This is a genomic window from Burkholderia sp. AU17457, from assembly GCF_002223255.1.
GTDB lineage: Bacteria > Pseudomonadota > Gammaproteobacteria > Burkholderiales > Burkholderiaceae > Burkholderia > Burkholderia sola.
The window spans coordinates 689,480-919,354 of sequence record NZ_NKFB01000005.1 but is presented as its reverse complement, the minus strand read 5'-3'; the positions used below and the strand labels follow the sequence as shown (position 1 = coordinate 919,354).

Below are 229,875 nucleotides of genomic sequence, written 5' to 3'. Positions count from 1 at the left end.
CGCTTGATTGCGTCGTCGAGCGTGTGGGTGCCCGCCACCACGTCGGACAGCCCTGGCGCGCGGCTATAGCGGAAACGGTCGTGCAGCGAGCCCTTGCGCAAGTCGGCATCGATCAGCAGGACGCGCCGTTTCGCGGCGCCAACGAGCGACGCGATGTTGGCCGCGACGAACGACTTGCCGACGCCCGTCGTCGGGCCGGAAATCAGCACGACGGGATTCGATGCGGCCGGCATCGACAGTTGCAGCGACGCCCGGAAATTGCGCAGGCTTTCGAGCGCCGCGTCCTGAGCCTCGGCCTGCGTCGCCAGCGTGCGCTGGCCGCGCCGGCGCACCTTCGACCGCAGTTCCGCTTGTGCCGCGACGGCGCTGTGCGGGACCGTCGCGAACACCGGCAAACCCGTCGCCCATTCGATTTCCTCCGCGTCGCCGATCGTGCCGACGACACGCTGCCGGGCGACCACGATCGCCGCGCCCGCCAGCAGGCCGATCATCAGCAAGCCGACCACCGCGACGCCGCGATGCGGTCCGATCGGTTGCTCGGCGACCTTCGCCGTATCGACGATCCGCACGGTGCCCGTCTTGCTGGCGCGCGCGAGGACCATCTGCTGGCGCGTATTGAGCAGGTTCGTGTACAGCGCGGTATCGACGGCCACGTCGCGCTGCAGTTGCAGCACGCCCTGCTCGACGGTCGGCAGTTGCTGGATCTGCTTGCGGGTCGTGTCGAGCGAGTGCTGCGCATCGGCGAGCTGCGCATCGACGGCCACGATGGCTGGATGCTTCGGCATGAAGCGCGTCAGCAGTTCCTCGCGCCGCTGCTGCAGCGTCTGGACACGCGTCTCGATGTCGACCGACTGTTGACGCAATGCCAGTGCCTCATCGCTCGTATTGACCGTCCCGTGCGAGGCACGGAATGCGTTGAAGCGGCTCTCCGCCGCTTCCAGCTGCGCCTTCAGTTGCGGCAGCTGGCCGTCCATGTATCGGATCAGCTTGTCGGCCGCCTCGGACTTGCGCTGCGTGTTCTGCGCCAGATACGCCTCCCCGATCGCGTTCAGCACACGGCTGTCGTGCACGGGATCAATGCCGTCGAGCGTCACGCCGATCATGTTCGACTGCTTGCCGCGCTCCGAGATCAGCGCGTTCTTCTGCAGCCACGTCGTCGCCTCTTCGTCGCTGTAGCGCGTCAGGTCGAAGCGTGCGCCGGGCTGGCCGGCCACGTCGCGCACGAACACGTCGATCGGCCCCTGCGGCGTCTCGATGTGCAGCGGCTGGCCGATGCGGCCCTGCCATACCGGTCCTTTCCGGCCGAAAAAGCCCGTGCGCTGCAGCGTGTACGCGCCGTCGTCACCGAGGGTCAGCGCGAAACGCTTGCCGAGCAGGCGCTTGGGCACGTCGAAGGTCGGCACGTCGATGCGCTCGGTGCCATACACATATCCCCCCGGCAGCGGCGACGACAGCCCGTCGGCCGCGTTCACGAAGCGCCAGCCGATCAGCGGCAGGTAATGCGGCCGTGCGTCGAGGGCGAGGTTCGTGCTCTGGATCGCGCGGTCGAGCACCGCACGGGATTTGAGCACCTCGATCTCGGTCGATGCATCGGTCTTCAGATCGAACACCGACGACGGATCGCCGGGCGGCGACGTCTGCTTCGAATCGGTCTGGCTTTGCTCGACCTGGAACAGGATGTCGGAGCGGTAAACGGGGGCCGCGAACAGCGCATACAGACCGCCCGCGAGCGCACCCGCGAGCGCCGTGCAAACGATCAGTCGCCGGCCGCCATACAGCATGCTCCAGTAGCGGCGCACCGGATAGGACGGCCGCAGAATGCGCCCGCTGTGCGGGTCAGGCAGGGTCGAAGTGTTCATGCAGCATCAGTCCCGTATGGCGCGACGTACGGTCGCGGTCACGAAATTCGCCTCGGGCATCACGGCGAAATGGCTTTCGCCGTCAGCGCACCTTGCGCGGACGACGGAATCAGCAGGTTCACGACGCGGCTCCAGCGCACCAGCGATGACGCATCGACGAACACGACGTCGCGCCGCTCGAGCGGAAACTGGTCGGCGAGCGCGAACGACGCGGGCGAGCTGCCGTCGAGGTGGTACACCCGCGGGCGGTTGTCGGGGCCGCGGCGCACGACGAACACCTGGCGCGCGTCCGACGTGTACTGACTCACGCCACCCGTGTCGCCGAGCGCTTCGCCGAGGCTCATCCGCCCGTCGGTCAACGTCAGCGTCGCGGGCCGCGATACCTCGCCGAGCACGAATACCTTCGCGTCGCTCGCCGCGCGCACGCGCACGAGATCGCCGTCGCGCAACAGGATGTTCGACGGGTTCACGCCCGCGGCGATCAGTGCCGGCAGGCTCACGTTCACGGTCGTGTCGCCGCGCGTCACCGAAACCTGCGAGCGATCCGCCGTCGGCGTAAAACCGCCCGCGCGGTCGATCGCCTCGGGCAGCGTCATCGGCATGTCGTTGACGATCTGCAGACCCGGCGTGCGCACTTCGCCGTCGAGATAGACCCGCTTGCTGCGGTAGCTCTGCACGCGCAGCGCGAGCTGCGGCTTGCGCACGTATTCTCCGAGCCGCTTCGTCAGCAGCGCGCGCGCCTGTGCCTCGGTCAATCCCGCCACGTGCACGAGGCCGGCGTACGCAAACTGGACGTTGCCGGTCGCATCGACCGTATAGCCCGTCGCGACCGAGCTCGCGCCGACCCCGTCGCCGCCGCCGACCGTCTGCGTCGTCGGCAGGTTCAATTCGGGGTGGTCCCATACGATGATGCTCAGCACGTCGCCGGGGCCGATCGTGTACGGCGTCGGCTTGCCGAACAGTTGGCGGATCTCCGCGTCGACGTTGGCCGGCCGTCCCGCATGGTGCTGCGCGACGAATGCCGGCGTGATCTCGATCAGATCCTCGCTCGACACGTTCTGCACGCCGTCGAGGCCGCCCGAACCCGATGCGTCGGCGCTCACGCGCGCATTCGCGTCGCGCTCCGCCGGCGCGCGGTAAGTCATGCCGGGCGACAGCGCACATGCGCTCAGCGCGCATGCGGCCGCCACGATCGCCATGCGCGACAGCCACGGCGCGCGACGGGCGCCAGGCCGCGGCGTGCCGCGCGTCGATTCCGGTTGCGTGGTGATTGACATGGTGCTCTTCCAAAACTGTGCGGTAACCCGCCGAACGCGGCGAATTCCGGCATTACGCTTGCCCAGCGCGGCTTGCATTGCAGCTTGCATGCCGCACCGGCCTCTTCACCGCACGTCACTCCGTACGATCCGTCATGAACTTTTCTTCATCGCTTGCGCCCTTCGTCTGCATCGTGTCGACCGGCTTCGTCTGTGCCGCCGGCGCCCAAACGCTGCCCGGCAGTCCTGCCGACACACCGCCCTTCGCGTCGTCGACGCTCGTTGCGCCGGTGCCGCCACAACGCTCGGCGCAAGCCGTCGGCCCGAGTGCGGCCGCCGAACCCGTTGCGACAGCGTCCGCGGCTGCATCCGGGGCGACAGCACCCGCGATCGCCGGTTCAGCCGCGAGCGCCGCCGTCCAGCCCGACACGCGGGCCCGCGTCACGTTGCGCCGGCCGCTCGTGCCGGCGCGGCCACATCGCGCGCAGGTCGCCAATGCACCCGCCGACGACGTATGGCGCAGCGACACGTTGTACGCATCGCCCTACGCGAAATCACCCTATGCGGAGCCGGGCGATCGGGACTGACCCATCCCGGCCGGTCATGCCGCGGCATGACCGTGCATGCATCGATAAGCGATTGGACACTACGGCGAACGGCGCGTCTGTGAGCGACCCCACCGAACGTCGATCTTCATACGAAGCGGGGATCGCGCCCCAAAGCGCCGACGCATGCGGCACGGCGCGCATCACGGCCTGCCGACCGACACGTTTGCGTACGATCCCGCAGCCGCTTCGTGCGCGACAGGATCGGCAACGTGCACGGCCGGCCTCGTCAAGTCGCGACCGAGCGCCTGCAAGCACCGCTCGATCACGATGTCCGTGCCGACCGCGCCGTACACCGCGTGATCGACCTGCGGCTCGAGGTGCAGCCGTACGTGTCGCGAGCACCTGAACGCATGCTCGATCGCGCCGAAGTGGCGCCGGACATCGTCGATGCCGGGATCGAGCGCGCCATATACGAGCGTCGTGCGGACATTGCGTTGCGCAAGCACGTGCATCACGCCGCGTGGGGTGCCGGCGCGCGGCTTCCAGCCGACGCGCGCGGCCGCCTCCTTCACCGGCACGCTGACTCGCGCGATCGCATTGGCGGCGACGGCGCGCACGATCGGCCGCAAATCGCGCCGTTCGCGCACGAGGCGTTTCCACTTCTGCCAGTCGCGCACCGACAGCCAGTAGCCGCGCACCGAGTTGTTCCGCTGCTTCTGCACCGCATCGAGCGAGAGCCCGGCCGGCCACACGAAGCGCGCCAGGTTTATCGCGATCACGCCGCCGAGCGACGGCGTCTTCACGGCCGCATGCAATGCCGCATAGGCGCCGGAACAGATGCCGGCCGCGACCACGTCAGGATGCCCAAGCGCACGCAGCCAGTCGGCGGCGGCCGCCACGTCGTCGCTCGACTGCGCCGAATACACGACGCGCGACTGGTCGTCGAGCGCGGCCGCCCCGCTGTCGCCGACGCCGTTCACGTCGATCCGCAGCGTCGTGACGCCGGCGCGTGCAAGCGTCCGCGCGAGGCGCACGCTGAAGCGCCCTTCGCCGCTTCGCGGATTCGTCGACGTGTTCGCGATCACGAGCGCCGGAGCGGCGGGATTCGCCGGCCCCGTCTCGGCGGGACGGCACAGTACGCCGACCAAACGGTCCGGCCCGACCGCGACGACCTGCTCGGTCATGTCGGTCATGTCGAGCGCGGCGGCCGATTCGCCGTTCCATGGTGGATCATGCCGCCACATCGGGTCGACGCCCGCGGCCGTGCGCGGCACACGTTCGCCGATCCAGCGCGCGAGCGTGTCGATGGCTGCGAGCGGCAGGCGCGAGCGCGTACCGTCCAGCATCGTCGTCGGCCATTCGCGAAACGGATCGGCCGCCACGTTCACGCCCCGCGCCAGCAGCGCATCGCGCAACGCAGGTCCGTCCTGATCGGGTTGAATCAGCAGCATCGCATCAGGCAGCCTCGGGGCATCGCGCACGACGTCGCACAGATCGACCGCCTTCAGCGCAGCGACGAAATCGTCCGGAAAGCGGTGCCCGAGCACGTTCATGCAGGGCTCGTCACGATGCGCGATGCGAATCGCGGGCGACGTGACGTCGAGCCACTGGCGATGCACGAACGACAGCTCGCGAAGGTAAGCGCGTCCGCGCACGACCGGCGCGAGCGCCACCAATGCGTCGACGCGCGGCGACGGGTGCCGGCCGTCCCCCGCGGCGGCCAGCATCGCGAACAGCGCGCCCGCACGAATTCCGACGAGCGTCAGCGACCCGACACCGACCTGGTCGCGCAGCAGATCGATCGCATCGTGAATGCTGCCGATGGTCGCGGCGTGCCGATCGGCGTCACGGTCATCGCCCGCGGAATCGCCGGTGCACGGATAGTTGAATCGCAACACCGTGACGCCGTCGCGGGCAAGGCGCTCGGCGATCGCCCGCATGAGCTTGTGCGTCCACGATGCCTCGTGCCCCAACGATTCGCACAGGATCACACCTTGTGTCGTCTGTCCTTCGTGCAGCCACCCCACGCAGCTGCCGAACGTAATCGGCTTCAATCGGTACTCCTCGGATCGGTATTTTTATCGGACGCGGACACGCGTTCGGGCCGCGCAACCGGAACGAGCGATCCACGCTCGTGCGGCTCGTCGATGAACGCGCGGCAGCGGCCCCGCCGCGCCCCTGCGCGGCCCGCCCGGTTCCATGCGTTGCCCTGCTCCCCACGCCCACGGGAGGTGATGTTGCGTGCCCGAGGCATCGTCAGGCGGTTTGCACCGTGAACCAAAACAGTGCGATCGATTAAAGCACTCGGTTCGGGCGCCCTTCGGTGCGGCAGCTTACAAATAGATTCATCGCCGTCGCGAGACGACAACGCACCACGACGCGCGCCGTGCCGCGATTCACGCCGCGCGCACGAACGGAATCCGCGAACGGTAGGCTCGCGAACATAGTCGTCCCGCGCGGCCCGTATCATGGCCGCCATACGATGTGATGTGGCCGTGCCCGGCGACGCCGGACGCGCCACCAACCCATGCAACCCGGGTCAGCGCCGACCGGATGCACGCGCACCGCGGCCCCATGCCGCCGCACTGCGACACTCACGGCGCCGACCGAGCGAATGTCAAACCTCAAGAAGAATTTCCTGCTGCTGCTGACGTTGCAGATTTCGATGTACGCAGTGCCGCTCCTGATCGCACCGCTGCTGACGCACGCCCTCGGGCCCGAAGGCTACGGGCAGCTCGCGTTCTCGCTCGCCGTCATTGCGTATCTCACCAACTGCACGAGCTACAGTTTCGACCTGACCGCCACGCCACGCATCGCGCTCGCGCGCGACAACCGCGCCGAACGCTCGCGCATCTTCTGGGCGACGCTATACGCGCAGATCGGCATCGCGGTGATCTGCTTCATCGTGCTCGTTGCGCTGACCTTTGCGGTCGAGCGCTTCGGTGAAGACCGCGACCTGCTGCTGATCGGGTTCGGGATGGTCGCCGGCGTGGCGTTCACACCGGGCTGGTATTTCCAGGGAATGGAAAAGCTGCGCGCGCTCAGCATGATCCTGTTCATCGGGCGCATCCTGAGCCTGCCGGCCATGTTCGCGCTCGTGCACAGCCCGGCGGACATCGACCGCGCGATGATCGTCAACGCAGCGGTACCGACGCTGTCCGCGATCGCACTGGCTGCCTATCTGTACTTCAACCGTGAAATCGACTTCGTGCGCGTCGGCGCGACCGACATCGCCGAATCGCTGAAAGGCGGCTGGCAGGTGTTTCTCGCGTCCACGTCGATCGCGTTCTATGCGTCGACCAACACCGTGCTGCTCGGCTTCGTATCGGGCAACGTCGCGGCGGGCTACTTCGCCGCCGGCGACAAGCTGATCCGCGCGGCGCTCAGCATGCTGCAACCGCTGAAGGCGGCCACCTATCCGCGCATCAGCTACCTGATGCGGCACGCGCGCAACGATGCGTTCTCGTTCCTGCGCAAGCTGTTCGTCATCCAGGTCGCGATGGTGCTCGGCATCTCGCTCGTGATCTTCTTCGGCGCGCCGCTGGCCGTGCGCATCCTGTATGGCCCTTCGTACGAACCTACGGTCCAGGTGCTGCGCTGGATGGCCTTCATTCCGTTCATGGCCGGCATGACCGACCTGTTCGGTGTGCAGACGATGCTGCCGCTCGGGATGAAGTCGGCATTCACGCGAATCCTGATGTCATCGGGCATTCTGAACATCGTGCTGGTACCCGTGCTCGCCAAGTATTTCGCCGAGCAAGGCGCCGCGGTCGCCGTGCTGACGGCCGAGGCCGTGGTCGCCGCGGCACTCGCAACCGTCGTCTACCGCGCCGGGATTCCGATGCCCGGTAGTCCCGTCGCTCGACGCAGCTAGCGCACCGTCGGTGCCGCCCGAGTTTCCCCACGGGGCGACTTGCATCCGGCGATGTCCCGTTCGATGCGGACGCAACAAACCGTGCCGCACGCTCGCGCACCCAGGTACTTCTTACTCCGCCGCGCATGCCCGATCGGCAACGATGACTGCCTTTCCGCCTCGCCGCGCGCCCCTACGAAATAAAGATCACACGGATCGGTAGAAACACCGATGCTGTAGTCAAACTACATTCATACCATTGGTCGCAGCAGAGAATCGCTACACCCGATTCGACAGTGCCGGGCGGTCCGCGTCGCCGCCCGCATTGACGATCGAGCCCAACCGGCCGTAACGATTCCCCGCCTGGCTGGCATGCCGACGCGCAACCACCCTGCATCGTCAGCCGAATGCGTCCGGTGCGAATCCACCGGATGTACGCAGCTCCAGACATCATTCGAACAACCGGCAATACGATCATGGAGAGCAACATGCGGGACACACTCTGGCCGGCCGTCGTGCTGGCAGCGACCCTCTGCACCACCGCCTACGCCGGCGACGCCGATTTCAACGCGCAGGCCGACGCCACCGACACGTTCGCGTCGGCCGCCGCGCAACGGCGCGCCGACCTGCTCGTGCGCAAGATGACGCTCGACGAAAAACTTCAATTCATTCATTCGCAATACGAAATGTCGAAGGTGCCGGGCGGCGGCGCCGGCTACATCCAGGGCGTGCCGCGACTCGGCATTCCCGATCTCAACATGGTCGATTCGGCAACCGGCTCCGGCAGCACGTCGCAAGCCAGCACGACGTTTCCGGCCACGATCGCGGTCGCCGCGAGCTGGGATCGGCGGCTGTCGTACGACTTCGGCAAGCAAGTCGCGATCCAGTTGCGCGCGCAAGGATTCGGCATGGGCCTCGCCGGCGGCACCAACCTCGCGCGCGAGCCGCGCGGCGGCCGCCTGTTCGAGTATCTCGGCGAGGATCCGCTGCTCGCCGGCGACCTGCTCGCCGAACGCACGCTCGCCACGCAGCGGCAGAAAGTCATCGCCACGATCAAGCACTACGCGGGCAACGAGCAGGAACACGGCCGGATGGGCGGCAATACGCAGATCGACGAGCGTACGCTGCGCGAGCTGTACCTGTTGCCATTCGAGATAGCCGCGAAGCGAGGGCGGCCCGGCAGCGTGATGTGCAGCTACAACCGCCTGAACGGCACCTATGCGTGCGAGAACCCTCACCTGCTGAACGACGTGCTGAAGAACGAGTGGGGCTTCCAGGGCCAGGTGCAGTCCGACTGGGGCGCCACGCACAGCACCGCCGCCGCGATCAACGCCGGGCTCGACGAGGAAGAAGACGTCGGGCCGAGCGTGTACCTGACGCCGGCGGCCGTCAAGCAGGCGATCGCGAACGGCTCGGTGTCGACCGCGCGCCTCGACGACATGGTGCGCCGCAAGCTCGCGGTGATGATCCGTGTCGGCGTGATGGACGATCCGGCCCAGGGCGGCGGCACGATCGATTTCGCGGCCGGCAACCGGTTCGCGCAGGCGGCCGCCGAGCAGTCGATCGTGTTGCTGAAGAACGACGGCAACCAGTTGCCGCTGGTCGCGTCGGCGCTGTCGCGTATTGCCGTGATCGGCGGCCATGCGGATGCGGCCGTGCTGTCCGGCGGCGGCTCGGGCAACACGCGCGATCCCGTATCGGGTTCGTTCGCCGGCTGCGGCGGCCTGACGTTCGGATCGTCGACCGGGTGCAGCTGGTGGCGCAATCCGTGGCTCAAGGTCGACGTGCCGATCGTCGCGGCGATCCGCGCGCTGGCGCCGGCCGCACAGGTCACGTATGCAGGCAACAGCGACCAGCAGTCGCCGTTCCGCGCGTACACGCAGCAGGAAATCGATCAGGCCGCGGCGCTCGCGGGCCGCTCGGATGTCGCGATCGTCGTGGTCGCGCAGCCGGCCGGCGAGGATTTCGGCGATCTGCAGAGCCTGAGCCTCGCGAACCCGTCGAACCAGGATGCGCTCGTCGAAGCCGTCGCGCGCGCGAATCCGCATACGATCGTCGTCGTCCAGAGCGGCAACCCGGTGCTGATGCCGTGGAAGGACAACGTGTCGGCCATCGTCGAGGCGTGGTATCCGGGCGAAGCCGGCGGCAAGGCGATCGCGAACGTGCTGTTCGGTGCGGTCAATCCGTCGGGCAAGCTGCCCGTGACTTTCCCGGCGCGCGATCAGGACTCGCCGACGTGGGGGCAAAACGGCACGTTCGACACCGACCCGGTGTATGCGGAAAAGCTGAACATGGGTTACCGCTGGTATGACGCACGCAACATCAAGCCGATGTTCGAGTTCGGCTACGGCCTGTCGTATACGCACTTCGCGTATTCGGGTCTGTCGGTGTCGAAGCAATGGGACGGCTCGCTGAGCGTCGCGTTTACCGTGCGCAACGACGGGCGCGTGGCCGGCGCGGAAACACCTCAGGTCTATCTCGGCGTGCCGTACAAGGACGAGCCGCCGAAGCGGCTGGTCGGCTGGGAAAAGATCCGGCTGATTCCTGGCGAGGCACGGCGCGTGCGCGTGACCGTGTCGCCGCGGATGCAGAGCGTGTGGGATACGGCGCGCAACGGCTGGCGCGTCGTCCCGGGCGGGACCGTGTATGTCGGCGCGTCGTCGCGCGATATCCGCTTGCAGGGCCACTGAGCAAGCGACGATGAAGCGACCGGGGGCGCCGCGCATCGCATGCGCGGCGCCCCTTCTGAACCACCACTGCGCCGAAGCGCCTTATCTGAACAGCAGCGCCAGCATCGTCGCAAGCGCCGCAATCGCGGCGATGCCGGCCACCACACCCGCCAGATGCGCGGCCACCACCACGCCGGCCGGCAATCGCGACACGATGCCGGCCATCACGCACCGCCCGCTTCCAGCGTGTCGAGCAGCGGCCTCGCCAGATGCAGGACCTGGTACACCGTACCTGCGCCGCCGTCGTCCGGCTCATGTTCCGTCACGAGCGCACGCGTCAGCCGCCAGCGCAGCGGATCGAGGCTGACGGTTGCCGCGACCACACCCTGCCGTGTCGCCGCTTCGCGATTGCGTTCGATCTCCCGCGCCAGGGCCGCATCGAGATCGGCATCCTCCGGAATCTCGATCGTTTCCAGACGCGCGAAGCGTCCCGTCGACGCACTGCCCTTGCGCGCGTCGAGCGCAACCCGGGTGTCGATCGGCGCACGGCCGAAACTGTCCGTCACGACCCGATAGCGGCCGTCCGTCACGAACCGCGCGAACGCCTGTTCGTTGCGCCACAGGTAAAACGACGCGTAGCCGTTTTCCGTCGCGCCGTGGCGGCCTGCCTCGCGCAGCAGGAATCCCTTGAACAGCAGGTCCGGCGTGTCGTCCCATAGGCGGCCGCGCTCGCGCACGCGCCGGCGGATGATGCCGAGGTCGTAGTCCGCCGGCAGGCGGTGCACGTAGTACGCGGTCAGCATGATCGGCTCCTGGCGAAAGAAACGGACGGCATGAACGCAGCGTAGAAGACCTTGAGCCATTTGAAAATACGATGTCAGAATATTTCAATGATTCGATTTTTAAATGAATGAGGATGCGATGAAAACGCTCGACATCGAGGCCGTGCAGGCCTTCGTGCTGACCGCCGACCTCAAGAGCTTCACGCGGGCCGCGGAAGCGCTGGACACCACGCAGTCCGCGGTGAGCCTGAAGATCAAGCGGCTGGAAGACGGGCTCGGCCGCCGCCTGCTGGAACGCACGCCGCGGCAGGTTCGCCTGTCGGCCGACGGCACCGCGTTCCTGGAGCCGGCGCGCGAACTGGTGGCCGCTCACCATGGCGCAATCAGCGCGTTCGGCACGAGCCAGCGACGGCTGGTGATCGGCGTCAGCCACCACGTCGTCGGCGCCGATCTCCCGATGCTGCTGCGGCGGATGAGCGAAGCCGAGCCGGCGCTGGTGCTGGAAATCCGCGTCGCCGCGTCGCGCGACGTGCTCGATGCGTTCGATCGCGGCCAGCTCGATGCAGCCGTCGCGCTGCAGCACGACAGCCGGCGGCTCGACGGCGAAACCATTCTGTCGGAGTCGTTCGGCTGGATGGCGGCGGCCGATTTCGAATACCATCCGCCGCAACCGCTGCGGCTCGCGACGCAGGCCGAGCCGTGCAGCGTGCGCCGCATGGCGGTCGATGCGCTGGACGAAGCCGGTGTCGCGTGGACGGAGGTTTTTGTCGGCGGCGGCGTGGCGACGATCGGCGCGGCGGTATCCGCGGGCCTGGCCGTCGCGGCGCTCGGGCATCGCGTCGCGCCCGCCGGCACCGTCGACGTGGGGATGCGCTACGGGCTGCCGCCGCTGCCGACGCGCGACGTGGTGCTTTACTCGAGCCTGACCGATGCGCGCGCCCGGCAGGCGCTGCGTACGCTGGGCGCCGCGCTACGGTCGTCGGTCGGTGTGCGTTGATGTCGCGCGCGGCATCGCAATGCTTCGATGCGCGCCACGGTAAAATTCCGTCTTCGACCCGCGCTTATGCAGACGATATCCAATCGTCCACGGGCCCACGTCAAACGCATCGACCAGCCATCATCGTCTTGATTTCCCTACACTTTCCGCGTCGCGACGCATGAGTTACTCGCTCGCCACCTCTTACATCCGCGAACTCGAAATCCGCAAGAGCCGTTTCATCGCGTACGCGGTTCCGGTCGAGGACCGCGATGCCGCGATGCAGGTCCTGCAACGCCTGCGCGACGAGCATCCGGCGGCCACCCACGTGTGCTGGGCATTGCTGGCGGGCGGCCAGTCGGGTATGTCGGATGACGGCGAGCCGTCGGGAACCGCGGGCCGGCCGATCCTCGAAGTGCTGCGCCATCACGATCTCGACGGCGTGCTCGGCGCGGTCGTGCGTTACTACGGCGGCGTGAAGCTCGGTGCGGGCGGGTTGGTGCGTGCGTACACGGATGCGATCGCATCGGCGCTGCTCGATGCCGAGCGCGTCGAGCGCATTCGGCACACGCGGCTCGCGGTCGAGATCGGCTATCCGGAAGAGGCGCGCGTGCGCCGCTGGATTGAACAGGCCGGCTATGAACTGGTGGACAGCGCGTACGGGATGACGGTGAAGCTCGTGATCAAGCTGCCCGAAACCGCCGAAGCCGCGGCAAGAGCCGAACTGTTCGATCTGACGCAGGGGCGCTCCGGCTTCCCCGCATTGTAGGACGGACAGATTCCCGTGAAAAATCGCGACCGCGACCGCGCCGCGTGCCTGATCCACGAGTAACGCGCGCCGCGTTGCGCAGCGCGCCCCGCGGCCGGTCCGGCCGACCCGAACCGCTCAATAAACGTCCGGCACGATCATGTTGTCCGGCACCGGCCGGCGAATGTAATCCTCGTGATGCTCGCGCTGCGGCAGGTCGATCGTCGGGCGCGGCACCTCGTGATACGGCACCTGGCCCAGCAGATGGTGAATGCAGTTCAGCCGCGCGCGCTTCTTGTCGACGGCCTGCACGACCCACCACGGCGCCTCGGGAATATGCGTGCGCTGCAGCATCTCTTCCTTCGCGGCCGTATAAGCCTCCCAGCGGCGGCGGCTTTCGAGGTCCATCGGGCTCAGCTTCCACTGCTTCAGCGGATCCGCGATCCGGCTCTGGAAGCGCAGCTCCTGCTCGTGGTCGGTGATCGAGAACCAGTACTTGACGATCTGGATTCCGCTTCGCACGAGCATCTTCTCGAACTCGGGCACCGATCGGAAAAATTCCTCGTACTCGTCGTCGGTACAGAAATTCATCACGCGCTCGACGCCCGCGCGGTTGTACCAGCTGCGGTCGAACAGCACGATCTCGCCGCCGGCCGGCAGATGCGCGACATAGCGCTGGAAGTACCATTGCGTGCGCTCGCGGTTGTTCGGCGCCGGCAGCGCGGCAACCCGGCACACGCGCGGGTTCAGGCGCTGCGTGATGCGCTTGATCGCACCGCCCTTGCCGGCCGCGTCGCGCCCCTCGAAAATGACGACGAGCCGGTGTCCGGTATGTACGACCCAGTCCTGCAACTTCACGAGCTCGCCCTGCAGCCGGAACAGCTCGCGGAAATATTCCTTGCGCGCCTCACGGCGCTCGGGCGAGAACAGCAGGTCCTCGCCATCGTGGAAGCGACGGTCGTCGAGCTCCATCTCGAGCTCTTCGTCGTAGGCGTCGACGAGATCCTCCTCGAAACGGCGCTGGCGCGCTTCCATCGAGCTCGTATCGGTGCGGTTGTCGGTCTCGGTGCGGGTATCGTTGTCGCCCATGGGGCCTCCTTCCATCATTGACGCAACCAAACTCGTCCATTATCCCAGCGTCGCGCGTCAAATTCATGAAAACGGGCGGCCAAGCCGGTCAGCAGCGAAACGCGCGGGCCCGCGTCGGGCATGGCGGCTTCGGGGATATCCCCGAAGCCATTGCCGCGTGGATAGCGGACTGCACCCGAACGACCGGCTGAAAAAAATCGGCAGCCGGGTCGCAACACCGGCTGCCGAACGGCGCGCGCGGCCGCTGTCGCCGACGCGCGCATCGCTTCACGGTCAACGTCAACGAATAATCCGCGTCACGCCCCGCCCGCGCGGATCGGCCATCGCTTCCGGCGTCTTCCCGTCGATCTTGATGACCTGGATGTCGCCGCTGAAATCCTGCCCCTTCAGCGTATAGCCGCGCGCCTCGATCTGCTTCGCGAGTTCGCCTTCGATCGGGTGGTACGGCTCCCAGAAGATCGTGTTCGGCGGCAGCAACTGGTGATGGAAACGCATCGCGCCGACCGCTTCCTTCAGCGGCATCTTGAAGTCGTAGATGTTGTTGATCACCTGGAAGATCGACGTGAAGATGCGCGAGCCGCCCGGCGTGCCGATCACCAGCGACACCTTGCCGTCCTTCGTCATGATCGTCGGCGACATCGACGACAGCGGGCGCTTCTTCGGTTCGATCGCGTTCGCGTCGCTGCCGACCACGCCGAACATGTTCGCGACGCCCGGCTTCGCGGAGAAGTCGTCCATCTCGTCGTTCAGCACGATGCCCGTGCCGTCGGCGATCACGCCCGAGCCGAAATAGCCGTTGATCGTGTACGTGTTCGACACCGCGTTGCCCCACTTGTCGACCACCGAGAAGTGCGTCGTTTCGGCCTTCTCCGGCATCGTCGTGCCGAGACCCGGCTGCACGCTCTTCGTGTCCGACGGCTCCTTCGGGTTGACCTCGGCCGCGCGCTTCGCGATGTACGCGTCGTCGGTCAGCTGCGCGATCGGCACCTTGTAGAAGTCGGGATCGCCGAGATACTGCGCCCGATCGGCGAACACGCGCTTCTCGATTTCCGCGACGAGGTGGATGTACTGCGGCGAGTTGAGCTTCACGCCCTCGAAGTCCTGCTTGAGGTCGGCCTTCATCTTCAGCAACTGCACGAGGCCGATGCCGCCGGAGCTCGGCGGCGGCGCGGTGATCACGTCATAGCCGTTCCACTTCGCCTGCACCGGCTGGCGCCACACCGCGCGGTACTGCGCGAGATCTTCGGTCGTGATCAGCCCGTTGCCGTCGCCGGTCTTCATCGACGCGGCGATCAGCTCGGCCGTCTTGCCCTTGTAGAAGCCTTCCGCGCCGTCGTTCGCGATGCGCGTCAGCACGTCGGCGAGATCGGGCTGCTTGAAGTTCGCGCCAGCCTTCAGCCCGGAAAAATACTTGTCGAAGTTGGTCTTGCCGCCGAACTCCTTCGATGCGTCGACGCCGCGCTGCGCGAGCTGTTCGTCGACGACGAAGCCGTCGCGCGCGTAGTGGATCGCCGGCGCGAGCACCTGCTTCCATTTCAGCTTGCCGAAGCGCTTCTGCGCTTCCCACATGCCCGCGACCGTGCCCGGCACGCCGACCGCGCGCGGGCCGTACAGGCTCATGCCCTTGACGACGTTGCCGTCCTTGTCGAGGTACATGTCCTTCGTCGCGGCGAGCGGCGCACGCTCGCGGTAATCGATGAAGTACGGCTTGCCGTCCTTGTAGATCGTCATGAAGCCGCCGCCGCCGATGTTGCCGGCTTCCGGGTACGTGACGGCCAGCGTGAACGCGATCGCGACGGCCGCGTCGATCGCGTTGCCGCCTTCCTTGAAGATCCGCTCCGCGGCATCCGCGCTGTACTTGTCGGCGACCGCCACCGCCGAGCTCGTCAGGACCGCGGGCTGCGGCCCTTTCGCGTAGGCGGGCGCGTTCGGCAGGAAACCGATGCCGGCCACCGTCGCCAGCACGGCGGCGGTTGATTTGAAGCGATTCAGCGTAGTCATTGCATGTCCCCCATGTGGATCTCCTTCAGGCACGACAAGCGCCTGATCCGTGGATGGCCGCTGGCGCGCCGACGGCCATATGCCGGCTTCGTAGTATAGGGGGACAAAAAGGGTCGAACACGCGGCCCGCGACGAAAGCGTGCCGCTTGTGAGCGGCGCGTCACGTTGCGGCGCCGCGACGCGCACGTGGAGCGTTCGACGCCACCTGCGGCGCGCGCCGTCGCGCAGTGCACAAAACCGAAAGTTGCGAACCGCACAGCATGCTACGCACGGCTCGCAAAAAAATCTGCCAACGTCCCGCGCGCGGCACAGGCCGATCTGCGAAGATAGCGCCCCGCTTGCGCGTCGCATCGTCGTTTCGTGCACGCGCCGCTTCACGTTTCTTCGTCTCGCTCCCTATGGCATCACACAATGCGCATCACGCGTCCGGCTTCGCGGCCGGCGTCGCCGCCGCCGTCCTCGTCGCGCAAACCGGCGCAACCGGCCCGTGGCACTCGGGCATGCTCGCCGCGTTCGCGGCGGGCGTCGCGGGCGGCACCGCGCCCGACTGGCTCGAAGTCGCCTGGTGGAGCCGCAAGCGCCGCCTGTGGATCACGCATCGCACGCTTACGCACTGGGGTATCGGCTGGGTCGCGCTGCTCGCGCTCGGCTGGCACGGGCTCATTCATCATCCGCATCCGCTGTGGGCTGCGCCGCTGTTCGGTTTCGCCTGCGGCGGCGTGATGCACCTGCTCGCCGACTGGCCCAATCCGCTCGGCGTACCGTGGATCTGGCGGCGCCATTCGCTCAACCTGTGGAACAGCGGGCATTGCGACCTGATCGTGGTGGCCGCCGCCTGGGGCGGCACGCTGTGGCTCGCGCAGTCGCTGTGGTCGCGTGCGGCGCTGGTCGAACACTGGCTCGGCTGGCTGCATCGCGTCTAGCGGCTCGCCCCCAGTTGCAATTCGACACAATTCAGCGCGCGCTCGGCGTGCCGGCGGGCACGCAACTTTCCGTCCATTGAAAGCGCGGTGCGGGCCCCCATCTGCATGGAAATCGCCGGCACGCATGCCCGGCACGCGCATGCGACGTCTGGCACACTGACGATTCGATTCGCGTGCGACGCGTCCGCACGCTCGCACCCCGCTCGCACCCTATTTCAACGTTCCGATGGACGTCACAGCTACCCGCCCTGCCGCCCGTGCGCTCGACGTGTTCCACCCGGCCGTCGCCGCGTGGTTCCGGCGCACGTTCGCCGCGCCGACCGGCGCGCAGGCGCTCGCGTGGCCGCACATCAAGGCCGGCCGCTCGACGCTCGTCGCCGCGCCGACCGGCTCCGGCAAGACGCTCACCGCGTTCCTGTGCGCGCTCGACGATCTCGTGCGCGATGCGCTCGCGCACGACGGCACGCTGCCCGACGCGACGCTGGTCGTCTACGTGTCGCCGCTGAAGGCGCTGTCGAACGACATCCACGTGAACCTCGACGCGCCGCTCGCCGGCATCGCGGAATCGCTCGCGCAACTCGGCCTGCCGGTGCCCGCGATCCGCACCGCGGTACGCACCGGCGACACGACGCAGGCCGAACGCGCTGCGCTGCGCAAACGCGCGCCGCACATCCTCGTCACCACACCCGAATCGCTGTACGTGCTGCTGTCGTCCACGTCGGGGCGGCAGATGCTGTCGAACGTGCGCTCGGTCATCGTCGACGAAATCCATGCGCTTGCATCGTCCAAGCGCGGCAGCCATCTCGCGCTGTCGCTCGAACGCCTCGACGCGCTGGTCGGCCGTGCGCTGCCGCGCATCGGGCTGTCGGCCACGCAAAAGCCGATCGACGCGGTCGCGCGCTTCCTCGTCGGCGGGCCGGCCGACGCGCCGCGCGACTGCGCGATCGTCGATACCGGCCACACGCGCGAGCGCGATCTCGCGCTGGAACTGCCGAACGTGCCGCTCGAACCGGTGATGGCGACCGACGTGTGGGAACAGGTGTACGACCGCATCGCCGGGCTCGCGGCCGCGCATCGCACGACGCTGGTGTTCGTCAACACGCGCCGCACCGCCGAGCGCATGGCGCGTCATCTCGCCGACCGGCTCGGCAAGGATGCAATCGCCGCGCATCACGGCAGTCTCGCGAAGGAGCACCGCTTCGACGCCGAGCAGCGCCTGAAGCGCGGTGAACTGAAGCTGCTCGTCGCGACCGCGTCGCTCGAACTCGGCATCGACATCGGCGACGTCGATCTCGTCTGCCAGGTCGGTTCACCGCGCGGCATCGCGCCGTTCCTGCAACGCGTCGGCCGCTCGGGGCATCATGTCGGCGGCGTGCCGAAGGGGCGGCTCTTTCCGCTGTCGCGCGACGAACTGGTCGAATGCGCGGCGCTGCTCGACTGCGTGCAGCGCGGCGAACTCGACGCGCTGCGGATTCCCGAAGCGCCGCTCGACGTGCTCGCGCAGCAGATCGTCGCCGAAGTCGCGTGCACGGAATGGCAGGAAGACGCGCTGTATGCGAGCTTCACGCGCGCCGCGCCGTACGCGCGGCTGACGCGTGAACGCTTCGACGAAGTGATGAAAATGCTCGCCGAAGGGTTCACGAGCCGTCGCGGCGTGCGCGGCGCGTACCTGCACCGCGACGTGGTCGGCGGCACCGTGCGCGGCCGCCGCAACGCGATGATGACCGCGACCACTTCCGGCGGCACGATCCCCGACATGGCCGACTATGCGGTGCTGCTCGAACCGCAGGGCATCCAGGTCGGCACCATCAACGAGGATTTCGCGATCGAGAGCCTCGCCGGCGACGTGTTCCAGCTCGGCAACCAGTCGTACCGGATCATTCGCGTGGAAACGGGCCGCGTGCGCGTCGAGGATGCGCAGGGGCAATCGCCGAGCATTCCGTTCTGGCTCGGCGAGGGGCTCGGGCGCAGCGACGAACTGTCGGCGGCGGTCGGCCGGCTGCGTGCGCGGCTCGACGCGCTGTTTGCGGAAGGCGGCCGGCAGGCCGGCACCGCCGGACGCAAGCGCGCCGGCGGCAACGCCGCGAGCAATGCGCAAGCGCAAGCCTCAACCGCAATCGCGCTCGCCCCCACCGAAAGCCGCCTCGCGCCCGCGTTGCGCTGGCTCGTCGACGATCTGCACCTGTCGCCCGATGCCGCGCGCCAGATCGCCGACTACCTCGCGCGCACCCGCGCCGCGCTCGGCGCGTTGCCGACGCAGGACACGCTCGTGATGGAGCGTTTCTTCGACGAATCGGGCGGCACGCAGCTCGTGATCCATTCGCCGTTCGGCAGCCGGATCAACCGCGCATGGGGGCTCGCGCTGCGCAAACGCTTCTGCCGCAACTTCAACTTCGAATTGCAGGCCGCCGCGACGGACGACGCGATCATCCTGTCGCTGTCGCTCGCGCACAGCTTCGCGCTCGACGAAGTGTGGCGCTACCTGCGTTCGGCCAGCGCCGAGCACGTGCTGATCCAGGCGCTGCTCGATGCGCCGATGTTCGGCGTGCGCTGGCGCTGGAACGCGACCACCGCGCTCGCGCTGCCGCGCTTCACCGGCGGCAGGCGCACCGCGCCGCAATTGCAGCGGATGAAGAGCGACGATCTGCTCGCGACGGTGTTCCCCGATCAGGCCGCGTGCCTCGAGAACATCGTCGGCGAACGCGAGATTCCGCATCATCCGCTCGTCGACCAGACGCTCGACGACTGCCTGCACGACGCGATGGACACCGACGGCTGGCTCGCGCTGCTGCGCCGGATCGAAAGCGGCGCGATCGAGCTCGTCGCGCGCGACTTGCCCGCGCCGTCGCCGCTCGCGGCCGAGATCCTGAACGCGAAGCCCTACGCGTTCCTCGACGACGCGCCGCTGGAAGAGCGCCGCACGCAGGCCGTGCAGTCGCGCCGATGGAGCGATCCCGAATCGGCCGACGATCTCGGTGCGCTCGACGCCGACGCGATCGACGCGGTGCGCGACGAAGCGTGGCCGCTCGTGCGCGACGCCGACGAAATGCACGATGCACTGCTCACGCTCGCGTGCGTCGCCGACAGCGAGGCGCATACCCACGCGGGCTGGCCCGAACGACTCGCGGAACTCGCGGAACGCCGCCGCGCGACGAAGCTCGCGACGCCGGGTGGCGCCGCGCTGTGGGTGCCGGTCGAACGGCTCGTCTGCCTCCGCGCGCTGCACCCCGATGCCCGCGCGACACCGGCGCTCAAGGTGCCGGCCGCGTGCGCGCAGCCGTGGGAAGCCGACGCGGCGCTCGTCGACGTGATCCGCGCGCGGCTCACCGGCTTCGGGCCGCTGACGCTCGATGCGATCGCCACGCCGCTCGGCCTGCCGCCCGCGCCGGTGGCGACGGCGCTCGCGGCGCTGGAGCGCGAAGGCTACGTGATGCGCGGCCGCTTCACGCCGGGCGCGACGACCGACGAATGGTGCGAACGCCATCTGCTCGCGCGCATTCATCGCTATACGGTGAAGCGGCTGCGCCGCGAGATCGAGCCGGTCGAGCGCGCCGATTTCATGCGCTTCCTGTTCCACTGGCAGCACCTGACACCCGACATGCGCGGCACCGGCCGCGACGCGCTGGCAGCCGTGGTCGAACAGCTCGAAGGCTACGAGGCCGCGGCAAGCGCGTGGGAAGACGCGCTGCTACCCGCGCGGCTCACCGACTATACGGCGGGCGGCCTCGACGAGCTGTGCCGCTCGGGCAAGCTGGTGTGGACCCGCATCGGCGCGCCGGCGCGCGCGGCCGGCACGCCCGTGAAGACGACGCCGATCGTGCTGCTGCCCCGCCGCCATCTTTCCGCGTGGCAGGCGCTGCGCGATCCCGACGCGCAACCGGCGCTGTCCGCACGCGCCACGCAAGTGCGCGACGCGCTCGCCGCGCACGGCGCGATGTTCTTCGATGCGCTGCTCGACGATCTGCACATGCTGCCCGTCGAACTCGAACAGGCCCTCGGCGAACTCGTGTCGGCCGGCCTCGTGAATGCGGACAGCTACGCGGGCCTGCGCGCGCTGCTGAAGCCGGCCGTCAAGCGCAGCGCGACCTATGCGCCGCGCACGCGCCGCGGCGGCGCGCTGATCGGCGGGATGGACGACGCGGGCCGCTGGGCGCTCGTGCAGCGTCAGGCACGGCCGGGCGACGACGCGCCCGCGCCGAAACGCAGCCTCGCCACGACCGATCCCGACGCGCTCGAACATATCGTGTGGACGCTGCTGCGCCGCTATGGCGTCGTGTTCTGGCGGTTGCTCGAACGCGAAGCCGACTGGCTGCCCAGTTGGCGCGAACTCGTGCGCGTGCTGCAGCGCCTCGAAGCACGCGGCGAGATTCGCGGCGGTCGCTTCGTCGCCGGGCTCGCGGGCGAGCAGTTCGCGCTGCCCGAGGCCATCCCGATCCTGCGCGAACTGCGACGGCAGCCGGGCGACGGACAATACATATGCGTGACGGGCGCCGATCCGCTGAATCTCGCCGGCACGCTATTGCCGGGCGACAAGGTGCCGGCGCTGGCGGGCAATCGCGTGCTGTTCCGCGACGGCGTGCCCGTCGCGTCGCTGGTATCGGGTACGTTCCACTACGCGCCCGACCTGTCGCCCGCCGCGCGCGAGGACGCGCGCCTGCGGCTCGCACGATCCTGCTGACATCGGCTGACACGCATGCGGCACGAGACTACTGATCGCCGGGCCGCGGGGATGCCATCGTTCGGGTAGCATCGAACGATCGACCGCGCGGGCTTTCGCGCGTCATCCACACAAAACAAGACTCCCGGAGACTGCCGCTCATGCCTTCGCATGCCGATTCGCCCGCTGCTCATCATGCGGGTTCGCTGACCATTTTCCAGGGCGCCGCGCTCTATATCGGCGCGGTGCTCGGCACCGGCGTGATCGCGCTGCCCGCACTCGCCGCCGAAGTCGCGGGGCCGGCCTCGCTGCTCGCATGGGCAGCGCTCGTCGTGCTGTCCGGGCCGCTCGCGGCCACCTTCGCCGCACTCGGCGCCCGCTATCCCGATGCGGGCGGCGTATCGACCTACGCGCGGCGCGCATTCGGCCCGAAGGCCGCGGCCATCGTCGGCTGGTGCTTCTATTTCGCGGTGCCGGCCGGCGCACCGGCGGCCGCGATGTTCGGCGGCGCATACGTCGCGGCCGTCACGGGCGGCGGGCACACGACGGTCATCATCACGGCCGCCGCACTGATCGCGACCGTGTCGGCCGCGAACGCGTTCGGCGTCACCGTGTCGGGCCGCGTGCAACTGGTGTTGTCGGCGCTGCTCGTCGCGCTGCTGCTTGTCGCGGTGCTTGCGTCCGCGCCGCATGCGCGCACCGTGAACCTGCATCCGTTCGCCCCGCATGGCTGGCTCGCGGTCGGCCAGGCCGCCGCGCTGCTCGTATGGAGCTTCGCCGGCTGGGAAGCGATCACCCATCTCGCCGCCGAATTCCGCCGGCCCGCGCATGACATGCCGCGCTCGGCCGGGATCGCCGTCGTGGTCGTCGGGTTCCTGTATCTGTCGGTCGCCGCCGCGAGCGTGACGGTGCTCGGGCCTTCCGCGGGCGCATCGGGCGCGCCGCTCGCCGAACTGATCGCGGGCGGCATCGGCGGCCATGCGCAGGTGCTGGCCGCCGCCGCCGCGCTGCTGCTCACACTCGGCACGATGAACGCGTATTTCGCGGGCGCGGCCAAGCTCGGCGCGGCGCTCGGACGCGACGGCGCGCTGCCTGCGTGGCTCGCGCAAGGCAGCCAGGTCGGCGGCGTGCCGCGCCGCAGCCTCGGCGTGATCGCCGTGCTCGCGGCCGTCGCACTGGCCGCCACGGCGCTGTCGGACGTCGGACCGAAGCCGCTCGTGCTCGTGACGTCCGGATGTTTCGTGATGGTGTACGGGCTCGGCGCGGCGGCCGCGCTGAAACTGCTGCCGCGTGGCGGCATCGCGTATCGCTGCGCGTGGATTTCGCTGATTGCGGTCGCCGGACTGTTCATGACGACCGGCTGGTATTTCCTGTTCCCGCTGCTGCTTGCGGGCGGCGCGCTGCTTTATCTGCAGATCACCGGCCCGCGCAAATGACCCAACATGCGCCCGCGGGCCGACGCCGGCCCGCTCGCCGCGCCCGGCGCGCGAACCATCACGTCGAGCCGGCCGTGCGCCGTTCGTTCGCGCCGCTCAGGCCGGCACCAGCTCGAAGCTGAGCCGTTTGCCGAGCGCGGCGGCCGCGCTCGCGAGCGTCGCCAGCGTGAGGCTCGTGTCGGTTTCGTCGAGCAGACGGTTGAGCGCGGCGCGGCTGGTTTTCATCCGCGCGGCCATCGCCGTTTTCGTGATGTGCTGCGCCTTCATTTCCTGCCCGATCTGCCACGCGATCACGCGCTTGATCGCGGTGGCGGTGGCTGCTTCGAGATTGCCGTCCGCTTCGAGGAAGGCGTCGAAATCGCTGCCGATATGCGGATTGTTCGTGGTCGTCATGTCGTACTCCAGGTGCATGGCGTTGCCGGCTGCCCGACCGTCGGAGACGGTGCGTTCCGGCGCAACCGGGGAATTCAGATGGCGTGCGTCAGCGCTTTCAGGCGCGCGACGGTGACGTCGAGATCGTCCGACGGCGTGGCCCGCGACTGCTTGAAGAAGCCGTGCAGCAGCACCATCGTGTCGCCGACGACCGTGAACATCACGCGAGCGCTTCGCCCCGGCACCGCCACGCGGATCTCCCACAGATCCTTCGCCATCTTGCGGACCAGCGGCATGCCGAGCGGCCAGCCGAGTTGAACGGTCTTGATCTCTTCGCCGATCGCCCTTCGCTCCACTCGCCCGAGCGCGTTGAGCCATTCGCGCACCGGCTCGTTACCGCGGGCCGTCCGGAAGAACCGCACGCCGAGCGTGACCTGAATCTGCTGTCTCGCCATCGTCTTGTCGTCCATCGTATCAAAAACGGTACGATATGCCAAGCACCCCGATGACGGCTACTGGCCGGATGGCCAATCCTGCAGCAAGAAAGGGAAAGGAGATGAGGTCCGGCGCACCGCCAGGCCCGGTGGATCAACGCTTGCCGCGAGCAGGCTTGCGCGCCGCGCGTGGCGCCCGGTGCGGGCGCGCATCGCCGAACCGCGACCGTGCGATGTCGCGCACCGCGTCGATCAGCGTCCGAGCGACCGGCGACGGTTGCGCATCGGTACGCAGCACGAGCCCGACCGGCTCGTCGGTGCCCGCCGACGGCAGCGGCAGGCGCGCCAGCGCGCCGGCCGACAGATCGTATTCGGCCGCATAGAGCGGCACGAACCAGACCGCGTCGTTCTCGAGCGCAAGCGCGCGCGCGACCGATACCGACAGCACCTCGATGAACGAATCCAGCGGCGGTGCGCCGCATGCGCCGAGCAGTTGCTCGGCGGACTGGCGGATCAGCGTGCCGAACGGCGGCAGCACGACCGGATAGCGCGCCAGCTCGGCGGCCGGCGCCACGCTCGCGAGGAGCGGATGCCCGGCGCGCACGACCGCGACGAGCGGCTCGTTGTACAACTGCTCGAACGCGAGCCCGATCATCCGCTCCGGCTCCGACAGCCGCCCGATCGCGCATTCGATCGCGCCGGATTTCAGACGCTCGAGCAACTCGGCGTTCGCGGCCGTCGCGATCCGCACGACGATGCGCGGCCAGCGTGCGGTCAGCGCCTTCATCAAGGCCGGCGCGAGCGAGGCCGCGACGGTCGGCAGCATGCCGATTTCCAGCGTCGCGGCGGCGGCCCCGCCCTCGCGCGCCAGCAGCCCGACGCCCTGCCGCAGCGCCAGCACGCACGCATTCGCGTGAGGCATGAACAGCTGCGCTTCGCGGGTCGGCTGCGCGCCGTGCCGGCCGCGCTCGAACAGCTTCACGCCGAGAATCGCCTCCAGCTCGGCGATCGTCTTCGACACGGCCGGTTGGGTGATCGACAGGCTTTCCGCCGCCTTCTGCACGCCGCCCAGCTGCGCGACCGCGAGAAAGCACTGCAGGTGCCGGAATTTGACGCGGCCGTCGGCGATACGGTTATTCATAACGAGAGGTTATGCGCAGGACGATGAATCGCCATTTTGCATAACTTTCCGGAAAGGCCCAAGCGTTCGGGACGACGTCATGCATGGCGCCGCAGCGCGTGGAATCCGGTCGGCTCCCAGATCCGCTTCGCGATCAGCAGGGCCGTGCCGTGCTTCTGCCCCAGCGGCGCGGACGACGACTCCGCGTGCAGCGCCGCCGCCTTGCTGCTGAGCCGCCGCAGTTCCTGTTCGAGCTCCGCGGCGGCCGCGTCCGTCAGCATTCCTTGCAGGAAGGTCATCGTCTCGCCCGGGCCGTCGAAGCGGCTGCCGAGAAAATCGTCGAGCACGTGCGCATGGAAGTAACGGCGAATCGGCCCGCCCGGCAGCCAGTCGAAATCGCGCGCGACGCGCACGCGAATCCGGTCGCCGGGCAGCAGCGCGATCACGTTCATCCGGTCGAGCATCAGCAGATATTTCACGCACTCGGCCTGCGTGAGCCGATAGGCCGACACGATGTCCTGCACGGTCCAGTAGTTGACCGCGCAGACAGCGACCAGCAGCAGCTTCTCGTCCGACACCAGCAACGCCTCCTGCTGCTCGGTCAGCACGCGCAAGCGCGGTGCGGATGCCGACGCTTCCTGCACGAGTTCGGCGAGCGTATAGCCGAGCAACTGCGCGATCTCCGCGACGCGCTCCAGCGTGAAGCGGCCGCTCGCGAACAGCCGCTTCACGCTCGTCTCGGACACGTCGAGCGCACGCGCGACGTCCCGGTAAGTCATTCCCTGCGCCTTCAGCTGGCGCTTCAGCGTTTCGATCAGTTGGGCGGTCTCGGTCATATTGGTATCAAAAAATGATGCTCGAAGTCGGATATTAGGCTACTTGCGCATCCACATCAGCACTTTTGGTTACTTGTCTGCATAATCCGCTCCGTCCTGTCACGCAACGACGGAGCCGAAATGACCACCCGAATCGACACTGCCTTCCGCGAACCGCACCACGCCGCCCCGCGCGATGCACGCGACACCGCTCGCACGATGCCGCTCACGACCGTGCGCACGCTGGCCGCCGGCGCACATGTCGGCGATCTGGTGTTCATCCGCGTACCGGCCGGGACACCGGATGCCGCGGCTGACGCGTCCGACACCTGGGCCAATCGCTTCGGCATCGTCGTCGATACGTCAGGCGACGAACCGCTGATCGCCGAGTCCACCGCGTTCGCGTGGACAAAACTCACGCCGCTGTCGCGCTTCATCGCCCGCGCCGACGGCGGACGCATCGCACTGGCGCGCCGCCTCGCCGCAGCGTCGGCCGACGCGCAGCGTCACGTCCATGCGCTGGCCGAACAGCGAATCGATACGCTGCTCGGCAGTCGCTTGAACCCGCGGGCGCGGCGCGGCTTCTGCGCGCAGTACGTGACCGACGTGCTCGGTGCCGGCCTCGCGTCGACACCGTCGGCCCTGCTGCGCAGCGGCACGTTGGCGCTCGAATTCGACGGGATCGTGTTCGATTCTCGTCATCCATGACGACGGGCACGCTCGGGGAGACCGGATAACAACGAGAACGAAAGACAAAAACAGCGACGGGCTGGCTGGAGGGCCGTGCACGGGGTCGTCACCGACGACGCGAAGCCCGATCGCTTTTTCCGCCGGACAGGTTTCCTGTCCGGCGGAATTTTCATGGTGGGCACCACCATAACGAACGGTTATGCGATTCGCGAAAAAAGGTCATTTTGCATAACTTTCCGGATTAGCTAAAGTCGTGCCGTCCACTTCGCGAAAAACTGACAGGAGACGCCCGATGGATTCCCCCACGATCCTCACGCCGCGCGACTGGCCGTCGCATCCGGCCTATGTTCACCCCGAGTACCGTTCGTCCGTGAAGCGCGGCCCGACCCGCCCGCTGATCCCGCTGAAGGAGAAACTGCGCGACCATTACGCGCCCGTCTATGGCGCGGAGGATCTCGGCGCGCTCGACCACGACCTGACGAAGAACGCCGTGAAGAACGGCGAGCCGCTCGGCGAGCGGATGATCGTCACCGGCCGCGTGCTCGACGAAGGCGGCAAGCCCGTGCGCAACACGCTCGTCGAGGTGTGGCAGGCCAACGCGGCCGGCCGCTACGTGCACAAGGTCGACCAGCACGACGCGCCGCTCGACCCGAACTTCCTCGGCGCGGGCCGGTGCCTGACCGACGACGAAGGCCGCTACCGCTTCCTGACGATCAAGCCCGGTGCGTATCCGTGGGGCAACCATCCGAACGCGTGGCGCCCGAATCACATCCACTTCTCGCTGTTCGGCGATTATTTCGGCTCGCGTCTCGTCACGCAGATGTACTTCCCCGGCGATCCACTGCTCGCGTACGACCCGATCTTCCAGGGCACGCCCGAGGCCGCGCGCGATCGCCTGATCTCGCGCTTCTCGATGGACATCACCGAAGAAGGCTATGCGCTCGGCTACGAATTCGACATCGTGCTGCGCGGCCGCGACGCCACCCCGATGGAGCGCTGAACCATGACGACGCTGAAGCAAACCCCTTCGCAGACGGTCGGCCCGTACTTCGCGTATGGCCTGTGCCCGCAGCAATACGACTACGACCTGAAAAGCCTGTTCACGCCGACGATCGCCGCCGCGCACGCCGAAGGCGAGCACGTGCTGCTGGTCGGGCAGGTGTTCGACGGCGACGGCAACGTCGTGGGCGACGCAGTGCTCGAATTCACGCAGGTGGACGGCGCGGGCCGCTATCCCGCGTCGCGCGACGACATCGCGACATCCGGCTTCACCGGTTTCGCGCGGGTCGGCACGGGCACCGATCCGCAGCAGCGCTTCGTCGTCGAGACGGTGAAGCCGGGCCGCGTCGCCGCCGACGAGGCGCCGCACATCAACGTGACCGTGATGATGCGCGGGATCCTCACCCATGCGTTCACGCGTGTGTACTTCGACGATGAAGCCGCCGCGAACGCGGCCGACCCCGTGCTGAACGCGGTGCCGGCCGAGCGCCGCGCGACGCTCGTCGCGAAACGCGACGCGCAGCCGGGGCGGCCGGTCGTCTACCGCTTCGACATCCGCATGCAGGGGCCGGAAGAAACCGTGTTCTTCGACGTTTGACGCGTACGCCGGCGCTCGCCGGCTTCGCCTGCAACAGCACCCCACGTGGCGCGATACCGACGGGCATCGCGCCACGCGGCGTTTTGGGGCGCTGCGTCGTCCGCATTCGATGGTGCGCCGCATCGTGACCGGCGGCGCTACGGATGCACGTCCTTATCGGCTTCCCGCCCCGATATCGAATGCGCAATCGCAACGCATGCTGCGACAGCACATGAATCGTGGGGTCAACACGATATCGTTTGCGCGTCATGCAGCGTATTCTTTGCTATCCGCAACGAGCCGGCAGGATTGAATCGGACGAAGCAACAATGATATGAACGATGCGCGACGCTGCCCGACAGGCCGGTCGCGCATTTTTTCAGACAGAGTGCCTTTGAACGCGTCTGGCCGAAGTTGGCGGACGCGTATTTTTTGGCACGGCGACCCACGCCTGGGCGCGACCTGCGCCGGATCCCGGCGCCTAGCGACGAATCTCCAGATAGCGGCTCGGCGTGTCGCCCAGAATGCGGCGAAACGCCGACGTGAACGCACTCGCGCTCGCGTAGCCGAGATCGAGCGCGACGCGCGTCACCGGCTGCCCATCGGTCAGACGGGCAATCGCCGCCAACATGCACACCTGCTGGCGCCAGGCGGCAAAACTCACGCCCGTCTGCGCGCGAAACTGCCGCGTGAACGTGCGCCGGCTCACGCCCGCGTCGGCCGCGACTCGATCGAGATCGGCCGCGATCGACGGCGCCGCGAACAGGTGGCGGCACACCTTCGCCAGCCGAGCGTCGGCCGGCAGCGGCGCATGCAGCGACAGGCGCGGCATCGTCGCGATTTCGGCCACCAGCAGATCCATCAGCTTGCCCGCGCGGCCGTCGACGTCGTACATCGCCGGCAGGTCGATCGCATCGTCGATCAACTGCCGCAGCAGCGGCGACACGCCATGCACGCCGCATTGGGTCGGCAGGCCGGCCGTCTGCGAGGCGTCGGCGGACACGAACACGTTGAGCATCGTGACCGGCCCGGTCATCGTCATTTCGTGCCGCACGCCGGCCGGTACCCAGCACGCGCGCTGCGGCGGCACCAGCCAGCGGCCGTGCGGCGTCGACACGCTGATCGTGCCGCGCGACGCGAACGCGAATTGCCCGCGCACGTGTGCGTGATCCGGAAACGTCGTGCCCGCCGCAAAGTCGTTGGCGGTCACGACCACGCTCCGGGGAATGTGTTCGTAGGGATCTAGCTGCGTATTTCTCACGGCCCGAATTCCATCATCAATGACCCGATATCGAAGGCGGGTCGCCTTCGAACGATCTACGATCCGCTCCACCGTTGCGCGACCTCGCGGCCGCAACACCCGCCGGCCCGACCGGCCGGATGGCAACCTCATCGGAGCGAACATGCCGAATACGTTTCATCGCGTGGGGGACGGCCCCCACCCTGTTCTCGTGCTGCACGGCTGGTTCGGCGACGCCCGCGCGTTCGAACCGCTCGAAGCGTGGCTGTCGCGCGAGCGCTTCAGCTATGTATTCATGGACTACCGGGGTTACGGCCGTATGCGCGACGCCCGCGGCCACTATACGATCGACGAGATCGCCGCCGACACGCTCGCACTCGCCGACGCGCTCGGCTTCCCGACCTTCAGTCTCGTCGGCCATTCGATGGGCGGCATGGCGATCGAGAAAATCGCCGCCATCGCCCCCGACCGCGTTCGCGCGCTGGTGCCGATCGCGCCGGTACCGTGCGGCGGCCTGCCGTTCGACGCCGCGCGACGCGCGCTATTCGAGCGGGCCGCCGACCACCTCGCCGATCGCAGGACCATCATCGACCGCAGCACCGGCAACCGGCTGCCCGCCGCCTGGATCGAGTGGAAAGCCGCGTATTCGGCCGCCTGTTCGTCGGCGCGGGCATTCGGTGCGTACTTCCGCGCGTGGGCCGATACGGATTTCAGCGAAGAGATCGCGGGCATCCATCCGGTAAAGGTACTGATCGGCGAGCACGACCCGACGTTCGACGCGGCGCTGATGGCTCGCACCTACCTGCGGCGCTATCCGCTCGCCAGCGTCGACGTGCTGCGCAATGCCGGCCATTATCCGATGAACGAAACGCCGCTCGCGCTGGTCGCGGCGATGGAAGCATTCCTGTTCGCCGCGACGGCCCGCCCCGTCGCGATCGGCTGACCGGCCGCGCGCCGGCGGCATGGTCGCGGCACCCATTACCGCAGCATGAACGACATTGCCGACAGGCTGTTCAGCGTGCGCACCACATGCTCGACCGACGGCCCGTCGAAGCGCAGCGTCACCGCATCGACGCGCTCGAGCGACGGCAGCACGCAGAACAGGTCGGCGAGCGCGACCGTCTGCACGCGCAGCGTGCAAGCGGCCGGCGCGGGCCGATGCGTGCCGGCGCGCACGCCGGACGACAGCGCACGCGCGACCGTTTCCCGCGCGGCGGCCGCGATCCGCGCGCACGACGCCGACGGCGTGAGCGTCTCGCCGCTCGATGCGCCGCCGGCCGTCTTGACCGTCTCGAAACGCGCGTCCGGAAACAGCGGCTGCGTTTCCTCGGCGAATACGTCGTCGCCGGTCGCGAGCGCGACATGCGCGCCGTATTCCCGCGCCAGCGCGCCGTACAGTCCGGCTTCGCCGAGCTCGACGCCGTTCAGCCACACCTGCGTGAACGCAAAGCTGTTGATCGTGTGCGCGAGCACGCCGCGCGCCTGCGATTTCGCGTGATAGCCGATCATGAACACGAGATCGGGCTGCTGTTCGACGCCCGTCATCATCCCGAGCGTGCGCGGCTTGCCGAGCACGACGCGCGCCCGCGCATCGAGCCCGTCGGGCAGCAGGTTGCGAAAGCCGCCGTGCGAATCGTTGACCCAGACGGCTTGCGCGCCGCCCGCGAACGCGCCTTCGATCGCCGCGTTCGCCTCGGCGGTCATCCAGCGTCGCGCGCGCTCGTATTCCGGATTGCCGGCGCGCGTCTGCTCGATCGCGAATACGCCGGCGACACCCTCGATGTCGGTCGAGATCAGGATCTTCATGACAGGGTCGAACGTCCTTCGTTGTACTCGTTGAACCACCGGTCGAGATCGGGCACCGCGTCGCGCAGCGATTGCCGCACGTGGCCGTCGCGCCCGGCGACCGTTACCGCTTGCAGCAACGCGTCGGCGATCGCGTGCTCGACGCTTTCGGCCACGGCCATGAACAGCGGATCGAGCGCCGCATCGGCCACGAGGGCCGGCAGCGCGATCGTCGATGCGTCGTGCGCGATCGTGTAGGCGGTCGAGAACGCGAGCGCGATGTCGCCGCTGCCATGCCCGTACACGGAGCCCGTGCGGGCCAGTCCGGCCCCCGCGCGGCGCGCGAGCCGCGACAGCTGCCGCGCGTCGAGCGGCGCGTCGGTCGCCAGCAACAGGATGATCGAGCCCTGCTCGGGCGGCGCAGCGTGCGCGGCTTCGGCCGCGCGCCGTTGCGCGACGACGCGGCCGAGCGGCACACCGCCGAGCGTCAGCATCGGCAGCCGGCCGAAATTCGCGAGCACGAGCGCGCCGACCGTATAGGGCCGGCCGGCCGCGACGGCCACGCGCGACGCGGAACCGATCCCGCCTTTCAGGTCGAAGCACGACATCCCGCGCCCGGCGCCCACCGCGCCGCGTGCGACGTCGCGCGACGCCGCGCGGCACGCGTCGTCGTAATGCGCGGCGGTAACCGCGAACGCCTGAATGTCGTTCAGGTAACCATCGTTGCACTCGAACACGAGCGGATTGACGGTCGACCAGTCGCGGCCGATCCGCGGATTCGCGGCGATCGCGGCGCGGATCTGCGCGTGGGCGACCGCACCGACGCCGAACGTGTTGGTCAGCGCGACCGGCGTCTCGAGCGTGCCGAGTTCGTCGACCTGCACGAGCCCGACACTCTTGCCGAAACCGTTGATCACGGCCGCCCCCGCCGGCACCTTGCTGCGGTACACGTCGCCCGGATGCGGCTTCACGACGGTCACGCCCGTCTGCACGTTGCCGGCATCGAGCGTGCAATGGCCGACCGTCACGCCCGGCACGTCGGCGATCGTGCCGCGCGGCCCGGCCGGCAGCGTCGCGCTCCACATCGGCACCGCCCGCATCAACGGCGCTCCAGCTTCGGGTCGAGCGCGTCGCGCAGCCCGTCGCCGAGCAGGTTGAACGCGAGCACGGTCAGGAAGATCGCGAGGCTCGGGAACACCGCGATGTGCGGCGCCGTCACCATGTCCGCGCGCGCCTCGTTGAGCATCGCGCCCCACTCCGGCGTCGGCGGCTGCGCGCCGAGCCCGAGGAACGACAGGCTCGCGGCGGTAATGATCGACGTGCCGATCCGCATCGTGAAGTAGACGACGACCGACGACACGGTGCCCGGCAGGATGTGCCGCATGATGATCGTCCAGTCGGACGCGCCGATGCTGCGCGCGGCCTCCACATAGGTCATGTGCTTGAGCATCAGCGTGTTGCCGCGCACGAGCCGCGCGAACGCCGGGATGCTGAAGATCGCGACCGCGCAGATCACGTTGACCATCCCGTTGCCGAGGATCGCGACCACGCCGATCGCGAGCAGGATGCCCGGGAACGCGAACAGCACGTCGGCGACGCGCATCGTGATGCGGTCCCACCAGCCTTCGTAATAGCCGGCGAGCAGCCCGAACAACGTGCCGATCACCGCGCCGAGCGCCACCGAGAAGAAGCCGGCCGCGAGCGAGATGCGCGTGCCCGCGACGATCCGGCTGAAGATGTCGCGGCCGAGCGAATCGACGCCGAACCAGTGCACGGCCGACGGCCCTGCATTCAGCGCGTCGTAGTCGAAATAGTTTTCCGGATCGAACGGCACGATGTGCGGGCCGACGAACGCGAGCACGACGAGCGCCAGCACGAAGCCGCCCGCGACGAGCGCGATGGTCTGCTTGCGGAACTTGCGCCAGAATTCGCGCCACGGCGTGCGGATCGCGGTCGTTGCGGCCGGTGCCGCGGGCTGGACAGTCGCGTTCATGCTGGCCTCACTTGAACCGGATGGTCGGGTTGATGACCGCGTACAGCACGTCGACGGTCAGGTTGATCAGGATGAATTCGAGCGAGAACAGCAGGACGATCGCCTGGATCACCGGGTAGTCGCGCATCGTCACCGCGTCGACCAGCAGGCGCCCGAGCCCCGGCCAGTTGAACACGGCCTCGACGACGATCGAGCCGCCGAGCAGGAAGCCGAACTGCAGCCCCATCATCGTGACGACCGGGATCATCGCGTTGCGCAGGCAGTGCTTGAGCACGACCATCGGTTCGTGCACGCCCTTGGCGCGCGCGGTGCGCACGAAGTCCTCGTTCAGCACCTCGACGAACGACGCGCGCGTGAAGCGCGCCATCACCGCCGCGACCGCGGCGCCGAGCGTCAGCGACGGCAGCACGTAGCTCTTCCACGTGCCGTCCGGCACGACCGGCAGCCAGCCGAGCTTCACCGAGAAGATTTCCATCAGCAGCATGCCGAGCGCGAAGGCCGGAAACGAGATGCCCGACACCGCGAGCGTCATGCCGAGCCGGTCGGGCCAGCGATTGCGCCAGACCGCCGACGCAATGCCGATCGCCATGCCGAACAGCGTCGACCACCCCATGCTGACGAGCGTCAACAGCAGTGTCGGCATGAAGCGCTCGCCGATCTCGGTCGACACCGGCCGCTTGCTGCGCGTCGACACGCCGAAATCGCCGTGTGCGATCTTCGCGAAGAAGCGTGCGAACTGCGCGGGCAGCGGCCGGTCGAGCCCGAGATCGGCGCGCACGAGCGCGACGGTCGCCTCGTCGGCTTCGGGGCCGGCCGCGAGCCGCGCCGGGTCGCCCGGCAACAGGTGCACGAACAGGAACACCAGCACCGCGACGATCGCGAGCGTGGGCAGCAGGCCGAACAGGCGTTTGACGAGGAAATTCAGCATGGGACACCGATCGAATCAGCGCACCGGCGGCTCGTGCCGCCGGCGCTGCGTGGCGGGCAAACCACCGTCATTTCAGCGAGATCTCGTCGAAGTTGAACGAGCCGTCCGGCATCACGTACGCGCCCTGCAGCCGCTTGCTGCGCGCATACACGATCTTCTCCTGCACGAGGAAGATCCACGGCGCGTCGGCCCAGATCTGCTTCTGCGCATCGGCGTACAGCTCGGCCTTCTGCGTGCGGTCGACCGTCTCCAGCGCCTTCGTCAGGTCGCCGTCCACCGTGTCGTTCTTGTAGTACGCGGTGTTGACCAGCTTCGGCGGCGCCGACGCGCCGGCCAGCAGCGGCGTGATCGCCCAGTTCGCTTCGCCGGTCGACGACGACCAGCCGATGTAGTACATCCGCACCGGCGCCTTCGCCGGATCCGGCGCGCTCTCGACCTTCGCGACGCGTTCGCCGGCCTCCAGCGCCTGCACCTGCACCTTCACGCCGACCTGCGCGAGCTGCTGCTGCACGAACTGGATCGCCTTCTGCGACGTCGAGTTGTTATACGCGGACCACAGCGTCGTCTCGAAACCGTTCGGATAGCCGGCTTCCTTCAGCAGCGAGCGTGCCTTCGCCGGGTCGTACGGCCAGGGCCCGAGCTTCGTCGCGTAATCGACGCCCTGCGGCACCACGCCGGTCGACGGCGTCGCGAAACCGGAGAACGCGACCTTCGCGAGCGCTTCCTTGTTCACCGCGTAGTTCAGCGCCTGGCGCACCTTCGGGTTGTCGAACGGCTTTTGCAGCATGTTCAGCGACACGTAGCGCTGCACGATCGACGGCCGTTCGACCACGTCGACCTTCGGGTTGCTCTTCAGGTCGGCCGCCTGTTCGAACGGAATGCGGAACGCAAAATCGGCTTCGCCCGTCTTCATCAGCGCCGCGCGCGTGTTGTTGTCGACCACCGGCTTCCAGTCGATCGCGTCGATCTTCGGATAGCCCTTCTTCCAGTAGCCGGCGAACTTCTTCACCTTCAGGTCGTCGGTCTGCTTCCACTCGACGAACTCGAACGGCCCGGTGCCGACCGGATGCAGCGCGATGTCGCGGCCCCACTTCTTCAGCGCGGCCGGCGAGATCATCACGGCCGACGGGTGCGCGAGCGTGTTGATGAACGCCGAGAACGGCTCGCGCAGCGTGACCTTCACCGTGGTCGGATCGACGGCCTCGGTCTTCTCGATCACGCGGAACATGTTGTAGCGCTTCAGGTGGTTCGCGGGATCGGTCACGCGGTCGAAGTTCGCCTTCACGGCCGCCGCGTTGAAATCGGTGCCGTCGTGGAACTTCACGCCCGAGCGCAGCTTGATCGTGTACGTCTTCGCATCGGGGCTGGCTTCATAGCCGGTCGCGAGCACGTTGACGAGCTTCATGTCCTTGTCGAAGCCGAACAGCCCCTGGTAGAACGACTTGACGACGGCCTGCGACACCGTGTCGTTCGCGTCGTACGGGTCCATCGTCGTGAAGGTCGAATCCACCGCCATCACCGCGGTCTGCTGCGCGAACGCGGGCAGCGCGGCCGACAGCGCGAACGCGCCGGCGAGCGCGACGAAGCATGCGCGCGGACGAAACATCGGAAACGGATGCTGCTTGTTCATTTTGCTGGGCTCCTATCGGTGAATCGGTGACGCCTCACGGGCGTTTCGGTTTCGACTGCCTGCTGGTTCGTGCGGCGTCATCGCGACGCACGACTCCACGACTCAATACGCGCCGCCGACGCGATGCGTCGCGACATAATGATCGGGGCCGACCGCGACGAGCGGCGCGACGACCGGCTCGTCGCCGACCGAGCGGATCGGGCTCGGAATCTCGTCCGCCGCGAGCTGGCGCGGCGCATGCCGGCGCGCGGGGTCGGCCACCGGCACCGCGCTCATCAGCTTCTTCGTGTACGGATGCTGCGGCGCCTCGAACACCGCGCGGCGCGGGCCGATCTCGACGATCTGGCCGAGATACATCACCGCGACGCGATGGCTGACGCGCTCGACCACCGCCATGTCGTGCGAGATGAACAGATACGCGACGCCGAGCTCGCGCTGCAGGTCGAGCATCAGGTTGACGATCTGCGCCTGCACCGACACGTCGAGCGCCGACACCGACTCGTCGGCGATCACGACCTTCGGATTCAGCGCGAGCGCACGCGCGATCGCGATCCGCTGGCGCTGGCCGCCCGAGAATTCGTGCGGATAGCGGCGCGCGGCCTCCGGCGGCAGGCCAACCTTGTCGAGCAGCCAGTCGACGCGCGCCTGCGCGTCGCTGCCGCTCGCGACGCCATGCACGAGCAGCGGCTCCATGATCGAAAAGCCGACGGTCAGGCGCGGGTTCAGCGACGCGAACGGGTCCTGGAAGATGAACTGGATGTTACGGCGCAGCGCCTGCAGGTCCGGGCCCTTCAGCGCGCTGATGTCGCGGCCGTCGAATTCGATCGAGCCGCTTTGCGATTCGACGAGGCGCAGCAGCGAACGGCCGGTGGTCGACTTGCCGCAGCCCGATTCGCCGACGAGCGCGAGCGTCTCGCCCGCGCGCAGCTCGAAGCTCACGCGCTCGACCGCATGCACGTATTGCGACACGCGGCCGAACACGCCGCTCTTCACCGGAAAGCGCGTGACGAGATCGCGCACGCGCAGGATCGGCGGCGCGGCGTGATCGACAGGCGGCTGCGCGTCGTTCGCGGCGGACGCCGTCGTCGCGGCCGTGGCCGCCGCGTTCGTGCCGTCCACCTTCAACAGCGGGAATTTCTCCGGTGCGTCGGTGCCCTGCATCGAGCCGAGCCGCGGCACGGCCGCGAGCAGCGCCCGCGTATAGCGATGCGCGGGCGTCGCGAAGATGCGGTCCGACTCGCCCTCCTCGACCTTCTCGCCGCGATACATCACGAGCACGCGGTCGGCCACTTCGGCCACCACGCCCATGTCGTGCGTGATGAAGATCACGCCCATGTTCATTTCGTCCTGCAGCCCGCGCACCAGTTGCAGGATCTGCGCCTGGATCGTCACGTCGAGCGCGGTCGTCGGCTCGTCGGCGATCAGCAGCGCGGGCCGGCACGACAATGCCATCGCGATCATCACGCGTTGCCGCATCCCCCCGGAGAGCTGGTGCGGATAGCGCGCGAACACGCGGCGCGCTTCCGGGATGCGCACGAGATCGAGCAGCCGCAGCGCTTCCGCGCGTGCTTCGGCCGCGCTCTTCGACTGGTGAAGCGCGATCGCCTCGCTGATCTGGTCGCCGACCGTAAACACCGGGTTCAGCGACGTCATCGGCTCCTGGAAGATCATCGCGATGTCCGCGCCGCGGATGCCGCGCATCGTCGCGGCGCTCGCCTGCGCGAGATCGACCAGCGCGCCGCCACGTCGCCGGAACGCAATGCGGCCGCTCGTGATCTCGCCGCCGCCGTGCTCGACGAGCCGCATCAGCGCGAGCGACGTGACCGACTTGCCCGAGCCCGATTCGCCGACGATCGCGAGCGTCTCGCCGCGATCGACGTGAAACGACACGTTGCGCACCGCGTCGAACGTCGCGCTTTCGCGGCGGAACGTGACCGACAGGTCGTCGACGGCCACCACGCGCTGCTCGGGCAACGTCAAGGGCGACGGGTTACGGCTCGAAGTCATGACATATCTCCTCGTGCGATCCGCAATCAGGCCGCATCGTCGCGGTAGATGCCGACGACCGGCGCTTCACCGACGCGCGCGTAGCCGCGGTACATCCCTTCTGTGTTGAACGGCATCGCGACGTTGCCCTGTGCGTCGACCGCGATGATCCCGCCGCGGCCCGCGAGGCGCGGCAGCTTGTTCATCACGACATCGTGCGCGGCGTCCGCGAGCGACGCGCCGCGATACGCGATCTGCGCCGCCACGTCATGCGCGGTCGCGAGCCGGATGAACATCTCGCCGGTGCCCGTCGCGGAGACGGCGCAGGTCGCGTCGTCCGCATAGCAGCCGGCGCCGATGATCGGCGAATCGCCGACGCGCCCCGGCTGCTTGTTCGTGATGCCGCCCGTCGACGTCGCCGCCGCGATGTGGCCGTTCAGGTCGCGCGCGACCGCACCGACCGTGCCGTGCTTGCGATCCGGATCGAGCGGCTCGGCGGATTGGGCGGCGCCGCCGAACGCGAAGCTGGCCGCATCGTGGTCGAGCATCATGCCGGCCGCCGCGCGCGCCTTGACCCACTGCGCATGCCGCGTTTCGGTGTCGAAGTAGCCGGGTTCGGCGAGTTCGAGCCCTTGGGCGGCGGCGAACGCATCGGCGCCCGCGCCGGCGAACAGCACGTGCTCGCTCGCCTCCATCACGCGCCGCGCGGCGAGCACCGGATTGCGCACGCGCGTCGCGCAGCAGATCGCGCCGGCGCCGAGCGTCGCGCCGTCCATGACCGCCGCGTCGAGTTCGTGCTTGCCTTCGGCCGTATAGACGGCGCCGCGCCCGGCGTTGAACAGCGGACAGTCCTCGAGCATGCGCACCGCGACGGTCACCGCGTCGAGCGCGCTGCCGCCGTCGGCCAGCACCTGTTGCGCGGCCTGCAGGATCGCGGTGAGCTCGGCGCGGTACCGACGTTCGGTGTCGGTATCCATCGCTTCGCGCAGGATCGTGCCTGCGCCGCCGTGAATCGCGACGATCGCGGATGGAGTCATGATTTTTTCGGACGAGGGGAAGAAGGGTTGACGGCCGGCAGCGCCGCTTGCGGCTGCACGAGCCACGGCAGCAGGAATTCGGTCATCTCGGCGGCGGATTTCGCGGACCGGTGCGTGCGCAGCGCGACTGCATCGATCAGCGCCTCGATCATCGTGAGCACGGCCGCTTCCGACGTGGCCGCGAAACGCCGCTCCGCCTTCACGTACAGGTTCAGCGACGCGACCGGTGCAAGCGGCGATTGCGGACCGTCGGAAATGCCGAGCACGCGTGCGCCGCGCGCCGCCGCACGACGCGCCAGCTCGATCGTGTCCTTCACGTAGCGCGGAAACGCGAGCGCGATCACGAGATCGCGCGAATCGGCCGTGTACAGGCGTCGCGCCGCATGCGAAGGCCCGCCGAGCAGCGCGAGCGACTGCACGCTGTCGTGGCAGACGGACAGGCCATGCTCGATCAGCCCGGCAAGGAATGCGCTCGACCCGGCACCGAGAATCAGCACGCGTCGCGCGCCGACGATCGCCTCGACCGCCGCCTCGACATCGGCCGCGTCCAGTTGCGCGCGCGTGTTCTCGATGTTGGCGACAGCCTGGTCGAATACCGCATCGATCCAGACCGCGCCGCGTACGCCGGATTCCTGCTCCTGTGCGGAACGCAGCCGCTCGACCGGCCCGAGCGTGGCCTCGAAGCCGCGCACGAGCGCCGCGCGCATCGCCGGATAGCCGTCGAAACCGAGCGCCTTCGCGAAGCGGTTCGCGGTCGCGATCGACGCATTCACGGCCTGTGCGAGTTCGTCGATCCGCATCGTCGCCGCGCGAAACGGGTTCGCGAGCACGAATTCGCCCATGCGCCGGTGAATTGGCGTCATCAACGGCATCGCCGACGCGATCCGCTCGGCGATCGCGAGTTCGTCGTGACTGACATCAGGCGGAACGAGAGGCGTCATGCGAAGGGTTGTTGCAAGGTTCGATGAAAATGAATTTACACAATCTACCGCCAGAAAAGAAATAAATTTTCATCCGCGTTGTCCCGCCCCATCCGGCGCCTGTCGACCGGGCGGACGGGCATTCGGCCCCACCACACGGGCCTGCGACGGGCGACCGCCCTGCGCCACCGCGCGCGGCCGTCATCCGCTCATCGGGAAAACCCCGAGTACGTTCGTTCGAATGCAGATTCACGTTGACCGGATTCGCATTCGAACATAGGATGTTCGAAAATGATCAGTCGTCAGATAACATTGCAGCTCAACGACGACGAAATGTTCGCTCGAACACCGTGATTTCGCGATAAACCGACAAATCCGGCGCGCAGCAAGATCGGACATCGTACGAACGAAAACGAATCAAGCCGTCCCGACGGATGGCCTCATGGACCGGGCAGGCGCCGCGCGCCGCCCTCCCTGACAGGAGACAGCAGTGAAGACAGTCAAGGCGTTGCGCTGGTGGATCATCGTGCTGGTGTGTCTCGGCACGATCCTCAACTACCTCGCACGGAATTCCCTCGCGGTGCTCGCGCCCGAACTCAAGCAGGTGTTCGCGATCTCGACGCAGCAGTACTCGTACATCGTCGGCGCGTTCCAGATCGGCTACACGATCATGCAGCCGGTGTGCGGATTCATCGTCGACCTGATCGGGCTGCGGCTCGGCTTCGCGTTGTTCGCGATGCTGTGGTCGGTGGTCGGCGTCGCGCACGGCTTCGCGTCGGGGTGGCTCTCGCTCGGCATCCTGCGCGGCTTTCTGGGCCTGTTCGAGGCCGCCGCGATTCCGTCCGGAATGAAGGCCGTCGCCGAATGGTTTCCCGATCGCGAGAAATCCGTCGCGGTCGGCTACTTCAACGCGGGCACGTCGCTCGGCGCCGCGATCGCGCCGCCGCTCGTCGTGTTCATCTCGATGCGGTTCGGTTGGCAGGCCGCGTTCATGGTCACCGGCGCGCTCGGCTTCCTGTGGGCGGCGCTCTGGTACACGCAGTACCGGTCCCCGGCCGACCATCCGCGCCTCACGTCGCAGGAGCGCACGCTGATCCGCGACGGCCAGGCGACGATGCCGCCCGTGTCGAAGCGCCGCATCCGCGACGTCGTCACCGCGCGGCGCTTCTGGGCGATCGCGCTGCCGCGCTTTTTCGCGGAACCCGCGTGGCAGACCTTCAGCTTCTGGATTCCGCTGTACCTCGCGACCGAGCGCCACATGCCGCTCACGCAGATCGCGGTATTCGCGTGGATGCCGTTTCTCGCGGCCGACCTTGGCGGCATCGCGGGCGGCTACCTGTCGCCGTACCTCGCGAATCGCTTCAAGCTGCCGCTCGTGTGGTCGCGCGTCGCCGGCGTCGCGCTCGGCGCGGTGCTGATGCTCGGGCCGGCGATGATCGGGCTCGTGTCGTCGCCGTACATGGCGATTGCGCTGTTCTGCGTCGGCGGCTTCGCGCACCAGATGATTTCCGCGCTCGTCAACACGCTGTCGGCCGACGTGTTCGATCCCGAGGAAGTCGGCACCGCGAGCGGCTTCGCCGGGATGGCCGCGTGGATCGGCGGCCTCGGCTTCTCGCTGCTGGTCGGTGCGCTCGCCGACAAGATCGGCTATGCGCCGCTGTTCGCGTGCCTCGGCCTGTTCGACATCATCGGCGTGACGCTGCTCGCGCTGCTGATCCGCGGGCAGTCGAAGCAGGAACGCCTGCTCGCGCAGCACGCCTGACCTCCGTTTTCACCAGGAATCGCATTCATGACTTCGCTCCTTCATCCGCCCGTGTTCCGCGTCGCCAGCCACCACGCGAACCGCGTGCTGCTCGCGTCCGATACGGGCGCCACCGTCGAAATCTTCGTGCTCGAGGACGACATCGTGCGAGTGCGCGTGCTGCCCGACGCGACGGCGCGCACCCCGCGCACGTGGACGATCGCACCCGGTCTCGACGACGTGCCGCTCGACGGGCGCGACCGCCTCGACCTGAGTGGCTTCGCACTGCCGCACTACGACTTCGTCGAAGACGACGACGGCGTGCGGATCGAAACCGCGCAGATCCGGCTCACGGTGCGCCGACGAGGCGGCCATTGCACGTGGTCGATGCGCGACGCGAACGGCGCATGGCGCGTCGCGCTCGCCGACCGCGCGACGCAGGCATACAACTTCGGCTGGTGGGACGATCGCGCATATCACTACGTCGCTCGCGAACGCGGCGACAAGGTGTTCGGCCTCGGCGAACGCGCGGGCGAACTCGACCGCACGGGCGCACGCTTCGAGATGCGCAACATCGACGCGATGGGTTACAGCGCGAAAAGCACGGACCCGCTGTACAAGCACATTCCGTTCTACATCACGTGGTCGCCCGATACGTGCCGGGGCTTCGGGCTGTTCTACGACACACTGTCCGACTGCTCGTTCGACATGGGCCGCGAGCTCGACAACTACCACGGGCCCTATCGCTATTTCGTCGCCGAGCACGGCGATCTCGACTACTACTTCATCGCGTCGCCCGCTACGCCGCTCGCGGCCGCGCGACGCTTCACGTGGTTGACCGGGCGCCCCGCACGCACGCCGAAATGGGGGCTCGGCTATTCGGGCTCGACGATGAGCTACACCGATGCGCCGGACGCGCAGCAGCAGATGAACCAGTTCCTCGAGCAGTGCGACGCGCACGACATCCTGTGCGATTCGTTCCACCTGTCGTCGGGCTATACGTCGATCGGCGCAAAGCGCTACGTGTTCAACTGGAACCGCGACAAGTTTCCCGACGCGAAGGGTTTCGTGCAGCACTATCGCGACCACGGCATCCGCCTGTGCGCGAACATCAAGCCCTGCCTGCTGCGCGACCATCCGGCCTTCGACGACGCCGCGCAGCGCGGGCTGCTGATCCGTTCCGCGTCGGGCGAGCCCGCATGGGTGCAGTTCTGGGACGAAGTGGGCGCGTACGTCGACTTCACGCAGCCGGACGCCTATCGCTGGTGGCAGGAGCAGGTCACGTCGGCGCTGCTGGAATACGGAATCGAATCGACCTGGAACGACAACAACGAATACGAGATCTGGTCGCCCGACGCGATCGCGCACGGCTTCGGCCAGCCGTTTCCGGCGCGCGAAGCGAAGGTGCTGCAGACGATGCTGATGATGCGCGCGTCGCGCGACGCGCAGCGCGCGCATGCGCCCGCGCGGCGGCCGTTCCTCGTGTCGCGCTCCGGCGGCGCCGGGATGCAGCGCTACGTGCAGACGTGGTCGGGCGACAACTACACGTCGTGGGAGACGCTGCGCTACAACCTGAAAATGGGCCTCGGGCTCGCGCTGTCGGGCGTGTCGAACATCGGCCACGACATCGGCGGCTTCTCCGGCCCCGCGCCGTCGCCGGAATTGCTGCTGCGCTGGGTGCAGTTCGGCATCTTCATGCCGCGCTTCAGCATTCATTCGTGGAACGACGACGGCACCGTCAACGAACCGTGGATGTACCCGGAGATCACCGCGCAGATCGCGGCGCTGATCAAGCAGCGCTACCGGCTGCTGCCCTACCTCTATCACCTGCTGTGGCTGTCGACGACGCGCTACGAGCCCGTGCTGCGGCCGACCCTCGCCGATTTCCCCGGCGATGCGCGCTGCTACGACACCTGCGACGACATGATGCTCGGCGACGCGCTGCTGGTCGCACCGGTCGTCGATCCCGGCCGGACCGAACGCACGGTGTACCTGCCGTCCGGCGCACGCTGGACGTGCTGCGCGAGCGCGCAGTCGTTCGACGGCGGTGCAAGCGTGACGCTGCCCGCGCCGCTCGACACGCCGGTGATGCTGCTGCGCGAAGGTCGCGTGCTGCCGTTGAACGTCGCCGAACAGCATTTCGGCATGCGCACCGACACGCGCGGCTTCCTCGTCGCACCGCGCATCGAGGACGGCGTCGCGTACGGCGAATGCGTCGAGGACGACGGCGAGACGGAAGCGTGGCGCGACGGCGAGTACGGACTGTGGCGCATCGAGACCGGCCGCGAGGCGTCGGGCGAGCTCGGCGTGTCGGTCCGCTGGGACGGCCGCCCGGCGCGCCCGGCCGACCGCGTCGAGATCCTGCTGCCCGTGTCGCTGCAAGGCCCGGTTGCCGTGCGCGGCGCGCGCGTCGAGCAGGATGCGCGGGACGGCGCGTGGCGCCGCCTCGTCGTCGCGTTCGACCACTGAACCAACCTGATCAGGCGGGCCGTTCGCGCGGCCCGCCGCCTGCCACAGAGGAGGCATTCGACCTCCCGCCCCGTTGAAGAGAAGAGATGAAGAGACCCGGAGATCGACAATGAAAGCACCCGTCAACCGTTATGCAATCCTGATTTTATCGGCCGCATCGCTCGGCGCGACCGCCGCCCATGCGCAGAGCAGCGTCACGCTGTACGGCGTCGTCGACGATTCGCTCGCGTACGTGAACAACCAGCAAGGGCACTCGAACATCTACCTGCGCGACGGCAACCTGTATGCGTCGAAGTTCGGGCTGCGCGGCGACGAGGATCTCGGCGGCGGCACGCACGCGATCTTCGATCTGCAGGCCGGCTTCAACCTGAATACGGGTGCGCAGGCCGCCGCCGGCACGATGTTCAATCGCCAAGCCTTCGTCGGTCTGCGCAACGCGAGCTACGGCACGGTGACGGCCGGCCGCCAGTACACGCCCTACTTCCTGTTCGTCGGCCCGTACGCGTCGAGCAGCTGGCTGACGGGCGCCACCGGCGCACATCCGGGCGACATCGACGGCCTCGACACGACGATTCGCGTGAACAATTCGGTTACCTATACGTCGCCGACCTTCGCCGGCCTGACCGCGAGCGCAATGTACGCATTCGGCGGCATCGCGGGCGCGACCGGCAAGGGCAACACGTTCAGCGCCGCGCTGCGCTACGCGAACGGGCCGATCGGGATCGCGGCCGGCTATCTGCGGATCAACAGCTCGGGCTCTTCCGCGGGCTTCCTGAATCCGGCCACCGCGTCGTCGGGCAGCTTCGCGGTGTCCGTGCTGAACCAGGGCTACCTGACCGCGAAGGCCGTCGAGCAGGTCGCGGCGGCCGGCAACTACACGCTCGGCGACCTGACGATGGGGCTCAACTATTCGAACGTGAAGTATCTGCCCGGCAACGGCTCGGCCTTCACCGACACGGCCGTGTTCAACACCTACGGCGCGCTCGCCGCGTACCGCTTCACGCCGACGTTCTCGGTGGCCGGCGCATTCGCGTACACGCTCGCATCGAAGGCGAACGGCGTCGCGAACGCGGCCCGCTATCAGCAGTACTCGCTGAAGGAGTCGTACAGCCTGTCGAAACGCACGACGCTCTACGCGCTGCAGGCCTACACGCATTCGAGCGGGCGGACGCTCGGCGCGCAAGGCGCCGGCCACATCGTCGACGCGGCGCCGATCGTCGGCGATTCGCAGCAGCTCACGCCGTCGACGACGCACGGCCAGTTCGTCGGCATGGCCGGGATCGCCGTCACGTTCTGAACCCTCTGGCGGCGCCTTTCGTGCGCCGTCTTCTACCCGGACGATGCGCATGCCGTACGCGCCGTCCGGGTGTCCGATATGCGTTCGCCGCCGCGTTTCCCCGCCTCGCCCGCTCGCCGCACGCACCGCGCGGGTTTTCTCGCTCGCCGCGATACCTTACAATCCGTCAGGTTTACCCTTCTGCATGCCCTCTTCTTGCAGTCCTGACACCGCGGTACACTCGACGCACGCCGTATCAGGGTCCGACGCGTACCATGCGCCGGGCGGCGTCGCGCTTCGTTGCGCCCACAACTGGATGCCCGCCATGCCGGATTCCCGTCCCTCGCCTCGCACGACATTCAAGCCGCAGGTCGTTCTGCCCGCGCTCGTCGTCATCGGCGCGCTGCTCGTCGTGTGCGCACTGCGCCCGAGCGAAGCCGGCGCGCTGTTCTCCGCCGGCCAGCAATGGGTCATCGCACGTTTCGACTGGTTCTACGTGCTCGCCGTCACCGGCTTCCTCGTGTTTCTCGTGCTGATCACCGCCAGCGACTTCGGCAATATCCGGCTCGGCCCCGACGATGCCGAACCCGAATTCAGCTTCGTGTCGTGGACGGCCATGCTGTTCGCGGCCGGCATGGGCATCGGCCTGATGTACTTCGGCGTCGGCGAGCCGATGCAGCATTTCCTGAAGCCGCCGACCGTCGACCCCGGCACGCCCGCCGCCGCGCGCGAAGCGATGTTGATGACGTTCTTCCACTGGGGCTTCCATGCGTGGGCGATCTACGGGCTGATGGGGCTCGTGCTCGCGTACTTCGGCTTTCGCTACAACCTGCCGCTCACGCTGCGCTCCGGGCTCTATCCGGTGCTGCGCGAGCGCATCAACGGCTGGATCGGCCATACCGTCGATGCGTTCGCGCTGGTCGGCACGGTCGCCGGGATCGCGACGACGCTCGGCTACGGCGTGATGCAGCTGAGCGCGGGCCTGCAGACGGTCGCCGGCTGGGACACGGGCAGCAACCTGTTCCGCATCGGGCTCGTCGCGGTAGTCGTGATCCTCGCGGGCGTGTCGGCCGCGACCGGCCTCGACAAAGGCGTGCGCCGGCTGTCCGAGCTGAACCTGCTGCTCGCGTTCCTGCTGCTTGCGTTCGTGGTGGTCGCGGGCCCGACGGCGTTCCTGCTGCGCGCGCTCGGCGACAACATCGGCCAATACCTGTCGAGCCTCGTCGACCTGTCGTTCCGCACGTACGCGTACGCGCCGCCGCGCGAGGAAGGCTGGTTCGGCGGCTGGACGATCCTCTACTGGGCGTGGTGGGTGTCGTGGTCGCCGTTCGTCGGCATGTTCATCGCGCGCATCTCGCGCGGCCGCACGATCCGACAGTTCGTGATCGGCGTGCTGCTCGTGCCGACCGCGTTCAACCTCGTCTGGATGACCGTGTTCGGCAACAGCGCGATCTGGCTCGACACGCACGGCGCGGCCGGCGCGCTCGCGCAAACGGCGACCAACGTCGATGCGCTGCTGTTCCGCTTCTTCGATTTCCTGCCGTTGCCGCAACTGCTGTCGATCGTCGCGATCGTGCTGATCGCGGTGTTCTTCGTCACGTCCGCCGATTCGGGCGCGTTCGTGATCGACCAGATCGCGACGCGCGGCAACGCGCATTCGCCGGTCTGGCAGCGGCTGTTCTGGGCCGCGCTGCTCGGCGTGACGGCCGCGGTGCTGCTCGTCGCGGGCGGGCTCGGCGCGCTGCAGGCGATGACGCTGATCGCCGCGCTGCCGGTCGCCATCATCATGCTCGCGCTCTGTTACGGGCTGTGGCGCGGGCTCGCGGCCGACCGCGCACACTATTCGCAGGACGTTGCGCCTGCAACGAGCTTCTGGACCGGCCAGCACTGGCGCCATCGCCTGACGCACATCCTGCGGCAGACGACCGAGGCCGAGGCGCGCCAGTTCGTCGCGGAAACGGTCGAACCGGCGCTGCGCAAGGTCGCCGACGAATTGCGTGCGAGCGGCGTCGATGCGCACGTGCAGCGCGACAGCGACGATGCGGTGCGGCTCACCGTGCCGACCGCCGAACATCGCGATTTCGTATACGGCGTGCGCGTCACCGCGAAATCCGCGGCCGCGTTCCTCGTGCGCGAGGCAGCCGAACCGGATGCATCGCGTGCGCACGTCCATGGCATCGTCACGTTCTTCGAGGACGGCCGGCTCGGCTACGACGTCGAATACCTGCGCGGCGACGAGGTGATCGCCGACGTGCTGCGCCAGTACGAACGCTACGTGTCGCTCGCGGCAGACAAGCGCACGCACCTGCTGAGCCGTGCACCCGGACACGCGACGGAGGCCGAATGAGCGGGCTGCCGCACAGCCGCGCGGCCGACGTCATCGCGCTCGGCACGCTCGCGGTGCTCTACCTCGGCGGCGCCGGCATCGCGCTGTGGCGAATCCGCGCCGCGGCGCCGCTCGGCAAGGCCTACTGGATCGTCTGCGCGGCGCTGCTCGCCGGCGGCGCCGTCGCGATGGGCGGCAACCTGTCGCCGGTGCCGAACAGCGGCGCCATGCCGCCCGGTTTCGCGCTCGGCGCCGAGGCCGTCCTGCTCGGGCTTGCGCTGGTCGCCGGTGGCTGCGCGTGGCTGATGCTGCGCGCGCGCAAACGCTGACGCACGCGGGTCGCGCGGCCCCACTTCGCCACGCGGGCACGGCCGCCTGCCGGGCGAACGGGCGGCCACGCCGTTCCTCATCCGCTGCTTGCACGCTACATGTCATGCGGACGGCGCGCGCGCCGTCACGAGCCAGCACGCCGCCTCGAAGCGTACCTCGGCGCCATGCACGTACCGCTCGAACGCCGCGCGCATCGTGTCCACCACACGCCGCCGCGTCGCCTCGTCCGTCTCCAGCAACGCAAGGCCGACCGGGCCCAGCCGGGCAACGTAGTCGCCCAGCGCGGACGCCGGCAGCACGCACGTCCGATCGACCGGCTCGATCGCAACGTCGGCCCAGCCGCTGTCCGACAGCACCGACGCGACCCGCTGCCGGTCGCCGAACGCGAACTGCCCGGGCGCGCCCGGCTGCCGCGCACACAAGTTCGGCAGCAACGGCGCGGCCGCCCGCTCGGCCGTCGTCATGAACGGGTTGTCGGCCGCGCCGCGCCACACGACGAACCGCATCCGTGCGCCCGGCCGCGCCGCCTGCCGCAGGTTCGCGAACGCGCGCACCGGATCGTCGAAGAACATCACGCCGAGGCGCGACACGATCAGGTCGACGCTCGCCGGCTCGAATGCGTGCGTCTGCCCGTCCGCGCACACGAACCGGGCGCGCAGGCCGCTGCGTTCGGCACGCGCCCGAGCGGCGTCGATCATCCGCGCCGAAATGTCGATGCCCGTGCACTGCGCGTTCGCGTCGAGCCGCCGCGCGATCGCGAGCGTGACCGCGCCCGTGCCGCAGCCCACATCGAGCACGCTGCTGGCGGACGACGCTGCCGCGGCGTCCGCCAGCAGCGTTTCGAACGGCTCGAACATCCGGTCCATCGTCACCTGCGCATCGACCCATGCGCGCCCCGACGGACCGTTCCATAACGCGGATTGCGCTTCGTTGGGCCGGTTGGCTTCCATCGTCGATCCCCTTTCGTTTCATTGATCACGAACCGGACTGTGCTGCTTCAAGCCGGCTTGAAGTCAAGGGCGGCCGGCATGCGCGCCGTCACGCCCCGTTTTCACATTTCTTACATTCGCGCTGCGTATCGTTGACGACTTTCCTACGGTGCCTGCCCCTCCCATGCGACGATTCCTCACGCGCGGCCTGCTCGTGCGCTGCGCCCCCCTTGCTGCCCTCGCCGCGCTGTCCGCGTGCTCGAATCACATCGATACGCCGGACGATCCGGCCAGCGCGTCGGCCAACGTCCAGGCCGCATGGGTCGAGATCGGCGATGCGAACCAGGCGATCGCGCGCGTGATCACGAACTATGCGCCCGCGTCGGCCGGCGATCCGCTGTGCCCGCAACTGAACGTTGACGGCAAGGTATCGCGCATGGCACTGCGCGCAGCCGCCGCGACCGTCGCCCAACGGCCGACCGCCAGCGACCCGGCCGATTCGAAACCGTCGAGCTTCCCGGTGTCCGTCTGCGAAACCACGCTGCCGGCCGGCGCGCAGGCGGCGAGCGTCGCGGGCCGCACGCTGCCGCTGCCGAAAGCGCAGCCGCAGCGCATCGCGATCATCGCCGACACGGGCTGCCGGATGAAGAAGGCCGACAATGCATGGCAGGCGTGCAACGATGCCGCGATCTGGCCGCTCGGCACGATCGCGGCCAGCGTCGCGAAGCTGTCGCCCGATCTCGTGCTGCACGTCGGCGACTACCACTATCGCGAGAACGCGTGCCCGCCCGATATCGCCGGCTGCAAGGACAGCCCGTGGGGCTACGGCTGGGATACGTGGCAGGCCGACCTGTTCCGCCCGGCCGCGGCGTTGCTCGCGAAGGCGCCGTGGGTCGTCGTGCGCGGCAATCACGAGGAATGCGCGCGTGCGGGCCAGGGCTGGTTCCGCTTTCTCGACCCGCGCCCGTATTCGGCCGCACGCTCGTGCGACGATCCGGCCAACGACAACACCGCGAACTATTCGGAACCCTATGCGGTGTCGCTCGGCGCCGGCTCGCAGGTGATCGTGTTCGACACGGCGAAGGTCGGCCGCACGCCGCTGAAGACGACCGACGCGCAGTTCGGCATCTACCAGAAGCAGTTCCAGACGGTCGCGGCGCTCGCGTCGAAGGCCGGCATGACGACGACGATCTTCACGAACCATCATCCGATCCTTGCGTTCGCGCCGATCGCCGGCAGCACGCCCGCGCCGGGCAACCTCGCGCTGCAGTCGGTGATGTCGAGCCTCAACGCGCAGGCGTACTACCCGCCGGGCGTGCACGTCGCGCTGCACGGCCACGTGCACGATTTCCAGGCGATCAACTTCTCGTCCGGGCACCCGGCGACGATCGTGTCCGGCAACGGCGGCGACAACCTCGACGTCGCGCTGCCCGACCCGTTCCCGGCCGGCCTGACGCCCGCGCCGGGCGCGGTGATCGAACGGCTGTCGCACAACAACAGCTTTGGTTTCCTGATCATGGACCGCAACGCCGCGCCGGCGACGGGCTGGATGTTCCATGCGTATTCGGCGGCCGGCAAGCTGCTGGCGTCGTGCAATCAGTCGGGCAGGACACTCGCCTGCGACAAGACCGGGTTCATCGCGCCGTGACGGAAGAAGTTCGATGTGACGGCCGCGGCGAGCGTGGCCGGAGGACGCTGCAGCGCGTAGTCGCGGTCGTACTCGCCGGCCTGGCATTCGCGGCTCACGCCGCGCCGGCCGAAACGGTCCTGCTTCCCGGTGCGCCGCCGTCGCGGGTCGTCGACACGATCGGCAACGGCACGCCGCAGGTAACGGGCAAGATCGACGCGGCCGCCGCGCGCTTCGCGCCGGACCCGACGCTCGTCGCGCTCGGCCGCCGGATCTTCTTCGACCCGCGGCTGTCCGAGCCGCGCGGCATGTCGTGCGCGGGCTGCCACGATCCGGGCCGCGCGTTCGCACCGACGCTGTCGGCCGCATCGCTCGCGGGGCCCGGCGTGCCGGAGGGCAGCCGGCCCGGACGCTTCAGCCAGCGCAACGCGCCGTCGCTGCTGTATGTGCGCTACGTGCCGCGCCGCCACTTCTACCAGGACGACGATGCGCCCGCGCCGTCGCCGTTCGGCGGCCTGTTCAGCGACGGCCGCGCGGATACGCTCGCCGAGCAGATTCGCGGGCCGCTGTTCGATCCGAACGAGATGAACAACCGGTCGCCGGCCGCGTTGCTGCGCAAGGTCGATGCGACCGAGCTCGCGCCCGATCTCGCCGCGCGCTTCGGTGCGCCGGTGCGGCGCGATCCCGAGCAACTGGTGCGCGCGCTGGGCACGGCCGTCGAAGCCTATCTGCAGAGCGACGAGATGGCGCCGTTCACGTCGCGCTTCGACGCGTTCCTGCGCACGCGCAAGCCGCTCGCGCCGGCCGAGATGCGCGGCCTCGCGCTGTTCCGGAATCCGGACAAGGGCAATTGCATGACCTGCCATACGCTGTCGGACACGTCGAGCCGCCCGGAGCGCTCGCTGTTCACCGATTTCGGCTACGACGCGATCGCGGTGCCGCGCAACCGCGCGCTGCCGGCGAACCGCGATCCGCGCCATTTCGACAACGGGCTGTGCGACACCGCGCGCCGGCTGCGCTGGCCCGAGCCGACGCAATGGTGCGGCTACCTGCGCACGCCGGGGCTGCGCAACGTCGCGGTCAAGCAGACGTTCATGCACAACGGCGTGTTCACGACGCTGCGCGACGCGGTCGCGTTCTACAACACGCGCTCGACCGATCCCGGCTTCTGGTATCACGGCGCCAAGACCTTCGACGACGTGCCGGCCGCCTATCGCGGCAACATCAACGTCAATTCGACGCCGATGAACCGCCGGCCCGGCACGCCGCCGGCGCTGACCGACGCGGAAATCGACGACATCGTCGCGTTCCTCGGCACGCTGACCGATGCCCGCTATACCGGCCGGGCCGCGCCGGCCGCCCCTGCGGCCCCGGCGGCCCGCGTCGCGCGCACTGCCGCGCCGGTGCGCTGACCCTGGCCGAACGGCCAGCCGACGCGCCCCTGCTTGCGGTTCGCGCAAACACTGGTTATATTTACAGTACTGTATTTATGAACAGTGAGGTGCGCGATGGAACATCTGGTCCGTATCGTCAACGACACCGATCGCCAAGTACTGGCGTGGCTTCGCGCCCAGGTCGGCGATGCCCGCGTCGAGCGCGCGGCGCGTCAGCTCGGGCATACGCGCAAGCCCTTTCCGTCCGCCGTGTGCCGGTATCTGGGCATGAGCGTGCCGGCCACGCTGCGCCCGGCCGCCGCCCAGCCGCGCGCGGCACGCGATTTCTCGGTCGGCGATCGTTACCTGTCGCTGATTCGCCAGCACCTCGCCACGCATTCGGTCGGCCGATGAAATGGCGGCGGCTTGCCGCTTCGGTACCGCGTCCGGCCGGAGCACCCGTCGCGCTTACGCGGCCGCCATGGCTTCCCGTACGAGGCGGCCGAGTGTGTCGAACGCCGCCTCGTGCGCCGCATCGAATACGCGCGTGCAGACGAGCCGGATATAGCCGTCGAAACGGTCCGAATTCGAGAAGATCGAACCGGGTGCGATCTTGACTCCGTGCGCCAGCGCGGCGTCGAACAGCGCATCGGAGCGCACGCCTTTCGGCAACGCGATCCACAGCAGCATCCCGCCCAGCGGCTGGTTCATCCGCGTGCCGGCCGGGAAATGACGCGCAATCGCGTCGATCGTCACGTCGCGCTGCACACGCAACTGTTCGCGGAACCGGTGCAGGTGCCGATCGAACGCGCCCGAGCCCACGAATTCAGCCGCAACGGCCTGCAACAGTGCGGCGTTGTGCCGGCTGTGCGCGAATTTCAGCATCCTCACGCGCGCATGCCAGCGGCCCGCACTCATCCAGCCGAGTCGCATCCCGGGAGCCAGTACCTTGTTGAACGACGGGCAGTAGATCACCGTGCCGTCGCGATCCCATGCCTTGACCGGCCTGACGGCCTGCGGCGCCTCGACGAGCTCGCGATAAGGCTCGTCCTCGATCACGGCCACACCGTGGTGCGAACACAGCGCGACGAGCTCGGCCTTGCGCTCGTCGGGCATCACGCAGCCGAGCGGGTTTTGCAGGTTCGGCACGACGACCACGGCCCGGATGTCCGGATAGGCAACCAGCGCCACTTCGAGCGCCTCGATCGACAGGCCGGTCGTCGGGCTTGCCGGGATTTCGAGCGCCTTCAGGCCGAGGCTTTCGAGCAACTGGATCAGGCCGAAGAAGGCCGGCGATTCGATCGCGATCGTGTCGCCGGGCCGCGCGACCGCACGCAACGCGAGATTCACCGCATCGACGCCGCCGCTCGTCGACATCACGTCGTCCGGCGTCAGCGTCACGCCGTAGGACAACGCGCGTTTGGCCATCGTCTGCCGGAATTCGGGCGAACCGCCGACGGGCCCGGCGTCGGTCAGCAATGTGGGCTTGCGCCGCAGCAGCCGGATCGCCAGCGCCTGCAGGCGCTCGGTCGGATACAGCGCGGCGTGCGCGGATGCGCCGCCGAGATTCAACGCATCGGTCGCCGCGTTCGCACGGTCGATCGCGCGCGATACGCGTTCGTGCAGCCCCGCGAACGGCGGCTCGACGCTCAGCGGCGGCACGTCGCTTTCCGGCAGCGTGTCGAGCACGGCCGCCGTGCGGCGGCGCACGAAGTAACCCGAACGCGGCTTCGCGTCGCACCAGCCCGCATCCTCGAGCCGCCGAAACGCCTGGATCGCGGTCGACAGGCTGACGCCGTGCTGCGCCATGCACGCGCGAACGGACGGCATCCGGTCGCCGGGTGACAGCGTGCCGGCCGCGATGATGCGGCGGTAATGTTCGGCGAGCCGTTCGTAAAGCGGCTCGCCGTCCATCGGCAAAGGCGTGCGGGATGCGTCGGCGAAAATCGTCATGCGAACCATCGTGCCCGCGGCCGCCACCGCACGCCAGATACAGATCCGGGAAAAACCCACCGATACAGCAGCCCGAAATCGTCGCCTGCACCGCAACAGATTCCCGTCCCCTGAATCTGTCGTGCGCACGTCCGTTTCCCTAACCTGATTGCACGCTGTCGCCTCGTCGTTACGAGGCCGCGCAACCGGAGCAACCGGGAAAAGGGAATCGCCATGCGGACGCAACACCTCCGGCTCGACGCCGGGCAAAGCCACTTTGCGTGGTTCGACAAGGGCAGCCAGTTGATCGTGCTGGACGGCGCGCTGGCGGTCACGCTGCGCCACGCCGGGCTCGACTGGCTGCCCGATGTACCGCAATACATTCGCCGCGAACTCGACGAAGGCGAATGCCTGACGCTCGAAACCGCCGGTCACGTCGCGCTGTCGGCTCGCGGCAGCCGCGTGGTCAGCACGACGATCGTGGAACCGTCAGGTCGACGCGGCATGCTCTCGGTGTGGCGCGGCATCCTGCGCCGGCTGTCCGGGCGAGTGCACGGCGGCCGCCACATGAGCGAGCATGTCTGACATCGCGACTTGCCCGCCGCGGGAAACACAGGGAGGTCACCGCATCATCGCGGTGATCGATGAACGTGTGATGTTCCGAGCGGCCGCGTCCAGCGAGCTTGCCGCCGCCTCACCGCCCGTTCCGCCGACGCTCGATCCACTCGAACAGCGCCATCCCGGCCAGCATCGCGACGACGAACCCGATTCCCTTGGCTGACCCGAAGCCGATCGACACGATCGCGGGGCCCGGACAGAACCCGGCAATCCCCCAGCCGATGCCGAACGCTGCGCTTCCGGCGACGAGGCGAACGGTAATCGTCCGGGCGGCCGGCAACTGCATCGGCAGGCCGAGCCACGATCGTGTCCGGCGCTTCGCCCACGCGAACGCGAACACCGCGACACCGATCGCACCCGCCATCACGAACGCGAGCGACGGATCCCAGCGGCCTGCGAGATCGAGGAAACCGAGCACCTTCTGCGGATTGGCCATGCCCGACACGATGAGGCCGACGCCGAACAGCAGCCCCGCCAGAAACGCGAATCCTGCCTGCATGTCAGCCTCCCGGCACGTGCAGCCGCACGAAGACGGTCGCGAAGCCGGCAACCATGAAGGTCGCCGTCGCGACCACCGAACGCAGCGCCCCGCGCGATATCCCGCACACACCGTGACCGCTCGTGCAGCCGCCCGCGTACCGCGTGCCGATCCCGACCAGCAGCCCGGCCGCCAGCAATTCAGGCCAACTGGCGGCGACCTGCGGCGTCAGCCCGCTCCCGACGAAACGCATCGCGACGGGCGCGGCGATCAGCCCGGCGACGAACGCGGCGCGCCAGCCGCGCTCTGCGCCGCCCGCCGTCATCAGGCCGCCGACGATCCCGCTGATACCGGCAATCCGGCCGTTGAACACGACGAGCCACGCCGCCGCGAGCCCGATCAGCACGCCGCCGGCCAGCGACGGCCACGGCGTGAAATGAAGTGCATCAACCTGCATCGCGCGCCTCCTTCGCGGTCGCCCCGCAAAACTGCTCGTACAGCACGCCCATCATCGCGACCACGGCCGGACTGTCGAGCGAATAGCGGATCGTCTTGCCTTCGCGGCGCGTACGAACCAGCGCGTTGTCCCGCAATACACCAAGCTGCTGCGACAGCGTCGGTTGATGGATGTCCAGTCGCGCCTCGAGATCGCTCACGCAGCGCTCACCCTGCGACAGTTCGCACAGCAGCAGCAGCCGGTCGGGATTCGACATCACCTTGAGGAGCGCGCACGCCGATTCGGCGGCGGCGCGCATCTGATCGGGCCCGGGCAACCCGGCGGGAAGATCGTCGTTCATCGGAGCGGGAATACGATTAAAGAATCAATATTATATAAATTTATATATTGTTGTGTCCCGCTGATTGCAGGATCGGCAATCCGGCCGCCGTTCCGTCTGTCAGGCCTGCTTGCCAGCCGTCCCGTCGGCAGCCACCGCGCGTACCGCGCAGGCGCGAACCACGCCGAGCGCCAGCACGGCGACCGCCGCGATCACACATGGCGCGGCAACGACGGCGAACGCGGTCGACAGCATCGCGTCACCCGCCATCGATCCAAAGTGAAGCTGAAGTAAAAGACACGGCCCGGCCTGAACCGGGCCGCTTCACCGCGACGCTTCACGCGTCACGCACGGTCGCAGGATTCCGTGCCCTCGAGCATCAGCGTGCCGACCCGCGCGGGTACGAGCGGCGTGCGCGGCACCGGCGGCGTCCAGCCGAACAGCGCCTGCGCGGCCGCGCCGCACACGCGGCCCTGGCACGCACCCATCCCGCAGCGCGACTGCAGTTTGGCGGCCGTCCAGCCCGGTTCCCGCGCGACCGCATCGAACCGCACGTCTTCGCAACGACACAGCAGCGTGTCGGGTCGCGCGAGCCGGCGGATCGGCTCCCGGATCGCGAAGCGCTCGCGCACGGCATCCGCGAAAGCCTGCCAGTGCGCGCGCCGTGCGATCAGAGCGGCCAGATGTGCGGTCTGGCCGGTCGCCGCATAGCCGGCGATCTCGCCTTCGACCATCGCCAGCTCGCTGCCACCGACGCCCGTGCACTCGCCCGCCGCGAAACATCCGTCGCGGCTCGTGCGCTGGTGCGCGTCGACCGCCACCGCGCCGTGCTCGATCCGGCATCCGAGATGGCTCGGCAGCACGGTATTCGGCACGAGGCCGAAGCCGCACGCGAGCCGGTCGCAGTCGACGTCGAATTCGCGATCGCCCTGGCGAATTCGCACGCGTTCGAGCCGCTGGTCGCCGAATGCCTCGACGACGTACGCATCGGGCCGATACGCGACCGTGACGAGCTTCGCGGCCTGCGCGAGCTTCGACGGCCAGCGCCACAGCCCCGCGCCGAAGCCGGCCACGTCGCCCCATGCGGCCTGTTCGAGCACGTGCGACACGCGCGCGCCAGCCTGCCGGGCCGTCGCCGCGCTCGCCAGCAGCAGCGGCCCGCTGCCCGCGATCACCGTGCGCTGCCCGCGTACGTCGAGCCCGTATTTGATCAGCGCCTGCAAGCCGCCCGCGCCGGTCACGCCCGGCAGGGTCCAGCCCGGAAACGGCAGCAGCAGCTCGCGGGCGCCGCAGCAGAGAATCAGCGTCCGGAAATCGAGGAGGAGCCCGCGTTCGTCGTCTTCGAGCAGGAGCGTGCCCGGCTGCGTTTCGGCGACGATGCGCGTCCCCGCAAGATGCGTGACGTTCGGCTGCCGCAGCACCGCGAGGCGTTCGGCGGCGGCCGGCGTCGGTGCGGCTGCTGCCGGCTGCCGCCAGATCTGCCCGCCCGCCCGCGGGTTGTCGTCGACGATCGCAACGGTCGCGCCGCTTCGCGCGGCGGCCCGCGCGGCCGACAGCCCGGCCGGGCCCGCGCCGACGATCGCGACGTCGACGCTCAATCGTTGCTGTTTCATCGCGTGCGCCCCACCTGCATGCCGTCGCGGCACAACGTCTGGCACGCGAGCCGGCGCCGGCCGTCGATCGTCATCCGGCATTCCTGGCAGATGCCCATCCCGCAAAACGGTGCTCGCGCCGCGCCCGTGCACGACACGCGCGTCGTGTCGTCGCCGCTCGCCGCGACGGCGGCCGCGACGGTCGCACCGTCGGCCACCGTCAGCGCGCGGCCGTCCAGATGAATGATCATGCCAGCCTCCGCCGGGCCGTCCCAAGGAGGTCGACCGCCCCCGCGAGGGGCGCCTTGCATGGGACCGGAGTCAGCGCTGAAGCGCCAACTCCGGTCGACAGCGAACAAAGTGAGCGTGGGGGTCGTTTCATGTCAGCGCTCCGGTGACGAGGGACGCGCTCAGGAAGCGTCCCGGCAGATACGGTTCGATATCGATGGACGGCCGCTCGCCGGCCATCAGCGCGGCGACGAGCCGCGCGCTGCCCGGCGCGGTCGTCACGCCGAGCCCTTCGTGCCCGACCGCGAGCCACACGCCCGGCCGCGCCGGGTGCTCGCCGAGCAGCGGCAGGCCGTCGGGGCTCGCTGAGCGGAAGCCGGTCCATGCGCGGATGCCGTTCAGGTCGGCCAGATCCGGCAGATAGCCGACCGCGCGGCGCAGCATGCGCGCGAGCACCGGCGGCTCGACCTGCGCGTCTTCGGTGTCAAACTGGCGCGACGAGCCGATCAGCAGCTGGCCGGTCGGCCGCGGCTGCACGTTGAACGCGACCGACGTGCCGTCGCTTGCGTGCGCGCTCGCCGCATAGCCGAGTTCGACGAGCTGGTGCGACACGTGGCCCGGATAGCGGTCGGTAATCAGCAGATGGCCCTTTTTCGGGCGCAGCGGCAGTTCGGGCAGCAGCGTGCGCGCCGCGACGCCGTTCGCGACGATCACACGCTCCGCGCGCAGCACGTCACCGCTCGCGAGCGTCACGCTGGGGCCGTCGATCGCGACGGCCCGCTCGCGGCGCAACGTGATGCGCGGCGCGCGCTGCAGCAGCCAGTTCGCGGTGACGGGCGCATAGAGGATCGCATCGCCCGGAATCTTCAGCGCGCCGCCGAGGCCCGCGCGCAGCATCGGCTCCAGTTGCGCGAGCGCAGCCGCGTCGATCAGCTCGCCGGCCACGCCGTTGGCGGCGAGCGTCGCCTGCTTCGCGCGTGCGAGATCCATCTCGTGCGCATCGGCCGCGAGCCACAGCGTGCCGCAGTTGCGGTATGCGCAGCCGTCGGGCATCTCGCCGCTCAACGCGCGCCACAGTTCGATCGAGTAATGGCTCAGCGCGAGTTCGGCCGCATTGTCGTCCATCGCGACGAGGTGCCCCATGCCCGCGCCGGTCGCGCCGCCGCTCGCGTCGTCGACGACGAGCACGCGCAGCCCGCGCTGCGCGAGTTCGTGCGCGCACGCCGCGCCGACGATGCCGGCGCCGATCACGACGACGTCGGTCTTCGTTTCGCTCACGACCCGATGCCCCAGCCGAACGGATCGTCTTCGTCGATCAGCAGCGTCGCTTCCGCGCTCAGGTGCGCGCTGCCGCGAATCGTCGGCACGATGCCGCCGTCGGCCAGCTCGTAGCTCGCGTGGAACACGCTGCCGATCACGCTCGCCTGCCGCCACACGGCGCCCGGCGCGAGCTTGCCGTCGGCCGCGAGGCACGCGAGCTTCGCGCTCGTACCGGTGCCGCACGGCGACCGATCGTACGCGAGGCCCGGGCACAGCACGAAGCTGCGGCTGTCATGCGCGGGATCGTCGGCGAACAGCTCGATGTGATCGATCTCGCCGCCGTTCGCGCCGGTGACGCCCGCGCGTTCGAGCCCTTCGCGCACGGCCGACGCGTACGCGGTGAGCGCCGCGACGTTGTCGCCGGCGACGCGCTGCCCGTGGTCGCTGATCAGGAAGAACCAGTTCCCGCCCCACGCGACGTCGCCCTTCACGGGGCCGTATCCCGGCACGTCGAGCGCGATGCCGTGTGCGTGGCGATACGCGGGCACGTTGCGCACGCTGACCGACAGGTCGTCGTGCAGTGTCGCCTCGACGGTGCCGACCGGCGTCTCGATCCGGTGCACGCCGGGCGCGATGCGTCCCATGTGATGCAGCGTGCGCACGACGCCGATCGTGCCGTGCCCGCACATCCCGAGATAGCCGCTATTGTTGAAGAAGATCACGCCGGCCGCCGCGTCGGCCGACACCGGGTCGCACAGCACCGCACCGACCAGCACGTCGCTGCCGCGGGGCTCGAGGATGCACGCGGTGCGATAACGGTCGTGCTCGCGCGCGAGCACGTCGCGGCGCTCAGCCATCGTGCCGTTGCCGAGCGATGGAAAGCCGGACACGACGAGCCGAGTGGGTTCGCCGCCCGTGTGCGAATCGATGATCTGGATGCGCTTCATCATGAGCCGTCCGAAGTGGGGAAAGGAGCATAGCTTCCTCCGTCGCGCGTCCGTCCGCTTGTGGCTTTTCGATGAGGACGACGACGAAATCGGCATAGTGCGACGCACCCTTCCCGCCCCTGCCGGCCGCTGTGCCGATTTCGTCATTTTGCTCCGCGATACGACTCAAGCGTGATGGGCGTTTGCGCGGCGATACTGGTTGCCACACCGACACACCCGTCGGCCGACCGATACGAACGTAGGAGATTTCAGTGAGCCGCAAAGCCATTCAGTGGACCGGGGTTTTCCCGGCCGTCAGCACCCAGTTCAAGCCGGACTTTTCCCTCGACATCGACGCCACGCACCGTGTGGTCAAGAACCTGGTGAACGACGGCGTGTCGGGCCTCGTGGTCTGCGGCACGGTCGGCGAAAACACGTCGCTGTCGACGAGCGAGAAGCTTCAGGTGATCGAGGCCGCACGCGATGCGGCCGGCGGCAAGATTCCGGTGATCGCCGGCATCGCCGAATTCACGACCGAATTCGCGCGCAATACGGTGCGCGAAGCGCAGCGCGTCGGCGTCGACGGCGTGATGGTGATGCCCGCGCTCGTCTACTCGGCGAAGCCGCACGAAACCGCCGCGCACTTCCGCGCGGTCGCAACGAGCACCGACCTGCCGGTGATGGTCTACAACAATCCGCCGATCTACAAGAACGACGTGACGCCCGACGTGCTGATCGCGCTGCAGGATTGCGAGAACATCGTCTGCTTCAAGGATTCGTCGGGCGATACGCGCCGCTTCATCGATCTGCGCAACGCGGTCGGCGATCGCTTCGTGCTGTTCGCGGGCCTCGACGATGTCGTGGTCGAGAGCATCGCGGTCGGCGCCGAAGGCTGGGTGTCGGGCATGTCGAACGCGTTTCCGAAGGAAGGCGAGACGCTGTTCCGCCTCGCGAAGCAAAAGCGCTTCGACGAAGCGCTCGCGCTGTATCGCTGGTTCATGCCGCTGCTGCACCTCGACGCACGCCCGGATCTCGTGCAGTGCATCAAGCTGTGCGAAGAACTGGTCGGCCGCGGCAGCGCGGTCACGCGTCCGCCGCGCCTCGCGCTGCAAGGCGACACGCTCGCTGAAGTGAAGGCCATCGTCGCGAAGGCGCTCGACACGCGCCCGGCCCTGCCCGACGTCGGTCTCTGATCGACGCCCTGCGGCGGCGCGCGGGTTTGCCCTGTGCGTCGCCGTCCGCGGTCCGGCATGGTCCGCGGGCCCGCTCGCCCCGGCGCCACCCCGCGCCGCGCGTGAACGGGCCGCGGCCCGCCCCGGTCGTTCGAACCGGGCGACGCCGGCCGGCAGGCGTGCGCGCTGCTCCGTCGGAGCGCGCGCCACGCGCGCCTGTACCGACATTCCCCCAGGAGACACGCCCATGCCAGGCCAAGGCAATGCACACCCGTCTGTCCCGCTTTCCCGTTCCGCGCGCCCCGGCGCGGGTCACGGCAAGTTCAAGAAACAGCTGTCGCTGACCGATCTCACGTTCATCGGTCTCGGCGCCATTTTCGGTTCGGGGTGGCTGTTCGCCGCGAGTCACGTATCGACGATCGCGGGCCCGGCCGGAATCTTCTCGTGGCTGCTCGGCGGCTTCGCGGTGCTGCTGCTCGGCATCGTCTACTGCGAACTCGGCGCCGCGCTGCCGCGCGCGGGCGGCGTGGTGCGCTACCCGGTGTTCTCGCACGGCCCGCTGCTCGGCTACCTGATGGGCTTCATCACGCTGATCGCGTTCTCGAGCCTGATCGCGATCGAAGTCGTCGCCGCGCGCCAGTATGCGGCCGCGTGGTTTCCGGGCCTGACGGTCGAAGGATCGAGCGACCCGACCACCCTCGGCTGGCTCGTGCAGGCCGCGCTGCTCGGCTTCTTCTTTTACCTGAACTATTCGAGCGTGAAGACGTTCGCGAAAGCGAACAACATCATCAGCGTCTTCAAGTTCATCGTGCCGCTCGCGGTGATCGGCGTGCTGTTCACGTTCTTCAAGCCCGCTAACCTGACCGTGCACGGCTTCGCGCCGTTCGGCATGCCGGGCATCGAGATGGCCGTGTCGGCCGGCGGCATCATCTTCGCGTATCTCGGGCTCACGCCGATCGTGTCGGTCGCGAGCGAGGTGCGCAATCCGCAGCGCACGATCCCGATCGCGCTGATCCTGTCGATCCTGCTGTCCACGCTGATCTACGTGCTGCTGCAGCTCGCGTTCATCGGCAGCATTCCCACCGACATGCTCGCCGCCGGCTGGCACGACGTGAGCAAGGCGTTCTCGCTGCCGTATCGCGACATCGCGCTCGCGCTCGGCGTCGGCTGGCTCGCGGTGATGGTCGTCGCCGACGCGATGATCTCGCCGAGCGGCTGCGGCAACATCTACATGAACGCGACGCCGCGCGTGGTCTACGGCTGGGCGAAGACGGGCACGTTCTTCAAGGTGTTCACCCGCGTCGACGAAGCGTCGGGCATCCCGCGTGCGGGCCTGTGGCTCACATTCGGCCTCGCGATCTTCTGGACGCTGCCGTTCCCGTCCTGGGAAGCGCTGATCAACATCGTGTCGGCCGCGCTGGTGTTGAGCTATGCGGTCGCGCCCGTGTCGGTCGCCGCGCTGCGCCGCACGGCGCCCGACCTGCCGCGGCCGTTCCGCGCCAGCGCGTTCGGCCTCACCGGCCCCGCGTCGTTCGTGATCGCCGCGCTGATCGTCTACTGGTCGGGCTGGAGCACGGTGTCCTGGCTGCTCGGGCTGCAGATCGCGATGTTCGCCATCTATCTCGCGTGCCGCCGCTGGGTGCCAACCACGCACCTGAGTCTCGCCGAGCAGGTGCGCTCGTCCGCGTGGCTGATCGCATTCTATGCGGCGATGATCGTGCTGTCGTATCTCGGCGGCTTCGGCGGCACGGGCCGGCTCGCGCATCCGTACGACACGGTCGTCGTCGCGGCCGTCGCGCTCGTCATCTACTACTGGGGCGCGCACACCGGCGTGCGCGCCGACAAGCTGCAACTCGACGACGACGAGGACTGACGCGCCCTCCCCCTTTCCCCTTCCATCGGCCGGGCACATCACGCCCGGCCCTGCTTTTTTCCGAGGAAAACCATGCAACTCACAGGCCAGCTCCTGATCGGCCAGTCGGCCGTCGCCGGACAGAACGGCACCCTCCATGCGCTCGCCGCCGCAACAGGCGAACCGCTCGAACCGGCGTTCGGCGGTGCGAGCCTGCACGACCTGGAAACGGCGTGCGCACTCGCCGACGACGCGTTCGATACGTATCGCGAAACGTCGCTCGAAGCACGCGCCGCGTTCCTCGATGCGATCGGCCGCCACGTCATGGCGCTCGGCGACGAGCTGATCGAGCGCTGCGTCGTCGAAACGGGGCTGCCGCGTGCGCGCATCGAAGGCGAACGCGGCCGCACGGTCGGGCAGCTCGCGCTGTTCGCATCGCTGGTGCGGGACGGCGGTTTTCTCGACGCGCGGATCGACCCGGCACGCCCGGAGCGCAAGCCGCTGCCACGCGTCGACCTGCGCCTGCGCAACGTCGCGCTCGGCCCCGTCGCCGTGTTCGGCGCGTCGAACTTCCCGCTCGCGTTCTCGGTGGCCGGCGGCGACACGGCGTCGGCACTGGCGGCCGGCTGCCCGGTAATCGTCAAGGCGCATTCCGCGCATCCGGGCACGTCGGAACTCGTCGGCCGCGCGATCCAGCAGGCCGTGCGCGAATGCGGGATGCCGGCCGGCGTGTTCTCGCTGCTGTTCGACGCATCGCGGGAGATCGGCCAGGCGCTCGTCGCCGATCCGCGCATCAAGGCCGTCGGCTTCACCGGCTCGCGTCGCGGCGGCGTGGCGCTGATGCATATCGCGGCCGCGCGAGCCGAGCCGATCCCCGTCTATGCGGAAATGAGCTCGATCAATCCCGTGCTGCTGTGTCCCGCCGCGCTCGGTGCGCGTCACGACGCCATCGCATCGCAGTTCGTCGCGTCACTTACGCTCGGCGCCGGCCAGTTCTGCACGAATCCGGGCCTCGTGCTCGCCGTCGACGGCCCCGCGCTGCGCGCCTTCGAAGCCGCGTCGGCCGATGCCGTGCGCGCCGTGGCCGCGCAGACGATGCTGACACCGGCCATCCACGCGAGCTATGCGCAAGGCGTCGCGGCGCTGCGCGCTCACTCAGCCGTCGAACTGCTGGCCGAAGGCGTCGAAGGCGGCCGCCATCAGGCCCGCGCGGCGCTGTTCGCGGCCTCCGCCGACGCGTTCATCGCCCACCCCGAACTGCGCGACGAAGTGTTCGGCCCCGCGTCGCTGGTCGTGCGCTGCCCGGACGCCGACACGCTGCATCGCGTGCTGAAATCGCTCGAAGGCCAGTTGACGGTCGCCGCGCATCTCGCCGACGGCGACGCCGCGCTGTTCGCCGCGCTGCGCCCGACGCTCGAACGCAAGGCAGGCCGCATTCTCGTCAACGGCTTCGGCACGGGTGTCGAGGTCGGCCACGCGATGGTGCACGGCGGCCCGTTTCCGGCGACGTCCGACACGCGTACGACGTCGGTCGGCGCGCGCGCGATCGAGCGCTTCCTGCGCCCCGTGTCGTACCAGGACGTGCCGGACGCGCTGCTGCCGGACGCGCTCCGCAGCAGCAATCCGCTGCACGTGCCGCGACGCATCGACGGCGTGCCCGCCCCATGCGAGGTGAACCATGTCTGAGCGCACCGCCGAAGTCGTGCTGTCGCTCGACGAAGTCCACGCGCTCGCGCTGCGCGTGCTGACGCACAACGGGATGTCCGACGCGCATGCGCGCGCCATCGCCAACGTGATCACGCAGGGCCAGCGCGACGAATGCCATTCACACGGCGTGTACCGGCTGCTCGTGTGCGTGCGCTCGCTGAAGAAAGGCAAGGTCGATCCGCAGGCCTTGCCGACGTTGCGCAAGCTGTCGTCGTCGATCGTCGCGGTCGACGCGCATCGCGGCTTCTCGCTGCTGAGCTTCGAAACCGGGCTACCCGTGCTGGTCGAGATGGCGAAGCAGCACGGCATCGCCGCGATGGCGATCAACCGCTGCTATCACTTCTCCGCGCTGTGGCCCGAGGTCGAGGCGATCGCGGCCGAAGGGCTGGTCGGCATCGCGATGAACCCGAGCCATAGCTGGGTCGCGCCGGAAGGCGGCCGCGAGCCCGTGTTCGGCACCAACCCGATCGCGTTCGCATGGCCGCGCCCGGGCGGCGAGCCGTTCGTGTTCGATTTCGCGACGAGCGCGATCGCGCGCGGCGACATCGAACTGCACGCGAAACAGGGCAAGGCGATTCCGCCGCACTGGGCGATCGACGCCGACGGCCAGCCGACCACCGACCCGAAGGCCGCGCTGCAAGGCGCGATGCGCACGTTCGGCGGCCACAAGGGTTCGGCGCTCGCGGCGATGGTCGAGCTGCTCGGCGGCGCGCTGATCGGCGACATGACGAGCCGGGAATCGATGGACTTCGACGAAGGCGTCGGCGCGACACCGTGCCACGGCGAACTCGTGATCGCGTTCGATCCGAAGATGTTTCTCGGCGACGATCTCGACGCGGGACTCGCGCGCGGCGAGCGGATGTTCGAATCGATCGTCGCGCAGGGCGCGCGGCTGCCGTCGCAACGGCGCTTCGACGCCCGCGCGCGCAGCATCGCGAATGGGGTGCGGATTCCGAAGGCGCTGTACGACGAGATCCTGACGCTGCTCGACTGACGCGCGATCGAGCGGCGCGGCTTCATCGTCGGCGGAACGGGCGATGGAGCCGCCGCCCGGTTGCGCCGGCGATGGCCTGCGTCGGGCTTCGTGCTTGCTCGGTCTGGTGGGGCTCGCGCACGCGGCGCACCCGGCCGCTGTCCGCCGCACCGCCCGCGCCGGCCGGCGCCGCCCGCCCGGCGGCTGTGGGATAATCGCGAAGTTTGCCCAGGGCGCAGCTCAAGAGGTTGTTCGCACGGGCGCGAGAGAGGCCTTTATTCCCCGAGCCTCCACCCTTTTCCCGCGATATTTCTTCAGCCATCACCATGCCCACTTACCGTTCCAAAACCTCCACCGCCGGCCGCAACATGGCAGGTGCGCGCTCGCTGTGGCGCGCCACCGGCATGAAAGACGACGATTTCTCGAAACCGATCATCGCGGTCGTCAACTCGTTCACGCAATTCGTGCCCGGGCACGTTCACCTGAAGGATCTCGGCCAGCTCGTCGCGCGCGAGATCGAAGCCGCGGGCGGCGTCGCGAAGGAATTCAACACGATCGCGGTCGACGACGGCATCGCGATGGGCCACGACGGCATGCTCTATTCGCTGCCGAGCCGCGACATCATCGCCGATTCGGTCGAATACATGGTGAACGCGCACTGCGCGGACGCGATGGTGTGCATCTCGAACTGCGACAAGATCACGCCGGGGATGCTGATGGCCGCGATGCGCCTGAACATTCCGGTGATCTTCGTGTCGGGCGGCCCGATGGAAGCCGGCAAGACGCGCCTCGCGAACCCTGTCACCAAGTCCATCGAACTGAAGAAGCTCGACCTGGTCGACGCGATGGTGATCGCGGCCGACCAGTCGTATTCGGACGCCGACGTCGCCGAAGTCGAGCGCTCGGCGTGCCCGACCTGCGGTTCGTGCTCGGGCATGTTCACCGCGAACTCGATGAACTGTCTGACCGAAGCGCTCGGCCTGTCGCTGCCCGGCAACGGCACGGTGGTCGCCACGCACGCCGACCGCGAACAACTGTTCAAGCGCGCCGGCCGCCGCATCGTCGAATTGACGCGCCAGCACTACGAGCAGGACGATGAACGCGTGCTGCCGCGCGCGGTCGGCTTCAAGGCGTTCGAGAACGCGATGACGCTCGACATCGCGATGGGCGGCTCGACCAACACGATCCTGCACCTGCTGGCGATTGCGCGTGAAGCCGGCATCGACTTCACGATGAAGGACATCGACCGCCTGTCGCGCATCGTGCCGCAGCTGTGCAAGGTCGCGCCGAACACGAACAAGTACCACATCGAGGACGTGCACCGCGCGGGCGGCATCATGGCGATCCTCGGCGAACTGGACCGCGCCGGCAAGCTGCACACCGACGTGCCGACCGTGCACGCGCCGACGCTGAAGGATGCGCTCGACCAGTGGGACATCGTCCGCACGCAGGACGAAGCGGTCCGCACGTTCTACCTGGCCGGCCCGGCCGGGATCCCGACGCAGGTCGCGTTCAGCCAGAACACGCGCTGGCCGAGCCTCGACCTCGATCGCGCCGAAGGCTGCATCCGCTCGTACGAGCATGCATTCTCGAAGGAAGGCGGCCTCGCCGTGCTGACGGGCAACATCGCGCTCGACGGCTGCGTGGTGAAGACAGCCGGCGTCGACGAAAGCATCCTCGTGTTCGAAGGCTCGGCGCACGTCACCGAATCGCAGGACGAAGCGGTCGAGAACATCCTGAACGACAAGGTCAAGGCCGGCGACGTGGTGATCGTGCGCTACGAAGGCCCGAAGGGCGGCCCCGGCATGCAGGAAATGCTCTACCCGACCAGCTACATCAAGTCGAAGGGGCTCGGCAAGGCGTGCGCACTGCTGACGGACGGCCGTTTCTCGGGCGGTACGTCGGGTCTGTCGATCGGCCACTGCTCGCCCGAAGCGGCAGCGGGCGGCGCAATCGGCCTGGTGCGCGACGGCGACCGGATCCGCATCGACATTCCGAACCGCACGATCGACGTGCTCGTGTCGGACGAGGAACTGGCGCGCCGCCGCGAGGAGCAGAACGCGAAGGGCTGGAAGCCCGCGCAGCCGCGTCCGCGCAAGGTGTCCGCGGCGCTGAAGGCATACGCGAAGCTGGTCATGTCGGCCGACAAGGGTGCGGTGCGCGACCTGTCGCTGCTGGACGACTGACGCAGCGGGCTGCGGGCGACCGGTAGCACGTTACCTCGCCCGCTTGCCTGATCCCAAGGCCGCTCTCCGGAGCGGTTTTTTTTCGTCCGGGGCGCGGCGCACCCGCGGCACCGGCGCGATCAGTGCCGGCGTTCGTCGGGGCCGCCACCACCGCCGCCGTGGTGACCGCCACCGTTTCCGCCGCCCTGCGGCTGCGCATAACCGCCGCCGCCGCCCTGCCGCACCGGCGGCGGCATCGTGCGGGCCTCGCCGCCCGGGGCAGGCGGCGGCCGCAGCACGGCCGGCGGAGGGCCGGCCGGACGCGCATTGCCCGCTCCGCCCGGCATCGGCGTTGGCGCCGGACTGGCCGGACGCGCATTACCCGCCCCACCCGGCATCGGCGTTGGCGCGGCCGGCGCCGGCATCCGGTTCGCACCGTTCCAGCCTCCGCGCGTCGCCGACGGCCGCGTGTCATGCACGGGCGGCGGGCCGCCCGGCGCGACCTGCATCGGCGCGCCCGGTTGCGGACGCCCTTGCGCCGGCGGCATGCCGCCCGGGCCGAGCCTCGGCTCCGGACGGCGCGCCCAGCGGTCGCGGTCCGGATACCACGGGCGGTGCCGGTAATAGCGATCCCAGTACGCGCCAATCGCGAATCCGGTCACCGGCACGCCGATGATCGCGCCGTACTCGAGCAACGGCACGTAGCTGCCTTGATACGGATAGTCGAGCAACTGCGCATCGATCCAGCCGCGCACGCCCGGCAGCGCGACGTCGCACCACGTGTAGTCGCCCAGGCAGCCGAATACGCCCAGCGCGGTGCCGGGCGGAATCTGCGCGACCACCGGGTAATCGGGCGCCGGCCCCGCATACAGCTCGGCCGGCGAATTCGTGTAAGCGCTGCTCTGCGCATCGGCGACGCCCGGTGCGGCCGCGAGGCCGGCCAGGACGATGCACAGACTTCGGACAATCGTGTTCCTCATGATGCTCTCCCGCGCCGTCGCGCGCCGGTCAGTGCCGATGGCCGCCACCCCAGTGACCGCCGCCCCCGTGACCGCCACCCCAATGCCCGCCGCCCCACGGACGATGCCAGTACCCGCCGCGCCCGCCCCAGTATCCGCCGCCCCAGCGGCCCCAGAAGCCGATCGTCACGGGCGGCCCGTACCAGCCGGAGTAGTACGCCGGGTAGTAATACGGATACGGCGGCGGCACATAAGCCGGGGCGACATACACGGGCACCGCCGTGCCGGCGTCGACCTGCGCCTGCGGTACGGTCGATGCGGCCGGACCGGACGCAGTCGGTGCGGCCGCGATCTCGCGCTGCGTCACCGTGGCGGGCACCGGCGCGTAATAAGGTGCATAACCGTACGGGCTCGTGTAGTAGCAGCCGCCAAGCGTCAGTGCGGCCAGCGCGAAGACGGCGGGCCTCGCGGCGGGAATCGGGTTCATCTCGTACTCCGGCAGAATCCGCGCGTCGCCGCCGGGCGCGCGCCTGACTCTAGCTTACGTCCCCTGCGGATTTCCGCGCGTATGATCGGTTACTTTTTGTTTCCTGCACCCTGCGGCCGGCCGGGCACGCCGCGTGCTGGCCCGTCCGCGGCGCCGGCGTTGAAGTTGGCGCAAATGCCCTCAACTTGAACGATGTCGGGCTGACCGGCGCGGACGGGCGTCCGCGACCCACCGGCAACCGCAAACCGGCGAGCTTCGGCCCGCCCTGACAGGAACGCGGCTCGCGCCGCCATCGACATGACTACGCCACGCCCCACTCCCCGGGCGGACACCCCGCTCGATCCGATCATCCAGCTGCTGGCCCTTGCCGGCGAACAGGGTTATCTGACGCACGCCGACCTCGTCGATGCGCTGCCGCCCGAAAGCGACAGCCCCGACGCGCTCGAGGTCGTGCGCGCCGCGCTGGCCGACATCGGCATCGCGGTACTCGACGAGCCGGCCGTGCCTGCACCGTTCGCCGGCGCGGCGCCGGTCGAGGTCGATCGCGACGCGCTCGACGAAGGCCGGGCCATGCTCGGCGACCTCGCGCGCGGCACGAGCGCGTCGACCGATCCGCTCGCGCTGTACATGCGGCGCATGCACGCGGTGCCGCTGCTCACGCGCGAAGGCGAAATCGTGCTCGCCCGCGAGATCGAGACGGGCCGCCATCAGATATTGCATGCGATTGCCGGCTATCCGCCCGCGGTCGACGCGCTGCTCGAGCGCCATCGCGCGACGGGTGCAGCCGGATCGCCCGATGAAGAGGATCGCGAAACGTCCGCGCCCGCCCGCTACGACGCGCTGCACGCAGCGGTGTCGGCGTTGCGCGACGCATTGCATGCGCATGGCAGCCGCTCGGCCGAATACCGCGACGCGCGCAACCACGTGGCGACCCTGCTCGGTTCGCTCGCGTGGGTCGCACCGGCCGTCGACGACGCAAGTCGTGCCGTGCGCGCACTCGCCACCGCCCGCGATGATTCGTCGGCGACCGACGCCGCGTGCTTCGACGCGGTCGCGCGGCGCGCCCTTGCAGCCGCGCTGAGCGACGGCCAGCAGAAGGTGCGCGACGCGACGCGTGCGATGCTCGAGGCGAACCTGCGGCTCGTCCTGTCGATCGCGCGCAAGTACCTGAATCGCGGCGTCGACCTGTCCGACCTCGTGCAGGACGGTTGCCTCGGCCTGATGCGCGCGATCGAGAAATTCGAATACCGGCGCGGGTTCAAGTTCTCGACCTATGCGACCTGGTGGATCCGCCAGGCGATCGCGCGCGCGGTCGCGGATCGTTCGCGCACGATCCGCGTGCCGGTGCACGTCGGCGACCAGTACCAGCGCGTGCAGCGGCATGCGCTCCGCTTTCGCCAACGTACCGGCCGGCGGGCCACGCCGGCCGAGCTCGCGGCCGAAACCGGCCTCGACGAAGGCAAGCTGCGCGCGGTGCTCGCGCTTCCCGCCGAGCCGGTTTCGCTCGACACGCCGCTGCCCGACGCGGACACCGGCCTCGTGGAGCTGATCGAGGATCAGGCATCGGCCAGCCCGTTCGAGCAACTGGCCGACACGCGCATGCGCGACTGCGTACGGGCGCTGCTGCGTTCGGTCACGCCGACCGAGGCCGACGTGCTGCGCCGGCGGTTCGGCCTCGGCGGCACCGAGCCCGACACCTACGACGCGATCGCGCAGGATGCCGGGATGTCGCGTGAGCGCGTGCGGCAGATCGAGAAACGCGCGCTCGCCGCACTGCGTACGGCCGCCGAGGCCGAGAACGCGCAGTCGTTTCTCGACGCGTAACCGCATCGCGCGCAGCGCACGGTCGGGCCGCGTTCCGGCACGACCGTGCGCTGCGCGCCTGTGTTACGTTTGCCATTGACGCGCATCAAGTTTTCTTCATCGCGCGTCGCGACAATGGTTGACAGCCGACCGGCGCGTCGTGCGCCGCGTCCATTCCGTTTGTGCTTTCCGGGTCCCTTGCCATGCAGTCGACCGTCAGCCAGACGTACGAGGAAAACCGGACTGTCGCGGCCTACCTGCGCGAGGCCGCGCAGTGGCTCGTCGACCAGGGCGCGAACCCGTATCGGGTCGCCGCGTACCGCTCGGCGGCCGATACGGTCGACGCGCTCGACCGTGACATTCGCAGCGTGTTCGACACCGGCGGCGTCGAGGCGCTCGGCGCGCTGCCCGACATCGGCGCGGGCGTCGCGCAGGCGATTGCCGAGCTGCTGGTGACGGGGCGCTGGCGCCAGCTCGACCGCCTACGCGGCGACGCGGAACGCGCGTCGGCCTTCGAAGCGGTGCCGGGCATCGGCCACGCGCTCGCGCTGCGCATTCACGATGCGCTGCATATCGACACACTGGAGGAGCTCGAACGCGCGGCCCGCAACGGCCAGCTCGAAACGATCGCGGGCGTCGGCCCGCGGCGCGCGGTCGGCATCCGCGCCGCGCTCGACGACGTGCTGAGCCGCCGCCGGCGCTGGCAAGGCCACATGCGACACGCCGGCCCCGGCACGGAGCCGCCCGTCGAACTGCTGCTTTACATCGATCGCCAGTACCGCAACAAGGCAGCCGCCGGCGTGCTGCCGACGCTCGCGCACCGGCGCCTGAACGCGGACGGTTACGTGCCGCCGCCCGTGATGCACATGACCAAGGGCGGCTGGCATTTCACGGTGCTGAGCCAGCATGCCGCCATGCGCACGCCGGAAGCCGGGCGCCCGACCGACTGGGTGTCGCTCTATTTCTACGATGCCGTGCAGTGCGAGCACCAGCGCACCGTGTTTACCGGGACGTACGGCGCGCTCGCCGGCAAGCGGATCGTGCGAGGGCGCGAGATGGAATGCCGCGTGTATTACGCGGGGTGATGCAGGCGTCGGCGGTCTCGCCGACGTCGAAGGCGATACGGGCCGTATCGCCTTTTCGCGATTCGGCACGTCGAACCGGTCACGTCGCCACGTAGCCGCCCTCCTGCCGCACCGCTCCGAACAGCTACCGCCCCGCCCGCTGCATGCAGATTCGCCGCCTACGCAGCTTCCGCCTTCGCGCGGCGCGCCGGATGACGATGCGCGGCAATACGCAGCAGCTTCTGGAACGACGGGCATTCGAGATGGTTCGCGGCCGGGCACACGGCCGCATGCCGCAACGCGTCGCGCACCGCGCCGAGACGGCGGATCGTGCGATCGAGCTCGTCGGCCTTGCCGTCGAGCTTCGCGCGATCGATCGCGGGCCGCCCCTCCGCGCCGACCATCGCGAGGATGTCGTCGAGCGAGAACCCGGCCTCCCGCCCGAGCGCGATCAGCGCCAGGCGCTCCAGCACCGATTCGTCGTATTGCCGCCGCAGCCCGTGCCGGCCGATCGGAACGATCAGCCCCTTTTCCTCGTAGTAGCGCAGCGTCGACGCGGGCAACCCCGTGCGCCGCGCGACGTCCGCAATGTCCAGTCGGCTCATGCTTGACCTCAAGTGAACTTGAAGTTTCAAGATAATCGCCCGACTCCACGAAGACAAGCCCGGACCGTCATGAAACCGTTGAAACCGCGTCGTATTCCGCTGTGGGGCCCGCGAGCATGGCCGCACCGCTCTTCGTGATGCAGCCGGCGTTCGGTTTCGGCATCGCGGCGTCGCGCACGCCGCAGCCGGACGTCGCGCGCCGGCGCAGCCTCGTCACGCATCTGTCGTACGGCGTAGGGCTCTACCTTGCAGCGTACACGCTCGCGGCGCTGGCCGGTTGATCAGCGCGCCGGCGTACCCTCAACCTCCCCTGCAACACCCGTTCACCGTCCTTCTACACGCGGCCGAGCCTGACCACGCAGTCTCATTCCCCGTGCGCCCGACCGGGCGCCCGCGTCACTCGCCGCCGCAATCGATCAGGTTGCGGCGCACGCGCCCGAGCAGCCGCACCAGCGTATCGCGCTCGTCGGGCGTGAAGCCGCGCAGCCCGTCGTCGGCGACTGTATCGCCCACTTCCAGCATCTGCGGAAAGATCTCGCGCGACTTGTCGGTCAGCCGGATCACGAACGCACGGCGGTCGTCGTCGTTCGCGATGCGTTCGATCCAGCCATAGCCTTCCATCCGGTCGAGCAGCCGCGTGAGCGAGATCGGCGTGATCTCGAGCCATTCGGCGAGCCGGGCCTGGTTCATCTCGCCCTTCCACGTCAGGTACGCGAGCACGCGGCTTTGCGCCCGCGTCAGCCCGATGCGCTTCGCGCGCCGGTCGAACAGGCGACCGTTCAGGCGGGCCACGTCGGCGATCAGGTAACCGATCCGGTTCTCGTAGGTCTTGTCCATGCGGCGATTATAGGGTCAAGCCGGAACCGGCCCACGACCCGCCATCCAGAGATAAGCGGATATATAATAAGCCTGCTTATAATTTGCGTCGTGCCAGATCGCAGACCACGCCCGACCGCCCCACGGAGACACGCGCTTGAACCCCGCCGCCGACGCCCCCGCCTCGCCCGCCCTGAACCGGCCGATGCTGACCCTGTCGATCATGCTCGCCACGCTGATCCAGACCCTCGACAGCACGATCGCGAACGTCGCGCTGCCGCACATGCAGGGCACGCTGTCCGCGTCGCAGGACGAGATCACGTGGGTGCTGACCTCCTACATCGTCGCGGCGGCGATCGCGACGCCGCTCACCGGCTGGCTGTCCGATCGGCTGAGCGTGAAGCGGCTGCTGATCGTGTCGATCGCGGGCTTCACGGTGGCGTCGGCGCTGTGCGGTCTGTCGGAGACGCTCGTGCAGATCGTCGGCGCGCGATTGCTGCAAGGCGTGTTCGGCGCCGCGCTGGTGCCGCTGTCGCAGTCGATCCTGCTCGACATCAACCCGCGCGAGAAACAGGGCCAGGCGATGGCGATCTGGGGGATGGGCGTGATGGTCGGCCCGATCCTCGGCCCGACGCTCGGCGGCTGGCTCACCGACAGCTACAACTGGCGCTGGGTGTTCTTCATCAACGTGCCGATCGGCGCGTTCGCGCTCGCCGGCGTGATGACCTTCCTGCCAGGGCGCCCGCCGCGTCCGCACGTGAAATTCGACGCATTCGGCTTCGCGACGCTCGCGCTCGCGATCGGCGCATTCCAGGCGATGCTCGACCGCGGCGAACAGCTCGACTGGTTCGGCTCATACGAGATCCGCCTCGAGGCGCTCGTCGCGGCGCTCGGCTTCGCGTTCTTCCTCGTGCATACGGCGACCGTCGGCAAGGCGTCGTTCTTCAAGTCGGAACTGCTGCGCGACCCGAATTTCGCGACCGGCACGCTGTTCATCTTCGTGGTCGGCGCGGTGCTGTACGCGACCCGCGCGCTGCTGCCGCCGATGCTGCAGAACCTGATGGGCTACCCGGTCGCGACGACGGGCCTCGTCACCGCGCCGAGCGGCGCCGGCACGATGATCGCGATGCTGTTCGTCGGACGATTGTTGAAATACGTGGACGCGCGAACGTTGCTGTTCGCCGGGCTGGCGATTTCCGCGCTCGCGCTGTGGCAGATGATGCAGTACACGATCGTGCTGTCCGAGGCCGACATCGTGTGGCCCGGCGTGATCCAGGGCTTCGGCCTCGGGCTCGTGTTCGTGCCGCTGAGCGCGCTGTCGTTCTCGACGCTGCCGCCCGAGCTGCGCGCGGACGGCACGGCCACCTACAGCCTGATGCGCAACATCGGCAGCAGTATCGGCATCTCGATCGTGCAGACGCTGATGACGCGCAATACGCAGGTCGCGCATGCCGACCTCGCGACCCACATCACGCCGTTCAACCCCGCCGTGCAGGCGCTGGCCGGCAGCCGCGTCGACATCGCGCTGCTCGACCGCACGATCAACCAGCAGGCGACGATGATCGCGTACCTGAACGACTTCAAGCTGATGTTCGTCGCGACGCTGCTGATGGTCCCGCTGTTGCTGCTGATCCGCCCGCCGCAGAAAGTGGCGAGCGTCGACGTCGCGCATGCGGCGATGGACTGACGATGCGAAGGAGAGGCGAAGGACGTGCGCACGACGCACGCCCGTCGCGGGCCGATACGTCAGGCCTTCATCGAGCCGGTGCGCACGTAGCGCTCGTGCCACGACAGCGCCTCGGCGAGCAGATGCGGCGTGTGCTTGCCGAAGCTGTCGCGCGACGCGCGCTCGAAGTAGTCCTCGAGCATGGGCCGGTAGTCCGGGTGCGCGCAGGTCGCGATGATCTTGCGCGCGCGCTGCTTCGGCGACAGGCCGCGCAGGTCGGCCAGCCCCTGTTCGGTGACGACGACCGCGACGTCGTGCTCGGTATGGTCGACGTGGCTCGCCATCGGCACGATCCGCGAGATCGCGCCGCCCTTCGCGGTACTCGCCGACATGAAGCACGACAGGTAGCCGTTGCGCGCGAAATCGCCCGAGCCGCCGATGCCGTTCTGGATCTTCGTGCCCATCACGTGCGTCGAGTTCACGTTGCCGTAGATGTCGGCCTCGATCATCCCGTTCATCGCGATGCAGCCGAGGCGGCGCACGAGTTCCGGATGGTTGCTGATCTCCTGCGGGCGCAGCACGATCTTCTCGCGGAACGTCGCGATCTCGTCGGCGAAACGCTGCACGGCGGCCGGGCTCAGCGACAGCGCGGTGGCCGACGCGAAGCTCAGCGTACCGTCGTCGAGCAGGTCGAGCATGCCGTCCTGGATCACCTCGGTGTAGGCCGTCAGGTTCGAGAAGCCGGCCGAGCTGAGTTCGGCGAGCACCGCGTTCGTGATGTTGCCGACGCCCGACTGCAGCGGCAGCAGGTTTTCCGGCAGGCGGCCGCGCTTCACTTCGTGGCGCAGGAAGTCGATCAGCTGCAGCGCGATCTGCTTGGACGTGGCATCCGGCGCGGAGAATGCATTGCTGCGATCGGGCGCGTCGGTCTCGACGATCGCGACGATCTTGTCGGCCGGGCAACGCAGGTACGGCTCGCCGATCCGGTCGTCGCTCTTCGTCAGCGGAATCGGCTTGCGGTGCGGCGGCAGCGCGGTGCCGTAATAGATGTCGTGCATCCCGTCGAGGCCGAGCGGCTGGCGCGCATTCACTTCGAGGATCACGTGCTTCGCGCGCTCGAGCCAGGTCTTGTTGTTGCCGATCGACGCGGACGGAATCAGCAGCCCGTCCTCGCGGATGCCCGCGACTTCGACGATCGCGACGTCGAGATCGCCGTACAGCCCGAACCACGCGTATTGCGCGACGTGGCTCAGGTGGACGTCCTGGTAATCGACTTCGCCGCCGTTGATCTTGTCGCGCAGCGTGGGGTCGGACTGGTACGGCAGCCGCATCGAGATGCCGTTGGTGCGGGCGAGCGCACCGTCGAGCTCCGGTGCGGTCGACGCGCCCGTCAGCACGTTGATCCGGAAGTCCTCGCCGCGCGCGTGCGCCGCGTCGATGTGGGCGGCCAGCGCGGCCGGCACGGCCTTCGGATAGCCCGACCCGGTGAAGCCGCTCATGGCGACGGTCATGCCGGGGCGGATCAGCGCGGCGGCTTCGTCGGCGGTGCGGACGAGCGAACGCAGGGCGGGAGCGAGGATGCGTGATGAAGACATGGCTGGTTATCTGACGCTTTGGTCTGTCGTTGACGTCGCGGGGGGTGTCTCCTGAGCGACGCGAAGCCCTTGGGGCCGCGAGGGGCGGCCCGGCACCACGGGCACGGTCGGAGTATCGCAGAGGCCATCGCCGCGAAATGTCCGCTGGATGCAAAAGATCCTTGCCGGATTTGCCGGGTATCGAACGACCGTTCTGTGACAGGCGATCCGCCCGCACCGGATGCCGACGAAAGGTGTGCGAAAGCATCGGGCGAATCGCCGGTTCGCGATCGTCTGCCGTCGCGCGCCAATCGACCGGTTTGCATCGACATTGACGACGTTCGGCTCGGTAATCGCCGCTACCCGTCCGGCGCGGCCGATTGTCGCCCGATGCGGCTGTCCCGGCGCTGATGGAAATCAAGGTCGCATGGGCTGCGCGACCCCGGCCGGGCGGCGCGCGAAAAACACCGCCGAGCCGGCCTGCGAGGCCCGTCCGGCCTTGACAGCCGCGTGACGCGAACCACACTGGAAGGCGGGTCCGGCCGCCCGGTCGGCCACCTCGTTCGCGGTTGCGCTTTTGAACCGGCCGATGCCCGCAAGACGCGGTAACACTCCCGCATGTCAGGACATTGATCGAATAAAAAGCAACAAATTACAATTCCGTATATATTTCGCCGATGGACCAAAGAAAAACCGTCAAACGCCCCGAGCCGCCCCCGCCACGCACCTGGGATGCGCGGCTCGCGCGCTCGCTTGTCCGGCCGCTCGTCGATACGCCGATCACGCCGAATCACCTTACCACCCTTCGTCTGCTGATCGGCCTCGCCGGCGCCTGGTGCCTGGCGCACGGCGGCTTCGGCTGGAGCAATGCAGGCGCGTTCCTGATCGTGCTGTCGAACTTCGTCGACCACACCGACGGCGAACTCGCGCGCATCAGCGGCAAGTCCAGCAAGATCGGTCATTTTTACGACCTCGCGGCCGATGCGCTCGTCACGGTCGCGCTGTTCGTCAGCATGGGCGTCGGCATCGTCGCCCAGGGCGGCCAGATGGCCGCGTCGCCGGTGCTGCTCGGCGCGGTCGCCGGCGCGGCCGTCGCGCTGATCTTCTTCCTGCGCATGCGGATCGAATCGATCGCCGGCAAGGCCGGCACCAAGCAGGCATTCGCCGGCGGCTTCGAGACCGAGGACGTGCTGTACCTGCTGCCGATCGTGACGCTCGTCGACGGCGTCGAGCCGTTCCTGCTCGCGGCGTCGATCGGCGCCCCGCTGTTCGCCGCCTGGGTCGTGATCGACTGGTGGCGCATCGTGCGGCGCGGCAACCTCCCGCAGAACCCGGCCGCGCAGAACCCAACCGAAATCCAGGCTTCCAAATGACTCCTAGCACGCGCGACGATTCCGTGCTGAGCCCGGCACGCCCCGCGCCCGTGCGCGCAGCCGCGGCCGATCCCGATCGCACCGTGGCCGACCGCGTCGGCCAGCTCGACCTCGACCGCCTGCGCGGCGACTACACGCGCCAGGGCTCGTTCCTCTACCTCGACACCTTCCTGCCGGCCGACGCGCACGCGAAGCTCGCGAACGCGGCCCGCGCGATGCAGGCCGGCCTGAACCGCAATTACCTGCCCGGCCACAAGCAGGGCGGCAGCGTGAGCCGCCATACGATCGACGAGCAGGCGCCGTACATCGCCGAGCTGTATCGCTCGAAGGCGCTGATCGGCTTCCTCGAGAAAATCACGGGCGACAAGCTGATGCTGTCGCCGGACGACGATCCGCACGCGTACGCGCTGTATTACTACACGAAGCCCGGCGACCACATCGGCTGGCACTACGACACGTCGTACTACGACGGCCGCCGCTACACGCTGCTGATCGGCGTGATCGACGAATCGTCGTGCCGGCTCGACTACGAACTGCATACGCGCAACCCGGACGTCGCCGACGAACCGGGCTCCGTGCAGATCGCCGACGGCGGCATCGTGCTGTTCGATGGCGACAAGCTGCGCCACCGCATCACGCCGCTCGGCCAGAACGAGATGCGCGTGTCGCTCACGTTCGAATACGTGACGAACCCCGGCATGCGGCCGTGGAAGCGCTTCATCTCGAACATGAAGGACGCGATCGCGTATTTCGGTTTCCGCCAGGTGTTCAAGCAACTGGCCACGCGGCGCGCGAGCGGGTCATGACACGCGCGGGCCTCATCCTGCTGTCCCTCGGGACCGCACTCTTCATCGCACTGCTGGCCTGGCAGGGCGTCGGCGCCGTGGCGTCCACGTTCCTCGCGGCCGGCTGGGGCCTCGCGCTCGTCGCGGCGTTCCACGTCGTGCCGCTCGCGATCGACGCGGTCGCGATCTCCGTGATGTTCCGCCACGGGCAGCCGGGCGCCGAACTCGGCAACGCGCTGCGCGCGCGCTGGGTCGGCGAATCGGTGAACAGCCTGCTGCCCGCCGGGCAGATCGGCGGCCCCGTGCTGATGGTGCGCCACCTCGCGCAACGCGGCACGCGGATGGCCGACGCGGCCGCCGCCGTGACCGTCGGCACGACGATGCAGGCGCTCGCGCAGATGGCGTTCGCGCTGATCGGCATCGCCGCGTTCAGCCTGTATGCGACGCACGAATCGGTCGCGTATCTGCGCACGCCCGCGCTGATCGCCACCGGCGTGCTCGGCGCCCTCGCCGTCGCGTTCTACGCGGCGCAGCGGCGCGGGCTGTTCGGCCGCGGCCTGCGCCTCGCGTCGAAGCTGCTCGGCCCGCGCGACTGGTCGTCGCTGGCCACGCGCGCCGACGCGATCGACGGCGCGGTCGGCGCGCTGTATCGCGATCGCGCGAAAGTCGCGAAGACCTTCGCACTCAGCCTCGTCGGCTGGATCGTCGGCACCGCGGAAGTGTGGCTCGCGCTGCACTTCCTCGGGCACCCGGTCAGCTGGCTCGACGCGCTGCTGCTCGAAAGCGTCGGCCAGGCGATTCGCGGGGCGGCCTTCGCGATCCCGGGCTCGCTCGGCGCGCAGGAAGGCGGCTATCTGCTGCTCGCGCCGCTGGTCGGCCTGCCGCCCGACGCGGCGCTCGCGCTGTCGCTCGCGAAGCGCGCGCGCGAACTCGCGCTCGGCCTGCCCGGCCTGCTCTATCTGCATTTCAGTGAAAGAAACTGGCAGCGGCGCCGTGCGCCGCAGCCGCTCGCCGACTGATCGTTCAGATCGCCGGCTTTTTGGTTGGAGAACCCATGCGAGCCATCATTCTTGCGGCAGGCCTCGGCTTGCGCCTGCAACAACCGCCCGAGGCGCAGTTCCCGAAGTGCCTGCTGCGCTTCGACGACGTGTCGCTGCTCGAGCGCCATCTGCGCGTGCTCGACGCCGCGGGCATCGATGACATCGTGCTCGGGCTCGGCTTCCAGCACGAGAAGGTCGAGCAGGAACTGAAGCGCCTCGGCCGCACCGCAGAGATCGTGATCAACGACCGCTACGACCTCGGCAGCGTGCTGACCGTGCATACCGTCGCCGATGCGATGACGCGCGGCGGCGACGTGCTGCTGATGGACGCGGACGTGCTGTACGACGAGAACATCCTGCACGCGCTGGTGGCCGATGCCGACAAGGCGGTCGACCGCCTGCTGATCGACCGCGACTTCGAGGCCGGCGACGAACCCGTCAAGCTGTGCCTGAAGAACGGCGTGCCGGTCGAGCTGCGCAAGCAACTCGCGGTCGACCTCGACTACGACACGATCGGCGAATCGGTCGGCTTCTTCCGCTTCACCGAAGGCACCGCGCGCCGCCTCGCGGCGATCGTCGCGGGCTATGTCGACAGCGGCCGCGCGAACATGCCGCACGAGGAAGCCGTGCGCGACCTGCTGCTCGAAGGCGGCCATTCGTTCGACGTCGCCGACGTCACCGGCTCGCCGTGGATCGAGATCGACTTTCCGAACGACGTCGCACGCGCGACGCAAGACATCCTTCCCCTGATTCAACGCACCACCGCCGGAGCCGCACGATGAACGCACGCGAACCCAACTTCACCGAATCGCGCAGCGCGCGCCTGCGCCGCATGCTCGTCAGCAGCGATCTCGAATTCCTGATGGAAGCACACAACGGCCTGTCCGCGCGGATCGTCCGCGAAGCCGGCTTCAAGGGCATCTGGGCGTCGGGCCTCGCGATCTCCGCGCAGTTCGGCGTGCGCGACAACAACGAAGCGAGCTGGACCCAGGTCGTCGACGTGCTCGAGTTCATGGCCGACGCGAGCGACCTGCCGATCCTGCTCGACGGCGACACCGGCTACGGCAACTTCAACAACGTGCGCCGCCTCGTGAAGAAGCTCGAACAGCGCGGCATCGCGGGCGTGTGCATCGAGGACAAGCAGTTTCCGAAGACGAACAGCTTCATCGGCGGCGAGCGCCAGCCGCTCGCGGAAATCGACGAGTTCTGCGGCAAGATCAAGGCCGGCAAGGATTCGCAGACCGATCCCGACTTCTCGATCGTCGCGCGCGTCGAGGCGCTGATCGCGGGCTGGGGGATGGACGAGGCGCTGCGCCGCGCGAACGCGTATGCGGAAGCCGGCGCCGATGCGATCCTGATCCACAGCAAGCTGTCGCGCCCCGACGAGATCCTGCAGTTCGCGCGCGAATGGAGCGGCAAGGCACCGCTCGTGATCGTGCCGACCAAGTACTACAGCACGCCGACCGACGTGTTCCGCCAGGCCGGCATCAGCACCGTGATCTGGGCGAATCACCTGATCCGCGCGTCGGCATCCGCGATGCAGGCGACCGCGCGCGAGATCCACGAAAGCGAAACGCTGATCAACGTCGAGGACCGCGTTGCATCGGTCAACGAGATCTTCCGCCTGCAGGACGCCGACGAGTACTCGGCCGCCGAGCGTATCTACCTGTCGTCGTCGTCGCGCGCGTCGAATGCCGCGATCGTGCTCGCCGCGAGCCGCGGCAAGGGCCTCGAAGCCGTGACCGAAGACAAACCGAAGGTCATGCTGCCGGTCGCCGGCAAGCCGCTGCTGCGCTGGCTCGTCGACGGTTTCAAGACGCACGGCGTGAACGACATCACCGTGGTTGGCGGCTATCGCGCCGATGCGATCGATACGTCGGGCATCAAGCTCGTCGTCAACGAGCGCCACGCGCAGACCGGCGAGCTCGCGTCGCTCGCATGCGCGGCCGAACGCCTGACCGGCGACACCGTGATCTCGTACGGCGACCTGCTGTTCCGCAGCTACATCGTGCGCGACCTCGCGGAGAGCGAGGCCGAGTTCAGCGTGGTGGTCGATTCGTCGCTCACCGAGACCAATCAGAGCGTGCGCGACTTCGCCCTCTGCTCGGCGGCCGACGATCGCGGCCTGTTCGGCCAGAAGACCTATCTGCAACGCGTGTCGAGCGACGTCGCGGCGGGCACGCCGCACGGCCGCTGGATCGGTCTCCTGAACGTGCGCGGCGCCGGCGTCGACCGCCTGAAGGCGACGCTCGCGACGCTGCAGGCACGCCCTGATTTCGACACGCTCGACATCCCGTCGCTGCTGAACGAGCTGATCGCCGCCGGCGAGAAGATCGAGGTGCAGTACGTGCACGGCCACTGGCGCGGCGTCAACGATCTGGAAGACTTCCGTCGCGCGGGCGACTTCGCGCACGGCCAGACGCCGCTGTCCGAACCGGGCGCCGGCAACGGGGGCGCGCAATGATCGAAGCGGCCCAGTTCGTCGAGGCCGCGCGCGAACGCGGCTTCGACTGGTACGCGGGCGTGCCCTGCTCGTACCTGACGCCGTTCATCAATTACGTGCTGCAGGACCCGACGTTGCACTACGTGTCGGCCGCGAACGAAGGCGACGCGGTCGCGCTGATCGCGGGCGCGACGCTCGGCGGCAAGCGCGGGATCGCGATGATGCAGAACTCGGGGCTCGGCAACGCGGTGAGCCCGCTCACGTCGCTCACCTGGACGTTCCGCCTGCCGCAGTTGCTGATCGTCACGTGGCGCGGCCAGCCGGGCGTGGCCGACGAGCCGCAGCACGCGCTGATGGGCCCGATCACGCCGGCGATGCTCGACACGATGGAGATCCCGTGGGAGACGTTCCCGACCGACCCCGAACAGGTCGGCCCGGCGCTCGACCGCGCGATCGCGCACATGGACGCGACGGGCCGCCCGTACGCGCTCGTGATGCAGAAAGGCAGCGTCGCGCCGTATGAACTGAAGACGAACCCGGCCGCGAAGCCGCGGGCGCACGTCGCCGCGCAATCGTCGCCGCGCGCCGCGTCGGCCGACGCGTGGCCGACCCGTCACGACGCACTGCAGCGCGTGATCGCGCATACGCCGGTCGATTCGACCGTCGTGCTCGCATCGACCGGTTTCTGCGGCCGCGAACTCTACGCGCTCGACGATCGCCCGAACCAGCTTTACATGGTCGGTTCGATGGGCTGCGTGACGCCGCTCGCGCTCGGCCTCGCGCTTGCGCGCCCCGACCTGCGCGTGGTGGCCGTCGACGGCGACGGCGCCGCGCTGATGCGCATGGGCGTGTTCGCGACGCTCGGCACCTATGGCCCGGCCAACCTCACGCACGTGCTGCTCGACAACGGCGCACACGAATCGACGGGCGGCCAGGCAACGGTGTCGCAGCATGTGTCGTTCGCGGGTGTCGCGGCCGCCTGCGGTTACGCGTCGGCGGTCGAAGGCGACACGCTCGACGTGCTCGATGCGACGCTCGCCTCGACCAGCGACGGCGCGCAGTTCGTTCGCGTGGCGATCCGCACGGGCGTGCCCGACGGCCTGCCCCGCCCGACCGCCACGCCGGTCGAAGTCAAGACCCGTCTGATGCGGCACATCGGCGCCGAGCAGACCGAAGCCCACGTTGAAGGAGCCCATTGATGCTGCTGCTGAACCCCGGCCCGGTCACGCTCACCGAGCGCGTGCGCCGCAGCCTGCTGCAACCCGATCTGTGCCATCGCGAAGGCGAATTCTTCGACCTGCAGGATGAAGCGCGCGCGCGCCTCGTCGCCGCGTACGAGCTCGATCCGGCCGAATGGGCCGCCGTGCTGATGACGGGTTCTGGCACGGCCGCCGTCGAGAGCATGATCGCGGCGCTCGTGCCGCAGGACGGCAAGCTGCTCGTGATCGAGAACGGCGTGTACGGCGAGCGGATCACGCAGATCGCCACGCAGTACGGCATCGCCCATGACGTGCTCAAGCATGAGTGGATGCAGGCGCCTGATCTTGCGCAGATCGCCGCGAAGCTCGATGCGGGTGGGTACTCGCATGTCGCCGTGATTCATCATGAAACGACGACGGGCCGGCTGAACGATCTCGATGCGATCGCCGAAGTCTGTCGTGCGCGCGGCGTGAAGATGCTTGTCGATGGCGTCAGCAGCTTCGGCGCGGAAGCGATCGATTTTGCAGGCGGCGTCATCGATGCGGTTGCCGCGACCGCGAACAAGTGCCTGCACGGCGTGCCGGGCGCGGCGTTCGTGATCGTGCGCCGCAGCGCGCTCGTGAAGGCCGCGAGCCGGACTTACTACCTCGATCTCGGCCGGCTTGCGAAGCTGCAAGATCAGCGGAATACGCCGTTTACGCCGTCGGTGCATGCGTATTACGCGCTCGTCGAGGCGCTGCGTGAGTTCGATGAGGCCGGCGGCTGGCGCGCGCGGCATGCGCATTACAAGGCGCTTGCCGATCAGGCGCAGGCCGGGCTTGCGGCGCGCGGGATGCCGCTGGTGCTGCCGGAAGGTGCGTCGTCGGTCGTGCTGCGTGCGTATCGGCCGCCGCCGGGTGTGACGTACGAAGCACTGCACGACGGGCTGAAGGCACGTGGCTTCGTGATTTATGCGGGGCAAGGCGGGCTGTCGAAGGAACTGTTCCGGATCTCGACGATGGGCGCGATTCAGGCGGCCGATGTCGAGCGGTTGCTGGAAGGGTTTACGGCGCTGACACGGTAAGCGTTGTCCGTAACTTCGTCGACGAAAGGCCCGCAATGAACTGAACCCCAAGAGTTGGACGGTTCAAGAATGCTAGGCCGAGAGGGGCTGAGTTCTGTCCTGAACAGGACTCAGCCCTTTTAGTTTCAACCGGATACGCTCGTGGTTGTAGTAATGAATGTACTGCTGGATTCCAGCCTGTAACTGTTCGACGCTGTCGAACTCGTTCGAGTTCCTGGACTTAGCTCCTCCTTCCAACACTGAAATTAACGGATCTCGACGAGCGTCAACCAATGAGTCTGAACCAATCTTTGACAGTTAGCCCAAGACGCATTACCTCGTCCTCACTCATGGGGCAGCAATGCGCAATTGGGCCACGAAGCATATTCAAATTATTCATTACACGCTCAACCGCTTTAGGACTTTTTAGCACCGTCCCAAATAGCCCCCAATTCGACGTGATTATTACAGACAGCTCCCCGAAGGTCGTATAATCAATTTCTGCATCAGACCTGCGGGTCATGCCGCTATCGAGCTCTCTCTGCTGACGGTCTTTAACGGCGGATGCAATACTAGCAGGTATTTTTCCACTGCTCCACCAAGTATCACCAAGTGCCTCTTGGAGGGTTTCAGTGATCAAACTTCGAATCGATAGCTCAAGGCAATAAAAGACTTCGAAATGGCGGGCCATTTCTGCAGCCTCACGGCGCACATCTCTCTCGAATTGAGGATAGTAATCCGTCGGCGCCTCAGCCGCCGCGGTCATTGGCACGTGCCCGAGCTCGACATTAAATTGCCTTTCAACATTACGGAGCTCGTCAGTCAGAAGATACCCTGACATTCCAAACGAACGGAGTTGATCTTCCATGTCAATCGCTAGAATTTCTTAAGAGGTTTTCCTTGAGGCTCTTGAATATCGCATTGAACACCGCGATATCCGAAGTAGCAGGGAGGTTGAGATTAATAGTGTAGGCCAAATTCAATCCCACACCACCATCTTGAGGTAGCGCACTTCCATTGGCACCTCCCTGCTCCCTACCCTCCTTAAGATGGCTTACGCTGCTATTGATTAAGCCGACACCCTCCCTTCCCACTATAACCGGCGCCGTATTCGCAGCATCGAAATTCGCATATTTCTTAATCGCCTTAATACAGTTTATAATTAGGCCAGCGACACTTGAGTCACCCCCTGCTCCCGTCTCCTCTATTATCAATCCCTTTAATTTTTCGTCAGAGAGTTGATGCATATATTCGTTACGCTTATAGAGTGCGGAGTACCCGGTCTTCAACGCCTCCGCCGCCGCGCCACCGGATGTATCACGATCAGTGCTTCGAAAGCGTGTATAGATTGAGGTCGGCGCTCCATCTGCTCCTGCGAATCCAATTTTTCTTAAGAACGAGGTTACCTGATTCCCCGAACCTCCGGGAATGTTCAAAACAGTCTTTACGAAATCTTGGCTAACTGATGTTGGCGTCGCCGCTTGTTTTATACCTAACAATGCCTTGTCGACATTTCCGGTTGCAGTGACGTATGGAAGTGAAGCCATTGAGCACCTCGCTGTCTAATGAGATAGTATTCGTTAATTAATTGATTGCTTTTTTCGGCATACACGGACGCAACCGATCAGGCAAGTAAAGATTGAGATATTTAGTGCTGTCGCCGCTGTTTTGTCAAGCCATCTTTGCAACAGCCATCTCTTCGGCTCCGACCGACTGCCACCTGTATTTTTCGCGAAGTGCGCATCAAATAGTATCATCGCTCGATGTTGAACCTGACTATCGGCTTTGGCCGACAAGCAACAGGCGTCTAGACGTTAATAAATAGCGGCTAGACTTCGATAATGAACGTTTCCGTCGCCGAGCCTCGTATGACGGTTATGGGTCGGTGGGCGAAACCCACGAACATCCATGAAGAAGCATTTCCGATCGTGACAATGAGAATCCCGCGCTTCGCCTCAATACTGGTGCTCGCCGCCGCACCCGCTGTTCACGCCGCCGACAGCCAGCCTTGCAGCGACGAAACCGTCACCGCCGTCGCCCGCTGGGCCGGCATCGCGAGCGCACGCATCGCCACGCGCGACGCGGACCGGCTCGTCGTTGCGTCGGCGTGCAAGGCCATGCCGAATGCACCGGAAACGACGATCGCGGCCGTCGCGTTCGATTCGCTGCCGAAGAGCAAGAACCCGGACGAAAGCAAAAAGCTGCAGGTCGTCGCACTCGTCGAGGGCGGCAAGGTCGTGGCGGCGGATCGGTCGGTAGTCGAAGAGGATGCGGTGACGGAGATCGGCGAGAACAGCTATCGGATCGACACGGCGCCCTACCGGTTGTCACCCGACGTGCGGGCGTTCGGCGTCGTGTTTACCAGCAGCGCACGCGGGCCGAGTTGCCCAGATGCCAACGCCGGTGAAGAGTTGACGCTGTGGGTGCGCGAAGGCGGCCGTATCCGCCCGGTGTTCGGTACGAATCTGTACGGATGGGTCAGCGTCGAAGGCGACGCCTGCGGCCCGGGTTCAGGCGATGCGCGCAGCGAAGAGGCCCGCATGACGATCGCCGTCGAGAAAACGTCGAGCCATGGCTTCGCCGATCTATCGATCACGGCGCACATCACGAAGACGCAGCGCAAGAACGGTGCTTACTCGGATACGGGCAAGCGCACGGCGCGCACGATCGTCCACTACGACGGCAAGTCCTATGGAATCGACATGTTCCGGAACTTCTGGTATTCGCCGGCCGCGAAGAAACGCTTCAAGTAAGGCCAGGGCGAATCGCCACTCCGCCCGCCTACTCCACCACCTTCGGCCCGATCGCCTCGGTCGGCGCCGGCATCCGCAACGCGTCGTCCCGCACGCGTCGCGCCTCGCGCGCCGTATAGCGATCCTTCAGCCGCAGGAACGGTTTCTCGACGAGGAAATAGCTGGCGGTCGCGGCCATCAATGCCCACACGATACCGAGCGGGAACCCATGCGGCACAGGCAATCGCGGGTTCGCAAAAGGCTGCTGCCACAGATAGAGGCTGAACGAGATCGTGCCGACGAACACCACCGGCCTGGCGCGCAACCAGCGCGCGCACCAGAACTCGCCGCGGAAATTCAGCACGACGATCACGATCGCGATCAGCGCGGCTTCGAGCGTCACGCCATACGTCGCATTCCAGAAGCCGCCGAGCCGGTGCTCGGCGAGCGGCATGCCGAGCAGCACGACGAAGACGAGCGCCGTCACGATGCGCGCCTCGTTCCGCCACGAAGCGATCCACGCTTCGAGACGTTCGCGGTTGAGCGACGCATAGCAGCCGATCAGGATCGGATCGATACCCGTATGCAGCATCATTCCGAGTTGTCCGCGCAGCGCGGGCGCGACGAAATACGTGGTCGCACGCACCAGCGGCACGATCAGGATCAGCGCGGCCAGCCAGCGCGTGCCGGCGCGGCGGATGCCGAACACGAACAGCAGCGGCCAGAACCAGTAGAACTGCTCCTCGAGCGCGAGCGACCAGAAATGGCCGAGGTACCACGCGCCGTCCGGATGCAGCGCGTTGTCGCCGGTCAGCCCGAACCACGCCGAGTAATTCCACAGGTGCAGCGCCGCATAGAGCCACTGCCGGCGCTCGACGTCGAACCCGCCGGCGAACGCCATGATCGCGACGACCGCGAGATACACGTAGCAGGCCGGCCAGATTCGCAGCGCGCGGCGCACGTAGAACGACGTCAGCGCGATACCGCCCGTGCGCGCGAACTCGGCGCGCAGCACGTTGGTGATCAGGAAACCGCTTAGCACGAAGAAGATCAGCACGCCGAGCCGGCCGTCGGCGATCAGCCGCAACGGCGCGTACCAGCCGGTATAGCCGCCGGGCAGCACATGCTCGGCATGACCGACGACGACCATCGCGACCGCGACGGCGCGCAACCCGGTCAACTGCGTGACGCGATGGTTCATCGGCTGGTTTCCGTTGGCACGGTGAAGGAGCGGGAATGGGCCGGCGTCCAATCGGCCCGCCGACCTGCCGTCGGATTTTGTATGAAAAATATCGGAATGAAATTGCTTCAAAATTCCGCATGACACATGGGGTCGGCGAGGCGACGCCGCGCCACGGCACGCCCACGCCCTGCGCGACGAATGGGCATAATGACAAGCCTTGTCCGGCGGCGGCCGGTCCGATGCCCATGCAACGATTTTTGCGGCGCAGCAACACCCGCAGTCCCGTACCCGCCCGCACACCAGTCCGCGCCTTGTCCGCCTCCTGTCGACCCTCACCCGGAGCCTGCCTGTGTACCCACCGATCGAACCTTACGCCCACGGCCATCTCGACACCGGCGACGGCCACCGCATCTACTGGGAGCGCTGCGGCAACCCGGCCGGCAAGCCCGCCGTGTTCCTGCACGGCGGCCCCGGCGCCGGCTGCGGCCCCGACCATCGCCGCCTGTTCGATCCCGAGCGCTACGACATCCTGCTGTTCGACCAGCGCGGCTGCGGGCGCTCGACGCCGCATGCGAGCCTCGAGAACAACACGACGTGGGATCTGGTCGCCGATATCGAACGCCTGCGCGAGATGGTCGGCGCCGAGCAATGGCTGGTGTTCGGCGGCTCGTGGGGCAGCGCGCTGGCGATCGCGTACGCGGAAACCCACCCCGAACGCGTGAGCGCGCTCATCGTGCGCGGCATCTTCACGATGCGTCGCGCGGAATTGCTGTGGTACTACCAGGAAGGCGCGTCGTGGCTGTTCCCCGATCACTGGGAAGACTTCCTCGCACCGATTCCGGAAGCGGAGCGCGGCGACCTGATGGCCGCCTACCATCGCCGGCTGACCGGCGATGACGAAGCCGCGAAGCTCGAAGCCGCGCGCGCATGGAGCATCTGGGAAGGCCGCACGATCACGCTGCTGCCCGATCCTGCGCTCGCCGAGCACTTCGCGGACGGCCATTACGCGCTCGCGTTCGCGCGGATCGAAAACCACTACTTCGTGAACAAGGGTTTCGTCGAGGAAGGCCAGTTGCTGCGCGACGCGCATCGCCTCGCCGGCATCCCGGGCGTGATCGTGCAGGGCCGCTACGACATCGCGACGCCGGCACGCACCGCATGGGAGCTGTCGAAGGCGTGGCCGGAGGCGACGTTCGAAATCGTGCCCGGCGCCGGACACGCATACAACGAGCCGGGGATTCTGGAGGCGCTGATCGCGGCGACGGACCGGTTCGCCGCCTGAGCAACGTAATGCGACGCGGCGCGTGTTTCCGTGCCTACCGCACGTTCATACGCCGCGCGATCAAAGCGCGGCTTCGACGATCGTCCGGCCGCTGATCGCCTGCTCGACGAGCTGTTCGTCGCCGACCTTGCGGATCGCGTCGTCGAGCAGCCCTTCCGGTTCTTCGGTCGCCACCTTCAGCAGGCCCGACAGTCCGCGTGCGTCGAGCACCACCAGCGTCTCCATCGAATCCGCACGGCTCACGAGCACGCGGCGGAATGCCGGGCCCGCGCCGAAGCTCGCACAAAGCTCGATCTTCTCGTTGCCGAGCGTGTAGTCGAAGTGCTTGATCATGGTCTGCCGCCGTTGCATGGAAATGGCGACGCGTGACGGTGCGGCGCCGTGACGTCGACGCACCCGCGCGTGCCGCCGGCGCGCCGGACCGGGGTTCGAGCCGTTCGCCGGCATCACCATGCTAGGCGTGCAGTATTAACGAAGACTTAAACGGCGAATCGCCGGAACGGGCGGCATCGCATTACGGCGCATCGAGCGGCTCGACCGTCACGCCAACCTTCAGTTCCTGATCCGCGCCGCCGCCGCGGATCACGCCGCGCAGCGGCGTCACGTCGGCATAATCGCGGCCGACCGACAGCATCACGTAGTCGTCGCCGGGCGCACGATCGTTGGTCGGATCGAGTTGCAGCCAGCCGCCATCCTCAGGCCACGCCGGGTCGTACACGTCGACCCACGCATGCGACGCGTCGGCGCCGATCAACCGCGGCTGTCCGGGCGGCGGCTGCGTGAGCAGGTAGCCGCTGACATAACGCGCGGCGAGCCCGAGCGAGCGCAGCGCGCCGATCATCACGTGCGCGAAATCCTGGCAGACACCCTTGCGCAACCGCAGCGCATCGAGCGCCGACGTCGTGATGTCGGTGCTGTTCGGCGTGTACGCGAAATCGGCATGCACGCGCCGCATCAGGTCCCACGCCGCCTGCACGAGCGGCCGTCGCGGCGTGAAGCTCGCGGCCGCGTACGCGGCGAGTTCGGGATCGCACGCCACGTGCGGCGACGCGAACACGAACTCGCTCGCCGGATCGTAAGGCTGCCCCGCGCGGAACCGCAGGCGGTCGCGCACGGCCTCCCATTCGGTGGCATGCGCGGCGTCCGGGTTCGCGATCGCAGGCGGCGGCGCGCCGCGCGCGCCGAGCGACCACACGGGCGGCGTCACGCGCACGGTGCTGCGGCTGCGCACCAGCAGCGTGTCGTGCGGCAGGTTCAGCGCGAACGACGCGCGTGCATTGCCGAACGCGTCGACTTCGGTACAAACCGATTCCGGTGCGGGTTCGATGTCGAGCGAGAACGACAGCACCTGCTGGCGCGGCGTCGCGAGCGGCTGCAAGCGTGCTTGGTGCTGCGCGGATTCGACACGCGCCGCGTAACGGTATTCGGTGTCGTGCGTGACACGCAGCAACCGGCCCGGCGCGACGGCGGCCGGCGCATCCGTTGCGGCCGGAGCCGCCGGCGGCGCCTGCCGTGCGTTGCCTGAACCGGCCGGTGTTTTCGGTGCGCCCTTCGTCGTCACCATAGCGTCCTGCCCGCCTCGCGCACGTGGCTGAAATAGCGCTCGCCGATCCGGTTCGACAGCTCCCAGACGGCCTTCACCGTCGTGTCGAGCGCGGCGAGCAGCTTGTCGTGCCGGCCGTCTTCGGCGGTCTCGCACAGCTCGTGCAGCGACCACGCGGGTATGTCCGGAACCGTCTCGGCCAGTTCGGACAGCGCATAGCCTTCGCCGCGTTCGACCTTCGTCAGCCGGCCGCGCAGCGCCTGCACGACCCAGCCGAGCGAGCGCGGGTTGTCGGTATCGAGCACGACGAGCGACAGCAGCGGCGCGACGTCGAAGCCCCGCTGGAAGCGCGAGCGGAACGTGATCGTGCTGTCGAACAGTTCGAGCACGAGCTCGAAGCCGTCCTGCCGATGCACGGCGCCTTCGTCGAACGCGAACTTCAGTACGCTGCACAGGAAGTCGAGCCGGTCGATCTGCCGGCCGATCGACAGCAATCGCCAGCCGTCGTCGCGCGTCATGTTGTCGGTCTGCGCACCGGTGATCGCGCCGAGCAGCAGGCCGACGCGTTCCAGCAATTGCAGCGCCTCGTTGCCGATCTGCTCCTCCGCTTCCGGCTGCCCTGCGCTGTCCGCGAACAGTTGGGTCGCGTCGTCGATCAGCCGCCACTGATCGCTCGACAGCCGTTCGCGGATTGCGGCAGCCGCGCCGCGCATGCCGAACAGGCACGACGCGATCCCCGACGTGCGGTCGGCGCCGCGCGTCAGCGACGTCGCCAGCTCATGCTGGAACGCGCGCGGCGCATCGACGGCGTGCGGCGCATCGGCCGCGATCAGCCCGGTGTCGCGGCACAACGTGTCGATCAGTTCCAGATGCGCGGGGCTGTCGACGTCGTCTTCGCCGCGCAGCCGTTCGAGCGCGGCGCGCGCCAGGCGCATCAGGTTGGTCGCCCGCTCGGTGTAGCGGCCGAGCCAGAACAGGTTCTCGGCCGCCCGACTCGCGATCGCGCGCGGCCGTTCGACGAGATCGTCGGGGCCGAGGTGCGTCTGCAGCAGCGTCGTCGAATCGACGATGCCCTCGGTCATCACCCACGTGTCGACGGTGCTGCCGCCGCGCGGCATCGGCGCATTGAACAGCGTATCGCGCGTGCCGACCCGCGACAGCCCGCCCGGCAGAAGCCGCCAGCGCTGCGCGCCGTCGGCGAGCGCGAACACGCGCAGCAGCAGCGGCTTCGGCACGATGCGCGCGCTGTCGTTGCCGTCGGGCGCGTCGGGCCGCGGCCAGGTCGGCGCCTGCGACAGCGGCAGGTCGGCCTGCACCGTGTAATGTTCGGGCTGCGCGAGAATCCGCGCGCGCCATTCCGCCAGTTGCGCCTGCGTGAGCCGCGCGCCGATCACCGGCTCGAATGCACCGCCTTCCTGCACGTCGGGTGGATAGGATGCCTTCACGATGCCGCGCGCGAGCTGCGGCAGCGCGTCGTCGCACGCGGCCGCCTCGCCGCACCACCACGAATGCACGGCCGGCAGCGTCAGCGTTTCGCCGAGCAGCGCTTCCGCGAGACGCGGCATGAAGCCGAGCATCGCCGGCGACTCGAGGAAGCCCGAGCCCGGCGCGTTCGCGAGCAGCACGTTGCCGGCGCGCACGGCCTGCAACAACCCCGGCACGCCGAGCATCGAATCGGGCCGCAGTTCGAGCGGATCGAGCCACGCATCGTCGACGCGCCGCAGGATGCCGTGCACCGGTTCGAGCCCGCTCAGCGTCTTCAGGAACACGCGGTTGTCGCGCGCGGTCAGGTCCCCGCCTTCGACGAGCGTGAGGCCGAGATAGCGCGCGAGATACGCATGCTCGAAATAGGTCGCGCTGTGCGGCCCCGGCGTCAGCAGCACGATCCGCGAATTCTTCGCGGCGGGGCTGAGCGACTGCATGCTTTGCAGCAGCGCACGGTACGCGGACGCAAGCCGCTGCACGCGCAGCCCGCGAAACCCGCGCGGAAAGAGCCGCGACACGATCAGCCGGTTCTCGAGCAGGTAGCCGAGCCCGGCCGGCCCCTGGGTGTGCTGCGCGACGATCCGCCATTGGCCGTCCGGGCCGCGCGCGAGATCGAACGCGACGACGTGCAGCCACGTGTCGCCCGGCACGCGCGCGCCGCGCATCGCACGCAGATAGCCCGGGTGGCCGGTCACGAGCGCGGGCGGCAGCAGCCCGCGCTCCAGGATCGTCTGCGGCCCGTACAGGTCGACCAGCGTCGCGTTGAGCAGCCGCACGCGCTGCAGCACGCCGCGCTCGATCCCGACCCAGTCCTCGGGCGTGACGATCAGCGGCAGCAGGTCGAGCGACCACGGGCCGACGGCGCCGTCGCCGGCGCGCTGCTCGTGCAACTGGTAGAACAGGCCGTTCTCGCGCATGCGCCGGTGCAGTGCGTCGGCGCGGCGGTCGAGGTCGGCCACGCCGTCGCTGCCGATCGACGTGAAGAAGCTGCGCCACGCGGGCGCAAGCGCAGGCGCGTGCAGGCCGGCCGCGCTGCCGCGCAGTTCGTCGTAGCGACCGGCGGCGGCCGGCGCCGCGAGCGCGGCGGCCAGTTCGGCGGCGTCCGGCTGCGCGCCGGTATCGAAAAGCGTGGGCATCGCGTCGAAGGCGGCGGGATGGTCGAGGTCAATGGGCGGCACGATGTCGTTCCGTCGTCAGGGTGCGGCCGCGCATGCGCGCCGCCATTCAGGCGGCAAGCCGCCGTGCGGAACCGCATTCTGCCCGCATCCTAGCATTCCGGCGGCGCCGCGACCGGCCGGTGCGCCGGGCGGTCGCGAACCGCGCATCGTGGTCCGTCCAGTCATCGATCGATCACGGCCGCCGCAAGTCGAGCGTGAACGGGAATTCACGGCTCGGCGAGGCAGCGGCGACGTCCATCCGCCCCGGCGTGTGCCCGATCTCGACGAAGCGCGCGAGCCGGCGGCTCTCGGCTTCGTACGCATTGACCGGGAACGTCGCGTAGTTGCGCCCGCCCGGATGCGCGACGTGATACCGGCAGCCGCCGAGCGAGCGTTGCAGCCACGTATCGACGATGTCGAACGTGAGCGGCGCGTGCACGCCGATGGTCGGATGCAGCGCCGACGGCGGCGACCACGCCTTGTAGCGCACGCCCGCGACGTATTCGCCGACGGTGCCGGTCGGCTGCAGCGGCAACGCGCGGCCGTTGACGGTCACGACGTGCCGGTTGTCGTTCAGCCCCGTCACGCGCACTTCGAGCCGTTCGACCGACGAATCGACGTAGCGCACCGTGCCGCCGGGCGCGCCCTCCTCGCCCATCACGTGCCACGGTTCCAGCGCGCCGCGCAACGACAGTTCCATCCCGTTCACCGCGATCTGCCCGAACAGCGGAAAACGGAATTCGAAGTGCGGCGCGAACCACGCCGGGTCGAACGCGAAACCGGCGTCGCGCAGCTCGGCCAGCACGTCGCCGAAATCCATCTGGAGAAATTCCGGCAGCATGAACCGGTCGTGCAGCGCGGTGCCCCAGCGCGTGAGCGGCGTCGTGTACGGCGCAGCCCAGAAGCGCGCGACCAGCGCACGCAGCAGCAGTTGCTGCACGATGCTCATCCGCGCATGCGGCGGCATCTCGAACGCGCGCAGTTCGAGCAGGCCGAGCCGGCCGGTGGACGAATCGGGCGAATACAGCTTGTCGATGCAGAACTCGCTGCGGTGCGTATTGCCCGTCACGTCGATCAGCAGGTTGCGCAGCACGCGGTCGACGAGCCACGGCGGCATGTCCTGCCCGAACAGCAGCTTGTTGCGCTGGATCTCCGCGAACGCGATGTCGAGCTCGTAGAGCTGGTCGTTGCGTGCCTCGTCGACACGCGGCGCCTGGCTCGTCGGCCCGATGAACAGCCCCGAAAACAGGTACGACAGCGACGGATGGTTGTGCCAGTACGCGATCAGGCTCGCAAGCAGGTCCGGGCGGCGCAGGAACGGGCTGTCGGCCGGCGTCGCGCCGCCGAGCACGAAATGGTTGCCGCCGCCCGTGCCGACGTGCCGACCGTCGACCATGAACTTCTCGCTGCACAACCGCGATTGCCACGCGGCGTCGTACAGGAATTCGGTGTGGTCGACGAGTTCGTCGAAGCTCGCGGCCGGATGGATGTTCACCTCGATCACGCCGGGATCCGGCGTCACCTGCAGCAGCTTCAGCCGGGCGTCGCGCGGCGGCGGATAGCCTTCGAGCACGAGCTTCACGCCGAGTGCATGCGCGGTCAGCTCGATCGCGCCGAGCAGGTCGAGATAATCCTCGAGCGCGGCGAGCGGCGGCATGAACAGGTACAGGATGCCGTTGCGCACTTCGACGCACAGCGCGGTGCGCGTGATCCACGCGGCCGATTCGAAGCGCTCCGGCCGGCGATGCGGGTCCGCGGCGCCCGGCCGGCCGCGCGCGGTCGTGCCGTCGTCGCGCCACTGCATCACGGTCTGCGCGGACGCTTCGCGATGCACGCCCGCCAGATAGCGCGGCGCGTCGGCCGGGCCCGCGTAGCGGGCGCGAATGGCGGCGGCGTCCGGCAGCGCGTCGCGCGGCGCGAACGGATCGCGCTCGACGAGGTACGGATAGTCGGCGCGGGCCGCCCACGGCAGCGAATCGAGCGGCAGCCGATAGCCCATCGGCGAATCGCCGGGCACGAGATACATCCGCTCGTCGCGGAAGAACCACGGGCCCGTCTGCCAGCGCGGGCCGTCGAGGCCCGGCGCGTCATCCACGCGCTTGACCGGCAGCACGTAGCCGACCACGCTGTCGAGCTGCTGCTCGAACACCTTGCGCAGCCGCGCGCGTTCGAGCTCGTCGTCGAGGCGCGCGTCGAACGGATCGACGTTGACGGGCAGCCGGCGCTCGCGCCACAGGTAATACCAGACGTCCTCGTAGCCGGGCTGGATGAATTCGCTGGTCAGGTTCAGCCGCGCGGCGAGTGCATCGATGAAGCGCTTCGCGTCGTCGGTGGTGTGCGATGACGGCTCGCGCTCGTCGGCGAACAGCGACGGATCGTGCCACACGGGCTGGCCGTCCGCGCGCCAGAAGATCGACAACGCCCAGCGCGGCAATTGCTCGCCGGGGTACCACTTGCCCTGCCCGAAATGCAGGAAGCCGCCGTCACCGTATTCGGCGCGCAGCCGCTGCACGAGTTCGGTCGCGTAGCCGCGCTTGGTCGGGCCGAGCGCATCGGTGTTCCACTCGGCGCCGTCGCGGTCGTCGATCGACACGAAGGTCGGCTCGCCGCCCTGCGTGAGCCGCACGTCGCCGGCGGCCAGCGCGCCGTCGACCCGCGCGCCGAGCGCGAGCACGCCCTCCCACTGCGATTCGGTATACGGCTTCGTCACGCGCGGCGACTCGTACACGCGCGTCACGCTCATCTCGTGCTCGAACGACACCTCGCACTCGTCGATCAGCCCTTCGACCGGCGCGGCGCTCGTCGGCTGCGGCGTGCACGCGAGGGGAATATGCCCTTCCCCGGCGAGCAGGCCCGACGTCGGATCGAAGCCGATCCAGCCGGCGCCCGGCAGATAGACCTCGCACCATGCGTGCAGGTCGGTGAAATCGACCGAGGTGCCGCTCGGGCCGTCGAGCGATTTCACGTCGGGGGTCAGCTGGATCAGGTAGCCCGACACGAAGCGCGCGGCAATGCCGAGATGGCGGCACAGCTGCACGAGCAGCCACGCGCTGTCGCGGCACGAGCCGGACGCGAGTTCGAGCGTCTGCGCGGGCGTCTGCACGCCCGGCTCCATCCGCACCAGGTAACCGATGTCGCGCTGAAGCTGCTGGTTCAGCGCGACGAGAAAGTTCACGGTGCCGGCCGGCGTGCGGTCGACGCCGTCGAGATACGCGCGAAACAGCGGCGCGGCGCTCGTCTGCGGATCGCACGCGAGATACGGCGCGAGCTCGGTCTTCAGCGCGTCGTCATAGCTGAACGGGTATTGCTCCGCGCTCGCTTCGAGAAAGAAGTCGAATGGGTTGTACACCGACATCTCGGCGACGAGATCGATCGTGATCTCGAAGTGCTCGGTGCGCTCCGGAAACACGAGCCGCGCGAGATAGTTCGAGAACGGATCCTGCTGCCAGTTGATGAAGTGCTGCGCGGGCTCGACCGTCATCGAATACGCGAGGATCGGCGTCCGGCAATGCGGCGCGGGCCGCAGTCGCACGACCTGCGGGCCGAGGTTGACGAGCCGGTCGTAGCGATAGCGGGTGGTGTGATGCAGCGCGACGTGGATGGACATGGGAGCTCGGGTCGGGTTGGGCCGGCCGCGCACGCCGCGTCGCTTGCGACGCGGCGGCCCGGCATGGCGGATTCGGCGAAGGCGCGCCGCGGGTCAGACGAGTTCCGGCGTCTGCACGACGCTGATCTCGACGCCGACGGCCGTCGCGCCGAGCCCGGTCACCGGCTGCGCGTCGCGATGGTCGAGGCCGACCGCGATGCGCACGTAGCGTTCGTCCGGGCAACGGTTCATGAACGGGTCGAAGCCGACCCAGCCGAGCCCTTCGACATAGGCCTCGGCCCATGCATGGCCGGCCGGTTGCTGCATCAGCGCCGTGGCTTGCGGCTGCGCGCCGAGCGCCGCGTGCGGCTGCCCCTGGGATTGCGACTGCGATTGCCCTTGCGACTGCGACTGCGCGGCATGCGATGCACCGAGCGCCTGCTGCATCCCGTCGCCGCTCTGCAGCGCGAGCGCTTCCTCGTCCTCGACGTCGACCCCATTCTGCTTTGCATCGGCGATGCGCTGCATCGCGCTGTCGGCCAGCACGTAGCCCGAGATGTAGCGCGCGGGGATCTTCAGCACACGGGCGGCCGCGATGAACGCGTGCGCATGGTCGCGGCTCGTGCCCTCGCCGCTTTGCAGCGCGGTTTCCGCATCGACGGGCGCGTCGGCGGCCAGGTTCGGCGCGTACGCGATGCGGCCGTGCACTTCCGTCATCAGCCAGTGCAAAGCGTCGAGGCCGTGCGGCTCGATCGGCAGCGCCTCGGTGAGCGCGCGCACGGTGTCGCCGGCCTTCGTGAGCGCCGTTTCGCGCTCGAAGATCCACGGCGGCGCATAGCCTTCGGAATTCCCGAGAATGCCCGCGCGGTCCTGCGTCTCGACGACGCCGGCCGCCACGACGACGATCTCGGCCTTCGCGCCGCGATCGTGGCGCACGAGGTCTATCCGGTTGCCGAGCCCGTCGGCGTATGACAGCGTCGGCTCGACGCCGTCGATCGTGACCTGCCACGCGCGCACCGTCTGCCCGGGGCCCGACTGCGGGCGCAGCCGCAACCGTTGCAGTGCGTGGGTGGCCTGATCGTCGAACTGATAACGCGAAATGTGTCGGATGGCGAGTCGCATGGCAAGTCTCAGTCGAAGTTGTAAGCCTGGGCGATTTCGAGCCCGAGGCTGTTGTTGCGGCCGATGAAGTCGGTCAGGAACTCGTGCAGGCCGCTCTTGAAAATCCGCTCGACCGACGTATCGGACAGCATTTGCAGGATCTTCGTGGCCGTGTCGTGACACGGGTGTGTCACGCCGTAATCCTTCGCGAGCAGGTTCAGGCTGGACACGACGCGCCCGTAGCAATAGCGCAGCGAACGCGGCATGCGGCCGTTCAGGATCAGGTAGTCGGCAATGTTCAGCGGCTTGTACTGCACGTCGTACACCCAGCGATACGAACGATGCGCGGCCACGCAGCGCAGGATCGTCTCCCATTGGTAGTTGTCGAGGATCGTGCCGACGTGCGATACCGACGGCAGCAGCAGGTGGTATTTCACGTCGATGATCCGCGCGGTGTTGTCCGCGCGTTCGACGAATGCCCCGATCTGCGCGAAATCGAAGATCTCGTTGCGCAGCATCGTGCTGTAGAAGCTGCCGAGGATCAGCGCGGTTTCGCGTTTCACCTGGTCGAGCACGGCCGGCAACTCGCTTTCCGGCACCGGCCGCGCGAACGCGCGGCGCAGCGCGAGCCACGCGCCGTTCACGCTTTCCCACGCCTCGCGCGTCAATGCCGTGCGCACCATCCGCGCGTTCGAGCGCGCGGCCTCGATGCACGACAGCACGCTCGACGGGTTGTCGCGGTCGCGCAGCAGGTAGTCGGTCACGGTATCGGCCGCATACGCGTCGTATTTCTGCCGGTAGCCGTCGTCCGCGCCCGAGCTGACGAGCACCGACGACCATTCGGCCGGCGCGTCGGCCGTGCGCGTGAGCGCCATCCGCAGCCCGGCATCGACGATGCGCGCGATGTTCTCCGCGCGCTCGATATAGCGGTACATCCAGTAGAGACCGCTTGCAGTACGTCCCAGAAGCATCTCGTGTCCACTCCGTCTTCGTTCGGTTCGCGCGCCGGCTCCGGCGCGCGCGGTCGTGCCCGGCTCAGTCGGCCAGCACCCAGGTGTCCTTGGTGCCGCCGCCCTGGCTCGAGTTGACGACGAGCGATCCTTCCTGCAGCGCGACGCGCGTGAGCCCACCCGGCGTGATGCGGATCCGGTCCGACACCAGCACGAACGGCCGCAGGTCGACGTGGCGCGGCGCGAGGCCGGCGTCGGTCAGGATCGGCGTCGTGGACAGCGCGAGCGTCGGTTGCGCGATGTAGTTCGCGGGACGGGCGCGCAGCTTCGCGGAAAACGCGTCGAGTTCGGCCTTCGACGCGCACGGGCCGACCAGCATCCCGTAGCCGCCCGAGCCGTGCACCTCCTTCACGACCAGTTCGTCGAGATGCGCGAGCACGTACTTGAGGCTGTCGGCCTCGCCGCAGCGCCAGGTCGGCACGTTTTCCAGCAGCGCCTTGCGGCCGGTATAGAACTCGACGATCTCCGGCATGTACGAGTAGATCGCCTTGTCGTCGGCGATGCCGGTGCCGGGCGCATTCGCGATCGTGATGTTGCCCGCGCGGTACACGTCCATGATGCCGGCCACGCCGAGCACCGAATCCGGGCGGAACGTGAGCGGATCGAGGAACGCGTCGTCGACGCGGCGGTACAGCACGTCGATCGGCTGGAAGCCTTCGGTCGTGCGCATCGCGACGCGGCCGTCGATCACCTGCAGGTCGCTGCCCTCGACGAGGTGCACGCCCATTTGATCGGCGAGGAACGAATGCTCGTAGTACGCGGAATTGTGGATGCCGGGCGTGAGCACCGCGATGGTCGGATTGTCGGCGTTGCCGCCCGGCGGGCACACGGCCGCGAGCGACTGGCGCAGCATCTGCGGATAGGTTTCGACCGGACGCACCTTCACCTGCTGGAACAGCTCGGGGAAGAGCTGCATCATCGTCTCGCGGTTTTCCAGCATGTACGACACGCCGGACGGCGTGCGCGCGTTGTCCTCCAGCACGTAGAACGCGTTCTCGCCGGTACGCACGATGTCGACGCCGATGATGTGCGTGTAAACGTTGCCGGGCGGCCGGAAGTCGATCATCTCGGGGATGAACGCCTCGTTGTGCGCGATCAGGTGCTTCGGCACGATGCCCGCGCGCACGATTTCCTGGCGGTGGTAGATGTCGTCGAGGAACGCGTTCAGCGCCATCACGCGCTGCTCGATGCCGAGCGACAGCCGGCTCCATTCCGCCCCCGAGATGATGCGCGGGACAATGTCGAACGGAATCAGCCGCTCGGCGGCCTCCGCGTCGCCGTAGACGGCGAACGTGATGCCTGTCTTGCGGAACACGCCTTCCGCATCGTGGGCCTTCTGGGCGAGGCTCGCAGGATCCTGCGTGTCGAGCCATTGCTTCAGGCGCGCGTAAGGCGCCCTCACCATGTCGCCGGATTGCAGCATTTCATCGAATGGCTTCATCGATCTTCTCTCCATCGATCGTTTTCCCCGGCATTGCGCATGCCGGACCGGCGTACTGAATGCTTTGCAAGGAACGTGCCTTGCTCGATCCCTTCGATATCCCCCTGTTTTGCGCCGCCCAGGCACGCCTGCGCGGCATCGCGCACCATAACGGTGCAACACCGGACGCGACGGCCGCTTGCGGTGCGCCGCGAGCGCGCACGGCCGATGCTGCGCCGCGTCCGACGAACATAGTTCCCCCGCGTGTCACGAATGTGCAATCTGCACTGCACCAAAAACGGCGAGCCGGGCCCCCGGCACGGCCGTGAACGGGTGGGCCGGCACGCACACGGCGCAGCCGACCCTGGGGAAGCGCCGTCCGGGCGGCCGGGACGGTCCGACGCGGTGAACCGTCCGGTTAACCGGTCCGGCCCCTCAACGCTATGCAGCCGTAATCCCGCCGACAACGCCCATGCATATTTCGACTGACACCGATCGAAAAAAAACATCGGCCCGACCGGCGCGATGCGCGGTACGCTAGAACGTTGGTGCAGCAGACGGCGCCGCCTTTCAGGCGCCCGACTATAAAAAGCGAAGATCGAAATGGAAGCAAAGTGGCTGGAAGATTTCCTGAGCCTGGCGGATACCAAGAGTTTTTCCCGGGCCGCGCGTCACCGGCACCTGACGCAGTCGGCGTTCAGCAGACGAATCGCCGCCCTCGAAACCTGGATGGACGCGAAGCTGGTCGACCGGAGCATCAATCCGGTCGCGCTGACGCCCGCCGGCCAGATGTTCCGCGGGCTCGCCGCGGACATCCTGCGCAGCATGTATGCGGCGCGCAATCTCGTGAACGGCTACGACCAGTTCGCGGCGAGCGACCAGGTCGTGCGCTTCGCCGTCGCGCACACGCTCGTCTTCACGCTGTTTCCCGAATGGCTCAAGCAGCTCAATAGCGAGGTCGGCCACGTGACCGCCCGCGTCAATGCGGTGAACGTGCCGGAGGGCGTGCAGCAACTGGTCGAAGGCGAATGCGACCTGCTGCTCGGCTATCACCACCCGCAACTGCCGATCGTGCTCGATCCGAACCACTTCCCGTTCGTCAGCCTCGGCGTCGAGCGGATCCTGCCCGTGTCGTCGCCCGACGCGCGCGGCAAGCCGGTGTTCCAGCTGCCCGGCACGCCCGATGCGCCGCTGCCGCTGCTCGCGTATTCGTCGGGCGCGTTTCTCGGCAACATCGTCGAGATGCTGCTGCTGAACGCGACCGAGCCGTACGTGCTGCACCGGTGTTTCGAGACGCACATGTCCGAGGCGCTGAAAGGGATGGTCGTGGCCGGGCACGGCATCGGCTGGCTTCCCGAAAGCTGTGTCGCGAAGGAGCTCGCGGACGGCACGCTCGTGTGCGCGGGCACCGGCGACTGGATCACCGAGCTCGAAATCCGCCTGTACCGATCGGCGCGCAAGCGCGGGCTCGCGGCCGAACAGCTGTGGGCCTATATCATGAACCGGCCGCGCACGGCGCTCGACGGTGCGATCGGCACCGAAGAGGCGGTCGCGCCGGCGATGCGCAGCGCGCGGCGAAGCGCAGGCGGCAGCCGCTGACCGCGCATTCGCGCCGTGAACGTCCGCGGCGCGAATGCACGTTGTTTCGATAGAAATCGATAATCCCGCCGGGTTCCATAAAACCCTTGCCGACTTGCAAGCGATCTCGATAAAAGCGCAAACGTTTGCGGTTCATGTCGTATTTTTTACTGTTTTCCGTATTAAGTAAGAATATTCAGCCCGATTTTCCAGACAGAAATACCTTGTTACACAAGTTTCCATTTACCTGTAACCGCCGCAATCATCAAAAACGTCGCACCCTCATTTCTCAATTCGCGGCCTGTACCCTGACCTTCATCGAACCGGCCTGAACACAGGCGCAATACTTTCTTTTATCAGTCGTTATTTTTCGGTACCACAGTCGATACCTCCGACATGATTCAAAGCGTGCTCGATCATCGCTACCGGCGAGCAATTTTCATGTTCGGCAATATCGCCTTTATTCAGTATTAAGAAATCCTCACCAATCCTTCTTTATCCTGTTTAGATAGGATCTTTCACCTCATCCCATTCGGGCCACACGCGGTTGTTGGTTCAAAAACCATCGTGTATCAATAGCGTGTCGCAAAAAGAACGTTGGCAAATTAGACAGGAATCGATGCGTGTCATTGGTTCCGGATGGGAGATTGCAATGTCACCTTCGCTTCGACAGCGTGCTCGCCCTTTCCTGTGCGTCGCCATCTCCACGCTGTGCATGAACGCCATGGCGCAGACACCGGCGGCCCCGTCGCCGGCGTCCGGGCCGGGGGCGAACCGGTACGTGATTTCGTATATCTGCGGTGACGCGCGGATCGACGGTACCGCGCCGCTTCCGCCTGACGGACGCCCGTACAACCTGGGCGTGTCGTTCGTGGCGGGGAGCACCGGACAGCCGCTCTCCAACGTGCAGGTGCGCCTGCGCCGGCACGGGCGCGTGCTCGTCGAATTCAATGCATCGGGGTCGCGCTGCCTGTTCAGCGTGCCGGATGCGAGCTACCGGGTCGAAGGAACTTATCAGGGAGCAACCCAGTTCGCGATCGTCGAGACGGGCACGCTCACGACGCAGTTGCGATGGTGACGGTCGCGCCGATCGCGTCATTCGTCGAACGTATCGAATCAAGGAGCCTTGAATGCCTCGTGCAGAACGACCGGACGACTCGCCCGCCCGTGAGCCGAAACCCTCGTGGGGTCCGGGAAAGAATGCGGCGCTCAGCGTCGCCGCATTTGCCGCGATCTTCGGCGCCTTCGCGTATGTCGAGCGAGACGCGAGGATCGGCCATGCGAGCGTGACGCACGATATCGCCGGCGTGATCGAAAACGCCGCCGGCAAGTACCGCGAGTTCATCGTGGCGGCAACCGGCGGCGCGTCCGGCGCCGCAGCGCCCGCCGGCGCGACGGCGACGGTCGCGCAGGCCGGGCCGGTTCCGCGGTCTGCCTCGGCGACGCCGGCGCTGTCGGCCGCAGCCGAACCGCCCGTATCGCCGCAAACGACGGCCCGTTCCGACGTGAAACCCATGCGCCCCGCGCATGTGCCGGCGACAAGGCTCGCGGCCGAGCCGCACGCCGCGTCGACCGCCAGGCGCACGGCGCGCCCCGGCGACGCGCACCGGACGTCCCGTTCGCAGGCGCTGGCGCGCACGAGAAAACGCCCCGACCCCGTGCCGAAACAGCAACCGCAATCGTATTTCGCCGGCACGTCGCACATGGAAGCGACCAGCGTCACGCACGATGAGCTGGAAAGCGCCCGCGCGCTGGCCAAGGCACGCTGGTGCGCACAGATCGACGAATGGAGCTGTGTGGAGCAAAACGCGAGTCGTGCGCTCGCCATCGACCCGAAGAACAGCGAATCGCGCGCGCTGCTTGGACAAGCGATCCGCAATCGCCTGTGAACCAGGCGAATGCCGCCGGGCCTCGCCGCCCGGCGACGCACGCCGTCGGGCGTGCAACCGAGGTGAACGTTTCAAAGTGAGGAGACACCGTGGCTAACAATCGTCAACAACAATGCACCACCGTCGTTCCGCCGAGCCGGCGGATCCTCCTGCATGCGCCGCTGCTGTGCCTGCTCGTCGCGTCCGGCCCGGGCCTTGCCGCCGAAGGCGACGCGGAGCCGCAGGTCGCCCAGGGTTACGGTGCGCAGCCCCCTCAAGCGCCGACGCCGATCGCGCAGGCGTCGGATGCGTCGATGCAGATCGCGCAGGAATCTGCCCGGGGATCGAACCCGGCGATGCCGACCACGGTCGTGGTCGACCCCGACGCGCCGCAGCCGAGCGCGCCATCGTCGAATGCGCCGATGCTGCTTGCGCAGGCATTCGACACCGCGCCGCCGGATACGTCGGCGCCGCGCGCGCGGACGTCGGATGCACCGCAGCCGCCCGCCCAAACCGAGACCACCGCACCGCCCACACCGCCGCCTACGCCGACACTCACCGCGCAGGCGTCCGGCACGCCGATGCCGAATTCGCCCACGCCCATGACGCAGCCATCCGGCGCCGAACCACCGTCGTCCCGGCAACCGAATTCACAGTCGCCCGGCGCGCAGCTCCCCGGCGAGCCGATCCAGCGATCGCAAGGGCCCGACGTAGAGACGCCGAATGCGCAAGCGCCGAATCTGCGCACAGCCGACGTCGCGACGGTACGCAACGACGTGTTCGGCCTCGCGGCGAGCGGCGGCGCGGTCAAGGCGCTCGACGAAGCGAAGGCCCGGCCCGATGCGTTCTCCGCCGTCGACATCGCGCAACTCGAAGAACTGTCGATTCGCCAGCAGGTGCGCGGCGGACGCGACAAGTCTCGTTCGATGACGAGTTCGGACCGCTTCGACGGGCTCGACAACGCGCTGCGCGCGGCCGACGACCTCGACAAGCGGATGCCGGCCACACCCGAGTACACGCCGGTCCGCACGGCGCTCGCGGGCGATCGGGTCGTCGCCCTTGCGGCACGCGGCGACATGAAACCGGCCGTGGCAACGTTCGAGACGATTCCGTCGAACGCGGAGATCTCGATCGACGCGCTGGCGGCCGTCGGCGACGCCTACCTGTACCTGAGCGAGCCGACCAAGGCGAACGCCGTCTACGCGCGTGCGCTGCAGCAGGCGACCGCGTCGCCGACGGACCGCGCGACCCGCGGCTTCCAGTACGGCGCGCGCACGCGTCCGATCGAGCTGCAGGAAGGGCTGTTCTGGTCGTACGTCGACCAGGCACGCGCGCCGCAAGCGAAGCAGGTGCTCGACGACATGGAGAAGTCGCTGCCGCCGGCCAAGCAGGTGACCAACGTCGGTCCGGGAGAAAGCGACTACCTGCGCTACTACCGGCTGCGTGCGCAATACCTGATCTTCACGGGGCATGTCGACCAGGGGATCGCCGCGCTCGAAGAACTCGAGAAGCAGGTGCCGTTCAACGCGGAGATCCGCGCCGCGCACGCCGACGCCGTGTCGGGCCAGTCGCATCCGCGCCAGGCGATCTCGATGTATCGCGCGTCGCTGACCGATCACCCGGACAGCGTCGAAATGCTCGCGGGCCTCGGCCGCGCATCGCTCGTGGCGGACGACTACGCGACCGCGAAGACCGTCGACCAGACCCTCGGCACGACGTTCCCGGACAGCGGCGCCGTGCGCGGCTTCAAGCGCGACTACAACGCGTACCGCAGCCCGGTGTTCACGACCGACCTAAGCTTCGAGCACGGCAACAGCGCACTGGCCAACAACAGCTTCACGTCGGACAGCTATGTGTATTCGCAACCGTTCGGCGACAACTGGCGCGTGTTTTCGCACACGTTCTACGGTTTCGCGCAGACCGACGACGGCAACCTCAGCCGCACGCGCACGGGCATCGGCGGCGACTACCGGCACGGGCCGCTCACGGTGCTGGGCGAAGTCACACGCTCGATGGGCGGGGACGGCCGAACCGGCGGCCGCGGGACGATCGCGTACGCGCTGAACGATTACTGGACGGTCAGCGCGGGGCTCGACACCAACGACAACTCGCTGCCGTGGAAGGCATATGCCGCGCACATCTGGGGCCGCTCCGCCAACGTCGAGGTCGTGTATCGCCAGAACGACCGACGCCAGGTCAGGCTGAGCTACGGCGTGAGCCGCTACAGCGATTCGAACTTCCACCAGGAGATCGCGGCGACCGCCACGCAGCGCGTGTACACGGCCGCGAACCAGCTCGTCAACGTCTCGCTGAATCTCGGTACCGACAGCAACACGCGCCGGGACGCGCCCTACTTCAGCCCCGGTCGCGACTACGCGGCCGCCGCGACCGTGATGCATCAGTTGACGCTGTGGAAGAAAGGCGACATGGGGCTGCAACAGCGCGTGTCGGTGTCGGGCGGCGTGTACAACGAGCGCGGCTTCGGCACCAGCCCGCTGTGGAGCGCGCGCCTCGAGCATGCGTGGACGTTCAAGCACGACATCACGCTGAGCTACGGCGTCGAGGTCAGCAGTCACGCATACGACGGCCAGCGCGAGCGCTCCGAAACCGGCTTCCTGTCGCTCAACCTGCCGTTCTAGCAAGGAGATCGGGCAATGCTGCAATCCAGACGGACCTTCATGTGCGGATGCCTCGGCACGTTTGCCGCCTGTTCGCTGTTCCCGGGCGTGACCGGCGCCAAGATGATCGATCTGCTGCCGCCGTCCGATCCGGCCGACGGCAAGACGTTTCGCGTGATCTGCATGCACGACGTGCGCGACAACCTGATGGCGTCGTTTTCGTCGCCGACGGCGGTGGTCGATCCGTTCGCGGTCGACACCGGCACGCTCACCGCGATCTTCTCGTGGTTGCAGACCAACAACTACCACACCATCACGGTCAAGCAGATCGAGGCGTCGCGGCACGGCGGCAAGCCGCTGCCGCCGCGCTCGGTGCTGCTCACGTTCGACGACGGCTTCCGCAGCCACTATACGAAAGTGCTGCCGCTGCTGGAGCGCTTCAAGTATCCGGCCGTGATGGGTCTCGTCACCGCATGGATCGACACCCCGCCGGATACGCCGATCCGCATCAGCGACAAGGTTCAGGTGCCGCGCGACTACTTCCTGTCGTGGGACGAGGTGAAGAAGCTCGGGCAGTCGGAATTCGTCGAGCTCGGCTGCCACACGCACAACCTCCATCACGGCGCGATCGCGAATCCGCAAGGCAACGAGTTGCCGGCGACCACGTCGCATCTCTACCTGCAAGACCAGAAACGCTATGAGACCGACGCCGAGTTCCACGCACGCGTGCACGACGACCTGCAGACGTGCGTACGGCAGATCCGCGAACGCACCGGCATCGTCGCACGCTCGATGGTGTGGCCGTACGGCGCGGAAAACCAGCCCGTGCGCCAGATCTCGACGTCGCTCGGCATGGACGTCCAGTTCAGCCTCGACGCCGGCCCGAATACGCCGGACGTGCCGCTCGACCGGCTGAGACGGATCCTGATGATGTACGACGTCGACATCGGCGGATTCGAACGCTCGATGCGCGAACCGGCGTCGAACCGCGGCGACGTCGACGTGCCCGAGCGCACCGTGCAGGTCGACCTCGACCAGGTCTACGATCCCGATCCCGCGCGGCAGGAAGCGAATCTCGGCAAGCTGATCGAGCGCATCTACCGGATGCAGCCGAAATCGGTGTACCTGCAGGCGTATGCGGACCCGAAGGGCACCGGCGTGGCCGAAGCGGTGTATTTCCCGAACCGGCACCTGCCGATGCGTTCCGACCTGTTCTCGCGCGCCGCATGGCAACTCAATACGCGCGCCAACGTGCAGGTGTACGCATGGATGCCGGTGCTCGCGTTCCGGCCGCCGGCCGACAAGCAGCGCGGCCTCGAGGCCGTGAGCGCGTTCGGCGGCGCGCCGGCCCGCGAGAACGGCACGCGCGTGTTCCGGCTGAGCCCGTTCGATCCCGATGCGCGGCTGATGATCCAGCAGATCTACGAGGATCTCAGCAAGCACGCGTCGTTCAGCGGCATCCTGTTCGGCGACGACGCGGCGCTCGACGATTACGAAGACGCGGGCCGGCATGCGCTGCGCACCTATTCGCAATGGGGGCTGCCGGCCGACGTCGGCAAGATCCGCGAGAACCCCGACCTGATGAAGCGCTGGACGCGCCAGAAGACGCGCCACCTGATCGACATGACCCGGCAGCTCGAGCAGATCGTGCTGGCCCACCAGAACGTCGGCGACGTGCTGACCGCGCGCAACATCTTCGCGATGCCGGTGCTCAAGCCCGAATCGGAGGCGTGGTATGCGCAGAACTACGACGATTTCCTCGCCGCCTACGACTACGTCGCGCTGATGGCGATGCCGTACATGGAGCAGGCGAAGGACCCGGAAGGCTGGCTGGACCAGCTCGTGAAGGCGGTGCGCACGAAGCAGCGCGGGCTGCAGCGCACCGTGTTCGAACTGCAGTCGTACGACTGGCACGCGCACAAGGACGTGCCCGCCAGCACGCTGCTCGCGCAGATGCGGCGGCTGCGCAGCGAGGGCGCCGTGAATTTCGGCTACTACCCCGACAACTTCCTGAACGGCCAGCCGGAGCTCGACGCGATGCGCGACGTGATGTCGCTGAAGTCGCGCCTCGACCCGACCTCGATCAACGCGCTGATGCAGATGCAGCACGCGCAGGGAACCAAGACGCCATGACCTCCCATAGCCTCATCCAGCGCCTGCAGGATTTCGTCTTCTACTATCCGTTCTTCATGTCGTATCTGTGGATGATCGGCGGCGTCGTGCACTACTTCCTGCTCGAGGAAGGCCGCGAGCTGTCGACGCGCACGATCGCGTCGAGCGGCATCCCGAAGGTCTCGATCGTCGTGCCCTGCTTCAACGAAGCCGCGAACGCGCGCAGCGTGATCGCCCATCTGAACGGGATGCAGTATCCGAACTACGACATCATCGCGGTCAACGACGGCAGCAAGGATCGCACCGGCGAGATCCTCAACGAGCTGGCCGTCGAGATCCCGCGGCTGCTCGTGATCCATCATGCGCGCAACGAAGGCAAGGCGGTCGGGCTCACGACCGCGGCCGCGGTATCCAACGCGGAGTACCTGCTGTGCATCGACGGCGACGCGCTGCTCGCGCACGATGCGATCGGCTGGATGCTCGAGCACTTCCTGACCGACCCGGGTGTCGGTGCGGTGACCGGCAACCCGCGCATCCGCACGCGCACGTCGCTGCTCGGCCGCATGCAGGTCGGCGAATTCTCGTCGATCGTCGGGCTGATCAAGCGCACGCAGCAGGTGTACGGCCGCATCTTCACGGTGTCGGGCGTGATCACGATGTTCCGCAAGACCGCGCTCGCCGACGTCGGCTACTGGAGCTCGGACATGCTGACCGAGGACATCGACATCAGCTGGAAACTGCAGTGCCGCGACTGGCGCGTCGTGTACGAGCCGCACGCGCTCAGCTGGATCCTGATGCCCGAGACGATCACGGGGCTCTACCGGCAGCGGCTGCGCTGGTCGAAGGGCGGCATCCAGGTACTGCTGAAGTACGCCGGCACGCTGATGCGGCCGACGCAGATGATGATGTGGCCGCTGTTCGCGGAGTACCTGATCGGCATCGCATGGGCGTACTCGATGTCGTTCATCCTGCTGCTCGCGCTGATCGACGTCGTCTACCCGCTTCCGCCGAACTGGCATGTGTCCGTGGTGCCGCACTGGCACGGGATGCTGCTGGTCGCGACCTGCATCCTGCAGCTGATCGTCGGCAGCATGATCGATCGTCGTTACGACGAAAAACTCCTGATGTACTTCCTTGACACCATCTGGTACCCCGTCGCGTTCTGGCTGATCAGCATGATCACCACCGTCGTCGCCCTGCCCGCCGTCGTACTGCGGGGCCGCGGCAAGCGCGCCGTTTGGGTCAGTCCCGACCGAGGCATTCAACATGAAGAACGCGCCGATTATTGACCTCTCCCTGCGCGCACCGCGCGACATGATCGCCGAACGCGGCAGCATCGTCGGGCCCGTGCTCGTCGCGTGGTTCCGTCTCGTGCGGCCCGCGCTGGTCGGGGGCGTATGGGCATCGATCTGCATCTACACGTATCGCTACCTGTTGCCGTTCAACGAGGCCGAGATGCCGATCGAACAGATCGTGTTCTACGTGACGAGCATCGCGCTGATCGCCGGCACGATCGTCATGTGGCTGATCGCGGGGCGCGTCGTGCATCCGTTCGCGTACCGGTTGCGCGTATCGAAGATGATGCGGCGCTCGGCCAGCGTGAAGGTGCGTTCGGTGCCACCGACCGCGTTCGCGAGCGAGCGCCGGCGCGGCGCGCGGCGCACGACGCGCATTCTCGTCGCGTCGCACGATGCGAACGGATCGATTTCGGGCATCGAATGGGTCGCCCATGCCGAGCCGCAGCCCCGCGAATAGCCGGCCGGAGACGTGCCGCGCCGGGCGCGACGCCTGCCGCGCGACGCGGCACCGCTTCTGACATCGCGCTGGCGCGCGTCGCGCGCCAGCCGGAAAACTTCATGGAGACGAGGTGAATCATGTGCGGAATCGTCGGAGCAAGCGGCCTGAACAATCAGGTGCCGCAACTGGTCAATGCGCTGAGCCGGCTCGAATATCGCGGCTACGATTCGTGCGGCATCGCCGTGCAGGGCGACGGCCGCCTGCGCAGCGAACGCACGCTGCGACGCGTGACGGACCTGCAGGATCGCGTGCTGACGCTCGGTCTCGAAGCACAGACCTGCATCGCGCATACGCGCTGGGCGACGCACGGCGCGCCGTCTGAAATGAATGCGCATCCGATCATGTCGGGCGACACGATCGCCGTCGTGCACAACGGGATCATCGAAAACCACGACACGCTGCGCGCCGAACTGAAGCAACGCGGCTACACGTTTCGCGGGCAGACCGACACCGAGGTCATCGCGCACCTGATCCACAGCCTCTATCGCGACGACCTGTTCGACGCGGTGGTGCGCGCCGTCAAGCGGCTGCACGGCGCATACGCGATCGCGGTACTCGGCGCGCGCGAGCCGCAGCGTCTCGTCGCCGCGCGCGCCGGCTCGCCGCTCGTGATCGGCATCGGCGCCGAGCAGAACTACCTCGCGTCCGACTGCGCGGCGCTCGGCGACCTGACCGACCGCTTCGTGTACCTGGAAGACGGCGACGTCGCGCTGATCACGCCGGAGCGCATCGCCGTGGTCGATGCGGGCGGGCAGGACGCACGGCGCCCGTTGTGCGAAGTGAAGGCGCGCGCGGACGACGCCGCGCTCGGCCCGTACCAGCACTTCATGCAGAAGGAAATCTTCGAGCAGCCGAAGGCGATCGACAGCACGCTCGCCGGCATCGACACGATCTCGCCGTCGCTGTTCGACGCGACGGAAAACACGCGCGCGCTGCTGTCGCGGGTGAAAAGCGTGTTGCTGCTCGGCTGCGGCACCAGCTACTACGCGGGCCTGACCGCGAAATACTGGCTCGAAAGCATCGCGGGCGTGCCCGCCCAGGTCGAGATCGCCAGCGAATTCCGCTACCGCGATACGGTGGCCGATCCGCGCACGCTCGTCGTCGGTATCTCGCAGTCGGGCGAAACGGCCGACACCATCGGCGCGATCGAACAGGCACGCGCGATGGGCCAGGAACTGTCGTTGGCGATCTGCAACGTCGCGACCAGCACGATCGCGCGCAACGCGCCGCTGCGGTTCCTGACGCGGGCCGGCATCGAGCTCGGCGTCGCATCGACCAAGGCATTCACCACGCAGCTCGTCGCGCTGTTCGTGCTGACGCTGACGCTCGCGCAGCTGCGCGGCCGGCTCGATGCCGCGCAAGTCGCGACGCACCTGAAGCAGTTGCGCGCGCTGCCGGACCGCATCGGCCACGCGCTCGCGCTCGAAACGCAGATCATGGGCTGGGCCGCGAAATTCGCGCGCACCGAGAATGCGCTGTTCCTCGGCCGCGGCATCCATTTCCCGATCGCGCTGGAAGGCGCGCTGAAGCTCAAGGAAGTGTCGTACATCCACGCGGAAGGTTATGCGGCCGGCGAGCTGAAGCACGGGCCGCTCGCGCTCGTCACGAGCGCGATGCCGGTCGTCACGATCGCGCCGGACGACCGCCTGTTCCAGAAGCTGAAGTCCAACATGGCCGAGGTGCGTGCGCGCGGCGGCCGGCTCTACGTGCTGGCCGGCAATCAGCTCGAGATCGACGCCGACCGCGACACGCACCTGATCCGCGTGCGCGAATCGGGCGATCTGCTGTCGCCGATCGTCAACGTGATCCCGCTGCAACTGCTCGCGTATCACGTCGGCTGCGCGCGCGGCGCCGACGTCGACAAGCCGCGCAACCTCGCGAAATCGGTGACCGTCGAATGAGGCGGCGAACGCGCCCGGTACAGGCGATCACGCGGCTGGCGGCGACCGTGCTCTGCGGCGCGGGCGGCATCGGCGCGGCGTCGCCGGCCCTCGCCGGCGCGCCGGCCGTGCATACGGTCACCGTGTCGAGCGCCCCGTCGTCGCGGGACACCGGCGACCCGCGGCGCTTCATGCACGGCATCGGCGTGGCCGATGCCGGCGACGGCAAACGCTGGGTATTCTTCAGCAGCTCGGGCATCGTGCCGCGCGGTGCGCTGCGTAGCGGCAACTGGCCGCATGACGTGTACGTCGGCGAATGGCTGCCCGACAAGCGGCGCGCGCTGCGCGTGCGCACGTTCATCAGCCGCCCCGAGGCGCAGGAGCCCGTGTCGATCGCGCAGAATGCGCGCGGCGACATCTTCGTCACGTTCGAGGACGGCTGGAACACGTCGCAGGAAGTCAGCCAGCGCTACGGCGTCTACCGCCGCGACCTGAAGCCGATCAAGCCCTATCCGAACGACGTCGAATCGGGCGGCCATTCGGGGCACGTCGCGACGGTCGGCGACCGCTTCGTCGTGTTCTATTCCGCCGACTGGGTCAACGGCGGCGGGGTCGACAACCTCGGCAGCGGCAACGGCGTCTACCTGAAAACCTACGACGCGGCCGGGCGCGTGCTGAACCATGTCGCGGTCGCGCCGCACCGCCGTGAATGGTGGCCCGTGATCGCGGGCTCGCCGCGCACTGCGCTGCTGGTGTGGCAAAAATTCATCGAAGGCAGCACGGACGCGACGCTCGAATACGCGATGTTCGACCCGGTCACCGCGAAGCTGGACACACTCGGATCGCTGAACGGCGCGATCCAGTACTACGTGTATTCGGCCGCCTATGTGCCGGAGATCGACCGTTTCGTCGTCGTCACGACGACGGCGGACGACCGCGGCGTCGCGATGCTGATCGCACCGGACGGCCGCCGCACGGCGACGCTCGATTGCCTGCCCGCGTCGGTGCGCGAATCGGACCTCGGTGTTTCCGGCACGCACGCGTACGTGCCGACCCGCGACGGCCGGCTGCTGACGCTCGCGCTCGCGCCGGCGGACATCGCGGTGAGCGGCGTGCAGCGCTCGCCGATTCCGTGGGGCTCGACCGGCGTCGCCGGCTTCCCGGCGCGCGGCACGGCGATGCATTTCGTGTCGCTGACGCCGTCGGGAATGCGCGAAGCCGATTTCGAACCGAAGCAGGACACGCCGCTGCCGAAGAACGAAGTAACGTGTTCCAATCATTGACGGCGGGCCGGTAACGCAATGTCGTCGTGAACACGGGCGGGCCGCACGTCGCACCGTACGCTTCGTCTTCCGCCGTCCGAACGGTGCGGCGGCAACACCTCGGCAACTCGGCAGTCGGGCCCGCTGTGGCGCGCCTGTCCGACCACAACTGCCGCGCCTTTCCCGTGCCGAATTCGCCAGCGCCGCCCGTACCGGATAGACTGTCGCCCGATTCCTTCCATCGGCCGCGGCGTCCCGCCTCCTGCCGCCGCCGGAACGCCCCTTCCCGGAGAACGAATGCTGAAGCGCCAGTGGTTTTCGCTCGTGCTGCTGACGGTTTGCCTGCTCGGGCAACCCGCGTCGGCCCAGTCCACGCTCGAACTCGACACCGACGGCACGGCCCGCGCCGTCAGCCGCCAGACGCTGCTCGCGCGCGCCGATGCGGCCGACATCCACGTGCCGCGCGACATCGCATACGGCCGGCCGATGACGTTCCGCGCGGTGCCGTTCGCCGCGCTGCTCGGCGACACGCCGCTGCCGGACGACGGTGTGCTCGAAACGCGCGCGGCCGACGGGTTCGCCGCGCAGCTGCCGCTCGATCTCGTGCGCCGGCGCGCGCCGGCCGGCGCGACCCCGTGGCTCGCGATCGAGGATCCGGCCCGTCCGTGGCCGAAGCTGCCCGGCAAGCAAGTCAGCGCGGGGCCGTTCTATCTCGTCTGGCTCGGGCCGGACGCGTCGTCGGTGCGCGGCGAGCAGTGGCCGTACCAGATCATGCGCATCACGATCGAATCGTCGCCGCTCGCACGCTGGCCGTCGCTCGCGGTCGATGCCGCATTGCCCGCGAACGATCCGGCCCGCGCGGGCCAGCGGCTGTTCGTCACGCAATGCCTCGCGTGTCATCGCATCGACGGCGCGGGGAGCAGCCACGCCGGCCCCGACCTGAACACGCCGATGAACCCGGTCGACTACTTCCAGCCCGCCGCGCTGCGCCGCTACATCCGCAACCCGGCGTCGGTGCGCGACTGGCCGGGCCGCAGCATGCCGGCGTTTCCGCCCGATCAGCTGAGCGACCGCGAACTCGACCAGATCGTCGCGTATCTCGCGTATAGGGCGCGGCGCAATGCAGCGAAGTAACGCGGGTGCTCCGCTGCCCGGCCGCGCGCGTCGCGCTTACGCTTCCTGTGCGCTCTGCAACACCGCGCGCAACAGCACGTCGGCGCCGGCCGTCGCCCATTCGGGGGTAATCGCTTCGGCCTCGTTGTGGCTCAGCCCGTCGACGCACGGCACGAAGATCATGCCGGTCGGCGCGACCCGCGCGACATAGCATGCGTCATGGCCCGCGCCGGATACGATGTCCATGTGCGACAACCCGAGCGAGCGCGCCGCGTCACGCACCGTGTCGATGCAGCGCGGCGCGAACGGCACCGGCGCATACGTGAAGATCTGCTCGACCTGCGCGCCGAGGCCGGCTTCGTCGGCCACGCGCGCGAGTTCCGCGCGCAGCGCCGCGTCCAGTTCGTCGAGTACCGCATCGTCGGGGTGACGGAATTCGACCGTGAAGAAGCAGCCGCCCGGCACCGTGTTGCGCGAATTCGGCCGGGCCTCGATCATCCCGACCGTTGCGCGCGCATCCGGTGCGTAACGGCGGCCGAGCACGTCGATGAACGAGATCATCCGCGCCGCGCCGACCAGCGCGTCGCGACGGAACGCCATCGGTGTCGTACCGGCGTGCGCGTCGACCCCGGCGAGCGTCACCTCGTACCAGCGCTGGCCCTGCCCGGCGGTCACGACGCCGATCGTCTTGCCGGCCCGCTCGAGAATCGCGCCCTGCTCGATGTGCAGTTCATACGCCGCGTGCACCGGATAGCCGCCGACCGGCTCCGTGCCCGCGTAGCCGATCCGCTCGAGCTCCTCGCCAATCGTCCGGCCCGCGCCGTCGGTGCGCGACAGCCCGTATTCGAGCGTATAGACGCCCGAGAACACGCCGGCCGACACCATCGCCGGCGCGAAGCGCGAACCTTCCTCGTTGGTCCAGATCACGACGTCGATCGGGCGCTCGGTCTCGATGCCCGCGTCGTTCAGCGCGCGCACGACTTCGAGCCCGCCGAGCACGCCGTAGATGCCGTCGTAGCGGCCGCCGGTCGGCTGCGAATCGGCGTGCGAGCCCGTCATGACCGGTGCGGCGTCGGGACGGCGACCCGCGCGGCGCGCGAACACGTTGCCCATCCGATCGATGCGCACCGTGCAGCCGGCGTCGCGCGCCCACTGCACGAACAGGTCGCGCGACTCGCGGTCGAGATCGGTCAGCGCGAGGCGGCACACGCCGCCCTTCGGCGTCGCGCCGATCTGCGCCATCCGCTCGAGCGACGCCCACAGGCGGTCGCCGTCGACGCGCGGCACGCTCGCGGTATCGGTAGCGTCACGCATCGCCGTTCTCCGGCGCGCCGTGCAGCGCATAGCGGAAATCGCAGCGCTCGCCGCCCTGCATGATCGTGCTCGTGCGCGTGAGCGCGATGTCCGGCGCATAGCCCTGGATGAAATAGCTGTCGCGCGCGCAACTCAGCAGGTGCCCGATCTCGCCGAGCCCCATCGCGTGATACATCTCCGCATAGCGGCAGCGATGCACGTCGTAGTCGTAGTGCGCGTCGTCCGCGCGCCGCACCTCGACGTCGAGCGCATCGTCCTTCTCCCACAGCACCTGCAGCGCGATGAACGACTTCACGCTCGTGCCGTCCGGCTCCTGCGCGGCGAACGTACGGCCCGCGTCGACGGCCGCGCCGCGCACGGCTTCCGCGATCACGGCCTGCGCGCGCTCGATGCCGAACTCGCGCTTCATGATCTCGTAGATCGGCTTGATGATTTCCGCCTCGATGCGGCGCCGCGCGAGGATTCCGAGGCGCGTGTCCTCGGGTGCGGCGGATGTCGGGTTCGCTTCTGTCATGGGAATCGTCTTGGTTTTGTCGTTTTGGCGTTACTTGGCCGCGGTGCGCGAGCCGCCGAGCACGTCGACGACGGCCCACTTGCCGCCGCGCACCTGGTAGATCGTGAAAGCCGGGTCCTTCAGGTTGCCTTCGGCGTCGAACGCGATGCGCCCGGTCACGCCGGGCCGGTCGATCGCACGAACGGCCGCGACGAGCTTCGCCGGCTGAGTCGTGCCGGCCTTCTGCGCGGCCGCGATCAGCGTGGCGGCCGCGTCGTACGCGAACGGCGCATGCAGTTCGATCGGCGCGTGAAAGCGAGCCTGGTATTGCGTGTCGAACGCGTTGCCGCCCGGCATCCGGTCGAGCGGCAGGCCCGGCTCGAGCGCCGTCACTCCGTCGCCGTCCTTGCCCGCGAGCGACAGGAAGGTCTGGCTCACGAAGCCGCCCGCACCGAGCAGCGGCGCGTTCACGCCGAGCTGGCGCATCCGGCGCGCGATCGGCGCGGCCTGCGCGTCGAGGCCGCCGAAGAACACGAGATCCGCGCGCTTGCCCTTGATCGCGGTCAGCACGCCGCTGAAGTCGGTGGTCTTGTCGTTCACGTATTGGCGATCGACGATCGCGCCGCCGTTCGCCCGCACGCCCTGGATGAACTGGTCGGCCAGCCCCGCGCCGAACGACGTGCGATCGTCGATCACCGCGATGCGCTTCGCCTTCAGCGTCTTCACCGCGTACGCACCGGTGAAGTGGCCGCCCGCATCGTCGTGACCCATGATGCGAAAGGCCGTCGCGTAGCCCTGCTGCGTGTATTGATGGCCGGTGGACGCCGGCGCGATTTGCGGGATGCCCGCATCGCGGTACACGCGCGACGCCGGCACGCTGCAGCCCGTGTTCCAGTGACCGACGACGCCGATCACGTGCTGGTCGACGAGTTGCTGCGCGACCGCGACGGCCGTACGCGGGTCGGACTGGTCGTCGGCCGCGACGAGCTTGTAGACGACCGGCTTGCCGCCGATGGTCGGATGCTTCGCGTTCGCGTCGTCGATCGCGAGTTGCGCGCCGTTCTGCAGATCCTTGCCGATCCGCGCGGACGGGCCGGTGAGCGGCGCGGCGAGACCGATCAGGACGGTCTGCGGCGCGGACTGCGCGAACGCGGGAACGGTGGCGACCAGGGCGGCCGCCGAGAAGGCGAGGCTGACGGAGAGGAAAGCGATTTTCATGTGCGGGGATCGGTCGGCTGGATCTAAAACATGAAAAATATTAAATATTCAACATCCCAACCCCAAATATCCAATTGTTGGATGCTTATACCGTTCTCGACACATTAACGTATCTACATGTAAATACGAAATATTTTTGTTCTGTCGCTTACCCTGACTTTTCGATAAAATTCGATACATGAAAAATATCGAACAATTGCCGCACGATCCGCCGCTGCGCGCGGTGCGTGCGTTCGAAGCGTTTGCGCGTCTCGGGTCGGTCACCGCGGCGGCCGGCGAATTGGACATCACGCCGTCGGCGGTCAGCCATCAGCTGCAACTGCTCGAGACGTTCATCCAGACACCGCTGACGGTACGCGAAGGCCGGCTGCTCGCGCTCACCGACGAGGGACGCGACTACTACCGCTCGATCAGCGCGGCGTTCTCGGTGTTGCGCAGCGCGACGCGCTTCGTGCGCGACCGTTCGTCGCTGCGCCAGATCACCGTCAGCCTCATTCCGCTGCTCGGCATCGGCTGGTTCATTCCGCGGCTGCACGCGTTCCTCGCCGACAACACCGATGTCGACGTCACGGTGCTGTACGCGCACCACCGCAACTACCGAAGCGATGCGTCGGATCTGTCGATCCGCTTCGGCACCGGCGACTGGCCCGGCTATCGCTGCGAGCGGCTGCTGCCGGGCGCGATGGTGCCGATGTGCAGCCCGTCGTTCCTGAAGCGTCACGGGCCGTTCCGCACGCCGGCCGATCTCGCGCGCGCGCCGCTCGTGCACGACGAGGATCGCAGCACGTGGGTGAACTGGCTGCACGGCGCCGGCGTGCGGCACGTGTCGCACGCGGTGGGGCCGATGTTCGAGGACGGCCAGCTCACGCTGAGCGCCGCCCGCGCGGATCTCGGCGCCGCGTTGCTGCGCGCGCCGCTGGTCCAGCGCGAACTGGCGAACGGCGAGCTCGTGCAACTGTTCGATCACGCGCTCGACGACGGGCGCGACTACTACCTGTGCACGCGCGAGGACGCGGACATGCCGGACGGGGCGCGGCGGCTGGCGGCGTGGTTGCGGAAGATGGCGGGGATTTGAGCGGGCCCCATAGACGCGTCGTCCTGCCGGGAGCCTTGCGTGCTTTCAACTTGGCATATATGATATGCATATCATATATCGGAGGTTGCCATGAGCCGGATTCTGGTCGATCTGTCGGATGGCCAACTCGACGAGTTGGCCGTCATCGTCGAGACTCAACACCGTCCCCGCGCCGCCATCATTCGCGACGCGATCGACGCCTACATTGCCCTGAACAAGCACCGGCTTGCCGACGACGTCTTCGGTCTCTGGAAAGATCGCACGATCGATGGCCTCGCCTATCAAGAGGAATTGCGCTCGGAATGGTAAAAGCCCTTTTCGACACCAACATCCTGATCGATTATCTGGGCGGCGTGGAATCCGCCCGTGCGGAGCTAGGCCGCTACGACTATCGTGCAATCAGCATGATCTCGTGGATGGAAGTCCTCGTCGGCACGTCCGCTAATGACGAGGCACCCATTCGTGCATGGCTCTCGTCGTTCGATGTCATCGCACTCGACAGCACGGTTGCGAATCGCGCCGTGACGATTCGCAAGGACCGCCGCATACGCCTGCGCGACGCGATCGTGTGGGCATCGGCGCAAGTGAACGGTCTGCTGCTCGTATCGCGCAACACGAAGGACTTTCCCCCCTCCGAACCCGGCGTTCGCGTGCCGTATCAGATCTAAGCCGGCGTACGCGAGCGCATACGCCTTCCCAGCACATCCCCCCGACCCGCGCTCATGCCAAGCGGGCGCCACCCACGTCAACGTCCTCCTCCCCGCCCCCGCCAATCAAGGGACGGAAGCAGATAGAAAATCCCGATGCCGCGGATTGAAACAAGCAATTTCACAAGTTCAGGGTGAACCCGGATACTGGCAACACTCCACTCACCACTGACGAAAAGGAATTGCCCAGATGCCGATCATCAACACCCAAATCAAGCCGTTCAAGGCAACCGCTTACCACAACGGCGAATTCGTGCCCGTCTCGGAAGAGAACTTCAAGGGCAAGTGGTCCGTCGTCGTGTTCTACCCGGCCGACTTCACGTTCGTCTGCCCGACCGAACTGGGCGACCTCGCCGACCGTTACGCGGAATTCCAGAAGCTGGGTGTCGAAATCTACGGCGTGTCGACCGACACGCACTTCACGCACAAGGCATGGCACGACACGTCGGACACGATCGGCAAGATCAAGTACCCGATGATCGGCGACCCGACGCTCACGCTGTCGCGCAACTTCGACGTGCTGATCGAGGAAGAAGGGATGGCGCTGCGCGGCACGTTCGTGATCAATCCGGAAGGCGAGATCAAGCTGTGCGAAATCCACGACAACGGCATCGGCCGCGACGCAGGCGAACTGCTGCGCAAGGTCCAGGCGGCGCAGTACATCGCCGCTCACCCGGGTGAAGTGTGCCCGGCCAAGTGGACGCCGGGTGCGGAAACGCTGACCCCGTCGCTCGACCTGATCGGCAAGATCTAAGGGGCGCAGCGCGCCTCGCACGGGGCGCGTGACACGCATCGCCACGGGCCGCCTCGCGCGGCCCGTGCCCTCCTCCGGCACGACGTGCCCGACCAGAATGATCAATACGGAATCCGAAACGCCATGCTCGACGCCAATCTCAAGAACCAACTCAAAGCGTACCTCGAAAAGATCACGCGCCCGATCGAACTCGTCGCCTCGCTCGACGACAGCGCGAAATCGCAGGAACTGCTGGCGCTGCTGACCGAGATTGCGTCGCTGACGGATCGCGTGACCGTGGCCGAACGCCGCGACGACGCCGAGCGCAAGCCGTCGTTCTCGATCGGCGAGCCCGGCAAGCCGGCCGGCATCCGTTTCGCCGGCATTCCGATGGGCCATGAATTCACGTCGCTCGTGCTCGCGCTGCTGCAGACGGGCGGCCATCCGATCAAGCTCGACGACGACGTGATCGAACAAATTCGCGCGCTCGACGGCGACTACGCGTTCGAAACGTATTTCTCGCTGTCGTGCCAGAACTGCCCGGAAGTCGTGCAGGCGCTGAACGTGATGTCGCTGATCAACCCGCGCATCCGCCACGTCGCGATCGACGGCGCACTGTTCCAGGATGAAGTCGAGTCGCGCCAGATCATGGCCGTGCCGACGATGTTCCTGAACGGCGCATCGTTCGGCCAGGGCCGCAGCAGCGTGAAGGAAATCCTCGCGAAGCTCGACACGGGCGCGAGCGAACGCGCGGCGAAGTCGCTCGAAAACAAGCCGGTGTTCGACACGCTGATCGTCGGCGGCGGCCCGGCAGGCGCCGCCGCGGCGATCTACTCGGCACGCAAGGGCATCGCGACGGGCGTCGTGGCCGAGCGTTTCGGCGGCCAGGTGCTGGACACGATGGCGATCGAGAACTTCGTGTCGGTACAGGAAACCGAAGGGCCGAAGTTCGCGACCGCACTCGAACAGCACGTGAAGCAGTACGACGTCGACATCATGGACGTGCAGCGCGCCGACGCGCTGATTCCGGGCGACGTGCACCAGATCCGCCTCGCGAACGGCGCGGTGCTGAAGGCGAAGACGATCGTCCTCGCGACCGGCGCACGCTGGCGCGAAATCAACGTGCCGGGCGAGCGCGAATACCGCAACCGCGGGGTTGCGTACTGCCCCCACTGCGACGGTCCGCTGTTCAAGGGCAAGCGCGTCGCGGTGGTCGGCGGCGGCAACTCGGGCGTCGAGGCCGCGATCGACCTCGCCGGCATCGTGAAGGAAGTCACGCTGATCGAATTCGGCGCGCAACTGCGCGCGGACGAAGTGCTGCAGCGCAAGCTGCGCAGCCTGCCGAACGTGACGATCGTCACGCAGGCGCAGACGACCGAGCTGACCGGCGACGGCAGCAAGCTGAACGGGCTCGTGTACAAGGATCTGCGCTCGGGCGACACGCAGCGTATCGAGCTCGAAGGCGTGTTCGTGCAGATCGGCCTCGTGCCGAACACCGAATGGCTGAAAGGCACGGTCGAACTGTCGAAGCATGGCGAGATCGTCGTCGATGCGCGCGGTGCGACGTCGGTGCCGGGCGTGTTCGCGGCCGGCGACGTGACGACGGTGCCGTTCAAGCAGATCGTGATCGCGGTCGGCGAAGGCGCGAAGGCGTCGCTCGGCGCATTCGACCACCTGATCCGGCAAGACGTGGCGCCGGTGGCAACCGCTCAATCGCAAGCCGAGGAAGCGGTCGCAGCCTGACGGACGTCAGCCCGACGACATCAAGGTTTGTCTCTCTTGGCCCCGCATGCTTTGGTCGGCGTGCGGGGCGCTTTTTATGCCGAAGGCGTTCGCGGTTACTTGGTCGCGCCCGGGCTGCCGTCCGCCGGCGCAGGCGCCGTCGACTTGAAACTGCTCGATTGCCTGACCAGCTGCTCGGTCATCGCGGCCGCCACCGGATTCGCGCCGGACGACCCACTTCCGTGCCGGTACGAACCGGTGCTCGCCGGCATCGCAGAAATCGACGACATCGACGGCGGCGGCAACGACGGGTCGAGCTTCGCCGATTCCCTGACGAGCGCGGCGGTCTCCGGCGTTTCGGATTTCGTCGCGGCCGGCGGCGCGGCGGCGGCGTGGCGTTCGAGGCCGTCGCGCTTGCGCGGCGCGCGTTGCGTGACTTGCGCGGGCGGAGCCGACTGAGTGGGTTTCGCGGTCGGGGCTGGTGCCGGCGGGTTCGAATCCTGCGCATCCACCGTCACGACATTGACCTTCGGCGGCGGCGCAGCCGGCTTCGTCACGCGTTGCGGCTTGTCGCTGACGACTGGAATCGCCGGAGCCGGCGCAGGCGCGGCGACGACGCGCGCGGTTGCGGCCGGCGCGGGTGTTGGTGCGGCTGGTGCTGTTGGTGCGGCGGGAGGCGGCGCGGTAGCCGCCTGTTTCGGTGCTGTCGCAGCAGCCGGTGCCGGCGGCGCGATCGCGCCCTGCACCGCATGATCGTTGCTCGCCGGCGCCGCGGCAACAGGCGCGGCCGAATCGCCGATGCCGGCGTCTTCGATCGCGCGGTGGTCCGCGCGCAGGAGCATCACGTACGCGGTGCCGGCCGCGGCGACCAGGAGCCCGCCGGCGATCATCATGGTTTTACGGGTACTCGTCATGCTTGCTCACCGACATATCGACGTGAACAAGCCATCATACGCGGCCAATCCGCGTTGATCTCGCACGAATACATTTGGTTGCATTGTTGACGGCGCCAGGCCGTCGACGCCGTGCGACGCCGCGCCGCGCTATCGTCAGACGAGAAGGAGCGCCCTCCCTCGCCGGTCAGATGCAGAAGATCGCGACCGCGATCCCGCCGAACAGCAGCCACTTGACGATGTAGTACACGGTGCGATTCCACGCCTTCAGCCGCTTGCCGGCGCGGCGAATCGCATACAGGTACCGGAACGCGCGATTGAGCCCGCCCGTGCGATCGCCCGTTTCGTTCGGCGATGCGGCCGCGCGCATCAGCAGTTGCCCGACCGCATCGTTGACGCGTTGCGCCCAGCGATATTTCATCGGGCGCGCGACGTCGCAGAACAGGATCACGCGATCGTGCACGGTGCGGTTTTCGGCCCAGTGCAGGTACGTCTCGTCGAACATCACGGCGTCGCCGTCGCGCCACGCATACGACTCGCCGTCGACGACGATCCGGCACGCATCGTCGTTCGGCGTATCGAGGCCGAGGTGGTAGCGCAGCGAGCCCGCATACGGATCGCGATGCAGCCCGAGCTTCCCGCCCGGCGGCAACTGCGCGAACATGGCCGCCTTGATCGACGGAATCCGCGACAGGATCTCGACCGAGCGCGGACATAACGCCTGCGCGGACGGATGCGGCGCGTCGTACCACTTCAGGTAGAAACGCTTCCAGCCGTGGCGAAAGAACGAATTGAAGCCGATGTCGTTGTACTCCCCCGACGCCTTGATCCGGCTCGCGTCGCGCAACGCGAGCGCTTCGCGGCGAAACGTGCGCCATTCGCGCTGCAGCACCGCGAGCTCCGGAAAATGATCGGTGTCGAGAAACGGCGTAGTCGGCACCGACGAGAACGCGTACGAAAAGCAGTTCAGCGGTGCGGTAAAGGTCGAGTGGTCGGATAGTTGCCTGAACAACCGGTGCCGCACCTTGCCGCGCCGATGCGTGTACACGACACACGCAATGAACACGATCAACAGGACCCAGCGCATCGATATTTCCCCCGTAAGCCGTTTGCCGGAATTCTAGATACGGGAAAAATTTCTTGCTCTGACGGTGAGGTCGTGTGGTGTATACCTCACAGCGCGGCGCGATGGCCGATCGATCCGTGCCGAAACGCAGAAAAGCCCGTGTATCCGGGCTTTTCCACGCAATCCGCATGCGGGCGCGGCAGGCTACCGACGCACGCGCCTGCGGTGATTATTCCGGAAACGGCAAAGCAGTTTGTCCGTCTGCGCGCATATCGAACGTGTTGAGCGTCATCGCGACGAGCGCGTAATAGCCGAGCAGCGCAACCAGATTCACCACGGTCTCGTGGCCGAAGCGCGCCCGCGCACGTGCGAACGTCGCATCGCTCACGCGGCGCGTATCGTACAGCTCGGTGGCGAACGCATGGATCAGCGCGTCGTCGTCCGATTCGAATGCGGGCGCGGCGCCAAGCCGGATCGCGTCGGCCGTCGCGGCCGGCACGCCGGCCTCGAGCGCGATCGGATGATGGATGTGCCACTCGGCCTGCGAGCGCCAGCGTGCGGCCGTCACGAGAATCGCGAGCTCCGACAGGCGCAGCGGCAGCCCCGTGCGATAGCGGCAGAACGCGCCGAGCTTCTGCGCATGCTGGGCCAGCTCGGGGCTCGCGATCCAGCCGAGAAACGGCCCGTTCAGATTGCCGCGCGGGCCGCTGAGAATATCGGCGAGCACGGCCTTCTGTTCGTCGGTGGCCGACGCGGGATCGAAAGGAGGCAGTCGGTCTGTCATGGTGAGGAATCGGTGAGGTCGGGTTCACGCGCCGGCCGACGCGAGCGCCGCGCCGATCGCGCCGGACAGCCGCTCGACGATCGTGTCGATCTGCTGCGCGGTGCACACGAACGGCGGCGCGATCAGGATGTGATCGCCGTGCACGCCGTCGATCGTACCGCCCATCGGATACACCATCAACCCGCGCTGCATCGCTTCGCGCTTGACCGCCGCATGCAGCTTCAGCGCGGGTTCGAACGTCGCCTTGGTGTCGCGATCGCGCACGAGTTCGACGCCGACGAACAGCCCGCGGCCGCGCACGTCGCCGACATGCGGATGCGCGCCGTAGTGCTCGCGCAACGACGCACGCAGTTGCTCGCCGCGCGCCTTCACGTTGTCGAGCAGCTTGTCTTCCGCAATCACGCGCTGCACTTCGAGCGCGGCCGCGCACGCGGTCGCGTGGCCGAGGTACGTGTGCCCGTGCTGGAAGAAGCCGGAGCCGTCGACGATCGTGCGATAGATGCGGTCGCTGACGAGCGTCGCCCCGATCGGCTGGTAGCCCGCGCCGAGCCCCTTCGCGATCGTCAGCAGATCGGGCGCGACGCCGTCTTCGTCGCATGCATACAGGTAACCCGTGCGCCCCATCCCCGACATGATCTCGTCGAGGATCAGCAGCACGCCGTACTTGTCGCATACCGCGCGAATCTTCTTCAGGTACGTGCGCACCGGCGGCACCGCGCCGGCCGTCGCGCCGACCACCGTTTCCGCGACGAACGCCGCGACGTTTTCCGCGCCGAGTTCGACGATCTTCCGTTCGAGCTCGTCGGCCAGACGCTGCGCGTACGCTTCGTCGGTTTCGCCCGCCTGCTGGTCGCGGTACGCATAGCACGGGCTCACGTGGTGCGCTTCAATCAGCAGCGGCAGGAACGGCTCGCGCCGCCATGCGTTGCCGCCGATCGCGAGCGCGCCGAGCGTATTGCCGTGATAGCTCTGGCGCCGGGCGATGAAATGGCGGCGCTGCGGCTCGCCCTTCTCGACGAAATACTGGCGTGCGAGCTTCAGCGCGGCCTCGATCGCCTCGGAACCGCCCGACACGAAATACACGTGGTCGAGCCCGGCCGGCGCGCCGTCGACGAGCCGGTCGGCCAGCTCCTCCGCCACGTCGGTCGTGAAGAACGACGTATGCGCGTAAGGCAATTGCTCCGCCTGCCGCTTGATCGCGTCGATCACGCGCTGGTTGCTGTGGCCGAGACACGATACGGCCGCGCCGCCGCACGCGTCGATGTAGCGTTTACCGGTCGAATCGATGATCTCGATGCCGTCGCCTGCGACGGCAACGGGCAAGGTGGCGCGCGGGGCGCGATGGAAAACGGTCGTCATGCGTGGCCTCATGGATCAGGACGCGCTGGATGCGTGTCCGGACGGCACGATGCGCGTCGTGAAGCGCTGCGCGCCGTGTTGATGGACGGTGAAGTCGATCGCGGTGTCATGAATCGCGAACACCGCGGTCGCCAGTGTGTTCTCGTCGTCGGGATCGGCCGGATCGTCGCGGTAGATCGGCAGCCCTTCCGGCGCCCGATCGCCGAGCACGCGCAACAGCGCGGCTTCGTCGATCGTGTCGATGCCGGGTGTCAACGCGTCGACGCGGCGCTGGCGGTCAACCGACGACTGCGTGACGATCTGCGCGTCCGCGTCGCACCCCGGATGCACGAGATGGTTCGCGTGGCCGGTGAGGCGCGTGACATCGACGATCGAACAGCGTGCGACGCTCGCCTCGATGCTCAACAGTCGCGCATCGCCGGTCGCACCGATCGTGTGATGAAAGCCGCTCGCGCGCGCATGCGATCGCAGCACGTTGGCCGCCGCGTCGAGCGACGTCGCGTCGAGCACCGCACGCGCGAGGATCATGCGCGGCACGCCCGGCGCCGGCGTGTGGATCCGCAGGTTGTTGATCGCCTGCGCGATGCCCGCGCGGTTCGCGGCGAACGTATGGCCCGGCAGCGAGCCGGGGTAGTAGAAACTGATGAAGCCCGGCTTGCCCGCCGGCTGCACGTCGACGAGCAGGCAGCGTTCGCGCAGGTACGGATCACCGTCCTCGTTGTGCGCGATCCAGCGCGTGCCGTTCGCCTCGCGCGCGGCGAGCGTCGTGCAACCATCTGGCGCGTCGTGAATCAGTTCGCCGCGGCAATTCCACAGGAAGATGTCGTCGGCATGCCAATCGACGCCCGCCGCGATCCCGTCCAGTTCCGCGACGAGATCGGGGTACGCGGCGAGCGCGGCCTGCCGCAGCGCATCGACGAACGGATGGCCGCGCCAGCGGCGCACGGCCTGCCATGCACTGCTCTGCTGCATGTACGTATCGAATACCGGGCGGGCAAGCTCGCCCAGGCGCACGCCGATGTCGAACGGCGTGCCGGCGATGACGGGGGAAAGGGAAAGCGGCATGTCGGAGGGTTCGGTTCCGTTCAGGACACGTGTTTCAGGAATTCCTTCAGGCGCGGCGTCGGCGGCCGGTCGATCAGCTCGACCGGATGGCCCTTGATCGTCATCCCGGACAACGCGACGTCGATGTTCTGCGTCTGCAGCGCCGGGATCAGGCCCGCGAAATCCATCGGCTGGATCGTGTATTTCCAGCCCTGGTCCTTCGCGATCTCGGCCCACAGATCGAGATCGAAGCCGACGTACTTGTCGCCCTGCTTGAACTCGAACGGCATGAACGACGTATCGGTCCCGACGACGAGCGTCTTGGTGTCCGCGTGCGCGAGGCTGGCGCCGAGCGCGGCGACGACCGCGACGGCTTTCAGGAAGGAACGGCGACTCATGGTTTCTCTCCGCATGATTGAGCGATGTAACCGGCCAACGGGCCGGCGGAACGACGACATCAAGCCGCACCGCAACATGCGATGTTGAATTAGACCTTAACGCAACAAGTGTTGTCAATGGCGATACTACGACAACAAAAAAGTCCGCAACAAAAAAATGCGTCGAGACAGGCCCGGGCCGCGCGGTGCGGATAGATCGGAGGAATGCCGGAAAATGGCGGAGCAGAACGCCCCGCGCGAGCGTGGCGCGCCGGTGGATGGCGGTACGTGGAAAGAAGACGGTGCGCCGTGCCGGGATGGCCGTGCGCGCGAAGCCGGCAACCGCCTGCCCGTCTCAACACATGTTGCGGGATGCGCGCGGCATCGGCGAACGACGGCGCACCGCTCCCGCGTCGTTCACGCCGCGACCCCGCTCGCCTGATGCGACACGAGCCGCGCATACGCGCCCTGCCGCGCGATCAGCTCCGCGTGGCGGCCGGCCTCGATCACCGCGCCCTGCTCGATCACGAGGATCAGGTCGGCGTTGCGCACGGTCGACAGGCGGTGCGCGATGATGATCGACGTGCGCCGCGTCATCAGGTCCTCCAGCGCCGCGCGGATCTGCTGCTCGCTGATCGTGTCGAGGTGCGACGTCGCCTCGTCGAGGATCAGCACCGGCGCGTCCTTCAGAAACGCGCGTGCGATCGCCACACGCTGACGCTGGCCGCCCGACAACTGCACGCCGCGCTCGCCGACGCGCGTCGCGAGCCCGTCCGGCAGCCGCGCGACGAAATCGCCGAGCGCCGCGTGGTCGATCGCACGCCGCACGTCCGCGTCGGACGCGCCGCTCGCGGCGAGCCGGATGTTCGCTTCGAGCGTATCGTTGAACAGGTAGGTATCCTGCGCAACGAGCGCAATGTGCTGCCGCAGATCGTCGAGCCGCAGGTCGCGCAGGTCGACGCCGCCGAGCGTCACGCGGCCCTGCTGCGGATCCCAGAAGCGCAGCAGCAGGCTCGCGATCGTCGACTTGCCGGCGCCCGATGCGCCGACCAGCGCGACCGTGCTGCCGGCCGGCACCTCGAAGCTCACGCGGTCGATCGCGGGCACGCTGCGTCCCGGATACGTGAACGACGCCGCGTCGAACCGCACCGCCGAATTGCCCGGCATCGCGTGCGCGCCGTCCGTCACCGTCACGGGCTCCTTCTCCAGCGCGCGCAAGCGACGCGTCGACGCGATCGTGTCGGCAAGCTGGCGCGCGACCTGGCCGATCTCGGCCACCGGCATGAACGCGGCCACCGCGACCAGTACCAGCAGCGGCAACGACTCGCGCGGGAACCCGCCGCGTGCGCACAACCACGCGCCGAGCGCCGCGACGGCCAGCCCGCCGAGCCCGCTCGCGACTTCCAGCGCGGCGCTTTGCGTCGACAGATCGTCGAGCAGCTTCGCGCGCTGCCGGCGGTACGCATCGACTTCGGCGACGAAGGCCGCACGTCGGCGCGCGATCGCCTGGAACGCGGTGAGTTCCGCGAGCCCCTGGATCGTTTCGGTCAGATGCGCGCCGAGCTGGCCGAGCGCTTCGCGCGCGCCGGTGCCGAGCCGGTCGACGTCGCGCCGGGCCAGCACGGGCGCGAGCCCGGCCCACAGCAGGAACGGCAGCAGCACGAGCGCGAGCGGCCACGCGACCGACGCGAGCAGCACCAGCACGCCAGCCGGCACGAGCACCGCGACGAACGCGGGCGCGAGCGTATGCGCGTAGAAATATTCGACGGTCTCGACGTCCTGCGTCGCGAGCGCCACGAGATCGCCGGAACGGCGGCGCAGCAGCCCGGCCGGCGCGAGCCGTTCGAGCGTCGCGAACAGCGCGATGCGCATTTCCGCGAGCAGCCGATACGCCATGTCGTGCGCGAGCCACGATTCGAGCCAGTGCAGCACGGCCGCGACCGGCGCGATCACGAGCAGCGCGGTCACGAGCCCGGTACCGACGTGACCGGTCGGCACCGCGCCGACCACCCGCGCACCGATCACGCCGACACCGATGAACGCGAGCACGCGGCCGATCCCGAACAGCACGGTCAACACGACCTTGCCCTTCCACGGCCGCACGAAGCGCAGCAGCGTCTGCACCGTCTCCGGCCAGCCGATCGTCGCCGCGTCGTCGTTCAGCGGCCGCACCTGCAGGCCCGACGACGCTCGCGCGCTCGCGCCGACCGCCGCCGTCGCGCCGACCGATTCGGCGACCGCTTCCAGCTGCGGCCCCATCAGCCGGCGATACGGGCCGTCGCGCGCGATCAGCGCCGCATGCGTCCCTTCGTCGACGACCTGCCCCTGATCGAGCACCAGGATGCGATCGGCGCCGATCACGCTGGACAGCCGGTGCGCGAGCACGAGCGTCGTCCGCCCGCGCGTGAGCCGGTCGAGCGCCTGCTGGATCAGCGCTTCGTTTTCCGCATCGACGGAGGACAGCGCCTCGTCGAGCAGCAGGATCGGCGCATCGCGCAGTAGCGCGCGGGCAATCGCGATGCGCTGGCGCTGGCCGCCCGACAGCATCAGCCCGCGTTCGCCGATGCGCGTCGCGTAGCCGTCGGGCAGCGCCGAGATGAAATCGTGCGCGTTGGCCGCGCGCGCGGCCGCGATCATGTCCGCGTCGCTCGCGTCCGGGCGGCCGAGCCGCAAGTTGTCGGCGACGCTGCCGTCGAACAACGTCGCATCCTGCGCGACGACCGCGATCATCTCGCGCACCTGGTCGGCATCGAGCGTCCGCACGTCGTGGCCGCCGATCCGGACCGCGCCGCCCTGCGCGTCGTGCTGGCGCAGCAGCAGGCGCACGATGGTCGACTTGCCGGCCCCGCTCGGCCCGACGATCGCGACCGTCTCGCCTTCGCGCACCGAGAAACTCAGCGCCGCATGGGCGTCCGCGCGGCGCCCCGGATACGCGAAGCTGACGTCGTCGAACGCGATCTCCGGCCGCAGGCCCGTCACGCGCAGCGCGTCGGCGGCCGGCGCCTGACTGCCCGCGTCGAGCAGCGCATGGATCGCATTCGCCGCCGACTGGCCGATCATCCCCTGATGCAGCACCGCACGCAGGTCACGCAGCGGCCGGAAGATCTCGCTGCCGGCCATCAGCACGATCAGCAGCGCCTCGAGGCTCATGTCGCCGTGCTGCACACGCCACGCGCCCACCGCGATCGCCGCGGCCGCGCCGAGGCCGGTGCCGAGATCCGTGAACAGCCGCGTCAGCAGCCCGAGCGCGAGCACCCAGAACGTGCTGTCGGACAGCGCGCGCGCCTTCGCGGCCAGCTTCGCGCCGAACGCGGTGCTCTGCCCGAACGCCTTCAGCGTCGGCAGGCCCTGCACCGCGTCGAGAAACTCCTCGCCGAACGCCTTGAACGCGGCCGAACGCGCGAGCGCCGCGCGCTTGTCGGCGCGATGCACGAGCTGCGGCAGCGCGAGCGTGACGAGCGCCGCGACCAGCAGGATCGCCGCCGTCGGCACGTCCCACCATGCGAGCACCGCGAAGATCATCAGCGGCGCGCACGCGGCGATCACGAGCTGCGGCAGATAGACGCCGAAGAAGGTCTGCAACTGCTCGACGCCGTCGACGACGGCGAGCATCACGCCGCCCGTGCGTTCGCCGCTGAACCATGCGGGGCCGAGCGCGGCGATCCGGTCGAACAGCCGCGCGCGCAGCGTCGCCTGCACGCGGCCCGCCGTCTGCTGCGCGAGCACCGTGCGGCGATGGTCGAGCCATGCACGCAACAGCACGCAAGCTGCCGTTGCAGCGACGGCCTCGCCGATGCCGCGCGCCGGCGCGCCCGAAAACACCAGCGCCAGCACGCGGCCGAGAAACACGAAGCGCAGGATGCCGACACCCATCGCGAGCAGCCCGAGCGCGACGGCCGCCGCCACCCGCCAGCGCAGTCCCGCCATCATTGCCCATAGTCGTCGGTCGAAATACATGCAGCCCTCCGGTCGGTGTTTCGTTGCGTTTTTCTGGACCGGATCGAGGCTACCCGCGCCGCCCGCGCGCGGCAAAAGATGATTTTTCAACGGGTGTTGAGTCAACTACAATACCCCGCATGTCGCACCTTCCTCCCCTCAGCGCACTGCGTGCTTTCGAGGCCGCCGTCCGCCTCGGCGGATTCGCGCGCGCGGCGGCCGAGCTGAACGTGTCGACCAGCGCGGTCAGCCACCAGATCCGTTCGCTCGAGGAATCGCTCGGCGCCCGGCTGCTCGAACGCAGCACGGGGCTCGGCGGCATCAGCCTCACGCCGGCCGGCGCGCGTCTGCTGCCGGCCGTCGGCGATGCGCTGTCGCGTCTGACCGACGCGTGCGCCGACATTCGCGGCACCGCGCAACGGCTCACCGTGTCCGCCAACGCGCCGTTTTCGTCGATGTGGCTCGCGCGCCGGCTCGCGGAATTCTCGTCGCTGCATCCCGACACCCCGCTGCATGCGGTCGTGCTCGACGACGAGCCGGATTTCGCGCGCAGCAGCGTCGATCTGGCGATCGTGCACGTGCCCGCGCATCGGCTGCGCGCAGACGACGACGTGCTGATACGGGAAACCGTGTTTCCGGTCTGCAGCCCCGAACTGTTTCCGTACGCATCGGAGCACGTATGCCGCTCGCGGCTGCTGCAGGAGATGCACGAGGACAGCCCCGAGATCGACTGGCGCAACTGGGCGGTGCACTTCGGCTTGCCGGACGACTTCGACACGAAGATCGTCCGCTACAGCAGCTTCAGCCAGGTGATCGGCGCGGCCGTCGGCGGCGCGGGCATCGCGCTCGGCCGCGTGCCGCTGATCGAGCCCGAACTGCGCAGCGGGCGCCTGGTGCCGCTGGTGCCGGGCCTCGCGCGCGATGCGTCATGGCGCTTCGTGCTGCGCCGCCATCCGTCGACGCGGCACCGGCTGCTCGATCCGTTGATCGCGTTCCTGCGCAGCGAAGCGGATGCGCCGCCGTTCGTGTCGAAGATCGTTGCGCCCGCATCCAACGACAGTCACGCACGAGGCGCGGGCGGCGCGTGACGGGCCGGCATGCAACGTCGGCTGCGCGTTGCCTGTGGGCGCCCGCTTACGGCGTCGCGAAGAACAGCCCGACGACGCACGCCATTCCGCCGAACCACACGAGCGAACGCAGCGACGCCCAGTTGAGCAGGTACATCAGCGCATAGACGACGCGGATCGCGACGAACGCGATCGCGAGCTGGTCGACACGATGCACGTTCGCGCCGTTGTGCCAAGCCACCACCAGCGCGACCGCGAACAGCGCGAGCGCTTCCCAAGAATTCTGATGCGCGGCCTGCGCGCGTGCGCGCCAGCCTTCGAGCTTGGCCAGGTAATCGCGCGGCGTACGGTTGTCGTAGCCCTTGCGGGCCTTGGCGAGAAACGTCATCGGGAACGGCAACAGCGCCACGATGAACAGGCACAGCTGGGACGTCGTCATCAAAGTCTCCTCCGTTATGCTTACATTGATCAATGACAAGATCGCGAGAGCTTAGCATTGCGCCGTGCCGTTCGCGCACGGGTTTTCTAGACGGGAGACTCGGCTGAGCAAGGCGTTCCGGGCGACCGGCTCGGCCCGCGCGGGCACCAAAATTTCCACCAAATCGCCGACAAATACGTTAATTAAAACTGGTCGAACACCAATAAGATAGCGCTCAACACTGGCTTGACGCGCTCCCGCGCCGGGCCAGCCATTTTCCCCCGCACCGCCCTGCGCCGAACGACATCCGACCCGAGCCCTTGCCATGCCCCGCCCCATCGTCGCCTATATCCGCCCCGATGCCGTCCGCCACAACCTCGACTTCATCCGCCGCACCACCGCGCAATCGCGCGTGTGGGCGGTGATCAAGGCCAATGCGTACGGACACGGCATCGAACGGATCTACCCGGGCCTCGCGGCTGCCGACGGCATCGCGCTGCTCGATCTCGACGAAGCCGTGCGCGTACGCGAACTCGGCTGGGACAAGCCCGTGCTGCTGCTCGAAGGAATCTTCGAGCCGGCCGATGTCGAACTGGCCGATCGTCATCGACTGACGGTCGCCGTGCACTGCGACGAACAGCTCGACCTGCTGATCGCCGCGAAGCCGCAGCAGCCGATCGATATCCAGTTGAAGATGAATTCCGGCATGAACCGGCTCGGCTACCGGCCGGCCGCGTTCCGCGCCGCGTGGGAACGCGCGGCCAGCGCGCCGTCGATCGGCAGGATCACGCTGATGATGCATTTCGCGAACGCCGACGAAGGCGAAGTCGACTGGCAGCTCGAACAGTTCGACGCGACCACGGCCGGGATTCCGGGCGAGCGCTCGGTGTCGAATTCGGCGGCCGTGCTGTGGCATCCGCGTGCGCACCGCGACTGGGTGCGGCCCGGCACGATCCTGTACGGCGCATCGCCGACCGGCGCGGCGCGGCATATCGCCGACACGCCGCTGACGGCCGCGATGACGCTGACCAGCAAGATCATCGGCGTGCAGACGCTCGCGCCCGAAGAGACCGTCGGCTACGGCCGCCGCTTCACGGCCGACCGGCCGATGCGGATCGGCGTCGTCGCGTGCGGCTACGCGGACGGCTATCCGCGCCACGCGCCGACCGGCACGCCGATCGCGGTGGACGGCGTGATGACGCGCGTCGTCGGCCGCGTGTCGATGGACATGCTGACCGTCGACCTGACGCCGTGCCCGAACGCGGGCATCGGCTCGAGCGTCGAGCTGTGGGGCGACCAGGTGAAGGTGGACGATGTCGCGGAAGCCAGCGGCACGATCGGCTACGAGCTGATGTGCGCGCTCGCGCGCCGCGTGCCGGTCGTGATCGTGCCGCCCGGCGCGTCGACCGTGCAGCCGGCGCTGCGGACGGGGAGCTACGGACGCTGACCGGCAGGCCCTGCGGCGATACCACGGATGCGGTGGTGCGTGACCGTCTCGCCGCGCATGCCGTTCCGCTTGCTTGCGGGCCGCCCTGGCGGCCCGTCTGCTTTGCGGCGAACCGCCTTCGCGCACCGGCGACAACGCGCCACGTCGTAGCGCGTTGCACGCACCGTCGGGAGACAACGCACTCGCTGCCCGCCCGCTTCCGTCAACGCATCACGAACGCCACGTCGGCTTGCGCTTCTCGAGAAATGCGTCGATCCCCTCGCCCGCATCCTCTTCCATCATGTTGCGCGCCATCACGTCGCCCGCGTACGCATACGCTTCGTCGAGCGGCAACTCGCGCTGACGATAGAACATCTGCTTGCCGACCCGCACCGCGGCGGGGCTCTTCGCGACGATTTCCGCGACCTTGCGCGCGACGGCCGCATCGAGCGCATCCTCGGGCACGGCTTCGTTGACGAGCCCCCACGCGGCAGCCGTCGCCGCATCGACGAAACGGCCGGTCACCAACATGTCGAACGCGCGCTTGGCCGCGACGTTGCGGCTCAACGCGACGGCCGGCGTCGAGCAGAACAGCCCGACGTTGATGCCCGACACCGCGAAGCGCGCGGTATCGGCAGCGATCGCGAGGTCGCATGCCGCGACGAGCTGGCACCCGGCCGCCGTCGCGATGCCGTGCACGCGCGCGATCACCGGCACCGGCAATGCGCGCATCGCGAGCATCACGCGGCTGCACTGCGCGAACAACGTGCGGTAGTAGTCGAGTTCGGGCTTGCCGCGCATCTGGCGCAAGTCGTGGCCCGCGCAGAACGCCTTGCCTTCGGCGGCCAGCACGACGCAGCGCACGTGCGGATCGGCAGCCAGCGTGTCGAATGCATCGTGCAGCGCCGACAGCATCGCTTCGGACAACGCGTTGAACTGCTGCGGGCGATTCAGGCGCAGCGTGACGACGCCGTCGTGCGCGTCGCGCAGCAGGATCGGCTCGGCTGTCTCGTGAATGGGTTCCATGGTGTTCCGTTCGACGGGGTTCGGCAGGATTCGATGCGGCGCGGCCGGACGAAACGCGTGTCCGTCCGGTCGCGGCACCGTCATGAAATGGTCCTCCACATTTCATACGGCGTCCAGCCGCGGTGCCGCACGCCCATGCACGGCGGCTGCCGGCCAGTGCGCAACGACCGTGCCCGTCACGCGTCAACGGCGTGGTTGCGTGGCTTCCGCGCGGCCGGCCGTCCTTGCGGCCAACGCGGCAATCGCATAGGCGACACAGCCGAGCGCCGCGACCGCCCACAGCGCATCGGTCAGATCCGGCAACAGTATCGTCGCGGCGCCTGCGACGGCCACGCCGAGCAGGCTGCCGGCCTGCCGTGCCGCGTTGAGGAACCCGGACGCCACGCCCGCCGCGTCGGCGGGCACCTGTTCGAGCACCGTCGCGATCATCGGCGCGACCGACAGCGCGGTCCCCGTGCCGAAGGCGGCCATGGCCGTCCAGACCACCGGCCACGGCGCATGCAGCGCGAGCGCAAGCGCCATCGCCGGAATGGCCAGCGCCGCCATCGCGAGGCCGTTCGCCATCAGCGTGACCGGACGAACGCGGCCATGCAGTTTTCCCGACAGCAGATTGCCGAGCGACAGACTCAACGCGAACGGCAGCAGCGTCAGCCCGATCTGCCGCGCGCTCATGCCGAAGCGCCCGTGCAGGTACAGGCTCAGCACGAACAGCAACCCGAAGTAGCCGACATAGACGAGGCTGCCCATCAGGTTCATCGCGACGAAGACGCGATTGCGAAACCACGCGAGCGGCACCATCGGATGGCGGGCGCGCCGCTCGACGACGACCAGCACCCCGGCGGCGAGCGCGGCGAGCAACAACGCGGCGCGGACCTCCGCGGCGCCGGCGCCGCGCGTCGGCAATTCGATCACCGCGAAACACAGCGCGCCGAGCGCCGCCGCCCCGACGCACTGGCCGGCCCAGTCGAAGTGGCGCACGTCCCGCGCGACCGCGGCGCGAACGAGCGCCGCCGCGCCGGCAAACGCGACCGCGCCGGTCGGCACGTTGATCAGGAACGCGCTGCGCCAGCCGAAATCGTCGACCAGGATGCCGCCCAGCACCGGCCCCACCGCGACCGCGACCGACGCGATGCCGGCCCACACCGCGATTGCCCGCGCGCGCTCGGCCGGCACGTCGAAGGTGCTGCGCACGATCGCGAGCGACGCGGGCAAAAAGAGCGCGGCGCCCATGCCCTGCACGAAACGCGCGGCCACGAGGATCGCCACCGACGACGCGACGCCGCACGCCGCCGATGCGCCGACGAACAGCGCCAAGCCGGCAAGGTACACGCGCTTCGCGCCGAACCGGTCGGACAGCGCACCGCCCGCGAGGATCAGCGCGGCGAAGCTGAGCGTATAGGCGTCGACGATCCACGCGAGTTCCGCGACCGTCGCGCCGAGGCTCGTGCGCATCGCCGGCAGCGCGACGTTGACGATCGTCGAATCAAGTACCGCCATGAACATGCCGACCGCGACGAGCGCCAGCGTCAGGCGCTGCTCGCGCGCCGTCGCGCGGCTCGGCGCCGCCAGCGCGACGGGAGAAACCGGGACGGAAACGGAACGGCAATCGGCCATGACACCTCCATGCAGATGCCGGAAGTCTAGGACCGGGCGCGCGATGCGGAAAAGTGATAATTTCGCATTTCCCCGATGCAGATCTGCATCACCGTTTCCCGTCCGTCGCCGCCTGCCCGATGACACGATCGATCCGCTTGAACTGGGACAACGCCCGCTTCTTCCTCGCGCTGGCGCGCACCGGCACGCTGCGCGGCGCCGCGGCGCAGCTGAACGTCGACCAGGCGACGGTGGGGCGCCGGATCGCCGCGCTCGAGGACGAACTGTCGGCCCGGCTGTTTCTCCGCACACCGTCCCTCTATGTGCTGACGACCGCGGGCGAAGCGCTGCTCGAACCGGCCGAAACGATGGAGCGCGCGTCGCTCACGATCGAACGCCGCGTAATGGGGCTCGACGAGCAACTGGCCGGGTCCGTGCGCATCGCCACGACCGACTCGCTCGGCAAGCGTTTCGTCGTGCCCGCGATCGCCCGCTTGCGGCGCAGACATGCCGGCATCGACGTCGTGTGCGTGACGTCGGCGCAAATCACCAACCTCACGCGCCGCGAAGCGGATCTCGCGATCCGCACGTTGCGGCCGGAATCGCCGGACCTGATCGCCAGGCGGCTCGGGCATCTCGAAACGGGCATCTATGCATCGCGCCGCTACCTGGCCGAACGGGGCGAACCGCTCGCGGGCAACGCGTTCGACGGGCACGATCTGGTGATGTACCAGCAGCCGGTAGTGCCGGCGATGTGGGATGCGCTGTGCGGCGAACCGACGTCGCGCGGACGCGTGATGTTCCAGACCTCGTCGACGATGATGCTGGTGGAGGCCACGCTGGCGGGGCTCGGCATTGCGGAGCTGCCGTGCTTTCGCGCCGACACCGAGCCGGAACTGGTGCGGCTCATGCCGCAGCGGTGCAATCATTTCGACGTGTGGCTCGTCGCCCATGCCGATCTCTACAAGACCGCGCGCGTGCAGGCGGTGATCGAAGCCGTCGTCGACGAATTCGCGACCGCGGCGGCGGGCCGGTAGCCAGCCTGCAAGCTTCAGGTCAGGGCGTCAGCGCGCGGCCGCGTTCCGCCCGCTACGCCATGCACGCACGCCCGGCCACAATTGCGCGACGCCGACGGCGAAAAAGACCACCCCCATCGCGCCGATTGTCAGCACGCCGCCCCAGATCGCGCCGAACGTATTCATCCGTGCGGTCATCTTCGGCGCGTCCGGCGCATAGCGCACCTCGACCGTCGCGCCGTCCTGCACGCTGACGTCGCCGCCCTGCGCATATTCGACCTGCTCGCCCGCGAGCGTCGTAAACGCGATCTCCGGATGATGCGCGCCCGCGTTCAGCTTGACGACACGCCCCGGCACGACGACCGACGTTCGCAGGAATTCGCGCGTCGACTGCGCGTACAGCGCGACGCCGATCAGCATGCATGTGCCGACGATGGTAAAAACGACGCCCTTCGCGATTTGCATGCCCGTGTGCCGCGCAGCGGGTCGCCCGTGTTCGGATGCCATCGGTTTCGTTCCGTTTCTGATGTTCGTCAATGCCGGGCGTGCGGCGCACGATGCGCCGCCACGCCGCCCTCGGCATCCGGCAGGATACGGACATCCCGGCGCGCTGTAAATTGCGCGCGCAACCGTTCGACGGCCCGCTGGCGCGTCAGCCCGCGAGCTTCTTCAGTGCGTCGAGCACCGCGTCGCCCTTGAACGGCTTCACGATCCAGCCCTTCACGCCGGCGGCCTTGCCGCGCTCCTTCATCGCCGGGCTGCTTTCGGTCGTCAGCATCACGACGTTGACCGCCGTGTTCGCCAGCTCGCCGCGAATCTTCTCGACCATCGTCAGGCCGTCCATGTTCGGCATGTTCACGTCGCTGATCACGAGGCGCACGCCGGGCGTCGCCTTGAGCTTCGCGAGCCCGTCCTTGCCGTCCACCGCCGTCGCGACGTCGAGCCCGTGATTGCGCAGGAAGCCCGCGACTTCGTCGCGCACCGTGCCCGAATCGTCGACCACCAGAATCTTTGCCATGTCGTATTCCCCTTTCGTCGTTGCCGACTTCAACATTCAAAACAGTTCGAGTTCGCCCGCTTCGACCATCGGCCCGACGTCCTGCACCGATTCGCGGAAATCCTCCGGCGACCAGCTCAGGCTGAACACGAAACGCTGGTCGAGACGGACCGCGCGCCCCGACGCCGGATCGGTCATCCGATACTTGAAACAGAGTTGCGGACAGTCGCCGCCGAACGAGATGAACTTCTGCTTGTGATTGACGACGAGCGGCACCTGCACCGGATGGCGCGCCAGCGCCTCCGCGTCGCCGAGATAGCGGTTCTTGAACGCGCCCCACACGAGGTTGGTCAGCTCGCCGAGCACGCTGTTCACGTCGCGGAAATCCGGCGCGCGGCCGCCGTCGCGCGTGCCGCCGAGCATGTCGAGCAGCGGCTGCTCGCTCGTCTGCAACAGCATGTAGCCGCGACACCATGCGCTTTCGAGCGCGATCAGGCTGAACACCTCGCCGAAGATGATCTGGTCGCGGACGATGCACGGCGTATCGTGCTCGATCGTCATGCCCGGAAACAGGCTGTCGATGCGCGCCTCGGTGATTTCCGAGATGCCGCGCACGAGCGCGTTCGGATAGTCGCGGCTGAACAGGTATTCGTCGATCGCGCGCTCGAGCGGCGTCATGTCGTCGGCGACGTAGGCCGCGCACGCGACACGGGCGAGCGCATCGGGTAGCCCGTCGCGCGACGCGAGCGATTCGCGGCGCAGGATGATCGGCAGCTCGGGCCGCAGCGCGTCGATCTGCGTCGCGATGATCGCGCTCTCGGCCGGCGAGCCGCCGTAATCCTCGGCGAGCAGGATCGCGCCGAGATCGATGTTCGAACGCAGCACCTTCAGCAGCCGGCTGCGCCGCACGGTCAGGCCGACCAGGTTGTGCGCGTCGCAGAAACGCTTGATCGCATCGGCGTGCACGCGGCTGTCGTCGAGTACGAGCACCTTGCTGACGGGTTGATCTTCGTTCATCCGATGGATTCCTGATGGTCGTCAGAACAGTTCGAGTTCGCCGCCGGCGTCCATCATCGCCGTTTCCGGCACGTGGAAATCGACCGGCGCGTTCGCGCATGCGCACAGCGTCGCGCCGACCCGCACGTCGCCGTCGAGCGTCAGATCGTACGCGGCCACGTAATCGGGCGAGAGCGCGTGCATGAAGTCGAGGCTCGCGCCGCTCAGCAGGTAAGGCGTCGACATCCCGAGATCGGGAAACGGCGCGGTCAGCGCCTGGTTGATCGCGCCGCAACACAGGTTCGCGACTTCCATGAACGCGTCGGTCAGCGGCCGCTGGCTGTTCGCGCCCGCCGCCGCGCCGGCGAAATGGCGGCGCGTCGCGTCGTCGTCGCTGAAGCGCAGCGCGAGCAGCAGGCGGAAATACAGCGCGGAGATCGTCAGCACGACCACATGCTCGACCACGTTCGGCTTCGATCCCGACTTCGCGCGCACGCGATCCGGCGCGTCGTGTTCGTGACCGGCGGCCGGCCGGATGTCGCACGTGCCGCCGGCCGCGAGCCGCGTGCGCGCGGCATCGAAGAAGATCCGTTCGAAACCGGCCCTCGCCTGCGCACTGATCACGCCGCCGCCCCTTCGATCCGTGCATGCAGTTGCCCAGCCAGCGTCTCGACGGTCGCGAGCGCGGCCGTGATCATCTTGCCGCCGGCCTGGATGTCCTGGAACGTCGCGGCCGTCACGAGATCGTTGCGGTTCAGGCTGTCGCGATAGCTGTTCGACAGCTCCTGCGAACGCGCGGCCAGCCCGCGCACTTCGCTCGCGACGATCGAGAAGCCGCGTCCGGCCGTGCCTGCACGCGCGGCCTCGATCGACGCGTTCAGCGACACGATCGACACGTGCGCGACGATCGCCGACAGCTCCTGGTTCTTCGCGCGCATGTCCTGGTTCTGCGTGGTCAGCGAGATCATCTGCTCGTGCCAGCGCTCGAACGTGCCGGCGAGCCCGCGCAAGCGCGCGGCTTCGTCGGCGATCTTCATCGCATGCTGCGCGAGCGCCGCGCGATCGGCCGACAGCGCCTGCAACGCGTCGCGCTGCGCGCCGGTCGCGGATACCTCCCGCGTCAGCGCCTCCTCCAGCCGCGCCTCGCGTTGCGCCCATGCATCGGCCGCTCGCGCATGCGCCGACGCCGCTTCATCGGCGCGTGCGCCGGCGGCGTCGAGCGCACCGCGCAACGCGTGCGCATCGCGCGCCAGCGCCGCGACGAGCCGCTGGCGCATCACGCGAAACACGATCGCCGCCGCGACCGCGACGACCACGCCGCCCGCCAGCGCGGCGGCCATCTGAATCATCCACGCCTGCACGATCACGCCGTCACTCCGCCGCGCCGATATCCGCGCCGTGCGCGCGCTGCGCGTGGCCCGCGCCGTGCGCGGCACCGTCCGCCGCGAAACGCGCCGGCAGCGACACGATCGTCTCGAACGCGCGATACGGCGCGCCGACGCGATCGTCGGTGAAGCGCAGCGCGATATCGCCGCCGTCGCGCTTCAGGAAATTGCGCACCGCGTCCATGCCGACGCCGCGCCCCGATACTTCGGTCACCGTCTGCGCGGTCGAGAAGCCCGGCCGGAAGATCAGCTCGGCGACGTCCTCGTCGGACAGCGCCGCTTCGCTCGCGGCATCGATCCAGCCGCGCTCGCGTGCGATGCCGCGAATCCGGTCGAGCGCGAGGCCGCGGCCGTCGTCGGCGAGCACGAACCACAGTTCGCCGCCGCCCACCCCGACCGCGATGTCGATCGTGCCGGACGCCGGCTTGCCGGCCGCGCGCCGCGCGTCGGACGATTCGATCCCGTGGTCGATCGCATTGCGCAGCAGGTGCATGAACACGTTCTTCAGCGTCGCGACGATCTCGCTGCGCACGCGCTGGCCGTGGCTGTCGATGTGCACGACGGGCGCCGGCTTGCCGAGTTCGGCCGCGAGCGACGGCAGCGACTCGATCACGCCGCCGAGCGCGTCGCCGATGCCTTGCGTGCCGAGCTGGCTCAGCATGCGGCGCACCGCATCGCGCGCCGCGTGCCAGTCGGACGCGTTCGCCGGATCGGCGCCGTCGAGCACGCGCAGGCTCTCGCGGATATGCGCGCGCTCGACCATCAGGAAATCGGCGCCATTCGGTGCCGGCTCGCCGCTGCGGCCGAGCGTGACCGCGTTGATCGTCGCGTAGTGATCGATGGCTTCGCGCACGCGCGCCAGATCGTCCATCAGCGCGTCGCGGTTCCATTCGGGGCCGCCGTCCGCGCGGCGCAGCGATTCGTACGCCTGCTCCGCTTCGTGGACGATGTTCGTCAGGTGCTGGAGGCTGTACGTGCGCGCATTGCCCTTGATCGTGTGCATGTTGCGGAACAGCGCCGCGACGATCGAGTGATCGACGCGCTCGTGCTGGCGGATCATCCGCTCGTTCTCGCTGAGGAAGCCCTTCGCGCTGTGCACGAAGTCGTGGAACTTGTCCTGGCTGATCGACAGGATCTCGCCGATCATCTCGAGGCGCCGCTGCTGTTCGCCGGCCTGCGCGGTCAGCGCGCGGATCTCGGTCACGTCGCGCACGCACAGCATCAGGCGCACCACGGTGTCGGTCTCGTCGGTGATCGCCGACCAGCTGAGGTCGAGCCACTTCTCGCGGCCGTCCGGCATCCGCTTCGCGACTTCGTTGACGAGCAGATGCTCGTTGAACCCGAAGTTCATGCTGTCCTCGCCGAGGCACGCATGCACGGCCGCATCGACCTGCGAGCGCGCGTCGGCGCCGATCGCCGAATCGTCGAACACGAGCGCCATCAGGTCGCGGCCGGCGATGTCGTTCGTCTCGAAGATGGTTTCGAGGTACGCCGAATATTCCGCATGCACGACGCCGCCTTCGACGACGGTCAGGATGCCCTGCTGCATGTTCTGCAGCATCGCCTGGATATCGGCTGTCTTCTGCTTCAGTTGCGCGGCGTTCTCCTGGATCTTCTCGATCATCCCGTTGAACGCGACGATCGAATGGCCGATTTCGTCCATCCGGCCCACCGGCACGCGGCGCGTGAAATCCTGGCTCGTCGCGATCTCGCTCATCGCCGTCTGCATCCCGATCAGCGGGCGCGTGATCTGGCGATACAGCACGAAGCCGAGCGCGGTCAGCAGCACGATCACCGTGCCGGCGACGCCCGCGATCGCGGTCGCCGTGGTCGCGAGCATCCCGTTCAGCGCGCCGATCGCGTCGTCCTTCTGGCGGTTCTTCTCGACGCGCAGCGTGTCGACGATGCTTTCGAGTTCGTCGCGATACTGCGCGACGTTCGCGAACAGGTAGGCCTGCGCCATCCCGGCCTTGCCGTCCGTCTTCATCTTCACGGTGTCGTCGATCGCCGCGAAATAGTTCGCGGCGCTGTCCTTCGCCTGCGCGACGAGGCCTTCCTGCGCGCGGCCGACCGCCGATTTCGCCTGCGCGTCGAGCGCGGCGCGCAGCGCGGCCTGCTTCGCCGTCAGCTCGTCGCGCGCCTGCGCGGCGGTGTTCGCGTCGGGCGCGTAGACGAGCGTCATCGTCGCGATCTGGATGTTCTTCACGTCGGCGACGAGATCCGCCGACGCAAGCGCGCTCGGCACGATTCCCTGGGTGACCTGACGCACTTCGGACGCGCTCTTGCGCGTCTGGTACACGGCGTAGACGCCGATCGCGGACAGCGCGAAGAACGTCAGGACGACTAGCAGCGTAATGCGATGACGGATGGTCATGAACACGGCTCCCCGCAGCGATCGGGTTTCGATCGCCCTTTGGTCTATTGAAAGAATGTGAGCGCCGAATTATCGGGGATGGTGTATGACTGTCCGATGACCGAAAATCAATCGGCCATTGAGAAAATCGCAATGATTAATTGTAGGGAGAAAAGGCTAAAGTTCTTATTGGACCGGCCGTTAACTGCCAGCCTGGGCGTCCCGTCCGGCTTGCCCGGCGACCTCGGCAAATCGGATCTGGATATTCATTCTTTTATTTCTCGATCCGATAATTCAATCCGGTCGAATACCGGTAAAACGTTTGCGCCTTCGCTTCGCTGCCGCAACGTCAAACGCATCCGCTCTCGTCTGAAATCGCGGGTCGCGACGCGAGCGCGTTTTCAAACTCCGGGTCTATTGGTCCGATCAGAGGTGCCAGCCACGCCGACTGCTCCGGCGCCGGCTCGTTCGCGCTCACTGCGCTGCAACGAGGTTCATGGGAACCGCGAGCGCCGAATCCCGCGTCCTTGGGAAACCGTTCAGCTTTGGCATCGTCGGCTTCAAATCTTTTCGTCGAATTCATCGGATCTCCCAGTGTGTCGGTGGTCGCACCCGATTCTGACAAAAAACTTTCAACCCGGTCAATTCATTCCTGGTGAGAAAGAATCAATCGCAATCCGGCGATTCACCTCACCCCCGGGGCGTTTTAGACTGTCGGATCACTCCCCCCAACCGGACCCCTGCGATGACCGACGTCCTGCCGCTGACCACCGAACCTGATTCCGGCCTTCGATACCTGCTGCGTCCGGCCACCGGCCGCCCCGCCGCCCGCCTGTTGCTGCTGCACGGCGTCGGCGGCAACGAGACCAACCTGCTGAACGTGGCCGACACGATCGATCCACGCATCGAAATCGCGTTCCTGCGCGGGCCGCTCGCATTCGGGCCCAATCAGCATGCATGGTTTCCGGTGCGTTTCGGCCCGAACGGCCCTGAAATCGATGCGGCGCGTGCGGACGAGAGCCGCGTGCACCTGCTCACACTGCTGCATGCGCTCCGCGCGCGGGATGGCGCGGCCCCCGCGTTGCCGACCATGATCGCCGGCTTCAGCCAGGGCGGCATCATGAGCGCGAGCGTGGGCCTGACGTCGCCGGGCGACGTGAGCGCGTTCGCCGTGCTGTGCGGGCGCATCCTGCCGGAAATCGATCCGCTGATCGCGCCGCGCGATGCATTGAGCACGCTGCACGCGCTGGTGATGCACGGCCGCTTCGACGACAAGCTGCCCATCGCGTGGGCCGACACGGCCGACGCGAAGCTGACGGCGCTCGGCGTCGCGCACGACACGCGTCTGTATGCGGCCGGCCACGAGCTGACCGCGGAGATGGCCGGCGATTTCGGCCGATGGGTCGGCGAGCGCGCCGGGTTGAACTGAATTTGAGAATTGAACCGGAACCGGACGCACCGGGGCGCCGGCCCGCGAACGGACCGCCCCCCGGTGCATGACGTCACGCGTTCTGCGCGGGATCCGCAACGGCACGCACGGATGCGGGCATCGCCGCCGCCCGCTCGCGCTCGGCGCCACGTTTCGCCAGCTTCCAGCCGATCACCAGCGCGAGCACGACGACGGGAATCGTCGCGATGGTCCACGTGCCGCCCGGGTAGTCGAACGCCATCAGCACCAGCACGCCGCCGAGGAACGCGAGCGTGAGCCACGACGTGAACGGCGCACCGGGCATCCGGAACGACACGGCCTTCATCTCGCCGCGATCGACCGCGCGACGGAACAGGATCTGGCACATCACGATGAAGCCCCACGTCGTGATGATCCCGAGCGACGCCATGTTCAGCACGATCTCGAACGCCTGCGCCGGCACGATATAGTTCAGCGGCACGCCGATCGCGTTGATCGCGACCGTGATCACGATCCCGCCGTACGGCACGCCGCGCGCGTTCATCCGCGACACGAAGCGCGGCGCCGAGCCGCCCATCGCGAGCGAGCGCAGCACGCGGCCCGTCGAATAGAGGCCGGAATTCAGGCTCGACAGCGCGGCCGTCAGCACGACGACGTTCATCACGGTACCGACATACGGCACGCCGAGCTTGCTGAAGAACGTGACGAACGGGCTTTCGTGCGCGCTGTACGCGGTCCACGGCAGCAGCATCGTCAGCAGCACGACCGAACCGACGTAGAACAGCGCGATGCGCCACATCACGCTGTTGATCGCCTTCGGCAGCACCTTGCGCGCGTCGGCGGTCTCGCCCGCCGCGACGCCGACGAGCTCGATGCTCGCATACGCGAACACGACGCCCTGCACGATCAGCACGGCCGGCAGGATCCCGTGCGGGAAGATCCCGCCGTGATCCGCGACGAGGTGCAGCCCCGTCATCTGCCCGCCCACCGGATGGCCGCTCGCGAGAAACACCGCGCCGACCGCGAGAAACACCGCGAGCGTGCCGACCTTGACGAGCGAGAACCAGAATTCCATCTCGCCGAACACCTTCACGCCGATCATGTTCATCACCGACACGATCCCGAGCGCGCCGAGCGCGAACACCCATTGCGGCACGTCGGTGAACACGGCCCAGTACTTCATGTAGATCGCGACCGCGGTGATGTCGACGATGCCGGTCGTCGCCCAGTTCAGGTAGTACATCCAGCCCGCGACGAACGACGCGCGTTCGCCCATGAACTCCCGTGCGTACGACACGAAGCTGCCGCTGGTCGGCCGGTGCATCACGAGTTCGCCGAGCGCGCGCATGATCAGGAACGCGAACACGCCGCACACGAGATACACGAGCGCGAGCGCGGGCCCCGCGCTTTGCAGGCGACCGCCCGCGCCGAGAAAGAGGCCGGTGCCGATCGCACCGCCCATCGCGATCATCTGCACGTGCCGCGGCTTCAACTGCTTCGCATAGCCGGCTTCGTGCGACGCGAACATCGCATCGGGATCGGCATGCGCGGCATCCGCGCCGCCGGCCGGACCGGCCGGGCGCTCGCTGGGGTGTTTCATCGTGAGTCTCCGTTGTTTGTAGATGTGTCGCGCCCCGCTCCGGGGCGTTTTCGGTACGACCGCGAACCGGCTCGCGTCAGAACGCGCGCGGCCGGATCAGCGCTTCGGGCTGCAGCGCTTCGTCGAGTTGCGCCTCGGTCATCAGTTCGCGCGCCAGCACGACCTGGCGGATCGACTTGCCGGTCGCATGCGCTTCGGCGGCCACGGCGGTCGCGCGCTTGTAGCCGATGTACGGATTCAGCGCGGTCGCGAGCGCGACCGAGCGCTCCATCGTTTCGCGCAACCGTTCCGGATTCGCGGTGATGCCGCTCACGCATCGCTGCGCGAGCGTCGTGCACGCGGCCGTCAGGTGGCTGAAGCTGCGGAACAGCGCGCTCGCGATCACCGGTTCGAACGCGTTGAGCTGAAGCTGGCCGGCCTCGGCCGCGAAGGTGATGGTCACGTCGTTGCCGAACACCTCGAACGCGACCTGGTTGACGACTTCCGGAATCACCGGATTCACCTTGCCGGGCATGATCGACGAGCCGGCCTGCACGGGCGGCAGGTTGATCTCGCCGAAGCCCGCGCGCGGGCCGCTCGACAGCAGCCGCAGGTCGTTGCAGATCTTCGACAGCTTGACGGCGATCCGCTTGAGCACGCCCGACACCTGGACGAACGCGCCGCAATCCTGCGTCGCCTCGATCAGGTTCGGCGCGGTGCTCAGGTCGAGGCCGGTGATGCGGCGCAGCGCGGCCAGCGCTTTCTCCGCGTATTGCGGATGCGCGGTGATCCCCGTGCCGATCGCGGTCGCGCCGAGGTTGATCTCGCGAATCAGCCAGCCGGCTTCCTGCAGCCGCGCGATGTCTTCCGTCAACATCACCGCGTAGGTCGAGAATTCCTGGCCGAGCGTCATCGGCACCGCGTCCTGCAACTGCGTGCGGCCGAGCTTCAGCAAGCCGGCGAACGCGTCGGCCCGCTCCGCGAATGCATCGCGCAGCCGCGCCATCGCTTCGAGCAGATGCTCGACCGCGAAGCACGTCGCGATCCGGATCGCGGTCGGATAGACGTCGTTGGTGCTCTGCGCGAGATTGACGTGCTCGTTCGGATGCAGGTATTCGTACTGCCCGCGCGCGTACCCCATGATTTCGAGCGCGCGGTTGCAGATCACCTCGTTCGCGTTCATGTTGGTCGACGTGCCGGCGCCGCCCTGGATGACGTCGACGACGAACTGGTCGTGCAGCCGCCCTTCGCGGATCTCGACGCACGCGGCGGCGATCGCATCGCGGTACGACCGCGGCAGCAGCCCGAGTTCGCAATTGGCGTCGGCCGCCGCTTCCTTCACGGACGCGAGCGCCATCACGAGGTACGGCAGTGACGCGATGGTGCGGCCCGAAATGTCGAAATTCTCTTTCGCGCGCAGCGTGTGGACGCCGTAATAGGCGGTATCCGGAATGCTTCGTTTGCCTAAAAGATCCGCTTCGACGCGGAAGCCGTTTTCTGCCATCGTGCCCTCCTGAAATGTCTCGTGCCGCTCGCCGGCCGCCGCTTGCCGACGCGACGGGTTCGCATTCTATGCCTTTGCAAAAACAAGCTCCCTTCTGTATTATCGAAAGCGGTTTTGCGTGGGACGCAACAGCGAGAATCGAATGAAAAAAGGCGCGAGAGAAACCGGCATCGATCACCTGGGCGCCATGCGCGCGTTCGTGCGGGTGGTCGAAACGGGAAGTTTTTCGGCGGTCGCGAAGGAGATGCACGTGTCGACGTCGACGGTCGCGCGCAAGGTCACCGCGATCGAGGAGGCGCTCGGCGTCGCGCTGCTGCACCGTTCGACGCACAGCGTGACGCTCACCGAAGCCGGCCATATCTATCTGGAGCGCGCGGTCACGCTGATCGCCGATCTCGACGACACGCTACGCGTCGTCGCCGAGCTGAATGCGCAGCCGAGCGGCCCGCTGAAGCTCACCGCGCCGGTCGCGTTCGGCCGCCGCCATCTCGCGCCGCTGATCGCGCCGTTTCTCGCGCGCTACCCGACGATCCAGCTCGACGTGCGGCTCACCGACAACCACAACGACCTCGTGGCCGGCGGCTTCGATCTCGACATCCACGAAGGCGAGAACTACCTGGACAACCTGGTCGTCCACCGGCTGTCGCGCAACGACAGCATCCTGTGCGCGACGCCCGGCTACCTCGACCGCTGCGGTCGCCCGGCGACGCCGGACGACCTGAAGCACCACAACTGCCTGCGCTACGTGCACCCGGAAGGCGATCCGCGCTGGGAGCTCGTGCGCGGCGACACGCGGCACAGCGTGCTGCCGGCCGGCAATCTCGTCACCGACCATTCGGAGCTGCTGCTGGAAGCGACCTGCGCGGGGCTCGGCATCGCGGAATTCGAGATCTGGCTGGTGCGCGACCTGCTCGCGGGCGGCCAGCTTGAAGCCGTGCTGCCGCGCTACCGGCTGCAGAACCGGCTGACCGGCGAATTCATCTACATCGCGTATCTGGCGAACCGGCGCAGCTCGGCGAAGCTGCGCGTGCTGAAGGATTTTCTCGTGGAACATCTCGCGCAGATCGGCGAGCTGTCGGATCGGGAGCTGGCGAAGCTTCGCGACGCACGCGCGTAGCGCGCGCCGAGGCGCGGCCCGGATGGCGGGCCGGCGGCATCGGCGCGGCGACCGCGTCAGGGCCTGTTCACGCTAATAACGGGCTTGCGCTGGCCCTAAGCCGCCTGCAATTCGAACGGGAACGTCGCGTGCCCGAACTCGACACCCTGCGTGTTCAGCATCGGCGGCCGGTGGAACGCGGACAGTTGCGCGCGCTGCTCGGCCGTGCCGATCTGCAACCGCTCGAGGATTTCGCTGACGACCATATACAGCACGTCGAGATTGCCGTCCTCGATCTTCACCGAGATGCCGAGCGCACCGTCCGCGCCGAGTTGCCGCGTGCGTTCCGACGCGCGCACGCCGATCCCGTAGCACGCATCCGCGCCGAGCTTGCCGACCACCTGCCCGCCAAACGCGTTCATCAGCACCGTGCAATAGCGCCCTTCGCCTGCGACCAGCTCCGGATGGGCGGTCATCGCACGGTGAATGCGCGCCAGCGCGCGCACGCGGTCCGTGAGCGCGCCGCCCGCTTCCACCGCGTCCGCGCCGTCGGCCAGCGACGCGTACAGGCGCGCCAGCCGATCCAGCGAGAACGCGGGCGTCGGCAGGTTGCAGCCGTCGATGCCCCAGTCGACCTCGTCGTCGCGCAGGCCGCATGCATCGGCCACCACGTGCTTCACGCGCACCTGCATCGGGTGGTCGGGCAGATGGTAATCGGCGATCGCGGCGCCGATCGCCTGCGCGCCGGCCAGCATCCCGACATGCTTGCCCGAACAGTTGCTGCACACGCCGGTCGGCGTGTAGTCGCGCTTGATCCATGCCCGGTACACCGCGTCGGACAACGGCGGATGGCCGCCGCAGCGCAGATCCGATTCGTGGGCGGCGACCTTCGCGAGCATCGCGCGCGTGCGTTCGATGTGACGATCCTCGCTGCTGTGCGACGCGCACATCAGCGCGATGTCCGCGTCGTCGAAGCCGAAGCGCTCCGGCGCGCCCGTCTCGATCACCGACAGCGCCTGGGCCGGCTTGGCCGCCGACCGCGCGAGCGTCATCCGGAACGGGTCGCCGAACCGGGCCAGCAGCCGGCCGCGTGCATCGACGACCGCCACATGGGCGATGTGCGTGTTCTCGATCGCCTTCCCGCGGTACGTGACGACCGCTGCGCGTGGGGTGTCCATCCTCTTCTGTCTCCTTGCTCGCGGGCCTGATGCCGGGGCCCGTCCAACCGGTACGGCAGTGTAGCGAGTCGCCGCCGCCGCGCGCCGGTCCTGATATGGAAAGCGGTGTTGCATGGGATGCAAAGGCGGTCGTGCCCCCACGAAAGATTGAGGGTGCGCTACGCGTCCAGCGCGAGCAACGCGAACGTCGCGAGCCAGTGCTCGCCCATGTAGTCGCCGGCCACGTGCGCGAGCGCGCTCGCGAGATGCCTATCGGCCGCGTCGAGCAGCTTCGCGCGCCGCGCATCGCCTTCCGGCAGCGCGCCGGCCAGCGAACGCTGGCACCACGCACGGCTCAGATTCAGCCCGTCGAGGTGCGCGATCTTGCCGTCGCTGCGGTCGCTGACCGTCGCCGGCTCGAACAGCGTCGCCGGCTCGCCGCGCGCGAGGTCGGGCAGGAAGCGCGCGAACCAGCCGTCGAATTCGGCGGCCGGCAGCACGCGCCGCATCAGTTCGGCTTCCATCAGCGCGGGCGACAGGAATTCGTCGCCCGACGGCTCCCACGCCTGGCATGCGACGTCGTTCAGGTGCCAGCGCTTCGCGGTATCGACGATCAGCGCCGCGAGCCCGTCGCGTCGCGTATCGCGCGCGAAATCGAGCGCGAGCGCCAGCGCGAACGCGGTGTTGAAGTGCGTACCGACGCGCAGCGGATAGGTGGCCTTCGGCAGGAAAGTCTCGAAGCGCGACACGAACAGGTCGGCCAGTGGCGCCATCGTCTTCGCCCAGCGCGCGGCCTGCGGCAGCGCACCCTTCAGCGCGAGCCGCTCGAGCTGCGCGACGAGCGCGAGCAGCCATGCCCAGCCGTACGGCCGCTCGAAGCCGCTGTTGTGCGGCCGCGCGAGATACGCGCGCTCGCCGGCGACGTTCGCGTCGGTGAAGTGCGCGTCGACGATCGCGACGATGCGCTCGGCCTCCGGCAATGCCGGGAAGCGTTCGAGCACGCGCAGCACGAGCCAGTAGCCGTGCACGCACGAGTGCCAGTCGTAGCTGCCATAGAAGATCGGGTGCAGCGCGCGCGGCCCCTGCACGTCGTGCGGACCTTCGAGCGCATGCGTGAGCTTGTTCGGATATTCGCGGGTCAGGTGTGCGAGCGCGAGCGACGCGAATTTCGACGCGAGTTCGGGGGTGAGTCGGTCGGTCATGAGGATCTCGTCCATCGAGTCAGAAGCGGAATACGAACGCGTACATCAGCAGCGTGTTCACGGCCAGCAGCAGCACGGCGGTCGGCCACTGCGCCTTGATCACGCCGTTCTTGTCCTTCAGTTCGAGCAGCGCCGCGGGCACGATGTTGAAGTTCGCGGCCATCGGCGTCATCAGCGTACCGCAGAAGCCGCTCAGCATCCCGATCGCGCCCATGATCGCCGGATTGCCGTGGAACTGGTGGACGATCAGCGGCAGGCCGATGCCGGCCGTCATCACCGGGAACGCGGCGAAGCCGTTGCCCATGATCATCGTGAACAGCGCCATGCCCACCGTGTAGGCCGCGACCACCGCGAACGGCGAATCGATCGGCACCCATTCCTTCACGAGCCCCGACACCACGCCGCCGACGCCCGCGACCGCGAATAGCGCGCCGAGCGCCGCAAGCATCTGCGGCAGGATCGCGGCCCAGCCGACCGCGTCCATCGTGTGGCGCGCTTCCTTCAGCGCATGCACGGGCGAATCGCGCAGCATCGCGAGCGCGACGACGAACGCGACGATCGTGCCGAGCACGAGCGAGATCAGCGTCACGCTCTTCGGCTCGACGAACGGCACGAGTTTCAGCGCGAACGTGCCGATCAGCGTGACGAGCGGAATCAGCAGCGCGGGCAGGAACAGCCGGTTGCCGAAGCGCTGCGCGAGCGTCTCGCGCCGCACGGCCGCCGCTTCGCCGGCCTCGTCGGACCGGCCGCGGCCGAGCTTGCCCGAACCGGCGATCAGCGCGAGCGCGATCGCCAGGCAGCCCATGACGAAATGCGGCAGCAGCGCGCCGAACAGGAACGTGATCGCGTAGATGGCCCAGAACGCGAAATTGACGACGCGCCGCGGGTTCGTGCGGTCCGTCAGGTTGAAGTACGCGAACGCGGCGAACATGAGCCCCGCGAGCGTGTACAGCGATTCGAGACCGATCATCGCGCGCCCTCCTGCTTCACCAGGCCGAAGCCGCGCGCGAGCCGGCGGTCGAGCAGCGCGAGGCGCGTGCAGTGGATCAGCAGCGCGGCGATGGCGGTCGGGATCGCCCATACCGACAGGTGCAGCGGCTCGATGGCGATGCCGTTCTGTTCGAGAAAGCCCTTGATCAGCAGGATCGACTGGATCGCGATGAAGATGTCCTCGCCGAAGAACACGGCGACGTTGTCGGCGCCCGACGCATGCGCGCGGATCTGCTGGCGCACCGACTCGGGCAGCTCGCCGTGCCGGCCGACCGCGGCGGCCTCGGCCATCGGCGCGATCAGCGGCCGCACCATCTGCGCGTGGCCGCCGAGCGACGTGAGGCCGAGTGCGGCCGTCGCCTGGCGCAGCACGAAGTACAGCATCAGCACGCGGCCCGTGGTGGCCGCGTGCACGCGCGCGATCATCCGCTTCGCTTGCTCCTTGAGCCCGTTGCGCTCGAGCAGCGCGATCACCGGCAGCGTGAGCCAGATCAGCCCCATGTAGCGGTTCTCGGCGAACGCCTTGCCGAACGCGCTGACGATGTCGACGAGATTCAGCCCGCCCGCCAGCCCCGTCGCGAGCCCGGCGATCGTGACCACCAGCAGCGCATTGAAGCGCAGCGCGAAGCCGATCACGACGATCGGCACCCCAATCAGCACCAGCATTTCCCCTCCTTGTGTCTGGACGCGCGGCACGTCGGCCGCGCGCTGCCGGCCCGGTTTGCATCGGGCTCGGACGGCGAAATCTAACACGAGACTTTATCGATAAAAAGTCGACAATTTGCCGATTCGGGTAAACGTTGAAGCCGCCGGATACCGTGCATGCGGCATGTGTCGGCGGCGTTTCATCGGACGAATCGGGCCGGTCGGCCGGTCGCCGCGCGTGGCGCGGCCGCGGGACGCCGACTACACTGAAAAGCATCGGCAACGTATGGGAGAGCCGCCATGATTGACGTATTCCAGACCATCGGCAGCCGCGCGTTCTCCGCGCATCTGGCGAAGGACGGGATGGTGACGCTGATGGAGCAACGCCATGAAGTCGACCGCGTGACGCTCGCGACCGCCTATGCCGCGCTCGTCGAGGAAGCGGAGCAGGAAGACGACCTGCGCGACGCGACGGTCGAGGGGATGATGCGCGCACTGATCCAGGGCTACGCGCGCAGCCATTGACGGCGCGGCGGCGGGGCCGCTGCGCGGCCCGATTGCCACGGTACGGTCCGCTACGCGGCCGGCGTACCCGCGCCCAGGCCGAACCACCGGCCCTCGCGCAGTTGTCGGTAATCGGCCTGCGTGAAGATCCTCAGCAGGTTCGCCACCGCGCCGTTGCTGGCGCGATCGCGTTCCGTCATGAAGGCTTCGACCGCGTCGCGGCCGGCGAACAGGATCGTGCTGAAATAACGCTCGCGCTCCGCATCGGACAGGTTCGTCGCGCTCAACTGGTACGGATGGTGAAGCGCCGCGAACAGGAAGTAATAGCGTTCGGCATCGTCGCGCAGCACGCGCACCGCATCGGGTTCGACCGGGAAATCGCGGTAGAACGACGCGTGCCCGCTCTCGATGTAGATCCGGTACAGCAAACAGCCGTCCTGCTCGATCACGATCGGCGCGTACGGGGCGCGTCTGACGAGGACGGTATCGGGCGCGGTCATTCGGTTCTCTCCTTTCTTTTTGTCGATGCCGGCACGGTAACATGCGGACTTTTGCGGCCTGTCCGCACGGGATCGACCGGCCCGCTTGCAGACAATGCGGCATCGCCATGGAGGAAACGCACTGAAACGGCACAATGCGCAAATTTTTCGATTGCCGCCGCCCGCGCCGCATGACAGCATTCGGGCGTCGTCAACCCAAAAGAATGCCGCGCCGTCCGGCCGCCGATGCCGTCCGGCCGCGCCGAACCGGCTGCACCTTCCATGAACCCGGCCCACCTCCAACAACACTACGAACCGACCGGAGAATTCCGCTTGTGAACATCGGCATCGTCAACGACCTCCCGCTTGCCGTCGAGGCGATGCGCCGCGCGATCGCGCGACGGCCCGAGCACCGCGTGCTGTGGGTCGCGACCGACGGCGCGCAGGCCGTCGAACTGTGCGCCGCGCAGCCGCCCGACATCGTGCTGATGGATCTGATCATGCCGAAATTCGACGGGATCGAAGCGACGCGGCGGATCATGCGCTCCGAGCGACCATGCGCGATCCTGATCGTGACGAGCTGCATCGGCGCGAACGCGTGGCGCGTGTTCGAGGCGATGGGCGCCGGCGCGCTCGACGCGGTCGATACGCCGCGGCTCGGCGACGGCGCGGCCGGCGACACGACGACACTGCTGCTCGCGAAGATCGACCAGATCGGCCGCCTGCTCGACGCGCCGGGCGGCACGCGCGTGGCCGGCGCGGCCGCGCGCGGCGGCGTCGGCCCGCTGGTCGCGATCGGCGCATCGGCCGGCGGACCCGGCGCGCTCGCATCGATCCTCGGCAGCCTGCCGGCCGATTTCAATGCACCGATCGTGATCGTGCAGCACGTCGATCGCGCGTTCGCCGAAGGCATGGCGCAATGGCTCGACGGTCAGACCCGGCTCGCCGTGCGCGTCGCGCACGAAGGCGACCGCCCGCAGCCGGGCGTCGCGCTGCTCGCCGCGACCGACGATCACCTGCGCATCACGCGCGCCGGCACGCTCGAATACACGCGGGAACCGGCCGCCACGCCGTATCGTCCGTCGGTCGACGTGTTCTTCAACAGCCTGACCGAGCACTGGCCCGGCCGCGTGATCGGCGTCCTGCTCACCGGGATGGGACGCGACGGCGCGATCGGCCTGAAGGCGCTGCGCATGAAGGGCTACCATACGATCGCGCAGGACGAGGCGACCAGCGCCGTGTACGGGATGCCGAAGGCGGCCGCGACGCTCGGCGCGGCGCGCGCGATCCTGCCGCTCGGGCGCATCGCGGGCGAACTGGCGGCGCTCGCGCGGATCTGAGCCCCGACGATGACCGCGCGCAACGCCCATGCCTGCCCCAGCAACAACCGCAACGACCCGCATCGACCATGACGATTGACCTGACTCGCCCGCCGGGCGGCCCGACCGCGTCGCCCGCCGATGCGCCGGCGATGGTGCTGCTGGTCGACGACCAGACGATCGTCGCGGAAGCCGTGCGGCGCGCGCTTGTCGACGAGGAAGGCATCGACTTCCACTACTGCCCGCGCTCGGACGACGCGATGGCCGCCGCGATCGAGACGCGCCCGACCGTGATCCTGCAGGATCTCGTGATGCCCGGCACCGACGGGCTGAGCCTCGTGCGCGCGTACCGCGCGAATCCGGCGACGCGCGACGTGCCGATCATCGTGTTGTCGACGCAGGAAGAACCGGTGATCAAGAGCGCCGCGTTCGCGTGCGGCGCGAACGATTACCTGGTCAAGCTGCCCGACCGCATCGAGCTCGTCGCGCGCATCCGCTACCACTCGCGCTCGTACATGAACCTGCTGCAGCGCGACGAAGCCTATCGCGCGCTGCGGCAGTCGCAACAGCAATTGCTCGAGGCCAATCTCGAACTGCGGCGCCTCACGCACTCCGACGGCCTGACCGGGCTGTCGAACCGGCGCTATCTCGACGAATACCTGGCCGCCGAGTGGCGGCGCGGCACGCGCGAGCGCAGCGAGCTGTCGCTGCTGATGATCGACGTCGACAACTTCAAGCTGTACAACGACACGTACGGGCACGTGTCCGGCGACAGCGTGCTCAAGCAGATCGCATCGACGATCGAGCGCTGCCTCGGGCAGTCGGGCGATCTCGCCGCCCGCTTCGGCGGCGAGGAATTCGCGGTCGTGATGCCGGCCACGTCGCCGGGCGCCGCGCGGCTGCTCGGCGAGAAGATCCGGCTCGCGGTCGAGGCGCTGCGCGTACGGCACGCGCATTCGTCCACGGGCAGCCAGATCGTGACGATCAGCATCGGCGGCGCGAGCATCGTGCCGGCGCCCGGCCTGCCGACGACCGTGCTGATCGAGGCGGCCGACCGCGCGCTCTATCGCGCGAAGCACGAAGGCAAGAACCGGGTCGAGATCGATCCGTCGCCGACGCCGCCGGGCGGCGGCGGGTTCGGCGCGCGCTGACGCGCCATGTCCGGCGAGCGCGTCGCGCTCACGCGGCGCCGAGCCGGCGCGCGTAGTCGTGCGGATCCAGCGGGCGGCTGAACAGATAGCCCTGCTGCATGTCGCAGCCGATCTGCTGCAGGAACCACGACTGCGCCTGCGTCTCGACGCCTTCGGCCGTGACCTTCATGCCGAGCGAATGCGCCATCGCGACGACCGCCTGCGTGATCGCGACCGAGTCGTGATGATCGGGCACGCCGGACACGAACGAACGGTCGACCTTCAGGTTGTGCAGCGGAAAGCGCTTCAGGTACGCGAGCGACGAATAGCCGGTGCCGAAATCGTCGACCGAGATCCGCACGTTCATGTCCGTGAGCGCTTCGAGCATCGGCAGCACGGTATCCGTGTCGTTCATCAGCACGCCTTCGGTGATCTCGAGTTCCAGCGCGGACGGGTCGAGCCGCGTTTGCGCGAGACAGCGGGCGACCGATTCGACGAGCCCTTCGTGAAACTGCCGCGGCGACAGGTTGACGGCCAGCATCAGGTCCGGCGCGATCGTGCGGCGCCACTCGGCCGCCTGCCGGCACGCGGTTTCGAGCACCCATTGGCCGATCGCGACGATCAGCCCCGTGTCTTCCGCAACCGGAATGAATTCCGCCGGCGACATCGGCCCGAGCTCGGGGCTCGTCCAGCGCAGCAGCGCTTCGGCGCCGACCGTGCGGCCGGTGCGCGCGTCGACCACGGGCTGATACGCGAGCCGCAGCATGTCCGACGCGAGGGCGCGCCGCAGCGACTGCTCGATCGCGAAGCGGCGCTGCAGCCGCAGGTTGAGCTGCGCGGTGAAGAACGTGAAGTGGTTGCGGCCGTGCTGCTTCGCGTCGTACATCGCCGAATCGGCGTTGCGCATCAGCGTCACGGCGTCGTCGCCGTCGCGCGGCGCGACGCTGATGCCGATCGATACGCCGAGCCAGTATTCGTTGTTCGCGATCGCGAACGGCTTCGCGATCGCGTCGATGACCTCGCGCGCGAGCCCCGCCAGACGCTCGGGATCGTCGCAGTCGTCGACGAGGATCACGAACTCGTCGCCGCCGACGCGCGTGAGCGCGTAGCGGCCGTCCGCGCAGCCCGCGAGCCGCGCCGCGACGCTGCGCAGCAGCGCGTCGCCCGCGTCGTGGCCGGCCGTGTCGTTGACCTTCTTGAAACCGACCAGATCGATGAACAGGATCGCGACGCGCGCGGGCCCGGCCGCCGCATCGCGCACGCCGAACAGCTCGCGCATGCGGTCGCCGAGCCAGCGGCGGTTGTAGAGGCCCGTCAGCGCGTCGCGGGTCGCCATGTAGCGCAACTGCTGCTGCGCTTCGCGCACGGGGCCGATGTCGTTGAACGACACGAGCACCGAATCGGCCTGCGTCTCGCCCGGCCTCACGATCGGCACCGCGTTGCCGCGCACCCAGATGATGTCGCCGTCCGCGAGACCGAAGCCGACCGTGTAGTCGAGCATCGGCGTGGCCGTGTCGAGCGCGCGCCGGCTCGGCCAGTCGTACGGGTCGATCGGCGTGCCGTCCTCGCGAAGCTTGCGCAGGATCACCGTGGACAGCCGGCGGCCGACGAGTTCGCCCTTCGCGCGCATCATCCGGTTCGCGCTCGGATTGCTCGCGATCACGACGCCGTCGCGCGACACGACGAGGATGCCCTCGCTCAGGCTGTTGACGACGAGCCGGTGATGTTCCTCGCTGCGCGCGAGCTGCCGCGCGATCCGGTCCTGGTGCACCGCGAGCCCGACGCTGTTGCCGATATCGCGCAACAGCGCCGTTTCCTGGTCGCTTGGGCGGCACGGCCAATGATGATAAACGGCGAACGCGCCGAGCACGGCGCCCGCGTCGTCGAGGAACGGCACCGACCAGCACGCGCGCAAGCCCAGCGGCAACGCGATGGCGCGATAGTCGGCCCAAAGCGGATCGGTTTCGATGTCCTCGACGGTGACCATCCGGCGCTCGTACATCGCGGTGCCGCACGAGCCGGCCGCGGGGCCGATCGTCGCGCCGTCGATCGCCGCGCTGTACTGCGCGGGCAGCGACGGCGCCGCGCCGACGCGCACGTGCATGCCGTCCGTATCGAGCAGCAGGATCGTGCACGACGCGCCGTCGCCGAGCAAAGCCTCGGCACGCCGGCAAACTTCGACCAACAGTTCCGGCAGCGGCGTGTTGCGTGTGATCAGCCTCAGCACGCTCTGCTCGGATGCGAGCACTTCCGCGGCGAGCCCGAGGCTGTAGCGAGAACTTTGCGGTTCGGTATTCAAGTGAATCCTGCCGTCTGTCCGACCGGGTCTGATACGCCCGGTTCGTCATCGATATTTCGTGCCCTGTTCCGCTCCGGGTTTACGCCGATCCCCGGTGCGCCCCGTTTGCGCGCCGAGCGAGGGCGCACCGAAATGTATTTAACACCAATCCGTGACGATCGGCGTGTCTGCTTACATCAGGGGTTTACGCTCGGTTGCCGCGCGGCGTGCGGGCGGCGGCCGGTGCGATGAAAGGTTGCAGCGCCGCACGACGGCGCCGGCGCGCCGCCCGTCAATCCTTCCGGATGTGCTCGGCCAGGAAGTCGATCAGCAGGCGCACGCGCGGCAGCAGCCCGCGCCGCGACGGAAACACCGCGTGCACCACGCCGCCCTTCGGCGCCCATCCGGGCAGCACGTCGACCAGCGTGCCGTTGCGCAGGTCGTCCTCGACGACCATGCACGGCAGTTGCACGATGCCGACGCCATGAATCGCCGCATCGCGCAGCGCGTGCATGTCGTCGGTCACGAAGCGCGGGTGGTGGCGCAATTGCGCATGCTCGCCGTTCGGCCCGATCAATTGCCACACGTGATGCCGTGCCGGCCCCCAGTCGAGGCTCGGCACGCCGATCAGCTCGGCCGGGTCCGACGGCGCGGCGCGCCCGGCCAGCCACTGCGGCGCCGCCACCAGCCGCTGCGGGCTGTCGGCGAGCACGCGCATCACGAGATCGCTGTCCTCCAGCGGCGGGAAACGCACGCGCAGCGCCAGGTCGAATCCTTCGCTCAACAGGTCGACGCGGCGATTCGTCGCGTCGAGATGCACGTGCACCTGCGGATGAAGCGCCATGAAACGCGCCACGAGTTCGCTCACGCGGTATTCGAGCAACGCGGTCGGGCAGCTCACGCGCACGATGCCGCGCGGCTGGGCGTGCCGGCGCTCGATCACCTCGCGCGCGGCGTCGGCTTCGACGAGCACGGCGAGACAGCGCTCGTAGAATTCGCGCCCGGTCTCGGTGACCATGAAATGGCGCGTCGTGCGCTGCAGCAGCCGCACGTCGTACCGCGTTTCCAGCGCCGCGATGCGCCGGCTCAACGTCGATTTCGGCACGTCCAGCGCGCGCCCGGCCTGCGTGAACCCGCCGTGTTCGACCACTTTCACGAAATAGTAGAGGTCGTTCAGGTCATCCATGATTGTTCCACCCATAGAACACTGACGGCATTTTAAGGGACTGGAACACCGGTTGTTGCAGGCATAGCATCGTGTTTCGACATGCCCCTTCACATTCCCGAACTATCTCTGGAGGCAACCATGGCAAGCGAACCGATTCGCGACCCCGCGAACGACCACCTGCTTACCCCGCGGAACGCGGCGTTCATCGTCATCGATTACCAGCCGGTGCAGGTGAATTCCATCGCGTCGATGGACCGCCAACTGCTGATCAACAACATCGTCGGCGCATCGAAGGCGGCGGTTGCGTACGACCTGCCGATCGTCCATTCGACCGTCAACGTGAAGACGGGGCTGAACAAGCCGCCGATCCCGCAACTGCGCGCGGCGCTCGAAGGCTATCCGACCTACGACCGCACGAGCATCAACTCGTGGGAAGACGTCGAGTTCCGCCAGGCCGTCGAGGCGACCGGCCGCAAGAAGCTGATCATGACCGCGCTGTGGACCGAAGCGTGCCTGACCTTCCCGGCGCTCGACGCGCTGAAGGCGGGTTACGAGGTGTACGTGGTCGTCGATGCGGTCGGCGGCACGTCGGTCGCCGCGCACGAAGCCGCGCTGCGCCGCATCGAGCAGGCCGGCGGCCAGATGATCAGCGTCGCGCAGCTGTTCTGCGAATTGCAGCGCGACTGGGCGCGCAGCGCCACCGTGCCGGCGTTCGTGAACCTGTTCATCGAAACCGGCGGCACGGCCGGCATCCAGTTCTCGTACGACAAGAGCTGATCGGCCCGAGGGCGCGGCGGTCGGCGCTGTCCGGCCAGCGCGCGCCCTTGCCCTGCTTCGGGGCGCCGGCGCGACCGGCGCGAGTCCCGCATCGCGGCCTCCCCGGCCGCGTTTTCGTATCCGTGATTCAATGTCGATCGAACCGGCGTCGCGCCATCCAGCGGCACGGCGATGTGAACCCTCATCGAACGACTTTCACTGGACCCCCATGACGAACCCTGCCGAAATCAAGGCGCTCGTTTTCGATGTCTTCGGAACGATCGTCGACTGGAGAAGCGGTGTCGCACGCGGCGCTGCCGCCTTCCTGGACCGCCACGCGCCGACGCTCGATCCGTTCGCGTTCGCCGATGCGTGGCGCGCCGAATATTCGCCGTCGATGGAAGAAATCCGCAGCGGACGCCGCCGTTACGTGCGGCTCGACGTGCTGCATCGCGAGAACCTCGTCCGTACGCTCGACCGTTTCGGGATCGTCGACGTGCCCGATGCCGACATCGACGCGCTCAATCTCGCGTGGCACCGGCTCGATCCGTGGCCCGATGCCGTCGCCGGGCTGCACCGGCTGAAGCAGCGCTACATCATCGCGCCGCTGTCGAACGGCAATATCCGGCTGATGGTCGACGTCGCGAAGCACGGCGGGTTGCCGTGGGACGCGATTCTCGGCGCCGAGGTTGCGCGCGCGTACAAGCCGTCGCCGGCCGTCTATACCGAAGCGGTCGAGATTCTCGGCCTCGCGCCGGCCGAGCTGTGCCTGGTGGCCGCGCACAACGGCGATCTTGCGGCAGCACGCCGGCTCGGGCTGTCGACCGCGTTCGTGCTGCGGCCGACCGAGCACGGGCCCGGCCAGACGACCGACCTGAAAGCCGACGATGCGTGGGATTTCGACGTCAGGGATCTGAACGAACTCGCGGATCGGCTGGGTTGCCCGGGTTGAGTGCCGCGCGGCGCGGCCTGCCCCGCGCTGCGCTCGCGAGGCGCGGTACAGGCATGCCGCGCCTCCGCTACTTCACCACCGCCCGCCATGCGGTTCGCGCATGGACGAGCAGCAACGGCAGCAGCGCCAGCGCGAACAGCAGGCACAGCGCGAGCACCCATACCGGCCATTGCTGCGGATTCCCGTGCACCCAGTAACGGTACGGCACGCTCAGCAACGCGATTTCCATCAGCAGCGCGCCGAGTGGCACGAGCCCGTTCAGCACGGCCGCCACGCCGAAGCGTGCCGCACCGTCGATCTTCTTCCCGGCCCCGTACGCCGCGATCAGGTACACGAAATACCCGATGATCGCGACCATCACCGTGCCGCCGGCCAGCAGCCCGATACTTCGCACGCTGCGTTCGTGCCACTGACGGGCGCCTTGCGGCAACACGACATCGATCTTCTCGCCGATTTCGGGCACGGCGCCCGAGCGAATGTTGCCCCGCAGCACGATGCGTTCGCCATCCGGCATCGTGGCTTCCAGGATCGACGTGTACTGGATGCATCGATACTTTTCGGTGCGCCCGCGGCTGTCGCGACGCTCGCACGTATCCCACCCGGATTCGTAGGACACGACGGTCGCCTCGTATTTCGGCGACACCGTCAGTGCGTAGAGCTCGTCGCCGATCCAGTACGCGAACGGAAAAAACAGCGACACCAGGCAAAAACATACGAGCCACCAGAACGCGACCGCGCCACCTGAACCGCGCTTGCCGCCCGTCTGTCGGCGCACCATGCGCGACGCGAGCCAGTAGGCGGTCACGCCGAATACGACCACGCACACCACGAAAACCTTGCCTGCATGCGTCAACGCCATTTGCCCTCTCCCCGATAGCCGATCGAATCGCCGCCGGCCGTGTTGTCATCCGGATCGATCGTCGCGTCGCCGTCGCGCCCCGTCCGTCGACCGCTACTCCGGCTCGCCGACGAAACGCAGCGTGCCCGACTCCCCCGACAGCAACGCGCGGTTCGCGTCCGCCGCCGCGCGCAGATAATCCCACAGCGCGGTCACACGCCGCAGCTTGCGCAGATCCTCGCGGCACGTCAGCCAGAAACACCGCGTGACGACCACGTCGTTCGGCAGCACGGGCACCAGCGCCGGCTGCGTGGCCGCGATGAAGCACGGCAGGATCGCGAGGCCGCCGCCCTGTAGCGCTGCGAAAACCTGCGCGATCACGCTCGTCGTGCGCAAACCCGCCGTCGCGCCGGGCACCGCACGGTCCAGGTACAGCAGTTCGTTGCTGAACGCGAGATCGTCGACGTAGCTGATGAACGCGTGCCGCGCGAGATCGTCCGTGCAGGCAATCGGCGCGTGGTTCGCCAGATAGTCGCGCGTCGCATAGAGCCGCAACTGGTAGTCGCACAGCTTCGTGACCACGTAAGGCCCGCGCTCGGGACGCTCGAGCGTGATCGCGAGATCGGCCTCGCGCTTCGGCAGATTGACGAAATGCGGCACCGGCAGCAGGTCGACCGTCACGTGCGGATGCGCGGCGCGAAACTGCGCGAGCTGCGGCGCGAGGAAAAAACAGCCGAACCCTTCGGTCGACCCGATCCGCACGTGGCCCGACAGCGCCTCGCCCGTGTTCGCGACCTGGTCGCACGCGGACTGCACGGTCGTCTCCATCGCGTCCGCATACGCGACGAGCCGCTGCCCTTCGGCCGTCAGCGTGAAGCCACCGGAGCGCGACTTGTCGAACAGCAGCGTGCCCATCGCGGCTTCGAGCGCGCGGATGCGCCGCGCGACGGTCGTGTAGTCGACGCCGAGCCGTTTCGCCGCGCCGCTCGCGCGCTGCGTCCGCGCGACTTCGAGGAAAAAGCGCAGGTCGTCCCAGTTCAGGTTGCCGGAAACCGGCTCGGTGGCATGTCGCATCGGCGAGGGGAAAAACGGGCGTCTCCGGGCCGGCCGTCGATATGCATAAATGCACATCCAACCGGTTTCTTTATCGGTACATCATGAATCTGCGCATAACTATACTCGACCGTGACCTGCGGACCATGAGCCGCGGGCAATAAAACCGGAGACACCATGCAGACCCGATCCACCCTCGATGAGCATGCGACCATCGCGACGCCGGCGCCCGAGCGCACCGCGAAGCATTATCTGCTGGCCGGCTGGGCCAGCATGGCCGGCACCACGATCGAGTGGTACGACTTCTTCCTGTACGGCACGGCCGCCGCGCTCGTGTTCAACCGCATCTTCTTCCCGTCGCTGGACCCGGTCGTCGGCACCCTCGCCGCGTTCGGCACGTTCGCGGTCGGCTTCATCGGGCGGCCGATGGGCGGCATCGTGTTCGGCCACTTCGGCGACCGCATCGGCCGCAAGTCGATGCTGATGATCACGCTGCTGCTGATGGGCGTGCCGAGCATGATCATCGGGCTGATCCCGTCGTACGACAGCATCGGCTACTGGGCCGCCGCGCTCTTGATCGCGATGCGCTTCCTGCAGGGGATGGCCGTCGGCGGCGAATGGGGCGGTGCTGTGCTGATGGCCGTCGAGCACGCGCCGAAGGGCCGCAAGGGGCTGTTCGGCAGCCTGCCGCAGACGGGCGTCGGGCTCGGCCTGATCCTGTCGTCGCTGGCGATGGCCGCGGTGGCCGCGCTGCCGGAAGCCGACATGCTGTCGTGGGGCTGGCGCGTGCCGTTCCTCGCGAGCATCGCGCTCGTCGGCCTCGGCTGGTTCATCCGCGCGAAGGTGCCGGAATCGCCCGACTTCGAGAAGGTCCGCAAGCAGGGCAAGGCCGAGAAATCGCCGGTGACGGCCGCGCTGCGCCGCCATCCGCGCGAGGTGCTGACGATCGTCGGCGCGCGCGCCGCCGAGAACACCTGGTTCTACATGGTCGTCACGTTCGCGCTCGCTTACGCGACGCAGCATCTGCATCTGCCGAAGGCCGAGATGCTGCACGCGATCACGGCCGGCGCGGCGCTGTCGCTCGTCACGATGCCGCTGTGCGGGCATCTGAGCGACCGCATCGGCCAGCGACGGATGTTCGCGATCGGCCTCGTGCTGATGTGCGCATTCGCCGCACCGTTCTTCATGATGCTCGGCACGCAGCAGACGTCGACCGCATGGTGGGCGATCGTGCTCGGCCTCGGCATCGTGTTCCCGATCCTCTATGCGCCGGAATCGCTGCTGTTCGCGCAGCAGTTTCCCGCGGAAATCCGCTACAGCGGCATCTCGCTGTCGGTCCAGCTGGCCGGCGTGATCGGCGGCGGCTTCGCGCCGATGATCGCGACGTCGCTGCTCAAGGCCGGCGGCGGCCAGCCGCACTACGTGATCGCGTACCTCGTCGGCTTCGGCGTGTTCGCGCTCGTGTGTACCGCGTTGATGCGCCCGGCGCGCGCCTGAGCACGCCGGACGGCATTCGATCGGATTCCGTTCGCCCTGCCGCCCGCCGCGCGTGCACGCGCGGCGGACGCAGGCTTCCCTTTGTCCTCGCCACCCCGTTTCCCCGGAGAGAGTTCCATGAACGCCGCAGTTCCCCAGACCACCCTCGCCCTGCCCACCGCCAAGCTGCTGATCGACGGCGCGTTCGTCGAATCGCAAAGCGCCGAATGGGGCGACATCGTGAACCCCGCGACGCAGGAAGTGATCGGCCGCGTGCCGTATGCGACGCTCGACGAGGTCGATGCCGCGATCGCGTCCGCGCAGCGCGCGTTCCAGACCTGGAAGACGACGCCGATCGGCGCGCGGCTGCGCATCATGCTGAAGTTCCAGGATCTCGTGCGCCGCAATCTCGAACGGATCGCGCACACGCTGACGGCCGAACAAGGCAAGACGCTGCCCGATGCGCAGGGCGACATCTTCCGCGGCCTCGAAGTGGTCGAGCACGCGTGTTCGATCGGCACGCTGCAACAAGGCGAATTCGCGGAGAACGTCGCGGGCGGCGTCGACACCTACACGCTGCGCCAGCCGATCGGCGTCTGCGCGGGCATCACGCCGTTCAATTTCCCCGGGATGATTCCGCTGTGGATGTTCCCGATGGCGATCGTCTGCGGCAACACGTTCGTGCTGAAGCCGTCCGAGCAGGACCCGCTGTCGACGATGCAGCTCGTCGAACTCGCGATCGAGGCCGGCGTGCCGAAAGGCGTGCTGAACGTCGTGCACGGCGGCAAGACGGTGGTCGACCGCCTGTGCACGCACCCCGACGTCAAGGCGATCTCGTTCGTCGGCTCGACGCGCGTCGGCACGCACGTGTACAACCTCGGCAGCCAGCACGGCAAGCGCGTGCAGTCGATGATGGGCGCGAAGAACCACGCGGTCGTGCTGCCCGATGCGCACCGCGAGCAGGCGATCAACGCACTCGTCGGCGCGGGCTTCGGCGCGGCCGGCCAGCGCTGCATGGCGACCTCCGTCGTCGTGCTGGTCGGCAACGCGCGCGACTGGCTGCCCGATCTCGTCGAGAAGGCGAAGGCGCTGAAGGTCAACGCGGGCGCCGAAGCCGGCACCGACGTCGGCCCGGTCGTGTCGAAGGCGGCGAAGGCGCGCATCGTGTCGCTGATCGACGCCGGCGTGAAGGAAGGCGCGACGCTGCTGCTCGACGGCCGCGACGTGAAGGTGCCCGGCTACGAGCACGGCAACTTCGTCGGCCCGACGATCTTTTCGGGCGTGACGACCGACATGTCGATCTACACGGAAGAAATCTTCGGGCCGGTGGTGGTCGTGATGGAAGCCGACACGCTCGACGACGCGATCGCGCTCGTCAACCGCAACCCGATGGGCAACGGCGTGGGCCTGTTCACGCAGAGCGGCGCGGCGGCGCGCAAGTTCCAGAGCGAGATCGACGTCGGCCAGGTCGGCATCAACATCCCGATTCCGGTGCCGGTGCCGTACTTCAGCTTCACCGGTTCGCGCGGCTCGAAGCTTGGCGATCTGGGCCCGTACGGCAAGCAGGTCGTGCAGTTCTACACGCAGACGAAGACGGTTACCGCGCGCTGGTTCGACGACGACGCGACGGCCGGCAGCGTGAACACGACGATCGCGTTGCGCTGACCCGACGGAGCCCGCACATGGAAATCGCCTTCATCGGACTCGGCAACATGGGCGGCCCGATGGCCGCCAACCTGCTCAAGGCCGGCCACGCGTTGACGGTATTCGACCTCGACGCGCACGCGGTCGACGCCGCGGTGCGCGCCGGCGCGACGGCAGCGGCGTCGCCGCGTGACGCCGCCGCTCGCGGCTCGGTGATCATCACGATGCTGCCGGCCGCGCAGCACGTGCGCGCCGTCTACCTCGGCGACGACGGCGTGCTGGCCGGCGCGCGCGCCGGCGCGACGCTGATCGACTGCAGCACGATCGATCCCGGCACCGTGCGCGCGGTGGCCGACGCCGCCGCGCAACGCGACTGCCCGCTCGCCGACGCGCCCGTGTCGGGCGGCACCGGCGGCGCGCAGGCCGGCACGCTGACCTTCATGGTCGGCGCGAACGCCGCGCTGTTCGAGCGCATCCGCCCGGTGCTGCTCGACATGGGCAAGAACGTCGTGCACTGCGGCGGCACCGGCACCGGGCAGATCGCGAAGATCTGCAACAACCTGCTGCTCGGCATCTCGATGATGGGCGTGGCGGAAGCGATGGCGCTGGGCGCCACGCTCGGCATCGAGCCGGCCGTGCTGGCCGGCATCATCAACACGTCGACCGGCCGCTGCTGGAGTTCGGACGCGTACAACCCGTATCCGGGCGTGAGCGACACGGCGCCGGCCGCGCGCGGCTATGCGGGCGGCTTCGCGGCGAACCTGATGCTGAAGGATCTCGGGCTCGCGACCGAAGCCGCGCGCAGCGCGCATCAGCCGGTCTGGATGGGCGCGCTCGCGCAGCAGCTCTATCAGTCGATGAGCCAGCAGGGGCTCGGCACGCTCGACTTCTCCGCGTGCGTGAAGCTGTACGAGGCGCAGCCGGCCTGACCCGCCCGGCCGACGCCGGACGTGCGCCGACCCGCGACGTGCCGGTACGGCATCGCGGGTCGGTTTGCATGCGGGGGAAGGACAACGCGGGCGGCGCGATCATGCCGCCGGTCGGTCAACCGCGCGGGTTCGACGCCGTCTCGAAGGTCGGATGGCACTCGAACGCGAGTTCGGAGCGCGCGTCGACGCGGCGGCCGGCGGTCAGCGATTCCTGCTTCATGCTCGCGCGCATCCCGCGCTGCGAGCAGTAGTTGGTGGCTTCGCTGACGGCCTTCTCGTGGGCGTCGGCCCACGTCGTCGACACGCCCACCGTGCGCGTCGTCACGGTGAACACGTTCGGGTTCGACGTCGCGGTCACGTCGGAAGCGGTCGAACATGCGGCGAGCAAGCATGCAGTAGCCGCAATGGTCAACCATCGCAAGGTTCGAAAAGAGACTGGAATGGACATGGAGGGCAAGCGCACGCCGGTCGACGTGCATTGAGCAACATAGACGACAGTATGCCTGCTCGATCGCCGGAGATCATGCCCCTTTCGGTGAACACATTGTTTCGAATGGTTAAACGATGGCCGAATCAGGCAAGATTTACAGCCGTCGCCAGCTGTCGTATTCGTCCGGCAAGTCATTTCGTCCGGCGCGACCGTCGATGCACGCCCCCGCCGGATTCTCGCGCACGTTTCGGCCAAGTGGCGCCACGCCGGCTGGCCCCGGCGCGTAGCGTGCGGATGTGCGTTTTTACAACTGCGCCGATCGCGCAGCCCGCCCCTATCGCGCCCCGCGTCGCGCGCCCCGCCGTCGTTCGCCGGCTTTTTTCCGCGCAGGCACATCGATTGCGTCATTTGCGCGCCCGCCATCCGGCGGACAGCCATCTTCCTTCCAACCGGCGCTGCGCCCCGCGCGATCCTTTGCGCGGCGGTCCCGCATCGCAAGGCAGGTTTCCTGAACGAGAGGACGACATGAAATCAATACGAACGATAGTGGCCCTGTGCTCGGTCATTTCCGTACTCGCAGCGTGCGGCGGCGGCGACGACGCCGGGACCGAACTCGGCATCTCGAAGCCGCAGGCGCGCTTCATCAACGCGGTGCCGGCCGGCCCGAACCTCGACTACTACCTGAATGCGAAGATCGACCAGTCGGGCGTCGCATACAAGGGCGTGACGCGCTATCACGACATCGATTCGGGTACGCAGACCGCGAGCTACGACGTGTCGGGCACGACCGCCACCATCGCGTCCCAATCGTTCAGTGCCGCGAACGGGCATCACTACACGACGATCGCGCTGCCGAGCACGACGTCGCTGATCTCGGTGATCGACGATCCGTACGACAAGGGCCTGCTGTCGGACAAGGCGCGCGTGCGCAGCTTCAACGCATCGCCGAATGCACAGAATGTGGACGTGTACGTCGTGCCGCCCGGCACCGACATCACGACGCAAAGCCCGACGATGGCGGGTGCGGCCTACCAGAACGCCGTGCCGGCGACGACGCAGGATTCGGTCTACCTGAACGGCGGCACCTACCAGGTGATCGTCACGACGGCCGGCAGCAAGTCGCCGATCCTCAGGACCGCGCCGGTCAGCATCGGCAACAACGCCGACTGGCTGCTGCTGACGATTCCGTCCGGCGGCGTCGGCGACGTGACGCCGAACGACATTCACGTGCTCGTCGCGCAGGGCAACAACGCCGATACGTCCGCGCAGGAACTGGGTCCGCAGTAACGCAGCAAGGTCCCGAAACGACACGCGGCGGCCGGTGCGATTGCATCGGCCGCCGCGGGTCGTATACCGGTATCAAGCGTCGGTATCGGCGCCCGCCATCAGTCGTCGGCCCGTTCGAGGCAGATCACGTGCTCGGCGCGCGTGCTGTCGCCATGCTCGATGTCGACGTCGCCGACATGGCGCACGCGCCAGCCCGGCCGCGTCGCGATCTGCGGCATGTTGCCGGACGGCCGGCTCTCGATCCCGCCGAGCCCTTCGTCGGGCGTATCGACCGCTTCGTCGAGCGACGCGTTCGAATAGATCACGTTGTCCTGCAGTTCCGACGCGCCGGTGCGCGCCTCCATGCCCTTGCCGTCGACGTCGACCGTGTTGTCGGTCATCGCCATGTTCGCGTTGTCGAGCGTGACGATCCGCCCGGCGGCCCGGCGCACCGGATCGCCGCTGTCGACCGCATGCGCATCGACGTCGATCGCCGGCAGGCCGGTCGGCATTTTCCCGGCGACGGCCTCCGGCGTCAGCGGACGCTGCGCCGCCTGTGCGGCCTGCGTCGCCGCGTCGGGCATGTCGCCGGCCGCCGGCGTCTTCACCGGGCTCTTCGCGATCTGTTCCCGCTGCTTTTCCGGGGTAGGGTTCGATTCCGCGTTCTGCATCGCACCTCCTTGCCCGACCCGGCGGACGCCGGCGTCACGCCGTCGTCGCCGGGCCGGAATTCGCTACAACGGTCCTTGCAAATCTTTCATGCGCATCGCCCCACACGTGCGCCGCTCGACGCACGTGCCGACGAACGCGGCACTCGGTGAGCGGACGGGCGGCACGCTGGCGCGCCGCCCGCCTGACCGCCCGTCAACCGCCGCCGCTCGCGCCGGCCGGCGCGGAAGCCGCGCCCGGCAGGGTCGTGCCGGCCGCGCCGCTGCTCGGCATGCCCGACGGTGCGGTGGAAGGCGCGGCCGACATGCCGCTCGCTGCGCTCGAATCCGAACTGGCCGCGCCGTTGTCGCCCTTCTTCTGGCAACCCGCGCCTGCCGCCAGGCCCGCGATCAGGATGCCGGCGAAGACGGCTCGCGATACGTGACGAATGGAATATCGCTGCATGACACCTCCGCTGATGTCGACGTGGATGGAACCCGATGACTCGCAATATGCGTGCCGTCGCCGCTCTCCGCGACCGCCCGCCATTGCATTCATTTTTCAAATGACGTCCACCCGAATATTTAATTTCCCATCGCGGTAGCCGCCGCCCATACTCGCGAACAAATCCGACACATAACGTCCACCGGGGCCCGGCCCGCGCTGCGTACGACAGGCGCCGGTGTCGCGCCCCGCACATGGAAGGAGACACCGGCGTGCAACTGGAAGCCATCCACCGCGCGGGCATCGGGCCCGGCGCGAACGACGCATCGCATCGAACCGACACGGCCGCGCGCGATCCCGCGCCGAGCCCGCGGCTGCATAACGCCGATCTCGCGCCGACCCAGGCCGAAGGCCGGACTTGGGGCCGCTACAGCATCTTCGCGCTATGGACCAACGACGTGCACAACATCGCGAACTACTCGTTCGCGATCGGGCTGTTCGCGCTCGGGCTGTCGGGCTGGCAGATGCTCGCGTCGCTCGCGATCGGCGCGGTGCTCGTGTACTCGTTCATGAACCTCACCGGCTACATGGGCCAGAAGACCGGCGTGCCGTTCCCGGTGATCAGCCGGATGAGCTTCGGCATCTACGGCGCGCTGCTGCCCGCGCTGATCCGCGCGGCGATCGCGATCGCATGGTTCGGTATCCAGACCTATCTCGCGTCGGTCGTGCTGCGCGTGCTGCTCACCGCGATCTGGCCGGGCCTCGCCGCGTTCGACCGGAATGCGATCTTCGGGCTGTCGTCGCTCGGCTGGATCACGTTCATCGCGATCTGGCTCGTGCAGATCGGCATCCTCACGTACGGGATGGAGATGGTTCGCAAGTACGAGGGGCTCGCCGGCCCGGTGATCCTCGTCACGACGCTGTCGCTCGCCGCATGGATGTTCAGCCGCACCGGCGGCCAGCTCGCGATGTCGATCGGCAAGCCGATGACGGGCCTGAAGATGTGGACGGAAATCTTCGCGGGCGGCGCGCTGTGGCTCGCGATCTACGGCACGCTGGTGCTCAACTTCTGCGATTTCGCCCGTTCGTCGCCGAGCGCGAAAACGGTGCGCGTCGGCAACTTCTGGGGCCTGCCGGTCAACATCCTCGTGTTCGCGACGATCAGCTTCGTGCTGGCCGGCGCGCAGTTCAAGCTGAACGGCCACATCATCCACAGCCCGACGGAAATCATCGCGACGGTGCCGAACAAGCCGTTCCTCGTGCTCGGCTGCCTCGCCTTCCTGATCGTGACGGTCGCCGTGAACATCATGGCGAACTTCGTCGCGCCGGCCTTCGTGCTGACGAGCCTCGCGCCGCACCGCCTGTCGTTCCGCCGCGCGGGCCTGATCAGCGCGACGATCGCCGTGCTGATCCTGCCGTGGAACCTGTACAACAGCCCGATCGTGATCGTCTATTTCCTGTCCGGCCTCGGCGCGCTGCTCGGCCCGCTGTACGGAATCATCACGGTCGACTACTGGCTCGTGCGCAAGCAGCGCGTGAACGTGCCCGACCTCTATACCGAAGCCCCGACCGGCGCCTACTTCTACACGCGCGGCGTGAACCGCAAGGCGCTCGCGGCACTCGTGCCGTCCGCGTTGATCTCGATCGCTCTGGCCGTCGTGCCGGCCTTCAGCGCGATGACGCCGTTCTCGTGGCTGCTCGGCGCGGCGATCGCAGGAAGCGTGTACTGGCTGACGGCCGATCGCAAGCGGCACTACGAAGCGCGTTCGGGCGAACACATCGCGGTCGCCTGCACGCAACACTGACACACACGCATACGGAGTCACCAATGAGAATCCTGGTAGTCAACGTCAACACGACCGGGTCGATCACCGACGCGATCGCCGCGCAAGCGCAGGCCGCGGCGTCGCCCGGCACGGAGATCGTCGGGCTCACGCCGCGCTTCGGCGCGGAGTCGATCGAAGGCAATTTCGAGAGCTACCTCGCGGCGATCGCCGTGATGGATCGCGTGGTGAGCTACGACGAACCGTACGACGCGGTGATCCAGGCCGGCTACGGCGAACACGGCCGCGAAGGGTTGCAGGAACTGCTGACGGTGCCCGTCGTCGACATCACCGAAGCGGCCGCGAGCGTCGCGATGCTGCTCGGCCATCGCTACTCGGTCGTCACGACGCTCGACCGCACGGTGCCGCTGATCGAGGATCGCCTGAAGCTCGCCGGGCTCGATGCGCGCTGCGCGTCGGTGCGGGCGAGCGGCCTCGCGGTGCTGGAACTCGACGAGAACCCGGCCCGCGCGATCGAATCGATCGTCGTCGAGGCGCAGCGCGCGGTGAAGGACGATCGCGCGGAAGTGATCTGCCTCGGCTGCGGCGGGATGGCCGGCCTCGACCGCCAGATCGAGGAATGCACGGGCGTGCCGGTCGTCGACGGCGTGTCGGCCGCGGTCGCGCTCGCCGAGTCGCTGGTGCGCCTGAAGCTGAAGACGTCGAAGGTCCGCACGTACGCGCCGCCGCGCCCGAAGCGGATCGTCGGCTGGCCGGGAACCTTCGCGAAATGACGGGCCGCCGGCCAGCTGCCGGGTGGCGCGCTCGCCCCGTCTCGCCGGGGCGCGTATCGGCATGCGGCGCCCGCTAGATCCGGCCGCCCCGCCCCACGACGCAGGCGACGCCGTGGGCGCGCTCGACGTGCTCGATGCGCGGCTGATGCGCATCCTGCTCGTGCTGCTGACCGAGCGTACCGTGTCGCGTGCGGCCGTGCGCCTGAACATGTCGCAGCCGGCAACGAGCGCCGCGCTCAAGCGGTTGCGCACGCTGCTCGGCGATCCGCTGCTGGTGCGCAGCCGTTACGGGATGGTGCCGACCGAGTTCGGCGCGCGATTGATCGAGCCGCTGCGCAACGCGCTGCGCGTGATCGACTTCATCCGCATCCAGCAGCCGACGTTCGACGCGCGCACGTCGGTGCGCACTTACCGGATCGGCTGCCCCGACTATCTGAACGTGCTGTTCGTGCCGAAGCTCGTCGCGCTGTTCCGCGAGCGTGCGCCGAACGCGCAACTGGTGTTCCATCCGCTCGGCGACGGGTTCGACGACGAGCGCGCGCTGGCCGACGGCGAACTCGACGTCGTGATCGACAACCGCCCCGCACGCCGGTCGCGCTTCCGGCAGGACGACCTCTTCGACGATCGCGTCGTGTGCCTGATGCGCGCGACGCATCCGCTCGCGCGGCGCGGCGCGATGACGGCCGCCGGGTTCGCCGCGGCGCCGCAGCTGTGCCCGACGCCGTCGTGGCTCGAAGCGTCCGGCGCGATCGACCGGCAGCTCGAACGCGTGGGCCTGCAGCGGCGCATCGTCGTCACGCTGCCGCACTTCGAACTCGCCGCGCATGCGCTCGTGCGCAGCGACCTGATCCTCACCACCACGTACCGGCTCGCGCGACACTACGCGAAGCTGCTGCCGCTCGCCGCGGTCGCGCTGCCGGCCGAACCGCCGGACATCGCGTACCGGATGACGTGGAACGAATCGGGCGCGTGCGCGGAAGGCGGTCGATGGCTGCGCGGACTGATCGCGGAAGCGACGCGCGCATGGCTCGACACCGACGCGAGGCTGCCTGCGATCGCGGCGATCGCCGCTTCCGGGGCCGATACGGACGCGCCGAAAACCACGCCGGCCGCCGCCGATCCGCCCGAGCCTGCCCGACGCACGCGCCGCGGACCGGCCACGCATTGTCATGCGTCGCCGCCGACGCGCGTCGCGCAGGCGGCCCGCATTCATCGCATCGCGACGAAGTCGCACTGACCGGCGCCGCACGCGCGGCCGGCATGATCCACCAGGCCGCTGCATGTCAGACCGGTCCTATTTACCCGCGCCGCGCCGACTCGTCAGAATGACGCCTTGAATACGTGCCGGCGGACGTCGCATTGCGAACGTCCGTGTCCGCTTGATCGAATCGAGGAAAATTCCCCATGAAGAACCCGCTCATCGCACTGGCCGTCCCGGTCGCGCTATTCGCGAGCGCTGGCGCATTCGCCGGCACTCAGGACTGCGCGACGCGCATCCGCGCGCTGCACACGCAGATCGACAACGCGAAACGGTTCGGCAACACGCAACAGGCGATGCGCCAGCAGGCCGCGCTTGAACGGATCCAGGCGAACTGCACGGATGGCGGCCAGCTCGCACGCGCCGAACGCAAGCTGACCGACAGGACGCGCGACCTGCGCAACGCGGAAGACGAAGTACGCCACGCACAGGCGCGCGTCCACGAAGCCGAAGCGCGCGGCGATGCAAAGAAGCTGAACAACGCGCAACGCAAGCTCGCCGACAAGCAGGCGAAGCTGCGCAACGCCACGCGTGACCTGCACGACGCGCAGGTCGATCGCGACGCGCTGAAAGCGCTGACGGATTGAAGGGTTGAAACGCCGCGGCGCGGCGCGGCGCTCGCGTGCGGGTGCGGGCGCGAGCAGCACCGACAGCGACACGATCGACCCGAACGTCGCCAGCAAGATCGGGCACGACGTCACGCGCCTCCGCGCATCGGTTGCGCAAGCAACTTGTATGCAACGACGGCCGAACCGAGCGCCAGCACGCCGCTCACCGTCAACGCATCGGCGAACCCGCTCGCGAACGCGACGGGCGCCGCCTGCGCGAGCGCGCCGGCAGCCGACGGCGGCACGCGGCCGAGCGCCTGCGCGAGGTCGCCGGCCAGCAGGCTCGACATGAACGATGCATCGGCAAACGCGCGCAGGCCGGGCGTCGCGGACAGCAGGCTGTCGAGCCGTGCATGCGTACTCGCCGCCAGCACCGCGCCGAGCACGCCGACGGCCGTCACGATCGCCGAGAAGCGCGTCGTCGTGCTGATGCCCGACGCCATGCCCGTGCGATCGGGCGGCACGCACGCCATGATCGCCTTCTGCGTATCGCCGTTCATGATGCCGGCGCCGCACCCCGTCACGAACATGCCGAGCGCGACGAGCCGGTAGTCGCCGCTGGCCGTCAGCGCCGCGGTCGCGAGGTTGCCCGCGCCGATCAGCGCGAGCCCGCCCGCCAGCACGCCGCCGGACGACACGCGCGCGGCGAGCGCCGCACCGAGCGACGGGCCGGCGATCATCGCGAACGCGAACGGCAGCATGCCGAGCCCCGCATCGACCGCCGACATCCCGAACGCGTTTTGCAGGTACAGCGGCAGGAACGTCATCATCACCTGCGCGCACGCCGCATAACCGAACATCGCGAGCACCGCACCGACGAAGCGCGGCTGGCGGAACAGCGCGAGATCGATCATCGGCCGCGCCTGCCAGCGCTCCGCGCCGACGAATGCCGCCAGCAGCGCGGCCGCGAGCGCGAGCCGGCCAAGCGTCGCGGCCGACAGCCAGCCGTGCGACGGCGCGCCGATCAGCGCCGCGATCGCACAGGCGAGCGCCGCGCCGAACAGCAGGCTGCCGACCGCGTCCACGCGTTTCGCATGCGGATCGTTCGATTCGTCGATCGCGACGCGCGCGCCGGCCGCCAGCAGCAGGCAGGCGGGCAGGTTCAGCAGGAACACCCAGCGCCATCCGATCCATTGCGTGATCGCACCGCCGACGAGCGGCGCGATCGCCGTCGCGATCCCCATGCACATGCCCCAGATCGCCCACGCACGCGCCCGTTCGCGTCCGTCCGGGAAACGGTTCGCGATCACCGCGAGCGCGGCGGTCAGCAGCAGCGCGGCGCCGCCGCCCTTCACCGCGCGCGCGGCGATCAGCCAGCCGGCCGACGGCGCGATGCCGCAGCCGAGCGACGCGACGAAGAAGAGCGCGAGCCCCGCGAAGAGCATCCGCCTGCGCCCGAAGCGGTCGGCGAGGCCGCCGGCCGGCAGCAGGCACGCGGCGAACGCGGTCATGTACGCGCTCACGACCCATTCGATATCGGCGAAGCTCGCGTGAAAGCCGCGCGCGATGCTCGGCAGCGAGACGGCCACCACGTTCGTGTCGAGCACGATCAGCGCGCAGGTCGCGGACGCGACGGCGAGCGTCGCGGCGGCAGGCAAGTTGCCGCCGGTGCGCGGGGCGGCCGCCGCGCTCGCGCGCGACGCCGGTGAAGACTGGGACATCGGCCACTCCGGAACAGGATGAACGAGCCGTATGCTAGGCTTGGCCGCTATTGCCTGTCATTGACACTTCAAGGCAGTTTCATTGACGAAAATCGCAACCATGAGCCAGCTCGAATTCCGTCACGTGCGCGCATTCCTGAGCGTCGCGCAGCATCTGCACTTCGCGCGCGCGGCCGACGCGCTCGACATGGCGCCGCCCGCGCTCACGCGGCAGATCCAGGAAGCCGAGCGCGTGCTCGGCGTGCGGCTGTTTCACCGGTCGCGCCGCGCGGTCACGCTGAGCGCGGCCGGCGAAGCCTATCTCGCGGAAGCGCGCGCCGCGTTCGACCATCTGCAGCGCGGTCGCGAACTCGCCGCGCTAGCCGAACGCGGCGAGCTCGGCCGGATCGAGATCGGCTATGTGTCGTCGGCCGTCTATTCGGGCACGCTGCAGCGCACGGTCGGTGCGTTCCGCACCGCGCATCCGCGCATCGAGCTGAACCTGCGCGAAGTGCCGATGGACGACGTCGCGAACCAGCTCGACGCGGGCCGCCTCGACCTCGCGTATGTGCGCCCGCCGTTGCCGCTGCCCGGCGGCCTGCGGATCGTCACGCTGCAGCGCGACGTGTTCGTCGCGGCCGTGCCGGCCGATTCGCGCCATGCGGCGATGGCGGCGGTGCGCGCGGCGGACCTCGCCGACGCGCACTTCGCGGTGCCCGAACAGGCGCTTGGCACGCTCGAAGTCGCGCGCCGCGGCCGCTTCGCGCCGGTCGTGGCCGCGCGGCCGGGCGGCCTGCTGGCGGTGCTCGCGTGCGTGTCGGTGAACGGCTGCGTCGCGGTGATTCCCGATGCGCTCGCCGCTTGCGTGTCGCTGCCGGGCGTCGTGTACCGGCCGATCGCCGGCAAGCCGATCATGTCGGCGCTCGCGCTTGCGCACCGGCGGTTCGAAAAGGCGCCCGCCGTGCGGGCATTCCTGCGCACGGTTGCGCCGGCCGCGTAAGGCGCTCGCGCCAGGCCCGGGCCATCGGGTCGGCGGCGGCCGCACCGGCGGTCGCCGCGCGAATATGCATTCCACGATTCGATGTTTGTCGGCCGGAAACCGATTCCGTAACCTGCCCGGCAGCCGCGCCGCCCGCGCGCGGATCACCGAGGACACGCCGCCGATGACCCACGCTTTCGCCACCGCGCGCCGCCGCACGCTGCAGCGCCTTGCCGCCCTCGCCGCCGCGCCGCTCGCGGGCGGCCTCGCACTCCCCGCCCGCGCGGCCGGCGACGCCCTGTCGGGCGTCACGCTCGTACTCGGCGACCAGGCCGGCGGCCTGCGGGCGCTGGCCGAAGCGGCGCGCGTGCTCGACGGCACGCCGTACCGGTTCCGCTGGGCCAACTTCCAGGGCGCCGCGCCGCTGTTCGAAGCGCAGCGCGCGGGCGCGATCGACCTCGCGCCGGCCGGCGACCTACCCGTCCTGACGGCCGCGCTCGGCGATCCGTCGTTGCGAATCGTCGCGACGCGCGTCGGCTCGCCGACGTCGCTCGGCATCGTCGTGCAGCCCGACTCGCCGGTGCGCACGGTGGCCGACCTGAAAGGGCAAACCGTCGTCGTGTCGTCGGCGCGCGGCAGCATCTCGCAATACCAGTTGTACGGCGCGCTGCGCGAACACGGGCTCGCGCCGCGCGACGTCGAGGTGCGCTTCGTGCTGCCGGTCGACGCGTTCGCCGCGTTCGAGGCGAAGCGGATCGGCATCTGGGCCACGTTCGATCCGTACTACGGGCATGCGGTGCGACGCGGCGCGCGCATCGTCCGCGACGGCAGCGGCATCAATTCGGGGCTCGCGTTCCTCACGTCGCCGGTCGAGACGCTCGACGATCGCGGCAAGCGCGCGGCGCTCGCGGACGTGCTCGCACGGCTTGCCCGCGCGGGCCAATGGGCGCTCGCGCACCCGGCCGACTACGCGAGCGTCTATGCGTCGTTCACGCGCCTGCCGACCGACGCGGCCACCGATATCGCGCGCCGGGCCGCGCTCGCGCAACGCAGCCTCGGCGACGCCGACATCGCCGTGCTGCAGCGCGTCGCCGATCGCGCGGCGGCGGATGCGATCCTGCCGCGTCGGGTCGACGTCGCGTCGATCGCCGTCCGGCAGGTGTCCGCCTGAGCGATGCGGCGCGAGGACGTGTTCAGCACGGCCGCGCCATGTCGAGATCCGGCACGTCGTCGCCGAACGTCGACGCGACGAGCGTGCGCATCGCGGCGAACGGCGGCCGCTCGACGATCGGGCCGCCGTCCGCCCAGGACGACGGCGCGAACGACGGCGAGACGCCGCCCCCGAACAAACCCGCACCCGCTGCCAACTGCGTGTCATTCGTGCGTAGAATGATCCGACGGCTTGCCGACCGACCCGCGGCACGCCGCCGAGGCCCTCACAAACACAACGCATGGCAAGCGCGCCGATCCGGCCCCGTCTCCGCATATCCGGCGGCGACGGAACCACGCAATGCGGCGCAGACCAGACCTCACGGGGGGACGTATGTCCAGGCACACCCTGAAGCCGTTGGTATCGCTCGTCGTGCCCTTTCACGACGAAGCGGAAGCGATCGATGCGTTCTTCGCGACCACCGTTCCGATACTGGAAGCGATCGGCACCGCGCGCTTCGAAATCGTTTGCGTGAACGACGGCAGCCGCGACGGCACGCTGGACAAGCTGATCGACATCGCGGTCGCCGATCCCCGGGTGCGCATCGTCGATCTCACGCGGCGCTTCGGCAAGGAAGCGGCGCTCACCGCCGGCATCGACGAAGCGGCCGGCGCGGCCGTGATCCTGATCGACGCCGACCTGCAGGACCCGCCCGCGCTGATCCCCGCGATGCTCGAACGCTGGCACGCCGGCGCCGAGGTCGTCGCCGCGAAGCGCACCGACCGCCGGTGCGATCCGCTGATGCAGCGCGTGGCCGCCGCGCTCTACTACCGCGTGCACAACCGGCTCTCGGAGGTCGAGATGCCGGAGAACGTCGGTGATTTCCGGCTGATGGATCGCCAGGTCGTCGACGCGCTGCGCGCGCTGCCCGAGCGGCGGCGCTTCATGAAAGGCCTGTTCGCGTGGGTCGGCTACCGTACCGAGATCATCGAATACACGCGCGCGGTGCGCAGCGGCGGCCGCTCGAAATTCTCCGGGTGGCGGCGCTGGAACTTCGCGCTCGAAGGCATCACGAGCTTCAGCACCGTGCCGTTGCGCGTGTGGACCTACATCGGCCTCGCGTTCGCCGCGCTGTCGTTCGTCTACGGCGCGTACATCGTGATGCGCACGCTGCTGTACGGCAATCCGGTGCACGGCTACGCGTCGCTGATTTCCGTCATGCTGTTCGTCGGCGGCATCCAGTTGATCGGCATCGGCGTGATCGGCGAATACGTCGGCCGGATCTATCACGAATCGAAGCAGCGCCCGGTTTATCTCGTGCGGCGCCGCTACCGGGCCCATGCGCAGGCCGGCCAGCAACCCGCGCGGCACGCCGCGCCGCCGGACGGCCCGACGCTGCTGCAGTTTCCGGTCCGGCGCGTCGCGACGGCCCGGCGCCGGCAGACGGTCGTCGCGGGCGCACACGCGCTGCGCAACCTGTCGGTCAAGTAGCGCCGCATGGATATTTCCGGCTCGTCGATACGGCGCGACGAATGCGCGGTCCGCGTGTGGCTCACACCCGCACGCATCGCGCTGTACAGCGCGGTCATGCTGGCGATCGGCATGCTGCTGGGGTCGATCCTGCTCTGGATCGGCTTTCATTCGACCGATTCGGCCACGTTCCGCCCCGGTTCGGGGTACATGGTGTTCTGGTCGGCATCCCATCTGATGCTCCACGGCTCGCCGTGGCAGGCCTACGACGTCCCCGCGTTTTCTCGCGCGCTCGCCGGACTGTTCCCGTTGGCGGGCCGCCATGCGTTCCTGCCGTGGCTGTACCCGCCGTCGTACCTGCTCGCGGTGACACCGCTCGCGCTGCTGCCCTACGCGATCAGCTATCCGCTGTTCGTCGTGCTCGGCATCGTGCTGCTCGGCCTCGCGGTGTGGCGCGTGTCGGGGCTCGGCGCGGTACCCGGTGCGACACGCATCGGCTGGCTCGCGCTGGTCGCCTGCCCGGGGGTGCTCGTCACCGCGTTGCACGGACAGAACGCGATGCTGACCGCGGCGTGCGCCGCGCTCGCCGTGTATTTCGTCGACCGGCGGCCGATGCTGGCCGGCCTGTGTATCGGACTCCTGTCGGTCAAGCCGCAGCTGGCGGTGCTGTTCCCGTTCGTGCTGATTGCCGCGCGCGCATGGCGCGCGTTCGCGTGGGCCGCCGCGTGGGCGAGCGCGATCACCGCCCTGGGGATCGCGGCGGGCGGCATGGAACCGCTCCGCCTGTTTCTGCAGAATGCCGGCGCGCTGCGTTCGCTCATCATCGAGCATGGCGTGCCGTTCTGGTTTGCGTCGCCGACGCCGTTCGCGGCGTTTCGGCTCGCCGGCCTGTCGCCCGCCCTCGCGTTCGCCGGCCAGGCCGGCGTGGCCGCGATCGCGCTCGCGGCAGCGTGCCGCGTCTGGCGTCGCAGCCGGGACGTCAGACTGCGCGGCGCGATACTGGCGATCGCGACGCTGGCCGCCAATCCCTATGCCTGGCACTACGAACTGTCGTGGCTGTGCATCCCGATCGCGTCCATGATCGCGCTCGGCGCGCAGTACGGCTGGCGACGCGGCGAGCAGGGCCTCGTCGCCGTCATGTGGGCGCTGCCGCTGTACGAGTTTCTGAATCCGTGGATGACGCTGCCGCAGATCGGGCCCGCCGTCACGTCGATCGCGCTGCTCGTGCTGCTGCAGCGCGCGCGCTCGCTCCCGCGATCCCCCGCGCGGCGATAAGCATAGTTCAAATCGTTGCTTGTCCGGCCCCCGGGCGTCATCGAGAATGACCCGACGGGCTGCGGCCCGGCCTCGTTCCCCAACGTTCCGGATCCATCGATTCATGCTCCCACTGCGCCTGCTGCGATCGCTGCTGATCGCGTCCCTCATTGCGTTGCCGGCCGCCGCCGCGCACGCGGACAAACCCGCCACCATCCGCATCGGCGTCGCCCAGCAAGGCGCCGGCGATCCACCGACGTTCGGCGGATCGAGCGCCGCCACCGTGCAGTTGCAGCAACTCGTCGAAAAGGAATTCGCCGCCGACGGCATCAAGGTGGAATGGCTGTTCTTCAAGGGCGCCGGCCCGGCCGTGAACGAGGCGATCGCCAACAAGGCGCTCGACTTCGCATACCAGGGCGACCTGCCCGCCGTACTCGCGCGCTCGAACGGGATCAAGACGCGCCTGCTGCTCGCCGCGAGCGTGCGCTCGGGTATCAAGATCGCGGTGCCGCCCGACTCCACGATCCGCTCGATCAAGGACCTGAAGGACCGCCGCGTGTCGATCTTCCGCGGCACCAACCTGCAGCTCGTCGCCGACAACGCGCTCGCGAAGAACGGCCTCGGCGAACGCGACCTGCGCGTGATCAACCTCGACGCCGCCAGCTCGCTCGCCGCGCTCGCATCGAAAGGCATCGACGCGTCGGTCGGCGATTACGGGCTCTACAAGCTGCGCGACGCGGGCCTCGCGAAGATCATCTACGAATCGCAGAACGACGGGCCGCAGCTGACGCGCCAGACCCACCTGCTCGTGCTCGACGAGTTCGACCGCGCGCATCCCGACATCGTGCAGCGCGTCGTCACCGCGTTCGTGAAGGGCGCGCAATGGTCGTCCGACGAGGCGAACCGAGATGCGCTGTTCAAGCTCTGGGCAAAGAGCGGCGTGCCGTATTCGTCATGGCAGGCCGACTATGCGAACCAGCGCCTGAAGGACCGCCTGTCCCCGCTGATCGATCCGTTCGTCGTCGCGCGCTACAAGGCCGTCGCGCAGGATGCGCTGAACCTGAAGCTGATCCGCCAGCCGGTCGACGTCGACGGCTGGTTCGAGCCGAAGTATCTCGACAATGCATTGCACACGTTGAAACTCGAACACTACTGGCCGCGCTACGACGCGGCCGGCAAGCCCCTCTCCTGACCGGACCACCCCGATGAGCGACACCGCGTTTTCCGTCCCGTCGACCGAACCGCACACGCTCGCCGTGCCGCCGCGCCGCGCGGCCCCGGTGATACGGCTCGCGTGGCAGCTCGCCCCGTGGGTGCTGCCCGCGCTGCTGTTCGCGCTGTGGAGCGTCGGCAGCGCGCGCGGCTGGATCGCGCCGCAAATCCTGCCGCCACCCGAACGCGTGATCGACACGCTGGCCGAGCTCGCGTCGAGCGGCGATCTCGTGCGCCACACGCTGATCAGCCTGCAGCGCGTGCTCGTCGGCTTCGCGGCCGGCACGCTGCTCGGTGTAGCGATCGGCGTCGCACTGGGGCTGTCGCGCACGCTGGAAGCCTACGTGCTGCCGAGCTTCAACGCGCTCGTGCAAATCCCGGTGCTCGGCTGGCTGCCGTTCCTGCTGCTGCTCGTCGGCGTCGGCGAGCCGCTGAAGTACCTGCTGATCGCGCATGCGGCGCTCGTGCCGGTCACGCTGAGCACGTTGCAGGGGTTTCGCCAGGCGCCGCCCGCGCTCGACGAAGTCGCGCGCGGGTTCGGCTACACGCGCCGGCAACGCATCGTCCACGTCGTGCTGCCGGCCGCGATCCCGACGCTCGCGACCGGCGTGCGACTGGCGTTCACGAAGTCGTGGCTCGCGCTCGTCGTGGTCGAACTCGTCGCGTCGTCCGAAGGGCTCGGCTACCTGATCGTGTACGGACGGCAACTGTTCCAGCTCGATCTCGTGATGGCGGCCGTGGTCGTGGTCGGCGCGGTCGGCCTGCTGATCAACCGGGCGCTCGACGCACTTGAAGCGCGCCTGCGCCGCGGCGTGCCGTCCGCGTTTCGCGGCTGAAGCGCCCTCGAAGGAGAATCGCCCGTGCCGCATGCCGCTACACCGTCACTCACACCGCCCACCACGGCCGCCCGCCGCCTGTGTGCGCCCGACTGGCGCGGTTTCATGCTGCCGCTCGCCGCGTTTGCGTGCTGGTGGGCCCTCGCTGCCGCGCACGTCGTGAAAAGCGGGCTGTTCGTCGGCCCCGCCGACGTGCTGCACACCGCGTGGGCGCAGGCCACGAGCGGTGCGCTCGGTCGCGCATTGTCGGCGTCGCTCGCGCGCGAAGCATGCGGGTTCGCGATCGGCGCGACGGCCGGGCTCGTGCTCGGCGCCGTGCTCGGGCTGTCGCGTGTCGCCGCGCGGATGGTCGGCCCGAGCTTCGACACGTTCAAGCAGATCTCGCTGTTCGCGTGGATTCCGCTGATTTCCGTGTGGTTCGGCCTCGGCGACGTCGCGAAGGTCGTGTTCCTGTCGCTCGCCGCGCTGCTGCCGGTCGCCGCCCATACCTGCGACGGCATTCACGCGGTGCCGCGCACGTATGTCGACGTCGCCCGCGCACTGCGCTACTCGCGGCTTCAGCTGATCCGCTACGTGATCTTCCCGGCCGCGCTGCCGTCGATCTTCACCGGCCTGTATCTCGGCCTGATCTATTCGTGGCTCGCGACGCTCGGCGCCGAGTACCTGCTCGTCGCAGGAAGCGGAATCGGCAACACGCTGATCGACGGCAGCGAGCAGTTCCGGATGGATCTCGTGCTGTTCGGGATCATCGTCGTCGGCGTGACCGGCTGGGCACTGAACGCGACCGCGCGGGCGATCGAGCGCAAGGTGCTGGCGCGGCGCGGCGACCTCGCGCGCTGAGCGCCCTTTCCTTCCCCGTTCCTTCCGTTTCGCCCCTTCTTCGTACCGCCATGACGACTCTCACCTCCGATTCGCTCGACATCCTCCATGTCGGCAAGCACTACGCGCAACGCGGCGCGGCGCTCGCGGTGCTCGACGACGTATCGCTGCACGTGCGCGCCGGCGAATTCGTCACGATCGTCGGCGCCAGCGGCTGCGGCAAGTCGACGCTGCTGCGGCTCGTCGCCGGGCTCGACACCGATTACACCGGCGAAATCCGCGCTGGCGGCGAACGCGTGCGCGACACGTCGCTGCAGCGCGGCATCGTGTTCCAGGATCACCGGCTGTTCCCGTGGCTGACCGTCGAACAGAACATCGGCGCCGCGCTGCGCAACGCGCCGCTGGACGCCGCCGCGAAACGGCGCGCGATCGCGGAACACATCGCGCTCGTCGGGCTGAACGGCTTCGAGCACGCGTTTCCGAACCAGTTGTCGGGCGGGATGGCGCAGCGCGTCGCGATCGCGCGCGGTCTCGTGAACCGCCCGCGCGTGCTGCTGCTCGACGAGCCGTTCGGCGCGCTCGACGCGCAGACCCGCGCGAAGATGCAGAACGAACTGCTGCGCATCTGGGAACAGGAGCGCATCACGATGCTCCTGGTCACACACGACGTCGACGAAGCCGTCTATCTCGGCGACCGCGTCGTCACGATGGCGCCGCGACCGGGCCGCATCGCGCGCATCGTCGACGTCGCGCTGCCGCGGCCGCGCCGGCGCGATTCGCCGGCATTCGCGCGCTTGCGCGACACGGTGCTCGCCGATTTCGACGATAGCGAACCGCCGGACGACGACGGTTCGGGCAGCCAGCGCATCGACGCGGCGCGCCCGCACCGGATCGGCGAATGGCGGCTCGCGTGGTAAGCGCATGCCATCCCGAATCGCTCAGCATCACGACACATATCGTTCATCGCAGCGCGCACGCTAAGGTTGTGACGATTCATCGGTTCCGGTTCCGCGCGGCGCCTGCTTGAATGGAGACTCGACCGACCCGACTCCCAGGAGACTCCCGATGTCCGATGTCCAGCATGCCGCTCACTCGTCTTCGCCTGCTTCGCACGCCGCGCCGCGCACGGCCGCCGTCCCGCTTCAGCTTCGCCAGGTCGCCGGCCGGATCGGTGCCGAGATTGCCGGCGTGCGGCTGTCGGCCACGCTCGACGACGCGACGTTCGACGCGATCAACGCCGCGCTGCTGCGCCACAAGGTGCTGTTCTTCCGCGGCCAGCACCATCTCGACGACACCGCGCAGGAAGCGTTCGCCCGCCGCTTCGGCGACACGGTCGCGCACCCGACCGTGCCGTCCGTCGACGGCAGCGCGGCGCTGCTCGAACTCGATTCCGCGCACGGCGCACGCGCCAATTCGTGGCACACCGACGTGACCTTCGTCGATGCGTACCCGAAGATCTCGATCCTGCGCGCGGTCGTGATCCCGCCGTTCGGCGGCGACACCGTATGGGCCAACACGGCCGCCGCGTACGCGCATCTGCCCGATTCGCTGCGCGCGCTCGCCGACACGCTGTGGGCGCTGCACACGAACGCGTACGACTATGCGTCGACGCACGTGCACGCCGACGATGCGCAACTGAAGCGCTACCGCGAAGTGTTCACGTCGACCGTCTACGAAACCGAGCACCCGGTCGTGCGCGTGCATCCGGAAACCGGCGAACGCACGCTCGTGCTCGGGCACTTCGTGCAGCGGCTCAAGGGGCTGTCGGCGCAGGATTCCGCGCATCTGCTGCAGGTGTTCCACGAGCACGTGACGCGCCTCGAGAACACCGTGCGCTGGAACTGGCAGGAGGGCGACGTTGCGATCTGGGACAACCGCGCGACGCAGCACTACGCGATCAACGACTACGGCGATGCGCGCCGCGTCGTGCGCCGCGCGACCGTTCACGGCGACGTGCCGGTCGGCGTCGACGGCCGCCAGAGCGTCCTGCTGAAAGGGCCGGGCGCCACGCTGCAATAACGTCCGCTTATCCACGTCACGCGGCGGCGCTTTTCCGCGCGCCGCCGCGCTCCTTGCTGGAGGACACCCGCCATGAGGCTCGCACCACCGGACCGACACTTGCACGCGCAACGATGTCGTCCGTCTTCCCCGTTCACTTCCGCCAGGAGCGTCGCATGAGCGCCCTACTCGAACCCGCCGCCCACCCGGTCGACGTGATTCCGCTGTCCGCCCATATCGGCGCGGAAATCCGCGGCGTCGACCTCACGCAACCGTTGACCACGCCGCAGATCGCGGCGATCCGCGCCGCGCTGCTGAAATGGCGGGTGATCTTCTTCCGCGAACAATTCCTCACGCACGACCAGCATGTCGCGTTCTCCGCGCAGTTCGGCGAGCCGACGGTCGGCCACCCGGTGTTCGGGCACGTCGACGGCCATCCGGCCGTCTATTCGATCGCGAAGCATCGCAAGGCGACGCGCTTCGAAGGCGAGCCGGTGCGCCGGCCCTGGACCGGCTGGCACACCGACGTGACGGCAGCCGTGAACCCGCCGTGGGCATCGATCCTGCGCGGCGTGACGATCCCGCCGTACGGCGGCGACACGCACTGGACGAATCTCGTGCGCGCGTACGAAACGCTGTCCGCGCCGCTGCGTGGCTTCGTCGACACGCTGCGCGGCATCCATCGCTTCACGCCGCCGCCCGGCGCGCGCGCGACCGGCGCCTTCGACGACGCGGTCGAGCGCCGCCCGCTCGTGACCGAACATCCGCTCGTGCGCGTGCATCCGGAGACCGGCGAACGCGCGCTGTACGTGAGCCCGAGCTTCCTGAAATCGATCGTCGGGCTGACGCCGCGCGAGAGCCAGGCGCTGCTCGAACTGCTGTGGGAGCACGTGACGCGGCCGGAATTCACGATCCGCTTCAAGTGGGAGCCGCGCAGCATCGCGTTCTGGGACAACCGGGCGACCGCGCATCTCGCGCCCGTCGACATCTTCGATCTCGACTTCGACCGCCAGCTGTATCGCACGACGCTCATCGGCGACGTGCCGGTCGGCCCCGACGGCCGCCCGTCGGTCGCGCTCGAAGGCACGCCGGTCGAAACCGCGGCCGCCGTCGCACTCAACTGATGCGGCAAATGCCGGCGCGTACGAACGCGCCGGCCCCCGCTTACATCAATCGAGCCACACGCCGTCGAACCGGTGCCCGCCGAGCGGCGAGAACGTCAGCCCGTGCACGCGCCTGGAGATCGGCAGCGACACGATCGACGTCGCGATCGGCGTGAACGGCACCTGATCCTTGAATACCACCTGCGCCTGCTCGTACAGCGCCGTGCGCTTCGCGACGTCCCCATTCGAGCGCGCGGCCGTCACGAGTTGCTCGAAGTCCTTGTTGCACCACTTCGCGAGATTGCTGCCGTGCACCGCGTCGCAGCCGAGCAGCGTGCCGAGCCAGTTGTCGGGGTCGCCGTTGTCGCCCGACCAGCCGTACAGGATCGCGTCGTGCTGGCCGTCGTGCTTCGCGCGGCGGTTGTATTCGCCCCATTCGTAGCTGACGATCTTCGCGCGCACGCCGATCTTCGCCCAGTCCTGCTGGATCAGTTGCGCCATCAGCTGCGCGTTCGGGTTGTACGGGCGCTGCACGGGCATCGCCCACAGCGTCAGGTCGAAGCCGTTCGGGAAGCCGGCCTGCGCGAGCAGCGCCTTCGCGGCGGCCGGATCGCGCGGCGCATCCTTCAGGCGCGGGTTGTACGACCATTGCGCGGGCGGCATCGGGTTCGTCGCGATCGTCGCGTCGCCGTTGAACACGGTCTTGATGATCGCCGTCTTGTCGATCGCGATGTCGAGCGCGCGCCGCACGTCGACGCGATCGAGCGGCGGATGCTGCGTGTTGTACGCGACGAAGCCGACGTTGAAGCCCGTCCCCGAAAACAGCGTCAGCTTCGGGTCGCGCCGCACGGTCTCGAGATCGGCCGGCCGCGGAAACGCCGACACCTGGCACTCGCCGGCCACGAGCTTCTGCAAGCGCGCGGCCGGATCGGGCGTGATCGCGAACACGAGGCGCGAGAGCTTCACGTCGTCGGGCTTCCAGTAGTCGGGATTCGCGTCGTAGCGGATCAGCGCGTCCTTCTGGTACGTACGCAGCACGAACGGCCCCGTGCCGACCGGGAACTGGTTGATGTCCGACTCGCGATGGCGCGCGGCGAGCTGGCCCGCATATTCGGCCGACAGCACCGACGCGAACGCCATCGCGAGATTGCGCACGAACACGACGTCGGGCGACCTCAGCACGAAGCGCACCGTGTAGTCGTCGACCTTCTCGATGCGCTCGACGTTGTAGTCGAAGCCGAGATCGCTGAAATACGGGAAGCTGACCGGATAGGCCTTGCGGAACGGGTCGTCCGGGTCGAGCATCCGGCGGAACGTGAACACGACGTCGTCGGCCTGGAACGGCCGCGTCGGCGTGAACCACGCGGTGGTCTGGAATTTCACGCCGCGCCGCAGATGGAACGTGATCGTGCGCTGGTCGGGCGACACGTCCCAGCTCGTCGCAAGCGCCGGTTCGAGATCGAGCGTGCCGCGCTTGAACTGCACGAGCCCGTTGTAGACCGGGTACGTGCTCGCATCGAAATCGGTGCTCGTCGTGTGCTGGCCGGGATCGAAGCCGGCCGGGCTGCCTTCGGTGCAGTACACGAGCGTCTTGCCCGCGGGCGCCGCGAGTGCGTGCGTCGCGGCGCCGGCCAGCAGCAGCGACGCGGCGATGCAGCGGAGCGCGGCAGCGGCAGGCGATACGCCGCTCGAACGGCGCGCGGCTGACGAAACGAAAGGATTCTTCATGGTGGCAAAGGGAAGAAAGAGGTGTCATGCGAATGACGACCGTCGATCTTCGCGCGCCGCCCGCCGATCGCTTACCAATTAATTCCGCGTTGCTTATCGTCGCGGATGCATCCCGCTGCCGCTGCATCGGAACGTCCATGCGAGCGCCGCAGACAGGTTCGCGAACGCCGCCCGCTCGGCGTCATGACGCAGCGCCATGCGCTCACGGCGGCGGACGTCCCTTCCGGCCCCCTGCAACTTCCGCCGAATGGGTGCATCGTATCGGTTGGCCAACGCCGGCACCGGTGCGCGGGAATCCGCCGGCGCACGCGTGCCGGCACCGCGCACCCGCGGGTGCGCGCCGTTCCTGGAGGACCCCGATGTCGATCAACCCCGATACGCCCTCTCGTCCCGTGAAGTCGCCGGGCCCCGATCACCCGATCCTGATCGAACCGCACTCGTCGCGCGTGGTCGTGAAAGTCGCCGGCAAGGTCGTCGCCGATACGCGCCATGCGCTGGTGCTGCGCGAGGCCAGCTATCCGGCGGTGCTGTACATTCCGCGCGAGGATGCCGACATGTCGCTGCTCCAACGCACCGACCACGCGACCTACTGCCCGTACAAGGGCGATTGCGCGTACTACTCGATTCCAGCCGGCGGCGAACGCGCGACCAACGCGGTCTGGACGTACGAGCATCCGAATCCGGCCGTCGAGTCGATTCGCGGGCATCTCGCGTTCTATCCCGACCGCGTCGATTCGATCGAGGAAAGCCTGCTCGTCTCCGAGTGAGCCCGGCGACGCGCTGCCGCGTCACCGTTCACGTATCGTCCGGCCGCTGATTTGCATATGCGGATTCATTGGTTGGCCGCCGTCCCGCCGGGCCGTATCGTCTCGACACCGGCGCGGGCCGGCCCGTTGCGCGCGTCGCCCGCATCCGGCCCGGTCCTGCGCCGGCCGCGCCGCCTTCGCGCGCGCCCCGTGAACCCGCCAGCAGGACGCCTTAGGGCGTGTTCACGCTAATAACGGGTTTGCGAACGTGCCTTTCCGCCCGCAGTGCAAGGAGTAAGGAGCGCCGTTTGGCCGTGCCAAACAAGCGACGCACGACGCCGCAATGTGGGCGGAAAGGCACGTTCCCCTGTTTGGAAAAATTCATTCGCGGGGCTGGCCCCCAGAAGGGCCGATCGCCGCGTCATGCTCCTCGCGAATACGTCGAGTATTCGCTTCGTCGCAATCCTTGCGCTCGGCCCTTCTGGGGGCCAGCGCAAACCCGTTATTAGCGTGAACACGCCCTAATGAACGACACACCGCACGCAGACCTTGAAACGACCCCGGCGAACCCGCGCCGCCGCCGGTGGCTGCACGGCGCGGCCGCCGGGCTGGCCGGGCTCGCGCTCGGGCCGCTCGCGGCCGTGCCCGCCCGCGCCGCCGACAGCGGCACGCGGCTGCGCGTCGGCTTCCAGAAATACGGCAACTTCGTCGTGCTCAAGGCGCGCGGCACGCTCGAGAAGCGTCTCGCGAGCCGGGGCGTCACCGTGCAATGGCTCGAATTCCCGGCCGGCCCGCAACTGCTCGAAGGGCTGAACGCCGGCGCGATCGACGTCGGCACGGTCGGCGAAACGCCGCCGATCTTCGCGCAGGCCGCCGGCGTCGATTTCGTCTACATCGGCAACGAGCCGCCCGCGCCGCAGGGCGAGGCGATCGTCGTGCTGCCCGATTCGCCGATCCGCACCGTCGCGCAACTGCGCGGCAAGAAGGTCGCGTTCAACAAGGGTTCGAACGTCCACTACCTGCTGGTGAAAGCGCTCGAGCACGCGGGCCTTACGTATGCCGACATCCAGCCGATCTACCTGACGCCCGCCGACGCGCGCGCCGCGTTCGTGCAGCGCAGCGTCGATGCGTGGGTGATCTGGGATCCGTACCTGGCCGCCGCCGAACGGCAGCTCGGCGCGCGCGTGGTCGCGAACGGCGACGGGCTCGTGCGCAACACGCAGTACTACCTCGCGGCGCGCCAGTACGCGGCCGCGCATCCGCAGGTGCTGCGCGCGCTGCTCGACGAAGTCGACGCGGTCGATCGCTGGGCGCGCGATCACGTGCCCGAGGTCGCCGCGCAACTGTCGCCGCTCGTCGGCCTCGACGCGCCGACGCTCGAAGTCGCGCTCAAGCGCGCCGGCTACGGCGTGCAGCCGATCGGCGATGCGACGCTCGCGTACCAGCAAGGCATCGCCGACGCGTTCAGTACGCTGAAGCTGATTCCGGGCAAGCTGTCGGTCGCCAGCGCGCGCTGACGCGTCACGGCGCAGCCGCCCCGCCGATGCGCCGCCATTCGTCGTAATCGGTGACGAGGCCCGCATCGTCGATCGCGATATCGGCCGCATACGTGCCGCTCTCGTAGCGGTACACGTTGGGCGCCGTGCGCGTATAGCGCTGCTCGCCGCGCACGATGACGATATCCGGAAAACGCAGCCACGCGGTGCGAATCTCGGCCGACTCGCCGACGGCGAGCGCCAGCCGGCGGATCGGCAGCGTATTGGTCGACGGACTGAAGCCGAGATCGATGTCGGTCGCGCCCGCGAGCGCCGGCGCATCGACGCCGTCGATCGTCCACTGCCCTGCATTGCATGCGATGTCCCATTGCCTTGGCGGCGCCGTGCCGGTCCAATGCGTCACGCGCGCCGAGCGCGTGAGCCAGTCGGCGCCGCACGCGATCGCGTAGTCGATACGAAACGGCGTGCCGCCGATCGCCCCCGCCACCGCACCCGCCAGCGCGATGCCCGTTCGCGACTCGTCGAGCCGGCACCATTCGGCCGCCTGCCACGTCTGCACGTTCTGCCATGCGACGCAATGCGTCCGTCGCACTTCACTCCGTTGCGTCATGTCGCGTCTCCTGTCGGCCGTGCGAAAGAATGCCGATTTTCGCTCACGGTGCCGACGAACGCACGCGGCTTCGGCAGCATCGTGAGCGCGCCGGCCGATCATCAGTATCGGCCCGACGCGCACCATCGCGTCGACGCCGCTTTGGTACCATCCGTCGATCGGTAAAAATCGAACGGAAGACACGAGGCGCGACTTCATGGATCTGTTGGCGACGATGCGCATCTACGTGAGAGTCGTGGAGCGCGGCACGATGTCCGGCGCGGCGCGGGATCTCGACATGGGCCAACCGGCCGTCAGCGAACGCATCGAGAAACTCGAAAGGCATCTCGGCACGCGGCTGCTGATGCGCAGTGCGCGCACGCTCGCGTGCACGGAGGAAGGCCGCCTCTTCTACGAACGCAGCAAGGCGCTGCTCGAAGCGGCCGAACTGGCCGTGGCGTCGGTGTCGAGGACGGAGAACGCGCTCGACGGCACGATCCGGCTCGCGGCGCCGCAGTGTTTCGGCGAGGTCGTGCTGCCGGCCGTACTGATGCAGATCCGCACCGCGTATCCGAAGCTGCACATCGACCTGGTGCTGAACGACGAGATCGTCGATCCGGTTACCGAGGGCGTCGACATTTCGATCCGGGTCGGCCAGCTTCGCGACGGCGGCTTCGTCGCATACGCGCTCGGCGCGGTCGGCCGCGTGCTCGTCGCCGCGCCGTCGTATCTCGAGCGGCACGGCCCGCTCGACACGAAGGCCGATCTCGCGAACCATCCGTTCATCCGCGTGAAAGGCGTATTCGCGAACGAACAGGTGCCGCTGCAGCGCGACGGCGGTGCGGTCGAATACGCGCGCATCCGCACGGTCATGACCGCGAGCCACTGGCGCCCGATGTTCGACACGATCGCGGCGGGCGGCGGCATCGGCGTGGTCCAGCATCCGGCTTGCGCCGACGCGCTCGCGCACGGCCGGCTCGTCCGCCTGCTGCCGCACTACGACGTCCCCGACTTCGCGCTCAACGTGCTGGTACACGCGCAGCGGCCGTTGCCGCCGCGCGTGCGCGCCGTCGTCGATCTGCTGAAACGCGCCCTGCCGCCGCTGCTGGCGCAACGTCCGCGCTAGCAGGTCACGTCTGCAGCGATTTCCCCGGCTCCTTCACGTGCGCGTCGACCTCCATCTGGTAGAAGCGCGCGCTGACGAAGCCGAACAGCGTCCAGCCGAGGAACACGCACAGGCCGCCGAGCATCAGCGCCTGCTCGCCCGAGCTGTAGAGCGCGTAGAAGCTGTACGCGGTCGCGACCATCGCGACCACGTTCGTCACCAGCGCCTTGCCCGGCGACACCTTCGCGACCTTCTGGATCGTGATCAGCGCGGCCATCGACATCACGTAAGGCACGAGGTTGGTGACGACCGCGAGATCGACGATCTTCTGGAACTGGCTGCTCAGTTCCGGGCTGATCGTCATCAGCGCCAGCGCGACCTGCGCGACCAGCAGGATCACCATGCCGACGATCGGCGTGCCCGTGCGCGTCGCGCGGGCGAACACCGGCAGGAAGTAGCCGACGTCCGCCGAGCTCTTGAACACCTGCGCCACCGTGAACTGCCAGCCGAGCAGCGAGCCGATGCACGCGATCACCATCAGCGCGGTGACGATCGTGCCGACGGTCGGCGTGAACATCGTCGCGAACGCGAGGCCGAATGGCGCATTCGACTTCGCGAGGATCGCGTTGGGCACGATCCCGGCGATCACGTTGGTCGACACGATATAGAAGATCGCCGACGCGATCGTGCCGCCGAGCACGGCGATCGGCACGTTGCGCTCGGGATTCTCGACGGCATCCGCGTTCGCGCACGCCGATTCGAGCCCGAGGAACGCCCACAGCGTCACCGCGATCGAGCCGCCGACGGCCGGCCCGAACGGCATGTCGTGCGGATTCCACGCGGCACCCCAGGTCGCGCCGCTGAACCAGAACCAGCCGATCAGCGACACGACGACGACCGGAATGATCACGCCCCACACCGTCACCGCGCCGATCCGGCCGGTGATGCGCGAGCCGCCGAAGTTCGCGACCGTCGTCAGCACGAGCAGGAAGATCGTCCACAGGCCCGTCTGCAGCGGCGACAGCGTCGCGTCGAACAGCACGGTGCCGTAGCCGACCGCCGTGACGCCGATCGCGACGTTGGCGATCACGAGCGACAGCCCGTACGTGTAGTTCGCCATGTAGTTGCCGGCCTTGCCGAACGCGTATTCCGCGTAGCCGCCCATCCCGCCCGGCTTGCGGCTCAGCATCCCGCAGCGCGCGAACGCATAGGCCAGCGCGAGCGAGCCGCCGGCCGTGACGATCCACGACAGCAACGAGATCGTGCCGACCTGCGCGAGCTTCGCCGGCAGCAGGATGATGCCGGAGCCCATCATGTTGACCGCGGTGAGAATGGTGAGCTGCCAGACGTTCATCCGGTTCTTCGGTGCGGCCGCCGGGGCCGCGTCGGCCAGGTGCGCTGCGTTGTCCATGGTGTTCGATCCTTCGATGTGAGGCCGCCGCGCGGCCGGTCGCCCGTTCGCCGGGTCAGGCTTCGGGGCTTCAGGCCGTCAGGCAGTACACGCGGTACGTGCCGTCCTCGACTTCCACGCCGTGCGTGTCGTGCGCGAAGCCCGGAAAACGCCGGTCGTACGCTTCGAGCGCCTTCAGGTAGCCGAGCACCGGGCCGCCGGCCGGCCCCGCGTTCTCGCCCGGCATCAACAGCGGAATGCCCGGCGGATACGGCACGACGCCGGTGGCCACCGTGCGCCCGGCCAGCTCGTCGAGCGTCACCTGCTCGACGCGGCCCTGCACGAGATGCTCGTACGCGCGCACCGGGCTCATTTCCGGCTTCGGCAGGATCGAGAACGCCTCCGACATCAGGCGCGTCGTGCCGAGCTGCTCCATCGCCGCGAACATCGTGTCGGCCAGATCCTTCAGCCCCATGCCCGCATAGCGCGACCCATGCTCGTTCGCGAGCGACGGAATCGCCATGTCGAGCGGCAGGTTCGCGTCGTAGTCGCGCTTGAAATCGCACAGCGCGCTGACGAGCGAGCCCCACTTGCCCTTCGTGATGCCGATCGAGAACAGGAACAGGATCGTGAAATCGGTCGTCTTCTCGACGACGATCCCGCGCGCATCGAGATACGCGGTGACGACGCTCGCCGGGATGCCGACCGGCATCAGGCCGCCGGCCGGCGCCACGCCCGGCGTGACGATCGACACCTTGATCGGGTCGAGCATGCAGTAGCCGTCCTCGATATTGCCGAAGCCGTGCCATTGCGCGCCGGGGCGCAGCACCCAGCACGCCGGGTCGCTCGCGAGCAGCTCGGGCGGCGCCTCGTGGAACGGCAGCGTGCGGCCCGTGCGCGCCTCGAGCACGGTGTCGGGCTGCCAGCACTCGAAGAACCAGTCGCCCTTCGCGCCGAATTCGCCGTTCATCCGCGCGATCATCTGCCGGAACGCGACGGCCTCCTCGATCGATTCGCGCGTCAGCGCGGCGCCGCCGGGGCCGTCCATCATCGCGGCCGCGACGTCGTTCGACGCGATGATCGCGTAGTTCGGCGACGTCGACGCGTGCATCATGAACGTTTCGTTGAACTGACCATGCGGAATCGGGCTGCGGCCGTCGCGCACGTGGATGTACGACGCCTGCGACAGCGCGGTCAGCAGCTTGTGCGTCGACTGCGTCGCGAATACCGTCGGCCGGTCCTTGTGGTGGTCGCGCGGGTCGCCGTGCATCGCATGGCGGTCGCGGTAGATCGGATTGAAACGCGCGTAGCCGTACCACGCTTCGTCGAAATGCAGCCGGTCGACGCTCGCGCCGAGCAGCTCCTCGACGCGCGTCACGTTGTAGCAAAGGCCGTCGTACGTCGAGTTGGTCACGATCGCATGCTTCGGCTGGCGGTCCGCCAGCCCCGCCGCGAGCGGATTCGATGCGATCGCCTCGCGGATCGCCGCTTGCGTGAGGCGCTCCGATGCGATCGGCCCGATGATCCCGTAGCGGTTGCGCGTCGGCACGAGGTAAGTCGGAATGGCGCCCGACATCGTCATCGCATGCTCCGCCGACTTGTGGCAGTTGCGGTCGCACAGCGCGATCTGGTCGCGGCTCACGCTCGCCATCAGGATGATGCGGTTCGACGTCGACGAGCCGTTCGTCACGTGATACGTACGATGCGCGCCGAACACGCGCGCCGCATAGCGTTCGCTTTCGCCGATCGGGCCCGAGTGATCGAGCAGCGAGCCGAGTTCGCCCACCGAGATCGACAGGTCCGAGCGGAACAGCGATTCGCCGAAGTATTCGAAGAACGCGCGGCCGACCGGCGATTTCAGGAAGCCGGTGCCGCCCGTGTGGCCGGGCGTATGCCACGAGTATTCGTAGACGCGCGAGAACTTCGCGAGCGCGCCGAACATCGGCGGCAGCACGGTCGAGCGATAGCGTTCGATCGCCGCGTGGATGCGCCCGCCGATGAAGTCGGCCGTATCCTCGAGCAGCCACACGAAATCGTCGACCTTGCCCATCACCGCGGCCGGCACCGTCGACGCGACGCTGCGATCGGCCAGCAGGAAGATCGGCACGCTGCCGTTGCGTTGACGGATCGCATCGACCACCGCCTCCGACGGCCCGTGGCCGTCCACACCGAGATCCCAGTCGAGCAGCACGCACTGGATCGACGGATCGGAGCGGATCAGCACGATGGCATCGTCGGCGGACGTCGCCGTCAACACGTCGATACCGCGTTGCGCGAGCTCCGTGCTCAGCGTGCGGACCGCACGCCCGGTTGCCGTTTCCTGCGCGATCTCGTCGTCGACCAGTAGCGCGCGCATGCCGAGGCGACGAATGCCGCCGGCGGAAGTGTTCATGTTCTTGCCCTCGCTGTTGCGTTGCTTCGATTGGTATCGTTCGTCTCACGAGCACGCGGACGGCAGGTCACGGGCAGCGGCATGAGACGCTCGCCATTCCGGCTTGATTCGCCATCCAGTTCGGAGCCGACTATGCCATGAACGCCTTTCGATGAAAAGCCGACGATTCGGTGAAACCATCGGCGCATTTCCAATAGGATTTCAACATTGGATCATTTTTATATGCGCCGCAGCACGCCAATTCCCGATCAATTGATCAGGCTCATCCGCCAATGACATTGACGATGCCGGTCGATTGAATTCGCGTGCCTTTGTTGCTACGATCGGCTGCGCCGGGCACTGTCCGATCACGGCCGTGCCGCGCTGCTCAACGCTTCTCGGTGCAGTCCGCATTCGGCGTTCGGCATTCGCGGGAGCATTTCAATCGGCTGCAGCGCGTGTCGTAATCGACGTGACGCGCCGGCGCGAATGCGGCTCCCGTTTCAGGTCATTTACCGGAGAGTTCGCGTGAGCCTGTTGAAAATCGCAGTCGAGCCGGCGCTGATCGGCGCCTTTCTCACCACGCACGAACAGGTCGACGTATTTCAGACCGATTTCACGAATATCGCGGCCATCGTCGTCGGCATCGATGCCGCGGAGAAGGTGCTGAAAACCGTCGAGAGAACCGGCTTCGCGATTCCGTTCTTCGTCGCGGTCGAACCCGACCAGGAAGTGCCGCCGTCGGTCCTGCCGAGCGCGAGCGGCGTGATCCCGCTCCGGCAAGGCGGCCGCCATTACCACGGCCGGCAGATTTCCGCCGCGGCCGACATCTACAGCGAGAACCTGCTGCCGCCGTTCTTCAAGGTCATGCGCGACTACGTGCAGCGCGGCTACGTCGAATTCGACTGCCCGGGCCACCAGGGCGGCCAGTTCTTCTCGAACCATCCGCTCGGCCGGATGTTCTTCGATTTCTTCGGCGAGACGCTGTTTCGCTCGGATCTCTGCAACGCGGACGTCCGGCTCGGCGATCTGCTGATTCACGAAGGGCCCGCGCTGGAAGCGCAGCGCAACGCCGCGCGCATCTACAACGCGGATAAAACCTGGTTCGTGCTGAACGGCACGTCGACGTCGAACAAGGTCGTCACGAGCGCGCTGCTCGCGCCCGACGATCTCGTGCTGTTCGACCGCAACAATCACAAGTCGGTGCACCTCGGCGCGCTCGTGCTGTCCGGCGCGCGGCCGGTCTACCTCGAAACCGCGCGCAACGCGTGGGGCCTCATCGGCGGCGTCGACAGCGCGGCGCTCGGCGAAGCGCGCATTCGCGACGCGATCCGCGACGTCGCACCCGAGCGCGCCGACCTGCCGCGCCCGTTCCGGCTCGCGGTGATCCAGCTCGGCACCTACGACGGCACGATCTACAACGCGCGCGAAATCGTCGACCGGATCGGGCATCTGTGCGACTACATCCTGTTCGATTCGGCGTGGGTCGGCTACGAACAGTTCATCCCGATGATGCAGGACTGCTCGCCGCTGATGCTGACGCTCGGGCCCGACGATCCCGGCATCTTCGTCACGCAGTCGGTGCACAAGCAGCAGGCCGGCTTCTCGCAGACATCGCAGATCCACAAGAAGGACAGCCACATCGAAGGGCAGAAGCGCTTCTGCGATCACCGGCGCTTCAACAACGCATACATGATCCACGCGTCGACGAGCCCGTTCTACCCGATGTTCGCGGCGCTCGACGTCAATGCACAGATGCATGCGGGCCCGGCCGGCAGGCGCCTGTGGCGCGACTGCGTCGCACACGGCGTCGATGCGCGCAAGCTGCTGCTGAAAACGTGCCGCCAGATTCGCCCGTTCGTTCCGCAGCAGATCGACGGCCGCCCGTGGGCCGACTACCCGACCGAGCAGATCGTCGACGACCTGCGCTTCTTCCGCTTCCACCCGGCCGACAGGTGGCACGGCTTCGACGGCTATGCGGACGACCAGTATTTCGTCGATCCGTGCAAGCTGCTGCTGACCACGCCCGGCATCGATCGCGATACGCACGAATACGCGCCGTTCGGCGCGCCGGCGCCGATCCTCGCGCGCTACCTGCGCGAGCACGGCGTCGTGCCCGAGAAAGCCGACCTGTATACGATCCTGTTCCTGCTCACGCCGTCGGAAAGTTCCGGCAAGCTGCAGCATCTGGTCGCGCACCTCGCGCAGTTCGAACGTCATCTCGATCAGGACACGCCGCTGCGCGAAGCGATTCCGTCGTTGTGCGACGCCTATCCGGAGCTGTACGGCACGATGCGCCTTCGGCAGCTGTGCCAGCGCATGCACGATTTCTACCGCGGCCACGACATGAAGCATCTGCAGAAACAGATGTTCCGGCGCGCGCAGTTCCCGAAGCAGGCGATGCTGCCGCAGGCCGCGAATACCGAGCTGATCCGCAACAACGTCGAGCTCGTCACGCTCGACCGCATCGAAGGCCGGATCGCGACCGAAGGCGCGCTGCCCTATCCGCCCGGCATCTTCTGCGTGGTGCCCGGCGAAGCGTGGGGCGGCCCTGCACTCGACTACTTCCGTGCGCTCGAAGCCGGGATCAACGCGCTGCCGGGCTTCGAGCCGGAAATCCAGGGTGTGTACCTGCAGACGAAGCCGGACGGCACGAAGCAGGCGTCGGCATACGTGGTCGCAGCCGGCGCCGACGCGTCGCGGGCCTGATCGCGATCCGCCGTGCCCGACCCGCGCGGCGCTGGCGCGCCGCGTGTATCATCGCCGCCATCATGCCCATCCGACCGCTTCGTCCGCTCCTGATCGCCCCGGCGCTCGCCGTCTCCATCGCCGCGCATGCGCAGCAGGTCGGCGTGGTCGCCGACGGCGTCTACTACACGCCGAATACGCATCTCGCGGCAGGCACGTCGCTGCAAGTGCTGCCCGACGACGACCAAGGCGTCGCGCGCTGCTGCGCGATAATCACCGGCCCCGCCGGCAAGCCCGGCAACCAGATTCTCGACAGCCTGCACGACGACCGCGCGATCGCCGCGTACGCCCTGTCGCTGCCGAAGTCGGTGCCGGCGGACACGCGCGGCTTCGGCGTCGTCGGCACCGCGCATTTCGTGCGCCAGGGCGCACACCCGGAAGCCGTGCTCGACGGCGGCTTGCCACTCGCATTCTCGACCTGCACGTCGGCGGAGGGCACGCATTACCTCGGGCGCAAGGTCGGCGCCAACAAGTTGCTCGTGCACCTGTATCAGTACTTCGACGGCGAATTCGAGCCGACCTGCAAGGATCGCGACCTGAAATGAATGAACCCGGCCGGCGGGCAGCATCGTGCCCGCCGTGTCACCACGCCTGCCGGTAGATCTCCAGCGCGTCGGCCTCGGTCACCTCGCGCGGATTGTTCACGAGCAGACGCGTCTGCAGCATCGCGTCCGACGCCATCCTCGGCAGGTCATCCTCGCCGATACCGACCTCGCGCAGCGTGCGCGGAATCCCCGTCGCGACGATCAGCCGGTCGATCTCGGCGATCAGCGCGTGCGTTTTCGCTTCGTCGCTGCCCGTGGCCGACGGCGCGACGATGGCCGCCAGTTCCGCATACAGCGGCGCGGCGGCCCGCGCATTGAAGCGCAGCACGTGCGGCAGCACCAGCGCATTCGACAACCCGTGCGGCACGTGGAAGATCCCGCCCACCGGATAGGCCAGCGCGTGCACGGCCGCGACCGGCGCATTCGCAAACGCCTGCCCCGCGAACATCGCGCCGACCAGCATCGCTTCGCGCGCGTGCCGGTTCTGCCCGTCGTCGCATGCGGCCAGCAGGTTGCGCGACAGCAGCGTCAGTGCGTGCGTCGCCAGCATGTCCGATACCGGATTCTTCAGACGCGCGGACGTGTATGCCTCGATCGCATGCACCATTGCGTCGATGCCGGTCGCCGCCGTCGCCGCGCGCGGCAGGCCGAGCGTGAGCTCCGCGTCGAGGATCGCGACGTCCGCGAACAGGTGCGGCGACACGACGCCCATCTTGCGCGCCTCGCCGACCGTGACGATCGACACGGCCGTGACCTCGGAGCCGGTGCCGGCCGTGGTCGGCATCTGCACGAGCGACAGCCGCGCGCTCGCGACCTTGTCGACGCCGTACATGTCGGCCAACGCCTGCTGCCCCGGCGCGAGCACCGCGATCAGCTTCGCGACGTCCATCGACGAGCCGCCGCCGAGACCGAGCACGATCTCGGCATCGGCCGCGACGGCCCGCGCGGTCGCTTCGAGCACCACGTGCTCGGGCGGATCGGCGATCACGTCGTCGATCACGGTGACCTGCCAGCCGTGCGCGGCGAGGCTCTCCAGCGCGGGCGCGAGCACGCCGCTGCGATGCAGGAACGCATCGGTGACGACGCACAGCCGCACGAGCGCCGGAAAGCGTTCGCGCAACAGCGCGCCGAGCCGGCGCGCGGCGCCGAATTCGACGATCTGCGTCGGAACGGTGCGGAATCGAAACGGGTTCATCGGGCGCCTCCCGGGGCCGTCGCCGTGCCGGTGTCCGGCTGCACCATGTAGCGGATCACCTCGCGACGATCGAGCAACGGCATGATCGCGCCGACACCGATCCGCTGGAAATGCGGCGTTTCCCGATGCACGTCGAGGCCGTCGGCCTCGCTGTAACGCTCGAGGATCACGATGTGGTCGGGGTTCTCCGGCGACCGGAAGTACGCGTAGTCGAGGTTTTTCGGCTCGGTGCGCGTGGCCGGCGCGAGTTCGGCCAGCAGTTCGACCACGCGGTCGCCGTTGCCGGGTTTCGCGAAGAAATGCGCGATGACCTGCAGATAGGGTTCGTTCATGCTGCGCTCCATGTTCGACACAAGCCCGTCGCGACGGGAGCGCCCCCCATCCGCCATGAACCGGATGGATTCAAACGCGATGATGCGGCACCGTATCGCTGACGCGTCGTCGCATTGTATTGAATCGGCACGGCCTTCGCAGTGCCGCGACCGGGCCGCGAACAGCAGGCCGAATCGCGCCGCACGCTCACGACGAGCCGGAACAGGGCCGGCCGCCGCCCGCTTGCGCCGCCACCCCGGCTACCAAGGCACCGTCCGCCCCAGATAGTCGAGATATTCGAGCCCGGGCCGCGCCCGCTTCGCCAGCAGCACGTCGACGAGGCTCGGCACGCTCTCCTCGATGGTCAGGCGCGCGTCGGGCCCGCCGAGTTCGGTGCGGACCCAGCCGGGCGCCATCAGCGCCAGCGCGCGGCGCGTGTCGGCCTGACGCGCCGCGAAGCTGCGCATGAACTGGTTCAGCGCGGCCTTGCTGCCGCGATACACCTCGCGCATCCCGGTGACGTTGTTGGTCACGCTGCCCTGCCCCGACGACATCGCGCCGATCAGCCCGTCGTCGGTCACGAGATCCTGCAGCGTCTCGATCGCGCGCATCGGCGCCAGCGCATTCGTGATCATCACGCGCACGAATTCGTCGGTCGTCACTTCGCCGATCGTTTCATTCGGATCGTTGGTCGTGCCCGCATTCACGAACAGCATGTCGAAGCGCCGGCCCGACAGGCGCTCGCGCAGCGCGGCCAGCTGCGCGGGCTCGCAGATGTCGAGCGTGCCGATCTCGAGCCGGCCGTCGAACCGGTCGGCCAGGTCATGCAGCTTCGTGCGCCCCGCTCCTTCGCGCACGGTACCTGTCACGTTCCAGCCCTTGTTCAGGAATACCTCCGCCATTGCCAGTCCGAGGCCGCGCGACGCCGCGACGAGCAGGAGCGCGGGGGCGTTTCGTCGATTCGATTCAGTCGATTGCATGGTTTTCGCCTTTGCCGTGTTTCGTCATGCGCCCACTATAGGCGCGCACCAAGGCAGGCGCCAGACGCACCCGATGCAATCCATCGTTGCACCAAACGCCATGTCAAACCTCGCAGTGGCGTATCCTGTCCGCATGGAAGACATCGACCTGAACCTCGTCACCGCGCTCGACGTGCTGCTGTCGGAGAGCAGCGTGACCGGCGCCGCGCGCCGGCTGGGCCTGAGCACGTCCGCGATGAGTCGTACGCTCACGCGGCTGCGCATCGCCACCGGCGACCCGCTGCTCGTGCGCGCCGGGCGCAAGCTCGTGCCGACGCCGCACGCCGCCGCGTTGCGCGATCGCGTGCATGCCATCGCGCGCGACGCGCGCACGCTGCTCCGGCCGGCGACGGCCGACGTCGAGCTGGCGACGCTCACGGCCACGTTCACCATTCGCGCGGCCGCATCGTTCATGGAAATGCTGGCCGGCCCGGTCGTCGCCGCCCTGGCCGACGTCGCACCGCACGTGCGGATCCGCTTCGTCCCGAAGCTCGACCGCGATCCGCAAGCACTGCGCGACGGCACGGTCGACCTGGAAATCGGCAAGCGCGGCGACGACGCGCCCGAACTGCACACGCGCATGCTCTTTCACGACTGGCATGTCGCGGTGGCGCGCGCCGGGCATCCGCTGTTCGCATCGGCCCGGATCACGCCCGCGCGCTATGCGGCCTGCCGCCACGTTATCGCAGCCCAATTGGGCGATTTCGGCGGGCCCGCCGGCGACTCGACCGGCGAGGCCGGCCCGGGCCCCGCCGTGCATGTCGTCGTGCCGGGCTATCCGGACGCGATGCGCGTCGCGGCCAGCACCGACCTGATCGCGCTGGTGCCGCGCTCGAGCCTCGGCAACGCGTGCTCGCCCGGGCTCATCGAAGCGCTCGGGCTGCGCAGCTTCGAAGTCCCGGTCCGCTTGCCGGCGATCCTCGTGTCCGCGCTGTGGCATCCGCGCATGCATGGCGACCCCGTCCATCGCCGTCTGCGCGACACGGTCATCGCCGTGTGCCAGCGCGCGTATCCGGATTCCGGCCCGCCACGCGCCGCGGCGCGCGGCCAGGGAGCCCGCGCGGCCGGCTGACGTCGCGTCGCGGGCTCCCTGGCCGGCCAGCCGCGCGGTCGGCAACGCACCCGCACGCCCCACTACCGCGGTCCGGCCGGGCGGCGCCGGCAGCCCCTTCGGCTAAAATGCCGCACTTTCCACCTTGTCCGGCCCGCTCGCCATGCAACCCGCCTCCTCCGCCCAGTCCGCTTCCCGCGGCGCCGACGCCGCAGAAGCGGCCCGCGATCTCGTCTACGGTCCGAACGACCGGCCGGCGCCGATGGTCGCCTTCGTCGCCGCGCTGCAGCACCTGCTGGCGATCATCGTGCCGATCGTCACACCCGGCCTGCTGATCTGCCAGGCGCTCGGCGTGTCCAGCCGCGATACGACCCTGATCGTGTCGATGTCGCTGGTGATTTCCGGCATCGCGACCTTCGTCCAGTGCAAGCGCTTCGGCCCGCTCGGCGCCGGCCTGCTGATCGTTCAGGGCACGAGCTTCAACTTCGTCGGCCCGCTGATCGCCGGCGGCAGCCTGATGGTCAAGCAGGGCACGCCGGTCGAGACCGTGATGGCCGCGATCTTCGGCGTCGTGATCGCCGGGTCGTTCGTCGAGATGGGCGTGTCGCGCATCCTGCCGTTCGTGAAGCGCCTGATCACGCCGCTCGTCACCGGCATCGTCGTGCTGCTGATCGGCCTCACGCTGATCAAGGTCGGCCTGATCAGCATGGGCGGCGGCTACGGCGCGATGGCCAAGGGCACGTTCGCGAGCGCCGAGAACCTGACGCTGTCGGGCCTCGTGCTCGGCACGATCATCCTGCTGAACCGCGTGCCGGTCGTCTGGGTGCGCAGCACGGCGCTCGTCATCGCGCTCGCGATCGGCTACCTCGCGGCCGCGTTCCTCGGCCGCCTCGATTTCACCGGCATGCACCAGGCCGCGCTGTTCCAGGTGCCGACGCCGCTGCATTTCGGCATCGGCTTCTCGTGGGCGCTGTTCGTGCCGATGCTGATCATCTATCTCGTCACGTCGCTCGAAGCGATCGGCGACGTGACGGCCACCAGCAAGATCTCGAACGAGCCGGTCGAAGGGCCGGTGTGGATGCAGCGGATCAAGGGCGGTGTGCTGGTCAACGGCGCGAACTCGCTGCTGGCCGGCGTCTTCAATACGTTCCCGAGTTCGGTATTCGCGCAGAACAACGGCGTGATCCAGATCACCGGCGTCGCGAGCCGTCACGTCGGCATCTGGATCGCGGGGATGCTCGTCGTGCTCGGCCTGTTCCCGGTCGTCGCCGGCGTGCTGCAGGCCGTGCCGGAGCCCGTGCTCGGCGGTGCGGCGATGGTGATGTTCGGTGCCGTGGCCGCGTCGGGCATCAACATCCTCGCGGGCGTCCACCTCGACCGCCGCGCGCTGCTGATCATCGCGGTGTCGCTCGCGCTCGGCCTCGGCGTGTCGCAGGTACCGGACATTCTGAACAGCCTGCCGCATGCGCTGAAAAACGTGCTGGAATCGGGCGTGGCGACGGGCGGCATCTGCGCCCTCGTGATGAACTGGTTCCTGCCGGAAAGGAAGTAACGGCCAAGCGCGGGGCGAACCGCATGACAACGTGGCGGTCGTGACGGGCCGCGTCGGTCCTCATGCCCAACGGCATCGGGCGTCCGGCGCACGGCCCCGCCGCCGGCCCTGCGCTTTCGGCCGGCACGCAACGTGCCGACCGCGCATCGGCGGCAATCAATCGTCAAACCCGGTCAGGGCGCCTTGGCCGATCGATTCGGGCTGGTTAGAATCACCGCATGCCCCAAACCCTCGCGCCCGACAAAGCCCCCGAAACGACTGCCGTTCCGATCAAGGAACGCGCGACCGTCGTCTGCTATCGCAATGCGCGCGTGTTGCTCGTCACGCGTGCGGCATCGCGCTGGGCCCTTCCGGGCGGCACGATCAAGCGCGGGGAAACACCGCTCGAAGCCGCGCATCGCGAACTGGGCGAGGAAACGGGCATGACCGGCCAGGATCTGGTGTACTCGATGCAGTTCACCGGGCTCGCGAAGATCCATCACGTGTTCTTCGCGGAAGTCGGGCCGGACCAGACGCCGCAAGCGAGCAACGAGATCGAGAAATGCAAGTGGTTCCCGATCGACAGTATCGACCGTCTGCGCACAAGTCTTCCGACGAAGCGAATCGTCGAACTCGTCTACAACCACGAAATCCGCAAGGCGTAACGCCCGCCCCGAGCCGTCGGCCGGCTCGAGTCGGGTGTCGTGATCAGCGGTGCGCGCTCGCTCAGTGCGAGCGCTTTCTTCGCAGTTCGTGCGTGGAATAGACGACGAGGAAGATGCCCAGCATCGCGACGCCGGACGCCATGAACTCGTTTGCGCTGCCCGAGCTGCGCAGCGCCGCCGGGAAAATACCCAGACTCAATCCTGCACCAGCAAGAAGCAATCCTGCTGCCACGCCCCAGATCGGTCCAGCGGTCTTGTCGATTATGTTTTTCATACGGCACCCGTCTACGGTCGTTACCTGAACGGTATCGGCAACAAGCGCCGCGTCTACCTTCAGTGATTCCACTATAACCGGAAGAAAATCCGCAAGCTTCTGGTGCTTTTCCCGATCAAGTTTCGGCGACCGCGGCCGCCACGTGCAGCCGGGTCGCGCAACCTGCAGCAGGTCATGGGGTGTGCCCGTCCAGCCCCCGGATCACGTCGTCACTGGTCGGCCGCGCTTCGGCGTCGCGCCCGTAGTCGCCCGCCTGCTCGCCGTTCAAATCGCCACTTCCGGCGGTGCCTGGCGAAATAGCCGCGTAATCCAGCACAGATACACGAGCCCGAGCACGAACCATGCGACGCCGAGCACGAGCGCCGCCTTCTCGAGGCTCACGAGCAGCCAGATATCGGACACCGCGCCGATCAACGGAAAAACGAGGCCGCCGAATACTCCGATCCCGCGCTCACCGGGATTGCCCGACAGATACAGCCGGATCACGCACAGATTGACGGCCGTAAAGGCGAGGAATGCGCCGAAGTTGATGAACGACGTCGACGTGGCGACATCCAGCTTCAGCGCGATCAATCCGACGACGCCGGCAAGTGCGATATTGATCGCGGGCGTCTTGAAGCGCGGATGAATGAACCCGAAGATGCGCTTCGGCAGGATTTCGTCGCGGCCCATCGCGTAAAGCAGCCGCCCGACGCTCGCTTGCGCGGAGATGCCCGATGCGAACTGCGCGAGGATCAGGCCCGCGAGGAACACGGTGACGAACAGGTCGCCGCCGATCATCTTCGCGACTTCGAACGCGGCCGAATCCGTATCCTTGAATTCGACGCCGGGATGCGCAAGCTGCATCGTATACGCCGCGATCACGAAAATCGCGCCGCCGATCAGCGCAATCAGCAGGATCGCACGCGGCATGTTCTTTTTCGGATCGATCGTTTCCTCGGTCAACGTCGAGACGGCGTCGAAGCCGAGATACGAATACGCGGCGATCGCGGCGCCTGCCATCGTCGCGCCGAACGGCACGTGCGGCCTGAAGAACGGCTCCGCCATCGCGATGCCGCCGGGGCCCGCCGCAGCCGACGCATAGTGCCAGCACAGTACGACGAACATCGCGACGACCGCCAGTTGCACGACCATCAGCACGATATTGAAGCGCGCGGCCAGTTCGATGCCGACGATGTTCAACCCGCTCGTCAGCACGATGAACGCGACGATCCAGATCCAGGTCGGCACGTGCGGAAATGCCGCGTTCAGGTACGCGGCACCAATCAGCCAGATCACCATCGGCAGGAAGAAATAGTCGAGCAGCGTTGCCCAGCCGATCATGAAGCCGAGGTGCGGGTTGAACGTCCTGCGCGTGTACGTGTAGGCCGAGCCCGCGGCCGGATAGAGCCGCGCGAGCTTGCCGTAGCTGAGCGCCGTAAACGCGATGGCGATCAGCGCGAGCAGATAGGCGAGCGCGGCCGTATCGTCGCTGGCCTTGGCGAGCACGCCGTAGGTCCCGTAGACGATCAGCGGCGCCATATAGGCGAGGCCGAACAACAGCACGGACGGCAGGCCGAGCGTGCGCTTCAGGCGTACCGGTTCGCTGGGTGACGACGCTTGCATGTTATCTCCTGGGCCCTTCTGGGGCCGATGCGAATGCCTGGGTGCCGTGCGGCAGACATTTCCGGCATGTCGATGGGACGACCGGGCATGTGCGGGCATCGCGCCCTGCTCCATGCATCGGATGGACCGTGGATTCGGGCTACTCGGCGCGGTGACGGCCCGCGTCGATCGTGAGCACGCGACTGCCGCCCACCTGTTCGACAGGCGAGAGACCGAGCGCCACGCGCGCGTCGTGCAGATAGCTGTAATGCTCGCGACTTGCTGCGAGGCGCGTCAGATCGAGGCGCGCCTGAGCGACGGCTTCGTCCCGGCCGAGTTCGATCGTGCTCTCGCCAAACGGATCGACCAGCGTGGACAGGCCCGCGAACGTCAGATCTTCGTCGCCGGTCCCGCAGCGATTCACCATCACCGCGAACATCTGGTTCTCCATCGCACGTGCCGCGATCGCGCGGCGATGGACGGGGCCGAACGGGTCCATGTTGCCGTTGGTGACGATCAGCAGATCGGCGTCGAGCGCAGCGACCGCGCGCGCCGTCTCGGGGAATTCGATGTCGTAGCAGATCAGCAGGCCGACCGTCAGGCCGTTCCAGACGCAGGTCGCGAAGCGGTCGCCTGGCGTGAATACGCCGACATCCGACGCCCACAGGTGGGTCTTGCGATAGCGCAGGACGATGTCGCCCCGCTCGTCGACGAGTACCGTCGTGTTGTAGAACCGTCCGCCATCGCGCTCCGCGAAGCCCACCGCGACGGCAACGCCCTTGCGACGTGCCGCGTCGCGTACCGCCAGTAGCCGCGGGCCGTCGAGCGTCTCGGCGACATCCGCGACGTTCTCCCGCGTCGGGAAACCCGACAGCGTCGTTTCGGGGAACACGATCAGTTTCGTGCCGCCGGCCACGTCGACGCGCTCGATCGTGTCGATCACCTTGCGCGTGTTGTGCGCGACGTGTCCGTCGACGAGCGACAGTTGCGCGAGTTCTACCTGCATGAAGCCATCTCCTTCCAATTGCCTTTCATTGGCATGTCGTATGCGTTGCACGTGTCATGCGACGCGCGTCGAGCGAAGCGGCGAACGGCCCGCCGCCCGTCGAATTGAGGCCGATTATCGGGTTATTATTTTTGACCTGAAATTCCCCGCCAGGGTTACCCTCACCGGAGCACACGATGGACCTCGAATGGCGAGATCTCGCTTTTCATCGGGAGATTGGCTCGGCCATCGACGCCCTCGATGGTCCGCATTTCTGGGCGCGTCTCACGCGCGTACTCGAGCGGCATCTCGATTTCGACAACTGGGTCGCGCTACGCTTCGCGCGCGATGCGGCGCCGCTCGTGCTCGCGGAACAAGCGATGCCGGACGGCAAGATCGACCTGATGTTCCAGGACTATCTGGCCGCGCTCTACCAGCTCGATCCGTTCTATCTCGCCGCGTTCGAAACGCAGGCGTCGGGCTTCTACACGCTCGCCGACGTCGCGCCGGACAACTTCCGGATGACCGAGTATTACCAGCGGTACTTCAAGAAGAACATCGTCGGCGACGAAGTGCATTTCAACGTCGTGATCGATCGCGATCACACGCTGGGCTTCTCGCTCGGCAAGACGAGCAAATACGACGAGCGCGAGATGGCATTGCTGACGCTTTACACACCCTGGGTGCTGTCGTTGATGCAGCAGCGCCTGCGCTTCGAAACGTTCGTCGTGAACGAAACGCCGCGCGCGAGACAACAAGAAGCGCCCGATCCGCACACGCGCTTCGGCATGCTGACCGGAAAGAGCGGACGCGGCGCATTGACGACGCGTGAAACCGAAGTGGCGATGCTGTCGTTGAGCGGCTTCTCCACGCGGGCGATCGGCGAGAAACTGTCGATCTCGTTCGAGACCGTGCGCGCACATAAAAAGCACATCTATGCAAAGCTCGGTGTCGGGTCGCAGTCGGAACTCTTCGCGCTGTTCTACGATCCCGCGAGAGCGGGTGAATCCGCGTGAGGCGAGCGACGGCGTCGCCGCTCGGACATCCGATCGATCGTCATGACGCAATCGCGCGCGGCAGCGAGATCGCGCATTCTCCCGTGTCAGGAAAAGGGCGCTGGTTCGGCGATCGAGAAGAGGTGCCCAATTCCCGCGGACACGCTCAGATCACGCCGTTCGCCGCATGTACACACCGGGCCCGCTCGATACATGCACACAGCGCTTCGACGATCGCGTCGAGCGGTGTACCCGGCCCGAACGTCGCCGCGACACCCTTCGCCTTCAGATGGCGCGCATCCGCGACGGGAAAGATGCCGCCCAACACGACCGGAATCTCGGCGCGAAGCAGCGCCAGTTCGTCGAGCAGCCCTTCGACGAGCTCCAGGTGGGCGCCCGACAACGACGAAACGCCCACGATATCCGCGCCATGCGCCTGTGCGGCAGCCGCCACGGCGGCCGGTTGCTGAAACAGCGGCAGGCGAAGGACGTCGAATCCGGCGTCCTCCAGCGCGGCTGCGACCACCGCCGCGCCGCGGTCGTGTCCGTCCTGGCCGAGCTTGGCGATCACGATGCGCGGCCGGCGTCCCGCACGTTTCGCCAGCCGGCCGACGCGGCCCGCCGCCGCCCGCCATGCGGCGTCGTCACACCGATGGTCGCCGTAGACGCCCTCGCCGCCCGCATCCACCGCCGCGGCATGCCGCGGCCATACCGATTCCAGCGCGTGCGTACACTCCCCGACGGTCGCACGTGCCCGCATGCAGTCGATCGCCAATGCGAGCAGGTTTCCGCCGCCGTCGCGCGCCGCATCGGCCAGCCGCCGCAACGCCGCCGCTACCCGCACCGGATCGCGCGCGGCCTTGACGGCTGCGATTCGGCGCACCTGCCCCGCACGAACGTGACGACCGTCCATCTCGCGCGCCATGAACGCATCCGTCGGATCGCTCGCGACGAAACGATTCACGCCGACCACGGTCCGGCGCCCGGAATCGACCTGCGCCTGCGTCTCCGCCGCGGCATGCAGCAAGCGCCGCTTCACCCAGCCGGACGCGATCGCGGCGATCACGCCGCCCTGCGCGTCGATGGCTGCCAGCTCGGCGCGCACGCGCGTCGCGATGCCGTCCGTCAGCGACTCCATCATGTATGAGCCAGCCCACGGATCGACCGTCTCGCACAGTCCCGTTTCATGCTGCAGAATCAGCTGCGTATTGCGCGCGAGGCGCGCCGCCGCCGCGGACGGCAGCGCAAGCGCTTCGTCGTACGCATTCGTGTGCAGTGACTGCGTGCCGCCGAACACCGCGGCCATCGCCTGCGCCGTCACGCGAACGATGTTGTTTTCCGGCTCCTGTGCGGTCAACGACCAGCCCGATGTCTGGCAATGCATGCGTAGCGCACACGCCCGCGGCGAACGCGCGCCACACGCGTGTGCGATCTCCGCCCACAGCAGACGCGCCGCGCGCAGCTTGGCGATTTCCGTATAGAAATCGCTGCCGACGCCGAAGAAGAAGCTCAGCCGAGCGCAGGCTTCATCCGCGGGCATCCCGCGTGCGGCCAGCGTGCCGACGTACGCCCGCGCATTCGACAGCGTCAACGCGAGTTCGAGCACGGCATCGGCGCCGGCTTCCTGGAAGTGATATCCCGACACCGACAGCGCATTGAAGCGCGGCGCATGCCGCGCCAGCCACAACGCGACGTCGGCGACGATCCGCATCGACGGCTCCGGCGCGAAGATCCACGTATTGCGGACCATGTACTCCTTCAGGATATCGTTCTGAATCGTCCCGCCGATCCGCCCGGGCGGCACGCCCTGCTCCTCGGCGGCCACGACGAATGCCGCCATGATCGGCAGAACCGCGCCGTTCATCGTCATCGACACGGTCGTGCGGTCGAGCGCGATGCCGTCGAACAGCCGCGCCATGTCCTCGACCGTATCGATCGCGACGCCGGCCACGCCCACATCGGCCCGCGCGTCGGCGCAATCCGAGTCGTAGCCGCGCTGCGTCGCCAGGTCGAATGCCACCGACAGCCCCTGCGCGCCCTGTTCGAGCGCCGCGCGAAACACGAGATTGGAATCCGCCGCGTCCGCGTGCCCCGTGTATTGGCGAATCGTCCATGGTCGATCGGTATACATCGACGCGTACGGCCCGCGCACATAGGGCCACGTGCCGGGCATGCCGCCGAGATGCGCGACGGCTTCGAGATCGCGCTGCGTGTAAAGTTGACGCAGCGGCACCGTGCGCGCGCCTCGATCGTTCCGCGCGACGTGCTCCGCGTCGGCGCCGGGCGCCATGATTGCCGCTTCGTTCATGCCCGGCTCCAGTGCTTTTGCGTAATGACATCGGCAATCTTCATCCCGTCGCTGTCGCGCAGGATTTCGCTCCAGTGCAGCAAGCCGCCCGCATTGGCCCGGGCACGCGCGAAACGCACGGTCAACGCATCGCCGATGTCGAGATTTCCATGAAAGTACAGTTGACGCGCCGCCAGCACCGGTGCGTGCGCGAAGCGGTAATGCTGCCATTCCGCGCGGTCGACGAAGGCCTGGAAGCTGGCGAAGTACAGCAGGTCCGCGCCGTTGAAATCCATGTTCGGGCACGGCAGGAACGACACGCTTGCGCCAACGTCCTCCGTGAAGCCGGCGAGCGCCGGCACGATCGACGCATCCCGCATCCGCAACTTCTTCGCGCACTCCGCCATCGACAGCACATCGGCCGGGACCGGTCCCGTGCGGCCGTCGACGCCGCTCATTCGCGCCTTCACCACCGAGCGGTTACTGCCAGCGTGTTCGCGCGTCACGAACGTCGACATCATCCGCACGATTCCTGCTTCGTGGTCGCCGTGCCGGATCCGCTGCTCGCTGAAATGACGAACCGGGCCAACCCGGCGAAGCGCGACATGCAGCGCGAACGTATCGTTCTCGCGAATCGCGTGACGGCGGTTCATGTCGACGCGCACCGCGACGAACGACGCATAGGCACGCCGCCCGTCGTCGTCGAAGAACTCGGGCGCGTCGCGGCCGCCATGCGCGGCCAGCGCGTCCCAGTGACGCTGCCCGCACTCCTTGAGCAGCCAGTTTTCCGCGAGCCCCGTGTGCGCGAGCTGCGGCATGCCGGCCCGATAGCGGTGGATGGCGGTATGCATCGGCGTCAGGCGGCCAGGCCGTCGGCCGAGCACCGCGCGGCTGTCATCTCGGCCCGGATCTGGTCGACGATATGGGCGGCGTCGCGCGCCACGCCGGAAAATCGCCCCGAACCCCACGTGTATAGCCAGGGCAGGCCGACGAAGTAGAGGCCGGGAACCGGCGTCACGCCGCGCCGGTGCGCGGGATAGCCGCGGCCGTTGAAGACCGGCGCATCCAGCCAGCTGAAATCCGGGGTGAAGCCGATGCACCAGATCACCGATGCGATGCCGCTGGCCGCGAGATCGAGCGCCGTGCGCTCGCCGGCCGGACGCCACACGGGTTCGTAGCGCGTCGCGGGCGGCGCGGCGATCCCGTTCTTCTCGATATGCGCGTCGATGCCGGCATTGATCCGGTTGTACGTATCGTCGGCGCTGTCGAGCCGCGCCGACAGATCCGCGGAGAATCGCAACTGCCCGCCCGCGAAATCCTCCAGCCGGCCGTACAGTTCCATCCCTTCGGCGGCAAAGCGGCGCAGATCGATGTCGCGCCCGCCGTCGCGGCCGGTCACATAGTGGTTGGTGTTGTCGCGCACGCCTTCGCGCAGCGGATGCGCATCGACCGGCATGTCGTAGTACTGCATGTCGGCCAGCCAGTCGACGACGTCCCTGCCCCGATAGAAACGGGCACAGCGAGGCGCGTCGCCCACCGCGAGGAACACCTTTCGCCCGGCGAGGTGGAGGTCTTCCGCGATCTGCGCACCCGACTGTCCCGATCCGACCACGAGAACCGGTCCGTCCGGCAAGACGGATGGATTCCGGTATTCCGACGACTGGAGCTGCACGATCGATGCAGGAAGCCGCTCGGCCAGGCGCGGCACGATCGGCCGATGGTAGCCGCCCGATGCAACGACGACCCGATCCGCCGTGTACGTGCCGCGCGACGTGTCGATGCGATAGCGTCCGTGCGCGTCGCGCGTCACATGCTCGACCGCGGTATGTTCCAGCACCGGCGCATCGACGCTGCGGATGAAGCCGTCGAGATACTCGACGATCTCGTCCTTCGTCATGAAGCCGTGCGGATCGGCGCCGCGATACGGATAGCCCGGCAGCGCGCACTGCCAGTTCGGCGTCACCAGACAGAACGCGTCCCAGCGCTGCTTGCGCCACGTGTGCGTTACCGTCTCCTTTTCGAAGACGAGATGATCGATACCTGCCTGCTTCAGGTAGTAGCTGATCGACAGCCCGGCCTGCCCGCCACCGACGACGGCTACGCCGAGATGGGCATCGATATCTGGGAGGCCGGATGAAACAACGGGTTCGCTTGACATGATGCAGTCCTGAATGTGTGTTGAAGACGACAGCGGATGCCTGCGCGCCGGACGCCCTAAACGAGCTCGATGACGGTCACGGTCGCATCGCGCTGCGGCACGAATCGTTCCGCGTGCGCTTCGATTCGCGCCAGCTCGTCCATCGCGGCCGAGCATGCGAACCCGTATTTCTCGCGTACGCGATCGGATGCGATACCCAGTGCGCGCCGCGCGCGCTCGACGAAGTCGTCGAGCGCGTATTGCGTGCCGGGCGCGAAAAACTCCGACACCACGGTCGAAGGCGAATAGCAGTTGGTTTCCGACTGGTCGGGCCAACGAACCCGAAAATGCATGACCGGCATGATGCCTCCTTACTCGGCGGACGATGCTTGCGCGCGCTGCGCCAGCCTGTCCTGGTAAATGTCCAGATGTCTGCGCGCACTCGCGTCCCATGTGAAGCGGTTCAGCAGTGCGGGGACGGCATGGATGAAATCGGGAGCCCGCCGCCCCGAGAGCGCGTCGTGCAGCGCATCGGCGATCGAATCCACATCGGCGGGATCGGCCCACACGCACGCGTGCTCGTCCAGATACTCGGTAAACGGTTCGATTTCGGATACGACGACGGGCTTGCCGCACGCGAGCGCCTCGAGCACGACCAGACCGAATCCCTCGCGGATCGACACCATCGACACCACGTCGGCGCAGTGCATTAGCGCGACCAGCGCCGCATCATCAAGCGGCCCGGTCGGTATGACGGCTTCGTCGACGCCGATCCCGAGCCCGAGCGCGGCGGCGCGCGCAACGAAGCGGCGCGCGTAGGCGTCGTGATCGAGCAGGCTCGCGCCGCCCGCGATCACGAGCCGTGCGTCGGGCATCGTGCCGCGCAGCCGGACAAATGCGTCGAGCAACGCGATCGAGTTCTTCCGCTGCTCGATCCCGCCGATCGCCAGGACGACCGGCGCGCCGTGCAGGCCGAACCGCCGCCGCACCACCTGCATGTCCGCTTGGCTCGCGCGAGCGAACCGGGCGACGTCTACGCCGTTGGGCACCACGCTCGCGTCGACCCCGAACGTCTTGCGCATCGTCGCCGCCCACGCGGCGCTCACACACAGAACCTGGTCCGCCTCGCGCCATGCACGTTCCTGCCAGCGTTCGAGCTGCGGGTCGTCGAATACGTCGAGGTGATGCACGGTCCGTACGAATCCGCGTATTGCGCCTGACTGCCGCAGTTCGGCCAGCGCATTGCCCGTGATGCTGTCCTGGGCATGCAGAACGTCGAACCGGCCCGCATCGTGTTCCAGCAACGCGTGCCCCATCGCGGCAATTCGCGCGCGCACCATGTCCACGACGCCGCGCGGACGGCCACCGACATGCGCCAGTACGACGCGGCACGGGACATCGCGGAACATCGCATCGCCCGGCGCGGCCGGCGCGAACACGGTGACGTCGCTTCCCGCTTCGTGGAGCGCCCTCGCGAGTTCGAGTGCGTGCACGACGCCGCCGCGCGGATTGACCGAGTGGGTCAGCAGCGCGATGCGCAACGTGTCGCCGCTCATCGCACACCTCCGACGCCGGTGATGAACGGCTCGATCCCGAAATCCCACAGCCCCGCCGTTTCGCCCGCCTCTTCGACGACGACCTCGCGCGTTGCGTCGATATCGCCGATCACCGCACACGCGAGCCCGCGCGCCGTGAAGCGTTCCGCGATCGCGTCGGCATGCGCCGGCCGCGCCGCCATCAGGAACCCGTAACTCGGAAAGGCCGTCAGCCAGCGATCGAAGTCGACGCCGGGAGGCCGCGGGATCGCGTCGAGCACGATCCGCGCACCGACGCGCGAGCATTCGGCGAGCATCAGCGCCGTACCGAGCACGCCCGCCATCGAGATATCCTTCGCGGCATCGCACAACCCGTCTTCGGCCAACGCCGGCAGAATCTCGAGATCGCCGCGCAGCCGGGCCGGCGGCGCGCCGACCGACGCATTCCAGAACGGATACGGCTCCTCGAATGCGCCGCGCAGGTCGACCGCCATCATCAGGCGATCGCCCGGCCGCGCGCTGAAGCTCGACAGCAGCGCGCGCGCCCGGCCCAGGATCGATACGGCCAGTTGCCCCTGCGCGCTGCGTGTGTTGCTGTGACCGCCGACGATCGGCACGCCATACGCCGACGCAGCCGCGGCCATCCCGGCAAGCACTGGCCGCGCGGTGTCGATCCCGTCGCTCCACAATGCGTCCACGACAGCGATCGGCCGCCCGCCCATCGCGTAGATGTCGCTGACATTCGCCATCACGCCGCTATATCCGGCGAACCACGGCATCGACCCGACGAAATCACCGACCATGCCCTCGATCGCAAAGAGCAGATAGCCGTCACCGTCGGGAATCGCCGCACAGTCGTCACCGAGCGCCACCGCGTGGGCGAGATCGCGTTCGCCGTTCGGCAATGCCGCCGCGAGCGATGCGACCACGCCGGAGATGTCGTGCTTGTGCTGGAAGCCGCGGCTGGCACGCAGCGCCGCGATGCGATCCCCGACACTCATGGCCGTCCCTCCGAGCGCAGGACGAAACCCTCGAACGGCGTACCGCACGGCGGATAGTGCGCAAGCTGGGCCTGCATCAGCTGATGGGGGCGGCCAAATAACGTTTCCTCGCCGAGTGCATCCCAGTGAAGCCGACGAAACAGCGGCACGTTCTGCGCTTGCACATGCGCGACGAAGGTGTCGCAACCTTCGGCATGCGCGCTGCTGACGGCCAGCGCGATCAGCATCGAGCCGATCCTGCCCTGTCGGCGGAACGCCGGATGCACCGCGAGCCGCGACCCCATCCAGGCGCCGGGCGCGGTTTCATGAATCCGCACCGTGCCGACCACCTGCTCCGGCAGGCCGGCGCAGCCACTGACCGCGACCAGCAATTGCGCTTGACGATCGATATCGTCGCGATCGTCGCCGACGAAAATCCCCTGCTCGATGCAGAATACGGCCCGGCGCAGCTTGTACGCCTCGTCGATTTCCCACGGAAGCTCCGCCCATTTGATCCGGTACTCGGCAGGCCGGTACGTGTCGCGGCTGTCGGCCAACCCCATCTCTACGCAGTACATGGTCAGGCCTCGTAGGTCGACAGCGACGAGCAGGCGCCGCACTTGCCGCACCCGGCCTTGATGTCGGCGGAACGCATGCCGGCGTCGCGCAACATGGCGCCGAGCGGCGCGAGCACCGCGCGCATGAAGTCCGGCGACGGCGCAGGATGGCTCTCCAGCGGCGTGCCGCTGATCGGAACGAACGGCACGACGAACGGATACACGCCCAGGTCGATCAGTTCGCGCGACATGTCCAGGATCGCCGCCTCGCTGTCCCCCAGCCCGGCGAGGATGTAGGTGCTGACCTGTCCGCGGCCGAACACCGCGACGGCCGCGCGGAATGCCGCCCTGTACCGGGACAACGGCACGCTCGCCTTGCCCGGCATGATCCGTTCGCGCACGGCCGGCGTCACGGCTTCCAGATGCATGCCCAGCGTATCGATCCCGCTTGCCTTCATCCGGTCGAACCAGCCGTCGTCGTCGGGCGGCTCGCACTGCGCCTGGATCGGCAGATCGACGGCCGCCTTGATCGCGAACGCGCTTTCGCACAGCACGCGGGCGCCGCGATCCGGCGTCGGCGGCGTGCCGGTCGTCAGGACCATGTGCTTGACGCCGTCGAGCAGCACCGCCGCGCGCGCCACCTCCGCGAGTTGTTCCGGCGTCTTGCGTGCGATCGTCCGGCCAGCGGCCAGCGACTGGCCGATCGAGCAGAACTGGCAGGTCTTGCGCCGGCTCTCGTAGCGAATGCAGGTCTGCAACACCGTGGTCGCCAGCACGTCGGCGCCATGCAGCGTCGCGATGTGCGAATACGGCACGCCCTCCAGCGTCTGCAATGCATAGAAGCGCGGGTTCGACGGAAAGCTGATGCTCGCGATCGGGATGGCGCCGCGCGAGAGCAGGCTGACGCCCGCCGCGTCGGGCTCCGCCGCGACGAACGGCGATTCCCACGCGGTGCTCGTGTGGACCGGCACCATGATGGTCACGCCGTCGACCGTCACGGCCTTGTGATCGGATGGCCCCGCGCCGCCGCGCCGGCTCGCCGCGCCCACCCGAGGGTCCGCGAGGCGCAGCCCGACCGACTGCAGTTCAGTCATCAATTGCCGGCTCTGTACCGACGGTTTCGCGTTCGCGCTCATGGCAGTTTCCCTCGAAGTCGCGTGCGGCCGAAGCGCCGGTCCCCATCGGGGTCACCGTCGTCGCCGGCCGATCGTTGATGGCAAGGCTCAGCAGTTCCGGACGGGCATAGTGGCCGACCGAATCCATCATGCGCTTGCGTTTGGTGATCAGCGACATGTCCATGTCGGCGATCACCATCCCTTCGCCCGAGCGCAACGGCTCGGCCAGATGCTGGCCCTCCGGGGACACGATCGCGGTATTGCAGCCGCCGCGCAGGGCCTTCTGCAGATTCGGATCGCCGGTGATCGACTCGATCTGGGCATCCGTCAGCCAACCGGTCGCATTGACGACGAAGCAGCCCGATTCCAGCGCGTGGTGACGAATCGTGACTTCGATCTGTTCCGCGAAGATCGGGCCGACCAGCGATCCGGGGAACTGGCTGCAGTGAATTTCCTCGTGCTGCGTCATCAGCGCATACCGCGCGAGCGGGTTGTAGTGCTCCCAGCAGGCGAGCGCACCGACCCGTCCGACGCCGGTCTGCGCAACCTTGAGCCCGGCCGCGTCGCCCTGCCCCCAGATCATTCGCTCGTGAAACGTCGGCGTGATCTTGCGGCGCTTCACCGCGAGTCGTCCGTCGACGTCGAAGATCAGCTGCGTGTTATACAGGCTGCCGTGGTCGCGCTCGTTCACGCCGAGCACGATCACCATCCCGTGCAGCCGCGCGCGCTCGGCGACCGCTTGCGTCACGGGGCCGGGCACCGCGACGGCCTGCTCGTAGAGCCGCATGTGATCGGCGCCGGACGCGACCGGCGCCCGCACGAACGAGAAGTACGGGTAGTACGGCACGAATGTTTCGGGGAAGACGATCAGCTGGACGCCCTTGCCGGCGGCCTCGTCGATCGCCGCACAGACCTTGTCGAGCGTCGCGCCGGCGCGTTCCAGATCGGGAGCGATCTGGACGGCTGCCGCACGGACGATGCGTTTGTCGGACATGATGGCACCCGTCGCTCGATCAAACGGTCCAGGTGTGGATGATCAGCGCGTTCTCCTTGCGGTGAAGCAGCTGGATATCCAGCACGTCGAGCGGATTGATCGGCCGGATGCCCTCGATCAGCGACGCTTCGCCGTGCCCGTATAGCGCCTGCAGCGCGAAGCGGCACGCGTAGACCTTCCCCCCCTCTTCCATGAACTTGACGAGTTGCTTGTTGAAGTTCAGATGGCCGGGAAATGCTTCGTCGCCGAGCGTCGGAAACCCGCGCTGCAGGCCAAGCGTCACGCCGGGGCCGTAGAGCAGCACCGACGTGTCGAACCCTTTGCGTTGCAGGCGTGTCGCCTGCAGCAGGTTCACGAAGCCGATCGATCCCTCGAACGCAACCGTGTGGAACGTCACGAGCGCCTTCTCGCCCGGTTCCGCCTTGACGTCTTCGAACACTTTTTCCTCGTAATCGACGAGGAAATCTCCTTTCTTGTGCAGAGGCTGATTGACTGCGGGCATGGCACGCTCCGTTTGGAAATGAGTTGAACGATGTTCCCGAACGCTTTCGAATCCGGGCGAACTCATTCACGCAACGCATATGCCAACGGGCTCCAAGCCGATGCGATCACTCTCCAATCATTCAATCGATCAATGCCGATGCCGTCGGTCCGATCCTTGCGTGACCGGATCGGTCTCGGACGGAAAACGACCGGCCAGCGCGCCGCCGCGCACCGGACTGATGCAGCAGAAAGCGGCTCGTGCGCATCGAGCGTGCATCGATGCATCGATCCGATACACGATGCGATCAATGCAATCAGCCGGCTGAGAAATACCGATATCGATATTTTTTGATTAATGCGTGATGCTAACGTTTCGATTAACCGTCAAATGGAATCGGGTATGGACTACGCAATCCATCATTGGTCTAAGCGGCTATTGGAAAGCAGGAAACCGGCGTACCTGCTGATCCCCGACCTCATCGAGGAAGATCTCGCCGCGGGCCGTCTGAAGCCACGCGACCGTCTGCCCGGGTTGCGCGATCTCGCCGGTGCGCTGAACCTCAACTACACCACGGTGGCCCGCGCGTATGCGGAAGCGCGCCGACGCGGCCTGCTCGATACGCGCGCGGGAAGCGGCACGTTCGTGCGCGGCCCGACGCGAACGATTCCACTGTCGGGAGGAAGCAGCATCGAGATGTCGATGAACATGCCGCCCGAGCCGCCCGAGATGGCCAGGCGACTACAGCAATCGGCGGCGGCATGGATCGACGGCGCCGATCCTTACCAGCTCATGCGATACCAGGATTTCGGCGGCACCCCGGCGGATCGCGCCGCCGGCCGCGCGTGGCTGGCCAATCGCCTGCCGGGCTGCAGTGGCGATACCGTGCTCGTCTGCCCGGGCATCCACAGCGCGCTCGTCGCGCTCGTCTCCACGCTTGCGCGCCGCGGCGACGCAATCTGCCTCGATTCGCTCGCTTACCCGGGCATCAAGGCAATCGCATCGCAGCTGGGCGTACAGTTGCAGCCGCTGCCACGGGACGACGACGGTCCGTTGCCGCACGCATTCGAATCGCTCTGCAAAAGCGGACGACCAGCCGCGCTGTACTGCAACCCTACTTTGCAGAACCCGAGCACGCTCACGATACCGTTCAGACGCCGCGAAGCCCTGGCCGATGTCGCACTGCGCTACAACGTGCCCATCATCGAGGACGACGCGTATGCGATGCTGCCGCAGAGCGCGCCGCCGCCGCTGGCGTTGCTGGCGCCCGAACTGACCTACTACGTGACCGGCATGTCGAAGAACTTCGGCGCCGGGTTGCGCATCGCTTACCTGCTGGCGCCGACGGTACGTGAAGCGCAGCGTATCGCCGGCGCATTGCGCGCCACCACCGTGATGCCGAGCCCGTTCACGATGCTGCTGTCGACCCAATGGATCAACGACGGCACCGCGAGCGAGATGCTGGCCGCGATTCGATCGGAGGCACATGCACGGCAGGCCATCGCGGGCCGGATTCTCGGCGCATGGCCTTTCGATGCCCACCCCGACGGTTTCCATCTCTGGTTGCCGATTCCGCGCGAGTGCCTATGGACCGCACCGGACCTGGCGCAGCATCTGCGGAGTCGAAGCGTCGCCGCCGTGGCGAGCGCGGCATTTTCGACGGACGGCGACCCGCCGGCGGCGATCCGTATCTGCCTCGGCGGGCCGCAGGATCGTGAGCAGTGCCGCGACGGCCTGGAACTCGTCGCGGATGCACTGACCGACGCGCATCATCTTTACGGTGCCGCGATGTAGCGGCCGGTACCGCGTCGAAGACAAACGAACGCCCCGGTTCGCCCTCGCGCTCGACCCGCAACCGTCAGAACGTGTGCCGAATGCCGATCCGCGCCGCGGCCTGAAAACTCGTGCTGGACGCCGATCCGAGCGCAGCTTCGATTTGAGCGCCGTGTGCATGATCATGCGCGAGCGCGCCAACGAAATAAACGTCCGTTCGCTCGGAAATGCAGTATTGCGTCACCTGACGGGATCTTTGCGCAAGGCAGGGCAACGCCTGTCTTGAGGGCCGTGAACCATGCATGCCCGCGAGCCGCTCCGCGTATCGATCGAGCATTTCACCGAGGTTCCGATGGAAGCGACTGCAGCGTCGAAGCAGCAGCCTCGACGTCCGCTCGAACGCTAGCGCGCTCACTGCCCACGTCTTCGGAAGCAGTCCGTACGATATGACGATATGCGGTCGGCGAATGGCCGGACCTGCGCTTGAACGCGTTACTGAATGCGCTTTCGGACGAATAACCGAGCGACTGGGCAAGCAGAGCCACCGGGATGTTCTCGTCGCGCAAACGGCGCTCCGCCACGCGCATGCGCCACTCGCCAAGATAGGCCAACGGCGCGACACCGGCGCTCGCCCTGAAGTGAGAAGCGAACGTGGTCCGCGACATCGCACACGCGGCGGCAAGCTCATCCAGATGCCACGAACGTGCGGGATCGCCGTGCATCAGTCGCAATGCGGGGGCGATGCGCGGGTTGCCGAACGCGCGCAGCCATCCCGTCAAGGACGCGGACGTTTTCAGATGTGCACGCAGTATCTGAATGAAGAGCAGCTGGGAAAGCTGGGCCGATACGAGTTGCGCGCCAGGCAGATCGGCCGCGCGCTCTTCCACGAGTTGCTCGAGAAGCCAGCGAACCTTCACGGCCTGCGGCGATACGGCCGGCACGTGAATCCATGGCGGCAGAACGTCCGACAGCAAGCTGCCCGTTACTGGATCGAGCAGTACGTGCCCGCCGATCTGCGCGAAGTCGTCGCCGTCGCCCAGTTTCACCGCCGACCTGCCGGCGCCCGAGAACAACGCTATCGCGTCGACGGGCGGAACGCAAGGATCGCTCGCGAGGACGAAGGACCGCTTTGCCGTCAGCAACCCGACGTCACCGCTTCCAAAGCGGATGGGCGTTTCTTCTCCGTCGATAGAAACCCAGCACACGCCCTTCACCACCGCAAAGAACTTGATCTTGTCGGGTGCCGGAAATCGAACGGCCCAAGCGCCGCCGGCGGAAAAGCCTCCCGTCGCCAGTGATTCGGCGCTCGTGAGCCTCAGGATGTCGGAGAAAGGGTCGTCACTCATGATCGTACTGTCGCGCAAGTAAATCGCACTATAGAGCATTAACAAGCCGCCGGCCGGGCCTTAACCTTCCGGTTCTTCGTCCCGGACACTCAACGACATGAACAGCAATACCAGCCTCGAATCGGTTCTCGTAACGGGCGGCAGCGGCTTCATTGCGCAACACTGCATCCTGGCGCTGCTCGATCGCGGCTATCGGGTGCGCACCACCGTTCGCTCGCTCGCACGCGAGACTGAGGTGCGCGCGCAGCTCGAAAGAGGCGGCGCAAAACCTGGCGAGCGCCTGTCATTCGTCGAGGCGGATCTCCTCGCCGACGACGGCTGGCAACAGGCAACTGCCGGCTGCACCTACGTCGTGCACGGCGCGTCGCCCACGCCCACCGGCACGCAGACGAGCGAAGACGATTGGGTCAAGCCTGCCATGGCAGGCACGCTGCGCGTGCTGCGTGCGGCGCGGGACGCGGGTGTAAAGCGCGTCGTGCTGACCTCCGCTTTCGGTGCGATCTGCGCCGGACACGGGCCAATGAGCCGCCCCTTCGACGAGACCGACTGGAGCAACCTGACGGCCGCCGATGTCTGGCCTTATCAGAAGTCGAAGACGTTGTCGGAACGCGCGGCCTGGGATTTCATCGCGCGAGAAGGACGCGGCATGCAACTGTCCGCGATCAATCCGGTGACGGTTCTCGGGCCTGTGCTCGGCGACGACTATTCGCACTCCATCCGCCTGATCAGGGGCATGCTGAACGGCCAGCCCGGCAATCCGCGCATCAATTCCGGCTTCGTCGACGTGCGCGACGTCGCCGACCTGCATGTGCGCGCCATGACCCACGACGCCGCGAACGGAGAGCGCTTCATTGCCATTGCCGGCGAAAGCATGTGGCTCGCCGAAGTCGCGCAGGTGCTCAAGGCGCGCATGGGGGATGCCGCGCGCCATGTGTCCACCCGGGTGCTGCCCGACTGGCTCGTGCGCATCGGCGCGCTGAAGGATCCCGCGCTGCGAGGATCGCTGCCGCTGCTCGGCCGCAATCTGAACGCCACCAGTCAGAAAGCCATCAGCTTGCTCGGCTGGTCGCCGCGCCCGCGCGAGGACGCCATTGTCGCCACGGCCGAAAGCCTCGTGCACCTCGGGCTGCTGCGCGATGCCGGCCGGCGATAGCATCCGCACAACCACCGCTCCCGCCGCTGCCATTTTGTTCCGGCCTGCCGATCGAGGGCCCTGCGCCCCGAAAGCACCGCCAGCCCGGCGACGGTTTTGCTCACCTCTCCTACGGAGGCTCCATGCCTGACACCACCACCGCCCGTCTTGCCGCACTCGGACTGGTTCTTCCGCCCCCCATCGCGCCGCTCGGCTCGTATCGGACCGTATCGATCGCGGGCAACCACGCACACGTGTCGGGCCTCGGGCCGTTCGAGAACGGCAAGCCTGTGACGGGCATCGTCGGGGAAGACATGAGCATCGAGCGCGCTCAAGCCTGCGCACGGCTGACGATGCTGATGATTCTGGCTTGCCTCGACGAACGGTGCGGGCTCGATCGCGTCAGGCGTTGCATACGGTTGACCGTGTACGTTCGCGCGTCGGCTTCGTTCACTCGGCATCCGCAGGTGGCGAACAGTGCGAGCGACGTACTGCTGGACCTGTTCGGCGCGGACTTGTTGCCTGCCCGCAGCGCGATCGGCGTGCACACGCTGCCCATGGGCATTCCGGTTGAAATCGACAGCGTATTCGAGTTGCACGGCGAAGCAGGCCGTGATTAGTTCGCCCGGTCCCGTCGCGCCGGGCATGGCGTCAGCGTGTCGACGCGGGTTTCAAGGTTCAGTGGAATCTATCCGCGCCCGATCGCGGGCGCGGCGAGCAGCGCCTGGGCGGTGCGCGTGGCCATCGGGTCGTCGGATTTGTACGCCGCCGCGTAGGCATAGGTACGCCACGATGCATCGCCAAGCGCATAAAGACATACGGCTGCGAGCGCCATGCCGCGCGACGACAGCGTGCCATCGCGCTCCACCCGGCGCAATTCGCTCAGCGCCTCGCCCCAGGCGCGTGCACGCACATGCCACCAGGCCAGCACCTCGCGCATTTCGCCGTTCCCGGGACGCAGCACCGCCATCGCGTCGAGCAGGTCCTGAACGTCCGAAAACGTATCCAGCGCCGCACCGGCCCACAGCACGTCCATCATCCCCGTAACGATCGCGTTGTCGCTCAACGTCTCGATCATGTGCTTCTCCAAGCTTTTTCAGCCAATCGCCATCGGCGCACGCATCATTGCGCCCGCTCGCGCATTCAGCGCGTTTCACTTGCCGCCCGCGAGCGCCCTCGCCTCGGCCGCGATGCCCACGAGCGACAGCTGATCGCGTACCTGATCGATGAAAATCGCCGCCATCAAGGCGAGCATCAGAATCGTGAGCGCGCCTTTCACGGGCTGCGCCAGCGACGGCAGATCAAGCTTTTGCGACACCTTCCCGGTAAAGCCGAAGCCGATATCGATCAGCAGCAGCATCAACATCATCGGCGTGGCCAGCTTCGCCACCGTTTCCATCAGCGAGTCGGTCTTCAGCAACACGAACGATTCGAGTACCGATCCCCCGGCCGGCGTGAGGTTCGCAAGCGGCCACCAGGTATACGATTCGTAGATCGCACCGAGCAGAAACGTCATGCCGCCCAGACACCAGAACGCCGCGATCGCGAACTGGCTCAGCAGCGTGGAAGTCAGCGACGTCTGCTGCCCGTGGCTCGGGTTCTGCATCTGCAGCTGATTGAAACCGGTCAGATCGTCGACGTACGTGCCGACGCTTTCGGCGGCCCAGAACACCGTCGACGCCGCGAAGCCGAGGCCGACGCCGATCAGCGCCTCCTTCAACCCGATGCCCACGAGCATCGTCGCATCCCCCTGCTCGAGCAGGCCGCGTTGCCCGTAGGCGATGAAGCTGCCCCACAGCAGCGCCAGTGCGGTGCGCACGCGGCCTTGCACGACGTTGTCGGACGTCGGCGGAAAAATCATCATCAGGACCATCAATCGTTCGCTGCAAAGGCCGAGCACGATCAGAAACCTGACCAGTTGATGACTCGATTCGATCGATGCGAAGGTAATCTCGCTCATTTCAGTCGCCTGTCGTCCAATGGATGCGCGGCTTGCGGGCGCGCTTGCCGCTTCAAAACGCCGGGCTGGGCCGGCGGCTCTCCGATGTTTCCTCGTCCTGCGCGTCCTCGATCGCGAGCTCGATTGCCTTGACGAGCGTGTCGCGCCGCTTGCCGTAGATGTCGATGCGGGCACGATTGCGCAGGATCTCCGAACGCAGCGCACCGATCTGCACCTCCTTCGCCGCCAGCGCCTGCCCGGCCTGCGCCGCCCGAGCCTCGAGCATCGCGTGCTGCTCGGCCGCGTGCGAGCGGAATTCGCGCAGCTTCAGATACTCGTCCGCCCGGAAGGACACGCTGCCCAGCATCGCGTCGATCTTGCCGTCATGCGCGGCGAGCTCGGCCGCATGCGCGTGCACCGCCGCGCGGCTTTCCTCCAACGCATCCGTGAGCGCCTGCAGCTCGCCGCGCAAACCGCCGAGCGCCGCATTGAGCTTGCGATCGAGCTGGCGGCGACGCGAGAGCACGCGCTCGAACGCGGCAACACGGCGGTCTTTCATCGCTCGCCTCCAGTATCAGGACTGCACGATCTCGCCGAGGGCCGCGAGTGTGTCGCTCGGGTCGACGAGCAGATCGGTCGGTTGGCCGAGGAAAGCCCGAATCGCGTCGATCTTCGCAATGGCTTCGTCGGCAAGCGCATCGGTGCCGCTCTGATACTCGCCCACCTGCAGCAGCAATTCGACCTCCTTGTGCTTGGCCATCAGCCGCCGCACGTGTCCCGCCGCCGCCACGTGCTCGCGCGGCACCACCTGCGTCATCACGCGCGACAGACTGCCGAGCACGTCGATCGCCGGATAGCGGTTCTGTGCGGCGATCTCGCGCGAAAGAATCATGTGACCGTCGAGAATGCCCCGTACCTCCTCGGCGATCGGGTCGCCGCCCGATTCGTCCTCGGCCAGCACGGTATAAAGGGCGGTGATCGAGCCGTGCTCCGAGCGGCCCGCGCGCTCCAGCAGCCGCGGCAGCTCCGCGAAGATCGACGGTGGAAAGCCGCGCCGCGTCGGCGGCTCGCCCATCGCCAGGCCGATTTCGCGCTGCGCGCGCGCAAAGCGCGTCAGCGAATCCATCATCAGCAGCACACGCATGCCGCGGTCGCGGAAGTATTCGGCCACCGCCGTTGCCGCATAAGCGGCCTTCGCGCGCTCGATCGACGAGCGGTCCGATGTCGCGCAGACGACAACCGAGCGCGCCATTCCGTCGGGCCCGAGAATGTGCTCGCAGAATTCGCGCACTTCGCGGCCGCGCTCCCCGATCAACGCGATCACGTTGACGTCGCAGCGCGCCCCGCGCGCGAACATGCCCATCAACGTACTCTTGCCGACGCCGGCCGGCGCGAAGATGCCCATGCGCTGGCCCTCGGCCAGCGTCATCATGCCGTCGACGACGCGCACGCCCGTCGGCATCGGGGTATCGACGACGGGCCGCGACATCGGATCGGGCGGATCGGCGATGACGGGCTGCCATTCGTCGCATTCGAGCGGCCCCTTGCCGTCGATCGGCTCGCCCAGGCTGTCGATCACGCGGCCGAGCAGGCGGGGGCCGATGCGCAGCGAAAGCGGACGCCGGAGTCCCACCACGCGTGTCGCCCGCGACACGCTGCCGAGCCGGCCGAACGGCGAGAGCAGCGCGACGTCGCGCGAGAAGCCGACTACCTCGGCACGCTGCAGCAAGGCGCCTTCGGGCGAGCGCAGCTCGCATAGCTCGCCGAGCGTCGCGTCGAGCCCCGATACGCGTACGAGCGTGCCGATCACTTCCTGCACCTTGCCGCATGCCGCGGGTTGTGCGCGGGCGCGCAGTTCGCGCTCCATCGCATCCATCAGCGCCGAGAAGCCGCGTACGGCCCGCGGCTGCGCGATGCGCACCCCGCTCGCTTCGTCGGTTTCGAAACCGTCCGCGCTGTCGATCATGGCGCTCCCTTCCTGGTCATGTCTTCTTCCACGTGCGGCGCGACGGCCGGTTCAGATGGACATCGCGTCGGCGTCGGCATACGCGGCATCGGCCCAGCCCTCGTCGCGCCGGTCGTCCGCCGTGTGCAGGGCCGCGGCATCGTCTTGCCAACCTTCTTCGTCCCCGATGTTGCCGTCGCCATCGCCGCCGTCGGCCGCGTGCGCATCCGGGTCCGTCAGGTCGTCGCCGGCTCCGACGGCGGACTCGCCGATCGGCCCCTCGGCGTTGCCCGCGAAACCGGCCTGCGCGTCGACGGTTTGTGCGTCATCCCCGGGCCGCGCAGTCGGCGCGTCGCGCCATGGGTCCTCCGCCACGCTTCGCACCGCGCGCGCCAGGGCGTCGCGCATCGCCGCCAGGTGCAACGACAAGCTCGCGTCGATCGCGCCCAGATCGGTTTCGGCGACGCACGCGCCGGGCGCAAGCGTCGCGTCGGCCGCCACGCACAGCCGCACGGAGCGCCCGGCCTCGCGCCACGCCGCGGCCGCTTCGTCGAAGGCCGCGCTGGCCGCGGCCAGATCCGACGGATGAACACGCAGATGAACGGGACTGCCGTCGGCGACGATCCGCTCGACCGTCGCGGCCGCGCGCGCGAAAAGCGCCTTGGGATCCACCGACGCGACGATCTGCTCGACCGCCAGCGTCACGAGCTCGGCCAGCCGGTCCTGCTGCCCGGGCGCGAGCCGGCTGGCCTCGGCATGCGCGGCTGCCGCGCGTGCGTGCCAATCGGTCAGCCCCCGCCGCAATCCGTCGTCGTAGCCGCGCTCGGCCGCTTGCGCGAACTCGCGCATGGCGCGCTCGACGAGTTCGTCCGCGCGGGCGCGGGCTTCGTCGAGCAGCATGCGGGCCTGCGCGCGCGCCGCGTCCAGCGCGTCGTCGCATTGCCGGCGCATCTCGGCGTACGCCGCATCGATCTCGACGATCGCCGCGACGCGTTCATGACGCAGGACGTCGCCTTCGACGCCCGCACCGAGGCTCGTGCCTTCGGCCAGCGGATTGCGTAACCAGATCACCATGACCACTCCGGAAACAAGTCGGGCAGTTGCGAGACGATCGAAAGGCTCGGGCTCGGGCCTTCCGAAGACGGTAATGACAGCGGCAACGAAGGGGATGGCAACGCCCCCTCGTCGTCGCGCGCCGGCATGGCCAACCGCATGATCGCGAGCGGGCCGCCCGGCGCCCATCGGCAGTCGCGCTCGAAAAGCCGAAAGCCGAGCCAGGCCAGGACATCGCCATCGGCCGCGTCGAGCGGCACTTGCATGACCGATGCCGCGTGGCGCGCGCGTGCAGCAAGCGAACACGCATCGCCCGCAAGCTCGCGCCCGCGGGCGAAGAGCAGATTGACGCCGCGCGCCCCGATCCAGCCGGTCAACTTCTCGCGACGCGGCCGGTCGATCCAGGCGCGCAATGGCTCCGCCTGCTCGACGAGCGCGCGCAAGCGGAATACGGTCAGACAATCGTGCGCCGGCAGCAACGCAAGCGCCGTTTCCGGCGCGTTGAACGCGGCAAGCGGCGGCACCGGCATGCCCCATTCGTCGAGCAGCGCATCGGCAAGCGCCTCGGCCTGCGCGGGGCTGCATGCGCCGAGCCGGTCCGCACCGGGCACGCGTGCAAGGTACGCCGGATGCATCCAGTCGAACAGCGTACGCCGGCGCCGATGGTAGGCGGCCAGTCTCGCCGCCACGGCCGCCGGCGTCTCGCCGTTCGGGGCGGCAACGCTGTCGGCGGCGGCGTCGTATGCCTCGGCGGCGTCGTATGCGCTCGTCAAGTGCTCAACCCTGCTTGCCGTGCCGGCCATATGGTCGTTCGGATCGAAGGTCATGCCGGCGCTTT

The 229,875-nt window shown here is 68.0% G+C and carries 201 protein-coding genes and 4 pseudogenes (2 of these 205 only partly in view); 95 read left to right on the top strand and 110 right to left on the bottom strand.

Features of this window, described 5'->3' with window-relative positions:
- On the bottom strand, positions 1-1,859 hold the 5' portion of the coding sequence (locus tag CFB49_RS21380) for a polysaccharide biosynthesis tyrosine autokinase (protein ID WP_089492245.1). It extends 415 nt beyond the left edge of the window; the window shows 1,859 of its 2,274 coding nt (coding positions 1-1,859); its start codon is at positions 1,857-1,859; the stop codon falls past the left edge of the window.
- A gap of 59 nt (positions 1,860-1,918) precedes the next feature.
- Positions 1,919-3,136, bottom strand: a complete 1,218-nt coding sequence (locus CFB49_RS21375; protein ID WP_069616386.1) for a polysaccharide biosynthesis/export family protein — start codon at positions 3,134-3,136, stop codon at positions 1,919-1,921.
- A gap of 77 nt (positions 3,137-3,213) precedes the next feature.
- Between CFB49_RS21375 and CFB49_RS21370 the strand changes: the two genes are divergently transcribed.
- On the top strand, positions 3,214-3,702 hold the full coding sequence (locus CFB49_RS21370; RefSeq protein WP_249190216.1) for a hypothetical protein: 489 nt from the start codon (positions 3,214-3,216) through the stop codon (positions 3,700-3,702).
- A gap of 161 nt (positions 3,703-3,863) precedes the next feature.
- Here the strand turns inward: CFB49_RS21370 and CFB49_RS21365 are convergent, their stop codons facing one another.
- Complete coding sequence (locus CFB49_RS21365; RefSeq protein ID WP_089492244.1) at positions 3,864-5,717, bottom strand: serine aminopeptidase domain-containing protein; 1,854 nt, start codon at positions 5,715-5,717, stop codon at positions 3,864-3,866.
- A 560-nt stretch (positions 5,718-6,277) separates the two neighbouring features.
- On the opposite strand from CFB49_RS21365, the gene CFB49_RS21360 reads away from it, so the two are divergent.
- Both CFB49_RS21360 and CFB49_RS21355 read left to right on the top strand, forming a co-directional pair.
- Entirely contained in the window at positions 6,278-7,537 is a 1,260-nt protein-coding gene (locus tag CFB49_RS21360; RefSeq protein ID WP_089436352.1) for an oligosaccharide flippase family protein, read from the top strand.
- 467 nt (positions 7,538-8,004) lie between these two features.
- Positions 8,005-10,206 (top strand): glycoside hydrolase family 3 C-terminal domain-containing protein, encoded by a 2,202-nt coding sequence (locus CFB49_RS21355; protein WP_089492803.1) that lies wholly within the window; start codon positions 8,005-8,007, stop codon positions 10,204-10,206.
- Positions 10,207-10,287: 81 nt separating this feature from the next.
- On the opposite strand, the gene CFB49_RS36845 is transcribed toward CFB49_RS21355, so the two are convergent.
- Together CFB49_RS36845 and CFB49_RS21350 are read right to left on the bottom strand one after the other, a co-directional pair.
- Entirely contained in the window at positions 10,288-10,410 is a 123-nt protein-coding gene (locus CFB49_RS36845) for a hypothetical protein (RefSeq protein WP_256121801.1), read from the bottom strand.
- The gene (locus tag CFB49_RS21350; protein ID WP_179234928.1) at positions 10,410-10,988 is read right to left on the bottom strand and encodes a DUF4865 family protein; all 579 of its coding nucleotides are present in this window, start codon (positions 10,986-10,988) and stop codon (positions 10,410-10,412) included. Before CFB49_RS21350 ends, CFB49_RS36845 begins: the two co-directional genes overlap by 1 nt.
- A gap of 118 nt (positions 10,989-11,106) precedes the next feature.
- On the opposite strand from CFB49_RS21350, the gene CFB49_RS21345 reads away from it, so the two are divergent.
- On the top strand, positions 11,107-11,964 hold the full coding sequence (locus tag CFB49_RS21345) for a LysR family transcriptional regulator (protein ID WP_069616583.1): 858 nt from the start codon (positions 11,107-11,109) through the stop codon (positions 11,962-11,964).
- Between the two features lie 160 nt (positions 11,965-12,124).
- Positions 12,125-12,712 carry an IMPACT family protein gene (locus CFB49_RS21340; protein ID WP_069616381.1) on the top strand — a complete coding sequence of 196 codons (588 nt, stop codon included), beginning with the start codon at positions 12,125-12,127 and terminating at the stop codon, positions 12,710-12,712.
- Between the two features lie 117 nt (positions 12,713-12,829).
- Here CFB49_RS21340 and ppk2 read toward each other — a convergent pair whose 3' ends face one another.
- The gene (ppk2, locus tag CFB49_RS21335; protein ID WP_069616380.1) at positions 12,830-13,780 is read right to left on the bottom strand and encodes a polyphosphate kinase 2; all 951 of its coding nucleotides are present in this window, start codon (positions 13,778-13,780) and stop codon (positions 12,830-12,832) included.
- Positions 13,781-14,059: 279 nt separating this feature from the next.
- Positions 14,060-15,781: a gamma-glutamyltransferase gene (gene ggt / locus CFB49_RS21330; RefSeq protein ID WP_089492242.1), complete on the bottom strand. Its 1,722-nt coding sequence runs from the start codon at positions 15,779-15,781 to the stop codon at positions 14,060-14,062.
- Positions 15,782-16,179: 398 nt separating this feature from the next.
- Here ggt and CFB49_RS21325 point away from each other — a divergent pair, with 398 nt between their 5' ends.
- The 3 genes from CFB49_RS21325 to CFB49_RS21315 all read left to right on the top strand — a co-directional run bounded on the left by CFB49_RS21325 (position 16,180) and on the right by CFB49_RS21315 (position 22,797).
- On the top strand, positions 16,180-16,704 hold the full coding sequence (locus CFB49_RS21325; RefSeq protein WP_069616378.1) for a metal-dependent hydrolase: 525 nt from the start codon (positions 16,180-16,182) through the stop codon (positions 16,702-16,704).
- Positions 16,705-16,930: 226 nt separating this feature from the next.
- On the top strand, positions 16,931-21,382 hold the full coding sequence (locus CFB49_RS21320; protein WP_089492241.1) for a DEAD/DEAH box helicase: 4,452 nt from the start codon (positions 16,931-16,933) through the stop codon (positions 21,380-21,382).
- Positions 21,383-21,522: 140 nt separating this feature from the next.
- The gene (locus tag CFB49_RS21315; protein ID WP_089492240.1) at positions 21,523-22,797 is read left to right on the top strand and encodes an APC family permease; all 1,275 of its coding nucleotides are present in this window, start codon (positions 21,523-21,525) and stop codon (positions 22,795-22,797) included.
- A gap of 96 nt (positions 22,798-22,893) precedes the next feature.
- On the opposite strand, the gene CFB49_RS21310 is transcribed toward CFB49_RS21315, so the two are convergent.
- From CFB49_RS21310 to CFB49_RS21295, 4 genes are all read right to left on the bottom strand, one after another.
- A complete protein-coding gene (locus CFB49_RS21310) occupies positions 22,894-23,190 on the bottom strand; it encodes an XRE family transcriptional regulator (RefSeq protein ID WP_012338300.1) in 297 nt (98 codons plus the stop codon).
- Between the two features lie 74 nt (positions 23,191-23,264).
- The gene (locus tag CFB49_RS21305) at positions 23,265-23,624 is read right to left on the bottom strand and encodes a type II toxin-antitoxin system RelE/ParE family toxin (RefSeq protein ID WP_069616582.1); all 360 of its coding nucleotides are present in this window, start codon (positions 23,622-23,624) and stop codon (positions 23,265-23,267) included.
- A 133-nt stretch (positions 23,625-23,757) separates the two neighbouring features.
- Positions 23,758-24,744: a pca operon transcription factor PcaQ gene (pcaQ, locus tag CFB49_RS21300; RefSeq protein WP_089492239.1), complete on the bottom strand. Its 987-nt coding sequence runs from the start codon at positions 24,742-24,744 to the stop codon at positions 23,758-23,760.
- Positions 24,745-24,821: 77 nt separating this feature from the next.
- Positions 24,822-25,559, bottom strand: a complete 738-nt coding sequence (locus CFB49_RS21295) for a helix-turn-helix domain-containing protein (protein ID WP_089492238.1) — start codon at positions 25,557-25,559, stop codon at positions 24,822-24,824.
- A 120-nt stretch (positions 25,560-25,679) separates the two neighbouring features.
- Here CFB49_RS21295 and CFB49_RS21290 point away from each other — a divergent pair, with 120 nt between their 5' ends.
- From CFB49_RS21290 to pcaG, 3 genes are all read left to right on the top strand, one after another.
- Entirely contained in the window at positions 25,680-26,246 is a 567-nt protein-coding gene (locus tag CFB49_RS21290; protein WP_089492237.1) for a YiiX/YebB-like N1pC/P60 family cysteine hydrolase, read from the top strand.
- A gap of 274 nt (positions 26,247-26,520) precedes the next feature.
- Positions 26,521-27,228, top strand: a complete 708-nt coding sequence (gene pcaH / locus CFB49_RS21285) for a protocatechuate 3,4-dioxygenase subunit beta (protein WP_069616372.1) — start codon at positions 26,521-26,523, stop codon at positions 27,226-27,228.
- A gap of 3 nt (positions 27,229-27,231) precedes the next feature.
- Positions 27,232-27,825 carry a protocatechuate 3,4-dioxygenase subunit alpha gene (gene pcaG, locus CFB49_RS21280; protein WP_069616371.1) on the top strand — a complete coding sequence of 198 codons (594 nt, stop codon included), beginning with the start codon at positions 27,232-27,234 and terminating at the stop codon, positions 27,823-27,825.
- A 460-nt stretch (positions 27,826-28,285) separates the two neighbouring features.
- Here the strand turns inward: pcaG and CFB49_RS21275 are convergent, their stop codons facing one another.
- Positions 28,286-29,065: an AraC family transcriptional regulator gene (locus tag CFB49_RS21275; RefSeq protein ID WP_089492236.1), complete on the bottom strand. Its 780-nt coding sequence runs from the start codon at positions 29,063-29,065 to the stop codon at positions 28,286-28,288.
- 142 nt (positions 29,066-29,207) lie between these two features.
- Between CFB49_RS21275 and CFB49_RS21270 the strand changes: the two genes are divergently transcribed.
- The gene (locus CFB49_RS21270) at positions 29,208-29,987 is read left to right on the top strand and encodes an alpha/beta fold hydrolase (protein WP_069616368.1); all 780 of its coding nucleotides are present in this window, start codon (positions 29,208-29,210) and stop codon (positions 29,985-29,987) included.
- Positions 29,988-30,022: 35 nt separating this feature from the next.
- Here CFB49_RS21270 and CFB49_RS21265 read toward each other — a convergent pair whose 3' ends face one another.
- The 8 genes from CFB49_RS21265 to CFB49_RS21230 all read right to left on the bottom strand — a co-directional run bounded on the left by CFB49_RS21265 (position 30,023) and on the right by CFB49_RS21230 (position 39,344).
- Positions 30,023-30,850, bottom strand: a complete 828-nt coding sequence (locus CFB49_RS21265; protein ID WP_069616367.1) for a M55 family metallopeptidase — start codon at positions 30,848-30,850, stop codon at positions 30,023-30,025.
- The gene (locus tag CFB49_RS21260; RefSeq protein WP_089492235.1) at positions 30,847-31,929 is read right to left on the bottom strand and encodes a DmpA family aminopeptidase; all 1,083 of its coding nucleotides are present in this window, start codon (positions 31,927-31,929) and stop codon (positions 30,847-30,849) included. The genes CFB49_RS21265 and CFB49_RS21260 overlap by 4 nt, the downstream gene beginning before the upstream one ends.
- Positions 31,929-32,822: a glutathione ABC transporter permease GsiD gene (gene gsiD / locus CFB49_RS21255; RefSeq protein WP_069616365.1), complete on the bottom strand. Its 894-nt coding sequence runs from the start codon at positions 32,820-32,822 to the stop codon at positions 31,929-31,931. Before gsiD ends, CFB49_RS21260 begins: the two co-directional genes overlap by 1 nt.
- Positions 32,823-32,829: 7 nt before the next feature.
- Positions 32,830-33,750, bottom strand: coding sequence for a glutathione ABC transporter permease GsiC (gene gsiC / locus CFB49_RS21250; RefSeq protein WP_069616364.1), 921 nt, complete (start codon positions 33,748-33,750; stop codon positions 32,830-32,832).
- 67 nt (positions 33,751-33,817) lie between these two features.
- On the bottom strand, positions 33,818-35,380 hold the full coding sequence (gsiB, locus tag CFB49_RS21245) for a glutathione ABC transporter substrate-binding protein GsiB (RefSeq protein WP_069616363.1): 1,563 nt from the start codon (positions 35,378-35,380) through the stop codon (positions 33,818-33,820).
- Positions 35,381-35,482: 102 nt separating this feature from the next.
- The gene (locus CFB49_RS21240) at positions 35,483-37,387 is read right to left on the bottom strand and encodes a dipeptide ABC transporter ATP-binding protein (RefSeq protein WP_089492234.1); all 1,905 of its coding nucleotides are present in this window, start codon (positions 37,385-37,387) and stop codon (positions 35,483-35,485) included.
- Positions 37,388-37,413: 26 nt separating this feature from the next.
- Positions 37,414-38,403, bottom strand: coding sequence for an isoaspartyl peptidase/L-asparaginase family protein (locus tag CFB49_RS21235; protein ID WP_089492233.1), 990 nt, complete (start codon positions 38,401-38,403; stop codon positions 37,414-37,416).
- On the bottom strand, positions 38,400-39,344 hold the full coding sequence (locus CFB49_RS21230; protein WP_089492232.1) for a MurR/RpiR family transcriptional regulator: 945 nt from the start codon (positions 39,342-39,344) through the stop codon (positions 38,400-38,402). The genes CFB49_RS21235 and CFB49_RS21230 overlap by 4 nt, the downstream gene beginning before the upstream one ends.
- Positions 39,345-39,813: 469 nt before the next feature.
- On the opposite strand from CFB49_RS21230, the gene CFB49_RS21225 reads away from it, so the two are divergent.
- The 5 genes from CFB49_RS21225 (at position 39,814) to CFB49_RS21205 (ending at position 47,464) form a co-directional block, all read left to right on the top strand.
- Positions 39,814-41,085: an MFS transporter gene (locus CFB49_RS21225; RefSeq protein ID WP_089492231.1), complete on the top strand. Its 1,272-nt coding sequence runs from the start codon at positions 39,814-39,816 to the stop codon at positions 41,083-41,085.
- Positions 41,086-41,112: 27 nt separating this feature from the next.
- The gene (locus tag CFB49_RS21220) at positions 41,113-43,533 is read left to right on the top strand and encodes a glycoside hydrolase family 31 protein (protein WP_089492230.1); all 2,421 of its coding nucleotides are present in this window, start codon (positions 41,113-41,115) and stop codon (positions 43,531-43,533) included.
- A 109-nt stretch (positions 43,534-43,642) separates the two neighbouring features.
- The gene (locus CFB49_RS21215; protein ID WP_089436342.1) at positions 43,643-44,830 is read left to right on the top strand and encodes a porin; all 1,188 of its coding nucleotides are present in this window, start codon (positions 43,643-43,645) and stop codon (positions 44,828-44,830) included.
- A 304-nt stretch (positions 44,831-45,134) separates the two neighbouring features.
- A complete protein-coding gene (locus CFB49_RS21210) occupies positions 45,135-47,156 on the top strand; it encodes a BCCT family transporter (RefSeq protein WP_089492229.1) in 2,022 nt (673 codons plus the stop codon).
- Positions 47,153-47,464 (top strand): hypothetical protein, encoded by a 312-nt coding sequence (locus CFB49_RS21205; protein ID WP_089492228.1) that lies wholly within the window; start codon positions 47,153-47,155, stop codon positions 47,462-47,464. Before CFB49_RS21210 ends, CFB49_RS21205 begins: the two co-directional genes overlap by 4 nt.
- A 102-nt stretch (positions 47,465-47,566) precedes the next feature.
- Here CFB49_RS21205 and CFB49_RS21200 read toward each other — a convergent pair whose 3' ends face one another.
- Positions 47,567-48,415, bottom strand: coding sequence for a class I SAM-dependent methyltransferase (locus CFB49_RS21200; RefSeq protein ID WP_089492227.1), 849 nt, complete (start codon positions 48,413-48,415; stop codon positions 47,567-47,569).
- A 163-nt stretch (positions 48,416-48,578) separates the two neighbouring features.
- Here CFB49_RS21200 and CFB49_RS21195 point away from each other — a divergent pair, with 163 nt between their 5' ends.
- From CFB49_RS21195 to CFB49_RS21185, 3 genes are all read left to right on the top strand, one after another.
- A complete protein-coding gene (locus CFB49_RS21195; protein WP_089492226.1) occupies positions 48,579-50,042 on the top strand; it encodes a metallophosphoesterase in 1,464 nt (487 codons plus the stop codon).
- Entirely contained in the window at positions 50,039-51,433 is a 1,395-nt protein-coding gene (locus tag CFB49_RS21190) for a cytochrome-c peroxidase (RefSeq protein WP_179234927.1), read from the top strand. The genes CFB49_RS21195 and CFB49_RS21190 overlap by 4 nt, the downstream gene beginning before the upstream one ends.
- Before the next feature lie 96 nt (positions 51,434-51,529).
- A complete protein-coding gene (locus CFB49_RS21185; protein WP_069616351.1) occupies positions 51,530-51,808 on the top strand; it encodes a hypothetical protein in 279 nt (92 codons plus the stop codon).
- A 54-nt stretch (positions 51,809-51,862) separates the two neighbouring features.
- Here CFB49_RS21185 and CFB49_RS21180 read toward each other — a convergent pair whose 3' ends face one another.
- The gene (locus tag CFB49_RS21180; protein WP_089492802.1) at positions 51,863-53,356 is read right to left on the bottom strand and encodes an aminotransferase-like domain-containing protein; all 1,494 of its coding nucleotides are present in this window, start codon (positions 53,354-53,356) and stop codon (positions 51,863-51,865) included.
- 204 nt (positions 53,357-53,560) lie between these two features.
- On the opposite strand from CFB49_RS21180, the gene CFB49_RS21175 reads away from it, so the two are divergent.
- A complete protein-coding gene (locus CFB49_RS21175; protein WP_089492225.1) occupies positions 53,561-53,911 on the top strand; it encodes a hypothetical protein in 351 nt (116 codons plus the stop codon).
- 109 nt (positions 53,912-54,020) lie between these two features.
- Here CFB49_RS21175 and CFB49_RS21170 read toward each other — a convergent pair whose 3' ends face one another.
- From CFB49_RS21170 to CFB49_RS21140, 8 genes are all read right to left on the bottom strand, one after another.
- Complete coding sequence (locus tag CFB49_RS21170; RefSeq protein WP_069616349.1) at positions 54,021-54,443, bottom strand: DUF6691 family protein; 423 nt, start codon at positions 54,441-54,443, stop codon at positions 54,021-54,023.
- A 1-nt stretch (position 54,444) separates the two neighbouring features.
- Positions 54,445-54,879 carry a YeeE/YedE family protein gene (locus CFB49_RS21165; protein ID WP_069616348.1) on the bottom strand — a complete coding sequence of 145 codons (435 nt, stop codon included), beginning with the start codon at positions 54,877-54,879 and terminating at the stop codon, positions 54,445-54,447.
- Positions 54,869-55,219 carry an ArsR/SmtB family transcription factor gene (locus tag CFB49_RS21160; RefSeq protein WP_069616347.1) on the bottom strand — a complete coding sequence of 117 codons (351 nt, stop codon included), beginning with the start codon at positions 55,217-55,219 and terminating at the stop codon, positions 54,869-54,871. The genes CFB49_RS21165 and CFB49_RS21160 overlap by 11 nt, the downstream gene beginning before the upstream one ends.
- A 99-nt stretch (positions 55,220-55,318) precedes the next feature.
- On the bottom strand, positions 55,319-55,453 hold the full coding sequence (locus tag CFB49_RS35865; protein ID WP_256979912.1) for a hypothetical protein: 135 nt from the start codon (positions 55,451-55,453) through the stop codon (positions 55,319-55,321).
- A gap of 89 nt (positions 55,454-55,542) precedes the next feature.
- Complete coding sequence (locus CFB49_RS21155; protein ID WP_089492224.1) at positions 55,543-56,811, bottom strand: NAD(P)/FAD-dependent oxidoreductase; 1,269 nt, start codon at positions 56,809-56,811, stop codon at positions 55,543-55,545.
- Positions 56,808-57,041: a 2Fe-2S iron-sulfur cluster-binding protein gene (locus CFB49_RS21150; protein ID WP_089436331.1), complete on the bottom strand. Its 234-nt coding sequence runs from the start codon at positions 57,039-57,041 to the stop codon at positions 56,808-56,810. Before CFB49_RS21150 ends, CFB49_RS21155 begins: the two co-directional genes overlap by 4 nt.
- A gap of 127 nt (positions 57,042-57,168) precedes the next feature.
- A complete protein-coding gene (locus CFB49_RS21145) occupies positions 57,169-58,296 on the bottom strand; it encodes an NAD(P)/FAD-dependent oxidoreductase (RefSeq protein WP_089492223.1) in 1,128 nt (375 codons plus the stop codon).
- Positions 58,293-59,225, bottom strand: a complete 933-nt coding sequence (locus CFB49_RS21140) for a 4-hydroxyproline epimerase (RefSeq protein WP_069616580.1) — start codon at positions 59,223-59,225, stop codon at positions 58,293-58,295. The genes CFB49_RS21145 and CFB49_RS21140 overlap by 4 nt, the downstream gene beginning before the upstream one ends.
- Positions 59,226-59,476: 251 nt before the next feature.
- Here CFB49_RS21140 and CFB49_RS21135 point away from each other — a divergent pair, with 251 nt between their 5' ends.
- From CFB49_RS21135 to ilvD, 5 genes are all read left to right on the top strand, one after another.
- Positions 59,477-60,397, top strand: coding sequence for a dihydrodipicolinate synthase family protein (locus tag CFB49_RS21135; protein WP_034205027.1), 921 nt, complete (start codon positions 59,477-59,479; stop codon positions 60,395-60,397).
- 226 nt (positions 60,398-60,623) lie between these two features.
- A complete protein-coding gene (locus CFB49_RS21130; RefSeq protein ID WP_089436328.1) occupies positions 60,624-62,249 on the top strand; it encodes an APC family permease in 1,626 nt (541 codons plus the stop codon).
- Positions 62,250-62,321: 72 nt separating this feature from the next.
- The gene (locus CFB49_RS21125) at positions 62,322-63,914 is read left to right on the top strand and encodes an aldehyde dehydrogenase (NADP(+)) (RefSeq protein ID WP_089492222.1); all 1,593 of its coding nucleotides are present in this window, start codon (positions 62,322-62,324) and stop codon (positions 63,912-63,914) included.
- Positions 63,907-64,929 carry an Ldh family oxidoreductase gene (locus CFB49_RS21120; RefSeq protein WP_089492221.1) on the top strand — a complete coding sequence of 341 codons (1,023 nt, stop codon included), beginning with the start codon at positions 63,907-63,909 and terminating at the stop codon, positions 64,927-64,929. The genes CFB49_RS21125 and CFB49_RS21120 overlap by 8 nt, the downstream gene beginning before the upstream one ends.
- Positions 64,930-65,234: 305 nt before the next feature.
- Positions 65,235-67,094, top strand: coding sequence for a dihydroxy-acid dehydratase (gene ilvD, locus CFB49_RS21115; RefSeq protein WP_089436325.1), 1,860 nt, complete (start codon positions 65,235-65,237; stop codon positions 67,092-67,094).
- Between the two features lie 119 nt (positions 67,095-67,213).
- Here the strand turns inward: ilvD and CFB49_RS21110 are convergent, their stop codons facing one another.
- Both CFB49_RS21110 and CFB49_RS21105 read right to left on the bottom strand, forming a co-directional pair.
- Positions 67,214-68,053, bottom strand: coding sequence for an SH3 domain-containing protein (locus CFB49_RS21110; RefSeq protein WP_089492801.1), 840 nt, complete (start codon positions 68,051-68,053; stop codon positions 67,214-67,216).
- A gap of 28 nt (positions 68,054-68,081) precedes the next feature.
- Positions 68,082-68,519 (bottom strand): hypothetical protein, encoded by a 438-nt coding sequence (locus tag CFB49_RS21105; protein ID WP_089492220.1) that lies wholly within the window; start codon positions 68,517-68,519, stop codon positions 68,082-68,084.
- Between the two features lie 297 nt (positions 68,520-68,816).
- Here CFB49_RS21105 and CFB49_RS21100 point away from each other — a divergent pair, with 297 nt between their 5' ends.
- Both CFB49_RS21100 and CFB49_RS21095 read left to right on the top strand, forming a co-directional pair.
- Positions 68,817-70,343, top strand: a complete 1,527-nt coding sequence (locus tag CFB49_RS21100; RefSeq protein WP_089492219.1) for a sigma-70 family RNA polymerase sigma factor — start codon at positions 68,817-68,819, stop codon at positions 70,341-70,343.
- A gap of 182 nt (positions 70,344-70,525) precedes the next feature.
- Positions 70,526-71,407, top strand: coding sequence for a helix-hairpin-helix domain-containing protein (locus CFB49_RS21095; RefSeq protein ID WP_089492218.1), 882 nt, complete (start codon positions 70,526-70,528; stop codon positions 71,405-71,407).
- Between the two features lie 158 nt (positions 71,408-71,565).
- On the opposite strand, the gene CFB49_RS21090 is transcribed toward CFB49_RS21095, so the two are convergent.
- Positions 71,566-71,991, bottom strand: coding sequence for a helix-turn-helix domain-containing protein (locus tag CFB49_RS21090; RefSeq protein ID WP_089436320.1), 426 nt, complete (start codon positions 71,989-71,991; stop codon positions 71,566-71,568).
- 104 nt (positions 71,992-72,095) lie between these two features.
- Between CFB49_RS21090 and CFB49_RS21085 the strand changes: the two are divergent.
- Positions 72,096-72,272 (top strand): annotated as a pseudogene (locus CFB49_RS21085) (DUF2938 family protein); the annotation flags it as partial.
- Positions 72,273-72,387: 115 nt separating this feature from the next.
- Here the strand turns inward: CFB49_RS21085 and CFB49_RS21080 are convergent.
- Positions 72,388-72,828, bottom strand: coding sequence for a MarR family winged helix-turn-helix transcriptional regulator (locus tag CFB49_RS21080; RefSeq protein ID WP_069621794.1), 441 nt, complete (start codon positions 72,826-72,828; stop codon positions 72,388-72,390).
- 136 nt (positions 72,829-72,964) lie between these two features.
- Between CFB49_RS21080 and CFB49_RS21075 the strand changes: the two genes are divergently transcribed.
- Positions 72,965-74,494 (top strand): DHA2 family efflux MFS transporter permease subunit, encoded by a 1,530-nt coding sequence (locus CFB49_RS21075; protein ID WP_089492217.1) that lies wholly within the window; start codon positions 72,965-72,967, stop codon positions 74,492-74,494.
- Positions 74,495-74,553: 59 nt separating this feature from the next.
- Here CFB49_RS21075 and CFB49_RS21070 read toward each other — a convergent pair whose 3' ends face one another.
- Positions 74,554-76,068, bottom strand: a complete 1,515-nt coding sequence (locus CFB49_RS21070) for an acetyl-CoA hydrolase/transferase family protein (RefSeq protein WP_069618289.1) — start codon at positions 76,066-76,068, stop codon at positions 74,554-74,556.
- A 656-nt stretch (positions 76,069-76,724) separates the two neighbouring features.
- On the opposite strand from CFB49_RS21070, the gene CFB49_RS21060 reads away from it, so the two are divergent.
- Genes CFB49_RS21060 through CFB49_RS21030 form a run of 7 tightly spaced genes read left to right on the top strand, consistent with a single transcriptional unit; the run spans position 76,725 to position 83,951 of the window.
- Entirely contained in the window at positions 76,725-77,420 is a 696-nt protein-coding gene (locus CFB49_RS21060; RefSeq protein WP_069618290.1) for a CDP-alcohol phosphatidyltransferase family protein, read from the top strand.
- Positions 77,417-78,226 (top strand): HalD/BesD family halogenase, encoded by an 810-nt coding sequence (locus CFB49_RS21055; RefSeq protein WP_089436318.1) that lies wholly within the window; start codon positions 77,417-77,419, stop codon positions 78,224-78,226. Before CFB49_RS21060 ends, CFB49_RS21055 begins: the two co-directional genes overlap by 4 nt.
- Positions 78,223-79,224 carry an HpnL family protein gene (locus tag CFB49_RS21050; protein ID WP_089492216.1) on the top strand — a complete coding sequence of 334 codons (1,002 nt, stop codon included), beginning with the start codon at positions 78,223-78,225 and terminating at the stop codon, positions 79,222-79,224. The genes CFB49_RS21055 and CFB49_RS21050 overlap by 4 nt, the downstream gene beginning before the upstream one ends.
- A 35-nt stretch (positions 79,225-79,259) precedes the next feature.
- Complete coding sequence (locus CFB49_RS21045) at positions 79,260-80,027, top strand: phosphocholine cytidylyltransferase family protein (protein ID WP_089492215.1); 768 nt, start codon at positions 79,260-79,262, stop codon at positions 80,025-80,027.
- Positions 80,024-81,709 (top strand): phosphoenolpyruvate mutase, encoded by a 1,686-nt coding sequence (gene aepX, locus CFB49_RS21040; RefSeq protein WP_089436317.1) that lies wholly within the window; start codon positions 80,024-80,026, stop codon positions 81,707-81,709. Before CFB49_RS21045 ends, aepX begins: the two co-directional genes overlap by 4 nt.
- Positions 81,706-82,887, top strand: coding sequence for a phosphonopyruvate decarboxylase (gene aepY, locus CFB49_RS21035; RefSeq protein WP_089492214.1), 1,182 nt, complete (start codon positions 81,706-81,708; stop codon positions 82,885-82,887). Before aepX ends, aepY begins: the two co-directional genes overlap by 4 nt.
- Complete coding sequence (locus CFB49_RS21030) at positions 82,887-83,951, top strand: 2-aminoethylphosphonate aminotransferase (protein ID WP_089492213.1); 1,065 nt, start codon at positions 82,887-82,889, stop codon at positions 83,949-83,951. Before aepY ends, CFB49_RS21030 begins: the two co-directional genes overlap by 1 nt.
- A 72-nt stretch (positions 83,952-84,023) precedes the next feature.
- On the opposite strand, the pseudogene CFB49_RS21025 reads toward CFB49_RS21030, so the two are convergent.
- The 3 genes and pseudogenes from CFB49_RS21025 to CFB49_RS35860 all read right to left on the bottom strand — a co-directional run.
- Positions 84,024-84,152: pseudogene (locus CFB49_RS21025) on the bottom strand (IS3 family transposase); the annotation flags it as partial.
- A 64-nt stretch (positions 84,153-84,216) separates the two neighbouring features.
- A complete protein-coding gene (locus tag CFB49_RS21020) occupies positions 84,217-84,798 on the bottom strand; it encodes a Swt1 family HEPN domain-containing protein (protein WP_089492212.1) in 582 nt (193 codons plus the stop codon).
- 1 nt (position 84,799) lies between these two features.
- Positions 84,800-85,477 carry a DUF5343 domain-containing protein gene (locus tag CFB49_RS35860; RefSeq protein WP_143329305.1) on the bottom strand — a complete coding sequence of 226 codons (678 nt, stop codon included), beginning with the start codon at positions 85,475-85,477 and terminating at the stop codon, positions 84,800-84,802.
- Positions 85,478-85,864: 387 nt separating this feature from the next.
- On the opposite strand from CFB49_RS35860, the gene CFB49_RS21015 reads away from it, so the two are divergent.
- Positions 85,865-86,683, top strand: coding sequence for a multidrug ABC transporter ATPase (locus tag CFB49_RS21015; protein ID WP_089492800.1), 819 nt, complete (start codon positions 85,865-85,867; stop codon positions 86,681-86,683).
- A gap of 28 nt (positions 86,684-86,711) precedes the next feature.
- Here the strand turns inward: CFB49_RS21015 and CFB49_RS21010 are convergent, their stop codons facing one another.
- Positions 86,712-87,863 carry an acyltransferase family protein gene (locus CFB49_RS21010; RefSeq protein WP_089492211.1) on the bottom strand — a complete coding sequence of 384 codons (1,152 nt, stop codon included), beginning with the start codon at positions 87,861-87,863 and terminating at the stop codon, positions 86,712-86,714.
- 331 nt (positions 87,864-88,194) lie between these two features.
- On the opposite strand from CFB49_RS21010, the gene pip reads away from it, so the two are divergent.
- The gene (gene pip / locus CFB49_RS21005; RefSeq protein ID WP_089492210.1) at positions 88,195-89,127 is read left to right on the top strand and encodes a prolyl aminopeptidase; all 933 of its coding nucleotides are present in this window, start codon (positions 88,195-88,197) and stop codon (positions 89,125-89,127) included.
- 60 nt (positions 89,128-89,187) lie between these two features.
- Here pip and CFB49_RS21000 read toward each other — a convergent pair whose 3' ends face one another.
- The 7 genes from CFB49_RS21000 to CFB49_RS20970 all read right to left on the bottom strand — a co-directional run bounded on the left by CFB49_RS21000 (position 89,188) and on the right by CFB49_RS20970 (position 100,450).
- Positions 89,188-89,460 carry a hypothetical protein gene (locus CFB49_RS21000; protein ID WP_089437079.1) on the bottom strand — a complete coding sequence of 91 codons (273 nt, stop codon included), beginning with the start codon at positions 89,458-89,460 and terminating at the stop codon, positions 89,188-89,190.
- Between the two features lie 181 nt (positions 89,461-89,641).
- The gene (locus CFB49_RS20995) at positions 89,642-90,691 is read right to left on the bottom strand and encodes a transglutaminase family protein (protein ID WP_089492209.1); all 1,050 of its coding nucleotides are present in this window, start codon (positions 90,689-90,691) and stop codon (positions 89,642-89,644) included.
- Positions 90,685-93,291 carry a circularly permuted type 2 ATP-grasp protein gene (locus CFB49_RS20990; RefSeq protein WP_069618647.1) on the bottom strand — a complete coding sequence of 869 codons (2,607 nt, stop codon included), beginning with the start codon at positions 93,289-93,291 and terminating at the stop codon, positions 90,685-90,687. The genes CFB49_RS20995 and CFB49_RS20990 overlap by 7 nt, the downstream gene beginning before the upstream one ends.
- A 214-nt stretch (positions 93,292-93,505) precedes the next feature.
- A complete protein-coding gene (locus CFB49_RS20985; RefSeq protein ID WP_089492208.1) occupies positions 93,506-96,919 on the bottom strand; it encodes a transglutaminase family protein in 3,414 nt (1,137 codons plus the stop codon).
- A gap of 93 nt (positions 96,920-97,012) precedes the next feature.
- Positions 97,013-98,020: a transglutaminase family protein gene (locus CFB49_RS20980; protein WP_069618305.1), complete on the bottom strand. Its 1,008-nt coding sequence runs from the start codon at positions 98,018-98,020 to the stop codon at positions 97,013-97,015.
- An 8-nt stretch (positions 98,021-98,028) separates the two neighbouring features.
- On the bottom strand, positions 98,029-98,970 hold the full coding sequence (locus tag CFB49_RS20975) for an alpha-E domain-containing protein (RefSeq protein WP_069618306.1): 942 nt from the start codon (positions 98,968-98,970) through the stop codon (positions 98,029-98,031).
- A 64-nt stretch (positions 98,971-99,034) separates the two neighbouring features.
- Positions 99,035-100,450, bottom strand: a complete 1,416-nt coding sequence (locus tag CFB49_RS20970) for a circularly permuted type 2 ATP-grasp protein (RefSeq protein ID WP_069618307.1) — start codon at positions 100,448-100,450, stop codon at positions 99,035-99,037.
- A 582-nt stretch (positions 100,451-101,032) separates the two neighbouring features.
- On the opposite strand from CFB49_RS20970, the gene CFB49_RS20960 reads away from it, so the two are divergent.
- The 10 genes from CFB49_RS20960 to CFB49_RS20910 all read left to right on the top strand — a co-directional run bounded on the left by CFB49_RS20960 (position 101,033) and on the right by CFB49_RS20910 (position 114,678).
- Positions 101,033-102,028 carry a LysR substrate-binding domain-containing protein gene (locus tag CFB49_RS20960; protein ID WP_069618308.1) on the top strand — a complete coding sequence of 332 codons (996 nt, stop codon included), beginning with the start codon at positions 101,033-101,035 and terminating at the stop codon, positions 102,026-102,028.
- 631 nt (positions 102,029-102,659) lie between these two features.
- Positions 102,660-103,085: a hypothetical protein gene (locus CFB49_RS20950; protein WP_069618309.1), complete on the top strand. Its 426-nt coding sequence runs from the start codon at positions 102,660-102,662 to the stop codon at positions 103,083-103,085.
- A 52-nt stretch (positions 103,086-103,137) separates the two neighbouring features.
- Entirely contained in the window at positions 103,138-103,896 is a 759-nt protein-coding gene (locus tag CFB49_RS20945; protein ID WP_089492207.1) for a hypothetical protein, read from the top strand.
- A gap of 89 nt (positions 103,897-103,985) precedes the next feature.
- Positions 103,986-106,514 carry a poly-beta-1,6 N-acetyl-D-glucosamine export porin PgaA gene (gene pgaA / locus CFB49_RS20940; protein WP_089492206.1) on the top strand — a complete coding sequence of 843 codons (2,529 nt, stop codon included), beginning with the start codon at positions 103,986-103,988 and terminating at the stop codon, positions 106,512-106,514.
- Positions 106,515-106,532: 18 nt separating this feature from the next.
- Positions 106,533-108,626 carry a poly-beta-1,6-N-acetyl-D-glucosamine N-deacetylase PgaB gene (pgaB, locus tag CFB49_RS20935; RefSeq protein WP_069618648.1) on the top strand — a complete coding sequence of 698 codons (2,094 nt, stop codon included), beginning with the start codon at positions 106,533-106,535 and terminating at the stop codon, positions 108,624-108,626.
- Entirely contained in the window at positions 108,623-109,894 is a 1,272-nt protein-coding gene (pgaC, locus tag CFB49_RS20930; protein WP_069618312.1) for a poly-beta-1,6-N-acetyl-D-glucosamine synthase, read from the top strand. The genes pgaB and pgaC overlap by 4 nt, the downstream gene beginning before the upstream one ends.
- Positions 109,872-110,360 carry a Biofilm PGA synthesis auxiliary protein PgaD gene (locus tag CFB49_RS20925; protein ID WP_069618313.1) on the top strand — a complete coding sequence of 163 codons (489 nt, stop codon included), beginning with the start codon at positions 109,872-109,874 and terminating at the stop codon, positions 110,358-110,360. Before pgaC ends, CFB49_RS20925 begins: the two co-directional genes overlap by 23 nt.
- A gap of 119 nt (positions 110,361-110,479) precedes the next feature.
- Positions 110,480-112,303, top strand: a complete 1,824-nt coding sequence (gene glmS, locus CFB49_RS20920; protein WP_089492205.1) for a glutamine--fructose-6-phosphate transaminase (isomerizing) — start codon at positions 110,480-110,482, stop codon at positions 112,301-112,303.
- The gene (locus tag CFB49_RS20915; protein WP_089492204.1) at positions 112,300-113,565 is read left to right on the top strand and encodes a hypothetical protein; all 1,266 of its coding nucleotides are present in this window, start codon (positions 112,300-112,302) and stop codon (positions 113,563-113,565) included. Before glmS ends, CFB49_RS20915 begins: the two co-directional genes overlap by 4 nt.
- Before the next feature lie 276 nt (positions 113,566-113,841).
- Positions 113,842-114,678 carry a c-type cytochrome gene (locus tag CFB49_RS20910; RefSeq protein ID WP_089492203.1) on the top strand — a complete coding sequence of 279 codons (837 nt, stop codon included), beginning with the start codon at positions 113,842-113,844 and terminating at the stop codon, positions 114,676-114,678.
- Between the two features lie 36 nt (positions 114,679-114,714).
- Here the strand turns inward: CFB49_RS20910 and CFB49_RS20905 are convergent, their stop codons facing one another.
- From CFB49_RS20905 to CFB49_RS20895, 3 genes are read right to left on the bottom strand one after another with little or no spacing between them, the layout of a single operon-like run.
- Complete coding sequence (locus CFB49_RS20905; RefSeq protein ID WP_069618317.1) at positions 114,715-115,971, bottom strand: Zn-dependent hydrolase; 1,257 nt, start codon at positions 115,969-115,971, stop codon at positions 114,715-114,717.
- On the bottom strand, positions 115,964-116,485 hold the full coding sequence (locus CFB49_RS20900; RefSeq protein WP_089492202.1) for an L-2-amino-thiazoline-4-carboxylic acid hydrolase: 522 nt from the start codon (positions 116,483-116,485) through the stop codon (positions 115,964-115,966). Before CFB49_RS20900 ends, CFB49_RS20905 begins: the two co-directional genes overlap by 8 nt.
- Positions 116,486-116,515: 30 nt before the next feature.
- On the bottom strand, positions 116,516-117,682 hold the full coding sequence (locus CFB49_RS20895) for a branched-chain amino acid ABC transporter substrate-binding protein (protein ID WP_089492201.1): 1,167 nt from the start codon (positions 117,680-117,682) through the stop codon (positions 116,516-116,518).
- Positions 117,683-117,860: 178 nt separating this feature from the next.
- Here CFB49_RS20895 and CFB49_RS20890 point away from each other — a divergent pair, with 178 nt between their 5' ends.
- From CFB49_RS20890 to ahpF, 5 genes are all read left to right on the top strand, one after another.
- The gene (locus CFB49_RS20890) at positions 117,861-118,757 is read left to right on the top strand and encodes a LysR substrate-binding domain-containing protein (protein ID WP_089492200.1); all 897 of its coding nucleotides are present in this window, start codon (positions 117,861-117,863) and stop codon (positions 118,755-118,757) included.
- 90 nt (positions 118,758-118,847) lie between these two features.
- On the top strand, positions 118,848-119,066 hold the full coding sequence (locus CFB49_RS20885; RefSeq protein ID WP_069618321.1) for a CopG family transcriptional regulator: 219 nt from the start codon (positions 118,848-118,850) through the stop codon (positions 119,064-119,066).
- Positions 119,060-119,425: a type II toxin-antitoxin system VapC family toxin gene (locus CFB49_RS20880; RefSeq protein WP_089492199.1), complete on the top strand. Its 366-nt coding sequence runs from the start codon at positions 119,060-119,062 to the stop codon at positions 119,423-119,425. The genes CFB49_RS20885 and CFB49_RS20880 overlap by 7 nt, the downstream gene beginning before the upstream one ends.
- 229 nt (positions 119,426-119,654) lie before the next feature.
- Positions 119,655-120,218 (top strand): alkyl hydroperoxide reductase subunit C, encoded by a 564-nt coding sequence (ahpC, locus tag CFB49_RS20875; protein ID WP_034179823.1) that lies wholly within the window; start codon positions 119,655-119,657, stop codon positions 120,216-120,218.
- A gap of 123 nt (positions 120,219-120,341) precedes the next feature.
- On the top strand, positions 120,342-121,940 hold the full coding sequence (ahpF, locus tag CFB49_RS20870) for an alkyl hydroperoxide reductase subunit F (protein WP_069618323.1): 1,599 nt from the start codon (positions 120,342-120,344) through the stop codon (positions 121,938-121,940).
- 95 nt (positions 121,941-122,035) lie between these two features.
- On the opposite strand, the gene CFB49_RS20865 is transcribed toward ahpF, so the two are convergent.
- The 7 genes and pseudogenes from CFB49_RS20865 to CFB49_RS20835 form a co-directional block, all read right to left on the bottom strand.
- Complete coding sequence (locus CFB49_RS20865; protein WP_089492198.1) at positions 122,036-122,833, bottom strand: extensin; 798 nt, start codon at positions 122,831-122,833, stop codon at positions 122,036-122,038.
- Between the two features lie 166 nt (positions 122,834-122,999).
- The gene (gene lpxO, locus CFB49_RS20860; RefSeq protein ID WP_069618325.1) at positions 123,000-123,899 is read right to left on the bottom strand and encodes a lipid A hydroxylase LpxO; all 900 of its coding nucleotides are present in this window, start codon (positions 123,897-123,899) and stop codon (positions 123,000-123,002) included.
- A gap of 208 nt (positions 123,900-124,107) precedes the next feature.
- On the bottom strand, positions 124,108-124,662 hold the full coding sequence (locus tag CFB49_RS20855; protein ID WP_089492197.1) for a carboxymuconolactone decarboxylase family protein: 555 nt from the start codon (positions 124,660-124,662) through the stop codon (positions 124,108-124,110).
- Positions 124,663-124,686: 24 nt separating this feature from the next.
- Positions 124,687-126,021, bottom strand: coding sequence for an aspartate aminotransferase family protein (locus tag CFB49_RS20850; protein WP_089492196.1), 1,335 nt, complete (start codon positions 126,019-126,021; stop codon positions 124,687-124,689).
- A gap of 15 nt (positions 126,022-126,036) precedes the next feature.
- On the bottom strand, positions 126,037-127,086 hold the full coding sequence (locus CFB49_RS20845; RefSeq protein ID WP_089492195.1) for a C45 family autoproteolytic acyltransferase/hydolase: 1,050 nt from the start codon (positions 127,084-127,086) through the stop codon (positions 126,037-126,039).
- Between the two features lie 68 nt (positions 127,087-127,154).
- Positions 127,155-127,463 (bottom strand): annotated as a pseudogene (locus CFB49_RS20840) (transporter substrate-binding domain-containing protein); the annotation flags it as partial.
- A 396-nt stretch (positions 127,464-127,859) separates the two neighbouring features.
- The gene (locus tag CFB49_RS20835) at positions 127,860-131,399 is read right to left on the bottom strand and encodes an ABC transporter ATP-binding protein/permease (protein ID WP_089492799.1); all 3,540 of its coding nucleotides are present in this window, start codon (positions 131,397-131,399) and stop codon (positions 127,860-127,862) included.
- A 119-nt stretch (positions 131,400-131,518) separates the two neighbouring features.
- Here CFB49_RS20835 and CFB49_RS20830 point away from each other — a divergent pair, with 119 nt between their 5' ends.
- Complete coding sequence (locus CFB49_RS20830; RefSeq protein WP_089492194.1) at positions 131,519-132,466, top strand: LysR family transcriptional regulator; 948 nt, start codon at positions 131,519-131,521, stop codon at positions 132,464-132,466.
- A gap of 46 nt (positions 132,467-132,512) precedes the next feature.
- Here CFB49_RS20830 and CFB49_RS20825 read toward each other — a convergent pair whose 3' ends face one another.
- Positions 132,513-132,884, bottom strand: coding sequence for an MAPEG family protein (locus CFB49_RS20825; protein WP_069618331.1), 372 nt, complete (start codon positions 132,882-132,884; stop codon positions 132,513-132,515).
- A gap of 304 nt (positions 132,885-133,188) precedes the next feature.
- Here CFB49_RS20825 and alr point away from each other — a divergent pair, with 304 nt between their 5' ends.
- Positions 133,189-134,310 (top strand): alanine racemase, encoded by a 1,122-nt coding sequence (gene alr / locus CFB49_RS20815; protein ID WP_089492192.1) that lies wholly within the window; start codon positions 133,189-133,191, stop codon positions 134,308-134,310.
- Between the two features lie 210 nt (positions 134,311-134,520).
- On the opposite strand, the gene CFB49_RS20810 is transcribed toward alr, so the two are convergent.
- Complete coding sequence (locus CFB49_RS20810) at positions 134,521-135,315, bottom strand: enoyl-CoA hydratase (RefSeq protein ID WP_069618333.1); 795 nt, start codon at positions 135,313-135,315, stop codon at positions 134,521-134,523.
- 183 nt (positions 135,316-135,498) lie between these two features.
- Entirely contained in the window at positions 135,499-136,929 is a 1,431-nt protein-coding gene (locus tag CFB49_RS20805; RefSeq protein WP_089492191.1) for an MFS transporter, read from the bottom strand.
- 137 nt (positions 136,930-137,066) lie between these two features.
- Here CFB49_RS20805 and CFB49_RS20800 point away from each other — a divergent pair, with 137 nt between their 5' ends.
- Complete coding sequence (locus CFB49_RS20800) at positions 137,067-137,945, top strand: LysR family transcriptional regulator (protein WP_249190217.1); 879 nt, start codon at positions 137,067-137,069, stop codon at positions 137,943-137,945.
- 27 nt (positions 137,946-137,972) lie between these two features.
- Here the strand turns inward: CFB49_RS20800 and CFB49_RS20795 are convergent, their stop codons facing one another.
- The 6 genes from CFB49_RS20795 to CFB49_RS20770 all read right to left on the bottom strand — a co-directional run bounded on the left by CFB49_RS20795 (position 137,973) and on the right by CFB49_RS20770 (position 143,676).
- Positions 137,973-138,431 (bottom strand): DUF3592 domain-containing protein, encoded by a 459-nt coding sequence (locus tag CFB49_RS20795; RefSeq protein WP_089492190.1) that lies wholly within the window; start codon positions 138,429-138,431, stop codon positions 137,973-137,975.
- Positions 138,432-138,576: 145 nt separating this feature from the next.
- Positions 138,577-138,942 (bottom strand): response regulator, encoded by a 366-nt coding sequence (locus CFB49_RS20790; protein ID WP_006486240.1) that lies wholly within the window; start codon positions 138,940-138,942, stop codon positions 138,577-138,579.
- 36 nt (positions 138,943-138,978) lie between these two features.
- On the bottom strand, positions 138,979-139,938 hold the full coding sequence (locus tag CFB49_RS20785) for a chemotaxis protein CheX (protein WP_089436291.1): 960 nt from the start codon (positions 139,936-139,938) through the stop codon (positions 138,979-138,981).
- Positions 139,939-139,959: 21 nt separating this feature from the next.
- Positions 139,960-140,541: a hypothetical protein gene (locus tag CFB49_RS20780; RefSeq protein ID WP_089492189.1), complete on the bottom strand. Its 582-nt coding sequence runs from the start codon at positions 140,539-140,541 to the stop codon at positions 139,960-139,962.
- Complete coding sequence (locus CFB49_RS20775; protein ID WP_089492798.1) at positions 140,538-141,266, bottom strand: methyl-accepting chemotaxis protein; 729 nt, start codon at positions 141,264-141,266, stop codon at positions 140,538-140,540. The genes CFB49_RS20780 and CFB49_RS20775 overlap by 4 nt, the downstream gene beginning before the upstream one ends.
- A gap of 22 nt (positions 141,267-141,288) precedes the next feature.
- A complete protein-coding gene (locus CFB49_RS20770; protein ID WP_089492188.1) occupies positions 141,289-143,676 on the bottom strand; it encodes an ATP-binding protein in 2,388 nt (795 codons plus the stop codon).
- Between the two features lie 724 nt (positions 143,677-144,400).
- Between CFB49_RS20770 and CFB49_RS20760 the strand changes: the two genes are divergently transcribed.
- Entirely contained in the window at positions 144,401-145,084 is a 684-nt protein-coding gene (locus CFB49_RS20760; RefSeq protein ID WP_089492186.1) for an alpha/beta hydrolase, read from the top strand.
- Between the two features lie 73 nt (positions 145,085-145,157).
- Here CFB49_RS20760 and CFB49_RS20755 read toward each other — a convergent pair whose 3' ends face one another.
- Positions 145,158-146,663: an amino acid permease gene (locus CFB49_RS20755; RefSeq protein WP_089492185.1), complete on the bottom strand. Its 1,506-nt coding sequence runs from the start codon at positions 146,661-146,663 to the stop codon at positions 145,158-145,160.
- 76 nt (positions 146,664-146,739) lie between these two features.
- Positions 146,740-148,146: an aspartate ammonia-lyase gene (locus CFB49_RS20750; RefSeq protein ID WP_089492184.1), complete on the bottom strand. Its 1,407-nt coding sequence runs from the start codon at positions 148,144-148,146 to the stop codon at positions 146,740-146,742.
- 142 nt (positions 148,147-148,288) lie between these two features.
- Here CFB49_RS20750 and CFB49_RS20745 point away from each other — a divergent pair, with 142 nt between their 5' ends.
- Positions 148,289-149,263: a LysR family transcriptional regulator gene (locus CFB49_RS20745; RefSeq protein ID WP_089436286.1), complete on the top strand. Its 975-nt coding sequence runs from the start codon at positions 148,289-148,291 to the stop codon at positions 149,261-149,263.
- Positions 149,264-149,358: 95 nt separating this feature from the next.
- Here the strand turns inward: CFB49_RS20745 and CFB49_RS20740 are convergent, their stop codons facing one another.
- The 4 genes from CFB49_RS20740 to CFB49_RS20725 form a co-directional block, all read right to left on the bottom strand.
- On the bottom strand, positions 149,359-150,420 hold the full coding sequence (locus tag CFB49_RS20740) for an asparaginase (RefSeq protein ID WP_089492183.1): 1,062 nt from the start codon (positions 150,418-150,420) through the stop codon (positions 149,359-149,361).
- Positions 150,421-150,578: 158 nt separating this feature from the next.
- Complete coding sequence (locus CFB49_RS20735) at positions 150,579-151,601, bottom strand: DUF2891 domain-containing protein (RefSeq protein WP_069618650.1); 1,023 nt, start codon at positions 151,599-151,601, stop codon at positions 150,579-150,581.
- A gap of 19 nt (positions 151,602-151,620) precedes the next feature.
- The gene (locus CFB49_RS20730) at positions 151,621-152,571 is read right to left on the bottom strand and encodes a DUF979 domain-containing protein (protein WP_069618345.1); all 951 of its coding nucleotides are present in this window, start codon (positions 152,569-152,571) and stop codon (positions 151,621-151,623) included.
- Complete coding sequence (locus CFB49_RS20725; RefSeq protein ID WP_089492182.1) at positions 152,568-153,257, bottom strand: DUF969 domain-containing protein; 690 nt, start codon at positions 153,255-153,257, stop codon at positions 152,568-152,570. Before CFB49_RS20725 ends, CFB49_RS20730 begins: the two co-directional genes overlap by 4 nt.
- 279 nt (positions 153,258-153,536) lie before the next feature.
- Here CFB49_RS20725 and CFB49_RS20720 point away from each other — a divergent pair, with 279 nt between their 5' ends.
- Positions 153,537-153,761, top strand: coding sequence for a hypothetical protein (locus CFB49_RS20720; protein ID WP_050013757.1), 225 nt, complete (start codon positions 153,537-153,539; stop codon positions 153,759-153,761).
- A 50-nt stretch (positions 153,762-153,811) separates the two neighbouring features.
- On the opposite strand, the gene CFB49_RS20715 is transcribed toward CFB49_RS20720, so the two are convergent.
- Positions 153,812-154,240, bottom strand: a complete 429-nt coding sequence (locus CFB49_RS20715; protein ID WP_069618347.1) for a hypothetical protein — start codon at positions 154,238-154,240, stop codon at positions 153,812-153,814.
- A complete protein-coding gene (locus CFB49_RS35850) occupies positions 154,237-154,503 on the bottom strand; it encodes a hypothetical protein (RefSeq protein WP_141723407.1) in 267 nt (88 codons plus the stop codon). The genes CFB49_RS20715 and CFB49_RS35850 overlap by 4 nt, the downstream gene beginning before the upstream one ends.
- A 51-nt stretch (positions 154,504-154,554) precedes the next feature.
- Between CFB49_RS35850 and CFB49_RS20710 the strand changes: the two genes are divergently transcribed.
- Positions 154,555-155,559: a chemotaxis response regulator protein-glutamate methylesterase gene (locus CFB49_RS20710; protein ID WP_069618348.1), complete on the top strand. Its 1,005-nt coding sequence runs from the start codon at positions 154,555-154,557 to the stop codon at positions 155,557-155,559.
- 68 nt (positions 155,560-155,627) lie between these two features.
- A complete protein-coding gene (locus CFB49_RS20705; RefSeq protein ID WP_089436282.1) occupies positions 155,628-156,689 on the top strand; it encodes a diguanylate cyclase in 1,062 nt (353 codons plus the stop codon).
- Between the two features lie 28 nt (positions 156,690-156,717).
- Here CFB49_RS20705 and CFB49_RS20700 read toward each other — a convergent pair whose 3' ends face one another.
- Complete coding sequence (locus tag CFB49_RS20700; protein ID WP_089492181.1) at positions 156,718-158,967, bottom strand: putative bifunctional diguanylate cyclase/phosphodiesterase; 2,250 nt, start codon at positions 158,965-158,967, stop codon at positions 156,718-156,720.
- A gap of 271 nt (positions 158,968-159,238) precedes the next feature.
- Positions 159,239-160,132, bottom strand: coding sequence for a LysR substrate-binding domain-containing protein (locus tag CFB49_RS20695; RefSeq protein WP_089492180.1), 894 nt, complete (start codon positions 160,130-160,132; stop codon positions 159,239-159,241).
- A 120-nt stretch (positions 160,133-160,252) separates the two neighbouring features.
- Here CFB49_RS20695 and CFB49_RS20690 point away from each other — a divergent pair, with 120 nt between their 5' ends.
- Positions 160,253-160,891 (top strand): hydrolase, encoded by a 639-nt coding sequence (locus CFB49_RS20690; protein ID WP_089436280.1) that lies wholly within the window; start codon positions 160,253-160,255, stop codon positions 160,889-160,891.
- A gap of 208 nt (positions 160,892-161,099) precedes the next feature.
- On the top strand, positions 161,100-161,822 hold the full coding sequence (locus tag CFB49_RS20685) for a haloacid dehalogenase type II (protein ID WP_089492179.1): 723 nt from the start codon (positions 161,100-161,102) through the stop codon (positions 161,820-161,822).
- Between the two features lie 67 nt (positions 161,823-161,889).
- Here the strand turns inward: CFB49_RS20685 and CFB49_RS20680 are convergent, their stop codons facing one another.
- A complete protein-coding gene (locus CFB49_RS20680; RefSeq protein ID WP_089492178.1) occupies positions 161,890-162,681 on the bottom strand; it encodes a uracil permease in 792 nt (263 codons plus the stop codon).
- A gap of 93 nt (positions 162,682-162,774) precedes the next feature.
- The gene (locus CFB49_RS20675; protein WP_069618355.1) at positions 162,775-163,734 is read right to left on the bottom strand and encodes a LysR family transcriptional regulator; all 960 of its coding nucleotides are present in this window, start codon (positions 163,732-163,734) and stop codon (positions 162,775-162,777) included.
- 156 nt (positions 163,735-163,890) lie between these two features.
- Between CFB49_RS20675 and CFB49_RS20670 the strand changes: the two genes are divergently transcribed.
- The 3 genes from CFB49_RS20670 (at position 163,891) to mmsB (ending at position 167,762) form a co-directional block, all read left to right on the top strand.
- Positions 163,891-165,210 (top strand): MFS transporter, encoded by a 1,320-nt coding sequence (locus CFB49_RS20670; RefSeq protein ID WP_089492177.1) that lies wholly within the window; start codon positions 163,891-163,893, stop codon positions 165,208-165,210.
- A gap of 117 nt (positions 165,211-165,327) precedes the next feature.
- Complete coding sequence (locus CFB49_RS20665; RefSeq protein WP_089492176.1) at positions 165,328-166,854, top strand: CoA-acylating methylmalonate-semialdehyde dehydrogenase; 1,527 nt, start codon at positions 165,328-165,330, stop codon at positions 166,852-166,854.
- A gap of 17 nt (positions 166,855-166,871) precedes the next feature.
- Entirely contained in the window at positions 166,872-167,762 is an 891-nt protein-coding gene (gene mmsB / locus CFB49_RS20660) for a 3-hydroxyisobutyrate dehydrogenase (RefSeq protein ID WP_069618358.1), read from the top strand.
- Positions 167,763-167,877: 115 nt separating this feature from the next.
- Here the strand turns inward: mmsB and CFB49_RS20655 are convergent, their stop codons facing one another.
- On the bottom strand, positions 167,878-168,210 hold the full coding sequence (locus CFB49_RS20655) for a hypothetical protein (RefSeq protein WP_069618359.1): 333 nt from the start codon (positions 168,208-168,210) through the stop codon (positions 167,878-167,880).
- Positions 168,211-168,717: 507 nt separating this feature from the next.
- Between CFB49_RS20655 and CFB49_RS20645 the strand changes: the two genes are divergently transcribed.
- A complete protein-coding gene (locus CFB49_RS20645; protein WP_069618360.1) occupies positions 168,718-169,479 on the top strand; it encodes a DUF4397 domain-containing protein in 762 nt (253 codons plus the stop codon).
- 98 nt (positions 169,480-169,577) lie between these two features.
- Here CFB49_RS20645 and CFB49_RS20640 read toward each other — a convergent pair whose 3' ends face one another.
- Together CFB49_RS20640 and CFB49_RS36410 are read right to left on the bottom strand one after the other, a co-directional pair.
- Positions 169,578-170,129: a DUF3005 domain-containing protein gene (locus tag CFB49_RS20640; RefSeq protein ID WP_089436273.1), complete on the bottom strand. Its 552-nt coding sequence runs from the start codon at positions 170,127-170,129 to the stop codon at positions 169,578-169,580.
- A 193-nt stretch (positions 170,130-170,322) separates the two neighbouring features.
- Positions 170,323-170,571 carry a hypothetical protein gene (locus tag CFB49_RS36410; RefSeq protein WP_175974961.1) on the bottom strand — a complete coding sequence of 83 codons (249 nt, stop codon included), beginning with the start codon at positions 170,569-170,571 and terminating at the stop codon, positions 170,323-170,325.
- Positions 170,572-170,804: 233 nt separating this feature from the next.
- Between CFB49_RS36410 and CFB49_RS20625 the strand changes: the two genes are divergently transcribed.
- The 4 genes from CFB49_RS20625 (at position 170,805) to CFB49_RS20610 (ending at position 174,952) form a co-directional block, all read left to right on the top strand.
- Positions 170,805-172,355 carry an NCS1 family nucleobase:cation symporter-1 gene (locus tag CFB49_RS20625; protein ID WP_089492174.1) on the top strand — a complete coding sequence of 517 codons (1,551 nt, stop codon included), beginning with the start codon at positions 170,805-170,807 and terminating at the stop codon, positions 172,353-172,355.
- 23 nt (positions 172,356-172,378) lie between these two features.
- Entirely contained in the window at positions 172,379-173,107 is a 729-nt protein-coding gene (locus CFB49_RS20620) for an aspartate/glutamate racemase family protein (RefSeq protein ID WP_089492173.1), read from the top strand.
- Positions 173,108-173,168: 61 nt separating this feature from the next.
- Positions 173,169-174,344: a LysR family transcriptional regulator gene (locus CFB49_RS20615; protein ID WP_089492172.1), complete on the top strand. Its 1,176-nt coding sequence runs from the start codon at positions 173,169-173,171 to the stop codon at positions 174,342-174,344.
- A gap of 167 nt (positions 174,345-174,511) precedes the next feature.
- Positions 174,512-174,952, top strand: coding sequence for a DUF1090 family protein (locus CFB49_RS20610; RefSeq protein WP_089492171.1), 441 nt, complete (start codon positions 174,512-174,514; stop codon positions 174,950-174,952).
- A gap of 110 nt (positions 174,953-175,062) precedes the next feature.
- On the opposite strand, the gene CFB49_RS20605 is transcribed toward CFB49_RS20610, so the two are convergent.
- Complete coding sequence (locus CFB49_RS20605; protein WP_089492170.1) at positions 175,063-176,634, bottom strand: MFS transporter; 1,572 nt, start codon at positions 176,632-176,634, stop codon at positions 175,063-175,065.
- A 100-nt stretch (positions 176,635-176,734) separates the two neighbouring features.
- Between CFB49_RS20605 and CFB49_RS20600 the strand changes: the two genes are divergently transcribed.
- Together CFB49_RS20600 and CFB49_RS20595 are read left to right on the top strand one after the other, a co-directional pair.
- Positions 176,735-177,613, top strand: a complete 879-nt coding sequence (locus CFB49_RS20600) for a LysR family transcriptional regulator (RefSeq protein ID WP_089492169.1) — start codon at positions 176,735-176,737, stop codon at positions 177,611-177,613.
- A gap of 163 nt (positions 177,614-177,776) precedes the next feature.
- Positions 177,777-178,763: an ABC transporter substrate-binding protein gene (locus tag CFB49_RS20595; protein ID WP_089492797.1), complete on the top strand. Its 987-nt coding sequence runs from the start codon at positions 177,777-177,779 to the stop codon at positions 178,761-178,763.
- A gap of 22 nt (positions 178,764-178,785) precedes the next feature.
- Here the strand turns inward: CFB49_RS20595 and CFB49_RS36405 are convergent.
- Positions 178,786-178,932: pseudogene (locus tag CFB49_RS36405) on the bottom strand (phage protein NinX family protein); the annotation flags it as partial.
- 203 nt (positions 178,933-179,135) lie between these two features.
- Here CFB49_RS36405 and CFB49_RS20590 point away from each other — a divergent pair.
- The 8 genes from CFB49_RS20590 (at position 179,136) to CFB49_RS20555 (ending at position 187,455) form a co-directional block, all read left to right on the top strand.
- Positions 179,136-180,233: a glycosyltransferase family 2 protein gene (locus tag CFB49_RS20590; protein WP_089492168.1), complete on the top strand. Its 1,098-nt coding sequence runs from the start codon at positions 179,136-179,138 to the stop codon at positions 180,231-180,233.
- 6 nt (positions 180,234-180,239) lie between these two features.
- On the top strand, positions 180,240-181,487 hold the full coding sequence (locus CFB49_RS20585) for a glycosyltransferase family 87 protein (protein ID WP_089492167.1): 1,248 nt from the start codon (positions 180,240-180,242) through the stop codon (positions 181,485-181,487).
- Between the two features lie 103 nt (positions 181,488-181,590).
- Complete coding sequence (locus CFB49_RS20580; protein WP_089492166.1) at positions 181,591-182,658, top strand: ABC transporter substrate-binding protein; 1,068 nt, start codon at positions 181,591-181,593, stop codon at positions 182,656-182,658.
- A gap of 13 nt (positions 182,659-182,671) precedes the next feature.
- Positions 182,672-183,514: an ABC transporter permease gene (locus CFB49_RS20575; RefSeq protein ID WP_089492165.1), complete on the top strand. Its 843-nt coding sequence runs from the start codon at positions 182,672-182,674 to the stop codon at positions 183,512-183,514.
- A gap of 24 nt (positions 183,515-183,538) precedes the next feature.
- Positions 183,539-184,354 (top strand): ABC transporter permease, encoded by an 816-nt coding sequence (locus CFB49_RS20570; protein WP_089492164.1) that lies wholly within the window; start codon positions 183,539-183,541, stop codon positions 184,352-184,354.
- A gap of 50 nt (positions 184,355-184,404) precedes the next feature.
- Entirely contained in the window at positions 184,405-185,250 is an 846-nt protein-coding gene (locus CFB49_RS20565) for an ABC transporter ATP-binding protein (RefSeq protein WP_089492163.1), read from the top strand.
- 148 nt (positions 185,251-185,398) lie between these two features.
- Entirely contained in the window at positions 185,399-186,352 is a 954-nt protein-coding gene (locus CFB49_RS20560) for a TauD/TfdA dioxygenase family protein (protein WP_089492162.1), read from the top strand.
- A gap of 155 nt (positions 186,353-186,507) precedes the next feature.
- Positions 186,508-187,455, top strand: a complete 948-nt coding sequence (locus CFB49_RS20555; RefSeq protein WP_089492161.1) for a TauD/TfdA dioxygenase family protein — start codon at positions 186,508-186,510, stop codon at positions 187,453-187,455.
- Positions 187,456-187,500: 45 nt separating this feature from the next.
- Here CFB49_RS20555 and CFB49_RS20550 read toward each other — a convergent pair whose 3' ends face one another.
- Entirely contained in the window at positions 187,501-189,162 is a 1,662-nt protein-coding gene (locus tag CFB49_RS20550) for an ABC transporter substrate-binding protein (protein ID WP_089492160.1), read from the bottom strand.
- 359 nt (positions 189,163-189,521) lie between these two features.
- Here CFB49_RS20550 and CFB49_RS20545 point away from each other — a divergent pair, with 359 nt between their 5' ends.
- Both CFB49_RS20545 and CFB49_RS20540 read left to right on the top strand, forming a co-directional pair.
- Entirely contained in the window at positions 189,522-189,929 is a 408-nt protein-coding gene (locus tag CFB49_RS20545) for a DUF427 domain-containing protein (protein ID WP_069618378.1), read from the top strand.
- Positions 189,930-190,432: 503 nt separating this feature from the next.
- Positions 190,433-191,425 carry a sulfonate ABC transporter substrate-binding protein gene (locus CFB49_RS20540; protein WP_089492159.1) on the top strand — a complete coding sequence of 331 codons (993 nt, stop codon included), beginning with the start codon at positions 190,433-190,435 and terminating at the stop codon, positions 191,423-191,425.
- Between the two features lie 4 nt (positions 191,426-191,429).
- Here the strand turns inward: CFB49_RS20540 and CFB49_RS20535 are convergent, their stop codons facing one another.
- Entirely contained in the window at positions 191,430-192,014 is a 585-nt protein-coding gene (locus tag CFB49_RS20535) for a putative glycolipid-binding domain-containing protein (protein WP_089492158.1), read from the bottom strand.
- Between the two features lie 196 nt (positions 192,015-192,210).
- On the opposite strand from CFB49_RS20535, the gene CFB49_RS20530 reads away from it, so the two are divergent.
- Positions 192,211-193,119 (top strand): LysR family transcriptional regulator, encoded by a 909-nt coding sequence (locus CFB49_RS20530; RefSeq protein WP_089492157.1) that lies wholly within the window; start codon positions 192,211-192,213, stop codon positions 193,117-193,119.
- Positions 193,120-193,123: 4 nt separating this feature from the next.
- Here CFB49_RS20530 and potE read toward each other — a convergent pair whose 3' ends face one another.
- Positions 193,124-194,509 carry a putrescine-ornithine antiporter gene (gene potE / locus CFB49_RS20525; RefSeq protein WP_089492156.1) on the bottom strand — a complete coding sequence of 462 codons (1,386 nt, stop codon included), beginning with the start codon at positions 194,507-194,509 and terminating at the stop codon, positions 193,124-193,126.
- Positions 194,510-194,579: 70 nt separating this feature from the next.
- On the bottom strand, positions 194,580-196,880 hold the full coding sequence (locus CFB49_RS20520) for an Orn/Lys/Arg decarboxylase N-terminal domain-containing protein (protein WP_089492155.1): 2,301 nt from the start codon (positions 196,878-196,880) through the stop codon (positions 194,580-194,582).
- Positions 196,881-197,387: 507 nt separating this feature from the next.
- On the opposite strand from CFB49_RS20520, the gene CFB49_RS20510 reads away from it, so the two are divergent.
- The gene (locus CFB49_RS20510; protein ID WP_179234925.1) at positions 197,388-199,568 is read left to right on the top strand and encodes an ornithine decarboxylase; all 2,181 of its coding nucleotides are present in this window, start codon (positions 197,388-197,390) and stop codon (positions 199,566-199,568) included.
- A 62-nt stretch (positions 199,569-199,630) separates the two neighbouring features.
- Positions 199,631-200,152: a hypothetical protein gene (locus CFB49_RS20505; protein ID WP_089436257.1), complete on the top strand. Its 522-nt coding sequence runs from the start codon at positions 199,631-199,633 to the stop codon at positions 200,150-200,152.
- A gap of 37 nt (positions 200,153-200,189) precedes the next feature.
- Here the strand turns inward: CFB49_RS20505 and CFB49_RS20500 are convergent, their stop codons facing one another.
- The 3 genes from CFB49_RS20500 to CFB49_RS20490 form a co-directional block, all read right to left on the bottom strand.
- Entirely contained in the window at positions 200,190-201,347 is a 1,158-nt protein-coding gene (locus tag CFB49_RS20500; protein WP_089492153.1) for an iron-containing alcohol dehydrogenase, read from the bottom strand.
- The gene (locus CFB49_RS20495) at positions 201,344-201,679 is read right to left on the bottom strand and encodes a putative quinol monooxygenase (RefSeq protein ID WP_059582584.1); all 336 of its coding nucleotides are present in this window, start codon (positions 201,677-201,679) and stop codon (positions 201,344-201,346) included. Before CFB49_RS20495 ends, CFB49_RS20500 begins: the two co-directional genes overlap by 4 nt.
- 240 nt (positions 201,680-201,919) lie before the next feature.
- The gene (locus CFB49_RS20490; protein WP_089436255.1) at positions 201,920-202,639 is read right to left on the bottom strand and encodes an SDR family oxidoreductase; all 720 of its coding nucleotides are present in this window, start codon (positions 202,637-202,639) and stop codon (positions 201,920-201,922) included.
- 133 nt (positions 202,640-202,772) lie between these two features.
- On the opposite strand from CFB49_RS20490, the gene CFB49_RS20485 reads away from it, so the two are divergent.
- From CFB49_RS20485 to CFB49_RS20475, 3 genes are all read left to right on the top strand, one after another.
- Complete coding sequence (locus CFB49_RS20485) at positions 202,773-203,750, top strand: LysR substrate-binding domain-containing protein (RefSeq protein ID WP_089492152.1); 978 nt, start codon at positions 202,773-202,775, stop codon at positions 203,748-203,750.
- A 142-nt stretch (positions 203,751-203,892) separates the two neighbouring features.
- Positions 203,893-205,281, top strand: coding sequence for a nucleobase:cation symporter-2 family protein (locus tag CFB49_RS20480; protein WP_089492151.1), 1,389 nt, complete (start codon positions 203,893-203,895; stop codon positions 205,279-205,281).
- Positions 205,282-205,499: 218 nt separating this feature from the next.
- Entirely contained in the window at positions 205,500-205,925 is a 426-nt protein-coding gene (locus tag CFB49_RS20475) for an NUDIX hydrolase (RefSeq protein ID WP_089436252.1), read from the top strand.
- 61 nt (positions 205,926-205,986) lie between these two features.
- Here the strand turns inward: CFB49_RS20475 and CFB49_RS20470 are convergent, their stop codons facing one another.
- The 3 genes from CFB49_RS20470 to CFB49_RS20460 all read right to left on the bottom strand — a co-directional run bounded on the left by CFB49_RS20470 (position 205,987) and on the right by CFB49_RS20460 (position 208,789).
- The gene (locus CFB49_RS20470; protein WP_069618391.1) at positions 205,987-206,199 is read right to left on the bottom strand and encodes a hypothetical protein; all 213 of its coding nucleotides are present in this window, start codon (positions 206,197-206,199) and stop codon (positions 205,987-205,989) included.
- A gap of 264 nt (positions 206,200-206,463) precedes the next feature.
- Positions 206,464-207,804, bottom strand: coding sequence for an APC family permease (locus CFB49_RS20465; RefSeq protein WP_069618392.1), 1,341 nt, complete (start codon positions 207,802-207,804; stop codon positions 206,464-206,466).
- A 139-nt stretch (positions 207,805-207,943) separates the two neighbouring features.
- Positions 207,944-208,789, bottom strand: a complete 846-nt coding sequence (locus tag CFB49_RS20460; protein ID WP_069618393.1) for a carbon-nitrogen hydrolase family protein — start codon at positions 208,787-208,789, stop codon at positions 207,944-207,946.
- Positions 208,790-208,965: 176 nt separating this feature from the next.
- Between CFB49_RS20460 and CFB49_RS20455 the strand changes: the two genes are divergently transcribed.
- Entirely contained in the window at positions 208,966-209,784 is an 819-nt protein-coding gene (locus CFB49_RS20455) for a response regulator transcription factor (protein ID WP_069618394.1), read from the top strand.
- 145 nt (positions 209,785-209,929) lie between these two features.
- Here CFB49_RS20455 and scpA read toward each other — a convergent pair whose 3' ends face one another.
- Genes scpA through CFB49_RS20405 form a run of 10 tightly spaced genes read right to left on the bottom strand, consistent with a single transcriptional unit; the run spans position 209,930 to position 219,870 of the window.
- Positions 209,930-212,071 carry a methylmalonyl-CoA mutase gene (scpA, locus tag CFB49_RS20450; protein ID WP_089492150.1) on the bottom strand — a complete coding sequence of 714 codons (2,142 nt, stop codon included), beginning with the start codon at positions 212,069-212,071 and terminating at the stop codon, positions 209,930-209,932.
- Positions 212,068-212,901: a Pnap_2097 family protein gene (locus CFB49_RS20445; RefSeq protein ID WP_089492796.1), complete on the bottom strand. Its 834-nt coding sequence runs from the start codon at positions 212,899-212,901 to the stop codon at positions 212,068-212,070. The genes scpA and CFB49_RS20445 overlap by 4 nt, the downstream gene beginning before the upstream one ends.
- Before the next feature lie 5 nt (positions 212,902-212,906).
- The gene (locus CFB49_RS20440) at positions 212,907-214,208 is read right to left on the bottom strand and encodes an MSMEG_0569 family flavin-dependent oxidoreductase (protein WP_089492149.1); all 1,302 of its coding nucleotides are present in this window, start codon (positions 214,206-214,208) and stop codon (positions 212,907-212,909) included.
- Between the two features lie 56 nt (positions 214,209-214,264).
- Positions 214,265-214,549, bottom strand: coding sequence for an MSMEG_0570 family nitrogen starvation response protein (locus CFB49_RS20435; protein ID WP_089492148.1), 285 nt, complete (start codon positions 214,547-214,549; stop codon positions 214,265-214,267).
- 9 nt (positions 214,550-214,558) lie between these two features.
- Positions 214,559-215,743 (bottom strand): MSMEG_0565 family glycosyltransferase, encoded by a 1,185-nt coding sequence (locus CFB49_RS20430; RefSeq protein WP_089492147.1) that lies wholly within the window; start codon positions 215,741-215,743, stop codon positions 214,559-214,561.
- The gene (locus CFB49_RS20425; protein WP_089492146.1) at positions 215,740-216,723 is read right to left on the bottom strand and encodes a sll0787 family AIR synthase-like protein; all 984 of its coding nucleotides are present in this window, start codon (positions 216,721-216,723) and stop codon (positions 215,740-215,742) included. Before CFB49_RS20425 ends, CFB49_RS20430 begins: the two co-directional genes overlap by 4 nt.
- Entirely contained in the window at positions 216,720-217,265 is a 546-nt protein-coding gene (locus CFB49_RS20420; RefSeq protein WP_249190522.1) for an MSMEG_0567/Sll0786 family nitrogen starvation N-acetyltransferase, read from the bottom strand. Before CFB49_RS20420 ends, CFB49_RS20425 begins: the two co-directional genes overlap by 4 nt.
- Before the next feature lie 17 nt (positions 217,266-217,282).
- The gene (locus CFB49_RS20415) at positions 217,283-218,353 is read right to left on the bottom strand and encodes an MSMEG_0568 family radical SAM protein (RefSeq protein WP_069618653.1); all 1,071 of its coding nucleotides are present in this window, start codon (positions 218,351-218,353) and stop codon (positions 217,283-217,285) included.
- On the bottom strand, positions 218,346-219,368 hold the full coding sequence (locus CFB49_RS20410; protein WP_089492145.1) for a Nit6803 family nitrilase: 1,023 nt from the start codon (positions 219,366-219,368) through the stop codon (positions 218,346-218,348). Before CFB49_RS20410 ends, CFB49_RS20415 begins: the two co-directional genes overlap by 8 nt.
- Before the next feature lie 19 nt (positions 219,369-219,387).
- Positions 219,388-219,870 carry an MSMEG_0572/Sll0783 family nitrogen starvation response protein gene (locus tag CFB49_RS20405; protein WP_046424759.1) on the bottom strand — a complete coding sequence of 161 codons (483 nt, stop codon included), beginning with the start codon at positions 219,868-219,870 and terminating at the stop codon, positions 219,388-219,390.
- A gap of 30 nt (positions 219,871-219,900) precedes the next feature.
- Between CFB49_RS20405 and CFB49_RS36400 the strand changes: the two genes are divergently transcribed.
- Positions 219,901-220,203 (top strand): hypothetical protein, encoded by a 303-nt coding sequence (locus CFB49_RS36400; RefSeq protein WP_176730200.1) that lies wholly within the window; start codon positions 219,901-219,903, stop codon positions 220,201-220,203.
- 48 nt (positions 220,204-220,251) lie between these two features.
- Positions 220,252-221,643 carry an aminotransferase-like domain-containing protein gene (locus CFB49_RS20400; protein WP_069618402.1) on the top strand — a complete coding sequence of 464 codons (1,392 nt, stop codon included), beginning with the start codon at positions 220,252-220,254 and terminating at the stop codon, positions 221,641-221,643.
- 317 nt (positions 221,644-221,960) lie between these two features.
- On the opposite strand, the gene CFB49_RS20395 is transcribed toward CFB49_RS20400, so the two are convergent.
- Positions 221,961-223,007 carry an AraC family transcriptional regulator gene (locus CFB49_RS20395; RefSeq protein WP_089492144.1) on the bottom strand — a complete coding sequence of 349 codons (1,047 nt, stop codon included), beginning with the start codon at positions 223,005-223,007 and terminating at the stop codon, positions 221,961-221,963.
- A gap of 58 nt (positions 223,008-223,065) precedes the next feature.
- Between CFB49_RS20395 and CFB49_RS20390 the strand changes: the two genes are divergently transcribed.
- Positions 223,066-224,121, top strand: a complete 1,056-nt coding sequence (locus CFB49_RS20390; RefSeq protein ID WP_089492143.1) for an SDR family oxidoreductase — start codon at positions 223,066-223,068, stop codon at positions 224,119-224,121.
- Between the two features lie 122 nt (positions 224,122-224,243).
- Entirely contained in the window at positions 224,244-224,720 is a 477-nt protein-coding gene (locus CFB49_RS20385; RefSeq protein ID WP_089492142.1) for a RidA family protein, read from the top strand.
- A gap of 68 nt (positions 224,721-224,788) precedes the next feature.
- On the opposite strand, the gene CFB49_RS20380 is transcribed toward CFB49_RS20385, so the two are convergent.
- The 7 genes from CFB49_RS20380 to sctJ form a co-directional block, all read right to left on the bottom strand.
- Positions 224,789-225,178: an HrpB1 family type III secretion system apparatus protein gene (locus CFB49_RS20380; protein WP_069618654.1), complete on the bottom strand. Its 390-nt coding sequence runs from the start codon at positions 225,176-225,178 to the stop codon at positions 224,789-224,791.
- A 75-nt stretch (positions 225,179-225,253) separates the two neighbouring features.
- Positions 225,254-226,060, bottom strand: a complete 807-nt coding sequence (sctT, locus tag CFB49_RS20375) for a type III secretion system export apparatus subunit SctT (protein ID WP_089492141.1) — start codon at positions 226,058-226,060, stop codon at positions 225,254-225,256.
- A gap of 52 nt (positions 226,061-226,112) precedes the next feature.
- On the bottom strand, positions 226,113-226,598 hold the full coding sequence (locus CFB49_RS20370; RefSeq protein ID WP_089492140.1) for a type III secretion system protein: 486 nt from the start codon (positions 226,596-226,598) through the stop codon (positions 226,113-226,115).
- 15 nt (positions 226,599-226,613) lie between these two features.
- The gene (gene sctN / locus CFB49_RS20365; protein ID WP_089492139.1) at positions 226,614-228,005 is read right to left on the bottom strand and encodes a type III secretion system ATPase SctN; all 1,392 of its coding nucleotides are present in this window, start codon (positions 228,003-228,005) and stop codon (positions 226,614-226,616) included.
- Positions 228,006-228,056: 51 nt separating this feature from the next.
- Entirely contained in the window at positions 228,057-229,058 is a 1,002-nt protein-coding gene (gene sctL / locus CFB49_RS20360) for a type III secretion system stator protein SctL (protein WP_089492138.1), read from the bottom strand.
- A complete protein-coding gene (locus CFB49_RS20355; RefSeq protein WP_249190516.1) occupies positions 229,052-229,864 on the bottom strand; it encodes a type III secretion protein HrpB4 in 813 nt (270 codons plus the stop codon). The genes sctL and CFB49_RS20355 overlap by 7 nt, the downstream gene beginning before the upstream one ends.
- On the bottom strand, positions 229,861-229,875 hold the 3' portion of the coding sequence (sctJ, locus tag CFB49_RS20350) for a type III secretion system inner membrane ring lipoprotein SctJ (protein ID WP_069618409.1). It continues 780 nt past the right edge of the window; 15 of the gene's 795 nt are visible here — the last part of the coding sequence; its start codon lies beyond the right edge, outside the window — the gene reads right to left on this strand; its stop codon occupies positions 229,861-229,863. The genes CFB49_RS20355 and sctJ overlap by 4 nt, the downstream gene beginning before the upstream one ends.

Bases quoted from the DNA above. Each gene is read 5' to 3' on its own strand.
- CFB49_RS21375 (WP_069616386.1), bottom strand. From the start codon at position 3,136: ATGTCAATCACCACGCAACCGGAATCGACGCGCGGCACGCCGCGGCCT.
- CFB49_RS21360 (WP_089436352.1), top strand. From the start codon at position 6,278: ATGTCAAACCTCAAGAAGAATTTCCTGCTGCTGCTGACGTTGCAGATT.
- CFB49_RS21355 (WP_089492803.1), top strand. From the start codon at position 8,005: ATGCGGGACACACTCTGGCCGGCCGTCGTGCTGGCAGCGACCCTCTGC.
- CFB49_RS36845 (WP_256121801.1), bottom strand. From the start codon at position 10,410: ATGGCCGGCATCGTGTCGCGATTGCCGGCCGGCGTGGTGGTGGCCGCG.
- CFB49_RS21350 (WP_179234928.1), bottom strand. From the start codon at position 10,988: ATGCTGACCGCGTACTACGTGCACCGCCTGCCGGCGGACTACGACCTC.
- CFB49_RS21345 (WP_069616583.1), top strand. From the start codon at position 11,107: ATGAAAACGCTCGACATCGAGGCCGTGCAGGCCTTCGTGCTGACCGCC.
- CFB49_RS21340 (WP_069616381.1), top strand. From the start codon at position 12,125: ATGAGTTACTCGCTCGCCACCTCTTACATCCGCGAACTCGAAATCCGC.
- ppk2 (WP_069616380.1), bottom strand. From the start codon at position 13,780: ATGGGCGACAACGATACCCGCACCGAGACCGACAACCGCACCGATACG.
- ggt (WP_089492242.1), bottom strand. From the start codon at position 15,781: ATGACTACGCTGAATCGCTTCAAATCAACCGCCGCCGTGCTGGCGACG.
- CFB49_RS21325 (WP_069616378.1), top strand. From the start codon at position 16,180: ATGGCATCACACAATGCGCATCACGCGTCCGGCTTCGCGGCCGGCGTC.
- CFB49_RS21320 (WP_089492241.1), top strand. From the start codon at position 16,931: ATGGACGTCACAGCTACCCGCCCTGCCGCCCGTGCGCTCGACGTGTTC.
- CFB49_RS21315 (WP_089492240.1), top strand. From the start codon at position 21,523: ATGCCTTCGCATGCCGATTCGCCCGCTGCTCATCATGCGGGTTCGCTG.
- CFB49_RS21310 (WP_012338300.1), bottom strand. From the start codon at position 23,190: ATGACGACCACGAACAATCCGCATATCGGCAGCGATTTCGACGCCTTC.
- CFB49_RS21305 (WP_069616582.1), bottom strand. From the start codon at position 23,624: ATGGCGAGACAGCAGATTCAGGTCACGCTCGGCGTGCGGTTCTTCCGG.
- pcaQ (WP_089492239.1), bottom strand. From the start codon at position 24,744: ATGAATAACCGTATCGCCGACGGCCGCGTCAAATTCCGGCACCTGCAG.
- CFB49_RS21295 (WP_089492238.1), bottom strand. From the start codon at position 25,559: ATGACCGAGACCGCCCAACTGATCGAAACGCTGAAGCGCCAGCTGAAG.
- CFB49_RS21290 (WP_089492237.1), top strand. From the start codon at position 25,680: ATGACCACCCGAATCGACACTGCCTTCCGCGAACCGCACCACGCCGCC.
- pcaH (WP_069616372.1), top strand. From the start codon at position 26,521: ATGGATTCCCCCACGATCCTCACGCCGCGCGACTGGCCGTCGCATCCG.
- pcaG (WP_069616371.1), top strand. From the start codon at position 27,232: ATGACGACGCTGAAGCAAACCCCTTCGCAGACGGTCGGCCCGTACTTC.
- CFB49_RS21270 (WP_069616368.1), top strand. From the start codon at position 29,208: ATGCCGAATACGTTTCATCGCGTGGGGGACGGCCCCCACCCTGTTCTC.
- CFB49_RS21265 (WP_069616367.1), bottom strand. From the start codon at position 30,850: ATGAAGATCCTGATCTCGACCGACATCGAGGGTGTCGCCGGCGTATTC.
- CFB49_RS21260 (WP_089492235.1), bottom strand. From the start codon at position 31,929: ATGCGGGCGGTGCCGATGTGGAGCGCGACGCTGCCGGCCGGGCCGCGC.
- gsiD (WP_069616365.1), bottom strand. From the start codon at position 32,822: ATGAACGCGACTGTCCAGCCCGCGGCACCGGCCGCAACGACCGCGATC.
- gsiC (WP_069616364.1), bottom strand. From the start codon at position 33,750: ATGCTGAATTTCCTCGTCAAACGCCTGTTCGGCCTGCTGCCCACGCTC.
- gsiB (WP_069616363.1), bottom strand. From the start codon at position 35,380: ATGAACAAGCAGCATCCGTTTCCGATGTTTCGTCCGCGCGCATGCTTC.
- CFB49_RS21240 (WP_089492234.1), bottom strand. From the start codon at position 37,387: ATGACTTCGAGCCGTAACCCGTCGCCCTTGACGTTGCCCGAGCAGCGC.
- CFB49_RS21235 (WP_089492233.1), bottom strand. From the start codon at position 38,403: ATGACTCCATCCGCGATCGTCGCGATTCACGGCGGCGCAGGCACGATC.
- CFB49_RS21230 (WP_089492232.1), bottom strand. From the start codon at position 39,344: ATGACGCCTCTCGTTCCGCCTGATGTCAGTCACGACGAACTCGCGATC.
- CFB49_RS21220 (WP_089492230.1), top strand. From the start codon at position 41,113: ATGACTTCGCTCCTTCATCCGCCCGTGTTCCGCGTCGCCAGCCACCAC.
- CFB49_RS21215 (WP_089436342.1), top strand. From the start codon at position 43,643: ATGAAAGCACCCGTCAACCGTTATGCAATCCTGATTTTATCGGCCGCA.
- CFB49_RS21210 (WP_089492229.1), top strand. From the start codon at position 45,135: ATGCCGGATTCCCGTCCCTCGCCTCGCACGACATTCAAGCCGCAGGTC.
- CFB49_RS21205 (WP_089492228.1), top strand. From the start codon at position 47,153: ATGAGCGGGCTGCCGCACAGCCGCGCGGCCGACGTCATCGCGCTCGGC.
- CFB49_RS21200 (WP_089492227.1), bottom strand. From the start codon at position 48,415: ATGGAAGCCAACCGGCCCAACGAAGCGCAATCCGCGTTATGGAACGGT.
- CFB49_RS21195 (WP_089492226.1), top strand. From the start codon at position 48,579: ATGCGACGATTCCTCACGCGCGGCCTGCTCGTGCGCTGCGCCCCCCTT.
- CFB49_RS21185 (WP_069616351.1), top strand. From the start codon at position 51,530: ATGGAACATCTGGTCCGTATCGTCAACGACACCGATCGCCAAGTACTG.
- CFB49_RS21180 (WP_089492802.1), bottom strand. From the start codon at position 53,356: ATGGTTCGCATGACGATTTTCGCCGACGCATCCCGCACGCCTTTGCCG.
- CFB49_RS21175 (WP_089492225.1), top strand. From the start codon at position 53,561: ATGCGGACGCAACACCTCCGGCTCGACGCCGGGCAAAGCCACTTTGCG.
- CFB49_RS21170 (WP_069616349.1), bottom strand. From the start codon at position 54,443: ATGCAGGCAGGATTCGCGTTTCTGGCGGGGCTGCTGTTCGGCGTCGGC.
- CFB49_RS21165 (WP_069616348.1), bottom strand. From the start codon at position 54,879: ATGCAGGTTGATGCACTTCATTTCACGCCGTGGCCGTCGCTGGCCGGC.
- CFB49_RS21160 (WP_069616347.1), bottom strand. From the start codon at position 55,219: ATGAACGACGATCTTCCCGCCGGGTTGCCCGGGCCCGATCAGATGCGC.
- CFB49_RS35865 (WP_256979912.1), bottom strand. From the start codon at position 55,453: ATGCTGTCGACCGCGTTCGCCGTCGTTGCCGCGCCATGTGTGATCGCG.
- CFB49_RS21155 (WP_089492224.1), bottom strand. From the start codon at position 56,811: ATGAAACAGCAACGATTGAGCGTCGACGTCGCGATCGTCGGCGCGGGC.
- CFB49_RS21150 (WP_089436331.1), bottom strand. From the start codon at position 57,041: ATGATCATTCATCTGGACGGCCGCGCGCTGACGGTGGCCGACGGTGCG.
- CFB49_RS21140 (WP_069616580.1), bottom strand. From the start codon at position 59,225: ATGAAGCGCATCCAGATCATCGATTCGCACACGGGCGGCGAACCCACT.
- CFB49_RS21130 (WP_089436328.1), top strand. From the start codon at position 60,624: ATGCCAGGCCAAGGCAATGCACACCCGTCTGTCCCGCTTTCCCGTTCC.
- CFB49_RS21125 (WP_089492222.1), top strand. From the start codon at position 62,322: ATGCAACTCACAGGCCAGCTCCTGATCGGCCAGTCGGCCGTCGCCGGA.
- CFB49_RS21120 (WP_089492221.1), top strand. From the start codon at position 63,907: ATGTCTGAGCGCACCGCCGAAGTCGTGCTGTCGCTCGACGAAGTCCAC.
- ilvD (WP_089436325.1), top strand. From the start codon at position 65,235: ATGCCCACTTACCGTTCCAAAACCTCCACCGCCGGCCGCAACATGGCA.
- CFB49_RS21110 (WP_089492801.1), bottom strand. From the start codon at position 68,053: ATGAGGAACACGATTGTCCGAAGTCTGTGCATCGTCCTGGCCGGCCTC.
- CFB49_RS21105 (WP_089492220.1), bottom strand. From the start codon at position 68,519: ATGAACCCGATTCCCGCCGCGAGGCCCGCCGTCTTCGCGCTGGCCGCA.
- CFB49_RS21100 (WP_089492219.1), top strand. From the start codon at position 68,817: ATGACTACGCCACGCCCCACTCCCCGGGCGGACACCCCGCTCGATCCG.
- CFB49_RS21095 (WP_089492218.1), top strand. From the start codon at position 70,526: ATGCAGTCGACCGTCAGCCAGACGTACGAGGAAAACCGGACTGTCGCG.
- CFB49_RS21090 (WP_089436320.1), bottom strand. From the start codon at position 71,991: ATGAGCCGACTGGACATTGCGGACGTCGCGCGGCGCACGGGGTTGCCC.
- CFB49_RS21080 (WP_069621794.1), bottom strand. From the start codon at position 72,828: ATGGACAAGACCTACGAGAACCGGATCGGTTACCTGATCGCCGACGTG.
- CFB49_RS21070 (WP_069618289.1), bottom strand. From the start codon at position 76,068: ATGTCTTCATCACGCATCCTCGCTCCCGCCCTGCGTTCGCTCGTCCGC.
- CFB49_RS21060 (WP_069618290.1), top strand. From the start codon at position 76,725: ATGGACCAAAGAAAAACCGTCAAACGCCCCGAGCCGCCCCCGCCACGC.
- CFB49_RS21055 (WP_089436318.1), top strand. From the start codon at position 77,417: ATGACTCCTAGCACGCGCGACGATTCCGTGCTGAGCCCGGCACGCCCC.
- CFB49_RS21050 (WP_089492216.1), top strand. From the start codon at position 78,223: ATGACACGCGCGGGCCTCATCCTGCTGTCCCTCGGGACCGCACTCTTC.
- CFB49_RS21045 (WP_089492215.1), top strand. From the start codon at position 79,260: ATGCGAGCCATCATTCTTGCGGCAGGCCTCGGCTTGCGCCTGCAACAA.
- aepX (WP_089436317.1), top strand. From the start codon at position 80,024: ATGAACGCACGCGAACCCAACTTCACCGAATCGCGCAGCGCGCGCCTG.
- aepY (WP_089492214.1), top strand. From the start codon at position 81,706: ATGATCGAAGCGGCCCAGTTCGTCGAGGCCGCGCGCGAACGCGGCTTC.
- CFB49_RS21030 (WP_089492213.1), top strand. From the start codon at position 82,887: ATGCTGCTGCTGAACCCCGGCCCGGTCACGCTCACCGAGCGCGTGCGC.
- CFB49_RS21020 (WP_089492212.1), bottom strand. From the start codon at position 84,798: ATGGAAGATCAACTCCGTTCGTTTGGAATGTCAGGGTATCTTCTGACT.
- CFB49_RS35860 (WP_143329305.1), bottom strand. From the start codon at position 85,477: ATGGCTTCACTTCCATACGTCACTGCAACCGGAAATGTCGACAAGGCA.
- CFB49_RS21015 (WP_089492800.1), top strand. From the start codon at position 85,865: ATGAGAATCCCGCGCTTCGCCTCAATACTGGTGCTCGCCGCCGCACCC.
- CFB49_RS21010 (WP_089492211.1), bottom strand. From the start codon at position 87,863: ATGAACCATCGCGTCACGCAGTTGACCGGGTTGCGCGCCGTCGCGGTC.
- CFB49_RS21000 (WP_089437079.1), bottom strand. From the start codon at position 89,460: ATGATCAAGCACTTCGACTACACGCTCGGCAACGAGAAGATCGAGCTT.
- CFB49_RS20995 (WP_089492209.1), bottom strand. From the start codon at position 90,691: ATGGTGACGACGAAGGGCGCACCGAAAACACCGGCCGGTTCAGGCAAC.
- CFB49_RS20990 (WP_069618647.1), bottom strand. From the start codon at position 93,291: ATGCCCACGCTTTTCGATACCGGCGCGCAGCCGGACGCCGCCGAACTG.
- CFB49_RS20985 (WP_089492208.1), bottom strand. From the start codon at position 96,919: ATGTCCATCCACGTCGCGCTGCATCACACCACCCGCTATCGCTACGAC.
- CFB49_RS20980 (WP_069618305.1), bottom strand. From the start codon at position 98,020: ATGCGACTCGCCATCCGACACATTTCGCGTTATCAGTTCGACGATCAG.
- CFB49_RS20975 (WP_069618306.1), bottom strand. From the start codon at position 98,970: ATGCTTCTGGGACGTACTGCAAGCGGTCTCTACTGGATGTACCGCTAT.
- CFB49_RS20970 (WP_069618307.1), bottom strand. From the start codon at position 100,450: ATGAAGCCATTCGATGAAATGCTGCAATCCGGCGACATGGTGAGGGCG.
- CFB49_RS20960 (WP_069618308.1), top strand. From the start codon at position 101,033: ATGGAAGCAAAGTGGCTGGAAGATTTCCTGAGCCTGGCGGATACCAAG.
- CFB49_RS20950 (WP_069618309.1), top strand. From the start codon at position 102,660: ATGTCACCTTCGCTTCGACAGCGTGCTCGCCCTTTCCTGTGCGTCGCC.
- CFB49_RS20945 (WP_089492207.1), top strand. From the start codon at position 103,138: ATGCCTCGTGCAGAACGACCGGACGACTCGCCCGCCCGTGAGCCGAAA.
- pgaC (WP_069618312.1), top strand. From the start codon at position 108,623: ATGACCTCCCATAGCCTCATCCAGCGCCTGCAGGATTTCGTCTTCTAC.
- CFB49_RS20925 (WP_069618313.1), top strand. From the start codon at position 109,872: ATGAAGAACGCGCCGATTATTGACCTCTCCCTGCGCGCACCGCGCGAC.
- glmS (WP_089492205.1), top strand. From the start codon at position 110,480: ATGTGCGGAATCGTCGGAGCAAGCGGCCTGAACAATCAGGTGCCGCAA.
- CFB49_RS20915 (WP_089492204.1), top strand. From the start codon at position 112,300: ATGAGGCGGCGAACGCGCCCGGTACAGGCGATCACGCGGCTGGCGGCG.
- CFB49_RS20910 (WP_089492203.1), top strand. From the start codon at position 113,842: ATGCTGAAGCGCCAGTGGTTTTCGCTCGTGCTGCTGACGGTTTGCCTG.
- CFB49_RS20905 (WP_069618317.1), bottom strand. From the start codon at position 115,971: ATGCGTGACGCTACCGATACCGCGAGCGTGCCGCGCGTCGACGGCGAC.
- CFB49_RS20900 (WP_089492202.1), bottom strand. From the start codon at position 116,485: ATGACAGAAGCGAACCCGACATCCGCCGCACCCGAGGACACGCGCCTC.
- CFB49_RS20895 (WP_089492201.1), bottom strand. From the start codon at position 117,682: ATGAAAATCGCTTTCCTCTCCGTCAGCCTCGCCTTCTCGGCGGCCGCC.
- CFB49_RS20890 (WP_089492200.1), top strand. From the start codon at position 117,861: ATGAAAAATATCGAACAATTGCCGCACGATCCGCCGCTGCGCGCGGTG.
- CFB49_RS20885 (WP_069618321.1), top strand. From the start codon at position 118,848: ATGAGCCGGATTCTGGTCGATCTGTCGGATGGCCAACTCGACGAGTTG.
- CFB49_RS20880 (WP_089492199.1), top strand. From the start codon at position 119,060: ATGGTAAAAGCCCTTTTCGACACCAACATCCTGATCGATTATCTGGGC.
- ahpC (WP_034179823.1), top strand. From the start codon at position 119,655: ATGCCGATCATCAACACCCAAATCAAGCCGTTCAAGGCAACCGCTTAC.
- ahpF (WP_069618323.1), top strand. From the start codon at position 120,342: ATGCTCGACGCCAATCTCAAGAACCAACTCAAAGCGTACCTCGAAAAG.
- CFB49_RS20865 (WP_089492198.1), bottom strand. From the start codon at position 122,833: ATGACGAGTACCCGTAAAACCATGATGATCGCCGGCGGGCTCCTGGTC.
- lpxO (WP_069618325.1), bottom strand. From the start codon at position 123,899: ATGCGCTGGGTCCTGTTGATCGTGTTCATTGCGTGTGTCGTGTACACG.
- CFB49_RS20855 (WP_089492197.1), bottom strand. From the start codon at position 124,662: ATGACAGACCGACTGCCTCCTTTCGATCCCGCGTCGGCCACCGACGAA.
- CFB49_RS20850 (WP_089492196.1), bottom strand. From the start codon at position 126,021: ATGACGACCGTTTTCCATCGCGCCCCGCGCGCCACCTTGCCCGTTGCC.
- CFB49_RS20845 (WP_089492195.1), bottom strand. From the start codon at position 127,086: ATGCCGCTTTCCCTTTCCCCCGTCATCGCCGGCACGCCGTTCGACATC.
- CFB49_RS20835 (WP_089492799.1), bottom strand. From the start codon at position 131,399: ATGTATTTCGACCGACGACTATGGGCAATGATGGCGGGACTGCGCTGG.
- CFB49_RS20830 (WP_089492194.1), top strand. From the start codon at position 131,519: ATGTCGCACCTTCCTCCCCTCAGCGCACTGCGTGCTTTCGAGGCCGCC.
- CFB49_RS20825 (WP_069618331.1), bottom strand. From the start codon at position 132,884: ATGACGACGTCCCAGCTGTGCCTGTTCATCGTGGCGCTGTTGCCGTTC.
- alr (WP_089492192.1), top strand. From the start codon at position 133,189: ATGCCCCGCCCCATCGTCGCCTATATCCGCCCCGATGCCGTCCGCCAC.
- CFB49_RS20810 (WP_069618333.1), bottom strand. From the start codon at position 135,315: ATGGAACCCATTCACGAGACAGCCGAGCCGATCCTGCTGCGCGACGCG.
- CFB49_RS20805 (WP_089492191.1), bottom strand. From the start codon at position 136,929: ATGGCCGATTGCCGTTCCGTTTCCGTCCCGGTTTCTCCCGTCGCGCTG.
- CFB49_RS20795 (WP_089492190.1), bottom strand. From the start codon at position 138,431: ATGGCATCCGAACACGGGCGACCCGCTGCGCGGCACACGGGCATGCAA.
- CFB49_RS20790 (WP_006486240.1), bottom strand. From the start codon at position 138,942: ATGGCAAAGATTCTGGTGGTCGACGATTCGGGCACGGTGCGCGACGAA.
- CFB49_RS20785 (WP_089436291.1), bottom strand. From the start codon at position 139,938: ATGAACGAAGATCAACCCGTCAGCAAGGTGCTCGTACTCGACGACAGC.
- CFB49_RS20775 (WP_089492798.1), bottom strand. From the start codon at position 141,266: ATGATTCAGATGGCCGCCGCGCTGGCGGGCGGCGTGGTCGTCGCGGTC.
- CFB49_RS20770 (WP_089492188.1), bottom strand. From the start codon at position 143,676: ATGACCATCCGTCATCGCATTACGCTGCTAGTCGTCCTGACGTTCTTC.
- CFB49_RS20760 (WP_089492186.1), top strand. From the start codon at position 144,401: ATGACCGACGTCCTGCCGCTGACCACCGAACCTGATTCCGGCCTTCGA.
- CFB49_RS20755 (WP_089492185.1), bottom strand. From the start codon at position 146,663: ATGAAACACCCCAGCGAGCGCCCGGCCGGTCCGGCCGGCGGCGCGGAT.
- CFB49_RS20750 (WP_089492184.1), bottom strand. From the start codon at position 148,146: ATGGCAGAAAACGGCTTCCGCGTCGAAGCGGATCTTTTAGGCAAACGA.
- CFB49_RS20745 (WP_089436286.1), top strand. From the start codon at position 148,289: ATGAAAAAAGGCGCGAGAGAAACCGGCATCGATCACCTGGGCGCCATG.
- CFB49_RS20740 (WP_089492183.1), bottom strand. From the start codon at position 150,420: ATGGACACCCCACGCGCAGCGGTCGTCACGTACCGCGGGAAGGCGATC.
- CFB49_RS20735 (WP_069618650.1), bottom strand. From the start codon at position 151,601: ATGACCGACCGACTCACCCCCGAACTCGCGTCGAAATTCGCGTCGCTC.
- CFB49_RS20730 (WP_069618345.1), bottom strand. From the start codon at position 152,571: ATGATCGGTCTCGAATCGCTGTACACGCTCGCGGGGCTCATGTTCGCC.
- CFB49_RS20725 (WP_089492182.1), bottom strand. From the start codon at position 153,257: ATGCTGGTGCTGATTGGGGTGCCGATCGTCGTGATCGGCTTCGCGCTG.
- CFB49_RS20720 (WP_050013757.1), top strand. From the start codon at position 153,537: ATGATTGACGTATTCCAGACCATCGGCAGCCGCGCGTTCTCCGCGCAT.
- CFB49_RS20715 (WP_069618347.1), bottom strand. From the start codon at position 154,240: ATGACCGCGCCCGATACCGTCCTCGTCAGACGCGCCCCGTACGCGCCG.
- CFB49_RS35850 (WP_141723407.1), bottom strand. From the start codon at position 154,503: ATGGAAGGTGCAGCCGGTTCGGCGCGGCCGGACGGCATCGGCGGCCGG.
- CFB49_RS20705 (WP_089436282.1), top strand. From the start codon at position 155,628: ATGACGATTGACCTGACTCGCCCGCCGGGCGGCCCGACCGCGTCGCCC.
- CFB49_RS20695 (WP_089492180.1), bottom strand. From the start codon at position 160,132: ATGGATGACCTGAACGACCTCTACTATTTCGTGAAAGTGGTCGAACAC.
- CFB49_RS20690 (WP_089436280.1), top strand. From the start codon at position 160,253: ATGGCAAGCGAACCGATTCGCGACCCCGCGAACGACCACCTGCTTACC.
- CFB49_RS20685 (WP_089492179.1), top strand. From the start codon at position 161,100: ATGACGAACCCTGCCGAAATCAAGGCGCTCGTTTTCGATGTCTTCGGA.
- CFB49_RS20680 (WP_089492178.1), bottom strand. From the start codon at position 162,681: ATGGCGTTGACGCATGCAGGCAAGGTTTTCGTGGTGTGCGTGGTCGTA.
- CFB49_RS20675 (WP_069618355.1), bottom strand. From the start codon at position 163,734: ATGCGACATGCCACCGAGCCGGTTTCCGGCAACCTGAACTGGGACGAC.
- CFB49_RS20670 (WP_089492177.1), top strand. From the start codon at position 163,891: ATGCAGACCCGATCCACCCTCGATGAGCATGCGACCATCGCGACGCCG.
- CFB49_RS20665 (WP_089492176.1), top strand. From the start codon at position 165,328: ATGAACGCCGCAGTTCCCCAGACCACCCTCGCCCTGCCCACCGCCAAG.
- mmsB (WP_069618358.1), top strand. From the start codon at position 166,872: ATGGAAATCGCCTTCATCGGACTCGGCAACATGGGCGGCCCGATGGCC.
- CFB49_RS20655 (WP_069618359.1), bottom strand. From the start codon at position 168,210: ATGTCCATTCCAGTCTCTTTTCGAACCTTGCGATGGTTGACCATTGCG.
- CFB49_RS20645 (WP_069618360.1), top strand. From the start codon at position 168,718: ATGAAATCAATACGAACGATAGTGGCCCTGTGCTCGGTCATTTCCGTA.
- CFB49_RS20640 (WP_089436273.1), bottom strand. From the start codon at position 170,129: ATGCAGAACGCGGAATCGAACCCTACCCCGGAAAAGCAGCGGGAACAG.
- CFB49_RS36410 (WP_175974961.1), bottom strand. From the start codon at position 170,571: ATGCAGCGATATTCCATTCGTCACGTATCGCGAGCCGTCTTCGCCGGC.
- CFB49_RS20625 (WP_089492174.1), top strand. From the start codon at position 170,805: ATGGAAGGAGACACCGGCGTGCAACTGGAAGCCATCCACCGCGCGGGC.
- CFB49_RS20620 (WP_089492173.1), top strand. From the start codon at position 172,379: ATGAGAATCCTGGTAGTCAACGTCAACACGACCGGGTCGATCACCGAC.
- CFB49_RS20615 (WP_089492172.1), top strand. From the start codon at position 173,169: ATGCGGCGCCCGCTAGATCCGGCCGCCCCGCCCCACGACGCAGGCGAC.
- CFB49_RS20610 (WP_089492171.1), top strand. From the start codon at position 174,512: ATGAAGAACCCGCTCATCGCACTGGCCGTCCCGGTCGCGCTATTCGCG.
- CFB49_RS20605 (WP_089492170.1), bottom strand. From the start codon at position 176,634: ATGTCCCAGTCTTCACCGGCGTCGCGCGCGAGCGCGGCGGCCGCCCCG.
- CFB49_RS20600 (WP_089492169.1), top strand. From the start codon at position 176,735: ATGAGCCAGCTCGAATTCCGTCACGTGCGCGCATTCCTGAGCGTCGCG.
- CFB49_RS20595 (WP_089492797.1), top strand. From the start codon at position 177,777: ATGACCCACGCTTTCGCCACCGCGCGCCGCCGCACGCTGCAGCGCCTT.
- CFB49_RS20590 (WP_089492168.1), top strand. From the start codon at position 179,136: ATGTCCAGGCACACCCTGAAGCCGTTGGTATCGCTCGTCGTGCCCTTT.
- CFB49_RS20585 (WP_089492167.1), top strand. From the start codon at position 180,240: ATGGATATTTCCGGCTCGTCGATACGGCGCGACGAATGCGCGGTCCGC.
- CFB49_RS20580 (WP_089492166.1), top strand. From the start codon at position 181,591: ATGCTCCCACTGCGCCTGCTGCGATCGCTGCTGATCGCGTCCCTCATT.
- CFB49_RS20575 (WP_089492165.1), top strand. From the start codon at position 182,672: ATGAGCGACACCGCGTTTTCCGTCCCGTCGACCGAACCGCACACGCTC.
- CFB49_RS20565 (WP_089492163.1), top strand. From the start codon at position 184,405: ATGACGACTCTCACCTCCGATTCGCTCGACATCCTCCATGTCGGCAAG.
- CFB49_RS20560 (WP_089492162.1), top strand. From the start codon at position 185,399: ATGTCCGATGTCCAGCATGCCGCTCACTCGTCTTCGCCTGCTTCGCAC.
- CFB49_RS20555 (WP_089492161.1), top strand. From the start codon at position 186,508: ATGAGCGCCCTACTCGAACCCGCCGCCCACCCGGTCGACGTGATTCCG.
- CFB49_RS20550 (WP_089492160.1), bottom strand. From the start codon at position 189,162: ATGAAGAATCCTTTCGTTTCGTCAGCCGCGCGCCGTTCGAGCGGCGTA.
- CFB49_RS20545 (WP_069618378.1), top strand. From the start codon at position 189,522: ATGTCGATCAACCCCGATACGCCCTCTCGTCCCGTGAAGTCGCCGGGC.
- CFB49_RS20540 (WP_089492159.1), top strand. From the start codon at position 190,433: ATGAACGACACACCGCACGCAGACCTTGAAACGACCCCGGCGAACCCG.
- CFB49_RS20535 (WP_089492158.1), bottom strand. From the start codon at position 192,014: ATGACGCAACGGAGTGAAGTGCGACGGACGCATTGCGTCGCATGGCAG.
- CFB49_RS20530 (WP_089492157.1), top strand. From the start codon at position 192,211: ATGGATCTGTTGGCGACGATGCGCATCTACGTGAGAGTCGTGGAGCGC.
- potE (WP_089492156.1), bottom strand. From the start codon at position 194,509: ATGGACAACGCAGCGCACCTGGCCGACGCGGCCCCGGCGGCCGCACCG.
- CFB49_RS20520 (WP_089492155.1), bottom strand. From the start codon at position 196,880: ATGAACACTTCCGCCGGCGGCATTCGTCGCCTCGGCATGCGCGCGCTA.
- CFB49_RS20505 (WP_089436257.1), top strand. From the start codon at position 199,631: ATGCCCATCCGACCGCTTCGTCCGCTCCTGATCGCCCCGGCGCTCGCC.
- CFB49_RS20500 (WP_089492153.1), bottom strand. From the start codon at position 201,347: ATGAACCCGTTTCGATTCCGCACCGTTCCGACGCAGATCGTCGAATTC.
- CFB49_RS20495 (WP_059582584.1), bottom strand. From the start codon at position 201,679: ATGAACGAACCCTATCTGCAGGTCATCGCGCATTTCTTCGCGAAACCC.
- CFB49_RS20490 (WP_089436255.1), bottom strand. From the start codon at position 202,639: ATGCAATCGACTGAATCGAATCGACGAAACGCCCCCGCGCTCCTGCTC.
- CFB49_RS20485 (WP_089492152.1), top strand. From the start codon at position 202,773: ATGGAAGACATCGACCTGAACCTCGTCACCGCGCTCGACGTGCTGCTG.
- CFB49_RS20480 (WP_089492151.1), top strand. From the start codon at position 203,893: ATGCAACCCGCCTCCTCCGCCCAGTCCGCTTCCCGCGGCGCCGACGCC.
- CFB49_RS20475 (WP_089436252.1), top strand. From the start codon at position 205,500: ATGCCCCAAACCCTCGCGCCCGACAAAGCCCCCGAAACGACTGCCGTT.
- CFB49_RS20470 (WP_069618391.1), bottom strand. From the start codon at position 206,199: ATGAAAAACATAATCGACAAGACCGCTGGACCGATCTGGGGCGTGGCA.
- CFB49_RS20465 (WP_069618392.1), bottom strand. From the start codon at position 207,804: ATGCAAGCGTCGTCACCCAGCGAACCGGTACGCCTGAAGCGCACGCTC.
- CFB49_RS20460 (WP_069618393.1), bottom strand. From the start codon at position 208,789: ATGCAGGTAGAACTCGCGCAACTGTCGCTCGTCGACGGACACGTCGCG.
- CFB49_RS20455 (WP_069618394.1), top strand. From the start codon at position 208,966: ATGGACCTCGAATGGCGAGATCTCGCTTTTCATCGGGAGATTGGCTCG.
- scpA (WP_089492150.1), bottom strand. From the start codon at position 212,071: ATGAACGAAGCGGCAATCATGGCGCCCGGCGCCGACGCGGAGCACGTC.
- CFB49_RS20445 (WP_089492796.1), bottom strand. From the start codon at position 212,901: ATGCATACCGCCATCCACCGCTATCGGGCCGGCATGCCGCAGCTCGCG.
- CFB49_RS20440 (WP_089492149.1), bottom strand. From the start codon at position 214,208: ATGTCAAGCGAACCCGTTGTTTCATCCGGCCTCCCAGATATCGATGCC.
- CFB49_RS20435 (WP_089492148.1), bottom strand. From the start codon at position 214,549: ATGCCGGTCATGCATTTTCGGGTTCGTTGGCCCGACCAGTCGGAAACC.
- CFB49_RS20430 (WP_089492147.1), bottom strand. From the start codon at position 215,743: ATGAGCGGCGACACGTTGCGCATCGCGCTGCTGACCCACTCGGTCAAT.
- CFB49_RS20425 (WP_089492146.1), bottom strand. From the start codon at position 216,723: ATGAGTGTCGGGGATCGCATCGCGGCGCTGCGTGCCAGCCGCGGCTTC.
- CFB49_RS20420 (WP_249190522.1), bottom strand. From the start codon at position 217,265: ATGGGGTTGGCCGACAGCCGCGACACGTACCGGCCTGCCGAGTACCGG.
- CFB49_RS20415 (WP_069618653.1), bottom strand. From the start codon at position 218,353: ATGACTGAACTGCAGTCGGTCGGGCTGCGCCTCGCGGACCCTCGGGTG.
- CFB49_RS20410 (WP_089492145.1), bottom strand. From the start codon at position 219,368: ATGTCCGACAAACGCATCGTCCGTGCGGCAGCCGTCCAGATCGCTCCC.
- CFB49_RS20405 (WP_046424759.1), bottom strand. From the start codon at position 219,870: ATGCCCGCAGTCAATCAGCCTCTGCACAAGAAAGGAGATTTCCTCGTC.
- CFB49_RS36400 (WP_176730200.1), top strand. From the start codon at position 219,901: ATGTTCCCGAACGCTTTCGAATCCGGGCGAACTCATTCACGCAACGCA.
- CFB49_RS20400 (WP_069618402.1), top strand. From the start codon at position 220,252: ATGGACTACGCAATCCATCATTGGTCTAAGCGGCTATTGGAAAGCAGG.
- CFB49_RS20395 (WP_089492144.1), bottom strand. From the start codon at position 223,007: ATGCTCTATAGTGCGATTTACTTGCGCGACAGTACGATCATGAGTGAC.
- CFB49_RS20390 (WP_089492143.1), top strand. From the start codon at position 223,066: ATGAACAGCAATACCAGCCTCGAATCGGTTCTCGTAACGGGCGGCAGC.
- CFB49_RS20385 (WP_089492142.1), top strand. From the start codon at position 224,244: ATGCCTGACACCACCACCGCCCGTCTTGCCGCACTCGGACTGGTTCTT.
- CFB49_RS20380 (WP_069618654.1), bottom strand. From the start codon at position 225,178: ATGATCGAGACGTTGAGCGACAACGCGATCGTTACGGGGATGATGGAC.
- sctT (WP_089492141.1), bottom strand. From the start codon at position 226,060: ATGAGCGAGATTACCTTCGCATCGATCGAATCGAGTCATCAACTGGTC.
- CFB49_RS20370 (WP_089492140.1), bottom strand. From the start codon at position 226,598: ATGAAAGACCGCCGTGTTGCCGCGTTCGAGCGCGTGCTCTCGCGTCGC.
- sctN (WP_089492139.1), bottom strand. From the start codon at position 228,005: ATGATCGACAGCGCGGACGGTTTCGAAACCGACGAAGCGAGCGGGGTG.
- sctL (WP_089492138.1), bottom strand. From the start codon at position 229,058: ATGGTGATCTGGTTACGCAATCCGCTGGCCGAAGGCACGAGCCTCGGT.
- CFB49_RS20355 (WP_249190516.1), bottom strand. From the start codon at position 229,864: ATGACCTTCGATCCGAACGACCATATGGCCGGCACGGCAAGCAGGGTT.